The 230,686-nt window shown below is 58.1% G+C and carries 215 protein-coding genes, 4 tRNA genes and 2 other RNA genes (2 of these 221 cut by a window edge); 92 read left to right on the top strand and 129 right to left on the bottom strand.

Going from position 1 to position 230,686, the window contains the following annotated elements:
• Positions 1-151 carry the 5' portion of a zinc-finger domain-containing protein gene (locus QRN55_RS09380; RefSeq protein WP_111838089.1) on the bottom strand. The gene continues 95 nt to the left of window position 1, outside the view, so only the first 151 of its 246 coding nucleotides appear in the window; the start codon lies at positions 149-151; its stop codon lies off the left edge, out of view.
• 151 nt (positions 152-302) lie between these two features.
• On the opposite strand from QRN55_RS09380, the gene QRN55_RS09375 reads away from it, so the two are divergent.
• The 5 genes from QRN55_RS09375 (at position 303) to QRN55_RS09355 (ending at position 3,710) form a co-directional block, all read left to right on the top strand.
• Positions 303-1,091 (top strand): alpha/beta fold hydrolase, encoded by a 789-nt coding sequence (locus tag QRN55_RS09375; protein ID WP_284776501.1) that lies wholly within the window; start codon positions 303-305, stop codon positions 1,089-1,091.
• A 136-nt stretch (positions 1,092-1,227) separates the two neighbouring features.
• Positions 1,228-2,052 carry a serine O-acetyltransferase gene (cysE, locus tag QRN55_RS09370; RefSeq protein WP_111838088.1) on the top strand — a complete coding sequence of 275 codons (825 nt, stop codon included), beginning with the start codon at positions 1,228-1,230 and terminating at the stop codon, positions 2,050-2,052.
• A 169-nt stretch (positions 2,053-2,221) separates the two neighbouring features.
• Complete coding sequence (locus QRN55_RS09365) at positions 2,222-2,425, top strand: DUF3126 family protein (protein ID WP_284776500.1); 204 nt, start codon at positions 2,222-2,224, stop codon at positions 2,423-2,425.
• Positions 2,426-2,574: 149 nt separating this feature from the next.
• Complete coding sequence (locus QRN55_RS09360) at positions 2,575-3,333, top strand: hypothetical protein (protein WP_284776499.1); 759 nt, start codon at positions 2,575-2,577, stop codon at positions 3,331-3,333.
• Between the two features lie 302 nt (positions 3,334-3,635).
• Positions 3,636-3,710: transfer RNA gene (locus tag QRN55_RS09355), tRNA-Glu, on the top strand.
• Between the two features lie 90 nt (positions 3,711-3,800).
• On the opposite strand, the gene recJ is transcribed toward QRN55_RS09355, so the two are convergent.
• From recJ to QRN55_RS09340, 3 genes are all read right to left on the bottom strand, one after another.
• Positions 3,801-5,603: a single-stranded-DNA-specific exonuclease RecJ gene (gene recJ, locus QRN55_RS09350; RefSeq protein WP_284776498.1), complete on the bottom strand. Its 1,803-nt coding sequence runs from the start codon at positions 5,601-5,603 to the stop codon at positions 3,801-3,803.
• Positions 5,604-5,700: 97 nt separating this feature from the next.
• Positions 5,701-5,901, bottom strand: coding sequence for a hypothetical protein (locus tag QRN55_RS09345; protein ID WP_284776497.1), 201 nt, complete (start codon positions 5,899-5,901; stop codon positions 5,701-5,703).
• Between the two features lie 613 nt (positions 5,902-6,514).
• Complete coding sequence (locus tag QRN55_RS09340) at positions 6,515-7,774, bottom strand: glycerate kinase type-2 family protein (RefSeq protein ID WP_284776496.1); 1,260 nt, start codon at positions 7,772-7,774, stop codon at positions 6,515-6,517.
• Positions 7,775-7,923: 149 nt separating this feature from the next.
• On the opposite strand from QRN55_RS09340, the gene QRN55_RS09335 reads away from it, so the two are divergent.
• Positions 7,924-8,163, top strand: coding sequence for a hypothetical protein (locus QRN55_RS09335; RefSeq protein ID WP_111838082.1), 240 nt, complete (start codon positions 7,924-7,926; stop codon positions 8,161-8,163).
• Positions 8,164-8,198: 35 nt separating this feature from the next.
• On the opposite strand, the gene QRN55_RS09330 is transcribed toward QRN55_RS09335, so the two are convergent.
• Positions 8,199-9,926, bottom strand: a complete 1,728-nt coding sequence (locus QRN55_RS09330; RefSeq protein ID WP_284776495.1) for an ABC transporter ATP-binding protein — start codon at positions 9,924-9,926, stop codon at positions 8,199-8,201.
• 220 nt (positions 9,927-10,146) lie between these two features.
• On the opposite strand from QRN55_RS09330, the gene QRN55_RS09325 reads away from it, so the two are divergent.
• A complete protein-coding gene (locus tag QRN55_RS09325; RefSeq protein WP_233121272.1) occupies positions 10,147-11,340 on the top strand; it encodes an AI-2E family transporter in 1,194 nt (397 codons plus the stop codon).
• Here the strand turns inward: QRN55_RS09325 and QRN55_RS09320 are convergent.
• Positions 11,337-11,792: a GNAT family N-acetyltransferase gene (locus QRN55_RS09320; protein WP_284776494.1), complete on the bottom strand. Its 456-nt coding sequence runs from the start codon at positions 11,790-11,792 to the stop codon at positions 11,337-11,339. The genes QRN55_RS09325 and QRN55_RS09320 overlap by 4 nt on opposite strands.
• Before the next feature lie 117 nt (positions 11,793-11,909).
• Here QRN55_RS09320 and QRN55_RS09315 point away from each other — a divergent pair, with 117 nt between their 5' ends.
• Positions 11,910-12,317 (top strand): hypothetical protein, encoded by a 408-nt coding sequence (locus tag QRN55_RS09315; protein ID WP_284776493.1) that lies wholly within the window; start codon positions 11,910-11,912, stop codon positions 12,315-12,317.
• A gap of 3 nt (positions 12,318-12,320) precedes the next feature.
• On the opposite strand, the gene QRN55_RS09310 is transcribed toward QRN55_RS09315, so the two are convergent.
• The 3 genes from QRN55_RS09310 to QRN55_RS09300 all read right to left on the bottom strand — a co-directional run bounded on the left by QRN55_RS09310 (position 12,321) and on the right by QRN55_RS09300 (position 14,952).
• Positions 12,321-13,511, bottom strand: coding sequence for a DUF2336 domain-containing protein (locus QRN55_RS09310; RefSeq protein WP_284776492.1), 1,191 nt, complete (start codon positions 13,509-13,511; stop codon positions 12,321-12,323).
• A gap of 251 nt (positions 13,512-13,762) precedes the next feature.
• Complete coding sequence (locus QRN55_RS09305; protein ID WP_284776491.1) at positions 13,763-14,371, bottom strand: flavin reductase family protein; 609 nt, start codon at positions 14,369-14,371, stop codon at positions 13,763-13,765.
• Positions 14,371-14,952, bottom strand: coding sequence for a nitroreductase family protein (locus QRN55_RS09300; protein ID WP_284776490.1), 582 nt, complete (start codon positions 14,950-14,952; stop codon positions 14,371-14,373). Before QRN55_RS09300 ends, QRN55_RS09305 begins: the two co-directional genes overlap by 1 nt.
• Positions 14,953-15,061: 109 nt before the next feature.
• On the opposite strand from QRN55_RS09300, the gene QRN55_RS09295 reads away from it, so the two are divergent.
• Both QRN55_RS09295 and QRN55_RS09290 read left to right on the top strand, forming a co-directional pair.
• Positions 15,062-16,042, top strand: a complete 981-nt coding sequence (locus QRN55_RS09295) for an RgsD C-terminal domain-containing protein (RefSeq protein ID WP_284776489.1) — start codon at positions 15,062-15,064, stop codon at positions 16,040-16,042.
• 32 nt (positions 16,043-16,074) lie between these two features.
• On the top strand, positions 16,075-16,437 hold the full coding sequence (locus QRN55_RS09290) for a hypothetical protein (protein WP_284776488.1): 363 nt from the start codon (positions 16,075-16,077) through the stop codon (positions 16,435-16,437).
• Positions 16,438-16,470: 33 nt separating this feature from the next.
• Here the strand turns inward: QRN55_RS09290 and thrS are convergent, their stop codons facing one another.
• The 3 genes from thrS to QRN55_RS09275 all read right to left on the bottom strand — a co-directional run bounded on the left by thrS (position 16,471) and on the right by QRN55_RS09275 (position 19,404).
• Positions 16,471-18,483, bottom strand: a complete 2,013-nt coding sequence (thrS, locus tag QRN55_RS09285) for a threonine--tRNA ligase (RefSeq protein WP_284776487.1) — start codon at positions 18,481-18,483, stop codon at positions 16,471-16,473.
• Positions 18,484-18,600: 117 nt separating this feature from the next.
• Entirely contained in the window at positions 18,601-18,960 is a 360-nt protein-coding gene (gene yidD / locus QRN55_RS09280; protein ID WP_284776486.1) for a membrane protein insertion efficiency factor YidD, read from the bottom strand.
• Between the two features lie 3 nt (positions 18,961-18,963).
• Positions 18,964-19,404 (bottom strand): iron-sulfur cluster assembly scaffold protein, encoded by a 441-nt coding sequence (locus tag QRN55_RS09275; protein ID WP_111838444.1) that lies wholly within the window; start codon positions 19,402-19,404, stop codon positions 18,964-18,966.
• A gap of 264 nt (positions 19,405-19,668) precedes the next feature.
• Here QRN55_RS09275 and folE point away from each other — a divergent pair, with 264 nt between their 5' ends.
• From folE to QRN55_RS09260, 3 genes are all read left to right on the top strand, one after another.
• Complete coding sequence (gene folE / locus QRN55_RS09270) at positions 19,669-20,295, top strand: GTP cyclohydrolase I FolE (protein WP_111838072.1); 627 nt, start codon at positions 19,669-19,671, stop codon at positions 20,293-20,295.
• A gap of 88 nt (positions 20,296-20,383) precedes the next feature.
• Positions 20,384-20,860 (top strand): phosphoribosyl-AMP cyclohydrolase, encoded by a 477-nt coding sequence (gene hisI, locus QRN55_RS09265; RefSeq protein ID WP_112498777.1) that lies wholly within the window; start codon positions 20,384-20,386, stop codon positions 20,858-20,860.
• Between the two features lie 91 nt (positions 20,861-20,951).
• Entirely contained in the window at positions 20,952-21,902 is a 951-nt protein-coding gene (locus QRN55_RS09260; protein WP_112498776.1) for a patatin-like phospholipase family protein, read from the top strand.
• Between the two features lie 203 nt (positions 21,903-22,105).
• On the opposite strand, the gene QRN55_RS09255 is transcribed toward QRN55_RS09260, so the two are convergent.
• Together QRN55_RS09255 and QRN55_RS09250 are read right to left on the bottom strand one after the other, a co-directional pair.
• Positions 22,106-22,540 (bottom strand): CBS domain-containing protein, encoded by a 435-nt coding sequence (locus QRN55_RS09255; protein WP_284776485.1) that lies wholly within the window; start codon positions 22,538-22,540, stop codon positions 22,106-22,108.
• Between the two features lie 130 nt (positions 22,541-22,670).
• Positions 22,671-23,438 carry a rhomboid family intramembrane serine protease gene (locus tag QRN55_RS09250; RefSeq protein WP_284776484.1) on the bottom strand — a complete coding sequence of 256 codons (768 nt, stop codon included), beginning with the start codon at positions 23,436-23,438 and terminating at the stop codon, positions 22,671-22,673.
• Positions 23,439-23,668: 230 nt separating this feature from the next.
• Between QRN55_RS09250 and QRN55_RS09245 the strand changes: the two genes are divergently transcribed.
• The 3 genes from QRN55_RS09245 to QRN55_RS09235 all read left to right on the top strand — a co-directional run bounded on the left by QRN55_RS09245 (position 23,669) and on the right by QRN55_RS09235 (position 26,093).
• A complete protein-coding gene (locus tag QRN55_RS09245) occupies positions 23,669-24,226 on the top strand; it encodes a PAS domain-containing protein (protein WP_284776483.1) in 558 nt (185 codons plus the stop codon).
• Positions 24,227-24,319: 93 nt separating this feature from the next.
• Complete coding sequence (locus QRN55_RS09240; protein WP_284776482.1) at positions 24,320-24,934, top strand: PilZ domain-containing protein; 615 nt, start codon at positions 24,320-24,322, stop codon at positions 24,932-24,934.
• A 550-nt stretch (positions 24,935-25,484) separates the two neighbouring features.
• Positions 25,485-26,093 carry a transglutaminase-like cysteine peptidase gene (locus QRN55_RS09235; protein ID WP_111838065.1) on the top strand — a complete coding sequence of 203 codons (609 nt, stop codon included), beginning with the start codon at positions 25,485-25,487 and terminating at the stop codon, positions 26,091-26,093.
• 204 nt (positions 26,094-26,297) lie between these two features.
• On the opposite strand, the gene QRN55_RS09230 is transcribed toward QRN55_RS09235, so the two are convergent.
• Both QRN55_RS09230 and QRN55_RS09225 read right to left on the bottom strand, forming a co-directional pair.
• Positions 26,298-26,732: a DUF1489 family protein gene (locus QRN55_RS09230; RefSeq protein ID WP_284776481.1), complete on the bottom strand. Its 435-nt coding sequence runs from the start codon at positions 26,730-26,732 to the stop codon at positions 26,298-26,300.
• Between the two features lie 54 nt (positions 26,733-26,786).
• Entirely contained in the window at positions 26,787-28,190 is a 1,404-nt protein-coding gene (locus tag QRN55_RS09225; protein WP_284776480.1) for an L-serine ammonia-lyase, read from the bottom strand.
• Positions 28,191-28,853: 663 nt separating this feature from the next.
• Here QRN55_RS09225 and QRN55_RS09220 point away from each other — a divergent pair.
• The gene (locus QRN55_RS09220; protein ID WP_112498833.1) at positions 28,854-29,207 is read left to right on the top strand and encodes a hypothetical protein; all 354 of its coding nucleotides are present in this window, start codon (positions 28,854-28,856) and stop codon (positions 29,205-29,207) included.
• Between the two features lie 11 nt (positions 29,208-29,218).
• Here the strand turns inward: QRN55_RS09220 and QRN55_RS09215 are convergent, their stop codons facing one another.
• From QRN55_RS09215 to QRN55_RS09205, 3 genes are all read right to left on the bottom strand, one after another.
• Complete coding sequence (locus QRN55_RS09215; protein ID WP_502871307.1) at positions 29,219-29,971, bottom strand: phosphodiester glycosidase family protein; 753 nt, start codon at positions 29,969-29,971, stop codon at positions 29,219-29,221.
• Between the two features lie 146 nt (positions 29,972-30,117).
• Positions 30,118-30,279: an entericidin domain-containing protein gene (locus QRN55_RS09210; RefSeq protein WP_284776478.1), complete on the bottom strand. Its 162-nt coding sequence runs from the start codon at positions 30,277-30,279 to the stop codon at positions 30,118-30,120.
• Positions 30,280-30,394: 115 nt separating this feature from the next.
• Positions 30,395-31,291, bottom strand: a complete 897-nt coding sequence (locus QRN55_RS09205; protein WP_111838442.1) for a LysR family transcriptional regulator — start codon at positions 31,289-31,291, stop codon at positions 30,395-30,397.
• Between the two features lie 240 nt (positions 31,292-31,531).
• Here QRN55_RS09205 and QRN55_RS09200 point away from each other — a divergent pair, with 240 nt between their 5' ends.
• Positions 31,532-31,747 (top strand): DUF1127 domain-containing protein, encoded by a 216-nt coding sequence (locus tag QRN55_RS09200; RefSeq protein WP_111838060.1) that lies wholly within the window; start codon positions 31,532-31,534, stop codon positions 31,745-31,747.
• A 125-nt stretch (positions 31,748-31,872) separates the two neighbouring features.
• Entirely contained in the window at positions 31,873-33,948 is a 2,076-nt protein-coding gene (gene glgX, locus QRN55_RS09195; protein WP_284776477.1) for a glycogen debranching protein GlgX, read from the top strand.
• 197 nt (positions 33,949-34,145) lie between these two features.
• On the opposite strand, the gene QRN55_RS09190 is transcribed toward glgX, so the two are convergent.
• Positions 34,146-34,574, bottom strand: coding sequence for a response regulator (locus QRN55_RS09190; RefSeq protein WP_111838058.1), 429 nt, complete (start codon positions 34,572-34,574; stop codon positions 34,146-34,148).
• Positions 34,575-34,966: 392 nt separating this feature from the next.
• Between QRN55_RS09190 and QRN55_RS09185 the strand changes: the two genes are divergently transcribed.
• Positions 34,967-36,007, top strand: coding sequence for a GlxA family transcriptional regulator (locus QRN55_RS09185; RefSeq protein ID WP_112498767.1), 1,041 nt, complete (start codon positions 34,967-34,969; stop codon positions 36,005-36,007).
• A gap of 267 nt (positions 36,008-36,274) precedes the next feature.
• Here the strand turns inward: QRN55_RS09185 and QRN55_RS09180 are convergent, their stop codons facing one another.
• The gene (locus QRN55_RS09180; protein ID WP_284776476.1) at positions 36,275-37,750 is read right to left on the bottom strand and encodes an NAD(P)H-hydrate dehydratase; all 1,476 of its coding nucleotides are present in this window, start codon (positions 37,748-37,750) and stop codon (positions 36,275-36,277) included.
• Positions 37,751-38,097: 347 nt separating this feature from the next.
• Between QRN55_RS09180 and QRN55_RS09175 the strand changes: the two genes are divergently transcribed.
• From QRN55_RS09175 to hspQ, 4 genes are all read left to right on the top strand, one after another.
• Positions 38,098-38,436 carry a P-II family nitrogen regulator gene (locus QRN55_RS09175; protein WP_007753933.1) on the top strand — a complete coding sequence of 113 codons (339 nt, stop codon included), beginning with the start codon at positions 38,098-38,100 and terminating at the stop codon, positions 38,434-38,436.
• A gap of 64 nt (positions 38,437-38,500) precedes the next feature.
• Entirely contained in the window at positions 38,501-39,910 is a 1,410-nt protein-coding gene (glnA, locus tag QRN55_RS09170) for a type I glutamate--ammonia ligase (RefSeq protein ID WP_111838056.1), read from the top strand.
• 286 nt (positions 39,911-40,196) lie between these two features.
• On the top strand, positions 40,197-41,114 hold the full coding sequence (locus tag QRN55_RS09165) for a DMT family transporter (RefSeq protein ID WP_284776475.1): 918 nt from the start codon (positions 40,197-40,199) through the stop codon (positions 41,112-41,114).
• 79 nt (positions 41,115-41,193) lie between these two features.
• Positions 41,194-41,523: a heat shock protein HspQ gene (gene hspQ, locus QRN55_RS09160; protein ID WP_111838054.1), complete on the top strand. Its 330-nt coding sequence runs from the start codon at positions 41,194-41,196 to the stop codon at positions 41,521-41,523.
• Between the two features lie 73 nt (positions 41,524-41,596).
• Here the strand turns inward: hspQ and QRN55_RS09155 are convergent, their stop codons facing one another.
• A complete protein-coding gene (locus QRN55_RS09155) occupies positions 41,597-42,253 on the bottom strand; it encodes an invasion associated locus B family protein (RefSeq protein WP_045229040.1) in 657 nt (218 codons plus the stop codon).
• A 324-nt stretch (positions 42,254-42,577) separates the two neighbouring features.
• Here QRN55_RS09155 and QRN55_RS09150 point away from each other — a divergent pair, with 324 nt between their 5' ends.
• From QRN55_RS09150 to QRN55_RS09140, 3 genes are all read left to right on the top strand, one after another.
• Positions 42,578-44,404 carry an extracellular solute-binding protein gene (locus QRN55_RS09150; protein WP_284776474.1) on the top strand — a complete coding sequence of 609 codons (1,827 nt, stop codon included), beginning with the start codon at positions 42,578-42,580 and terminating at the stop codon, positions 44,402-44,404.
• Positions 44,405-44,499: 95 nt separating this feature from the next.
• Positions 44,500-45,171: a DsbA family oxidoreductase gene (locus QRN55_RS09145; RefSeq protein WP_233121315.1), complete on the top strand. Its 672-nt coding sequence runs from the start codon at positions 44,500-44,502 to the stop codon at positions 45,169-45,171.
• Between the two features lie 55 nt (positions 45,172-45,226).
• Positions 45,227-46,171 (top strand): DMT family transporter, encoded by a 945-nt coding sequence (locus QRN55_RS09140; RefSeq protein ID WP_284776473.1) that lies wholly within the window; start codon positions 45,227-45,229, stop codon positions 46,169-46,171.
• 20 nt (positions 46,172-46,191) lie between these two features.
• On the opposite strand, the gene QRN55_RS09135 is transcribed toward QRN55_RS09140, so the two are convergent.
• The 3 genes from QRN55_RS09135 to QRN55_RS09125 form a co-directional block, all read right to left on the bottom strand.
• The gene (locus QRN55_RS09135) at positions 46,192-46,518 is read right to left on the bottom strand and encodes a hypothetical protein (RefSeq protein ID WP_284776472.1); all 327 of its coding nucleotides are present in this window, start codon (positions 46,516-46,518) and stop codon (positions 46,192-46,194) included.
• A gap of 132 nt (positions 46,519-46,650) precedes the next feature.
• On the bottom strand, positions 46,651-50,148 hold the full coding sequence (gene mfd, locus QRN55_RS09130; RefSeq protein WP_284776471.1) for a transcription-repair coupling factor: 3,498 nt from the start codon (positions 50,146-50,148) through the stop codon (positions 46,651-46,653).
• Complete coding sequence (locus QRN55_RS09125; protein ID WP_284776470.1) at positions 50,145-50,462, bottom strand: succinate dehydrogenase assembly factor 2; 318 nt, start codon at positions 50,460-50,462, stop codon at positions 50,145-50,147. Before QRN55_RS09125 ends, mfd begins: the two co-directional genes overlap by 4 nt.
• Positions 50,463-50,632: 170 nt before the next feature.
• Between QRN55_RS09125 and recG the strand changes: the two genes are divergently transcribed.
• Both recG and QRN55_RS09115 read left to right on the top strand, forming a co-directional pair.
• On the top strand, positions 50,633-52,738 hold the full coding sequence (recG, locus tag QRN55_RS09120) for an ATP-dependent DNA helicase RecG (protein ID WP_284776631.1): 2,106 nt from the start codon (positions 50,633-50,635) through the stop codon (positions 52,736-52,738).
• 5 nt (positions 52,739-52,743) lie between these two features.
• Positions 52,744-53,004, top strand: a complete 261-nt coding sequence (locus tag QRN55_RS09115; protein WP_284776469.1) for a hypothetical protein — start codon at positions 52,744-52,746, stop codon at positions 53,002-53,004.
• A 3-nt stretch (positions 53,005-53,007) separates the two neighbouring features.
• Here QRN55_RS09115 and QRN55_RS09110 read toward each other — a convergent pair whose 3' ends face one another.
• The 10 genes from QRN55_RS09110 to pcsA form a co-directional block, all read right to left on the bottom strand.
• Positions 53,008-53,676, bottom strand: coding sequence for a DUF502 domain-containing protein (locus QRN55_RS09110; RefSeq protein WP_045229030.1), 669 nt, complete (start codon positions 53,674-53,676; stop codon positions 53,008-53,010).
• A 130-nt stretch (positions 53,677-53,806) separates the two neighbouring features.
• Positions 53,807-54,316 (bottom strand): hypothetical protein, encoded by a 510-nt coding sequence (locus QRN55_RS09105; protein WP_284776468.1) that lies wholly within the window; start codon positions 54,314-54,316, stop codon positions 53,807-53,809.
• An 83-nt stretch (positions 54,317-54,399) separates the two neighbouring features.
• Positions 54,400-56,226 carry a glutamine--fructose-6-phosphate transaminase (isomerizing) gene (glmS, locus tag QRN55_RS09100; protein WP_284776467.1) on the bottom strand — a complete coding sequence of 609 codons (1,827 nt, stop codon included), beginning with the start codon at positions 56,224-56,226 and terminating at the stop codon, positions 54,400-54,402.
• Between the two features lie 144 nt (positions 56,227-56,370).
• Positions 56,371-57,729: a bifunctional UDP-N-acetylglucosamine diphosphorylase/glucosamine-1-phosphate N-acetyltransferase GlmU gene (gene glmU, locus QRN55_RS09095; protein WP_284776466.1), complete on the bottom strand. Its 1,359-nt coding sequence runs from the start codon at positions 57,727-57,729 to the stop codon at positions 56,371-56,373.
• Between the two features lie 91 nt (positions 57,730-57,820).
• On the bottom strand, positions 57,821-58,159 hold the full coding sequence (locus QRN55_RS09090) for a pentapeptide repeat-containing protein (protein ID WP_284776465.1): 339 nt from the start codon (positions 58,157-58,159) through the stop codon (positions 57,821-57,823).
• A 78-nt stretch (positions 58,160-58,237) separates the two neighbouring features.
• Positions 58,238-59,311 (bottom strand): BMP family ABC transporter substrate-binding protein, encoded by a 1,074-nt coding sequence (locus tag QRN55_RS09085; RefSeq protein ID WP_284776464.1) that lies wholly within the window; start codon positions 59,309-59,311, stop codon positions 58,238-58,240.
• Between the two features lie 37 nt (positions 59,312-59,348).
• A complete protein-coding gene (locus QRN55_RS09080; protein ID WP_065698266.1) occupies positions 59,349-60,269 on the bottom strand; it encodes an ABC transporter permease in 921 nt (306 codons plus the stop codon).
• Positions 60,269-61,357, bottom strand: coding sequence for an ABC transporter permease (locus tag QRN55_RS09075; protein ID WP_284776463.1), 1,089 nt, complete (start codon positions 61,355-61,357; stop codon positions 60,269-60,271). The genes QRN55_RS09080 and QRN55_RS09075 overlap by 1 nt, the downstream gene beginning before the upstream one ends.
• Entirely contained in the window at positions 61,347-62,918 is a 1,572-nt protein-coding gene (locus QRN55_RS09070; protein WP_502871306.1) for an ABC transporter ATP-binding protein, read from the bottom strand. Before QRN55_RS09070 ends, QRN55_RS09075 begins: the two co-directional genes overlap by 11 nt.
• A 172-nt stretch (positions 62,919-63,090) precedes the next feature.
• Complete coding sequence (gene pcsA / locus QRN55_RS09065) at positions 63,091-63,822, bottom strand: phosphatidylcholine synthase (protein WP_233121334.1); 732 nt, start codon at positions 63,820-63,822, stop codon at positions 63,091-63,093.
• 209 nt (positions 63,823-64,031) lie between these two features.
• Between pcsA and QRN55_RS09060 the strand changes: the two genes are divergently transcribed.
• A complete protein-coding gene (locus tag QRN55_RS09060; RefSeq protein WP_284776462.1) occupies positions 64,032-65,246 on the top strand; it encodes a UbiH/UbiF family hydroxylase in 1,215 nt (404 codons plus the stop codon).
• Here QRN55_RS09060 and QRN55_RS09055 read toward each other — a convergent pair.
• Both QRN55_RS09055 and QRN55_RS09050 read right to left on the bottom strand, forming a co-directional pair.
• Entirely contained in the window at positions 65,224-66,168 is a 945-nt protein-coding gene (locus tag QRN55_RS09055) for an AEC family transporter (RefSeq protein WP_284776461.1), read from the bottom strand. The genes QRN55_RS09060 and QRN55_RS09055 overlap by 23 nt on opposite strands.
• Before the next feature lie 35 nt (positions 66,169-66,203).
• The gene (locus QRN55_RS09050; RefSeq protein WP_284776460.1) at positions 66,204-66,950 is read right to left on the bottom strand and encodes a cytochrome c biogenesis CcdA family protein; all 747 of its coding nucleotides are present in this window, start codon (positions 66,948-66,950) and stop codon (positions 66,204-66,206) included.
• A gap of 237 nt (positions 66,951-67,187) precedes the next feature.
• On the opposite strand from QRN55_RS09050, the gene QRN55_RS09045 reads away from it, so the two are divergent.
• Together QRN55_RS09045 and QRN55_RS09040 are read left to right on the top strand one after the other, a co-directional pair.
• A tRNA-Lys gene (locus QRN55_RS09045) sits at positions 67,188-67,263 on the top strand.
• 227 nt (positions 67,264-67,490) lie between these two features.
• Positions 67,491-67,730, top strand: a complete 240-nt coding sequence (locus QRN55_RS09040; RefSeq protein ID WP_284776459.1) for a hypothetical protein — start codon at positions 67,491-67,493, stop codon at positions 67,728-67,730.
• A 75-nt stretch (positions 67,731-67,805) separates the two neighbouring features.
• On the opposite strand, the gene QRN55_RS09035 is transcribed toward QRN55_RS09040, so the two are convergent.
• Entirely contained in the window at positions 67,806-69,014 is a 1,209-nt protein-coding gene (locus QRN55_RS09035) for a YcbK family protein (protein WP_502871305.1), read from the bottom strand.
• A 151-nt stretch (positions 69,015-69,165) separates the two neighbouring features.
• Positions 69,166-69,606 carry a lactoylglutathione lyase gene (gene gloA, locus QRN55_RS09030; protein ID WP_111838038.1) on the bottom strand — a complete coding sequence of 147 codons (441 nt, stop codon included), beginning with the start codon at positions 69,604-69,606 and terminating at the stop codon, positions 69,166-69,168.
• A 188-nt stretch (positions 69,607-69,794) separates the two neighbouring features.
• Between gloA and QRN55_RS09025 the strand changes: the two genes are divergently transcribed.
• Together QRN55_RS09025 and QRN55_RS09020 are read left to right on the top strand one after the other, a co-directional pair.
• The gene (locus QRN55_RS09025) at positions 69,795-70,373 is read left to right on the top strand and encodes a cold-shock protein (protein ID WP_111838037.1); all 579 of its coding nucleotides are present in this window, start codon (positions 69,795-69,797) and stop codon (positions 70,371-70,373) included.
• Positions 70,373-70,855: a DUF192 domain-containing protein gene (locus tag QRN55_RS09020; RefSeq protein WP_284776458.1), complete on the top strand. Its 483-nt coding sequence runs from the start codon at positions 70,373-70,375 to the stop codon at positions 70,853-70,855. The genes QRN55_RS09025 and QRN55_RS09020 overlap by 1 nt, the downstream gene beginning before the upstream one ends.
• A 45-nt stretch (positions 70,856-70,900) precedes the next feature.
• Here the strand turns inward: QRN55_RS09020 and QRN55_RS09015 are convergent, their stop codons facing one another.
• Positions 70,901-71,209, bottom strand: coding sequence for a BON domain-containing protein (locus tag QRN55_RS09015; RefSeq protein ID WP_284776457.1), 309 nt, complete (start codon positions 71,207-71,209; stop codon positions 70,901-70,903).
• Between the two features lie 127 nt (positions 71,210-71,336).
• Between QRN55_RS09015 and QRN55_RS09010 the strand changes: the two genes are divergently transcribed.
• The 5 genes from QRN55_RS09010 to QRN55_RS08990 all read left to right on the top strand — a co-directional run bounded on the left by QRN55_RS09010 (position 71,337) and on the right by QRN55_RS08990 (position 75,688).
• Positions 71,337-71,606: a DUF982 domain-containing protein gene (locus QRN55_RS09010; RefSeq protein ID WP_111838034.1), complete on the top strand. Its 270-nt coding sequence runs from the start codon at positions 71,337-71,339 to the stop codon at positions 71,604-71,606.
• A gap of 235 nt (positions 71,607-71,841) precedes the next feature.
• Entirely contained in the window at positions 71,842-73,017 is a 1,176-nt protein-coding gene (locus QRN55_RS09005) for an MFS transporter (RefSeq protein ID WP_284776456.1), read from the top strand.
• A gap of 79 nt (positions 73,018-73,096) precedes the next feature.
• Positions 73,097-73,945 (top strand): hypothetical protein, encoded by an 849-nt coding sequence (locus tag QRN55_RS09000; RefSeq protein ID WP_284776455.1) that lies wholly within the window; start codon positions 73,097-73,099, stop codon positions 73,943-73,945.
• A 205-nt stretch (positions 73,946-74,150) separates the two neighbouring features.
• Positions 74,151-75,002, top strand: a complete 852-nt coding sequence (locus QRN55_RS08995) for a hypothetical protein (protein WP_284776454.1) — start codon at positions 74,151-74,153, stop codon at positions 75,000-75,002.
• Positions 75,003-75,289: 287 nt separating this feature from the next.
• A complete protein-coding gene (locus QRN55_RS08990; RefSeq protein ID WP_284776453.1) occupies positions 75,290-75,688 on the top strand; it encodes a hypothetical protein in 399 nt (132 codons plus the stop codon).
• A 128-nt stretch (positions 75,689-75,816) separates the two neighbouring features.
• On the opposite strand, the gene QRN55_RS08985 is transcribed toward QRN55_RS08990, so the two are convergent.
• The 7 genes from QRN55_RS08985 to QRN55_RS08955 form a co-directional block, all read right to left on the bottom strand.
• Positions 75,817-77,214, bottom strand: coding sequence for a hypothetical protein (locus QRN55_RS08985; protein WP_284776452.1), 1,398 nt, complete (start codon positions 77,212-77,214; stop codon positions 75,817-75,819).
• Positions 77,211-78,896, bottom strand: a complete 1,686-nt coding sequence (locus tag QRN55_RS08980) for a molecular chaperone HscC (protein ID WP_284776451.1) — start codon at positions 78,894-78,896, stop codon at positions 77,211-77,213. The genes QRN55_RS08985 and QRN55_RS08980 overlap by 4 nt, the downstream gene beginning before the upstream one ends.
• Before the next feature lie 345 nt (positions 78,897-79,241).
• The gene (locus QRN55_RS08975) at positions 79,242-79,748 is read right to left on the bottom strand and encodes a hypothetical protein (protein WP_162694378.1); all 507 of its coding nucleotides are present in this window, start codon (positions 79,746-79,748) and stop codon (positions 79,242-79,244) included.
• A gap of 217 nt (positions 79,749-79,965) precedes the next feature.
• The gene (locus QRN55_RS08970; RefSeq protein WP_111838028.1) at positions 79,966-80,457 is read right to left on the bottom strand and encodes a hypothetical protein; all 492 of its coding nucleotides are present in this window, start codon (positions 80,455-80,457) and stop codon (positions 79,966-79,968) included.
• 200 nt (positions 80,458-80,657) lie between these two features.
• Positions 80,658-82,223, bottom strand: coding sequence for a DUF1963 domain-containing protein (locus tag QRN55_RS08965; RefSeq protein ID WP_284776450.1), 1,566 nt, complete (start codon positions 82,221-82,223; stop codon positions 80,658-80,660).
• Between the two features lie 194 nt (positions 82,224-82,417).
• Positions 82,418-82,494, bottom strand: a tRNA-Arg gene (locus QRN55_RS08960).
• 11 nt (positions 82,495-82,505) lie between these two features.
• A complete protein-coding gene (locus tag QRN55_RS08955; protein WP_111838026.1) occupies positions 82,506-82,811 on the bottom strand; it encodes an ETC complex I subunit in 306 nt (101 codons plus the stop codon).
• 240 nt (positions 82,812-83,051) lie between these two features.
• Between QRN55_RS08955 and QRN55_RS08950 the strand changes: the two genes are divergently transcribed.
• Entirely contained in the window at positions 83,052-83,189 is a 138-nt protein-coding gene (locus QRN55_RS08950; RefSeq protein ID WP_233134706.1) for a hypothetical protein, read from the top strand.
• Positions 83,190-83,291: 102 nt separating this feature from the next.
• Here the strand turns inward: QRN55_RS08950 and QRN55_RS08945 are convergent.
• Positions 83,292-83,368: transfer RNA gene (locus QRN55_RS08945), tRNA-Pro, on the bottom strand.
• Between the two features lie 354 nt (positions 83,369-83,722).
• On the opposite strand from QRN55_RS08945, the gene QRN55_RS08940 reads away from it, so the two are divergent.
• From QRN55_RS08940 to QRN55_RS08915, 6 genes are all read left to right on the top strand, one after another.
• Positions 83,723-85,672 carry a methyl-accepting chemotaxis protein gene (locus QRN55_RS08940; RefSeq protein WP_284776449.1) on the top strand — a complete coding sequence of 650 codons (1,950 nt, stop codon included), beginning with the start codon at positions 83,723-83,725 and terminating at the stop codon, positions 85,670-85,672.
• Positions 85,673-85,937: 265 nt separating this feature from the next.
• Positions 85,938-87,233: an efflux RND transporter periplasmic adaptor subunit gene (locus QRN55_RS08935; protein ID WP_284776448.1), complete on the top strand. Its 1,296-nt coding sequence runs from the start codon at positions 85,938-85,940 to the stop codon at positions 87,231-87,233.
• 7 nt (positions 87,234-87,240) lie between these two features.
• Entirely contained in the window at positions 87,241-87,960 is a 720-nt protein-coding gene (locus QRN55_RS08930; RefSeq protein WP_284776447.1) for an ABC transporter ATP-binding protein, read from the top strand.
• Entirely contained in the window at positions 87,950-89,158 is a 1,209-nt protein-coding gene (locus QRN55_RS08925) for an ABC transporter permease (protein WP_284776446.1), read from the top strand. The genes QRN55_RS08930 and QRN55_RS08925 overlap by 11 nt, the downstream gene beginning before the upstream one ends.
• Before the next feature lie 65 nt (positions 89,159-89,223).
• Positions 89,224-89,706, top strand: coding sequence for a transcription elongation factor GreA (greA, locus tag QRN55_RS08920; protein ID WP_284776445.1), 483 nt, complete (start codon positions 89,224-89,226; stop codon positions 89,704-89,706).
• A gap of 80 nt (positions 89,707-89,786) precedes the next feature.
• Positions 89,787-90,704 carry an MYG1 family protein gene (locus QRN55_RS08915; protein ID WP_284776444.1) on the top strand — a complete coding sequence of 306 codons (918 nt, stop codon included), beginning with the start codon at positions 89,787-89,789 and terminating at the stop codon, positions 90,702-90,704.
• A gap of 265 nt (positions 90,705-90,969) precedes the next feature.
• Here the strand turns inward: QRN55_RS08915 and sufA are convergent, their stop codons facing one another.
• The 7 genes from sufA to QRN55_RS08880 all read right to left on the bottom strand — a co-directional run bounded on the left by sufA (position 90,970) and on the right by QRN55_RS08880 (position 98,024).
• Positions 90,970-91,362, bottom strand: a complete 393-nt coding sequence (gene sufA / locus QRN55_RS08910) for a Fe-S cluster assembly scaffold SufA (RefSeq protein ID WP_111838021.1) — start codon at positions 91,360-91,362, stop codon at positions 90,970-90,972.
• Positions 91,363-91,447: 85 nt separating this feature from the next.
• Positions 91,448-91,831 carry an SUF system Fe-S cluster assembly protein gene (locus tag QRN55_RS08905; RefSeq protein ID WP_062449426.1) on the bottom strand — a complete coding sequence of 128 codons (384 nt, stop codon included), beginning with the start codon at positions 91,829-91,831 and terminating at the stop codon, positions 91,448-91,450.
• A gap of 12 nt (positions 91,832-91,843) precedes the next feature.
• Complete coding sequence (locus QRN55_RS08900; RefSeq protein ID WP_284776443.1) at positions 91,844-93,094, bottom strand: cysteine desulfurase; 1,251 nt, start codon at positions 93,092-93,094, stop codon at positions 91,844-91,846.
• Positions 93,087-94,358 carry a Fe-S cluster assembly protein SufD gene (gene sufD / locus QRN55_RS08895; protein ID WP_284776442.1) on the bottom strand — a complete coding sequence of 424 codons (1,272 nt, stop codon included), beginning with the start codon at positions 94,356-94,358 and terminating at the stop codon, positions 93,087-93,089. Before sufD ends, QRN55_RS08900 begins: the two co-directional genes overlap by 8 nt.
• A gap of 21 nt (positions 94,359-94,379) precedes the next feature.
• A complete protein-coding gene (sufC, locus tag QRN55_RS08890; protein ID WP_062449420.1) occupies positions 94,380-95,135 on the bottom strand; it encodes a Fe-S cluster assembly ATPase SufC in 756 nt (251 codons plus the stop codon).
• A gap of 68 nt (positions 95,136-95,203) precedes the next feature.
• Positions 95,204-96,673, bottom strand: coding sequence for a Fe-S cluster assembly protein SufB (sufB, locus tag QRN55_RS08885; protein ID WP_284776441.1), 1,470 nt, complete (start codon positions 96,671-96,673; stop codon positions 95,204-95,206).
• A gap of 181 nt (positions 96,674-96,854) precedes the next feature.
• The gene (locus tag QRN55_RS08880) at positions 96,855-98,024 is read right to left on the bottom strand and encodes a cysteine desulfurase family protein (protein ID WP_284776440.1); all 1,170 of its coding nucleotides are present in this window, start codon (positions 98,022-98,024) and stop codon (positions 96,855-96,857) included.
• A gap of 213 nt (positions 98,025-98,237) precedes the next feature.
• On the opposite strand from QRN55_RS08880, the gene QRN55_RS08875 reads away from it, so the two are divergent.
• On the top strand, positions 98,238-98,915 hold the full coding sequence (locus QRN55_RS08875; protein WP_045229073.1) for an alpha/beta hydrolase: 678 nt from the start codon (positions 98,238-98,240) through the stop codon (positions 98,913-98,915).
• A 209-nt stretch (positions 98,916-99,124) separates the two neighbouring features.
• On the opposite strand, the gene QRN55_RS08870 is transcribed toward QRN55_RS08875, so the two are convergent.
• Both QRN55_RS08870 and QRN55_RS08865 read right to left on the bottom strand, forming a co-directional pair.
• Positions 99,125-100,390, bottom strand: a complete 1,266-nt coding sequence (locus tag QRN55_RS08870; RefSeq protein ID WP_284776439.1) for an NAD(P)/FAD-dependent oxidoreductase — start codon at positions 100,388-100,390, stop codon at positions 99,125-99,127.
• A gap of 91 nt (positions 100,391-100,481) precedes the next feature.
• On the bottom strand, positions 100,482-101,237 hold the full coding sequence (locus tag QRN55_RS08865) for a pyridoxine 5'-phosphate synthase (RefSeq protein WP_284776438.1): 756 nt from the start codon (positions 101,235-101,237) through the stop codon (positions 100,482-100,484).
• Positions 101,238-101,545: 308 nt separating this feature from the next.
• On the opposite strand from QRN55_RS08865, the gene QRN55_RS08860 reads away from it, so the two are divergent.
• Positions 101,546-102,256, top strand: coding sequence for a MerR family transcriptional regulator (locus QRN55_RS08860; RefSeq protein ID WP_284776437.1), 711 nt, complete (start codon positions 101,546-101,548; stop codon positions 102,254-102,256).
• Positions 102,257-102,332: 76 nt separating this feature from the next.
• On the opposite strand, the gene QRN55_RS08855 is transcribed toward QRN55_RS08860, so the two are convergent.
• Positions 102,333-103,460 carry an ATP-dependent DNA helicase gene (locus QRN55_RS08855; RefSeq protein WP_112498733.1) on the bottom strand — a complete coding sequence of 376 codons (1,128 nt, stop codon included), beginning with the start codon at positions 103,458-103,460 and terminating at the stop codon, positions 102,333-102,335.
• 318 nt (positions 103,461-103,778) lie between these two features.
• Here QRN55_RS08855 and QRN55_RS08850 point away from each other — a divergent pair, with 318 nt between their 5' ends.
• Positions 103,779-105,719 carry a methyl-accepting chemotaxis protein gene (locus QRN55_RS08850; protein WP_284776436.1) on the top strand — a complete coding sequence of 647 codons (1,941 nt, stop codon included), beginning with the start codon at positions 103,779-103,781 and terminating at the stop codon, positions 105,717-105,719.
• A gap of 62 nt (positions 105,720-105,781) precedes the next feature.
• On the opposite strand, the gene QRN55_RS08845 is transcribed toward QRN55_RS08850, so the two are convergent.
• Positions 105,782-106,375: a LysE family translocator gene (locus QRN55_RS08845; RefSeq protein ID WP_284776435.1), complete on the bottom strand. Its 594-nt coding sequence runs from the start codon at positions 106,373-106,375 to the stop codon at positions 105,782-105,784.
• 144 nt (positions 106,376-106,519) lie between these two features.
• On the opposite strand from QRN55_RS08845, the gene QRN55_RS08840 reads away from it, so the two are divergent.
• Complete coding sequence (locus QRN55_RS08840; RefSeq protein ID WP_284776434.1) at positions 106,520-107,365, top strand: aldo/keto reductase; 846 nt, start codon at positions 106,520-106,522, stop codon at positions 107,363-107,365.
• A 134-nt stretch (positions 107,366-107,499) separates the two neighbouring features.
• Here the strand turns inward: QRN55_RS08840 and QRN55_RS08835 are convergent, their stop codons facing one another.
• The 5 genes from QRN55_RS08835 to QRN55_RS08815 all read right to left on the bottom strand — a co-directional run bounded on the left by QRN55_RS08835 (position 107,500) and on the right by QRN55_RS08815 (position 112,905).
• Positions 107,500-109,437, bottom strand: coding sequence for a methyl-accepting chemotaxis protein (locus QRN55_RS08835; protein ID WP_284776433.1), 1,938 nt, complete (start codon positions 109,435-109,437; stop codon positions 107,500-107,502).
• Positions 109,438-109,773: 336 nt separating this feature from the next.
• Positions 109,774-110,097 (bottom strand): hypothetical protein, encoded by a 324-nt coding sequence (locus QRN55_RS08830; protein ID WP_284776432.1) that lies wholly within the window; start codon positions 110,095-110,097, stop codon positions 109,774-109,776.
• Positions 110,094-110,399: a hypothetical protein gene (locus tag QRN55_RS08825; protein WP_284776431.1), complete on the bottom strand. Its 306-nt coding sequence runs from the start codon at positions 110,397-110,399 to the stop codon at positions 110,094-110,096. The genes QRN55_RS08830 and QRN55_RS08825 overlap by 4 nt, the downstream gene beginning before the upstream one ends.
• A gap of 120 nt (positions 110,400-110,519) precedes the next feature.
• Positions 110,520-111,092, bottom strand: a complete 573-nt coding sequence (gene ilvN / locus QRN55_RS08820) for an acetolactate synthase small subunit (protein ID WP_111838005.1) — start codon at positions 111,090-111,092, stop codon at positions 110,520-110,522.
• A gap of 19 nt (positions 111,093-111,111) precedes the next feature.
• The gene (locus QRN55_RS08815; RefSeq protein ID WP_284776430.1) at positions 111,112-112,905 is read right to left on the bottom strand and encodes an acetolactate synthase 3 large subunit; all 1,794 of its coding nucleotides are present in this window, start codon (positions 112,903-112,905) and stop codon (positions 111,112-111,114) included.
• A gap of 396 nt (positions 112,906-113,301) precedes the next feature.
• On the opposite strand from QRN55_RS08815, the gene QRN55_RS08810 reads away from it, so the two are divergent.
• Positions 113,302-115,260 (top strand): ATP-binding protein, encoded by a 1,959-nt coding sequence (locus QRN55_RS08810; RefSeq protein WP_284776429.1) that lies wholly within the window; start codon positions 113,302-113,304, stop codon positions 115,258-115,260.
• 152 nt (positions 115,261-115,412) lie between these two features.
• On the opposite strand, the gene miaA is transcribed toward QRN55_RS08810, so the two are convergent.
• Complete coding sequence (gene miaA / locus QRN55_RS08805; protein ID WP_284776428.1) at positions 115,413-116,309, bottom strand: tRNA (adenosine(37)-N6)-dimethylallyltransferase MiaA; 897 nt, start codon at positions 116,307-116,309, stop codon at positions 115,413-115,415.
• On the opposite strand from miaA, the gene serB reads away from it, so the two are divergent.
• Both serB and QRN55_RS08795 read left to right on the top strand, forming a co-directional pair.
• Entirely contained in the window at positions 116,308-117,198 is an 891-nt protein-coding gene (serB, locus tag QRN55_RS08800; RefSeq protein ID WP_233121433.1) for a phosphoserine phosphatase SerB, read from the top strand. The genes miaA and serB overlap by 2 nt on opposite strands.
• Positions 117,195-117,752 carry a GNAT family N-acetyltransferase gene (locus tag QRN55_RS08795; protein WP_284776427.1) on the top strand — a complete coding sequence of 186 codons (558 nt, stop codon included), beginning with the start codon at positions 117,195-117,197 and terminating at the stop codon, positions 117,750-117,752. Before serB ends, QRN55_RS08795 begins: the two co-directional genes overlap by 4 nt.
• Before the next feature lie 158 nt (positions 117,753-117,910).
• Here QRN55_RS08795 and QRN55_RS08790 read toward each other — a convergent pair whose 3' ends face one another.
• The 7 genes from QRN55_RS08790 to ssrA all read right to left on the bottom strand — a co-directional run bounded on the left by QRN55_RS08790 (position 117,911) and on the right by ssrA (position 123,540).
• Positions 117,911-118,678: an ABC transporter ATP-binding protein gene (locus QRN55_RS08790; protein WP_284776426.1), complete on the bottom strand. Its 768-nt coding sequence runs from the start codon at positions 118,676-118,678 to the stop codon at positions 117,911-117,913.
• 9 nt (positions 118,679-118,687) lie between these two features.
• On the bottom strand, positions 118,688-119,665 hold the full coding sequence (locus tag QRN55_RS08785; RefSeq protein ID WP_284776425.1) for an ABC transporter substrate-binding protein: 978 nt from the start codon (positions 119,663-119,665) through the stop codon (positions 118,688-118,690).
• A 43-nt stretch (positions 119,666-119,708) separates the two neighbouring features.
• Positions 119,709-120,560: an ABC transporter permease gene (locus QRN55_RS08780; protein WP_284776424.1), complete on the bottom strand. Its 852-nt coding sequence runs from the start codon at positions 120,558-120,560 to the stop codon at positions 119,709-119,711.
• Between the two features lie 9 nt (positions 120,561-120,569).
• Positions 120,570-121,922, bottom strand: coding sequence for an LLM class flavin-dependent oxidoreductase (locus QRN55_RS08775; RefSeq protein ID WP_284776423.1), 1,353 nt, complete (start codon positions 121,920-121,922; stop codon positions 120,570-120,572).
• Positions 121,923-122,307: 385 nt separating this feature from the next.
• Complete coding sequence (locus QRN55_RS08770; RefSeq protein WP_284776422.1) at positions 122,308-122,502, bottom strand: DUF4169 family protein; 195 nt, start codon at positions 122,500-122,502, stop codon at positions 122,308-122,310.
• A gap of 27 nt (positions 122,503-122,529) precedes the next feature.
• Positions 122,530-123,039, bottom strand: coding sequence for an SspB family protein (locus QRN55_RS08765; protein WP_233121443.1), 510 nt, complete (start codon positions 123,037-123,039; stop codon positions 122,530-122,532).
• A 129-nt stretch (positions 123,040-123,168) separates the two neighbouring features.
• Positions 123,169-123,540: a transfer-messenger RNA gene (gene ssrA / locus QRN55_RS08760) on the bottom strand.
• 117 nt (positions 123,541-123,657) lie between these two features.
• Between ssrA and QRN55_RS08755 the strand changes: the two genes are divergently transcribed.
• The 8 genes from QRN55_RS08755 (at position 123,658) to QRN55_RS08720 (ending at position 130,545) form a co-directional block, all read left to right on the top strand.
• Positions 123,658-123,966, top strand: coding sequence for a DUF2853 family protein (locus tag QRN55_RS08755; protein ID WP_111837993.1), 309 nt, complete (start codon positions 123,658-123,660; stop codon positions 123,964-123,966).
• 88 nt (positions 123,967-124,054) lie between these two features.
• Positions 124,055-124,849, top strand: a complete 795-nt coding sequence (locus tag QRN55_RS08750) for a thymidylate synthase (RefSeq protein WP_233121445.1) — start codon at positions 124,055-124,057, stop codon at positions 124,847-124,849.
• A complete protein-coding gene (locus QRN55_RS08745; RefSeq protein ID WP_284776421.1) occupies positions 124,846-125,373 on the top strand; it encodes a dihydrofolate reductase in 528 nt (175 codons plus the stop codon). The genes QRN55_RS08750 and QRN55_RS08745 overlap by 4 nt, the downstream gene beginning before the upstream one ends.
• A 146-nt stretch (positions 125,374-125,519) precedes the next feature.
• Positions 125,520-126,662, top strand: coding sequence for an FtsH protease activity modulator HflK (gene hflK, locus QRN55_RS08740; protein WP_284776420.1), 1,143 nt, complete (start codon positions 125,520-125,522; stop codon positions 126,660-126,662).
• A gap of 1 nt (position 126,663) precedes the next feature.
• Positions 126,664-127,593 carry a protease modulator HflC gene (gene hflC, locus QRN55_RS08735; RefSeq protein ID WP_112498714.1) on the top strand — a complete coding sequence of 310 codons (930 nt, stop codon included), beginning with the start codon at positions 126,664-126,666 and terminating at the stop codon, positions 127,591-127,593.
• 260 nt (positions 127,594-127,853) lie between these two features.
• Complete coding sequence (locus QRN55_RS08730; RefSeq protein WP_284776419.1) at positions 127,854-129,404, top strand: Do family serine endopeptidase; 1,551 nt, start codon at positions 127,854-127,856, stop codon at positions 129,402-129,404.
• 187 nt (positions 129,405-129,591) lie between these two features.
• Positions 129,592-129,804 carry a ribbon-helix-helix domain-containing protein gene (locus QRN55_RS08725; RefSeq protein WP_284776418.1) on the top strand — a complete coding sequence of 71 codons (213 nt, stop codon included), beginning with the start codon at positions 129,592-129,594 and terminating at the stop codon, positions 129,802-129,804.
• A gap of 15 nt (positions 129,805-129,819) precedes the next feature.
• Positions 129,820-130,545: a dienelactone hydrolase family protein gene (locus QRN55_RS08720; protein ID WP_284776417.1), complete on the top strand. Its 726-nt coding sequence runs from the start codon at positions 129,820-129,822 to the stop codon at positions 130,543-130,545.
• Positions 130,546-130,675: 130 nt separating this feature from the next.
• Here the strand turns inward: QRN55_RS08720 and QRN55_RS08715 are convergent, their stop codons facing one another.
• The 4 genes from QRN55_RS08715 to QRN55_RS08700 all read right to left on the bottom strand — a co-directional run bounded on the left by QRN55_RS08715 (position 130,676) and on the right by QRN55_RS08700 (position 140,302).
• Complete coding sequence (locus QRN55_RS08715; RefSeq protein ID WP_284776416.1) at positions 130,676-134,374, bottom strand: AsmA family protein; 3,699 nt, start codon at positions 134,372-134,374, stop codon at positions 130,676-130,678.
• A gap of 84 nt (positions 134,375-134,458) precedes the next feature.
• Positions 134,459-135,877: an FAD-binding oxidoreductase gene (locus tag QRN55_RS08710; RefSeq protein WP_284776415.1), complete on the bottom strand. Its 1,419-nt coding sequence runs from the start codon at positions 135,875-135,877 to the stop codon at positions 134,459-134,461.
• A gap of 121 nt (positions 135,878-135,998) precedes the next feature.
• Positions 135,999-139,151, bottom strand: coding sequence for an efflux RND transporter permease subunit (locus tag QRN55_RS08705; protein ID WP_284776414.1), 3,153 nt, complete (start codon positions 139,149-139,151; stop codon positions 135,999-136,001).
• Positions 139,148-140,302, bottom strand: a complete 1,155-nt coding sequence (locus tag QRN55_RS08700; RefSeq protein WP_284776413.1) for an efflux RND transporter periplasmic adaptor subunit — start codon at positions 140,300-140,302, stop codon at positions 139,148-139,150. The genes QRN55_RS08705 and QRN55_RS08700 overlap by 4 nt, the downstream gene beginning before the upstream one ends.
• Before the next feature lie 249 nt (positions 140,303-140,551).
• Here QRN55_RS08700 and QRN55_RS08695 point away from each other — a divergent pair, with 249 nt between their 5' ends.
• Both QRN55_RS08695 and QRN55_RS08690 read left to right on the top strand, forming a co-directional pair.
• Entirely contained in the window at positions 140,552-140,965 is a 414-nt protein-coding gene (locus QRN55_RS08695) for a carboxymuconolactone decarboxylase family protein (RefSeq protein ID WP_111837981.1), read from the top strand.
• A gap of 94 nt (positions 140,966-141,059) precedes the next feature.
• Entirely contained in the window at positions 141,060-143,540 is a 2,481-nt protein-coding gene (locus QRN55_RS08690) for an ATP-dependent helicase (RefSeq protein ID WP_111838436.1), read from the top strand.
• Positions 143,541-143,627: 87 nt separating this feature from the next.
• On the opposite strand, the gene QRN55_RS08685 is transcribed toward QRN55_RS08690, so the two are convergent.
• Entirely contained in the window at positions 143,628-143,759 is a 132-nt protein-coding gene (locus QRN55_RS08685; RefSeq protein WP_284776412.1) for a hypothetical protein, read from the bottom strand.
• Positions 143,760-143,921: 162 nt separating this feature from the next.
• Between QRN55_RS08685 and QRN55_RS08680 the strand changes: the two genes are divergently transcribed.
• Together QRN55_RS08680 and QRN55_RS08675 are read left to right on the top strand one after the other, a co-directional pair.
• Positions 143,922-144,404 carry a DMT family transporter gene (locus tag QRN55_RS08680; protein WP_284776411.1) on the top strand — a complete coding sequence of 161 codons (483 nt, stop codon included), beginning with the start codon at positions 143,922-143,924 and terminating at the stop codon, positions 144,402-144,404.
• On the top strand, positions 144,401-144,823 hold the full coding sequence (locus tag QRN55_RS08675) for a DMT family transporter (RefSeq protein WP_284776410.1): 423 nt from the start codon (positions 144,401-144,403) through the stop codon (positions 144,821-144,823). The genes QRN55_RS08680 and QRN55_RS08675 overlap by 4 nt, the downstream gene beginning before the upstream one ends.
• 6 nt (positions 144,824-144,829) lie before the next feature.
• On the opposite strand, the gene QRN55_RS08670 is transcribed toward QRN55_RS08675, so the two are convergent.
• Positions 144,830-146,104, bottom strand: a complete 1,275-nt coding sequence (locus QRN55_RS08670; protein WP_284776409.1) for a tlde1 domain-containing protein — start codon at positions 146,102-146,104, stop codon at positions 144,830-144,832.
• Between the two features lie 442 nt (positions 146,105-146,546).
• Here QRN55_RS08670 and pncA point away from each other — a divergent pair, with 442 nt between their 5' ends.
• Positions 146,547-147,173 carry a bifunctional nicotinamidase/pyrazinamidase gene (gene pncA, locus QRN55_RS08665; protein WP_284776408.1) on the top strand — a complete coding sequence of 209 codons (627 nt, stop codon included), beginning with the start codon at positions 146,547-146,549 and terminating at the stop codon, positions 147,171-147,173.
• Positions 147,174-147,179: 6 nt separating this feature from the next.
• On the opposite strand, the gene QRN55_RS08660 is transcribed toward pncA, so the two are convergent.
• Positions 147,180-147,431, bottom strand: a complete 252-nt coding sequence (locus QRN55_RS08660) for a DUF2164 domain-containing protein (RefSeq protein WP_284776407.1) — start codon at positions 147,429-147,431, stop codon at positions 147,180-147,182.
• Between the two features lie 145 nt (positions 147,432-147,576).
• On the opposite strand from QRN55_RS08660, the gene QRN55_RS08655 reads away from it, so the two are divergent.
• Together QRN55_RS08655 and QRN55_RS08650 are read left to right on the top strand one after the other, a co-directional pair.
• Positions 147,577-148,290, top strand: a complete 714-nt coding sequence (locus QRN55_RS08655; protein WP_284776406.1) for an AzlC family ABC transporter permease — start codon at positions 147,577-147,579, stop codon at positions 148,288-148,290.
• Positions 148,290-148,604, top strand: a complete 315-nt coding sequence (locus QRN55_RS08650; protein WP_422387260.1) for an AzlD family protein — start codon at positions 148,290-148,292, stop codon at positions 148,602-148,604. The genes QRN55_RS08655 and QRN55_RS08650 overlap by 1 nt, the downstream gene beginning before the upstream one ends.
• Here QRN55_RS08650 and QRN55_RS08645 read toward each other — a convergent pair.
• A complete protein-coding gene (locus tag QRN55_RS08645; protein WP_284776405.1) occupies positions 148,594-150,429 on the bottom strand; it encodes an aminopeptidase P family protein in 1,836 nt (611 codons plus the stop codon). The genes QRN55_RS08650 and QRN55_RS08645 overlap by 11 nt on opposite strands.
• A 267-nt stretch (positions 150,430-150,696) precedes the next feature.
• Here QRN55_RS08645 and QRN55_RS08640 point away from each other — a divergent pair, with 267 nt between their 5' ends.
• The gene (locus QRN55_RS08640) at positions 150,697-150,873 is read left to right on the top strand and encodes a hypothetical protein (protein ID WP_284776404.1); all 177 of its coding nucleotides are present in this window, start codon (positions 150,697-150,699) and stop codon (positions 150,871-150,873) included.
• A gap of 130 nt (positions 150,874-151,003) precedes the next feature.
• Here QRN55_RS08640 and QRN55_RS08635 read toward each other — a convergent pair whose 3' ends face one another.
• From QRN55_RS08635 to QRN55_RS08625, 3 genes are all read right to left on the bottom strand, one after another.
• Positions 151,004-151,882 (bottom strand): 50S ribosomal protein L11 methyltransferase, encoded by an 879-nt coding sequence (locus tag QRN55_RS08635; RefSeq protein ID WP_284776403.1) that lies wholly within the window; start codon positions 151,880-151,882, stop codon positions 151,004-151,006.
• Between the two features lie 95 nt (positions 151,883-151,977).
• Positions 151,978-152,577: an SCO family protein gene (locus tag QRN55_RS08630; protein ID WP_284776402.1), complete on the bottom strand. Its 600-nt coding sequence runs from the start codon at positions 152,575-152,577 to the stop codon at positions 151,978-151,980.
• A gap of 108 nt (positions 152,578-152,685) precedes the next feature.
• Positions 152,686-152,844 carry a hypothetical protein gene (locus QRN55_RS08625; protein WP_284776401.1) on the bottom strand — a complete coding sequence of 53 codons (159 nt, stop codon included), beginning with the start codon at positions 152,842-152,844 and terminating at the stop codon, positions 152,686-152,688.
• Between the two features lie 215 nt (positions 152,845-153,059).
• Here QRN55_RS08625 and QRN55_RS08620 point away from each other — a divergent pair, with 215 nt between their 5' ends.
• Positions 153,060-153,527, top strand: coding sequence for a chemotaxis protein CheW (locus QRN55_RS08620; protein WP_045228851.1), 468 nt, complete (start codon positions 153,060-153,062; stop codon positions 153,525-153,527).
• Positions 153,528-153,714: 187 nt separating this feature from the next.
• Here the strand turns inward: QRN55_RS08620 and QRN55_RS08615 are convergent, their stop codons facing one another.
• Both QRN55_RS08615 and QRN55_RS08610 read right to left on the bottom strand, forming a co-directional pair.
• Positions 153,715-154,200 (bottom strand): CreA family protein, encoded by a 486-nt coding sequence (locus tag QRN55_RS08615; protein ID WP_112498698.1) that lies wholly within the window; start codon positions 154,198-154,200, stop codon positions 153,715-153,717.
• Between the two features lie 65 nt (positions 154,201-154,265).
• Positions 154,266-154,856, bottom strand: a complete 591-nt coding sequence (locus QRN55_RS08610; protein ID WP_284776400.1) for a 3'-5' exonuclease — start codon at positions 154,854-154,856, stop codon at positions 154,266-154,268.
• A 152-nt stretch (positions 154,857-155,008) separates the two neighbouring features.
• On the opposite strand from QRN55_RS08610, the gene QRN55_RS08605 reads away from it, so the two are divergent.
• Entirely contained in the window at positions 155,009-155,914 is a 906-nt protein-coding gene (locus QRN55_RS08605) for a DMT family transporter (protein WP_284776628.1), read from the top strand.
• Between the two features lie 21 nt (positions 155,915-155,935).
• On the opposite strand, the gene ligA is transcribed toward QRN55_RS08605, so the two are convergent.
• Entirely contained in the window at positions 155,936-158,110 is a 2,175-nt protein-coding gene (ligA, locus tag QRN55_RS08600; protein ID WP_284776399.1) for an NAD-dependent DNA ligase LigA, read from the bottom strand.
• Positions 158,111-158,224: 114 nt separating this feature from the next.
• Here ligA and QRN55_RS08595 point away from each other — a divergent pair, with 114 nt between their 5' ends.
• Positions 158,225-158,839, top strand: coding sequence for a LysE family translocator (locus QRN55_RS08595; protein WP_284776398.1), 615 nt, complete (start codon positions 158,225-158,227; stop codon positions 158,837-158,839).
• Here the strand turns inward: QRN55_RS08595 and recN are convergent.
• From recN to QRN55_RS08560, 7 genes are all read right to left on the bottom strand, one after another.
• Entirely contained in the window at positions 158,836-160,509 is a 1,674-nt protein-coding gene (recN, locus tag QRN55_RS08590) for a DNA repair protein RecN (protein ID WP_284776397.1), read from the bottom strand. The genes QRN55_RS08595 and recN overlap by 4 nt on opposite strands.
• A 16-nt stretch (positions 160,510-160,525) precedes the next feature.
• Entirely contained in the window at positions 160,526-161,392 is an 867-nt protein-coding gene (locus tag QRN55_RS08585) for an outer membrane protein assembly factor BamD (protein ID WP_111837963.1), read from the bottom strand.
• 235 nt (positions 161,393-161,627) lie between these two features.
• Positions 161,628-162,587, bottom strand: coding sequence for a UDP-3-O-acyl-N-acetylglucosamine deacetylase (gene lpxC, locus QRN55_RS08580; protein WP_111837962.1), 960 nt, complete (start codon positions 162,585-162,587; stop codon positions 161,628-161,630).
• A 275-nt stretch (positions 162,588-162,862) separates the two neighbouring features.
• Complete coding sequence (ftsZ, locus tag QRN55_RS08575) at positions 162,863-164,614, bottom strand: cell division protein FtsZ (protein ID WP_284776396.1); 1,752 nt, start codon at positions 164,612-164,614, stop codon at positions 162,863-162,865.
• Between the two features lie 90 nt (positions 164,615-164,704).
• Complete coding sequence (ftsA, locus tag QRN55_RS08570) at positions 164,705-166,036, bottom strand: cell division protein FtsA (RefSeq protein ID WP_045228841.1); 1,332 nt, start codon at positions 166,034-166,036, stop codon at positions 164,705-164,707.
• Positions 166,033-166,962 carry a cell division protein FtsQ/DivIB gene (locus QRN55_RS08565; protein ID WP_502871304.1) on the bottom strand — a complete coding sequence of 310 codons (930 nt, stop codon included), beginning with the start codon at positions 166,960-166,962 and terminating at the stop codon, positions 166,033-166,035. The genes ftsA and QRN55_RS08565 overlap by 4 nt, the downstream gene beginning before the upstream one ends.
• On the bottom strand, positions 166,950-167,876 hold the full coding sequence (locus tag QRN55_RS08560) for a D-alanine--D-alanine ligase (RefSeq protein ID WP_111837959.1): 927 nt from the start codon (positions 167,874-167,876) through the stop codon (positions 166,950-166,952). The genes QRN55_RS08565 and QRN55_RS08560 overlap by 13 nt, the downstream gene beginning before the upstream one ends.
• 455 nt (positions 167,877-168,331) lie before the next feature.
• Here QRN55_RS08560 and QRN55_RS08555 point away from each other — a divergent pair, with 455 nt between their 5' ends.
• Together QRN55_RS08555 and QRN55_RS08550 are read left to right on the top strand one after the other, a co-directional pair.
• Entirely contained in the window at positions 168,332-168,697 is a 366-nt protein-coding gene (locus QRN55_RS08555) for a hypothetical protein (protein ID WP_284776395.1), read from the top strand.
• Positions 168,698-168,840: 143 nt separating this feature from the next.
• The gene (locus QRN55_RS08550) at positions 168,841-170,145 is read left to right on the top strand and encodes an MFS transporter (protein WP_111837957.1); all 1,305 of its coding nucleotides are present in this window, start codon (positions 168,841-168,843) and stop codon (positions 170,143-170,145) included.
• Positions 170,146-170,211: 66 nt separating this feature from the next.
• Here the strand turns inward: QRN55_RS08550 and QRN55_RS08545 are convergent, their stop codons facing one another.
• From QRN55_RS08545 to QRN55_RS08455, 19 genes are all read right to left on the bottom strand, one after another.
• On the bottom strand, positions 170,212-170,799 hold the full coding sequence (locus QRN55_RS08545) for a GGDEF domain-containing protein (protein ID WP_284776394.1): 588 nt from the start codon (positions 170,797-170,799) through the stop codon (positions 170,212-170,214).
• Between the two features lie 217 nt (positions 170,800-171,016).
• Positions 171,017-171,982, bottom strand: a complete 966-nt coding sequence (gene murB / locus QRN55_RS08540; RefSeq protein ID WP_112498689.1) for a UDP-N-acetylmuramate dehydrogenase — start codon at positions 171,980-171,982, stop codon at positions 171,017-171,019.
• Entirely contained in the window at positions 171,979-173,394 is a 1,416-nt protein-coding gene (gene murC, locus QRN55_RS08535) for a UDP-N-acetylmuramate--L-alanine ligase (RefSeq protein WP_065697902.1), read from the bottom strand. The genes murB and murC overlap by 4 nt, the downstream gene beginning before the upstream one ends.
• On the bottom strand, positions 173,391-174,530 hold the full coding sequence (gene murG, locus QRN55_RS08530) for an undecaprenyldiphospho-muramoylpentapeptide beta-N-acetylglucosaminyltransferase (RefSeq protein ID WP_284776393.1): 1,140 nt from the start codon (positions 174,528-174,530) through the stop codon (positions 173,391-173,393). Before murG ends, murC begins: the two co-directional genes overlap by 4 nt.
• Before the next feature lie 5 nt (positions 174,531-174,535).
• On the bottom strand, positions 174,536-175,690 hold the full coding sequence (ftsW, locus tag QRN55_RS08525; RefSeq protein WP_111837952.1) for a putative lipid II flippase FtsW: 1,155 nt from the start codon (positions 175,688-175,690) through the stop codon (positions 174,536-174,538).
• Positions 175,691-175,697: 7 nt separating this feature from the next.
• Complete coding sequence (murD, locus tag QRN55_RS08520; RefSeq protein ID WP_284776392.1) at positions 175,698-177,104, bottom strand: UDP-N-acetylmuramoyl-L-alanine--D-glutamate ligase; 1,407 nt, start codon at positions 177,102-177,104, stop codon at positions 175,698-175,700.
• Between the two features lie 4 nt (positions 177,105-177,108).
• Positions 177,109-178,209, bottom strand: coding sequence for a phospho-N-acetylmuramoyl-pentapeptide-transferase (gene mraY / locus QRN55_RS08515; protein WP_111837950.1), 1,101 nt, complete (start codon positions 178,207-178,209; stop codon positions 177,109-177,111).
• 123 nt (positions 178,210-178,332) lie between these two features.
• The gene (locus QRN55_RS08510; protein ID WP_284776391.1) at positions 178,333-179,766 is read right to left on the bottom strand and encodes a UDP-N-acetylmuramoylalanyl-D-glutamyl-2,6-diaminopimelate--D-alanyl-D-alanine ligase; all 1,434 of its coding nucleotides are present in this window, start codon (positions 179,764-179,766) and stop codon (positions 178,333-178,335) included.
• Positions 179,763-181,223, bottom strand: coding sequence for a UDP-N-acetylmuramoyl-L-alanyl-D-glutamate--2,6-diaminopimelate ligase (locus tag QRN55_RS08505; RefSeq protein WP_284776390.1), 1,461 nt, complete (start codon positions 181,221-181,223; stop codon positions 179,763-179,765). Before QRN55_RS08505 ends, QRN55_RS08510 begins: the two co-directional genes overlap by 4 nt.
• 58 nt (positions 181,224-181,281) lie before the next feature.
• The gene (locus QRN55_RS08500) at positions 181,282-183,021 is read right to left on the bottom strand and encodes a peptidoglycan D,D-transpeptidase FtsI family protein (protein ID WP_112498683.1); all 1,740 of its coding nucleotides are present in this window, start codon (positions 183,019-183,021) and stop codon (positions 181,282-181,284) included.
• The gene (gene ftsL / locus QRN55_RS08495) at positions 183,021-183,578 is read right to left on the bottom strand and encodes a cell division protein FtsL (RefSeq protein WP_233134799.1); all 558 of its coding nucleotides are present in this window, start codon (positions 183,576-183,578) and stop codon (positions 183,021-183,023) included. The genes QRN55_RS08500 and ftsL overlap by 1 nt, the downstream gene beginning before the upstream one ends.
• A 1-nt stretch (position 183,579) precedes the next feature.
• The gene (rsmH, locus tag QRN55_RS08490; RefSeq protein WP_284776389.1) at positions 183,580-184,605 is read right to left on the bottom strand and encodes a 16S rRNA (cytosine(1402)-N(4))-methyltransferase RsmH; all 1,026 of its coding nucleotides are present in this window, start codon (positions 184,603-184,605) and stop codon (positions 183,580-183,582) included.
• A gap of 14 nt (positions 184,606-184,619) precedes the next feature.
• Positions 184,620-185,060, bottom strand: a complete 441-nt coding sequence (mraZ, locus tag QRN55_RS08485) for a division/cell wall cluster transcriptional repressor MraZ (RefSeq protein ID WP_065697897.1) — start codon at positions 185,058-185,060, stop codon at positions 184,620-184,622.
• A gap of 398 nt (positions 185,061-185,458) precedes the next feature.
• An RNA gene (gene rnpB / locus QRN55_RS08480) (RNase P RNA component class A) lies at positions 185,459-185,860 on the bottom strand.
• A 59-nt stretch (positions 185,861-185,919) separates the two neighbouring features.
• Positions 185,920-187,113 (bottom strand): NAD(P)/FAD-dependent oxidoreductase, encoded by a 1,194-nt coding sequence (locus QRN55_RS08475; protein WP_284776388.1) that lies wholly within the window; start codon positions 187,111-187,113, stop codon positions 185,920-185,922.
• A gap of 285 nt (positions 187,114-187,398) precedes the next feature.
• Entirely contained in the window at positions 187,399-188,586 is a 1,188-nt protein-coding gene (locus QRN55_RS08470) for an FAD-dependent oxidoreductase (RefSeq protein ID WP_284776387.1), read from the bottom strand.
• A gap of 120 nt (positions 188,587-188,706) precedes the next feature.
• Positions 188,707-189,243, bottom strand: a complete 537-nt coding sequence (locus QRN55_RS08465) for a lytic transglycosylase domain-containing protein (RefSeq protein ID WP_284776386.1) — start codon at positions 189,241-189,243, stop codon at positions 188,707-188,709.
• A gap of 245 nt (positions 189,244-189,488) precedes the next feature.
• The gene (locus QRN55_RS08460) at positions 189,489-190,256 is read right to left on the bottom strand and encodes an N-acetylmuramoyl-L-alanine amidase (RefSeq protein ID WP_284776385.1); all 768 of its coding nucleotides are present in this window, start codon (positions 190,254-190,256) and stop codon (positions 189,489-189,491) included.
• The gene (locus tag QRN55_RS08455; RefSeq protein ID WP_045228950.1) at positions 190,253-190,993 is read right to left on the bottom strand and encodes a J domain-containing protein; all 741 of its coding nucleotides are present in this window, start codon (positions 190,991-190,993) and stop codon (positions 190,253-190,255) included. The genes QRN55_RS08460 and QRN55_RS08455 overlap by 4 nt, the downstream gene beginning before the upstream one ends.
• A 307-nt stretch (positions 190,994-191,300) precedes the next feature.
• On the opposite strand from QRN55_RS08455, the gene QRN55_RS08450 reads away from it, so the two are divergent.
• The 7 genes from QRN55_RS08450 to QRN55_RS08420 all read left to right on the top strand — a co-directional run bounded on the left by QRN55_RS08450 (position 191,301) and on the right by QRN55_RS08420 (position 199,220).
• Positions 191,301-192,512, top strand: a complete 1,212-nt coding sequence (locus QRN55_RS08450; protein WP_284776384.1) for a pyrophosphate--fructose-6-phosphate 1-phosphotransferase — start codon at positions 191,301-191,303, stop codon at positions 192,510-192,512.
• A 171-nt stretch (positions 192,513-192,683) separates the two neighbouring features.
• Positions 192,684-193,319: a LysE family translocator gene (locus QRN55_RS08445; protein ID WP_111837940.1), complete on the top strand. Its 636-nt coding sequence runs from the start codon at positions 192,684-192,686 to the stop codon at positions 193,317-193,319.
• 96 nt (positions 193,320-193,415) lie between these two features.
• Positions 193,416-194,453, top strand: a complete 1,038-nt coding sequence (locus tag QRN55_RS08440) for a transglycosylase SLT domain-containing protein (protein WP_502871303.1) — start codon at positions 193,416-193,418, stop codon at positions 194,451-194,453.
• Between the two features lie 305 nt (positions 194,454-194,758).
• Positions 194,759-196,009, top strand: a complete 1,251-nt coding sequence (locus tag QRN55_RS08435) for a BtaA family protein (protein WP_284776383.1) — start codon at positions 194,759-194,761, stop codon at positions 196,007-196,009.
• Positions 196,006-196,683 carry a class I SAM-dependent methyltransferase gene (locus QRN55_RS08430; protein WP_284776382.1) on the top strand — a complete coding sequence of 226 codons (678 nt, stop codon included), beginning with the start codon at positions 196,006-196,008 and terminating at the stop codon, positions 196,681-196,683. Before QRN55_RS08435 ends, QRN55_RS08430 begins: the two co-directional genes overlap by 4 nt.
• A 357-nt stretch (positions 196,684-197,040) precedes the next feature.
• Positions 197,041-197,832 carry a glycoside hydrolase family 25 protein gene (locus QRN55_RS08425; RefSeq protein WP_284776381.1) on the top strand — a complete coding sequence of 264 codons (792 nt, stop codon included), beginning with the start codon at positions 197,041-197,043 and terminating at the stop codon, positions 197,830-197,832.
• A 161-nt stretch (positions 197,833-197,993) separates the two neighbouring features.
• Entirely contained in the window at positions 197,994-199,220 is a 1,227-nt protein-coding gene (locus QRN55_RS08420; protein ID WP_284776380.1) for a lytic murein transglycosylase, read from the top strand.
• Between the two features lie 440 nt (positions 199,221-199,660).
• Here QRN55_RS08420 and metF read toward each other — a convergent pair whose 3' ends face one another.
• The 3 genes from metF to soxR all read right to left on the bottom strand — a co-directional run bounded on the left by metF (position 199,661) and on the right by soxR (position 202,165).
• The gene (gene metF, locus QRN55_RS08415) at positions 199,661-200,557 is read right to left on the bottom strand and encodes a methylenetetrahydrofolate reductase [NAD(P)H] (RefSeq protein WP_284776379.1); all 897 of its coding nucleotides are present in this window, start codon (positions 200,555-200,557) and stop codon (positions 199,661-199,663) included.
• Position 200,558: 1 nt separating this feature from the next.
• Positions 200,559-201,572 carry an ArsR/SmtB family transcription factor gene (locus QRN55_RS08410; RefSeq protein WP_111837935.1) on the bottom strand — a complete coding sequence of 338 codons (1,014 nt, stop codon included), beginning with the start codon at positions 201,570-201,572 and terminating at the stop codon, positions 200,559-200,561.
• 152 nt (positions 201,573-201,724) lie between these two features.
• A complete protein-coding gene (gene soxR, locus QRN55_RS08405; RefSeq protein WP_284776378.1) occupies positions 201,725-202,165 on the bottom strand; it encodes a redox-sensitive transcriptional activator SoxR in 441 nt (146 codons plus the stop codon).
• Positions 202,166-202,252: 87 nt separating this feature from the next.
• Here soxR and QRN55_RS08400 point away from each other — a divergent pair, with 87 nt between their 5' ends.
• Positions 202,253-202,717, top strand: coding sequence for a VOC family protein (locus QRN55_RS08400; protein ID WP_284776377.1), 465 nt, complete (start codon positions 202,253-202,255; stop codon positions 202,715-202,717).
• Between the two features lie 81 nt (positions 202,718-202,798).
• Here QRN55_RS08400 and QRN55_RS08395 read toward each other — a convergent pair whose 3' ends face one another.
• On the bottom strand, positions 202,799-205,090 hold the full coding sequence (locus QRN55_RS08395; RefSeq protein WP_284776376.1) for a methyl-accepting chemotaxis protein: 2,292 nt from the start codon (positions 205,088-205,090) through the stop codon (positions 202,799-202,801).
• Between the two features lie 222 nt (positions 205,091-205,312).
• Positions 205,313-206,962, bottom strand: a complete 1,650-nt coding sequence (gene ettA, locus QRN55_RS08390) for an energy-dependent translational throttle protein EttA (RefSeq protein ID WP_173997675.1) — start codon at positions 206,960-206,962, stop codon at positions 205,313-205,315.
• Positions 206,963-207,067: 105 nt separating this feature from the next.
• Between ettA and QRN55_RS08385 the strand changes: the two genes are divergently transcribed.
• From QRN55_RS08385 to QRN55_RS08370, 4 genes are all read left to right on the top strand, one after another.
• On the top strand, positions 207,068-208,000 hold the full coding sequence (locus QRN55_RS08385) for an alpha/beta fold hydrolase (RefSeq protein ID WP_284776375.1): 933 nt from the start codon (positions 207,068-207,070) through the stop codon (positions 207,998-208,000).
• Positions 208,001-208,269: 269 nt separating this feature from the next.
• Positions 208,270-209,475, top strand: coding sequence for a succinate--glutarate CoA-transferase (gene caiB, locus QRN55_RS08380; protein ID WP_284776374.1), 1,206 nt, complete (start codon positions 208,270-208,272; stop codon positions 209,473-209,475).
• Positions 209,472-211,124: a thiamine pyrophosphate-binding protein gene (locus tag QRN55_RS08375; RefSeq protein WP_284776373.1), complete on the top strand. Its 1,653-nt coding sequence runs from the start codon at positions 209,472-209,474 to the stop codon at positions 211,122-211,124. The genes caiB and QRN55_RS08375 overlap by 4 nt, the downstream gene beginning before the upstream one ends.
• Before the next feature lie 141 nt (positions 211,125-211,265).
• Positions 211,266-212,039, top strand: coding sequence for a HugZ family pyridoxamine 5'-phosphate oxidase (locus QRN55_RS08370; protein ID WP_284776372.1), 774 nt, complete (start codon positions 211,266-211,268; stop codon positions 212,037-212,039).
• 45 nt (positions 212,040-212,084) lie between these two features.
• Here QRN55_RS08370 and QRN55_RS08365 read toward each other — a convergent pair whose 3' ends face one another.
• The 4 genes from QRN55_RS08365 to QRN55_RS08350 form a co-directional block, all read right to left on the bottom strand.
• Positions 212,085-212,579, bottom strand: a complete 495-nt coding sequence (locus QRN55_RS08365) for a hypothetical protein (protein ID WP_284776371.1) — start codon at positions 212,577-212,579, stop codon at positions 212,085-212,087.
• 88 nt (positions 212,580-212,667) lie between these two features.
• Complete coding sequence (locus QRN55_RS08360) at positions 212,668-213,009, bottom strand: RidA family protein (RefSeq protein ID WP_284776370.1); 342 nt, start codon at positions 213,007-213,009, stop codon at positions 212,668-212,670.
• Between the two features lie 46 nt (positions 213,010-213,055).
• Positions 213,056-213,394: a protein tyrosine phosphatase family protein gene (locus QRN55_RS08355; RefSeq protein ID WP_065698253.1), complete on the bottom strand. Its 339-nt coding sequence runs from the start codon at positions 213,392-213,394 to the stop codon at positions 213,056-213,058.
• Positions 213,395-213,519: 125 nt separating this feature from the next.
• The gene (locus QRN55_RS08350; protein WP_284776369.1) at positions 213,520-214,353 is read right to left on the bottom strand and encodes a DUF4432 family protein; all 834 of its coding nucleotides are present in this window, start codon (positions 214,351-214,353) and stop codon (positions 213,520-213,522) included.
• A gap of 188 nt (positions 214,354-214,541) precedes the next feature.
• Here QRN55_RS08350 and QRN55_RS08345 point away from each other — a divergent pair, with 188 nt between their 5' ends.
• On the top strand, positions 214,542-215,927 hold the full coding sequence (locus QRN55_RS08345) for a L,D-transpeptidase (protein ID WP_284776625.1): 1,386 nt from the start codon (positions 214,542-214,544) through the stop codon (positions 215,925-215,927).
• A gap of 153 nt (positions 215,928-216,080) precedes the next feature.
• Here the strand turns inward: QRN55_RS08345 and QRN55_RS08340 are convergent, their stop codons facing one another.
• The 8 genes from QRN55_RS08340 to QRN55_RS08305 all read right to left on the bottom strand — a co-directional run bounded on the left by QRN55_RS08340 (position 216,081) and on the right by QRN55_RS08305 (position 226,029).
• A complete protein-coding gene (locus tag QRN55_RS08340; protein ID WP_284776365.1) occupies positions 216,081-217,310 on the bottom strand; it encodes an MFS transporter in 1,230 nt (409 codons plus the stop codon).
• Positions 217,311-217,359: 49 nt separating this feature from the next.
• The gene (locus QRN55_RS08335) at positions 217,360-217,980 is read right to left on the bottom strand and encodes a TetR/AcrR family transcriptional regulator (protein ID WP_284776624.1); all 621 of its coding nucleotides are present in this window, start codon (positions 217,978-217,980) and stop codon (positions 217,360-217,362) included.
• A gap of 83 nt (positions 217,981-218,063) precedes the next feature.
• Positions 218,064-218,777, bottom strand: a complete 714-nt coding sequence (locus QRN55_RS08330) for an AAA family ATPase (RefSeq protein ID WP_284776363.1) — start codon at positions 218,775-218,777, stop codon at positions 218,064-218,066.
• An 804-nt stretch (positions 218,778-219,581) separates the two neighbouring features.
• Positions 219,582-220,727 carry an iron-containing alcohol dehydrogenase gene (locus QRN55_RS08325; RefSeq protein WP_284776361.1) on the bottom strand — a complete coding sequence of 382 codons (1,146 nt, stop codon included), beginning with the start codon at positions 220,725-220,727 and terminating at the stop codon, positions 219,582-219,584.
• Positions 220,724-222,112: an aldehyde dehydrogenase family protein gene (locus QRN55_RS08320; RefSeq protein WP_284776359.1), complete on the bottom strand. Its 1,389-nt coding sequence runs from the start codon at positions 222,110-222,112 to the stop codon at positions 220,724-220,726. The genes QRN55_RS08325 and QRN55_RS08320 overlap by 4 nt, the downstream gene beginning before the upstream one ends.
• Positions 222,113-222,132: 20 nt before the next feature.
• Positions 222,133-223,503, bottom strand: coding sequence for a glutamine synthetase family protein (locus QRN55_RS08315; protein ID WP_284776357.1), 1,371 nt, complete (start codon positions 223,501-223,503; stop codon positions 222,133-222,135).
• A 57-nt stretch (positions 223,504-223,560) separates the two neighbouring features.
• Positions 223,561-225,075 carry an amino acid permease gene (locus tag QRN55_RS08310; RefSeq protein WP_284776356.1) on the bottom strand — a complete coding sequence of 505 codons (1,515 nt, stop codon included), beginning with the start codon at positions 225,073-225,075 and terminating at the stop codon, positions 223,561-223,563.
• 192 nt (positions 225,076-225,267) lie between these two features.
• On the bottom strand, positions 225,268-226,029 hold the full coding sequence (locus tag QRN55_RS08305; RefSeq protein WP_284776354.1) for an N-formylglutamate amidohydrolase: 762 nt from the start codon (positions 226,027-226,029) through the stop codon (positions 225,268-225,270).
• Between the two features lie 176 nt (positions 226,030-226,205).
• Here QRN55_RS08305 and QRN55_RS08300 point away from each other — a divergent pair, with 176 nt between their 5' ends.
• From QRN55_RS08300 to QRN55_RS08280, 5 genes are all read left to right on the top strand, one after another.
• The gene (locus QRN55_RS08300; RefSeq protein WP_112499668.1) at positions 226,206-227,090 is read left to right on the top strand and encodes a MurR/RpiR family transcriptional regulator; all 885 of its coding nucleotides are present in this window, start codon (positions 226,206-226,208) and stop codon (positions 227,088-227,090) included.
• A 209-nt stretch (positions 227,091-227,299) separates the two neighbouring features.
• A complete protein-coding gene (locus QRN55_RS08295; RefSeq protein ID WP_045228794.1) occupies positions 227,300-228,406 on the top strand; it encodes an ABC transporter substrate-binding protein in 1,107 nt (368 codons plus the stop codon).
• A 110-nt stretch (positions 228,407-228,516) separates the two neighbouring features.
• Positions 228,517-229,407, top strand: a complete 891-nt coding sequence (locus tag QRN55_RS08290) for an ABC transporter permease (RefSeq protein ID WP_284776350.1) — start codon at positions 228,517-228,519, stop codon at positions 229,405-229,407.
• Positions 229,404-230,186, top strand: a complete 783-nt coding sequence (locus QRN55_RS08285) for an ABC transporter permease (protein WP_065697861.1) — start codon at positions 229,404-229,406, stop codon at positions 230,184-230,186. Before QRN55_RS08290 ends, QRN55_RS08285 begins: the two co-directional genes overlap by 4 nt.
• A gap of 11 nt (positions 230,187-230,197) precedes the next feature.
• Positions 230,198-230,686: the 5' portion of an ABC transporter ATP-binding protein gene (locus QRN55_RS08280; protein ID WP_284776346.1), read on the top strand. 570 nt of this gene lie beyond the right edge of the window; 489 of the gene's 1,059 nt are visible here — the first part of the coding sequence; its start codon is at positions 230,198-230,200; the stop codon falls past the right edge of the window.

Genomic DNA, 230,686 nt, shown 5'->3' with positions numbered 1-230,686 from the left:
AGACCTTCTCGTTGTCGTCGCCCATATCGATGAAGATATGCGGATGATCGAACGGCACGGATGCGCCCGTGCACATGAATTCCTTGACGCCGATTTCGATGACGCGGTGTCCGCCATCGTTCTGGAAGTGGGGAATGGTATGCCCGGCCATGTTCGTCTCCAAATGCACGCGTGGGTGAGCCTCTGCTCACATCATTGCGGATATGTAGCGTCAAATCCTTTTGACCTCCACAGAAAATATTGCCCGATATGTTCAACCATTCGATTTCCTGACATATGGTGCCGCAAAAAGGATGTCCTTGATGAATCTCAATGTGCCGCAATATCAGTCGTTCTCCCATGAAGGCCTCCAGCTCTCGTTTTTCGATGCGGGCAACCCGTCCGGCGTGCCGGTGCTGCTCATTCACGGTTTCGCCTCCAGCGCCTCGGTCAACTGGGTGCATCCCGGCTGGGTGAAAACGCTGGGCGATGCGGGTTACCGTGTCATCGCACTCGACAATCGCGGCCATGGCACCAGCGACAAGCCGCACGATCCTGACGCCTATTACCCCGCCAGCATGGCGCGTGACGCCATCGCCCTGCTCGACCATCTCGGCATCGCCAAGGCCCACATCATGGGTTACTCCATGGGCGCGCGCGTCTCCGCTTTCGTCGCCTTGGAAAATCCTCAGCGCGCTTTGTCGCTGGTGTTCGGCGGCCTTGGCATCGGCGTGGTGGATGGCGTGGGCGATTGGGACCCGATTGCAGATGCCCTGCGGGCACCGTCGCTGGATGTCGTCACCCATGAGCGTGGCCGCATGTTCCGCGCTTTTGCCGACCAGACGAAAAGCGACCGCATCGCTTTGGCCGCCTGCATCGAAACATCCCGCGTGCTGGTGACCCGCGAGGAAGCGGCAGCCATCACAATTCCGACGTTGATTGCTGTCGGGACCAAGGACGACATCGCTGGTTCAGGCGAAGAACTTGCAGCGCTTATGCCGCACGCGAAAGCCATCGATATTCCGGGCCGTGACCACATGCTGGCCGTCGGCGACCGGGTGTTCAAGGCTGCCGTATTGGAGTTCTACCGCGAGATTGACGCCGAGAGCTGATTTCGAAGACTCATTTTCTAAAAAGCTGTCAGAAAAACTCATCCTGTCGCGTCTTTAACCGCGTTGGTAAATCACCATTTCTAGGCGACGCTTTTTTCTGTATAAATCAACGACACGAATTTGAGGGAGATCCTCCATGGTCGTACGCATAGATGCACGTCAGCAAGAACAGTTGTCGCTTGTTGATCCCATCTGGGGAAGCCTCCAGAATGAGGCCCGCACCGCCGCATCGCAGGACCCGCTGCTGTCGGCCTTTTTCTATTCGACGATCCTCAACCATCATTCGCTGGAAGAGTGCGTGATCTACCGCATCTGCGAGCTTCTGGACCACCCGGATATGCAGGCGGTTCTGTTGCGCCAGACCTTTGACGAGATGTTGCAGGACTGGCCGGAATGGGCCGCGATCCTGCGGGTGGATATTCAGGCCGTCTATGACCGCGACCCCGCCTGCACCCGCTTCATGGAGCCGGTGCTGTATTTCAAGGGCTTCCACGCCATCCAGACCCACCGTCTGGCCCACTGGCTATGGAACAACGGTCGCCGTGACTTCGCGCTCTATCTGCAAAGCCGCGCATCCAGCGTTTTCCAAACGGATATCAACCCGGCAGCGCGCATCGGCAAGGGCCTGTTCCTCGATCACGCGACAGGTCTCGTCGTGGGTGAAACGGCTGTCATTGGCGACAACGTGTCCATCCTGCACGGCGTCACACTCGGCGGCACCGGCAAGGAAGGCGCAGACCGCCATCCGAAAATCCGCAGCGGTGTGCTCATCGGCGCAGGCGCCAAAATTCTCGGCAATATCGAGATCGGCAGTTGCTCACGCATCGCCGCCGGTTCCGTCGTGTTGAAGCCGGTTCCGCCCAATGCCACCGTTGCCGGTGTGCCGGCCCGCGTGGTGGGAGACGGCGGATGCAACGAACCTTCGCGCATCATGGACCAGATCATCGGCGCGGATATCTGAGAGTATTTTCAGGCGCGTCCGCGCGGATCACGCGGACGATTTGCCTCTTTGACTTTACTTTCGCCTTTAAGCCATGCCAAAAGCGGGCACGTTATAAGAGCCACGGCGTCATTGGTGACGCGTCTTTGCAAGACGCGTTGCGCCGTGGGAACCACACAGGAGAATACTGGTGAAAGCCGAAGAAATCAAAAAACTCGACGCCTATTTCAAGCGTACCTTCAACGAAAAAATGATCGTAAAAGCCCGCCCCCGCAAGGACGATTCGGCAGAAGTCTATGCTGGCGAAGAATTTCTTGGCGTCGTCTACATCGATGACGAAGACGGCGACCGCTCCTACAATTTCTCGATGGCCATCCTGGACGTCGATCTGTAATCACCAGCCGGTGACGAAGTTGATCAAGACCGCCCGCGACGTTACGTCTGCGGGCGGTTTTGTTTTTCGGAGACCTATTAAAAGCGATATACAACTACGGTTGTAGCCGCGTTGTTTTTCTGTATCCTTCCGCACATTGTAGACACGAATTGCGGATTTTTATTTTGGGTATAGTTCATTTCCATTTCTCTGACATCGAGACGTCGTTCAGCACACCAGTCGCTCCACTGCCATTGTCTGAAAAAGAACGCGCCCTCATCGCAGTCAATTGGCAGCGCGTGAATGCTGAGGGCAATTTTTTCAACGGCCCGGTTCTCGCTGCTACGGCAATCGACGTTAATGGCGCGCCCGGAGTTTCGGTTTCCACCACCGACTACGCGCATTACCTCTACGCAAATGCCCATCCGACAGCCACGCCCTGCCGTATCGTCTATTGTGCAGCCGCCATCGTCACCAGCGACAATCACGTTCTCTTCGGCGAAATGAACTCCTCAACCTCCTCGCCGGGACAACTGCAATTCGTTGGCGGCAACGTAGAGATTGCCCCGGATGGGTCGATCAGTGGCAAGCATTGTTGCGAACGTGAAGTCATTGAGGAGATTGGGTCGGCCTTTCTGGAGATGGCTGGAGACTTTCGACCTCTCTGCATCAAGACCGGAGGTAAAGCCGATCACGTCGGAATCTACTACGTGCTACACGTCAACGCGACCAAAGTGGAGGCGCAAGCTGCGTTCGACGCGCATCTGGCACAACTGCGCCTCGCCGGGGAAAAGCCGGAACTCGTTAAAGTCCATTTGGTGGAGTTGACGCGATCGGCCATCACGCAATTTTTCCACCAGAACAGCGAGCGTTGTGTGGACTATCTTGCGCCACTTCTCATCGATCACGGACAGGTGTTGCGCCGATAAAACTTTTTAGAACACCCCTCGGAACCAATCTTTTGCTGCTCCGTTAATCCCGCGTCCCCCGATGAAGCGTGGGGTTACGATCACCGGGACGCCCCCTGATCCCCGACGTAATCCCACGCTTCCCCCTTTTCCCACATGTGAATAACGGCGCTCAAGCAGCGACAGGATTTGCGCGTCCTCAAGGCGAGTTTTCCAGCGGTCGGCATGGCATGTGCATAAAAATGTCATGGAAATGCAAAAAAGTGGAAATAGGCGCTTGCGGAGAATCCAGTGCCTGACTATAAGGGCGCCACAACGCGTACGCGCCCTTCGTCTATCGGTTAGGACGTCAGATTTTCATTCTGAAAAGAGGGGTTCGACTCCCCTAGGGCGTACCACTTCCCCAATCTTATCATTGCGATAAAGGCGTTTGCTCATCCAGAGTGCAAGCAATGTTGCGCGCAACTTCAAAGATGTAAAGAACAGTCTCAGGGTGCCAGTGCGGCGTCCAGAATGCGCAGTTGCACCTTGCGTTGGCCTTGCCACTGCTCGGCTCCCAGCGTGCCAGCAACGTGGATTTGGCGACCTCTGGCGTTCATCAGCATGTGGCCCAACGGGGCGTCTGCGGCGCGGAAGGCGATGCCGTCGAGGCGGGAACCATCCAGTGCTTCCAGTGTGATTTTCACATGCGAGGTGCCGACCACGCGCACGTCGCGCAGTCGGTGAGCGGGCACGGCGAAAATGGGCTGGGAATGACCGGAGCCGTAGGGGCCCGCCTGTTCCATCTGCTCGACAAGATCAAGCGTGGCACCGGATGCGCCAATCGCACCATCGATCTTCAACACGCTGTTTTCCACCAGTTGAAACACGGCCTTCTGAGCGGCTTCTTCGAAGAAAGTTCTGAGCCGACCGAGATTGGCACGTTCTACCGTCAAACCTGCGGCCATGGCGTGGCCGCCGCCCTTGACCAGCAGACCGGCCTCCACGGCATTGCGAACCATGCGGCCCATATCGAAACCGTTGATCGAGCGGCCCGACCCGCTGCCCTTGCCCTGCGAATCGAAGGCGATGGCGAAAGCGGGGCGGCGGAAGCGATCCTTGAGGCGTGAGGCGAGAAGGCCGACGATACCGGGGTGCCAGTTTTCCCGCGCCGTCACGATGACACCGGCGCCGCTGCCATCTCCATATTCGAACAGCGCTTCTGCCTCGGCCTCGGCCAGCATCACGGCTTCCATGGCTTGGCGTTCGCGGTTCAGCTCGTCCAGCTTTTCGGCGATCACCTCGGCCTGGCTACTGTCGTCCAGCGTCAGCAGACGACTGCCGAGTGCGGCATCGCCGATGCGTCCGCCCGCATTGATGCGCGGCCCAACGAGAAAGCCGAAATGGTAGGGCGTGACGGGACCGCCAAGGCCCGCCTTCCTGAACAGGGCGGCAAGACCCGCATTGTTCATATGGCGCGCGGCGATGAGGCCCTTGACCACATAGGCACGGTTGAGGCCCTTCAGCGGCACGACATCGCAGACTGTTGCCAGCGCCACGATATCGAGAAAAGACAGGAGATCGAGCGTATAGGCGCGGCTGTCCCGCTGGTCCTTCAACACGCGCGATGTTGCGACGAGAACGAGGAAGACGACACCTGCGGCACAGAGGTGCCCCTGCCCCGACAGATCATCCTCGCGGTTGGGATTGACCAGCGCCACCGCTGGCGGCAGTTCGGTGCCGACCTGGTGGTGATCGATAACGACGACTTCCGTTCCCGCATCCCGCGCAGCCGCCAGCGATTCGTGGCTGGTGGAGCCGCAATCGACAGTGATTATGAGTGTCGCGCCATTGGCAGCAAGCTGCTGCATGGCGGCGGGGTTGGGGCCATAGCCTTCGAAAATGCGGTCGGGAATGTAGATTTCCGGTTCCAGCCCGAAATGGTGGAGGAAACGGTACATGAGCGCCGACGATGCCGCGCCATCGACGTCATAATCGCCGAAGATCGCGACTTTCTCGTTACGTTTGATGGCGATAGCAATGCGTTCTGCGGCCTTCTCGCAGTCTGTCAGGGTATGCGGATCTGGCATCAGGGAGCGGATGGTGGGGTCGAGGAAGGCGAGCGCGTCATCCACACTCACACCGCGTCCGGCCAGCACACGGGCGACGAGTTCGGGAATGCCGTGAACCTGCGCCATGGCCAGCGCGCGGTTCTGCCCGGCCTGATCCAGCCGCGACATCCAGCGCTGTTCCGTTGCCGACCGCTCCACGCCGAGAAAGGCTCTCGGCACAGTATCGACCGTCTCACTCATTGCCATGCTTCAGCTTACCCAAACCGCCCTATGATTTCACTACGGGCTAAAGGCCGAAGCGGGCTTTTTCAAGTGCAAAGAGGTGCGCTTGCGCCGCTCACCACAGCGGCATGAAGATGAAGGCGGCAAATCCGCAGACGATGGTGGCGACGAGAGCCAGCGCCCGCCAGTCCCGCTCCTGCCCTTCCATCTCGAATTCCAGACTGCGGACGTTGTCATTGGCCCCGGTGCGCTTAAATTTGCGCGCAGCATCCGGCTGAACGAAATGATCTTCCTTGAACAGTATCGTGGTTTTCACGTCCGCGCCTCCCTTCGCCTGGTGAATATGCAATCAGGATACCATCATAATCAGGTTCTTTGCAAAGACTTCGATGATCAAAGACTGTGATATTGCGGTGGATATGCTTCGCCGTTCACGCGGCGCGCAGGCGCCCGTGGCATGACTTATCCGACCCTGGAAAACACACGCAGATGCGGTGATGTCTTCTGGTATGTGTGTCGTTGGCGTCCGCATCTGCGTGGCCTCCGGGCAGTCCTCATTTCAGTCTTATCCAAGGATCGGGTGTGGCTGGGACCGTGAATGATCCAGCCAGCACCCTGCCCCGGCTTGGCAAACTGTTGCCGCTCGCTGGCCCGAATGCCCAATGGCTTCGGAACAACGTGGCATCAGCCCACCGGTCAGTCACGGCACCCGCCACCACCGCCCGCACGTTACAGGCAATGACTTGAGAGTACCGGTCTCCAGTCGCCGCAGTGTCTCGCGATACACCCGGCTGTGAAGACGAGGATATTCTAGGCATGGGTTCAGAGACCATTGAGAAAAGAATCTGCGAAAAAATCGAGATTTTTTCAAAAATCGTACAAGTCATTGAATTTTAATGGTTATTTATTAAAAAAAGAGAACTTCGCACTTAACTCAGCAGAAAAGCCCTGAAATCATTCACATTCGTGCCAGTCGGCCCGGGTGCGAAGATGTCTCCGGCAAGTTGGAACGCTGTCCATGCATCATGCGCAGACAGCAGCGCGCGGGCATCACCACCGGAGGCGCGGATGCGGGTGATGGTGTCCCCATCGCAGAAGGCACCGGCATTGTCTTCGGAGCCGTCTATGCCATCGGTATCGGCAGCGAGTGCGGTAATTCCGTCAACGCCTTGCAAATCAAGCGCCGCAGACAGCAGGAATTCCGAGTTGCGACCGCCCTTGCCATAGCCGCCATTGCCGATCGTCACCGTGGTCTCCCCGCCGGATAGAATCACCAGCGGCTTGTCGAAGGCACCGCCAGCGGCAAATTCGCGCGCTAGTGCCGCGTGCATGCGGCCAATGTGCTTCGCCTCCCCCTCGATACTGTCTGACAGGATCAACGGGTGGACGCCGTGCTCGCGTGCAAGCGCCGCTGCCGCCTGAAGGGAAACGCTGGCGGATGCGATGACGTGCACTTCGTTGCGCGCAAAGGCGGGGTCGGTCGCTTGCGGTGCTGATGCAGCAGCAATGCTGCGAAGAATCGGTTCGGGTAGATCGATGCGAAAATCTCTGATAGCCCGCATCGCGTCCTCGGCATTGCCAGCATCGGGCACGGTCGGGCCGGATGCGACGAAGGCGGGATTGTCGCCCGGGACATCGGAAACCACGAGGCTGACGACACGGGCCGGATGCGCCAAGGCCGCCAGCCTGCCGCCCTTGATACGCGAGAAATGTTTGCGCACGACATTCATGGCCGAAATCGGCGCGCCGGATGCCAGTAGCGCCTGATTGAGCGCAATCTCATCCGCCAGCATAAAGCCCTGCGGAGGAGCAGGCAGCAGCGCGGAACCCCCGCCGGAGATCAGCGCAATCACCAGATCGTCTTCGCTGAGGCCACCGACATGCGCCATCAAGGCTTCAGCCGCCACGATACCGGCCTCATCCGGCACTGGATGGGCAGATTTCAGGACCCGCGTTCGCTCACACTGCGCAATCGGCCCATGGCGGGCCACCACCAGCCCATCGAACGGATGCGTCCACGCCCGCTCGAAAGCCTGCGCCATCTGGCTCGCCGCCTTGCCAGCACCGACCACTACGGTACGCCCCTTGGGTGGCTGTGGAAGGTGACGCAGGATCGCCTCGTAGGGGTCCGCGGCCTTGACCGCAGCAACGAACAGCTTTTCCAGAAATGCGCGCGGATCGGCAATCAATTCAGGTCTCCATCGGGCAGGCGTCGAGTTCAGTCTATTGCCGCAACATGACCGTGGGAAAACGGCAGTGCAAGGCCGGAAAGAGCGGAATTGAACTTCACCCACGCTCGCGCGTTCGGGTTTCATGCGAACGAAAAGTGAGGAAGCCGATGTCCAACACCGAAAATCTCGGGCCGGAATATCACAACAACAAGGATAAGGAACGGCTACGCGGCCGCCGCATCGTCTGGTCCCGCCGCAAATCCAAGCCTTGGACCCTGACATTCATCGTCATCGGCGTGTTGATCGTAGCAGCCAGTGCGACAGCAGTAACCTATCTGGTGACATCGCATCCGGGCAAGCCTGAGCCGAATGTCGGGCTGGAAACGCAGGCGCAGCCTTCGAGGTGAGCCGACGGCTTTAAATGATCGACGGCTTCCGCCTGCTAAACCAGCAACTGAGCCCCAAACTGGGCCTCATACAACCGACTATACGGCCCCTTGCCTGCCAGCAGTTCTCCGTGGTTGCCCGTTTCCACAATGCCGGTTTCGTCGACCACTACGATGCGAGAGGCGTCGCGGATGGTGGCGAGGCGGTGGGCTATGACGAGGGTGGTGCGTCCTTTGGCGAGTTCGGCGAGTGAGGCCTGAATGGCGCGCTCGGTTTCGGTGTCCAGCGCGGAGGTTGCTTCATCCAGAATGAGGATGGGTGGGTTTTTGAGGAACATGCGGGCAATGGCCATGCGTTGTTTCTGGCCGCCGGAGAGCTTCACGCCGCGTTCGCCGATGACAGTATCCATTCCTTCAGGCATATCCTTTATGACGTCATCCAACCGGGCGCGACGGGCCGCTTCCCAGATGTCGGCTTCGCTGGCACCGAGGCGGCCATATTCGATGTTTTCGCGGATGGTGCCGCCGAACAGGAACACGTCCTGCTGGACGATGCCGATCTGGCTGCGCAGCGAGGTCAGCGTCATCTGCCGGATATCGATGCCATCGATGCTGATTGCGCCGCCGGTGACTTCGTAGAAGCGGGGCAGCAGCGAGCACAGTGTCGTCTTGCCAGCGCCCGAAGGTCCGACGAAGGCCACGGTTTCGCCTGCGCGGATGGTAAGGTCGATGTTGTTCAGGACCTGCTTGCCATCGCTATAGCCGAAGCTGACATCGCTATAGACGATTTCACCGCGAAGATGGGACGCCTCGATGGCGCCGGGTGCATCGGCAATATCCGGGTCGGTATCGACCAGTTCGGTAAAGCGGCGGAAACCGGCGATGCCCTTGGGGTAGGTCTCGATGACGGAATTGATCTTTTCGACCGGGCGGAAGAAGACATTGACCAGAAGCAGGAAGCCGACGAAGCCGCCATTCGTCAGATCACCCGTCAGCACGAACCACGCGCCGCAGATCATGATGATCATCTGCGTCAGGCGCATGCTCATATAGCTGAGCGAGGTGCTGGCGGCCATGATCTTGTAGGCGTTGAGCTTCGTCTGGCGGTAACGCTGATTGTCTTTTTCGAACAAGGCGCGTTCATGGTCTTCATTGGCGAAAGCCTGCACGACGCGCATGCCGCCGACATTTTCTTCGATTCGCGCGTTGAAGGCGCCGACACGACCGTAAAGCGAGCGGAAATTGTTGGTCATGCGGGTGCCGTAACGGCTGGTGACCCAGGCGGTGATCGGCACGATGGCTGCTGTGACCAAGGCCAGTGGCACGTTGACGGACAGCATCAGCAAGAACGCGCCGATGAAGGTCATAATGGCGATGAACAGGTCTTCCGGGCCGTGATGCGCGACCTCGCCGATTTCCTCGAGGTCTTTGGTCAACCGCCCGACAAGATGGCCGGTCTTTTGATTGTCGAAGAAGCGGAAGGATAGTTTCTGCAAATGGTCGAAGGCGTGCCGCCGCATATCGGTTTCGATATTGATGCCCAGCATATGCCCCCAATAGGTGACGATGGCCATCAGCCCGGTGTTGACAACATAGATGACGAGAAGACCGATGGAGGCGAGCAGGATGATCTGCCAATCCCCGGCGGGCAACAGCACATCCACGAAGACCTTGACCGCCATGGGAAAGCCCAACTCCAGAAGGCCGGAAAGGATGGCGCAGGCGAAATCGACAATGAACAACCCACGATAGGGACGATAATAGGAAAAGAAACGGCTGAGCATGACCACGTCCAGAGCGGCCTGTTTCGCCGCAGAGTTCTAAAATGTGACCTCAAGTCTCATATTTGTTAGAACAGGCCAAGGCATGTTGCGTTATTTTTACCAAAATCGTGCAATAAAAGCGAAGGACAATATAAAAACGAAATGCTGATGGAATATGCTGTGATCTGCACGCTAAATGATGGCAGAGTGCAATTCTCAGGGGAATGCGAGAGAGACGCTGGTGAGTAACGCAGACAATCAACGAAAGACCAGCGAACCAAGATGGCTTGGTCCCGCAACACATGCGCGCACGGCTCTCGTGCCATCCATTTCTGCTGCCCGCTGGCTTCTGGTTCTGATTGTCGCTGCCGGTATCTACTTCTTCTACGGGTTTCTGGTGCCGGTTCTGGCCGCGCTGGTCATCGGTTTTGCCAGCTGGCCGGTTTATCGCGAATTGCTGCGCCGGGTTGGCGGCAACAATTCCATTGGCGCAACCATTGCCTTACTTCTCATCATCGCCTTCCTGATCGTGCCGATTTTCATCGCCGCCTCCTACACAGCAAGCGAAATCCGCGAGTGGTTTGGCTGGGCCGTGGAGGTCAACAAGGTCGGCGCGCCGGTGCCCGACTGGATAGCAGCGCTGCCGGGTGTCGGCGCGTGGATGAGCGAGCAATGGGTTCGTTATGTCGGCACGCCCGGTGCCATCGGCGAAGTCATCCAGCTCGTCAGCGGTGCGAATATCGGCAACATCTATCGCGCCATCGTGGCCGCCGGTAATGGTGCATTCCACCTGATTCTGACGCTGCTGTTCATGCTGATCGCACTGTTTTTCGTCTATCGAAACGGCGTCAGCTTTGCCCGCCAGATCGATCTGGTGGGAGAGCGCATTCTGCCGACGCGCTGGGAGCGCATTTCCCGCGTCGTCCCTGCCACCATCAGCTCAACCGTCACAGGCATGACGCTGATCGCGATTGGCGAAGGCATCATTTTAGGCGTGGCCTACTGGATTGCGGGTGTCCCCTCACCCGTCACGCTGGGTGTTCTGACCGGCGTCATGGCGCTGATCCCCGGCGGCGCGCCGCTGTCGTTCACGCTGGTGTCGTTCTATCTCGTTGCCAGCGGCTCTGTCGGTGCGGGTATCGCCCTGTTTGCCTGGGGCTCGGTGGAACTCTTCATCGTCGACAAGACCATTCGTCCGCGCCTCGTCGGCGGGCCCATCAAGCTGCCCTTCCTGCCGACCTTCTTCGGCCTGGTCGGCGGCGTCAAAACCATGGGCTTTCTCGGCCTGTTCATTGGCCCGGTACTGATGGCGCTGCTGGTTGCCGTGTGGCGCGAATGGGTGCGCGAGGTCGAGATTTCGGCTGTCGAGGGTGAGACGATCGAAGCGAAGGCCGACATTGTCGAGCCGCCTCCGCTGCGCAAAACGGCGTCCTAGAGCTTCATTTCCATAAACATACTGAGCGGATCGGGCTTGTAGGGCGCAAATGGCTCGATCTCAGTAAAGCCCGCCTTGCGGTAAAGTCCGATGGCTTCCGGCTGGCTGATGCCGGTTTCAAGCCGGATGGCGGAGAGGCCGAGGCCCTGCCCGCGCGCAATCAGTGCATCCATCATCATCTGGCCGATCCGCAGGCCGCGCGCCGAGGGATCGACGAACATGCGCTTGATTTCCGCCGTGCCGTTGCCCGCCTCCACCAGCGCGCAGCAACCGACGATCTGACCATCATTGCGCGCCACGAAGAAGGATACGGCGGGCCTTTCCAGCTTATCGATATCGACCATATGGTTGCTTTCCGCCGGATAGAGCGACGCCATATAGGCGTTCGACATTTCCATGAGGCGCAGCACGTCTGGCTGGCGTGGCGGTTCAAGCTTGATTTCGACTGGCATGCTGGTTCCCATTAATATTTTGCGAAGTCCGATCTTTGCGTCGCATTAAGACTGCAATTTCGCTAGATCATGGACACGTCTTAAGACAATTCTTCTGCGAGAGGCAACAGAGCGACAATGAGAACAGCGCTTGTTTTGATGACCATTCTGGGCTGCGATGACACCGCGACCGATTGCCAGCACATCGCCACGCTGCAGCAGCGCTGGACGAGTATCGAACTGTGCGATGCCGAATCGGAAAACAAGCTCGGCCAGTTCGTGAATGCGAATTATCCGGTTATCGTTGCCGTGTGCCAAACGCCGGAAGAGCCGAAGACGGATATCGCCAAGGCCGATCCGCAGACACCCGATTCGGCTGCGCCACCGGCGCTGGCGCCGCAGGAAGAACAGACGCTGACACAGAAAGCCATCACCCGCGTACGCCGCATTCTGCCTTCGACAGAGGGCGTGAAGGAAGTGCTGGGCAAGCCGGTGCGCATGGTGGAAGACAGCTATTCCTGGATCGCCCGTCGACTGTCGAAATAAACGTCAGGCGGCCTCGGCGACCAGAGTGGAATTCAGCGAACGGGCGCGGCTGCGCTGCTGGGCCATCTGAAGTTTCTCGACCATATGCACCAGCTCGCGCATGGTTGCGTCCGCGCTGGTGTCGGAAAATTTCGCCAGAAGGCCGGAGGACAGCTCAGCAACCGGGTTGGCGTAAGGGGTCTCAGCCACCTGGCGCCAGAGCAGCGTTGCCTCCATGAAGATATCCAGCACGGCACCGAACAGCCCGGTGGACTGGAACAGTGCCTTCATGGCGTGGTGGCGGCCCGTGGCCAGAATGGAGCGCACCTGCCGCTCTTCAAGGCCAGACAGGTTGGAGATGGCTTCGGCGAAGAATGCCAGCTTGCCGGAGCAGAGCAGGTTCATCAGGAAGGCGGGCGTCAGGTCGCCCCTTGCGCGAAGATGCTCGACCAGAAGCGGCATGGCCTCGCCCGTCACATCGCCCGCAATCAGCACGGTTGCAGCTTCCGACGCATCGCGGATGACGCCGGACAGGCGTGCGGGCTGCATGGCGTAACAGACAAGGTTCGAGGCGGCCAGCGCGGCCCCGATATGGCCGACAATGGCGTAGCGCACATCAGCGGGAAGATCGTCACGGTGCAGCAGGAGGTCGCGGATTTCAGCATCCTGCGCATAGCGCTCGGCAACGCGCCGCAGCGTAAACGGCGTGATGCGCGCGCTGCTGTTTTCCAGCAGGATCGACAGCTCCATGAGGTCGCCGATTTCGGCCAAGGCCGCACAGGCGCCAGGCTCCAGAAACGGGCGGGCGGCAACCATGGAGCGGGTCATGGCCGTGCCGTTGCCAACGAGATCGACCAGATCCGTCTCCCGCAGCACGGGCGAATGGATGATGACGACGCAGGCGATATCCGGCTGGTCTTCGGCCAGTGCAAAAATGATAGGACGTGGGGCAACGGGCGAATAGGCCAGAGTTTCGGCCAGCGCCAACCGCACCTTCGGCGATGGATCGTCCAGCAGAAAGGTCATCGCCTCATAGGCGCTGTCTTGCCGGTCCTGCGGCAGGGTGGATTGCACATACGCCTGCGCAAGTGCCGTCGCCGCCTTGGACCTATCGCCAGACCGCGCCTTTTCAGACCACCGAAGAAATGCTTGTACGATCACCCTGCGCCCCAACACCAGACATACCAACTGTATCTGGCAGAATCGACGCTCCATGAATCGGGCTCTGCCTCTGTTTCGAACCTAGGGGCAAAAGGTTTACGTTTGGTTCACCATATTCATTAACTGGGTGGTGGTTGGATTGAGGTTCGAAGCAATTCTTCCTTCCGTCATCCCAGGGCTTGCCCCTAGGATCTAAACACGCTTCTGGGGATGCTACGTCGGTAGATCCTAAGGACAAGCCCTAGGATGACGGAAGTGGGTGTGTGATGGCGGCGCCCTAAAGCTAGGCTACAGGTCTAAGACCCTCAGCGTTGGCCGGGGCGTGTGAGCTGGAACACATCCGTCCCGCCATCGCAATAATCGCGGTAACCCATGCGGGCGATGGGGCGGGCTCGGGCCATATCGATGCGCCCGTTTTCGATGACGCTCTCATCGAGATGGATGCCCACGACCTGGCCGAATACGATCCAGGTCTGCGTTTCGACGCCATCGACATCCACAGGGCGAATGATTTGCGTGACCCGGCATTCCAGTGCGGCATAGGCCTCTGCCACATAGGGCGCATCCACCAGCTCGCCAGCCTTGGCGGTGAGACCGGCGATGTCGAATTCGTTCACGTCGTACTCGACAGGGGCGGACGATGCGTTCATCTGTTCCACCAGATGCCTGCTGACGAGGTTTGCGGTGAAGACACCGGTTTTCTCGACATTACGCACGCTATCCTTATGGCCGCTGGAGGCGAACATCACCAGTTTCGGTGTGTCCGACACGGCGTTGAAAAAGGAATAGGGCGCGAGATTGAGCGTGCCATCCCTGCCCTTCGAGCCGATCCAGCCGATGGGGCGCGGCGCGACGATGGCCTTGAACGGATCATGCGGCAGGCCATGGCGGTTGGTATCGGTCGCGTAAAACATCAGGCCTCACCCACCCATGTCACGACATCGGCCAATTCAGGGCGCGGACGCTCGACTGCCGGGAATGTGGTGGAGCCGATATAGATGAAGCCAGCGATCTTCTCGTCAGCATTCACGCCCAGCGCCGGGAAAAGGGCTTCGTCATAAGACACCCATTCCGTCAGCCAGTTGGCAGCGAAACCGTTGGCATTGGCTGCAAACAGCATATTGAGGCAGACCGCGCCTGCGGACATGACCTGTTCCCATTCCGGGATTTTGACATGCGGCGCGGCTGTGCTGACAACGGCGACAACGACGGGCGCGCGGGTAAAGCGCGTGCGTTCGACTTCCTGATAATCGGCACCGATATCAGGTGTTTTTTCAAGCGCCCGCTTCAGTACGGCTTCGCCCAGCCGCTGGCGCTCTTCGCCGCGATAAACGATGAAACGCCAAGGTGCCAGCTTTCCATGGTCGGGCACGCGCACTGTCAGGCGCAGAATTTCCTCGATCTGTGCCGTGTCAGGACCCGGCTCGGTCAATTGCAATGCGGGGGTCGAACGGCGGACATTCAAATAATCGATGAGGGAGATATTGTCTTTCATGACAGAAGCGTTCCATTGTCGTACATATGAAATCAAGGGCCTTGAAATAGCCACCGGGTGGCGTTTGAAGTGGTCCTCGAAGAACAAGAAGTCAATGCGGTTGAGAGAAATGACGTCCATCAAAATTGCGACTGGCCTGTGCGTGGCGCTTGTTTCGACCGCGCTGCCAATGGGTGTTGCCTTTTCGCAGGATGCATTCAAGGACTTCAAACAGCTTGGCGGCACGCAGAAAATGCCGAAGCTGAACGCCTTTACAGCGCCTGCGGCACCGGATGTCGAAAAAACCAGCTCCCGCGATATCGTCATGGAAGCCAAGCTGACCAATGAAGGCGAGCCGATGATGGAAGGACTGGCATGGCGCGTGTTCAGCCCCATCCCCGGCCCTGACGGCAAGTTGCCGATGCTGGCAAGCTCCGATGGCGGCTCTGCCGAGTTCCACCTGTCGCCGGGCGATTACTTCGTCAACGTCTCCTTTGGCCGCGCGGGCGTGACAAAGAAGCTGAACGTGCCCGCCAGCGGCAAGATCGACAAGCAGGTGCTGATCCTCGATGCGGGTGGCTTCGTGCTGAACGCAGTGGCAGGAACCGACAAGCGTATCTCGCCGGGCCAGCTGAAATTTTCGGTCTACTCCTCCGACACGCAGGAAGATGGCGAGCGCCGTCTGGTGATGTCGGATGTCAAACCAAACACCGTGATCCGTCTCAACGCAGGCACCTACCATGTCGTCTCCGAATATGGCGGCATCAACGCCGTCGTGCGCGCCGACATTCAGGTCGAAGCAGGCAAGCTGACGGAAGCAACGCTTCAGCACCACGCCGCACAGGTCACGCTGAAACTCGTCTCCGAGCACGGCGGCGAAGCGATTGCCGATACCGCCTGGTCGGTGTTGACCGGCTCCGGCGACCTCGTCAACGAGAGCGTCAGCGCCTTCTCCACCATGGTGCTAGCCGACGGAGAATACACCGCCATAGCCCGCAACAAGGACAAGGTCTACCAACGCAACTTCAAGATCGCATCAGGCCAGGATTCGGACGTCGAAGTGCTGATGAAGGACCAAGCCCCCGACGATACGATGGGTGATTTTGAGTAGCGAAATTCCAAAGCAATTGGCGAAGCGACGTGATGGCTGCAGAAATTTATTACACTGCGTCTGAAAAACTAAACCAGCTCCAAAACCTCATTCGGACAATCGATGACTTGCTTCCCACTCTGGAGCAAACGGCATTTTTCCGTAAGAATATCCCTGACCTAATTGAAGCGCGGGACACCGCCAAATTCTTAATGGAAAAAGATGCCTCGCAAGTTGAACTGAATTCACTGGCGGATGGAATACCCATAATTTTATCACCGAAATTCGACCCGCCGTTAGAGCACTCCGAAAATGGTGATTTGCGAGCGGCAGAATGGTTTGAAAAATTCCTTGTCAAATATGAGCCTTTTGCAGCGGCTCGGCAAAAAATCAGAGAAATCGGCTACTTAACGTGAAAACGGCGCCCTAGGGCGCCGTCAAACAAGTTGTTAAGCAGCTTTCGCCTTCGCAGCCTTCGCCGCACGCTTGCGCTTCACATCCGGTGGTGTCGCCTCATCCACGAGGTTGGTAATCGCCTCTTCCAGAGTATAGGAGGTCTGGGCCTGCGAGCCCAGGCGGCGGATGTTGACGGTGCGTTCTTCGGCTTCCTTCTTACCGCAGACGATGATGACCGGGACCTTGGTGACCGAGTGTTCACGGACCTTGTAGTTGATCTTCTCGTTGCGGAAATCGGTTTCTACCGACAGACCTGCATCGCGCAGGGCTTCTGCCACCTCGCGACCGTAGTCATCGGCATCCGATGTGATGGTGGCGACGACGACCTGCTGCGGCGCGAACCAGAGCGGCATGTGACCGGCGAAGTTCTCGATGAGAATGCCGAGGAAGCGTTCCATCGAACCGCAGATGGCGCGGTGGATCATCACCGGCTGGCGCTTTTCCGAGGCTTGATCGATGTAGAAGGCACCGAAGCGTTCCGGCAGGTTGAAGTCCACCTGCGTGGTGCCGCACTGCCATTCGCGACCGATGGCGTCTTTCAGCGTGTATTCGAACTTCGGACCGTAGAACGCGCCCTCGCCCGGCAGAATGTCGGTCTTGATGCGGCCTTCGGATTGCTCTTCGATGGATTTGAGAACGTCGGTCATGACGCTTTCGGCACGGTCCCAGACTTCGTCGGAGCCGACCCGCTTTTCAGGGCGCGTGGACAGCTTGACGACGATTTCTTCAAAACCGAAGTCTTTGTAGACCGACAGGATGAGATCGTTGATGCGCAGGCATTCCGCGGCCATCTGCTCTTCCGTGCAGAAAACGTGGGCGTCGTCCTGCGTGAAGCCGCGTACGCGCATCAGGCCGTGCAGCGCGCCGGACGCCTCGTAACGGTGGACATTTCCGAATTCTGCAAGGCGAACAGGCAGTTCGCGGTAAGACTTCAACCCATGCTTAAAGATTTGAACATGGCCTGGGCAGTTCATCGGCTTCAGCGCGAAGACGCGGTTATCCGCTTCCTCATCCTTCGGGTGGGTGAAGGCGTAGGCCGATTTTACGGCGAACATGTTTTCCTGATACCAGCCCCAGTGACCCGAGGTTTCCCAAAGGGACGCATCCAGCACCTGCGGCGCGTTGACTTCCTGATAGGTGCCTTCGAGGTTGCGGCGCATATAGGCGGTCAAAGTCTGGAACATGCGCCAGCCCTTGCCGTGCCAGAACACGACGCCCGGACCCTCTTCCTGAAAATGGAACAGGTCCATTTCGCGACCGAGCTTCCGGTGATCGCGCTTTTCGGCTTCGGCCAGAATGTGGAGATACTGGTCCAGCTCTTCCTGCGTGGCCCATGCCGTGCCGTAGATGCGCGTCAGCATCGGGTTGTTGCTATCGCCACGCCAGTATGCACCGGCAACCTTCATCAGCTTGAAAGCCGTGCCGATCTGTCCAGTGTTGGCCATATGCGGGCCACGGCAAAGGTCGAACCAGTCGCCCTGATAGTAGATCTTGAGGTCCTGCCCCTCGGGAATGGCATCCACGAGTTCGACCTTGTAGCTCTCACCCTTGGCGGCGAACACTTCCTTGGCCTTTTCACGCGACCAGATTTCGCGCGTGAATGGCTTGGAGCGACCGATGATTTCCTTCATCTTCTTTTCGATCTTCGGCAGATCTTCCGGCGTGAAGGGCTCGTTTTTGGCGAAGTCGTAGTAGAAGCCATTTTCGATGACGGGGCCGATGGTGACCTGCGTGCCGGGCCATAGTTCCTGCACGGCTTCGGCCATAACGTGGGCTGCATCGTGGCGGATCAGCTCAAGCGCACGCTTGTCATCACGGGTGACGATCTCGATCTTGCCATCGACGATGGTGTCTGAGAGGTCGCGCACAGTGCCATCCAGCGCAATCGCGACGGCTTTCTTTGCAAGCGACTTGGAAATGGATTCGGCAACATCGCGTCCAGTCGTGCCGGGGGCATACTGGCGAACGGAGCCATCGGGAAATGTTAGAGAAACGGCGTCTGACATTATAATTCTCCTGTCCAGTCCCGCCAACGAATGCGGGTGGTTTTCATGTAAAATCGGTCGGTCGATCGTGATTAACCGAGGCGGGTATTTAAACGTGTTCGCCGGATGGGTAAAGGCTCATTGCTGGCCGGAATGAGAACGAAAGTACCGCCATGGCAGATACCACTTCTGCCGTGCGTCCAGCTTTTCAGCCACCGGATCAAACCCGCTGGTGCCACCGGGTCCGCAGCGGGCGACGCGAAAAAGCGTCAACCAGCCGCCCGCCCAGAAGCCATGGCGAGCAAAAGCCTCATATCCATATTCGGAACAGGTGGGAATGTGGCGGCAGGAATTGCCGACGAAGCCGGAAAAGGCGAGTTGGTAGAAGCGGATGAGGCCCATGCCGAGAAGACGTCCCGGCGTTCTGGCAAAGGGGCCGGACCAGTTACGGGTTTTCGGCGTCTTATCGGGGTGCTGGCAGTTCGGATCGTTGCACACAGCTTAAGCCGGAAGGCGCTGCTCGGCCTCGATCTGGTCAAGACAGTCGCAGATGGCATCAAAGGTGAGCATGGTGGAGGCGTGACGGGCTTTGTAATCCTTGACGGGTTTCAGGATGCGCATATCCACAAAGCGCCCTTCAGGCCCCTCGCCGCCTGCCGTCAGCATGGCCAGCATGTCGGCGCGTGCTTGACGCACCTCGCCGCTGGTTGCGCCGACAACGTTGTTGGCCATGATGGAGGACGAGGCTTGCCCCAGCGCGCAGGCGCGCACCTCATGGGAAAAATCCGTGACCACACCATCGGCAAGCTTGACGTAAACCTTGACCTTGGAGCCGCAGAGCTTGGAATGTTTCTGCGCGCTGGCATCCGCATCCGGCATGGGACCGGTCAGCGGAATATTGCCGGCGAATTCGAGAATGCGGTTGTTGTAAATATCGTCCATTGGCTGGTCCATTCGCGCAGGATTGATTTTTCAAACACTGTGTCATCAGTGGCAAGGCTTTTCTGCACGGGCGTCACCATTATATGTTACGACACATCGTCGTCATCAAGGTGCCGTGAATTTAATCCTTCCGTCACCGTTTTCGTGACCACAGACTTGCCAAATTGCCTGAAACCAACCAGATAGCAGGCGCGGCAACTTTGTACTCATGCCGTAACCTAATATTCAGGTGCGGATTTTCAACCGTGCCGGGAGACCAAAAAGATGGATGCTATCGTGAAGAATTTCCCCGGTGCAGGCACAAAGAACGACGCGGTCGATACGCGCCCCACACAGGCGGAAGCCGAAGACGCCGTGCGCGTTCTGCTTCGCTGGGCGGGCGACAATCCCGAACGCGAAGGCCTGCTCGATACGCCCAAGCGCGTGGCCAAGTCCTACCGTGAGCTCTTCGGCGGTTATGATCTGAATGCCAGCGACGTTCTGGGCACCACCTTCGAGGAAGTCGGCGGTTACGACGACATCATTCTCGTGCGCGACATTCCGTTCTACTCGCATTGCGAACACCACATGGTGCCGATCGTCGGCAAGGCGCATGTCGCCTATCTGCCCGCAGGACGGGTTTTGGGATTGTCCAAGATTGCCCGCGTGGTCGAAATCTACGGTCGCCGCTTGCAGACGCAGGAAACGATGACGGCGCAAATCTCGCAGGCCATCGAGACGACGCTGAAGCCACGCGGCGTGGCCGTGATGATCGATGCCGAGCATATGTGCATGTCCATGCGCGGCGTACAGAAGCAGGGCTCCACCACGTTGACGACCAGCTTTACCGGCACATTCAAGTCCGAACCGGCCCAGCAGGCCCGATTCATGACGATGGTCTACAATCGCTAAGATTAAGATCGATCTGACAGGGCGGCGCTGGCCGCCCTTTTTGATTTCTGCCAAGGCAATTCTTTGCCGCTTGTCATCAGAGGTTTCCATGTCTTCGATATTTCCGCCCGCGCCTGCGGACAAGGAAGAGCTTGAGTCGTCGGGTGCCTTCACACCGAAATTCGATGCCCACGGCCTCGTCACCGCCGTCGTGACGGATATCAAGGACGGCGAGTTGCTGATGGTGGCGCATATGAATGCGCAGGCGCTATCGCTGACGCTGGAAACAGGCATTGCGCATTATTACAGCCGCTCACGCGACAAAATCTGGAAAAAGGGCGAGACCTCCGGCAACCTCCAGACCGTGCGGGAACTGCGCACCGATTGCGATCAGGACGCCATCTGGCTCAAGGTTTCGGTCGCAGGCCACGATGCAACCTGCCACACGGGTCGCCGCTCCTGCTTTTACAGGACTGTGACATTGGAAAACGGTCAGGCAATCACCACAATTACCGACGATAAGCGCCACTTCGACCCGGCGGAAACCTACGGCACCGCATCTGGACAGACTGGTCCGAAAAACTGATTATTTCCATTCCCTGCGCTCTTGTTACGATTATTATAGGAGTTGGCACAGTAAACTATAGATTGAGTGCATCTGCTTGGGAGTGAAATGGATGTTGGGTTGGGGATTGAACCGGGAAAATCCGGCAGCGATGGCGGCCTTGGAAAAGGTCGAACAGCAAAACTCTGCGCCCCTACCCAAAATTCCCGATAACCGCATTGCGCTGGCACTGGGCGGCGGCGCCGCACGGGGCTGGGCCCATATCGGAGTTCTGCGGGCGCTGGATGAGGCGGGCGTGCAGATCGGCATGATCGCGGGCACCTCCATCGGCGCGCTGGTGGGCGGCTGCTATCTGGCAGGCAAGCTGGACGAACTCGAAGAATTCGCGCGATCGCTCACCATGCGCCGCATTGCCGGTCTTCTGGACCTGACGATTGGCGGTGGCGGCCTGTTTGGCGGCATGCGGCTGACCAAGCGCATGCAGGAACACCTCGTCGGCCTCAACATCGAAGACCTCGAACACCCCTTCATCGCCGTGGCAACGGAGCTTAAAACCGGGCACGAGGTGTGGGTGCACCAGGGCGACCTGATCACGGCGCTGCGCTCATCCTACGCCCTTCCCGGCATTTTCGAACCGGTGCGCTGCAACGGCAGAACGTTGATCGACGGCGCGCTGGTCAACCCGGTGCCTGTCTCCGTCTGCCGCGCCTATGAACAGACGCTGGTGGTGGCGGTGAACCTTAACTACGACATTTTTGGACGCTCCGCCGTGGTCAAGCACGGTGCAGGGCAAGCCAGCGGCGAACCCTTGCCCAAAGCACCATCCGAAACAGCACGCGTGGGCCTGCCCGGCGTGATGGTGCAGGCATTCAACATCATTCAGGACAGAATTTCCCGCTCGCGCCTTGCCGGTGACCCACCGGACCTGGCGCTGCATCCGCGCATCAACCACATAGGCCTGTCGGAATTCCACCGCGCCGCCGAATCGATCGAGCGGGGCTATGAGGAAACACGGTCGAGAATACCGGAACTGAAACGGATGCAGCAGGTGTTTCAGGGGTGATTGTGTCGAAAGGCATAATGAACGCCCTCCTCTTTCCGTCATTCCGGCGTTGAGTCGGAATCCAGCAGCGCCGCGTCTGCGGTGCGAAAGAGTCTTTTGCGATCAAGGACTTGATCGCGCTGGATCCCGCATCAAGTGCGGGATGACGGAGAACTTAGAGCTTTAATTCGGAAGAGCGGTCAGGGACGTCCCAAATCTCCACCCTACCCCGCAATATAAGCCTTGATGTGCTCCGCTTCGGCTTCGACCTCGCTGATGCGGGCCTTCACCACGTCGCCGATGGAGATGATGCCGACGAGGCGACCGTTGGTTTCCACGGGCAGATGGCGGAAGCGGCCGCCGGTCATGAGTTCCATGAGATCGTCGGTAGTAGAGCCCTCGTGACAGCGTGTCACGTTCTTTGTCATGACATCTGCCACTGTTACCTGCAATGCGCCTGCGCCGTGGCTGGCGATGGCCTTGACCATGTCGCGTTCCGTGAAAATGCCGAGAATGGCACCCTTCTCATCGACCACAACGACGGCACCGATGCGGTGTTCGTGCAGGGTCACGGCGGCATCGCCCAGCGACATGCCGGGATCGACAGTCACCACATCGCGGCCCTTGAGATCGAGAAGCTCTTTCACAAATACAGGCATATTGTCCTCCTTGTCCGACGGTCCTAGACACCGCGCGCCGCGTATCCTCCACAAACGCACGGTCAGGCTGGATGCCAATGGTGCGCCAGCGGACCATCGAAATCAATAGATTTCAGCGGCTTGGCAAACCTCAATCGATTGTATCTGCAAACTGCCGGTCCACAGGTTTGCGATCGAACAATGCGAAGAACAGGAAGCCCAGCAGGAAGCCGAAGATGTGCGCATCCCACGCCACTTCGCCGCCAGCATCGCCAAACAGGGGAATGCCGACAGCAATCAGCACATTGCCGAACAGCCACATCAGCGTGAAGATAAGCACGGTGCGGTTAGACAGGGACTGGAGGATGCCCTGGCGCGGCAGGAGATGGCCAAGGGATGGGTGGTAGCGTCCGCCGCGCGCGGGAAACACGAAGCGGCACGCCGCGCCCATCAGCGCCGAGACGACACCGGATGCGCCGATCAGCACCGTTGGATCACCCCAATGCAGGAATGCGTGGCCGAAGGCGGCGACGGCTGAGGAAATGCACCAGAGCAAAATGAAACGCAACGTACCGATTCGGCGCAGCACCGGCGCACCGAAGGCCATCAGCCAGAGGCTGTTGAAAAGGATATGTTCGATGCCGCCATGCAGAAGCGAATAAGTGATGGGCGTCCACAACCACTCCAGACCCTGCTGCGACAATGTCGTGGCATAGCGCAGGGGAATGAAGCCGAAGGTGAACAGGAACCAGCCATAACCATCATCGGAGAGAACATAGGACGAGATCACGTGGATGACGACCATCAGCGCAATGACGGCGACGAGCGCGCCCGGCAGGTTGAAAACAGGGGTTTTCTGCGGGGCCTGCGCCTGCTCTACCTCATCCACTTCGGGCCGTTCACCGTCATTATGCGTCATCAGCCCGTCTTCTCCTCGTCTCGCGTTCCGCAAAAGCCATTGGGAGCAATATAGTAACGCTGCGAGAAAAAGAAGCACCGACAAGGGCGCGCACCTGCAACTAAAAATGCCGTCATGCCTTTTGTTGACCAGACGCGTGGCATGGAAATCGCTTGGACATCTTCAGCACCGCACATCAAGACGGCTTGTGTACCGAAACGACACAGGCCCCGCGGCCCGGAGACCGTGTCATGAAGACAAATGCAAGTCTGGAGATTTACGCCTATTGGGATGCGTTGCGCGGTGAGCGCGCGTCACCTTTGCGCAGCGAGATAGACCCGTCGCATATCCGCCACGTGCTGCCCGACCTCTTCGTGCTTACCGATGCGGGCGATGACGCGCCCGTATTCCGCCTGACCGGAACACGACTCTACAATCTGTTCAGCCGCGAACTGCGCGACACGCCGTTTTCGTTGATATGGCAACCGGATGCCGCCGAAGACGCCTGCCGCATTGCCAATGGCGTATTGCAGCACGAGCGGCCCGTGGTTTTCGACATCTGGTCCGAAAGCGTCAGCGGCCATGTCGCGCAGGCTTTCGAAATGTTGCTGCTGCCGCTGGAGGCGGAGCCGCACTTTCCGCCGCGCCTGCTGGGTGCCCTGATTTCCGACCCGCCGCTGGTGGATTTCGGCCAGCCCTTCAAGCCGCTCGCCTTGACGCGCAGCCGCCTGCTGGAGGAAACATCGGTGCAGTTGATGGCGCAGCGAACAGACTTCGGCTTCTCCTTGGATCGTTCTGTTTCGTTATGAGAACCTACAATTATAATCGGCGTTAGTTACAGAACGGTCTGTTAACTCGACATCTGTAAAGAAGGGGGATCATTCCTCTTTACTGTGCTGCCCATGTTCTCATCTCGCTCAACCACCGTCGCATTTGCCGCCCGCTCAGTGGAATCGTCGCCTGCTTCCGAGGTTTTGCCTGTGGCACTGACTGGCCGGTTGATGGTGCCGTCGCAGGACGAGTATGATTGCACCGCCCACGAGATGACGGCAGAGACGGCGCGCATCACCTGCTTCGTGCGACCGCGCAATGGCGACCGTATCATTGCCTATCTCCAGCACATCGGACGCGTCGAAGGCATCGTCAAGGCACTGACGGCGGATGGCTTCACCATCGCCATAATGGGCACGGAGCGCAAGCGTGAGAAGCTGGCCGCACAACTGGCCTGGATTGCCAAGCGCCATGCCCTCGGCCTGCCGGAAGACCGCCGCCATGACCGTCTGACACCGCGCAACCCGCGCGCCGACCTGATGCTGAGCGACGGCAATATCGCGCCATGCCGCATCATCGACCTTTCGCTATCAGGTGCTGCGGTCGAAATCGACATTCGCCCTGCGATGGGCAGCAATGTGCGGCTGGGCAACATGGCTGGCCGGATCGTGCGCCACTTCATGGAAGGCGTCGCTATCGAGTTCGACGCGGTCCAGTCGCGCGATGCGCTGATAGAATTTCTCTGATCCACCGACCCGCGCTCTAAACAACCGGCTACGCCTCGCGTCAGCCGGTTTTTTTGTGCCCGAAATTGCCGACGGCGAGCCTTGATGGGCAATTTTTTGAACCCGAAATGCAGAAAAAACTGTGCCATTGCGGGAAAACGAAGAAATTTCAGAAAAATATCCGAAAAAATTGGCTGAAAATGCGCCTCGCAACGCAACCATTGATAGATTTTTACACCCGATAATTGTTCATCTGGCGTTCAGAATGCAAATGCATTGGGGAAAGTATAGTCAAAGAATAGTTTAAGAGCACACACAAGGTCGAATGGTACCCTGCCACATTAACCAAAAGCGGTTAAGAGATCATATTTTACAGTGGCTTAAGGAGAAATTCCGATAGATGTCATAATCGAAACGATAAAATTTGAATCAAATTTTGCTCAAATACAGCTAAAAACAACATCAAATAAAGCGCAGTTTTTCCTAAATTTAACGTCGAATTTGAGCGCCGTTATTTGCGGGCAGTCAAAATATCGGTGGCATTCTTCTCCTCACAACGGGGAGACAAGAAATGAAAAAAATCAGCCGTTTCGGATTTATGATTGCAGCGATGATCGCAGGTGCCTTTGCAACACAGGCAGAAGCATCGCCAGCCGCCGCAATGCGCATCATGGGCAAAGCCAATCCACCGATTGGTCACTACGAGTTCTGCCAGACCTACCAGAGCGAATGCCAGCCAACATCCGGCGACCGTGGCCCGCTGCGGTTGACGGAAGAAAACTGGAAGATGATCCTGGACGTGAACTACACGGTTAACACCACGATCACGCCGATGACAGACATGGAAATCTACGGCGTTGAAGAGCGCTGGGCTTATCCAACGACTGTTGGCGACTGTGAGGACTACGTTCTTCTCAAGCGCAAGATGCTGATGAACAAGGGCATCTCCGCCTCCGACCTGCTGATCACGGTCGTTCTTCAGCCAAACGGTTCCGGCCATGCGGTTTTGACCGTGCGTACCGATCGTGGCGACTTCGTTCTGGATAACCTGCGCAACAAGGTCATGGACTGGTCCGAGACCGAATATACCTACCTGAAGCGCCAGGACAGCGCCAATCCGGGCCGATGGGTCAAGGTTCAGGATGGCCGCGCCGTCAACGCCGTCGCAGGTATCAACTAACATCCAATGCTTATTGGCCGGCCCGTCTCCCCGCTTTTCTGACGGCCGCGCCAAAGAGCCGGTTCCTTGCCCCGGAACCGGCTCTTTTTTGTGTCGCAGTTATTAGAGCATTTCAGCAAAAGTGCGAAGCGGTTTTGCGCCCGGATAATGCGTTAAAACAAACAGATAGAGCGTTTTCGCGTTTCGAAGAAAAGCGGAAATGCTCTAGAGAAGGCCGAGTTCGGCGAGTTCGCGCTTCAATTCCGAGGGCATGTCTTCTGGCAGACCAGCACCGCCAAGGTCACGTGGGGCGTCGTCGGCAGTCAGATACCGCCAGCCCTGAAACGGTCGCTTGGGCGCGGGTGAGGTCTCGACCACCTCCGGTGCCAGAACCAGATCGCAGCGAGAAATGCCGTCTTCGCCCTTGAAGGAACGGATATCGAGGATCGACTGGCGCGCCTGTACCTGGCCCTTGATGACCCAGTAGAGCGAGCCGCCATCCAGCAACTCCTCTGTTCTCTTAGGAAACATGCGCGTGGTGTGAACGCTGTGCGGTTCCAGCCCCGCCGCAATTGCGGTGAGCGCACGGTGGGAAACCCAATCGCGCAGATCATCGATGGAATCTGCGCCGACACAAAGCTTGATGAGATGAAGAGCCATGGCCCTATCAAGGCCGTTTTGGGCCTTGCGTCAAGCATTGATAGGTTGCGCTGTTCAGCACTCCACGACATTCACGGCAAGGCCACCGGTGGAGGTTTCCTTGTACTTCTCGCTCATGTCGTTGCCGGTCTGACGCATCGTCTCGATACAGGCATCCAGCGGCACGAAATGCTCGCCGTCGCCCTTCAGCGCGAGTGACGCGGCGGTTACGGCCTTAACCGCGCCCAGTGCGTTGCGCTCGATGCAGGGCACCTGCACCAGTCCGGCGATAGGATCGCAGGTCATGCCGAGGTGATGTTCGAGTGCGATTTCCGCCGCATTCTCGATCTGTGCAGGCGAGCCACCCATCACGGCGGCAAGACCGGCAGCGGCCATGGCGGCGGCAGAGCCGACCTCGCCTTGACAGCCGACTTCGGCGCCGGAAATCGAGGCATTGTGCTTGATGATGCCACCGATGGCGGCAGCCGTCAGCAGAAAGTCCCTGATGTCATCCACCGTTGCATCTTCATGGAAGTGGCGGAAGTATCGGACCGTGGCGGGCACGACACCGGCGGCGCCATTTGTCGGCGCTGTCACCACGCGACCGCCCGACGCATTCTCCTCGTTGACGGCCATAGCGTAGACGCTCAGCCAGTCATTGGCGAGCAGCGGGTTCAGGCGGTTGCTGCGCCACTCGGCGTTCAGCTTGTCGTGAATGGAGCGGGCGCGACGCTTGACCTTCAGGCCACCGGGCATGATGCCCTCGCCTTTCAGGCCGCGTTCGATACAGCCATTCATGGCCTCCCAGATCTGGTCCAGCCGGTCATCCAGATCCTGACGGGTCATGACGGTTTCTTCGTTGGCGCGCTTCATCTGCGAGATAGTGCGCCCGGACCGCTCGGCCATCTCCAGCATCTGCTTGGCCGAGGCGAAGGGATAGGGAACCTTCGGGCCATTATCGACCGTCTTTCCGCGCTGGCGCATCGCCTCCAGCTCGGTATCGGTCACCACGAAGCCGCCGCCGACGGAGTAGTAGATGCGCTTCAAGAGCATCCGGCCCTGATTGTCATAGGCGGAAAAGGACATTCCGTTGGCGTGTCCCGGCAGCGGATTTTTCTTGTCGAAGATCAGGTCTTCGGCGGGACGAAACGCGTAAGGTGGGTGTCCGGCGGGTGAAACGCGTCCGGTCGTCTCGACCTGCGCGATAAGCGCGTCCATCGCATCGGGATCGACGAGGTCAGGGCGTTCTCCCGTCAGGCCCAGCACGACGGCACGGCCAGAGCCATGGCCGATGCCGGTAAAAGCGAGAGATCCGTGCAGGCTGACCTTGATGGCTGCGACGGTGGCACCTGCTGGTCGTGGCCATTCATCCGAGAGGATTGTCTCCAGAAAGCGGTTCGCAGCCGACATGGGCCCCATGGTGTGCGAACTGGAAGGCCCGATGCCGATCTTGAAGACGTCGAAGACCGAGAGAAACATGTGTATCCTGCCCTATGTATAGACTTATATGGCCAGTCTATCCGAACCGTGCGAATGCGCCATATCAAAAATGGCCATGGCCTGTGCCGCCTGCGACATCATCCGGTTCAAACGAAAACAGCACGATTTCCGAGGAAACCGTGCTGCAGAAACTGAAATATCTATGAGAGATTATTACGGGCTACCAAAAACGTAGGTCAAAGCGAGAAAAGCGGCAAAACCTGCAAGTGCGCGAAATGTTACGGCCCAGCAGGATTTCTGTGCGGTTTCGTCCATGATTACTCCAGCGTGTTACTCTCAGGCCGCTCATGCGTCAGCCAGTGGGTGAACCATTTATTAAAAACTTGTGACAAACGCAAATGCAAAAAACGGCTAAAGCAAGGCGTATTTGCCCATCTGCCATTCACTCACTGCATAGGTACAAGAAATTACAATGGCTTACCTGTTCAATACGAAGCAAGGCATGCCGAGAGCCTGTCTCAATTTAGACCAAAGTGTAAACGGGGTCATATTTCGTTCACCATGATGCCGCCAGCTGTGTATAAACCCGCGCGGCGCAAGCCTTTTGCCCCAACGACCTGCCAGCCATATTGAACGCGTCTCGCATCTGGCTTATCGGGCATTCAAAGAATGATCGAACCTCTCGAGAAAGCGGTGACACACATGCAAGCCACACCTTCCTCCTTCCCGGATCGCGACACCGTCGCAGCGAAAATCGCCTCGTTCAGCCCCGAGGACGAAAGCTGGTTGAAACTGCTGCTCGAAAACGCGGCCCAGGATGAAAATCTGCTGGAAGGCCTGCGTCTGTTTCTGGACCAGCAGGCAGAAGCACGGTTTCTCAACTCGCTGAAGCTGGAAAAATCTGGCGAATGGTTTGGTGCAAACGCCCCTGCCCGCATGCAGATTCGTCTTCACGAAGTATCGAAGAGCAGCCAGCATGCAGCCTTTACGGCATTTCGCAGCGGGCTGACGAAATCAGGCGGTCTGGAAAAAGCCTATCCGAAGGCACCGCTGTAAGACTGAGGGCTTCAGTCGGGCACCCTGTCCACCACAGCAATGATGGGACCCATGGGGTGCCACCAGTCGCGACGTTTCGCGGCTGGGATATCGACGCTGGAAATGCTGCCATCCAGATACAGCGCATTGGGCGTATGCAGCCGGTCGCGAAACAGCGTAGCGAAATCGTAGAAGCGGACGGCATTTTCCGAGATCGCGAAATGCACCATGCCATCCTCAGATACGCCCACACCATTGCGGGTGTTGAGACTGTCGCTCTCGGGCAGAAAGCGCGGATGCAGCTTGCCATCGATGACGAGCATGGGGCCTGACTGGGTGGCGAATTCGGGCTTCAGATTGGCATTGAGATAGGCGCTGGTTTCCAGCACACCCGCCGTCTTGCCATCCATGAAGAACACGCCGTTGGGCTGCATGTGAAAATTGCCCCAGCCACCGCCTGTGCTGATCGGCTTCGTCTCGACGCCATTTTCGATGTGAAGGCCGACGGGCGACAAATCCCGGTGATACATGCCGCCATTCATGGCAAAGGTGACGAAGCTGTGCTGGCGCCAAAGGGCCGAGGAAAGCGCCTCGAAGGACCCATAGGGTTTTCCCGCGACGTGGTCCCACTGGTAGAGCCGGATATTGCTTTTGGCGGGATCGAAGCTGCAGACGGTGTAGCGGCCACCCGTGTGGTCGATGGACTGACAGAAATCCGGCAGATCAGCCGCACTCGCCGTTGTCGAAAACAGAAACGGCAGCAGATATCGTGCAAGCTTTCTCATCATCCCTCGTCAGTCGTGCGCTTCGTCGTGTGCACGCTTAGCAGAGCCAGAGAGACGAGAGTATGGCATGGCGCCAACGTTTCGGTGATAACAAAAAAGGCTGGCGAAGAGCGCCAGCCTTTTCTTGGATATTCAGTGGGACAGAATTATCTGCGCGCGGCGCGATCAACGCTGCGTCCGGCAGCCTGCGTGCCATCCACAGTGCCTGCTACGTCCTTGCCAACGCCGCGGATCGTGTTACCGCAAGAGCTAAGGGAAACGAGAGCGATAAGAACCGCAGCAATGGATGCGAAGAAACGTGTAGACATGCGTGAAACTCCCCTTGTGTTTGCGCAGATCGCACAAACGTGATGTCAATAGCGGGCAGATAACGCCGGATAACGGGGCCGGTTCCACGCGGTTGAAAAAATAATCCGATAAATTTCAAACGGCCTGCGCAACATCGCGAAACGCGTTGCGAATGCTGTCCGCAACGGCCTGCACCGGACGTGTCGGCTTGTCTGCAACGATGAGGCGGATATCAAAGCAGCCGAGTTCCGGCAGTCCGTCTTTTTCGCTGAGGATGACCATGTCGTTTTGCACATAGGAGCGCGGCATAGGCGCAATTGCCAAGTCAGCCTCGATGGCCGCCTTTTGCGCCATGGTGTGGCCGCTGAGATAGGCCACGCGGAAGCGGCGGCCCTGCTTTTCCAGCGAGGTGATGGCCTCCGAGCGCCAGATGCAGCCGTCTTCCCAGATCGAAATCGGCAGCGGATCGCGCAGATGCGCCGTGCCGCATTTGGCACCGGTCCAGACCAGCCGCTCGCGCATCAGCACCTCGCCGGTGTTGCGCAGCGGCAGGGAGGCGCAGTTGACGAGCGCGATATCAAGCCGCTGCTCATCCATCCGCTTGTAGAGCTGGGAACTGGAATCGATGGTGACATCGACCATGATGGCCGGAAACGCATCGGCGAAACGCTTGAGAATTCCGGCCAACAGGCGACGCTCGCCAATATCCTCGGGCGCCCCCAGACGCACGACGCCCGACAGTTCCGGCATGACAAAGCGCGACACGGCCTCGTTGGAAAGAGCGATCATGCGCCGGGCATAGGTCAGCAACGTCTCGCCATGGGCCGTCAGCGTTACCGAGCGCGCATCGCGCAGGAACAGTGTCGTCTTCAACTGCTCTTCCAGTTTCTTGATCTGCATCGACACCGCAGACGGCGTGCGGAAGACCACCTCAGCCGCCGTGGAGAAATTGCCGGTCTCGGCAATAGCCACGAAGGTTCTCAAGATATCATTGTCCAGCAGCGGCAAGGGTTGGCGGAAGGATACTGTCATGGCGATAGCCTTCAATTTTTCTCATTGATACATCGATATCATTTCGTTTGATTGAATGTCAACATTGCCGCACTCTCCTCATCATGCCGCTCGAAACACCCAGTCAAGCATAGGTTTTCGAGCATTTCGAAACATAACGATTTTCGATTGATGATATCAAAATCATTCGATTGTTTGATGACACGCTTGAGCGCATATCTTCGTCGTCAACCGCCCATGAAACATGAAAGGAGATTGGACATGACCATGATCACCACCCACAGCAGGGGGCCATCGAGGGTCCGGCTGCATTCGCTATACTGGTTATCCCACCTTGTGGACCTAGGCCGTGATCTTCACGCATCCTGGCGTCGCAGGCAGTCTTTGCGCGCTCTCGAAGCCCTGCCCGCAGAAACGTTGAAGGATATCGGATGGCCATCAAGCGACAACAAGCGCATGCGAATTGCGCAGAAATAAACGCAGACAATATCGAACGTTGAATGGCTCGCAGAACCTGTTTCTGACGAGCCATTTTTTTGCACTGCGGAACAAATGGGCGACGACCACATTTTCCCCTGCCCCAATCAGCTAAGAGGATATTTATGGCCCAGTTCGGTTCCAGCATTTTGCCCGGCGACTTCACCCGTCTCGGCGCCAATTTCGACGGTGATGGCGTCAACTTCGCGATCTTCAGCGCCCATGCCGAACGCGTGGAACTTTGCCTCTTCGATGAGAGCGGTCAAAACGAAATCGAGCGCATCACGTTGCCGGAATTCACCAACGAAATCTGGCACGGTTTCATTCCCGGCCTCAAGCCCGGCGCGCTCTATGGCTACCGCGTACACGGCCCCTACGACCCGGAAAACGGCCACCGCTTCAACCCCAACAAGCTTCTGATCGACCCTTACGCCCGTGAACTGGTGGGCGACATCGCGTGGGGCTCCGAACAGTTCGGCTATATCCTCGATGCCGAAGACAAGGACATGTCCTTCAATGACAGCGACAGCGCTGCCAAAATGCCGAAGTGCCGGGTGATCGACCCCAACGACCACGACTGGGGCAACGACAAGCGCTCGAATATTCCATGGTCGAAGACGATTTTCTATGAGACCCACGTCAAGGGCTTCACGCAACTGCACCCCGGCGTGCCAGAAAATCTGCGCGGAACCTATGAGGGTCTCGGCGACAAGCAGATCGTCGATTACATCAAGAGCCTTGGCGTTACTTCCGTCGAGCTGCTGCCAATCCACTCATTCCCGGATGATTCGCATCTGCTGGAAAAAGGGCTGAAGAATTTCTGGGGCTACAACTCCCTTGGCTTTTTCTCACCCGCATCGCGCTACTATGGCCCACGCGGCATGGCTGGCTTCCGCGATATGGTCAGGGCATTCCACGATGGCGGCATCGAGGTCATTCTGGATGTGGTCTACAACCACACGGCTGAAGGCAACGAGCTTGGGCCGACCCTGTCCTTCAAGGGTATCGACAACTTCTCCTATTACCGTACGATGCCGGACCAGCCGCGTTACTACATCAACGACACCGGCACCGGTAACACCGTCAACACCTCCCACCCGCGAGTCTTGCAGCTGGTAACGGATTCGCTGCGTTACTGGGCCGAAGACATGCACATCGACGGCTTCCGCTTCGACCTCGGCACCATCCTCGGTCGCGAGCCGGAAGGCTTCGATCAGCGCGGCGGCTTCTTCGATGCTGTTGGTCAGGACCCGGTGCTATCCAAGCTGAAACTGGTCGGTGAACCCTGGGATATCGGTCCAGGCGGCTATCAGGTCGGCGGCTTCCCACCCGGTTGGGCAGAATGGAACGACAAATATCGCGATACGGTGCGTGAATACTGGAAGGACGAAGATGGCACGGCGGGCGACTTTGCCGCGCGTATCATGGGTTCTGGCGACGTTTACGATCTGCGTGGCCGCAGGCCATGGTCCAGCGTCAACTTCATCACCGCCCATGACGGCTTCACGCTGAACGACCTCGTTTCCTACAATGAGAAGCACAACGAGGCGAACGGCGAAGACAACAAGGACGGCCACGACCATAACCGCAGCTTCAACTACGGCGCGGAAGGTCCGACCGATGATGATGATATCATCGCCGTGCGCGATCGCCAGAAGCGCAACTTCATCGCCACCCTGTTCCTGTCCCACGGAACGCCGATGCTGCTGGCCGGTGACGAGTTCGGTCGCAGCCAGATGGGCAACAACAATGGCTATTGCCAGGACAGCGATCTGAGCTGGGTGCACTGGGAAAACCTGCCGGACAGCGCCGAAACTCTGCGGAAGTTCACCGCGCGGTTGATCGAGCTCCGCCAGAACCACTCGATTCTACGCCGGGACAGCTGGCGTGACGGCACCCATACGACATGGCTGAATCCGGGGGGTGGCGAGCAGACGGAAGCACAGTGGAACGATCCGGGCTCCACATCGCTAGGCCTGCGCATGTCCCGTGATGGCGGTGACGATGCGGAAGAGTGGAACGACGTTCTGATCCTCTTCAACCCGCATGATGGCGCGGTGGAGTTCAAGCTGCCTGATGCCGAACATGGCTGGATGACCGAACTGACGACCGCAGACCCGGAAACCGGAGGTGACAAGATCGCCAATGGCGATAACTACACGGTTGAAGGTCGTACTCTGGTGCTGTTGCGGGCTGCCTAGCAGCGCGAGACCGCTAAACTTCCGTCATACCGGCCCTGAGCCGGTATCCAGTCAGCCCAAGTCCTTGGGCTGAAAAAACTTTCTCCGCCGCGCAGACGCGCGACGACTGGATCCCGCATCAAGTGCGGGATGACGGCGGGAGTTAGAATGCAACTATTCAAATAAAAACGCCGGGTGAAAACCCGGCGTTTTGTATTTTACGGATGGCTGAGCTGGATGCCCGGTAGCCGCATGCTGCGCTTCCTGCGGCTCTTGACCTTGCCCGCGATCGATGCGCGCAACGCGAAGAAGATGTCATCGAGGTGGTACGGCTTGCTGAAGAAGCGGACATCGTTCGGCAGGTCAAGCGTATCGGGCGAATGCCCGCCCGATGTGACGATGACGGACATGTGCTCCTGGCAGGTCTCGATCATGCGGACCAGGTCCAGACCAGACAGACCGCCGGGCATGTCGATGTCGGTGATGACGGCTGAGATATTGGCGACTTTGCCGATGGTGGCGACGGCTTCCAGCACGTTGGATGCTTCCAGCACCGTGTAGCCCGCCTCCTCCAGCGCATCGGCAAGCGTAAAACGAATGATCGGTTCGTCTTCGACGATCAGTACGGTCAAGCCAGTTTCAGACATACGCAATACTCCGCTCAAAAGCACCGGACGGGAACGGCGGCGCCGCTCAAAATGTCCGTGGCTGAAACAAAAGACGAAGCGGCGGTTCAGTGTGTCTCTCGTCAGTCCGCCGTTCCCTCACGTCGATAGAACGCGCAACGTCGCGATAGTGATGAAAGGCTGCGCCCGAAAATTGAAAACAATATTAATAAAATGCAAAATACTGAATTAAGATGTCGCTAACCTTACCATCTTCGGCTGGTGGTTTGACGAACATCAAGGACCGATCACCCTTAGTTTTTTTGACACCAAATCTGCCGTGTCGTATCTTGCGCCGAGAGCGTCGCATTTACGATATACAGCGGACCGTTTCCAAGCAAGGAATTGCGTTTCCGCAATGGAGCATGGTCTTGATGAGCAAAACTCCTTCCAAAAAGCGCTCCGTGGTCTTTTTCATGGTCCCGCAATTCACCATGCTTCCCTTTACGGCGGCTGTGGAAACACTGCGTATCGCCAACCGTATGCTGGGCTATGCAGCCTATGAGTGGCGCTTGGCCTCCGCCGACGGACAGAAGGTCGAATCATCGGCTGGGATCGCGCTGGAGGCCAAGACCTCGCTAGCGGAAGAGCGCAAATCCGTCAGCGGCGAAAACCGCCCCGACATGGTGCTGATCTGTTCGGGCATCGACATCGAGCAATACAGCAACAAATCCGTCAACGCGTGGCTGCGGGAAGCCAACAATCGCGGCATCGCCGTCGGTAGCCTCTGTACGGGCGCACATGTGCTGGCCCAGGCAGGACTGCTGAATGGCAAGCGCTGTGCGATCCACTGGGAAAACCTGCCCGGTTTTTCCGAAGCCTTTCCGCAGGTCGAGGTTTACGCAGACCTCTACGAGGTGGATGGCAACATCTACACTTGCGCGGGCGGCACAGCGTCGCTGGACATGATGCTGAACCTGATCGGGCAGGATTTCGGCGAAAACCTCGTCAACCGCGTCTGCGAGCAGCAATTGACCGACCGGGTGCGCAGCCCGCATGACCGCCAGCGTCTGCCCCTGCGTGCGCGTCTGGGCGTGCAGAACGACAAGGTTCTCTCGATCATCGAGTTGATGGAAAGCAATCTGTCCGAACCGCTCTCACTGCTGGATATCGCCGATGACGCCGACCTTTCACGCAGGCAGGTGGAGCGGCTGTTCCGCCAGGAAATGGGGCGTTCCCCCGCCCGCTACTATCTGGAAATACGGCTGGACCGGGCGCGCCATCTTCTTGTGCAATCGGCTATGCCGGTGGTGGAGGTGGCGGTTGCCTGCGGCTTCGTTTCGGCCTCCCATTTCTCGAAGTGTTATCGCGAAATCTACAATCGCACGCCGCAACAGGAGCGCGCCGAGCGCAAGCTGGTGATGAGCGCATCGCGCATGGCAGCGGCGGCCAGTCAGGGCAAAGCCGCGCATTAGAGCGTTTCCTTGTTAAATGGAAACGGTTCTGTTGGTTCAAACGGGATCGACTGCTTGTCCGGACGGCGCGTGCCATAGCCATAGCATACGGCCAAGCCGTCCGGGCAAGCAGACGGCCCGTTTCAACCAACCCGAAGGGCCGGGCATATTTCCGCCAGGGTTAAGGCGATCGGCTCGACCGTACCTATGGGTATGCCCTTCGCCAATCGCCTTAGCCCTGACGAAAATCTGCTCCGGCAGAACGATTCCATTTAGCAAGGAAATGCTCTAAGCCCCGAATGGTCGAACCGCTGCGCCCAAATCTTCGGCGGTGAGGCCGGGGCCAAGGCGTTGCGCCGTTTCTCCATGCAGCCAGACGGCAGCGGCTGCGGCCTCGAAGGCCGGAACCTGCTGAGCCAGAAAGCCGCCAGCAATACCGGCCAGCACGTCACCGGAACCCGCCGTCGCGAGATACGGCGGCGCATTGGTGTTGACGGCGGCACGGCCATCCGGGGCGGCAATGACCGTGTCTGCGCCTTTGTAGATGATGACGGCATTGGCGCGCGCCGCAGCAGTCAACGCTCTCTCGATTTTGCTCAGGTTCTTGTCCGCGACGAGGTCTGGAAACAGACGACCGAACTCCCCTTCATGTGGCGTCAGAATGCGCGGGGTGCTAGAGGCAAACAGATCGAAAAGCTGCTGCGGATCGTCCTTGAACGCGCTGATACCATCGGCATCTAGCACCAGCGCCTTGTCCTTCAACAGCGCGACGAAACGGCGCGCCTTTTCGAAATCGCCGAAGCCGGGACCGAGAACATAGGTTTCGTGGCGGTTGTCATCCAGCCACGCCGCCAGCGCATCATCGCCGTCGATGGGCGACACCATGACGGCGGTAAGCGTCGTGGAAAGCACGGGCACGGCATCTAAAGGCGCGGCGACGGTGACGATGCCAGCACCCGCCCGGAAACCCGCCATCGCTGCCATGCGCGCAGCACCCGTGGCATGCGCCGGGCCGGAAAATACCGTGAGATGTCCGCGCTTGAACTTGTGCGTATCGTCATCCGGCTGGGAAAAGGCCGCGCTCCAGAGCGCCGGGTGGTTCTCCACGACAGCACCGCTGTGTTTGCTCAAAATGCGCTGGGGAATACCGATATCGAAGACCTCGACTTCGCCGCAAAGCGAGCGACCCGGCATGAGAAGATGACCGGGCTTGCGCGCCATGAAGGTGACAGTGTGTTGCGCGCGAAAGGCGCTGCCGAGTGCGACGCCCCGACGCCCGCACAAGCCCGAGGGAAGGTCCACGGCAATGACGGGAATGTCTGCGCCTTCCACGCGAGCAATCACCGCCGCGACCCCTGCCGGAACATCACGAGACAGGCCAGCACCGAAAATGGCATCGATCACCACGTCACCGGGCTCCGGCTGGTAGCGCTCCAGCGGTTCCACAGGGCCGTTCCACGATGCGTATGCCTGCTGCGCGGCACCTTGCAACTTCTTGGTATCGCCGAAGAGATAGAGGGCGACTTCGGCACCGCTTTCGCGCAACGCCCGTGCCGCCACGAAGCCATCACCGCCATTGTTGCCGGTGCCGCACAGCACGGCATACCGCGTGGCTTGCGGGTAATGTCTGAGTGCGCTGGCGGAGACGGCCTGCCCTGCTCGCTCCATCAATGAGGATATGGACATGCCGCTTTTTTCGGCGTCCGCATCGACCCGGGACATGGCGGCGGGATCAAGCAAAGCATGGGCGATGGAGAATGTCATGGCGTCATACCAGCGCAAAACGAAGGAAAAGGCAATCGGCGCAAAAATAGGCGAAATGGATTGCGCAAACCATAGGCAAATGAACAACTTATGGGCAAACGTTGATTTCGTATGACTTTTCCTTTGCGCTTTTGAAATTGGGCAAAATCGTGGAAAAATCCTGTTTCCAGCCAATAGGAACGGTATATTTGTCCACAGAAACAGAGTGGACGCGTCAAAATTGGCGTGGCGGACAGTTTTTTTGAAGTTTTTTTATTCAAAGCGGCTTCCGATCTGGCACGATACGTGCATTCTTGTGGCAGAGCGGAAAGACCGCTTGAACGGGAGAAGCGGAGAGATATTTTCTCATGAAAAAGATCGAAGCGATCATTAAGCCTTTCAAGCTCGACGAAGTGAAGGAAGCCCTTCAGGAAGTCGGACTTCAGGGAATAACGGTTACAGAAGCCAAGGGCTTTGGTCGTCAAAAAGGCCATACGGAACTCTATCGCGGCGCGGAATATGTCGTCGACTTTTTGCCCAAGGTAAAAGTCGAGGTCGTGCTCGCGGATGAAAACGCGGATGCCGTTATCGAAGCCATTCGCAACGCAGCCCAGACCGGCCGCATCGGCGATGGAAAGATTTTCGTTTCCAACGTGGAAGAGGTCATTCGTATCCGTACGGGTGAGACAGGCGTAGACGCCATATAAAAAGACTGGGCCCGTAAAACAGGGGCTTAACCTTGTCATCATTACACTCAAGGAAAAGTTTAAAATGACGACCGCAAACGATATTCTGAAGCAGATCAAGGACAACGACGTAAAGTTCGTCGACCTGCGCTTTACCGATCCCAAGGGCAAGTTGCAGCATGTGACGATGGACGTCGCCTGCGTGGACGAAGACATGTTCGCCGATGGCGTCATGTTCGACGGCTCCTCCATCGGCGGCTGGAAGGCCATCAACGAGTCCGACATGGTGCTGATGCCCGACACGGGAACGGTTCACATGGACCCGTTCTTCGCCCAGTCCACCATGGTCATCATCTGTGACATTCTCGATCCTGTCTCCGGCGAGTCCTACAACCGCGACCCACGCGGCACGGCCAAGAAGGCCGAAGCCTACCTGAAGGCGTCCGGAATCGGCGACACGATTTTCGTTGGCCCAGAGCCGGAATTCTTCGTCTTCGACGACGTGAAGTACAAGGCTGACCCGTACAATACAGGCTTCAAGCTGGACTCGTCCGAGCTGCCATCCAACGACGACACAGACTACGAAACCGGCAACCTGGGCCACCGTCCGCGCGTCAAGGGCGGTTACTTCCCGGTTCCTCCGGTCGATAGCCTTCAGGACATGCGTTCTGAAATGCTGACGGTTCTCGGCGAAATGGGCGTGGTCGTTGAAAAGCACCACCATGAAGTCGCTTCCGCACAACACGAGCTGGGCGTGAAGTTCGACACCATGGTTTCGAGCGCCGACAAGATGCAGATCTACAAATATGTCGTGCATCAGGTTGCCAATGCTTACGGCAAGACGGCAACCTTTATGCCGAAGCCGATCTACGGCGACAACGGCTCCGGCATGCACGTTCACCAGTCCATCTGGAAGGGCGGCAAGCCGACCTTCGCTGGCGACGAATATGCAGGCCTGTCCGAGACTTGCCTCTACTACATCGGCGGCATCATCAAGCATGCCAAGGCAATCAACGCTTTCACGAACCCCACAACCAACTCCTACAAGCGTCTGGTTCCAGGTTACGAAGCACCGGTTCTGCTGGCCTATTCTGCCCGCAACCGCTCTGCATCCTGCCGTATTCCGTTCGGCTCCAACCCGAAGGCAAAGCGCGTCGAGGTTCGCTTCCCCGACCCGGCCCAGAACCCGTATCTCGGCTTTGCCGCGATGCTGATGGCCGGTCTCGATGGCATCAAGAACAAGATCCATCCGGGCAAGCCAATGGACAAGGATCTCTACGATCTTCCTGCAAAGGAACTGAAGAAGATCCCAACCGTCTGCGCCTCGCTGCGTGAAGCCCTCGACAGCCTCGACAAGGACCGCAAGTTCCTGACGGCTGGCGGCGTGTTCGATGACGACCAGATCGATGCCTTCATCGAACTGAAGATGCACGAAGTCATGCGCTACGAAATGACCCCGCATCCTGTCGAGTTCGACATGTACTATTCGGCGTAATGGCCGGAAAAGGCGCCTCTCGGGGCGCCTTTTTCTTTTGCCGTTAGGTATGGTGGGTGTGGCTTTACCCCCCTCTGTCCTACCGGACATCTCCCCCTCAAGGGGGGGAGATTGGCTGGGCGCACGAACTCGCTTCATCTCGACGTAAGAGATGGCCGAGAGCCAACCACGAGCCGATCTCCCCACCTGAGGGGGAGATGTCCGGCAGGACAGAGGGGGTAAGCCACACCCACTGTCATCAATGACCGACAGCCCGAAATCAATAATACGCATACCGGAAAGCCCCATGACCGCAGCCACCGACACCACCCCTCACCTGCGTGACTGGTTGATTTTCCTCGCCGTACCGTTCTTCTTTTCCAGCAACGTCATTTTCGGACGCGGCGTCATTGGTGAGGTTTCACCTTTCGTCACCGCCTTTCTGCGCTGGTTCTTTTCGGTGCTGTTCGTCGCGCCCTTCATCATCCGGGACTGGCGGGCCTGCCTGCGTTTTATCCGCACGAAAACAGTGCTGTGGCTTGTGCTGGGCTTCCTCGGCATGGGTATTTGCGGAGGGGTCGTCTACTGGGGCCTCACCCTGACATCGGCGGCCAATGGCACGCTGATCTATACGACATCGTCGCTGTTCATCATTCTGATCCAGCGCATACTCTACGGTCGCGCAATCCGGCGGCTGGAGATTGTCGGCATGGTCATCGCTTTTGCAGGTGTGGCGGCCATCGTGCTGAAAGGTGATGCCTCGCAGCTTCTGCACCTCGATTTCAATCTCGGTGATCTCGCCATTCTCGTCGCATCGATTTCGTTTGCCATTTACTCCCTGCTGCTGCGAGACCCTGCGGCCAGAGACATGGCGTCGCTCAGTTTGTTCGCGGTCATCGCATTGTCTGGCGCGCTTGTGCTATTGCCACCGGCGGCCATGGAATTAGCCTATGGCGGCATGCTGCCCTCTTCGCTTTCCGCATGGGGGAAAATCGGCGGGATCATTGTTTTTGCGTCAGTGTCCGCGTTCTACTGCTTTACCCACACGGTGCGGGTCTTCGGGCCGGCAACAGCGGGTATTACGCTTTATATGATGCCACCGGTGTCAATCGTCATGGCTGTCGCGTTTCTGGGTGAGAGCTTCGAACATTATCATGCGGTCGGTATCGTATTGGTAACGGGCGGCGTAGTGCTGGCAACGGCCCCCTTTGGCAAGCTGAAGTAACAAAATGGCGCTTGACCACCAAATATCTTGATATTTTTCATTCGTACCCCAAATGGTATGGGGAAAGGATGTGCATGCCATGAAACAAAGAGACGCAAAATTCACGATTGGCGAAGTTGTTCGTCACAGGGTGTTTCCGTTCCGCGGTGTGGTATTCGACGTAGACCCGGAATATGCGAACACCGAGGAGTGGTGGAACGCAATTCCTGCGGAAATCCGTCCAGAACGTGACCAGCCCTTCTACCACCTGCTGGCGGAAAACGACGACACGGAATATGTCGCCTACGTCTCCGAGCAGAATCTGGTGCACGATGAAAGCGACCAGCCGCTGCGCAACCCCAATCTTTCCCGCATTTTCGACACCACTCCCAATGGTGTGTTGCGGGCGAAATCAGCGATGACGCACTGACGCTCAGACCTTAAATCTGAACAACAAAAAACCGGCCTGAAATCCCAGGCCGGTTTTTTTAACGTCGAATATCTTAGTTGGCAGGCTTGGACTTTGCAGCGTCCTGAGCGGCTTCGAGCTTCTTGCGAGCCTCTTCAGCCTTCTTCTGCATGCCTTCTTGGAGGGAACGCTGGCTTTCAGCAAGCTGCGACTGCGTGATCGGCTGGCCGTCATAAGCACCGGTGAAGCCGCTGAGAGCGATCTTGATCGGGTTTGGCGCGCGACGGAAGTTAATGGAGGTGAACACGATTTCCGTGCCCTTCTTCATGCTGGCGATCATCGCATCCGTCAAAGGCACTTCAGCCGTGCACTTGTCTGGAAGGCAGACAGCGTAATCGAGCTTCTGACCCTTGGCACCATCGATCTGCATCATGACGCCAGGAGGCAGCAGGCGTGCAGTTGGAACCGAAACCTGAAGCAGCTTGCGGTTGACCTTGCCTTCGACGCTGATGAGGCCGACAGCCGTGATCATCTGGCCGTTCTGGGCGAGAACAACGTTCTGCACGACGCAAACATCATTGTCTTCCTGCTTGCTGCAAGTCTTGAACCAGCCAAGCGGAGGCGCACCGGCACCACCTGCGGCAGGAGCAGCCTGCTGAGCCTGCGATACGGCTGGTGCAGACACGGCACCCAGCGAAAGAACGAGAGCAGACAAGCCTGCGCGGGTAAATGTGTTTGCGAATTGCATCATAAGAGTTCCGTCTCCTGAATTTTCTTATGCGAAGCAGAACGGGACGAACTGCTCAACATCATCGGTATCCGTCTGCCCGTTCCACTGTCGTTTAAATGAGGCAAATGCGTGACCCGACGGTTTCGGCAACCCTGTTACATCCCGTTGAGTGCGATATCCAGCACTTCTTTCAACTTTTCTTGAGCCCCGACAGATTTTCCGTCGCCGGATGCCTGACATAGTCGTGTGTGATACATTCCCGCGGGAATCAATACAAGACGGGCGGCGTTTGGCCAACGTAGCAATGCCGTGATGAGACAGCCCGAATGCGACAGGACAATTACCATGCGAAGCCTTTTGGCGTTCATCCCCGCCCTTCTTTTTTCAGGTCTGGCGATGGCGGAACCACTCCACGGGATTTCGATGCATGGCACGGTCGCCCTGCCCGCCGACTATAAGAACTTTCCCTATGTGAAGCCGGACGTAAAAAAAGGCGGTCGCATTTCCTACGGCGTCGTCGGCACCTTTGATAGCCTCAATCCCTTTGTTCTAAAGGGCATGCGCACCACCGCACGCGGCGTGTGGGACCCGGAATTCGGCAATCTGCTCTACGAGCCGCTGATGCAGCGGTCCAACGACGAACCCTTCTCGCTCTACGGCCTGCTGGCGGAAACCGCCGAATGGGATGACGACCGAACCTACATCCAGTTCAACATCAATCCGAAAGCCAAATGGCAGGACGGTCAGCCTGTTACGCCCGAGGATGTGATCTTCACCTTCAATCTTTTGAAGGAAAAGGGCCGCCCGCCTTTCAACAGTCGCCTCAACGGCGTAGCGAAGATGGAGAAGATCGGCGACCACGGCGTGCGCTTCACCTTCAACGAAAATGCCAACCGCGAAACGCCGCTCATCCTGGCATCCTCGACGCCGATCCTGCCGAAGCACGCCATCGATCAGGCGACATTCGAGCAAGGCGGCCTTGGCCCCGTGGTCGGCTCTGGCCCATACCGAATCAAAACCCTGCGCCCCGGAGAGCGTGTGGTGTGGGAGCGTAACCCTGATTACTGGGGCAAGAATGTCCCGTCTAAGGTCGGCTCTGATAATTACGACGAGATCAGCATTCTCTATTTCCTTCAGGTCACAACCATGTTCGAGGCCTTCAAGAAGGGCGATATCGACATCTACCCCGAAGGCGATGCCATCAATGGTTCAGCCGACTCATCACATTGGGGTCAGGCTTACAATTTCCCGGCCGTGCATCGCGGTGATATTGCCCGCGACGTTTTCGAATCGCGCTTGCCATCGGGCATGTTCGGCCTCGTCTTCAACACACGACGCGCCATCTTTGCCGATGAGAAAGTACGTGAAGGTCTGTCCTATGCGCTCGATTTCGAGTGGATGAACCGCAACATTCTGGGCGGTGCCTTCCAGCGGACGCAAAGCTATTGGCAGAATTCGGCGCTCGGTGCCTTCGGCAACGCGGCGGATGCACGTGAACTTGCACTGCTGGGCGATGCCGCCAAGAAACTTCCGCCTGCATTGCTGGCTGGCACCTACGCCATGCCCGTCACCGATGGTTCCGGTGCCGACCGCAAGGTGCTGAAACTCGCCGTCGATAGGCTGAAAGAGGCCGGTTACACGATCAAAAGCGGCAAGATGTCGGATGCCAAGGGCCGCCCGCTGGCCTTCGAGATCATGACGCAAAACCCCGCACAGGAGCGCATTGCGCTGGCCTATCAGCGGTCGCTGCGCCTCATCGGCGTCGATATGGCCATCCGCTCCGTCGATGACGGGCAATATCAGGCCCGCTCCAACAGTTTCGACTATGACATGATCATCCGCTCGCTGCCGTCCTCGCTGTCGCCGGGAGCAGAACAGCTCAACCGCTGGGGCTCTGATTCGCGCGATGCCAATGGCAGCTTCAACTATGCGGGCGTGGCCGATCCTGACGTGGACCGTATGCTGGAGGCGCTGTTGCAGGCGCGCTCGACCGAGGATTTTCAAGCGGCCGTGCGCGCCTATGACCGGCTGCTCACCGCAGGCCACTACATCATTCCGCTCTATTATATCGGCGCGCAGTGGGTGGCGCGGTGGAAATATATCGAGCGGCCCGAGGCCACACCGCTTCTGGGCAACCAGAAAAGCACATGGTGGGATGCGCGCGCTCAATGAGGCGCGCGACATGGTTCTCTTGAGGTAACGCCTTGCGCGAGCGTGGCAACGCCCCTAGATGAAGCGGATATTTTCGGCTCTGAAAGGGAAGCACCATGCAACGCATTGTTATCGACGTCGTCTCGGACATGGTCTGCCCGTGGTGCTATCTCGGCAAGGCGCGGCTCGATCTGGCGCTGGCTGAAATCCTGGATGAGGTCAGCGTCGACGTGAACTGGCGTCCCTACCGCCTGAACCCGGATTATCCGCCTGAGGGCGTGGACCAGAAGGCCGAACTTGAAAAGAAGCTGGGCGGCAAAGACAAGGTCGAACAGGCGCACGAGATGCTGACGCAGCTTGGCAAGGAAGTTGGCATCGCCTTCGATTTCGACGCCATCAAGGTTGGCCCTAACACGCTGGATGCCCACCGCCTGTCGCTCTGGGCCCATGCCGAGGGACGGGAGTTTCAGGACAAGGTCGTGAACGAACTGTTCCGCGCCAACTTCGAGGAAGGCCTGAACATCGGTGACCACACCGTGCTGGCCGATATCGGTGAAAAGGCCGGGATGAACCGCGAAGTCGTGGAGAAGCTGCTCGCGTCTGACGCGGACAAGGACACGGTCGTTGCGGAAATCGACGCGGCTCAGCAGATGGGTGTTTCGGGCGTTCCCTTCTTCATTCTCGACCAGAAATACGCGGTCAGCGGTGCGCAAAGCAAGGAAGTGCTGATTAATGCACTGCGGGATATTGCCAGAATGAAGCTGGAAGAGCATAGGGCAATGAACTGATCGTCAGCGCCTCCCCGCTGTCGATTTCCGGCCCCTAATATTTTCAGGTGTTTCCGTGTCCGATAGCACGTTGAAGGGCATTCTGCTCGCATTCGCAGCCTTTGCGGCCTATGCCTGGAGCGATGCGAGCGTGAAGCTCATCGAAGGGCAATTGTCGCCCATTCAATCCGCCTTTTTCGGCGCGCTGTTCGGGCTCTGCGCCCTGCCCTTCATTCGCAAGCGCAATGACGACTGGCGCGATATCGTGCGCACCACCAACCGCCCACTGTGGTTGTTGCGTTTCGTGTCATCCGGCCTCGGCGCCATCACCTCGGTGACCGCTTTCACGCATCTTTCGATGGCAGAAGCCTTCGCCCTCATTTTCCTGCTGCCCGCCTTCGTCACCATCATGTCGGTTCTGTTCCTGAAGGAACAGGTCGGCATCAAACGTTGGTCCGCCGTCATTATCGGCTTTGCCGGTGTTCTGGTGATTTTGCGGCCCGGTTTTCGCGAGCTATCGACCGGCCATTTCGCAGCCATCGTTGCCGGTCTTTGCGGTGCGATTTCCATCGTCATCTTCCGCGCCATGGGGCCATCGGAAAAGAACATATCGCTTTATGGTGCGGGTTTGCTGGGAACGCTGGTGATTTGCGGTGTGGCGATGACATCATCATTCACACCGCCCAATGCGCAGCAATGGATGTTTCTGGCGGGTTACGGCCTTCTCGGTGCTGTCGCCAACGTGCTGGTCATGTATGCGGCGAAATACGCACCTGCTGCGGTCATTGGCCCCACGCAATACAGCCAGATGCTGTGGGCCATTCTGTTCGGCTATCTGATTTTTGGTGATGGTGTCGATGGCTGGATGCTGGTGGGCATCGCCCTCATCATCGGCTCAGGCCTGATCACGCTCATCCGCGAGCGGCAGCGACATGTCGCTCTTCCAACATCGATTGCGGCGGCAGACCAGAATGTTGCCGTCGCGATGACACCGGAGAGTGATGAGGCTAAGACGGACTGATCAGCCCGTCCCCGGCTCCATCAATTGCAGACACGCACGCGATACATGTCGCCGTAACCATCCTGACGCCATGCCAGATGGCAGCGGTGATAAGCGGGCTCATAGACGACAGGTGGACCGTAAACGGGCTGGCTGTAAACGGGTGTATAGCTATAGGCTGGCGGGCCATAATAGTTGCGCGCGCCCGCAATCAACGCACCGCCAACGACGGCTCCGGCGATACCCGCGCCAAATCCGCGTCCGAAATTGTTACGTGCTTCTGCCTGGCTGGTGGTGGCAATTGTGGTGCCCGCAATTGTCAAAGCAACCAGACCAGCGGTGACAAACCTGTTCATGGTGGTCAACATAGTCCTGCTCCTTCGTTCAACGGCATCAGGCGAAACAGTGCCGTGCCGATAAAGCCAAGACTATGCCTCCCAATCCTACGGCCAGATGTCCGTTTGATTAAATCGCCGTAAGAAACGGCGACTTTCATTTCGTCAGGATTTCGCCAGTTCCGCCAGCTGCGTCATCACCATGGCCGCACCCGCCAGACGCTTCTCCGGCGTTGGCAGATCGCGGGTGAGGAACACGCTGTGGTCAGGCCTGATCTTCGCCATGGAGCCCTGCTTGGCGATGTAGCCGACGAGTGCCGCCGGATTCGGGAATTCCTTGTTGCGGAACTGCACGACGACGCCCTTCGGACCGGCATCCAGCTTCTCGACATTGGCCGTGCGGCACAGCGACTTGACGTAGACGATCTTGAGCAGGTGCTGCACTTCCTTGGGCAGCGGCCCGAAGCGGTCGATCATCTCGGCGCCGAAGCCATCGATTTCGTTCAGATCGGTCAACTCGCCGAGGCGACGGTAAAGGCCCATGCGCAAGTGCAAATCCGGAACGTAATTTTCCGGGATCATGACCGATGTACCGACAGAAATCTGCGGCGACCAGGCGCTGTCGATCACATCGTCTTCGCCCTTCACTTCGGCCACGGCCTCTTCCAACATCTGCTGGTAAAGCTCGAAACCGACTTCCTTGATGTGACCGGACTGTTCTTCGCCCAGCAGATTGCCAGCGCCGCGAATATCCAAATCATGGCTGGCAAGCTGGAAGCCCGCGCCGAGCGTATCGAGCGATTGCAGGACCTTCAGACGGCGCTCCGCCATTGTCGTCAGCACCTTGTTGACCGGCAGCGTGAACAGCGCAAAAGCGCGAACCTTGGAACGCCCGACGCGACCGCGCAGCTGGTAAAGCTGCGCAAGGCCGAACATATCGGCACGGTGGACGATCAGCGTGTTGGCTGTCGGCACATCCAGCCCGGATTCAACGATGGTCGTGGAAAGCAGCACGTCATATTTGCCGTCATAGAAGGCATTCATGATGTCTTCCAGCTCACCCGCCGCCATCTGGCCGTGGGCCACGGCAACCTTCAGTTCCGGCACATCGGATTGCAGGAAGGCGTGAATATCAGCCAAATCAGCCAGGCGTGGGCAAACATAGAAACTCTGGCCACCGCGATAATGCTCACGCATCAGCGTTTCGCGGATGACCAGCGCATCGAACGGAGAAATGAAGGTACGCACCGCCATGCGATCCACCGGCGCCGTGGTGATCAGCGACAGTTCCCGAACGCCCGTCATGGCAAGCTGAAGCGTGCGCGGAATGGGCGTGGCCGACAGTGTCAGCACATGCACATCGCTCTTCAGCTCTTTCAGCCGCTCTTTGTGCTTCACGCCAAAATGCTGTTCCTCATCGATGATGAGCAGGCCGAGATTGGCGAAATTGATACCAGCGCCGAGCAGCGCATGGGTGCCAACGACGATATCCGTTTTGCCCTCGGCCACTTCCTTCTTGGTCAGCGCCAGTTCCTTTGTGCCAACAAGGCGGGAGGCCTGTTGTACGCGGATGGGCAAGCCACGGAAGCGTTCGGAGAAGGTGCGGAAATGCTGGCGCGCCAAGAGCGTGGTCGGCACAACGACGGCTACCTGCACGCCATTCATGGCCGCAAGGAAGGCGGCACGAAGCGCCACTTCCGTCTTGCCGAAGCCGACGTCACCGCAGATCAGGCGGTCCATCGGACGACCGGCACCCAAATCTTCGCGCACGGATTCGATGGCGTTGAGCTGATCTTCCGTCTCGTCATAGGGGAAACGGGCAGCAAATTCGTCATAGAGACCATCTGGCGTAATCAGGGTCGGCGCGTGGCGCACCATGCGCGCCGCTGCAATACGGATGAGATCACCCGCCATATCCAGCAGGCGCTTCTTGAGCTTGGCTTTGCGCATCTGCCATGCGCCGCCACCCAGCTTGTCGAGATTGGCTTCCGCCGCATCCGAGCCGTAGCGCGAGAGAAGATCGATATTTTCGACCGGCAGGAACAGCTTGGCTTCATCGGCATAGTGCAGTTCCAAGCAATCACGCGGCGCACCCGCAGCCTCGATGGTGCGAAGACCGACGAAGCGCCCGATACCGTGTTCGGCGTGAACGACGAGCGACCCTTCGTCCAGACCGGCGACTTCCGAGATGAAATCCGCACCGCGCTTGCGGCGCTTGGAACGGCGCACCATGCGGTCGCCGAGAATATCCTGTTCACCGATGACGGCGAGATTGCCGGTTTCAAACCCGGCCTCAAGGCTGAGCACCGCTGCCGCAGCCTCGCCCTTGCCGAGCTTTTCGACTTCCTTGAACGACTGGATGGTCTTGATGTTCTCAAGCCCATGCTCGTTCAACACCTGCAACAGCCGGTCGAGCGACCCTTCCGACCAGCCTGTTATCAGAACCTTCCAGCCCTTGGAGCGCCGCTCGGCAATGTGCTTGACGGCCAGCGTAAACACGTTAACGCGCTCTTCGCTTTCACTTTCCGTCTGCGATTTTGCCCAGCGCGGACCGACATGGGCGTCCAGCGTGGCGACCGGCTTGTCCTTGGAATCCTGCTCGTTGAACGGCGTCAGGCGTACCGCGTTGACGGCATTCAACGCCTCATCGAAGCTCTTGCCGCCGAGATAAATCTGGCTGGGCGAGACGGGCTTGTAGGGCGCGCCCTGCGTTGCGCCTTTCGTCTGGCCGGATTGCTGCCGTGCCTCGAAATAATCATGCACCAGCTTGGAGCGTTCGACGGCAGCCTCACGCGCCGTGTGGTCGGTAACGATGCGGAAGCCCTTGAGATAATCGAAGGCCGTTTCCAGATGCTCGTAAAACAGCGGCAGCCAATGCTCCATACCGGCATAACGACGTCCCTCGGACACGGCCTGATACAGCGCGTCATCCCGTGTCGCCGCGCCAAACAGCGAAAGATAGTTCTTGCGGAAACGGCTGATCGTATCTGGTGTCAGCGTCACTTCGCTCATCGGGTTCAGATCGAGCGAACGCGCCTGGCCGATGGTGCGCTGGCTGGCAGGATCGAAAGTGCGGATGCTTTCCAGCGTATCGCCGAAGAAATCCAGCCGCACCGGCTCTTCCGTGCCGGGAACGAACACATCGAGAATGCCGCCGCGCACGGCAAATTCGCCCACCTCGCGCACCGTCGCCACACGGTCGAAGCCGTTGCGCTCCAGCCGGGCGGCAATGTCGTCCATGCGGATCTGGTTGCCGGGCTTGGCCGAGAAAGCCAGGCTCTCGATCACATCGCGCGGTGCCATCTTTTGCAGCATGGCATTGACGGTGACGAGTACGATGGCCGGATGCGGTTTTTTCTGATGGTGGATGAGGCCGGAGAGCGTCGCAAGACGGCGCGCCGAGACATGCGCGCTGGGCGAGACGCGGTCATAGGGCAGGCAGTCCCAGGCGGGCAATGTCAGAACCGGAATGTCAGGTGCAACGAAGCCCAGCATCTGCTCCAGATCGGCCACGCGCTGACCATCGGAGAGCACATAGGCCACGGGGGTGCCCTGCCGCGCCAAATCCGCGAGCAAAAAGGCTTCCGTGCCGGAGGGCACGTTGCCAATGGTCAACGGCGTATCGGCCGATGCCACCAGCCTGACATCGAATCCGGCTATCATTTTAGGCTGTGTCCGTTCTGGGCAGTGACCAGATCGAAATCCGGGCGGTAGGAAATGATCGTCATGAACAACGGCGTCTGGAATTTTTCAGGAACGGCCTGCGCGCCCGTCACCATCTGCACGAGGTCCTGATCCTCCTCATTCATGATGATTTCAAGCTCGTCCAACTGCTCATCCGAGAGATCGGCAATGTTCTCTTCCGCAAACTGGCCGAGAACAAGGTCCATTTCCCTGATACCGCGATGCCAGCACCGATAAAGAATCCGCCTGCGCCTCGGATCGAGGTCGGCGCTCGTGCGTACCAGTCCTGTCATCGCATTCACCCGTTTGTTGACTTGGCCTTTCCTATAGAACAGGACAGGAACGATTGGGAACCGCTTTTTACGCAAATATCGCCACAGGCCGGAAAATCTGCCGGTGATAAACCGAGTTTATCGCCGTGACGCTCTTGCATTGCGCCCGCCCTTCCACGATTTTGCTCGCCATGCGCCCCGCCCTGCTCGATCCGCTGTTTGCTACCGTCGCCACGCTGACCGGCGTAGGGCCCAAGCTTGCCGATTTGCTGGCGAAGCTTTTGGGCCGGGACAGCGTCGAGGAAAGCCGCGTTGTCGACCTGCTTTTTCACGCGCCCTACAACATCATCGACCGGCGCAACCGACCCGGCATCGCGCATGCACCGCAGGGCGCCATTGTCACCATTCAGGGACGTGTGGACCGCCACCAGCCCGCACCGCCGGGCAATCGCTCCGCGCCCTACCGCGTCTTTCTGCATGATGAGACGGGCGAACTGGCGCTGACCTTCTTCCGTGCCAAGGGGGACTGGCTGTCCAAGGCATTGCCGGTGGACGAGGAGGTAATGGTCAGCGGCAAGATCGACTGGTTCAACGGTCGTGCCTCCATGGTGCATCCGGATTTCATGGTGAAGGTTTCGGAGGCCGAAAACCTGCCGCTGGTCGAGCCGGTCTACCCATTGACGGCAGGGCTTTCGCCCAAGGTTCTGAGACGTGCCATCGATGGCGCTCTCACCAAAATGCCGGTTTTTCCCGAGTGGATTGATGAGGCACTGGCGGCACGTGAAAGCTTTCCGCATGTGGCCGATGCCTTTCGCGATCTGCACGATCCGCGGGATGAGGCCGATATCGACGCGCAGGCCCCTGCCCGCCGCCGCCTCGCCTATGACGAGTTTCTGGCAGGTCAGCTTTCGCTGGCGCTTGTGCGTCAAAGGCTGCGCAAGGTCACCGGCCAACCCATCCGTGCCAAGGGCGATTTCGCCGCCAGAATTCTGGCCAACCTGCCGTTTTCGATGACGGCGAGCCAAAGTGCTGCCGTGAAGGACATTCTGACCGATATGGCCGGCGAAGACCGCATGTTGCGTCTGTTGCAGGGCGATGTCGGCGCGGGCAAGACGCTGGTGGCGCTGATGGCGATGGCCACCGCCGTCGAGGCTGGCGGCCAGGCCGTGCTGATGGCCCCCACCGAAATTCTCGCACGTCAACATTTCGCGACGATCTCGAAATTCGCCGCCACCGCTGGCATTTCCTGCGAGGTTCTGACGGGCCGCACCAAGGGCAAGGAACGCCGCGAGATCGAGGAGCGCATCGCGTCGGGTGAAGCGCAGATCATCATCGGCACCCACGCGCTGTTTCAGGATAGCGTGAACTATAAGAACCTCGTGCTGGCTGTGGTGGATGAGCAGCATCGCTTTGGCGTGCATCAGCGCCTGCGGCTGACCGCCAAGGGCATCTCGCCGCATATGCTGGTCATGACGGCGACGCCCATTCCCCGCACGCTGGTTCTGGCAGCCTTCGGGGATATGGATGTTTCCAAGCTGACCGAAAAACCGGCTGGCCGCAAACCCATCACGACCGTGACGATCCCCACCGAGCGCATCGGCGATATCGTGGCACGGCTGAAAAGTGCGCTGTCCGAAGGCAAGAAAGCCTACTGGATTTGCCCGCTCGTGGAAGAATCGGAGGAATCCGATCTGATGTCCGCTGAAGAGCGCCATGCCGTTCTCGCGAAGTCACTGGGCGCAGACATCGGCCTCATCCATGGCCGCATGAGCGGCCCAGAGAAGGACGCTGCGATGCTCGCCTTCAAAACCGGCGAAACCCGCCTGTTGGTGGCAACGACCGTGGTCGAAGTCGGCGTCGACGTGCCGGATGCGACGATCATGGTCATCGAGCACGCAGAAAATTTCGGCCTTGCCCAGCTGCACCAGCTGCGCGGGCGCGTGGGCCGTGGCGACGAGGCATCCACCTGCATTCTGCTCTACAAGGGACCGCTCAGTGAAAACGGCAAGGCACGCCTGTCCATTCTGCGCGATAGCGAAGATGGGTTCCTGATTGCCGAAGAGGATTTGAAGCTGCGGGGCGAAGGCGAGCTTCTGGGAACCCGCCAATCCGGCACACCCGGATTCCGCATCGCCAGCCTAGAAGCCCACGCCGACCTTCTCGAAATCGCCCGCAAGGACGCCGCCTATATGATCGAGCGCGACCCGGAACTATCAAGCGAGCGAGGCCGCAATCTGCGCACCCTGCTCTATCTCCATCGCCGTGACGAAGCGATCCGTTTCCTCCATGCAGGCTAACGACCATGAATGACATGCTCCTACCGCCAGCCGCCTTCAGCAAGGGCTACGCCCTTTGCTCACCAGACAACCTGCTGCTGCCGGAGACTTTCGCCAAAAGCGAAAAGAAAGCCATCGGGAAGAATTTCAAGAAGCCGGGGCGCAAGAAGGCATGGGCAGACGCGCAGGAAAAAGGATGGAGCGTGCGCTTCGTCTATATGCGCGTGTTCGTGCCGGTGTTTCATTCAACCTCGACAGCTGGTGGCGAGGTTTTTGACGACGATTGATCGTCAAACCGGCGCAATCGCCTTCGGCAGTTCGAAATCCGGAGCGACGAGACCGCCAGAGATCAACAGCTTTGCGCCGTCTTCCGGTGACATATCCAGCATAATGATCTTGTCTTTGGGCACGAAAAGCAGAAAGCCCGCTGTCGGCACCGGCGTTGGCGGAAGAAACACCGCCACCATCTCCTGACCTATTTCGTTGAAGCGATAGGCCAGTTCGCCCTTGGCATCCGACGCCACGAAAACCATGGCCCATGTGCCGGGTGATGGAAACTCGATGAGGCCGACCTTTTTGAACGAGCTGGAATGTTCCTTCAGAACCGATTCGAAAAGCTGCTTGATGCTTTTGTAGATGGGCCGGACGAAAGGCATATGGTTGAGCACCGACTCGCCAAAGCCGACGATCCATTTGCCGATGAGGTTGTTGCCGAGAAAACCGATCAGCGTAATGCCGATGACCGCCACCAGAAGACCAAAACCGGGAATGGCGACATCGAAATATTGTTCGGGATCGTAACGCGCCGGAATATAGGGCTTAACCCAACTGTCCACCCATTGCAGGAAGGTCCAGACCAGCCACATGGTGATGGTCACAGGTGCAAGGATGAGCACGCCTGTCAGGAAGCTGTTGCGCAAGCGCGTTGCAAAGGAAATTTTGACGGGAATTTCGGTCATGAATCCGCATACATTCGAGAAACTTCAAGAGATGAAGACTTTCTTGAACGGACAATGACCAGACCTGTTCCGTGTTTCAAGTGAATTATCGGTTACACAAGCTCAGCGCATGAAAGCTTTGCCGATCGCGCTATTGCGCCGACGCCTCTATGTGCTCCCCATCTGTTGAAAGAACGCGTTTTCGGGCACGGAAAAGCACGATGCTGGCAATGAGAGCAAAGACGTTGATGCCAACGGCTGTTTCCTCGACCGATCCTCCGAAGACAAAGCCCGCTTCAAAGCCGATATTGGCGTGATATGTAAGATAAAGTAACTTTTCCTGCACGCCATTGAGTATCACCGGTATTTCGAACCCCGTGGACCAACGCATTTCAACCGGGCCCCAAGCAACGATCGGTATTTGGGTTACGAATAACCCCAGAACCCAACGGTAGGCCCAAGCGTCTCCTCTGATGAAGCGGTAGCCGACATATAGAGACCACAAAAAGAGCAAAACAATCGTGACGAAAACGGCTACAGCATCGTAAGCGCCCTCATTGATTTTTTGATGTACCGTCAGCGCTAAAAAGCAGAGGGCGACGGCGGAACCACCGATCATGGAGAGCGCAAGAAACCGTGTTAACCAGCTGTGATTGAACATGAACCCTCAACATCAAGTGACGACGTTGAGGATTTCACAAGCACAGTAAAAACACAACTTTTAAGAGTTGAAACCAGGGGAATTTACTCCACCGTCACCGACTTCGCCAAGTTGCGCGGCTGGTCCACATCCGTGCCCATGAAGACGGCGGTGTGATAGGCCAGAAGCTGGATTGGTAGTGAGAAGACCATCGGCGCGATGATTTCGTCAACGTTCGGCAGAACGATGGTGGCCATAGTCTCGAGCTTGGAGGCAGATGCCCCCTTCTCGTCGGTGATGAAGATGATCTTGCCGCCGCGGGCTGCGACTTCCTGCATGTTGGATACGGTCTTGTCGAAGAAGCGGTCATGCGGGGCGATGACGATCACCGGCATGTTTTCATCGATCAGCGCAATCGGCCCGTGCTTCAACTCTCCTGCGGCATAGCCTTCCGCGTGGATATAGGAAATTTCCTTGAGCTTGAGCGCGCCTTCCAGCGCCAACGGATAGCTGGTGCCGCGACCGAGATACAGCACATCCTTGAAGCGGGAGAGATCACGCGACAGGGTTTCGATCTGCGGCTGGATGGCGTTGAGCACTTCGCTCATGACACGCGGCATTTCGATCAGGTTTCGGACGAGGTCCGTTTCCTGCTCAACCGTCAACGTGCCGCGCGCCTTGCCAGCGGCAATGGCGAGCGAAGCCAGAACGGCCAACTGGCAGGTGAAGGCTTTTGTGGATGCAACGCCGATCTCAGGACCAGCGAGAATTGGAAACACCGCATCCGATTCGCGCGCCATCGTGGATTCGCGGACATTGACGACCGTGCCGATCTTAAGTCCGTTCTCCTGGCAATAGCGCAGCGATGCCAGCGTATCAGCCGTCTCCCCGGATTGCGAAATGAAGAGTGCTGCCTGCGTCGGCAGAAGCGGCATTTCGCGGTAGCGGAATTCCGAGGCGACATCGATTTCCACCGGCAGGCGCGCATAACGCTCGAACCAGTATTTGCCGATGAGGCCGGACAGGTACGCTGTGCCGCAGGCGGAAATGGCAAGGCCGGTCAGCTTAGAGAAATCAATGGCGGGATCGGCATCCTTCACGCGCTTTTCGGCGAAGTCCACATAGTGGCTGAGCGCGTGGGAAATGACTTCCGGCTGCTCGTAGATTTCCTTTTCCATGAAGTGGCGGTGGTTGCCCTTATCCACCACATAGGCGGTCGCCTGCGAAATCTGGCGCTGGCGCTCGACGGGATTGCCGGAGAAATCGATGATTTCTGCGCCCTTGGCGGTGATGATGGCGCAATCGCCGTCCACCAAATAGGTGATTTCATTGGTGAAGGGCGACAGCGCGATGGCATCCGAGCCAAGGAACATTTCGCCACGCCCGTAACCGATGGCCAGCGGAGGCCCGGAACGTGCAGACAGCAGCGTCGTCGGGTCGTCCTGGAACATGACGCCCAGCGCATAGGCACCGGTGACGCGGTTGAGCATGGCCAACATGGCGGCGCGGTGGTCCAGACCATCGCGGGTGAACTTTGCCAGAAGCTGAGCGACGACTTCCGTATCTGTCTGCGTGGTAAAGGTGGCACCTTCTGCCGTCAGTTCATCGCGCAACTCGGAAAAGTTCTCGATAATGCCGTTATGGACGACGGCCACGCCATCCACGAAATGCGGGTGCGCGTTGGTTTCGTTCGGCACACCATGAGTTGCCCAGCGGGTGTGGGCAATGCCGGTCAGGCCGGGAAGCGGCTCTTCCGACAGCTTCTTTTCCAGATTGAACAGCTTGCCCTCAGCACGGCGGCGGGCCAATGCGCCATCATGGATTGTCGCAACGCCCGCGGAGTCATAACCTCGGTATTCCAGACGCTTCAGCGCATCCACAAGGCGCTCCGCAACCGGCTGCGTTCCAACAATGCCAACAATGCCGCACATGCAATTCTCCAAAAAAATTTTAGGGCATCGAGTCGGTCGAAGTCTTCTGACAATCTGATGCTTTTGATAGCCGAAGTCCTAGCGATTTCCGCAAAAATCGCAATTGCAACCGCGGTCACTTTCAATGTCTATCCGTTACGATTGTCAGGGCTTCTTCTTTGCGGTCTTGATGGCCTGCGCACGGGCTCGAAGATCCGTGGCGCGACCTTCCTTGATATCCTGACGGGCGCGACCGAAAGCCAGCGCATCGGCAGGCACATCCGCGGTGATGACGCTGCCGGATGCGACATAGGCGTCGTCACCGATATTGACGGGCGCCACCAGCGAGGAATTGGAACCGACGAAGGCGTTCTTGCCGATTCGCGTCTCGTGCTTGTTGATACCATCGTAATTGCAGGTGATCGTCCCTGCCCCGATGTTGCTGCCAGCACCGACGAAGGCATCGCCGATATAGGTCAGGTGGTTGACCTTGGCGCCCTCACCGATCTCGGCCTTCTTGACCTCGCAGAAATTGCCGACCTTGGAATTGGCGCCCAGATTGGCACCGGGGCGCAGACGGGCATAGGGACCAACCGTCGCCCCGCCACTGACATGTGCGCCTTCGAGATGAGAAAATGCGTGGATGACGGCTCCCGATTCGATGGTGACGCCGGGCCCGATCACCACGTTGGGTTCGATCAGCGCGTCCTGCCCGATCTGGGTGTCCCAGGACAGGAATACGGTTTCCGGCGCAATCATAGAGACACCATTGATCATGAACTGGTGGCGCGCGCGTTCCTGCCAGAGCTTTTCGATGGTGGCCAGTTCGGCGCGGTTGTTGCAGCCGATCAATTCGGTCTCAGGCGCATCGATAGCGACGGCCTTGCCGCCCAGCGAACGCGCTATTTCAACGATATCCGTCAGATAATATTCGCCCTTGGCATTGTTGTTGCCGATGCGGGTGAGAAGATCCAGCGCACGACGACCATTGATCGCCATCAGGCCACTGTTGCACCAAGTAACCTTGCGCTCGTCCTCCGTTGCGTCTTTTTCCTCACGGATGGCGACTAGCTCACCATTCTCGACCAGCAGACGACCATAACCCGTCGGCTTGTCGGTATGGAAACCGATAACCACGACATCGACATTCTCGCTCAGCGCCTGACGCGCCTTATCAAGCGTTTCGGATGTCAGCAGAGGCACGTCGCCATAGGCGATCAGAACATCGTCGTAACCGCTTTCGATGGCGGCGCGGGCAGCCAGCACGGCGTTGCCGGTGCCGAGACGTTCCTTCTGAAGATAGGGCTCGACGCTGACGCCCGCACCACGTGCCGCATCCGCCACCTTGTCAGCATCCCGGCCAACAACCAGTGCTGCGGCGGTGACGCCAGCCCCTGCGACCGCCTGCATCACATGCGCAATCATCGCCCGCCCAGCCACCGGATGCAGCACCTTCGACATGGATGACTTCATCCGTGTGCTTTCACCAGCAGCGAGAATGACGGCAAGGCAACTGCGTTCCATTGGTATCTCCGTAACAAACAAACGACGCGTACCAGAGCACGCGTCGGTCATTTAGCAGTTGCGCCATAAAGATCAAAGCAAGATCGAAAGCTTAGGATTTGACGGGGCCGTTTGCCTTGTAGACAGCCAGAAGTTCGCTGATCTCGATCCCCTCGATGGTAGCACCCATAAAACCACACCCGGAGAACTGCGCACCGGTCAGATTAGCGTTTTTGATGACCGCGCCGGACAGGTTGACGGCATTCATCGCCAGCCCTGACAGGTTCACGTCATTGATAGACCAGCCGGACATGTTGCTGTCGTTGAATGATGCGCCTGAGAAATTGATCTGGTTGAAGGAGCTGCCTGAAAGATTGCAATCGTTGAAGGTCGAGCCCGAAAGATCACTGTCATCCACGTCGAGGATCTCGGTTTGCCGAAGTATCTTCATTCACCACTCCCAAAAGAAAATGCCGCGCATGTGAGCTATGCGCGGCAAGATAGTGGTAGAAAAGGTTAGGTGCAACCGTTACTGCGGCAGCTTGTCGTCTACGCCTGCGACGTAGAAGTTCAGGCCGAGAAGGACCTTGTCTTCAGCCTTTTCGCCAGCCTTCAGCCACTCGGAACCGTCCTGCTTCTTGATCGGGCCGGTGAAGGGGTGCAACTCACCGGACTTGATCTTGGCTTCGGTTTCCTCAGCCATTTTCTTCACGTCATCTGGCATGTTTGTGTAGGGCGCCATGGTGAGGATGCCGTCTTTGAGGCCGTCCCAGATCGACTCGGACTTCCATGTGCCGTCCAGAAGCGCCTGTGTGCGCTTGATGTAGTAAGCGCCCCAGGTATCGACGATGGCCGTCATCTGCGTGTTTGGACCGGCCTTGATCATGTCGGATGCCTGACCGAAGGCCTTGATGCCGCGCTCGGCAGCAACCTGCATAGGCGCGGTGGTGTCGGTGTGCTGCGTCAGAATGTCGACTCCCTGGTCGATCAAGGCCTTTGCAGCATCAGCTTCCTTGCCGGGGTCGAACCATGTATTGGCCCAGACGACCTTGACCTTGAATTCAGGGTTCACGGACTGTGCGCCGAGAACAAAGGCGTCGATGCCCATGACGACTTCAGGGATCGGGAAGGACGCGATGTAACCGGCAACACCCTTCTTCGACATCTTGGCTGCGATCTGGCCCTGAATGTAACGGCCTTCATAGAAGCGCGAATTGTACGTTGCGAGGTTTTCGGCGTTCTTGAAGCCGGTGGCGTGTTCGAACTTCACCTTCGGGAATTTCTGGGCAACCTTGACGGTCGCATCCATGAAGCCGAACGAGGTCGTGTAGATCAGCTCGCAGCCGGAACGGGCCATGCGCTCGATGGCGCGTTCGGCGTCTGGTCCCTCGGGAACGCTTTCAAGGAACGGCGTCTCGATCTTGTCGCCGAAATGCTTCTGCAATTCCTGACGGCCGATGTCGTGCGCCTGTGTCCAGCCACCATCGGTCTTGGTGCCGACATAGACGAAGCAGACCTTCTTGGCGTCTGCGGCCTGCGCGGCGGGAATGGACCCGACGATAGCGGCGGCCGAGGCGGCCAGTGCGATGATGATTTTCTTCATTTTTACCCCTGCTTGGTTAGGCGTGAACCTGGTTTTTTTAGCGGTCCGGCACGAACGGTTTGCCGAGCGATGCCGGTGTATTGATCAGCGTTGTGCGACGATTATGGGAGATGATGATGAGGACCACAATAGTCGCTATGTAAGGCATTGCTGAAAGAAGTTGGGACGGCACACCGATGCCGAGAGCCTGCGCGTGCAGCTGGCCGATGGTAACGGCGCCGAAGAGATAGCCGCCCGCCAGAACCCGCCATGGCCGCCAGGATGCAAACACCACCAGCGCCAGCGCAATCCAGCCTCGGCCTGCCGACATGTTTTCCACCCATTGCGGCGTATAGACCAGCGACAGCTGCGCACCTGCCAGTCCCGCACAGGCACCGCCGAACATGACAGCGAGATAGCGCGTGCGGATGACGTTGATGCCGAGCGCATGGGCAGAACCGTGATTATCGCCAATGGCACGGATTTTCAGCCCCGTGCGGCTCTTGAACAGAAACCAGCCGATGCCGATGACCAGCGCAATCGACATGTAGAAAATCAGGTCCTGCCGGAACAGCGCCGGGCCGATGACCGGAATGTCCGACAGAACCGGAAAAACGATTGGCGGCAATTTGACGCCGGGCAGGCCGACGAAGCTCTCGCCCAGCATGCCGGAAACGCCGAGGCCGAGAATGGTCAGCGCCAGCCCAGTCGCCACCTGATTGGTGACGAGCGTCAGCGTCAGAAAACCGAAGAGCAGCGAGAAGACAGCACCGGATGCGATACCCGCGACGATGCCGATATAGGGCGAACCTGTGATATGGGCGGCAGCAAAGGCACAGACCGCACCCATGATCATCATGCCCTCGACACCGAGGTTCAGCACGCCTGCCCGTTCCGTAACCAGTTCGCCCAGAGCGGCAATGACCAGCGGCGTCGCAGCGGTGATGACGGTCAGAAGAATCGCCTGAAACATATCCATCATGCGGCTCCTTCAGTGCTGTTGCCGCGCCCGAAACGGATGCGGATCTTGTAGATGATCAACGTATCGCAGGAGAGCACGAAGAACAGCATCAGCCCCTGAAACACGCGCGTAACCTTGTCGGACACGCCGATGGAAAGCTGCGCCGCCTCGCCGCCGAGATAGGTCAACGCCAGCACGAAGCCGGAGGCGATGATGCCGAGCGGATTCAGGCGCCCCAGAAACGCAACGATGATGGCGGTGAAGCCGTAGCCGGGCGAAATCGATGGCTGCAAATGGCCGATAGAGCCGGAGACTTCTGAGATACCGGCAAGCCCCGCCAGCGCGCCTGACAGAACCAGCGAAAACCACACCATGCCGCGCGAGGAGAAACCGGCAAAGCGTCCTGCCCGTGGCGACTGGCCAAGTACCGTCACCTGAAAGCCGCGCAGCATGAAGCGCATCATGAACCACAAAGCGATGGCGGCGATGATGGCAAAGACGATGCCCCAATGGGCGCGACCGGATTCGAGAATTTCCGGCAGCACGGCGCTTTCGTTGAAGGCTGTCGTCTGCGGGAAATTATAGCCCGCAGGATCACGCCAGATGCCCCGCGTCAGCCAGTCCAGGAACAGTTGCGCAACATAGACCAGCATCAGGCTGGTCAGAATTTCATTAGTGTTGAAACGCGTTTTCAAGAGCGCCGGAATACCAGCATAGAGCGCGCCACCGGCAGCACCCATGATGAGCATCAGCGGCAGGATTATTGGCGATTGCCACTGCGGATAGAGCACCGGCAGGATGGAACCGGTGATCGCGCCGATGGTGAACTGCCCTTCGGCACCGATATTCCAGTTGTTGGAGCGGTAGCAGACCGACAGGCCGACCGCGATCAGGATCAACGGTGCAGCCTTGATCGCCAGCTCATGCAGTGACCAAACTTCCAAGAGCGGATCAATGAAGAAGCTGTAGAGCGCGCTGAACGGGTTCTTGCCCAAAAGCGCAAACATGATCGCGCCGAAGACCAGCGTCAGAGCCAGCGCCAGCAGAGGCGACAGAATGGCGAAGAGATTGGAAACGCCGGTTCGTTTTTCGAGCTCAATGCGCATGTGCGGCAGCCTCCGCATGTCCAGCGTGAACACCGCCCATCAAAAGTCCGATCTTTTCGCGGTTCATCTCGCCCGCCGGGTAGGATTGCGACAGACGCCCATCGGAAATGACAGCAATGCTGGAGGCCACTTCAAAGATTTCATCCAGATCCTGGCTGATGACGATCACAGCCGAACCTGCCTTGGCCAGATCGACCAGTGCCTGACGAATGCGGCTGGCGGCACCGGCATCCACGCCCCATGTCGGCTGGTTGACGACCAGCACGGACGGCTGGCGATCGAGCTCACGCCCGACGATGAACTTTTGCAGGTTGCCACCCGAAAGCGATCCGGCCAGCGGATCGTCCCCGCTCTTGCGTACATCCATCGATGTAGAGATGCGTCTGGCCGCATTCTTGATGGTCGAGCTGCGAATGACCTTCAGAAAACCGCCGCTAAGGAAGGCCTTTCTGTCGGAGCGACAGCGCGCCAGAAGCAGATTGTCAGAGAGCGTCATGGTCGGCACGGCGGCGTGGCCGTGGCGTTCTTCCGGCACAAAACCGGCACCCAGCAGGCGGCGGCCATTGATACCCATGCGCCCCACCGGCTTGCCACGCAGAAATATCGAGTCGTCCTTCGCGACAGGATATTCACCGGAGAGCGCGTCGAACAGTTCCCCCTGCCCGTTTCCGGCAACACCGGCAATGGCCAGAACCTCGCCAGCGCGAACCTTCATGGAGACGTCTTTGAGTGATACGGCAAAAGGCGTGCGGGCCGCGACCGAAAGGCCGATCATCTCCACGCTCACGTCACCAATAGTGCTCTCGTCATCGCGCTGAATGCCCGCGACATCCGAACCCACCATCATGCGTGCCAGAGAAGACGGCGTTTCCTTGCGCGGATCGCAGGCGCCCGTCACCTGGCCATGACGCAGAACAGTCGCGCGGTCGCAGATGCGCTGCACCTCTTCCAGACGATGGCTGATGTAGAGAACCGAGCGTCCTTCGGCCTTCAGCTTCGCCAGCGTTTCGAACAGACGATCGGCCTCTTGCGGCGTCAGCACGGAGGTCGGCTCATCCAGAATGATGAGCTGCGGATTTTGCAGCAGTGCCCGCACGATCTCGATCCGCTGACGCTCGCCCACCGAAAGGTCGGCTACGTGGGCGTAAGGATCGAGCGGCAGACCATAGGCCTTGGACAGCGCTTCCGCCTCGCGGGCAATCTCTCTCAATGAAATTTTCGGGTCCAGAGACAGTGCGATGTTTTCGGCAACCGTCAGCGCTTCGAACAGCGAGAAATGCTGGAACACCATGCCGATGCCGAGCTTGCGCGCCTCACCCGGAGAAGTGATGCGAACCGGCTCACCTTTCCACAGGATATCGCCCGCCGAGGGTTCCAACACGCCGAACAGCATTTTGACCAGCGTAGATTTTCCAGCCCCGTTCTCACCCAGCAGCGCATGAATTTCACCGGGCGCAATATCGAGATCGATCGCATTGCAAGCGCCGAATGTTCCAAACAGCTTGGTCAGCTGGCGAACGGACAATAGAGGCAAGGCCCCAGACGTCACCGATCCCGTCACCTGTTCCCCTTTTCCAACCCGGTGCCGCACTTTCTACGAAGTGTTAAGCCGCCGGATCGATAACCATGCACGAAAATTGGGCAGTGCCCGTTATTGATACTAAATACCGGTTTTATTGCTGCGCACAACTGCAAAACAGACCGGGCATGCAAGTTTTGAACGACTGTTTTTACTATTCCGTACGTGTGCCGAGTTTCGGAAACAATTGCATGATCCCACCGACGCAATAGAGATAGAGCCCGGTAATTGCCACGCCCACGGCCACCCATGTCGGCGTGTCGAAATGCAGCAGTAGCGAATAACCGCCCAGCACGCACCATACGAGGAAAATCGTCATGTTGAGCGGGCGCAGACGCTTGACGCGCACCGGATGCAGAAAATTGATATTCAGGAAGGTCAGGATGACCGAAATGGTCACGACGGTCATGGCCGTCGTCGCGCTCGCATCGATGACGAACAGCGTGAACACCACCATGTTCCAGACCACGGGAAAGCCCGAAAAGAAGTATTCGTCCGTTTTCATGCCCATATCGGCATAGTAAATGGCGCTGGACACCACGATCATGCCTGCGGCAACGAAGGACCAGGGCTCGCCGATCATGCCGCTCTGGTAAAGCGCGAAAGCGGGCAGCAGGACATAGGTCACATAGTCGATGATATTGTCGAGCGTATCCCCGGACCAGTTGGGCAGAACCTCTTTTACCCGCACCTTGCGGGCAATGGGTCCATCGATACCATCGACGGCAAGCGCCAGACCCAGCCACCAGAACATATCGACGAAGCGATGCTCAGCGGCCGCCACAACGCCCAGAAACGCGAGGAAAGAACCGGATGCAGTCAGAATGTGGACGGAGAAGGCCCGCATCTCTGCATAGGGCACGCGCTTGTATTTGAATATCTTCATCAGCGCATGCGCCTCGCTTTAATCCGCAATATCCACTCCGGTATGCGACCATTCACCGCTGTTTGCAACCATTCCTCACGGCTTATCCTAGGACTAATATGGATTTTACATCAGGATCATGGCCTCCGCGACACATCTGCCGTCTGGATTTGCCGGGGTGAAAATCCTATGTTGCAGACATGGATGCGCGTCAGAATTGGAACGACACGATGAAAAACGTCGAGATCGCTATCGTTGGTGCTGGCCTTGCCGGTCAAATCGCCGCCATTGCGCTGGCGCGTTCCGGTCGCAGTGTGGCGCTGATTGCCCCGAAAACCGAAAAGGTGGACAAGCGCACGACGGCGTTGATGGACCAGTCCATTCGCTTTCTCGACCGCCTCGGCCTCTGGTCGAAGATCGAGCCATCCGCCGCCAAGCTTTCCACCATGCAGATCATCGATGGAACCGAGCGTCTGTTGCGGGCGCCCACGGTCGCCTTCCGCTCCTCCGAAATCGGCCTAACCGCCTTTGGCTGGAACATGCCGAACGAAGCGCTGCTGACGGCGCTTGGAGAAGCTGTAGCGCAGGAAAACAACATCACCCTCATCAACGCAGTCGCTGAGACCATCGATATCGGCCAGCATGATGCCACCATCACGCTCGATAATGGCGAGCACATCTCGGCAAACTTTTTGATCGGTGCCGATGGCCGCAAATCCAGGGTGCGCGAGGTCGCCGATATCGGCGTGCGCACATGGTCCTACCCGCAGACGGCGCTGGTGCTGAACTTCGCCCATACCCGCCCGCACGGCAATGTTTCCACCGAGTTCCACACGCCAACAGGTCCCTTTACGCAGGTGCCATTGACGGGCGAGCGCTCCAGCCTCGTCTGGGTGGTGACGCCGGAACAGGCTGCGGAACTCTCCGCGATGCCGCTCGATCAACTGAGCCTTCGGGTGGAAGAGCGCATGCAGTCCATGCTCGGCTCCGTAACCGTCGAAGACAGTGTGCAGACTTGGCCACTTTCCAGCATGACGGCCCACCGCTTCGGCAAGGGCCGCGTGGCACTGGTCGGTGAAGCAGGCCACGGCTTTCCGCCCATCGGCGCGCAGGGCCTGAACCTCAGTCTGCGTGATATTATTGTCCTGACGGAGCTCTTGGGCACGTTGACGGGCGGGCCTATTCCCGCCGATGCAGGCAACGCATTCGACCGCCGCCGCCGCGCCGATGTGGTGAGCCGCACCCTGAGCGTCGATCTGCTCAACCGCTCGCTTCTGTCCAGCTTCCTGCCGATGCAGGTGGCGCGCGCAGCAGGCCTGCATGTGCTTTCCAACGTCGGACCCTTGCGCGGTCTGGTCATGCGCGAAGGTATCGAGCCGGGCCGTGGGCTAAAGGCGCTGCCGTCTCTTCTGGTCGGCAGCCTCAGACGCTCATGGAACGGATGACATACAGCACGCCCGTTACGGTAAACACCGAAAGCACCGTGGAAATCAGGATGGTTGCCGAGGCGCGCTCCTGCCAGACCTGATATTGCTGGCCGATGACGAAAACATTCGTTGCTGTGGGCAGCGCTGCGAGCAGCACCGCCGTCGAGACCCAGACGGGATCGAAGTTTCCAAAAGACGACAGAACGGCGTAGGCCAGCAACGGGTGCAAAATGAGCTTGGCCGGGACGATATAGCTGACCTCCACCGGCACACGTTTCAAAGGTCGTAGCGCCAGCGTCACACCCATGGCAAACAGAGCGCAGGGCGCTGCCGATTGCGCCAGATAATCCACCAGTTGCTGCACCGGCTGCGGTGGTGCCCAGCCGATGACAGCCGCCAGAAACCCTGCAATGACCGACAGGATGAACGGATGCGTCAGCACCTTCTTCGTCACATCACCCGCCAGTTTCAGTGGTGACCGCTTGTCCCCACCGGCCAACGCCATCAGTGCCGGTGCCGTGATGAAGTGCATGGCATTTTCCAGACAGACGATCAGCGCCACCGGCACCGCCGCCCGTTCACCGAAAGCCAGCAGCGCAAGGCCAGGGCCCATGTAACCGATATTGCCGTAGCTTCCGGCAAAACTCTGAATGGTGGAATCAGCCAGGCTGTTGCGGCGGATGACGTAACCAATGGCGAACAGCAGCGCGAAAATGGAATAGGTCGCCACAAGGCTCAGGCCCACGAAATCCATACGCGCCAGTTGATCGACCGGCGTCTTCGCCACCAGCTTGAAGAACAGCGCGGGCAATGCCGCATAGATGATGAAGGTGTTCAGCCATCCCATCGCTTCGGCAGATTGGCGGGTGATGCGCCCGGCCAGATAGCCGATGAAAATCAATCCGAAAAATGGAAACAGCAATCCGGCGATGTCGGCCATGGCTCCCCTCGCCGTATTTTATGCCCCGGCAGCGTTTAGCCGATTTGCATGAGGATTGGAAAGCTTTCCTGAAACCAGATCGCCACGTTGGTGACGAAACCGGACATGAAGGCAATGCCGGTCAGCACCAGAAGCACGCCCATGGCCTTTTCCACCACGCCAAGATGGCGGCGGAAGCGGGCCAGAAACCGCATGAAGCTTCCCGAAAAGGCAGCCGCAATCCAAAACGGTATGGCAAGACCCGCCGAATAGACGGCAAGCAACATCGCCCCGTCTCCCACTGTGTCCCGCGATGCCGCAACGCCCAGGATGGCACCTAGCACCGGGCCGATGCAGGGCGTCCAGCCGAAGGCAAAGGCGAGACCCATGATATAGGCGCCCGACAACGTCGCAGGCTTGCCGCCGCTTTGGAAACGCGCCTCGCGCGAAAACACGCCGATGCGGAAGACACCCAGAAAATTAAGACCCATCAGAATGATAATGAAGCCACCGATCTTCGCCAGAAGATCGAGATTCTGCCGCAGTACCATGCCGATGCTGGATGCCCCTGCCCCCAAAGCGATGAAAACCGTGGCAAACCCCAGCGTGAAAAACAGTGCCGCCAGCATGACGGCTTTCCGAACCTGCGGCTTTGCCTCAAACCGGTCATCACGGAACTGCTCGACAGAAACACCAGCCATGTAACACAGATAGGGCGGCACCAGCGGCAGAACGCAGGGCGACAGAAACGACAGTGCACCCGCCAGAAGCGCTGTGAAAAGGGATATATCGGCGATGGACAAGGCAGGACTCCGCGAGATTTCAAACTGCATTTAGCGCCGCCAACCCCTTACGACCAATCATCTTTTTGTATCAGCGACAAAAAAACGCAGGACGGAGAAATAATCGCGTTTTTATGGGTTGACCGCAGACGTGCCCCTCCCTATGTTCCGCCCACTTCCGAGGGGCGCTTCGCCGCCAGGCGGAACAAGCGCAGTTTTGCCGATAAGGCAATTGAGATGCGCAGACGAAAATGGTGAGAGAGGCTAGCTCAGCTGGTAGAGCAGCGCACTTTTAATGCGCGGGTCGTGGGTTCGAGTCCCACGCCTCTCACCACTTCCCACTCTCTTCCCAAAACTTTCTCACCCTGCCTTCAGTCGCGATCTCGCACGTCATCAAAACGCTCTCAAAATCTCACCTTCCGCTTGCCGGGGGTTGAGAATACGGATGCGTATACAGCGGAATAATGCCTGCAGTTGAAACCAATCACGCTGATACCACATTGTTATGTGGTCATCGTGCCTGCCGATTATCGGCATGGGGGTGATTTGGAGGATGCATTCATGAACAATCGTACCGTGACTATCGTCATTGCGGCCATCGTCGTTATTCTGGCGGTCGCCTATTTTATGACTGGCTCTCAAACCACAAGCACGACCGGGACAACGGCCAGCCCGCCGCCCGCGACAACGACGCAGCCTGCAACACCGGCTCCGGCAACACCCGCACCCGCGACGCCAGCACCATCAACGCCAGCACCGGCGACACCTGCGCCAGCCGCACCGGCTCCTGCAACGCCATAAGCTCCTTGATCTAGAGTTCGCGCTATCTGAATGAAAATCGAGCGCTCCGCCTTTTCCAAGGTGGGGCGTTCTGCTTTACAGGGAGCTGGAGGTCTTGCCGGTTCGGCGGCAGCGCCAGTTCCAGTCGCGTGGTTCACCCAGATCCATATGGACCGATTCCGTGTGGCAATAGGTGCCGACGCCACCGCGATCCGGCAGGGAGCGAAGATAGTTGGCGAGGTCCCACTTCGTGACGCCACTGACCTGAATATCGGCAGCATCACAGGTATAATGTTTCGAGCCCTGCGTCGTCGCCTTGGGTGGCCGGTAACCTGAGGTGACCATGGCAGGCCGCCGGTAATGCGCCTCGACTTCCTTGATGCGCTTGATCATTTCAGGCTTGAAGCAGCCGACATTGACCTGCTCCGTCTGCACCAGCAGCCCGTTGGGCGATATGCGGCTGAGACCGGAGAGCGAAGCGAGTTTCATCAGGCCCGCAGGCTTATCGTCTTCATCGACGTGCGTATCGTCGAACTCATCCGTCATCGACGCGCGACCGTTGAGCGCAATGCCAGCCGCCTGTTGCCCGACGCTCGATCCCGGCAGAGCCGCGACCTGAGTAAAACCAGCCGTCGCCGCAGAGCCGCGCTTTTTTGCAGCGCTTGCGAAAAATGCCGCGATGGGAACGCTCGCCGGTTCAACCGGATTGGTGGTTTTCGTCGGCGCCGCCTGCGCAACGACAGGCGCAGCAGTGGGAACCGGTACGGGTACGGCACTGGCAGAATGTTGCTCGGCCACCGCCGCAGAGGCAGTGTTGGCAGGCGGTTGAACAACCGCTGGCGCGGAATAGACGCTGTTCAATGCTGGCGCGACCTTCGGCGCTGGCGCATAGGCCGGAACGCTGCCAGTTTCAACCGCTTGCGCTGGTGTAGCCGCGACCGGCTGGGAATTTGCGTAAATGCTCAGCGAGCTTGCAGAAATGCTGGTGGGCTGTGTGGAAAGACCTGAAATTTGTGGTGCCTGACCGTAAACCTGCGGCGTGCCCTGTGGTGGTGCCGTTGCAGCGACATGGGCAGCGGGTGCTGTTGCACCCTGTGCAGACACCATGGCGGGATCGACATATCCGGTGTTCTGGCCGTGATTCGCAACGGTTGCCTGGGCTGGAACAGCGGGTGCCGGCGTCAACGCCGCAGAGACGTTCTTGTCGTCAGAAACAGCAGAAACGCAGCCTGAAAGCGCCATAAGGAACACGACAGAGAGACAGCGCTGAGCTGTGTATGCCGATTTACCGTTGACGATTTTCAAGGCAAAGCCTCCGCAAATTCTTTTCAACTTCACCGACCCTCTATCACAGCGCTGCCGACACTGGATAGGCATTTTCGTCATTTGACGATGCCTGTCCGGCCAGTCGCGCCAGCGCTGCGGTATCTCGATGCCTCATTGAAAAGGAATCAGCTTACCAGGAACCGGTGTTCTCCATGGATATCCATGGCTCGGCTGGTGCAAGGCTTGCGCCTTTCTGCAATATCTCAATGGAAATGCCGTCGGGCGAGCGCACGAAGGCCATGTGACCATCGCGCGGTGGGCGGTTGATGGTAACGCCACCGGCCTGAAGCTTGGCGCAGGTTTCGTAGATATCGTCCACCTCGTAGGCCAGATGGCCGAAGTTGCGTCCGCCCGTGTAATCCTCGGCATCCCAATTGTAGGTCAACTCAAGACAAGGCGCTTTATTGTCACGCGCAGCGGGTACATCGTCGTGCGCGGCCAGAAAAACGAGCGTAAAACGCCCCTTTTCGTTCTCGATCCGCCGAACTTCTTCCAAACCGAACAGTTCACCGTAAAAATTCAGGGATTTTTCGAGGTCTTTTACCCGAACCATTGTGTGCAGATAGCGCATGTACTTCTCCTTCGCGTTTTAATCTTGCCGTTACGGCAGGTAAGTCAGCCCTGAGCAAGCCCAGAGACATAAAAGCAGGTGGATAAATCGAAAACTAGGGCTTGCGCGAAACCGTTACCAAGATGTTAATCTATCTTCAGGGAATCAGTTGACCGGTAGTGGTGCGTGCGTAGAGGGGCTGGGCGGAAATGGCTGATAGAATGTCGTCGAAAAATGTGATCGATTTCGAAGACCTTTCGAGCGATGCGGTAGACCTCATCGAGATCACCGGCGTTGTCAAATGGTTCGATGTTGCCAAAGGCTTTGGCTTCATCGTGCCGGATAATGGCATGCAGGATGTTCTCTTACACGTTTCGTGCCTGCGACGCGATGGCTTTCAAACCATTCTCGAAGGCACACGCATCGTGGCGCTCATCCAGCAGCGGGACCGTGGCTACCAGACGTTCCGCATTCTTTCCATGGACCAGTCCACGGCAATCCATCCATCCCAGCTTCCGCCGGTTCGTACCCACGTACAGGTCACGCCATCCAGCGGGCTTGAGCGCGCAATCGTGAAATGGTTCAACAGAACCAAAGGCTTCGGCTTTCTGACGCGCGGTGAAGGCACGGAAGATATTTTCGTGCATATGGAAACCTTGCGCCGCTTCGGTCTCGCCGAATTGCGCCCTGGCCAGGTCGTGCTGGTTCGCTTTGGCGATGGAGACAAGGGCTTGATGGCGGCGGAAATCCACCCCGATAACCCTGTTACGGTTGGAATGGCGCATTGATGATCAAGACTATTTCGAAATTTGCAGTGAATGCCCTTGCGGCGCTCACTTTTTGCGTTGTGTCCGCCCTGCCCCTCGCGGCCCAGGAAAAATTCACGTCCGAGCCGCTGTCCATTCAGACCGCTGATGGAAAGACCCACGACTTTACGGTCGAACTGGCGACGACGAACCGCCAGCGCGAACAGGGACTGATGTTCCGCAAGTCCATGGCGCCTGAAAATGGCATGCTGTTCGATTTTGGCACAGATCGCGAAGTGACTATGTGGATGCGCAACACGCTCATTCCACTCGACATGGTGTTTATTTCAAAAGCCGGGAAGGTAACGCACGTCAGCGCAAATGCCGTACCGCATTCGGAAGACATCATCAGTTCTCGCGGACCCGTCCGCTACGTGCTGGAACTGAATGGCGGCGCTGCGAAGACACTGGGCATTGCCAAGGGTGACACTGTCAGCAGCAAACAGATCGGCAGCGCTCAATAGAAGCAGCCGCCAGCCGGGCGAACACCGCCCGGCAAAGGTGTCACATCAGTAGCAAGGCTCGATGTGGCTGAGGATACGGCAATTGGAAATCGATGATGCAAGGTTGATTGCAATGTCAATTGCCTCGACCGAATCGGCCGTGCCTTCCAGATAAATCACATCATTATCGACGGAAGCGGAGATGCTGGACTTTTCCAGGCCCGATTCGAATGCCAGTGCTGACGTAATCGCCTGGCATACACCAGCGGTGCGTTCGCCAAAAAAGCTTTCCTGAATGCCAGATAGGTTGAACATGATCGGCCCTCCTGTATCATGAGCGTATGCTAATAACGCTCTTGTGGTGATTTCGTTCATCTTCGGTTCATTCATCTTCCATTCATCTTGGGAAAAAAGATACCCCTCCTCTGTTCACTTTTTTCGTGAACGGGAACTAATACGTGAATTTGCGGTTCGCGCAGAGGACCATGGGAAGGAGGATCCGATGCTCATTCATAAAACTGAACCCTGTCACCACGCCGAGTGGATCAAGCCGGTTGCCATCCACCTGCCGCTTTGCGCGGCACTGGAAATCTACAGCCCGCTCATCGCACTCGACATGCTGATGTACCGCTGGCCCAACGATCACGGCCCCGAATACGAAGAAGCACGCAAGAACTGCCTCGCAGCAATTGCAGGCCGATGCGACCTGGAAACAGCCCGCGAGTCCTTCATGGTTGCGAGCAACCACGCGCATGTGCTGAACGTGCATTGAATTTCGGAAGTGACACGGGGGTTCGCCGCTCCCGTGTTTTTTAATTTTATGCCCGGTAGAGTTCGAGCAGGCGCAAGTCCAGCGAGACCGCCATTCGTGTTGTGACACCACAATCTTCTGCCAAACAGAGATTCCAAGCTAAGCTTTCGATGTTATATAACCGTCATGTTCCTCGCATATCCACCTGAACGTGCATGTAACCGGCGTCTGGTTCAGCACGTTGCAGGATATTTTTATGACGACCAATAGCGAACGCGATCTTCCGCTCTATCCCTCTATTATCACGCTTTTTACCGGCACAGTTTGCAGCTCGATGATCGGGCCATACATGGCTTTCTATATTGTCGAAGGCCTTGGCCGTTCGCCATCGGCGATCAGTCTCTACGCTGGGATGGTAACGGTGCTGGGTATTTTCTGTACCCGCACATTCGGGCGGTGGCTGGATGCGGGAAAAGCACCATTCCCCCTCATCGGCGTCGCACTGGCAGGGTATGTTCTCGCAACATCCGCTTTGTCCCTCGCTCCGACTTTCGAAGTCTTGCTGACGTTTGGCGTGCTTGGTTTCGGCTTGAGCAGCAGTGCAGTCGCGACCATGTTCAGCTTGGGAAGAGTTGTCGCGGAACGGCGCAAAATCGCGCTTGGGCGTTCCAACGCTCTGATGCGGGCAACCACATCAACGGCATGGATGATGGGGCCTGCAATAGCTTTTCTCGTATCAGAGCGATTCGGCGAGGCTTCCGTATTCAAGCTCGCACTGGGCTTGGCGTTATGCTGGGCCCTGATGTGGTGGAAAATCATCCCGAGAGGCCTGACGCTGAACCCTAAAAACGGATCAGCCGACAGGCAGGTCGCGCAACGGCCCGTCGGTCTCTGGTTAGCATCGGCCTTCATCTTTTGCCTGTCGTCAGCACACTCCCTAACGTTCAGCGCATTGCCGCTGTTCTACGTTCGAGAGGTAGGCCTGCCAGGCTATGCGCCAGGAACGGCGTTCAGCATGAAGACATTCGTCGAAGTCATCGCGATTTTTTCAACGCCATGGATCATTTCACGCTTCGGCCTTAGAGGGCCGCTCTTTGCAGTAGCGCTTCTTGCCGCAGCCACGATCCAGCTTCTGTCGCATATTCACAGTTATCCCCAGATGCTGGCGGGAGCAGCACTTGAGGGACTGTATTATGGTCTTTACGCCAGCCTCGGCATCAGCTTCATCCAGTCATTCGCCGGTGATCGCCCTGCCCAAGCGACTGCACTTTACTGGAATGTCCTGAGCGTCAGCGGAATTCTGGCGGGCCCGGCAGTCGGCCTGATCGCCCAGGCCTACGACTTCCGAACCGTCATTCAAATCTCCTCAATCGTCGCAACATTCGCTGCGCCAATCATGGTGGCGTCTATGCGGCGTCGAGGGCGAGCTTGATCAAAACGAATGTTCCAGTAAGTTTGTACGGACGATAGATGGATAGGCTTTCTTCTCAAGGTTGGAAGAAACAAAATTTATGAAAAAAATTTCATTCATTATCTTCGCCGTTCTCGTTCTTTTTTCAGGATGGCAACTGATGTTCAAACGGGACGATCCTGCTCAAAATCCACCGCGGGTTATCGAGGTCGGCATGGGTATGACGGTAAAGAACTTTATTGAGAGAAACCGTTTGGAGATGGGGAAGCGGGTCCCACAAGGTTATGGAATCGATGTCGATAAGCTCACTGATGTGATGCCGATATTTTTTGATGACAATTGGATTGCATTACGTTTCCTGGATGGAGCGCAGAGTTTTAACTTACCGCCTGGACGCACACTTCAAGTCTCCCAGCGCGCGGGTCGTGTTATCGGAATTTCATTTCGTCCTTTTGCCCAACCAAGACCTCTGAAAGACATGATAATTTATGTTAACGAACTTCTTGGGACGTTAGAGAAGGAAGGATGGAAGCCGACCTCTCCATCAACACCGCCCGCAAATGCAGACGATTTCGACAGTGCAGGAAAAAATATATTCGCAGAAATGGTGGCCACGAGCGGTAGCAAACTTCAGATGACGCTCAGAGATTACGGTCTGGCTCCCAGACATGAAAGCTTCATACTCTTGCCAGACCCAACTTATAAGCCAGCGGAAAGTAGCCGCACATATCTACTTGAAGTCGATGTTATGGATTATGATGGCAGGGTATACGAGGAGCTTATTTATCCTAGACGATTGTTTGAGACCTCAGACCTCGACAAAGCAATACCGTTGCGGCGCTGGATCGAAAATCCCGATTGGTTCCCTGAAAAGGCAGGGATGGTGCCCACATCTTCAGAGGAGCGCGCTCAACCCGATTTCTCCAATTGGAAGATGCCGTCCCGGTAGTCCGAAAAGAGATCGGTGGCTTGCTGCTGATTGACGCGGTGCAGTGTAAGAACAGCTCGAGGACAGGTTCATCTCTGGTTATGTGGAGCTAACGAGCAGTATTGTCCCAGAGATCAAGGACCGGCTCATTCCAAGCATGTCACACGGTGACTGATAGATAGAAATTCCGTCCATTATACTAGGATCGGAGATGGTTATATAAATGATGAAAAAGCTTCTGATATTTTTACTTTTATTGATCGCCCTCACTTACGTGTGGAACTTTATGTTCCAAATTAAGGACCCAGCTGACAGTGAGCCTCGCTCCATTGAAGTTGCCATGCGCATGACGGTCAGGGATTTTCTCGATCGTAACAAGTTGCAAACTGGGCCACGTGTTCCTCAAGGTTATGTCGTAGACATCGACAAGATTGGCGACACTTCACCAATCTTTTTTGATGATAATTGGATTTCGCTTCACGTGCTGGATGGCGCTCAAAGCTTCGATGTGATCCCAGGGCGCACTCTCCAAATTTCGCAAGTCGCAGGAATCATAGAAGGGGCGGCTTTCCGTCCCTTCGCGCAGCCTAAGCCCCTAGATGAAGTTCGGACATATGTGACTGAACTCATCAGATCACTTGAAGCGAAAGGTTGGCAACCGACATCGCAAATCCGCTTTCCTTCTGGTCCTGAAGATTTCAACTCGGGTGGCGAAAGTCTGTTCGCCATTTTAAAGTCTCCGAGTAGAAATGAACTGGCTTTGACACTGCGAGACTACGGCTTAGCTCCGAGACAGGAAAGTTGGATTATTGCGCCTGATCCGACTGCTCAACCTGCAAGGAGCACGCATACCTATTTGCTTGATGTTGATGTAACCAGCTTTGAAGGCGATCTTAGCTACGGAGACCTGATTTATCCGCGGCGCATTTTTGAAAAAGGCGAAACGGCCTCGTATCTCCCACTCCGTTACTGGGTTGAAGACCCGGGTTGGACGCCTGAGAAAGCCGGCATGGTACCTAAAAAACCCGAAGAGCGGGCTAACGCCGAATCGTCGAAGTGGAAAATGCCGCCCAAATAGGTGTTTTGGAGCTTTAAAATGTCCTGTCCTGTCGTCCTCAAAGACCATATGCTTCTCTGCTAGATGGTTTATCCCGGTCCAAAGCCGCACGTTGGCGGATCGGAAGCATCCGTTTGGCTTATGAACCGACTTTCTTTTCAATGAGGTCGCGCGACATTTCAACACAACTGCATTGAAGCTTGTTGCTGGAATCCTTACACCCTGCTCGAGCAAATTTTTGTTCGCGATAACAGGTCTTCTTTCTAGGTCGGTCACGAGCCTGCACGGAAGCTGACAAAGGAACGCAGATGTCGATCACCGTAAAGAAAGTTATTCCCGCTGCGCGTATGCGCCAGTTCCATCAAATGGTTGATCGCTGGCTTAACGAAGGGCCAATCAGACTCGCGACGAATGCCACGATCACCGCAATGGACAACGCCGGACTTCCGAAAGATGAACAGGCCGCGATCATTGAGGACCGGGATATCATCATGAAACACAATATGCGTCTCGGTGTCATCAGCGAAGTCTTCGCACCAGCCATCGAGAAAACGGTGAATTCGTCTCGATCAGGAAGTGACGCACAGGATGAGATCGCTCGGTTGATTGTCACTGCAATCAGCATCCGTCAGGAAGATGATAGTGAACTCGTCACATTCACCTTTACAAGTGAAGCTGAGGCAGACGCATTCGATAAAGCAATTTGAAACCGTGGTCGGTGGTTTTCGGTCTTACCGATTGATAGACACCGCGCCGTTTTGAGGCCATTCGCGTCAATTGGCACGAGTCCTCCCTATCGAGGGTCGCTTACCAGAAATGATACTTCCAGAGCGGGTCAGGTTTGTGGTGGAGGCAATTTGGAACGCAGCGTATTTGTGGTGGACTTAAATCCGGAATAGGCAGGATCGCTTGACAGCCCTACTCTTGCATCGATCTCGTCCAGTTTACGCCTCGCATCCTCTGGTTTTCGTTGCACAATCAGAGTTTCTGCCTGTAGAACCATTGCTTCAAGAACCTGGCGCCCGATTGGCCCTTCGTTAATGCTGCGGTAGAGTTCGATAACTGCATTGAGAGGCTCCAGCGCCGTCTCGAGACGATTTGTTTCGAAATCTTCGTGTCCCATGTTCACATAACTGGCAGCGACCATAACGCCGATATCTACGTCTTTCTTCGTGCCAAAGCGTCTCTGTAACTGACCATAGGCAGCATAAGAAGCGGACCGATCTGTATGTTGCAACTTGTGACCCTTGTTGTACAGCGCAAGTGCCAGCAGACGCTCGTTCGCCAGTTCAGGGCTCTCCGACAACCTCTCAATCACCTGATCAAGTATTGTGACGACCTGTACGTCCGATGCGCTGGAAGCTTGCTCGATGAGGCGACGCGCTTCCGGATCGGCTCCGGGCAAGAGTCGTGTACTGATCGGGCCATCGCTTGGCGATGACGACACATACCATGGAGTGGGCTTCGGCGCCGGTGTCGTTGCGACGGAATATGCGATCAGCGCCAGACCACCCAGACAAAAAACAGCCGTACAAACAAGTTCGATGAGCGAAGACCTCCACCAGCCGGTTCGACGGACTGGAGGAACAGATTGCGAGTCAAAAACCAACCCTTCCCTATAGTAAGCAAGCTGCATCGGATCGACCAGCCCGCTGCGCACATCGTTAAGGCCAAGCTCCTCCACCAGAATATCAAAGCGATCTGGTTTCAAAGGCACTTGATGTTCAAACATATGTTCAGCGATGGCACGGGCAAGAACTGGTTTAGAGGTCAACGGCCAATCGGCCATGCGTTCCCGCAACCACTGTCGAAAGCGATTGGGATCACGATGCTGGCTTTCTTGCAGCAAAGGGTCCACGAAATCCGACAAGGAGAATATGAATTCTCGACCCAGCACAACGTCATCGGCAGACAATAGCGAGAGTTCTTCGACTGGTGCCGTATCCGCAACTGGCCCGGCGCCGGGATGCGGCATTCGTTGCGTCTCGGGGTCGTTACCCATATTTTCCAGCGGCAAAGTCGACGTTTCGTTTGCTACCGTATCCATGGGCTGGTGCTGGTGGTCGCGCCAGCGGATGAAATCCAATGCTTGCTGATAAGCCTGGTGCAACGCCTGGAACCCAACCGGGTCTTCGTCGGGCCGCGTTGCCTTCAATCGTTTGGCATAGGCACGCTTGACGGCTCTTTCGTCAGCGCCCTCGTCCAGCTCGAAAGCCATCAGCGGATGGGTCATCTCGGATCGATTTCACTGAGAACGCTGACCAGATCGTCACGAAACCGAGATATCTGCCTTTCGTCCTGTGTGTTCAGCACACCGTTGAAATGCATGATGGCATTTTGCAACATCTCCCGGTGCTCCAGTCTTTCCTCATAAAGGCGCTCTGCCCTCGCCATCAGCGCGAGATTTTCCTGCTGCTCACGCGGGTGCACCTTGATAGCCTCCAGCTTGGCCAGCCGTTCGCGGATTTCCGCTTCACTCAAACCCGTCTGTCCGCGTTCGATGACGATCTCGTGGTGAGCGCCTGTCGCTTTGACCTGAGCCTCGACCTGAAGAATGCCATCGATGTCATAGGTAAATCGGGCAATGACCCCGCGGTCGGCGGCTTTTTGCGCTTGAGGGATAGGAACCTTCAACTCACCGAGCAGGATGTTCTTGTCGGCAATGGGGTTTTCACCCTGATAGATACCGAAAGTTATCGTTGTCTGAGCCTCGTTGACCGGCAAGAATTCTTGCTCCCGGCTTACGGGAACAGTGCTGTTACGCGGGATGAGTGGTAGGAAATAGCCCGGCTGAAACTGCCCGCTGACATCCTGGCGTGAGATATTGGTGCCCAAAGTGTATGGGCTGACATCGGTCAGGATCACTTCCCGCAAGCTGGCATCGCGTCCTTTGAGCCCACTTGCGACGATGGCACCATGGGCCACGACCTCGTCCGGGTTGACGTGACGTAGCGGCAAACGCCCAAGTAGACGGGTCACGGTCTTGATGACAGGTGACATGCGGCTTGCGCCGCCGACCATGACGATGTCGTCGAGATCATCCGGTCTTAATTTAGCATCGAGAAGCGCACGCTCAAGTGGGCCACGCAAGCGTGCGAGCAGCGGTTCGGCCAAAACTTCAAACCGTGCCTGATCAATCGACCATCTGATCTCGCGAGCGCCGATCTTCGCTTCCAGCGCCACCTCTTGCGTGCCGGAAAGCTGTCGTTTGATCAATTCCATGTGGCGGCGCAGTTGCAGGCGTTCGGAAGGCGGTATTTTATCGAGATCGAGCTTTAGATCCGCTGCGGCCGCATTCATCAGCAGATCGAGAAAATCCTCCCCGCCTAGAAAATTGTCGCCGGCACTGGCATGAACCTCAACGACGCCATCGAAAATCTCGACAATTGATACGTCGAACGTGCCACCGCCCAGATCGAAAACCAGAAACCGGCTTTCGCCTTCTCTGTCTTGCATACCATATGCGAGCGCCGCTGCTGTCGGTTCATTGATCAGCCGCTCGACCTTCAGTCCCGCCATCTCGGCTGCCAAGCGGGTCGCCTGTCGCTGACTATCGGAAAAATAAGCAGGCACCGAGATAACCGCTTCCGTGACTTTATGACCAGTCGCAGCTTCCGCATCGCCAATCAGGCTTCGCAGAACAAAGGAGGACAGTTCTTCAGGTCGAAAATCCTGGCCGCCAAGACGTGTTTCGCGCGCCGTTCCCATCCAGCGCTTGAAGGTGGCAACACTGCGATCCGGGTGGGTGACAAGTCGGTCTTTCGCTGCTTCACCTACGATGACGCCATTGTCGTCGAAGCTGACGACTGACGGCGTCAAGGTAAGTCCACTGGCATTGGGAAACAGGACAGGGCTTCCGTTTTCGAATGTCCCGATCAGCGAGTTTGTCGTTCCAAGATCAATACCGACGATCATGCATGCTTCCAGTCGCATAAGCCTCTGTGCAACGCGAAAACACCACTTGCAGCCTCAACGTGTCAAGCCCAAAAAGACAATCGATAGGCTATGCGAGACCGAACTTTGCGAAAGAGTGTTGCGACAAGCGTCCTTGGGCCGCTTCAGAAAAATGGAGTGAGCCTAACACCTTAGGATTTCCGTGACATCCGAGTTTGTTCGATGGTGGAAAGCATCCATGTGGCTCTGAGCCTGCGAGGGAGTCTTTCATCAGCCAGACGTTCTTTTAGGGCCTCTATCAATTCTGGGGTCGCAATAATGCGGGCTAGACGACAATAATTGCGAAATTCTTGCGTGTTTCTTTCATCAACGATTTTGAGCAAGACCTTTTCCAATCGTCGAACCTGCTGGTTCGACAAGGTCACTTGGCAGCATGATGCACGCATAGGATTCCGTTGTTTCACGAAAGGAAAGAGGATAAATGGCGATTGAGCCGTCTGGAAAGGCGACATAGTAGTCGTGGTCGTGTGCGGCTCGTTCGTTGACAGACCACGCTATTTTCAACCGACGATTCTGCGCAAGGTCTGAAAATCGATCAACATCGATTGGCGTATCAAGATCGATCGAGAGCTTGAAGGCAAAATCGCTGCCGCTTTCGAGCTGGTAGACTTCGATCCGTCTACGTTCACTCCACGCCTCTCGCTGATGTTGCGCTGATGCGTCTTCAAGAACGATCCCGCGCGCACCAACCCCCAACACCTCACCAAATAACTGTCCGACCTGAGCGGGCGTTTGCGGTCCATCCACGAATATATCGCGTCCGCGACACGCTCTTTCATCATATTCAGGATGACATTCATTCCCTGACGTCAAAATCGATCTCCAGCACAAAATTCTCCAGCAGCGTAGGGTTCTGGATTTCCTCAACAATCGATAGAGCAATTGCGGTCACTCATTGGCTTGCCGGATAACGATGCCGGCGGACGAGCCTACCTCAGTGATGGAGAATCCGATCGCCCCTCGCTTCCAAACTCCATTGGCGTAACGCTGCCAATGCAGCAATTGGCCCTTTGCGGACTTTCGGACGATCTCAATAAATGACCATCGACCCGCTCGCGGGGTCCCCTTCTACGCCGCACGGGAAGTGGCCTGATAGGTAATAATACGCTAGCGAGTGATAAAAACCCGGGTCGAGAACATCTGCAAACTCGCATTCCAAGCAGAGATGCAGAATGTCCCAACGGGCCTCGAGCGTAACCGCGTCAAGGTATTGCGGGTTGATATAGGCCTGCAGCTTATCGCTGATCAGCGCCTCGGCATACGGCTTGACGATATTGACTCTATCGTTCCACGTCGCATAAGCCGATTTGTCTTTCTGAAGCAGCTTCACTCTCCATGCATTTGCCGCCTCCAGACGAGTATTCTCCCAAGCTAGGGATGAGGCATGGCTGATTGCTTCTGGCCAAGACGTCAGCAGCCTGACGCCTTCGATATCTCCAACACCAACCAGTCGAAACCACTCAACGCTATTAAGTTTGTCTAGGGTGGCAATTGTACGTCGATGCGGGTTTGCCTGAGACAAGCTCTATTTGCCTTTTTCAGCGTTGGTATCTTTAGCAAAATGTTAGCGAAGCAAGGGCACTTCGTAAATTGCTAAGTCCGTTATTAGCGCAAATCTGTTATGATGACTGACGCCGCTTTGGCCGAAGCAGACGCTGGAATTTCCTGTTTCTTTAGGCGATTGCACTATAAGCAATGGATCAAGGTTCTTATCCGTCTTACTTAGCCAGCGTCGACGAAGGCGAAAACCCGCGAGAAATCCGCTCGGGCGGCGTCCTTTCGATGGACCATGAAAATGTAGTCACCATGGTCGCCGAAGTTGAAATCTGCTTCGCCTCCGGATGCGAGCTTGACCAGAATGAACCAGCCATCTGGCGCGGATATATCGGACCAACCGTTTTGTGCTGCATGGTTTGCAGCCATTTGCTGGATCCCAGGGAGGTCGCGAACACCAGTTATGCCGAACATCTGGTGCTGTGGTCCATCTCCGATTTTAAAGCGTTCTCCGATCGCGATGGAGAAATCTGAGGGGTCTTCGATGCCGAGATCAGCATAAACCTGAGGGTTGTTGTTGGGGCCGCGCTGGCCGAAGGGAGCGCTTAATGAGCGCTCGAAGCGCAGCGTCTGCGCCGAGCGGCTGAATTCGTATTCGGAGGCAAAAGCCCTGACAGGTGCGCCGTTGCGGCTGAATGTCATGCGACCGGCCTCGTCAACACCAAGCGATAGTCCGTCAACAGCCTGCCCGTTTGGTACAAACCGCTTGAAATCGTTGTCCCAGACAATCATCTGTGATGCAGAAATTGCCGTCTCCATCGCGTCTTCCGACACTGTATGGGGCGTGAGAGTTGCGTCTGCTGACGTGTAAAGGACGCGCCAATCCGTGTAGTCCGTTCCCGTGAAGAAGGAGATCAGCCCGGATGCCGGTAGCTCTTCCGGTCGATCCGGCACGTCAGCGAGATTGATCTGGACAAGAAAATTGAGGTGAAAACCGTTATCGTTGCGGGGCCAATCCATGTCGGCAGGCAGGTCGGGGCCACCGCCGACGCGGCTCAGGCCGGAGACGCTGCCGTCAGCGGCATCGCATTCAACCATGGCAACCGTTGGCATTACGATCAGGCGCAGGGCGTCACGCTTATCCTGCAACCCAGCGTCAGCTACCGCCTCGTCGAAGCGCTCCTCGATACTGGCCCCGGGTGCCTTCGCTGCGGCTGCATTTTCAATACGCCGTTCTTCTTGGCTTTGCTGGATGCGAATGGCTGACACACGCTCCATGTTGTCCTTCAGTCTTTCAAGAACGGCTGCCCGCTCGGCTTCCGCCACAGCTCTTGCTTCGTTCGCTGCATTGCCTTCAAGCTTGAGGCGGATGGATCCCAGCAGACGCTCAAAATCCGCCTCGATCTCGATGAGCTCAGGTGCACTGACCATGGCGGTGGCGTGGTACCATGTGGAGCCGTCGGCCGACACCAGAAGTGCACGCAGGCGATACCAGTCGCGTTTTTCCTTCGTCTCCCAGTCCTGCAGACGATCCTTTACCTTGCTCATCTCGCCCGTCATGCCCGCGAAGGTGACAGTCTTTCGCTCCACGATCTTACCGCCGTTGTCTGTAAGGCGTTCGCCGAACCATTTTTCGGGCGATTTTCTCTCACGCTTTGAAGACCACACGCTCATCTGTGGCGAGAACGCCGTCTCCGGATGACGACGCAATCCGATCGATCCTGCAAAGACACGGACATTTTCAAACATCGGATTTGCTTCGATCAAGAATTCCGGCGTTTCGACCAGCTTCATATGAGACTCCCAGCGCAGACGTAGTCGCTTCGATACTCGACCAGATAAGAAACTTACGCAATGGCCATAAATGGCGTGATGCGGTTGCGGCAGGTTCTGACAATAAACGGACGTGACGTCATAAGTCCGGCGAAGCCAAGGCGACAGAGCCTGACTATCAAAAAAACTCTAAGTCATTGATTTTAAGGAGAAAGTGGCGACCCCTGCAGGACTCGAACCTGCGACCTACTGCTTAGAAGGCAGTTGCTCTATCCAGTTGAGCTAAGGGGCCAATTTTTTAAATCAGTGCGTCCAGGGCTGGGTGCGGCTGAACTTGAAATTGTCGGTGTAGGATACGACTTTGCGCGTGGCTTCCTGTGGCTGAAGAACGCGGTATTCGATGCTTTTGCGCTGGGCGTAGGCTTCTGCCTGTTCCTGCGTTTCGAAGAAGAGTTTGACCTGCTGCTTCATATCGGAAGACGACGTGTAGCCCATGATCGGATCGATCTTGCGGGGCACCTCGGCATCGAACTCCAGCACCCACTGGTTGGTCTTGGCCTTGCCGGATTGCATGGCAGTCTTTGCTGGGCGATAAATTTTTGCAGACATCTCAAACTGCTCCGGTCTTACGATCAAGCGGCGTTCCGCCTTTTTCAGCACAAAGCGTGATCGTTGCCGACCGCACCAGCGCTCAAACTCGTTTGGACCGACTCAACCATGAAGTCAAGACGCTCATTCCTTACAGATACGGAAACCATAGAAAACCAGGGATGATAAAATTCGACGCTTCGACTTGCATGGAAAGGGTGAACGCTGTTTTATCGGGCCCTTATGCAAAGGGTCATCGTCATGAATGAGAACGTCATCAAATTCCGCAAGCCGGAGCCACCGAAGCAGCCTCGTCCACAGCTGCGCAAACTCGCGATTGTTGCAGGCGTTATCGCGTTCTTCATCGCGGCCTGGGCGTATTTTCAGTTCCTCGCTTGAGGGGCTGAAAAGCACGCGGCACGACGCTCAAGCGTCACAGCAATATCAGTTCATTTTATGAGGGATTTATCGAAGCCACTGTTATCGTTGGCTTTTAAGAAATGGTCGGAGTGGAGAGATTCGAACTCCCGACCCTCTGGTCCCAAACCAGATGCGCTACCAGACTGCGCTACACTCCGTCTTTCGATGGTGGGGAGATACACGGTTCCCCCCTGCCCTGCAACAGCAAAATCAAAAATCTTTTCAGTTTTTGCATCGCACCATGTTTTTTGGTGGATAACGAGGTTTTCCCAAGAAACGAGTGCGTGTGCAAAGAAACGAATGACGCAGTTTTCGAAGATTTTGGCAACCTGAGGTTATTGATTTAGCTAGATTTTAACCAATGCGTCACTAAATCAGCCCGTACGACACGGTTAACACCGAAAGCATGATGCGCATGTCGGGGCCTCGGGGGCATTCTATTTAAAAACCATTGTTTTTACTGTGTAACGTTTGGTGCCGATGGAGTCGCGCACCACGCGGGGGGAACGTTCGTGCTCGAAAACTTCGGAATCAAAACCAAAATCCTGTCGCTGCTTGTTTTGCTCAGCGTCATTTCACTGTCGGGCATTGTTTACATGTCCCACCGTTTCGCCCAGGCGAACGAGATTTATCACGGCTTCATCACCAATGAGAGCCAGGCAGCCGTACTGGGTGCCCGGGCATCCGCTGGCGTGTGGACCGCGGTGGCCATTTCGAGCCGCCTGATGAACACCGATCCGACGACGCCCACTTACAAAGAAGTCAAAGAGAAGTACGACAAGGATATGCAGGTCGCCGCCGAGCGGTTCGAGTCGATCGGCGTTTCCGTGCCGAGCCGGCGGGAAACCATGCAGAAGATTCTGGCGACGCAGCGCCTGGTGAAAGCCAACATCGACAAGATGCTGGCACTGGCGGCTGCCGACAACAGAGCCGAAATTCCCGCTATTTTGAAGGAGAACGACGGGCTGCTGAGACAATTGTCGTCCGAGACGGGCGGCAACAATACGGCGATGATGGAAATCCTGACATCAGGCGGTGACCGTATGTCGGCCTCCGTCCGCTCATCGATCAAGTGGAGTATCATCAGCCTTGGCCTTGGTATCGTGCTGGCTTTCGGGCTTGCTCTTTACGTCGCCAATGTTGGCATAACCGGCCCTATGGCGCGCCTGCGTGCCCTTATGTCCAGCCTTGCAAAGGGTGAAACGGCAGCCGAAATCGACGGCATTCACCGCAAGGACGAGATCGGCCAGATGGCGCAGGCCGTGGCCGTGTTCCGCGATAACGCCATAGAGCGTGCGCGGCTCTCGCAGCAGGCCGATGCCGCGCAGGTGGCCACCGAGGCTGAGCGCGTGGAGCGCGATGGCCAGAAGGCCCGCGAATCGCAGGAGCTTCAGCACGCCGTAACCGAGCTGGAGACAGCCCTTGGTCGTTTGTCCGATGGTGATCTGGCCGTACGTATCGACAACGAGTTCGTTCAGCATCTGGATGGCCTGCGCCGTAATTTCAACGGTTCGGTTCAGAAGCTGAATGTCGCCATGAGTTCGGTTGGCGGCAATGCGCACACCATCAGCGCCGGTGCAAACGAATTGCTCGGCGCAGCAGACAATCTTGCCAAGCGCACGGAGCAACAGGCAGCATCAGTCGAGCAGACGGCAGCGGCTCTGGAGGAAATCACCACGACGGTGAAGGATGCCGCCAAGCGTGCCGACGAGGCAAGCAAGTTGGTGGTTCGCACCCGCGATGGCGCGGAGAATTCCAGCAAGATCGTACGCAACGCCATCGAGGCCATGCACCAGATCGAAAACTCCTCGAAGGAAATCGCCAACATCATCGGCGTTATCGATGACATTGCCTTCCAGACCAACCTTCTGGCCTTGAATGCCGGTGTGGAAGCGGCCCGTGCAGGCGAAGCGGGCAAGGGCTTTGCCGTGGTAGCGCAGGAAGTGCGAGAACTCGCGTCCCGGTCTGCCAATGCCGCGAAGGAAATCAAGGCGCTCATCACCGCCTCGGGTGATCAGGTGCGCACCGGCGTGACGCTGGTGGGTGAAACGGGCAAGTCTCTGGACACGATTGCGTCAGAGGTGCAGGAAATCAACCGGCACGTTCACGCCATTGCGGAAGCCTCTCGCGAGCAGTCGCTGGGCCTTCAGGAGATCAACACCGCCGTCAACACCATGGATCAGGGCACGCAGCAGAACGCCGCGATGGTGGAAGAATCCACCGCTGCCAGTCACGCTTTGGCGCGTGAAGCACAGAGCTTGACGGAAATGCTGGGGCAATTCCGCCTTGGTGATAACGCACAGGCACAACGGCCAAACACGTACGCCGCAAGGCCTCACGCAGCTGGAGCCGCTTCCAGCCCTGCCCCCTCACCGGCCCGCAGCCTTGGCCGCAAGCTGGCCAGCGCCTTTGGCGGCGGCGCAGCAGCCGTGAAGCAGGAGCCCGAGTGGGCCGAGTTCTAAACATAAATCTCCAGCCGGGCGGCTCTGCCGCCCGGCTGTTTCTGTTTATGATGATTGCTGCATAGAACACCAGGCGCTGTCTTGCCCCTTCGCACCGCAAACCGCGGTTGCGCCCATCATTACCAAGATTTCACTTCCCCCTGCCACAAAGCTGTGCGACGTCCGATGCAACGAAATTCGCATCGCCGACTTCATATTCAGCGCTGACCCGACCAAAAAGCCGGGACATGACGCGAGAAACGGCCAAGTTTTGCAGGTAGATGACATGATAACGCCCGATGACGCTGGCAAGACCACAACCAAGCCAGCGCAGGAACCCGACCTCCGCGACATTCTGAAATCCTCCCGATCCGGCGGCAAAAAATCACGGCGGTTTACCTATGGCATCGTCGCACTTTTGCTGTTGGGCGGTGCTGGCACCTATTATTATATGTCCAACGCATCAGGCGTTGCCTATGTTTACACGACGCAGGACGTCAAGAATGGCGAGCTTTCGGTCATCGTCACCTCCACCGGCTCCGTGCAGCCAACGGATCAGGTGGATATTTCCAGCGAGCTTTCCGGCACGATCCGCAAGGTCAATGTGACCTATAACAGCCCGGTCAAGTCAGGCGATGTGCTGGCCGAACTGGATACGAACAAGCTGGAGGCGGATGTGCAGAGCGCGCGCGCCAAGCTGGCATCCGCCAAGGCCAGTGTCCTGAAGTCGCAGGCCGATCTCGGCTCTGCCAAATCCTCCATGGAGCGCTTGAAATCGCTGGTGCAGAACCGTGTTTCCAGCCAGCAGGATCTGGATGTGGCACAGTTCAATTACGATGCCGCCGCCGCAACGCTTCAGGTCAACAGTGCCACTGTTCTGTCCTCGGAAGCGGACCTTCGCCTGGCGGAATTGAACCTCGGCAAGGCAAAAATCATCTCTCCCATCGACGGCGTGGTGCTGACGCGGAGCGTGGACCCGGGCGCGACGGTGGCGTCATCGCTCAACGCGCCGGTTCTGTTCACCATCGCGGGAGACCTGCGCCATATGGAATTGCAGGTCGCGATAGATGAGGCTGACGTGGGCAAGGTGCAGACCGGCCAGACCGCGACCTTCAACGTCGATGCCTATCCCGAGCGCAGCTTTCCTGCGGCCATCGAGACGGTGCGTTTTGCCTCAGAGACCGTGTCCAACGTCGTGACCTACAAGGGAATTCTGACGGTCGATAATGCGGAGCTGCTGTTGCGCCCCGGCATGACGGCGACGGCAAACATCGTGGTGGAGCAGGTAAAGGACGCGATCCTCGTGCCCAATGCCGCCCTTCGCTACGCACCACCGCGCGAATCTGCATCGCGTGGCGGTGGGTTGATGGGCCTGTTTCGTCCGCCCCGAATGGGCCGACAGCGCGGTGGAAATGACGCAGCGGCTAGCAATAAGCGCAGCGTCTGGGTGTTGCGCAACAACAACCCCGTTTCCGTACACGTCGAGACCGGCTCTACCGACGGCCAGTTTACGGCCATCACATCGGGAGAGATCAAACCAGACGATCAGGTCATCACCGATGCCACCCAGCGCAGCGGTTGAGGTTGCCATGACAGCCGAACCACTCATCGAATTTCGAGACGTCGTCAAGCAATATGGCCTCGGCGAAGCAAAAATCCGAGCGTTGGATCGCGTCAGTCTGTCGATCTACCGGAGCGAATTCGTCGCTATCATGGGTCCATCCGGTTCCGGCAAATCGACCTCGATGAACATCATTGGTTGCCTGGATAAGCCGACCGGCGGCGAGTATCTGTTTCAGGGCGTGCCCACCAGCGGCTTCGATAATGAGCAACTGACGCTGTTGCGTCGGCACATGCTGGGCTTCGTCTTTCAGGGCTTCAATCTTCTGCCACGCACATCTGCCGTCGAGAATGTGGAATTGCCCCTGATCTATCGCGGCATGAAGGCGGCAGAACGTCGCCCGCAGGCCATGGAAGCCTTAGCGCAGGTTGGCTTGGCTGGACGAGAGCACCACACCACGCAGGAACTTTCCGGCGGTCAGCAACAGCGTGTAGCCATTGCCCGCGCCATCGTGACGCGCCCTGCCCTGCTTCTCGCCGATGAACCAACCGGCAATCTCGATACCAAGACCAGCACCGAAATCATGGAGCTGATCACCTCGCTGAACCGCGACAAGGGTATCACCGTCGTCATGGTCACCCATGAAGAAGACATAGCCGCCTACGGCAACCGGCTGCTGCGCTTCAAGGACGGGCATCTGGAATCCGACAGCGCCGCTGAACGGCAGGAGGTTGCAGATGTTTCTTGAAACCGCGCGTCTCGCACTGCGCGCCATCAGTCGCAACATTCTGCGCTCGTTCCTCACCGTTCTCGGCGTCGTCATCGGCGTTGCCGCCGTCATCGCCATGGTCACGATCGGCAACGGCACGACGGCACAGGTGAAATCGGAACTGTCACGCCTTGGCACCAACATGCTGTTCGTGCGCCCCGGCCAGTTCGGCCCCGGCCGCGCCAGCACGGAAGCCAAGCGGTTCAACGATCACGACATACAGGCCATGCGCGATCAACTGAGCGGCGTCAGAGCCGTCGCGCCGGTCAACAGAAGCTCGGCGGCCACCGTGATCTATGGCGGCAAGAACCATTCCACCAGCGTCGTCGGCACCACCAATGATTATCTCGTCACGCAGGACTGGACGCTGTCACAGGGCCGCAGCTTTCTGCCAGCGGAAGATCGCGGCGGACAGATCGGCTGCATCATTGGCGAAACCGTGCGGCAGGAATTGTTCGGCTCGGCAAATCCCGTCGGCCAGACCATTCGCGTCAGCAATATCGCCTGCCCTGTCATCGCCGTTCTCGCCCGTAAAGGACAATCGGGTCTGGGCGACGATCAGGATGACACCATCATCATGCCGCTGAAAATCCACCAGCGACGCATTGGTGGCACCACCACAATCTCCAGCATCATGGTGTCGGCGCAGGATGGTGTTTCGACGGCCAAGGTGCAGTCGGATATCGAAAATTTGCTGCGCGAACGTCGTCGCATAGCGCTGGGTCGCGATGATGATTTCACCGTCAACGACATGGCGCAAATCGCATCCGCCATGACCGGCACGACAACGTTGCTCACCGGCCTTCTTGGTGCCGTGGCCGCCGTCAGCCTTCTCGTCGGCGGTATCGGCATCATGAACATCATGTTGGTATCGGTCACGGAGCGAACGCGCGAAATCGGTATACGTCTGGCCATCGGCGCACTGGAAAAGCAGGTGTTGACGCAGTTTCTGGTGGAGGCCGTCATGCTCTCTGCCTTCGGCGGCGTGGCGGGTATATTGTTCGGCCTTGGGCTTGCCTATAGCGTCGTCAGCTTCCTCGGCGTCCCCTTCGTCACCAGCCCGGCGATCATCGCGCTTGCCTTTGCCTTCTCGGCGGCGATTGGCGTCATCTTCGGCTACTTCCCGGCACGCAGAGCCGCGAGCCTCAGCCCCATCGAAGCGCTGCGGCACGAATGACGCAGGCCGTTGTCTTTGCTCCATCCCCTCTCCATATAAGAAAGGTATGAAAGAGGAGTTTTGAAGTGAGCGTCGCGTTTGTCAAAGAAGAGAGTGCCGAAACAGCAGCAGAAACACAGCTGCCGGATCGCCCCGTTTCGCCGCATCCCAACCTCGTCACCGAAGCCGGGCTGAAAGCGCTGGCGGCGCAGGTTGATGAAGCCCGCAAGGCTTTCGATGAGGCAAACGCCATCGAAGACATCAACGAGCGGAGACGACTGGCGGCACCGCACATGCGCGACCTTCGCTATTTCTCGGAGCGTCTGCACACGGCCCAGCCCATGCCAGCGCCTGAAAGCAACGATGTCGTTGCCTTCGGCAGCACGGTTACCTTCGACAGGGATGACGGGCGCGTGCAGACATTTCGTATCGTTGGAGAAGACGAAGCGGACCCGAAGGCCGGCTCGATGTCGCATGTATCACCCGTCGCCCGCGCCCTTCTGGGCAAGTCAGTGGGCGACCTCGTGCAAGTTGGCGATCAGGAGCTGGAAATCACCGCAATCGCCTGATTGGCGGGTTGCGGGCTGGACAGACAAACGGTATCTGATCGGTCATTACGCTCTGTCCGAACAATAAGGCCGGTCCTCCCATGTCAGTGGATTTTCTCGTCACCCATTCCGGTGGCTTCCATGCCGATGAACTGCTGTCCAGCGTCATCCTCACGCGGCTGTTCCCGCAGGCGAAAATCGTTCGCAGCCGCGCACCGGAGTGGATCACATCAGGCGAAGATCGCATCATCTATGATGTCGGCGGTGCATATGACGCGGACGCACGCATTTTCGACCATCACCAGCGCGGGGCGCCGCTTCGCGAAGACGGTCAGCCCTACAGTTCGTTCGGACTGATCTGGAAGCATTACGGCCATGCCTATCTTAGCGCCTACGGCATTCCAGAAGGTCACGTCGAAACGATCCATCAGTCGTTCGACAAAAGCTTCGTGCTGCCCATCGACCTCACGGACAATGGCGCACTCAGCCCATCGATTGCTGGTCCTCTCGCGGGCCTGACCCTACCGTCCCTGCTGGAAACACTGAAACCCACATTCGACAATGACGACCCGAAGGCGGATGACCTCGCATTCCACGCAGCCCTTGCCATAGCTCGCAGCTTCGTCGAAGCCAGCATCGAGAAAAAGGCTGCGAAATTGCGTGCAGAAACGCAGGTGCTTGGCTCGATCGAGGCCGCAGGTGAAAGCCGCGTTCTGGAACTCTCACGCGGCATGCCCTTCCGCCCTGCCATCATCAAGGCTGGCGCAGACCACCTGCTCTTCGTCGTGCACCCCCGCGACAAGGACTGGTGCGTCACCGGCATCCGCCGCGCCGACGAAGGCTTCGAACTGCGCGCCGACCTGCCAGCCGCATGGGCCGGACTGACGAATGGTGATCTGGAAACGGCATCAGGTGTGGAAGGTGCCACCTTCTGTCACAACGGGCGGTTTATTGCTGCCGCGAAGACGCGGGAAGCGGCACTGGCGATGGCAGAGATTGCGGTGCTGGAGGCGGTTTAAAACCTCAATTTTGTCATACCGGCCATGAGCCCGTATCCCGTCAGCCCAAGGACTTGGGCTGAAAAACTTTTCCGCCGCGCAGAAGCACAACCTTAGCAATCCTCACCCTGAGGCGGGAGCGCAGTGACCCTCGAAGGGCGAGGGTTGCGGGCGGCAAATGTAATGTGAAAGTGTGGAGTGCGCGGCGCGATGCTTCGAGACCCCGCGGAGCATCTCAGCATGAGGGTAGAGTGTGTGTCTACAAACCCACACACTCGGTAAGCAATCAGACGCCAGCGCCAGCCTGTTCCCGCTGCTTCGCCAGTGCCGCCAAATCCGCAGGCTTCAACTCTACCGACTCTCCACAGCCACAGGCCGACGTCTGGTTCGGGTTCGTAAACGTGAACCCGGAGCGCAACGTCGTCGTCTCGAAGTCCATCTGAGTGCCGAGCAGATAAAGTACAGCCGATGGTTCGATCCAGACTTTGGCGTCCTGAAATTGGATGAGATCATCCTTGGCGGACGGTTCGGTCACCATGTCGATGGTGTATTCCATGCCAGCGCAGCCACCTTTTTTGATGCCCACGCGAAGGCCCTTGGCGTCTGGCCCGGAATTCTCGACGATTGCTTTGACACGGGAAGCCGCAGCCTCGGTCATCGTCATCACTGCAAAGCCCATGGGCCCATTCTCCTTCAACAATCGGGTTCAAGGCCCGATGCTTTCATGGATTGAATCTAGTCTCATCGTCAGCCGGTATCAAGCCTTAGTACCAGCCGACAGCAACCTGCGCTTCTTCCGACATACGATCCGGCGTCCACGGCGGATCGAACGTCATTTCGACGGTGACACCCGATACGCCTTCGACGGCACCAACGGCATTCTCGACCCAGCCCGGCATTTCTCCGGCAACAGGGCAACCGGGCGCTGTCAGCGTCATCATGATCTTGACCATGCGGTCGTCTTCCACGTCGATCTTGTAGATCAGACCGAGTTCGAAAATATCCGCCGGAATTTCCGGGTCGTAGACCGTTTTCAGCGCGGCGATCACGTCGTCGCTGATGCGCGCCAGTTCATCCGGCGCGATGGTCGAAACCTTTGCCGGAACGTCTGTTACGGCTGGTGTCTGCTCGGTGATGTCAGTCGTCATGATCCTGATCCTTCAGGCGAAAAATGTACGGGCGTAATCGAGCGCTTCGGCCAGAGCGTCCACTTCCGCGCGCGTATTATAGAGGCCGAATGATGCACGGCATGTGGAGGTGACGCCGAAGCGTTTCAAGAGCGGCATGGCGCAATGGGTACCGGCACGCACGGCCACTCCACGCCTGTCGATTACCATCGAAACATCATGCGCGTGAATGCCCTCAAGCTCAAACGAGAAAATCCCGCCCTTGCCCGGCGCATTGCCGATGATACGCAACGAATTGATCTCGCGCAGACGTTCCGCCGCATAGGCAGCCAAATCCGCCTCATGCGCCGCAATTGCTGCACGGCCGATGCCGTCCATATAATCCAGCGCGTAACCAAGACCGATGGCCTGCACGATGGGTGGTGTGCCCGCCTCAAAACGATGCGGCGGCTCGTTATAGGTGATTTCGTCCTCGGACACGTCGAGAATCATCTCGCCGCCGCCCTGGAACGGACGCATCTCTTTCAACCGGTCGGCCTTGCCGTAGAGCACGCCGATGCCGGACGGGCCGTAGAGCTTGTGGCCGGTCATCACATACCAGTCGCAATCGATATCGCGCACATCGACCGGCATATGAACGGCAGCCTGGCTGCCATCGACCAGCACCGGAATGCCGCGCTCATGCGCGATGCGGCAGATTTCCTTGACCGGAACCACGGTTCCAAGCGCATTCGACATATGGGTAATGGCGACCAGCTTGGTCTTTTCGGTCAGGCTCTTTTCGAAATCCTCGATATGAAAAGCGCCCTCATCATCCACCGGCACCCAGACGAGCTTGGCACCTTGGCGCTCGCGAATGAAATGCCATGGAACGATGTTGGAATGGTGTTCCATGATCGAGATGACGATCTCATCGCCCTCGCCGATCTTCGGCATGCCATAACCGTAAGCAACCGTGTTGATCGCCTCGGTCGAGGATTTGGTGAAGACGATCTCGTCCACCGAACCGGCATTCAGGAAGCGACGCACCTTTTCGCGCGAGGCTTCGTAAGCATCGGTTGCGGCATTGGAGAGAAAATGCAGGCCGCGATGAACATTGGCATATTCATTGGCGTATGCGTTCGATATGGCATCGATGACGACCTGTGGCTTTTGCGCGGACGCGCCGTTGTCCAGATAGACCAGCGGCTTGCCATAGACCTCACGCGAAAGGATCGGAAAATCCTTCCGCACGGCTTCGACGTCATAAGGGGCGGCCACAGCGGCGCGTTCGCGATCAGGCATGGTGTTCCAGCCAGCTGGCGATGATGTCTTCCAGCGCCTCTACCAGTTGTTCGTCTTCCAGCTCTTCGATGATCTCATCGACAAAAGCGTTGACCAGCATGGCCCGCGCCTTCGCCCGTGGCACGCCACGCGCCATCAGATAATAGAGATGGTTGTCGCTGATATCGGCAACAGTCGCACCATGGCCGCACTGAACGTCGTCTGCGAAAATCTCAAGTTCCGGCTTGGCCGAAAACTCGCCATCATCAGACATCAGCAGCGTGTTGCAGGCCATCTTGGCATCTGTCTTTTGGGCATCGGGTGCAACCCGGATCATGCCCTGGAAGATGCCTTTGGCGCGGTCGAACACAACGTTGCGGAACACTTCCGTCGAGGTCGTGTTCGGCACGTTGTGACCTAGAACCATGGTCACGTCGGTATGCGTTTCGCCGCCCAGAAGGTTGACGCCACGAATGGAAAGGTCGGAACCCTCGCCGTTCACATCGATGCGCAGTTCCTGCCGCACCAACTTGCCACCAGCATTGATGACGAACAGGCGCAGCTTGGCATCCGCACCCATGATGATGCGCAGCTGGCCGAGATGCGTATCGGCTGCACCCTGCTGTTGCAGAATGACGTAGGTCGCTTCCGCACCGTCCTGAACCTCGATCTCGCTGACCGAAGACACAAAGGCTGCCTCATCAGTCACCGAAAGGTGACGTTCGATCACAGTTGCCTTGGAGCCCTTGCCGAAGGTGACAGGGAAACGGCTGTGAACCTGCCCTGCCCCATGGATGGCCTGAAGTTCTAGCGGATTGACGAATACGGAATCATCGGGAACGACGACAGACAGGCCATCGCGCACGAAGCTGCCATTGATCCGGCCTATCGCATCGTCCTTACTCGCAGCAACGAGAGCCGCCGCAGCGGTGCCATCAGTGAGGCTTTCCGCATAGCTTTCGATCTTGAAGCCTTCGATTTCGGAATCGACGGCTTTGCCATGCATGACGTAAGCAATCGGCGCACCGGAAACGAGTGCACCACGCTTTTCGATCATGGGTGCAGGCGCATCTTCGGGTAAGCCGCGCAGCAGCGTCTTTAGATCGGTATAGTGCCAGGCCTCGATACGACGCGTTGGCAGGCCACCGGTCTTCAGATCATCGAACAGCACATCGCGTGCAGCAACGACGTTGCCGTCGCCGGGCAGCGCGCTGAACTTGGCGGTAAAAGCGTCTGCCAGCGCAAGTTCCGCTGGCGTCTGCCGGTTGGTTGTTTGCATGTTCATCACATCACCTTTCCCAGCCAATCAGGCTGCTTCACCGATGATGTCGGCATAACCGTTGGATTCCAGATCGAGCGCCAGGCTCTTGTCGCCGGAACGGATGATCTTGCCCTTGTAGAGAACGTGAACGCTATCAGGCACGATGTAGTCCAGCAGGCGCTGATAGTGGGTGATGACGATGGTTGCACGGTCCGGAGACTTCAGCGCGTTGACGCCATCGGCCACGATCTTCAGGGCGTCGATGTCGAGGCCAGAGTCGGTCTCATCGAGCACGCAAAGCTTCGGCTCCAGTAGCGCCATCTGCAGAATTTCGGCGCGCTTCTTTTCACCACCGGAGAAGCCGACATTGAGCGGACGCTTCAGCATGTCCATGTCGATCTTCAGATCGCCAGCAGCTTCCTTCACCTTCTTGATGAAATCAGGTGTCGTCAGCTCAGCCTCGCCGCGTGCCTTGCGCTGCTCGTTCATCGCAACTTTCAGGAACTGCATGGTAGCAACGCCTGGAATTTCGACCGGATACTGGAAAGCCAGGAAAATGCCCTTGGCCGCACGCTCGGCAGCGTCCAGTTCCAGAATGCTTTCGCCGTTATAGAGAATGTCACCGGAGGTGACTTCGTAATCTTCACGGCCCGACAGAATGTAGGACAGTGTGGACTTGCCGGAGCCATTCGGCCCCATGATAGCCGCCACTTCCCCAGCCGCAACCTTCAGGTTCAAGCCCTTGATGATCTCAGTTTCGGTATCGGCGATCTTTGCGTGCAGGTCGATGATTTCAAGCATGTTTGTTTCCTAGAATAGTGTGGTTGATGGTGCGCGAGAGACGCGCACTCAGTTCATGTCAATGTAAATCAGCCAACAGAGCCTTCCAGCGAAATCCCGATCAGCTTCTGCGCTTCAACCGCAAACTCCATCGGCAACTGCTGGATCACGTCCTTAACGAAGCCGTTGACGATCAGCGCGATGGCCGATTCTTCGGGAATGCCGCGTTGCAGGCAGTAGAACAGCTGGTCCTCGGAAATCTTGGACGTCGTTGCTTCGTGCTCGAACTGGCAGGACGAGTTCTTCGCTTCGATGTAAGGCACGGTATGCGCGCCGCACTTGTCGCCGATCAGAAGGCTGTCGCACTGGGTAAAGTTGCGCGTATTCGTCGCCTTGCGGTGAGCCGAGACCTGGCCGCGATAGACGTTTTCCGAGAAACCGGCAGCGATGCCCTTGGCGATGATGCGGCTCGACGTGTTCTTGCCGAGGTGGATCATCTTGGTGCCACTGTCGATCTGCTGATGGCCGTTGGACACGGCAATCGAGTAGAACTCGCCACGGCTGTCATCACCGCGCAGAATGCAGGACGGATATTTCCAGGTGATGGCAGAGCCGGTTTCCACCTGCGTCCACGAAATCTTCGAACGGTGGCCACGGCAATCGCCGCGCTTGGTCACGAAGTTATAGATGCCGCCCTTGCCGTCCTTATCGCCCGGATACCAGTTCTGAACAGTCGAATATTTGATTTCGGCATCGTCAAGCGCCACAAGCTCGACAACGGCAGCGTGAAGCTGGTTCTCGTCGCGCTGCGGGGCCGTGCAGCCCTCGAGATAGGACACGTAAGCACCCTCTTCCGCGATGATCAGCGTGCGCTCGAACTGGCCGGTGTTCTTCTCGTTGATGCGAAAATAGGTGGAAAGCTCCATCGGGCAGCGAACGCCCTTCGGCACGAACACGAAGGAACCATCGGTGAAAACCGCCGAGTTCAGCGTCGCATAATAATTGTCCGTCGTTGGAACGACCGAGCCGATATATTTCTTGATGAGGTCAGGATATTCGCGAATGGCTTCCGAGATCGACATGAAAATCACGCCAGCCTTCATCAGCTCTTTCTTGAAAGTCGTGACAACCGAAACCGAGTCAAACACGGCATCCACGGCCACGCGACGGTTTTCGACGCCAGCCAGAATTTCCTGTTCCTGTAAGGGAATGCCGAGCTTCTCGTAAACCTTCAACAACTCGGGATCGACATCCTCAAGCGACTTCGGGCCGGGCGAGCTTTTCGGCGCTGCATAATAATAGAGATCGTTGAAATCGATCTTGGGATAATTGACGCGGGCCCAGGTAGGCTCTTCCATCGTCAGCCAGCGCTGGTAAGCCTCAAGACGCCATGCAAGCATCCATTCCGGCTCTTCCTTCTTGGCGGAAATGAAGCGGATCACCTCTTCGGACAGGCCCTTCGGAGCCTTGTCCACTTCGATCTCGGTTTCAAAACCGTATTTGTACTGGTCCACATCGATCTGGCGGACCTGATCGATTGTTTCCTGAACCGCTGCCATAGTCGTTCTCCAATCTCGCCGGATCCAAGGTCCGGTGGCTTGTCAACGTATCAAGACGGAAGACCCGCCTTCATTCGTGGTCGAGCATAACTTTTGTCGTTATGCCTTATTTAGTGTTCGGATGGCGCTTTTCACACTCTCCGGCAAGCGGAAATTTGACTTTCCGCAATTGTTTTTGGCCTTACGCCGCCTGTACGGTCAGCTTTCGCCGTCTGGCAATCTTGGCAAACGCCGCGATAGCCTTGTCGATATCGGCCTCCGTCGTTGCCGCACCCAGCGAAATGCGCAGGGCACCCAGCTTGGGATCGTGCCCCATGGCGGTCAGCACATGGCTCTCGCCCACCTTGCCAGAAGAGCAGGCAGCACCCGCCGAAAGTGCGATGCCTTCGATATCAAATGCGATCTGCCCCGTTTCGGATTTCAGGCCCGGCAGCGTGAAGAAAGTCGTGTTGCAAACCCGCGCAGCATCGGCGCCATGAATAATGACATCGGGCGCCGCCACACGCATCGCATCTTCCAGCATGGCCCGCAGCCCATTCAGGCGCGCAGCTTCTGCATCGAGGTTTTTCAAAGATTCAACAGCAGCAGTACCAAACCCGATGATAGCAGACGTATTCTCTGTGCCGGAACGATGGCCCTTTTCCTGGCCGCCGCCGTGGATCAGAGGCTTCGGCATCATCACTTCACCACGGGTAATCAGCGCGCCCGTGCCCTTCGGGCCGCCGATCTTGTGAGAAGACACGATGAGAAAATCCGCGCCGAGCGCTTCAATATCGACCGCAACGCGACCAACCGCCTGCACGGCATCGACAACCAATAGACCGCCAGCGGCGTGAACCAGACATGCAGCTTCTTCCACCGGCTGAACGATACCGGTCTCATTATTGACCAGCATCAGCGCCATCATCGGAAGACCTTTAGCGGCATCATGCGATGCCAATGCAGCCTCAAGCGCCGCAAGATCAAGTACGCCATCAGCCGTGACAGCGATTTCGCTGACATCAGCCTTGTCGAACCGCCCGCCTTCGCGAATGGCCGGGTGTTCGATGGCCGAAACGTAGAGATGGCCGATGGAAAGCGCTGAACGTCCCATCTTGAACGATGGAGAAAGAACCAGATTGGCAGCTTCCGTCGCACCGCTGGTGAAAATGACGTGCGACGCCTGCGCACCGACCAGAGCAGCCACATCGCGGCGCGCGGATTCGATTGCGGCGCGAACCACGCGGCCTTCCTTATGAACGGACGACGGGTTACCGGACAAATCCAGCGCAGAGACGAGCGCATCCCGAACGGCGGGCAGCAAAGGCGCTGTCGCGTTCCAATCGAGATATGTGCGCATGATGCTGCTCATGGGATATCGGCTCTGTTTACCTATGATTGATGCGCCAAAGCGCATTTTCCTTGAAATCTTCGCCGCGCTTGCCTTATGACACGTCCAACTGTGCAGACAGCACGCGAAGTTTCGAATAATTCTAAACTGGGTTTTAGAAAAGCTGACCATCCGCGTCAAGTCTTCTTGCGCATGGAAAAGGCTCAGAAACAGAAAAACACGACCGGAGTACCTATGCCCGAAGTCATTTTCAACGGCCCTGCGGGTCGCCTCGAAGGCCGCTACCAGCCGTCCAAGGAAAAAAGCGCCCCGATTGCGATCATCCTGCACCCGCACCCGCAGTTCGGCGGCACGATGAACAACCAGATCGTCTACCAGCTGTTCTATCTGTTCCAGAAGCGCGGCTTCACGACATTGCGCTTCAACTTCCGCTCCATCGGTCGCAGTCAGGGCGAGTTCGACCACGGTGCTGGGGAGTTGTCGGATGCCGCATCGGCGCTCGACTGGGTCCAGAGCCTGCACCCTGATTCCAAGAGCTGCTGGGTGGCCGGCTACTCCTTCGGCTCGTGGATCGGCATGCAGCTTCTGATGCGCCGCCCTGAGATCGAAGGCTTCATGTCGATTGCACCGCAGCCCAACACCTACGACTTCTCCTTCCTCGCCCCCTGCCCGTCGTCCGGCCTCATCATTAATGGCGACGCCGATAAGGTCGCACCGGAGAAGGACGTCAACGTTCTCGTTGAAAAGCTGAAGACCCAAAAGGGCATCCTTATCACCCACCGCACCGTTCCCGGCGCAAACCACTTCTTCAACGGCCAAGTGGATACGCTGATGGCCGAATGCGAGGATTACCTCGACCGCCGTTTGAATGGCGAGTTGGTGCCGGAGCCTGCGGCGAAACGGATTCGCTGATTGATGTTGGTGATATCCCCGGATTAGTCCGGGGACACGCCACCGCGCCTGCTATGAAATAGCGACGGGCACCCCAACACCGTCACCCTCGGGCTTGTCCCGAGGGTCTGATAATGCTCCTGCGGATGTGACGTGATTAGATCCTTGGGACAAGCCCAAGGATGACGGCAGTAGTGGTGGCGCTGACCGTAATCTACAGGAAACCAAGCTCACCCCTCGTCCTTCAACGTTTCCTTCTGCGTGATCAGCCGGGCGCTGTGCTGTCCGCTGAGGTATATCCACAGCCAGCTCCACGCCACCGCCAACCGCGAGCGGGTGCCGATGAGGAAGTAGATGTGGGCGAGGCCCCATATCCACCATGCCAGCACACCTTTCAGCTTGATCCTTCCAAAATCGGCCACGGCAGCACTTCTGCCGATCGTGGCGAGATTGCCCTGATGGCGGTAGCGGAATGCGGCAGGCTCGCTTGCGCCATTCAACCGTGCCTTGATGACCTCGGCAACGAAAGCACCCTGCTGTTTTGCGGCAGGCGCAACGCCCGGCACCGGCTTGCCATCCGCCTGCATCACAGATGCAGTATCGCCGATGACGAAGATATTGGGATCGCCTTCGATGCTCAACTGCGGCCCGACCGTTGCGCGACCTGCTCTGTCGGCCTGAACATCGAGCCACTGTGCAGCGGGGGAAGCCTGCACACCTGCGGCCCAGATGATGGTGCGGGCGGGGATGAATTCGTCGCCGATCTTGAATCCGTCTTCCGTGCAAGACGATACCGGCGTGCCCAGAACGACCTCCACACCCAGATGCTCCAACGCGCGCTTGCTGTAGGCCGAGAGATCTTCGGTAAAGGCGGCAAGAACGCGCGGACCTGCTTCCACCAGCATGACGCGCGCCTTGCGCGTATCGACGTTGCGAAACTCTGGCGGCAGAACCTTGTGGGCAAGGTCTGCAATCATGCCCGCCATTTCCACGCCCGTCGGCCCGGCACCGATGACAGCAAAGGTCAGTTGCGCCTGACGCTCTTCTTCCGTCTTGGCCAGTTCCGCACGCTCGAACGCCAGTAGCAGACGGCGGCGGATGGTGGTGGCGTCTTCCAGCGTCTTGAGGCCGGGCGCATGTTTTTCCCACGCATCGTTGCCAAAATAGGCGTGCCGCGCGCCGGTGGCCAGCACCAGAGTGTCGAAGGCGACGGTGTCGCCGGACTTTAGAATGACGGTGCGATTTTGCCGGTCTATATCGTCAACCTCGGATAGCAGCGTGCTCACCTCTGGCCTGTTCTTGTAAAGACGGCGGATAGGCCAGGCGATTTCGGATGTCGCCAGCGCGGTGGTGGCGACCTGATACAAAAGTGGCTGAAACAAATGATGGTTGCGGCGGTCGATCAGCGTAATGCGAACCGGTGCGCCTTTCAGTCCATGAACGACCTGCAATCCGCCGAAGCCTCCCCCAACGACGACAACGTGATGCTCCTGCATAGAATCTGCCCTTCTCAAATTGATAAGCCGCACACCCCTGTACCTCTCGGAGAGTGCGTGGCTTCAATATAAAGGCAAAAATTGACGATAGTTATGAAATAGACTGACCGCAGGCGCGGCAAAATCGCCGTACCGTTTCCGCCATTCCAAACTCCAGCGCATCGGCGGTCAGGCCGTGACCGATGGAAACTTCGGCAAGGTAAGGAATGCGCTGAACCAATGGCGGCAGGTTGGCGACGGTGAGATCGTGACCCGCATTAACCTCCAGTCCCAGCGCATGGGCAAAATCAGCCGTCGCGCCCAGCTTGTCGAGCCAGATACGGCCCTGCTCTTCATTGTCGAAACAGCCGCCATAAGGTCCCGTGTAAAGCTCGATCCTGCTGGCACCGGTTTCCGCAGCAAGCTTGACGGCGTCCTTGTCACCATCGCCATCGGCAAAGAGTGAGACACGCATGCCACCGGTTTTCAGACGCGAAACGCTCTCCTTCAAAAATCGCGCATGCTTTTTGAAATCCCAGCCGTGGTCCGATGTCGCCTGCGCCGGGTCATCGGGCACCAGCGTCACCTGCTCGGGCTGGGCTTCCTCGCACAGCAGCAGGAAATCTTCGGAAGGATAGCCCTCGATATTGAACTCGGCCTTGGGAAACTCGTCATCGATCAGCGCCCGCAGCACGGGCAGGTCCGAAAAGCGGATGTGTCTCTGGTCCGGGCGTGGATGGACCGTCAGTCCACTCGCACCCGCTTGCAGCGCGATGCGACCGAAATGCGCAACATCTGGCCAAGGCAGGTCACGGCGGTTGCGAAGCATGGCGATGGCATTGAGATTGACGGAGAGTTTGGTTGGCATGGTCCGACCGTTCCTTTTCAAGACAGGAGGCCCTGTTTCCTCCACTATTCCGTCTCCCGCAAGCACCCTGAAAAAAATAATTGAAAAGTTGCGGAACCAAACCTCGACATTCGCATTCTACTGCCAATTAGGGCTAGGGATTTATTATGTCGAATGAATATTTCGCGTCCGAGACGCATCTCAAAGTGCATCAAAATCTGGACATTTCAGTAGAAGCGGGAATTGACGAGCTTCTGAGAGACGAGCTTCCTACACGTCGATCCTTAACCGGAAGAGCGCGCAACGAAGCCCGCTGGAGAGCAAAACCCATGGCGGAAGAGCCCAAGACATCGCCGCAGCGGCAGATGTCGACAGTCAGCCGCAAAGGTTTTCTCCCTGAAGTTCCCCTTCCTCTAAATCTACCGCCAGAACCCGTCGCCATCGCTGATATGGCCAACATGTTCGGCGTGACCCACCGCACACTGCATTTCTACGAGGAAAAAGCCATCATCTCCTCGCGCCGCGCGGGCCTGATGCGCATCTATTCCCATCAGGACGTCCATTGCATGGCCGTCGTGAATTTCTGCCGAGAGATTGGCATTCCCGTCGCCACCATTCAGGACATCATGCAGAAACTGACGGAGACGGAAAGCCAGACCGAGGCAGATGCGCTGTTTCAGGATGTGTTGAACACGCGCAAGAGCGAACTCGCGGGTGAAATTTCGACCGTGCGTCGCCAGATTCAGCAGATCAGCGACGTTCTCGTGGCCAACGACAGCGATGAGAAAACCGAAGGCGCTGGCAACGAAGGCGCTGAAATCCATTTGAGCGTGCAGGAACGCAAGTGCCTGGAGCTGATGGCAGAAGGCTACGCCCCCATCCGGCTTGCACGTGCGCTCGGGCTCTCCGCTGAGGAGCTTCAGAAGCTGGAAGCCTGTGTCATGGAAAAAGTCAGCGCCAACAATCGCTTTCAGGCGGTCGCCAAGGCATTCATGCTTGGCGTGATCCGTCACGACGGAGAAGCGGCATCGCGCGGATAAAGCGGAGCCCCTTCAAAGCCCAATCAACGCCCGCGCAGGACAGGCTGTCGCGGGCGTTTTGCTGTTTCGGAGACTTTCAGCGAACGATGGTCAAGGTTTCCGCAGCGCGGGTAATCGCCGTATAGAGCCAGCGCTCGCGCGAATCGCGAAATGCAAAGCTCTCGTCGAACAGCACCACGTTGTTCCACTGGGAGCCCTGGGATTTGTGCACCGTCAGCGCATAACCATAATCGAACTCGTCGTATCGCTTGCGCGTCGTCCACGGAATTTCCGTTTCCGTATCCTCGAACGCCGCCTTGAGCAGCTTGATCTTGGCGGCACCCCGATCCATGTCATCATCCTCAGGGCGGATCATTAGGTTGATGCCTGGCTTGACCGTTTCGCGCGATGAACTCATGACTTGCCACAGCGAACCGTTCAGCAGCCCCTTGGCAGGGTCGTTGCGCAGGCACACCAGCTTGTCGCCGGATTGCGGATAATCGGCCGTGAAACCCTTCAATTCGCGCAGACGCTGATTATAACGGCGGCGGGTACGGTTGGTGCCGACCAACACCTGATCGGCATCCAGCACCAGTCCCTGCGTCACCTCGTTCTTGGAAATGACCTGCGCTGCGCCATAATCGCCGCGCATGATTTCCTTGCCTTCGCGCACATCCATGGCAAGCTGGATGATGGGGTTGTCCTTCGCCTGCCGGTGAATTTCCGACAGAAGGAAGTCCGGTTCCTGTTCCGTAAAGAACCCGCCGCCGCTCACCGGCGGCAGTTGCCCGGGGTCACCCAGAACGAGAATGGGCGTGCTGAAGCTCATCAGGTCACGGCCCAGCGCCTCATCCACCATGGAGCACTCATCGATGATGATCAGCGCGGCCTTGGCAAGCGGGCTCTGGCGGTTGATGGAAAACATCGGCGCGATGGATGTCTTGCCAGTCTCTTCGTCCTCCACCGCCTCTTCGCCGCGGGGACGATAGATCAGCGAATGGATGGTGCGGGCGTTGGACGCGCCGCGGGAGCGCAGAACCTGCGCCGCCTTGCCAGTAAAGGCCGCAAACAGAACCTCGCCATCAACGTTTTCCGCAAAGTGTTTGGCGAGTGTCGTCTTGCCTGTACCCGCATAACCGAACAGCCGGAAAACCGGTGTCCGGCCTTCCTTCAGCCAGCGCGAAACAGCCTTCAGGGCTTCATCCTGTTGCGGTGAAAATTGCATGCGCTCTCATCGCAGGATTCGAGCATGCTGCGCAACCGAAAAAGAACGAAAGAAGAATAAAGGCTGGCGGAATAACTATTTTAGCCAAGAATGAATATTAAAAGTCATCATTAAGATTTTAACTATCGGTCAATTGGTTTCAAATATTATCTGGACTGTGCGGATTAGATATTAGGGATATCAAATCCGCATCATGAAACGGACCAGAACGACACGTCGGCTTTCCAAGAGAAAACCCCCGAAAACAATAAAAAAGTTGTTCGCATCAACGCCATGCCCATTCACATGCACTAACTTTGACTAAGGGGTCGGGTAAATATGTTTTCTTTCAAGAACCTATCAACAAAGACGAAAGTCGTCTCAGGCACAGCAGCACCTGTAGTTCTGGCCATTGCCATCGGTGCAATTGCCCTTACAAGCATTTCTTCCATGGTCCAAAGTAACGGTTGGGTAGACCATACCAACCAGGTCCTGCAGAAGACCGACGCGATCACCGCAGCAGCCGTGGATATGGAAACCGGCATGCGCGGCTTCATCATTACCGGTCAGCAGAATTTTCTTGAGCCCTATCGTCAGGGCGAACAGAGCATCTACAAGACGATCAACGAACTGAAAGCCCTGGTCGCCGACAACCCGACGCAGGTCGGACGTATGAACAATGTCGAGAAGGCAATTGGCGACTGGCAGAAGAATTTCGCCGAGCCGCAGATCAAGACGCGCGGTACGCTGGCTGACACGACCTCCATCGGCGATCTGAACAAGCAGCTCGATGCATCGCAGGGCAAGGCCTATTTCGATGGTCTTCGCGGCTTCATCAAGGACGCACAGGCCGACGAGCGCACATTGCTGGCAAAGCGCAGCGCCGAAAACGACGCGACCATTTCCAACGCGATCAGCATGATCTGGACAAGCCTCGCAGCTGCCGTGGTCATCGCCCTTATCGCTGGTCTCATGATCGGCTCCGGCATTTCCAAGCCTTTGCTGGCGATGACGTCCGCCATGAAGCGCCTTGCCAGTGGCGAAACGCAACTGGACATTCCAGGCGTTGGCCGCAAGGATGAAATCGGCGAAATGGCAGAGACCGTTCAGGTCTTCAAGGAAAACGCCATTGCCAAGATCAACATGGAGCGCGAAGCGGAAGCCAACCGCAGCATGAGCGAAGCTGAACGTGTGGAGCGCGAGCGCCAGAAGGCCAAGGAAGCATCCGACATTCAGTTCGCCGTGGATGGACTGGCGCAGGGCCTCGGCCAGCTTGCGGACGGCAACGTCGCCCACCGCATCACGACACCGTTCGTCGAGCATCTCGACCGTTTGAGAAACGACTTCAACAACTCCGTCGGCAAGCTGCATGAAGCTCTGGTCTCCGTTGGCAAGAACGCCCGCGGTATCGATGCTGGCGCCAACGAAATCCGCTCTGCCGCCGACGATCTGTCCAAGCGCACAGAACAGCAGGCCGCTTCCGTCGAAGAGACGGCAGCAGCCCTCGAACAGATCGCCACCACCGTTCGCGACTCTGCCAAGCGCGCCGAAGAAGTCGGCGGCCTTGTCACCAAGACACGTCTCAGCGCCGAACATTCCGGCAAGGTCGTTCGCGATGCGGTCATCGCCATGCAGCAGATCGAGAAATCATCCAGCGAGATTTCCAACATCATCGGCGTGATCGACGAAATCGCCTTCCAGACCAACCTGCTTGCTCTGAACGCAGGCGTGGAAGCCGCACGTGCCGGTGAAGCCGGTAAGGGCTTTGCGGTCGTTGCACAGGAAGTACGTGAACTGGCGCAGCGTTCTGCCAACGCGGCCAAGGAAATCAAGACGCTGATCGTCACCTCTGGCGATCAGGTTCGCTCCGGTGTGGAACTCGTCGGTAACACCGGCAAGGCGCTGGAAGGCATTGTTTCGGAAGTCCAGCACATCAACCAGCACGTCAATGCCATCGTGGAATCGGCGCGCGAACAGTCTGTCGGCATTCAGGAAATCAACTCTGCCGTCAACACCATGGACCAGGGAACACAGCAGAACGCCGCCATGGTCGAACAGTCGACGGCTGCAAGCCATAGCCTTGCCAAGGAAGCTGCGGCGCTGAACCACCTGATCACGCAGTTCAACCTCGGCGATGGCTCGTCGGGCCGCTCCGTGCAGCTCGCTTCCTCGTCCTCGGCGCCTGTTGCCTCGCCCACCCGCCAGTTGATGCGCAAGGTGGCCGGAGCTTTTGGCGGCAGCAGTGCTGCGACAGTGGACAAGTCCTGGGAAGAATTCTGATCCCAGCCTGAACCAAAAACAAAGCCCACGGGAAACCGTGGGCTTTTTGCTTTCTTCGGCATTTATTTCAACATCGGCCAAAGGCTGATGACCAGTAGGACCGCCATGGTGATGTTGAACCATTTGAGCCGCGCCGGCACCGATAACCATTCCCGCAGCGCCGAACCGAAACCGGCCCATGTCGAGACGCTGGGCAGGTTGACCGCCGCGAATGCGACACCCACCAGCATGACAGTGAAATAGTACCGCGCATCATCCGTATAGGTCGCCATGGCCGTCACCGCCATGACCCACGCTTTCGGGTTGACCCATTGAAACGCCGCAGCACCGAAAAACGTCATCGGTTGCGCCCCGACCTTGCCATCACCCAGACTGCGCGACGTACCGATTTTCCACGCGACCCACAGCAGATACGCACCGCCAGCGAATTTCAGCACGATGTAAAGCAACGGCACGGAATGCAGCAGCGCACCCAGCCCCAGACCGACGCCGATCAGCAGCGACAGAAACCCGGCACCAATTCCCAGCATATGTGGAATGGTGCGGCGAAAGCCGAAGTTCACGCCCGATGCGAACAACATCATATTGTTCGGCCCCGGCGTTATCGATGTCGCAAAAGCGAAAAGCAAAAGCGCAATAAAGGTTTCGATCGTCATCCTGTCCCCCGATACGCCAGACTATGAGAGCTTTTTCGCAAAGGCCAGTCGTTACAGCGAATGGAAATGCTCACAAGTTTTGATGGATCGACGGATCGGCTGGTTGGTTTAGACTGTTCAACACAGCAATTTCGGGAGAACCATATGTTCGACGAACTTCCAGCCGTCACCCTTCCCTCCGGCAAGTCCATCCCGGCGCTGGGCCTGGGAACGTGGAACATGGGCGAAGCCAGCACCAGTGCCGCACAGGAAATCGCCAGCATCCGCAAGGCGGTGGAACTAGGCATGTGTGTTATCGATACCGCCGAGATGTATGCCGATGGCCGCTCCGAAGAGATCGTTGGTCAGGCCATCGAAGGTATGCGCGAGGAGACTTTTCTCGTCAGCAAGGTCTATCCCTTCAATGCCAGCGCGCAAGGCACCATCGAAGCCTGCGAACGAAGCCTCAAACGGCTGGGCACAGACCACCTCGATCTCTATCTGCTCCACTGGCGTGGCTCCCACCCATTGAAGGAAACCGTCGCCGCCTTCGAGCGACTGAAAACAGATGGCAAGATTCTCGACTGGGGCGTATCGAACTTCGATACCGACGACATGGAAGAGCTGTTCTCCGTGCCGGATGGCCGGAATTGCGCTGCCAACCAGATACTCTACAACCTCTCCCGTCGCGGGCCGGAATACGATCTTGTGCCATGGTGCCAGCACCATGGCGTGCCGATCATGGCCTATTCCCCCATCGAGCAAGGCCGCCTTCTTTCCCACCATGAACTCATCCGCGTTGCCAAGGCCTATCAGGCAACCCCAGCGCAGGTGGCACTCGCCTTCCTGCTGGACCGCGACAGCGTGACGCCCATTCCCAAAACTGCCAATGTAGAGCGCGTGGTCGAAAATCTCGGTGCAATCGAACTGGAGATCACCGAGGAAGACTGGGCCGCGCTGGATGCCGCATTCCCGCCGCCGACAAAGAAGCAGCAGTTGGAGATGTTGTGATTCGCGATCAACGACTTACCGCAGTTTGCGGAATCGGATTGGCAACGAATTGAACTGATGATTGAGAATGCAGACACAAAAAAACCGGGCGCCAATGACGCCCGGTTTTTTTGTTTTCGTCTGATATCAGTTGATCAGAATTCTTCCCAATCCGACTTCACCGCCGCATTGCCGTTGAAGGCCGAGGCTACCTTGCGGCCCAGCGCGCGGGCTGGCGAGGGAGCGGGACGTTCGCTTGCCGTTACGTTGCGAACCGGCGCCGACGTATATGCGCCCTGCCCGTGACCGCCCAGCTTGAACTGGCTGAGAAGATGGTTCAGCGATGCCGCTTCCTTTGCAAGGCCATGGCTGGCCGCCGTCTGCTCTTCGACCATGGCCGCGTTCTTCTGCGTGTCCTGATCCATCTGGTTCACAGCCGTGTTGATCTGCTGCAAACCCGACGACTGCTCCTGCGCCGCATCCACGATGGCAACGACGTGGCGGTTGATTTCCTGCACTTCGGTCACGATGGTTTCCAAGGCACGACCGGTCTGGCCGACCAGTTCCACGCCTTCCTGAACCTGCGTATTCGAAGTCGTGATCAGCGCCTTGATGTCCTTGGCAGCATTGGCAGAGCGCTGTGCAAGTTCACGCACTTCCTGTGCAACGACCGCAAAGCCCTTGCCTGCTTCACCGGCACGTGCCGCTTCAACACCGGCGTTGAGCGCCAGAAGGTTGGTCTGGAAAGCAATCTCATCGATAACGCTGATGATGTTGGAGATTTCAGACGAGGACTTCTCGATCTGCTCCATCGCAACAACGGCCTTGCGGACGACGTTGCCGGACTGTTCGGCACCGGTGCGAGCCTTGGCAACCAGATGACCAGCTTCCTGTGCACGCTTGGTGCTGTCCTTTACCGTCGTGGTGATCTGCTCCAGAGCCGCTGCGGTTTCTTCTACCGATGCAGCCTGCTGTTCCGTGCGCTTGGCCAGATCGTCGGCAGCGGAACGGATTTCATTTGCACCGGCATCGATACCGCGAGCGTTTTCGGCAACGCGAGACAGCGCCGATTGCAGTTTTTCAGCGGACGCATTGAAGTTGCTGCGGACCGCATCGAGATGGGCAGCGAAAGGCTGGCTGATGCGATAGGAGACATCGCCGTCCGACAGGCGTGACAGCGCGTCGGCAAGGTTATCGACGGCAAAGCTGGTGTCTGCCGCTTCCTTGGCTTTCTGCTCCTCACGGGCAATGCGTTCCTTCTCGGACAGGCTGCGATTGGCATCGGCCTCCTGTTCGAGACGAGCGCGCTCAAGAGCGTTTTCGCGGAAGATGGAGACGGCCTGCGCCATATGGCCCAATTCGTCCTTGCGGTTGAGACCGTCGATCTCTTCTTTCGTCTGACCGCTGGCAAGGGATGCCATGCGTGCGCTCAAACGTGCGACGGGGCCGGTGATGCCGCGTGCAGAGACCCAGAGGGAGGCGATGATGGCGAGCGCAAAGAGAATGCCCAGAGTGACAAGCGAGGTCAGGATTGCGGAGTTCGTCTGGTCCGTCAGTCCGTCGGATTTGTTCAGGACCGACTGAAGATTGCTTTCGCTGATGTCGCGAATATCGGCGCGCCACTGTTCGATGGAAGGACCGACCTCGAGAAGCGTCTTGCGCGCGGTATTGAAATCGCCAGCGCGGATCGAAGCCCAGACTTTATCCAACGAACCGACAATGGTCTTTGCCCGATCGTTCATGACATCAAGCTTGGCAGCGACCTCCGGGACGAGCTTCTTGGCGTTGTCCAGACGGCGCGATATCGCTTCGATATCTTTCTTGTAGGTCGCTTCGATCTCGGTGGGCTTGATCGACCGCTCGGACATCATCAGGCCGATGGATGTGTCGTAGCCAGCCGAAACCAGAGATGTGTTGGAGCGAAATAGTTCAGTCGCTGCTATCGCGTCCTGAGAGATGAAATCTGAATAGGTACTGTCGGCAGTTTTGTAGTTGGACGATACGAAAGCAACGCCACATAAGCCAACAAGCGCCACGGGGACGATGAGGGAGAGTATTTTGGTGCGGATTTTCGCGTTCTCTAGAAACGACATGTGTCCTCGCGTTAGGCATCTGCCAGACGACAATAGCGCGCTACCCTCCCTCCCCCTGTTTCAGGTCAGAAGCCATTGCTTTGTCGATCTCGGGGATACGCTCCATCATGGAGCGAAAGACAGTCTCTGTTTATGATGAACGCATTGATAAAGGCTTAATATACGCCAAATACGTGAAATTGAATATCAGGCGGAAAACGTAAATACCTACTGTTTTCATCAACTTACGCAACGTTATGCTGCGAAATACTGTTTCAAAAAAATACAACCAGAGGGTATCCGAGGGGCTTTGATCCGCCAATCCCGGTCTGCCGCGTATGCAATAGTTCCGTCGAATCAACGACGGAAAAACGGCGTCTGTTTCAACAGCCAATAGATCGGAAAAGCCAGGATCATTAGAAAAATGCTCGCTTCATGGGTAGACGCGGCATCGGCCCACTTGTCCGCCAGCGAATTGCTGCCGAAGATGCCAAGGGCTATAAGAGTGAACCCAGTCAGGCTGATGGAGGCTGTAACGAGCCAAGCCCACCACTCAAACAGCAACTGGCCTTCAGACGCGAGATGAAGGGTAAAGGCGGAGCCAGCAAACAGGATGACGCCAAGGGTCAGCAGATAGCTGCGGCAATAGAGCGCCCATGCCTGTCGCGTTTTTGGCTTCACTTCAGCACCTCGAAAATTTCTTTGTGTCGGATGCCGGTGACGACCGCGGTGATCGCAAAGGCGACGAACAGGATGACGTGAAGCTTTCCGGCAATGGAAGACAGATGCGCTCTGGCTTCCTGACCGAATATCGTTGCTCTCTCGAGAGAACGCGAATCGAGCGGTCGGAGGGATTTGGTGTGGAAAGGCCCGAAATCCTTTCGGCGCGCTAGTCGATAGAACATCACCAGTAGGAAGCCGATCAACAGCAGAATCGCGCCAAAGCCGGAGAGTACGAAAATTTCCTTGGAACTCAAATGCACGAGCCTTTCCTGTTTTCGTTGCAATTACAGGACAATACGACGCGCTTGCAACCCGTAAGGGCACAAAAAAGCCCGCAGCGAAACACCGCGGGCTCATAGATTGGCAGGGGGCTGAGGGGACTACATCCCCTGCGGACCCCGGTTCATCGCTGCAATGCCGGTGCGGCAGACTTCGAGGAGGCCCAGCGGCTTTATGATCGTCAGGAACTGGTCGATCTTGGAGGACTTGCCGGTGATTTCGAAGATGAAATGCTCCAGCGTCGCATCCACCACCTTGGCGTGGAAGGCATCGGCCAGCCGCAGCGTTTCGGCGCGGTCCTCGCCCCGTCCGGCCACCTTGATGAGCGCGACTTCACGCTCAATGGGGCGGTCCTGTCCGTTCTGGCGGGCGCGAACCGTGAGGTCCACGACGCGGTGAACGGGCACGATACGCTCTAGCTGCGCCTTGATCTGCTCCAGCACGCCTGGTGTGCCGCGCGTGACGATGGTGATGCGCGACAGATGCGCCTCATGTTCCGTTTCCGAAACCGTCAGGCTTTCGATGTTGTAACCGCGACCGGAAAACAGGCCGATGACGCGGGCAAGGACGCCGGGCTCGTTGGCAACGAGAACCGAAAGCGTATGGTTTTCAACGGTTTCCGTTTCCTTCTGAATGAAGTAGGCCGAACCGGTGGGCTGTAGATGTGCGTTCATATCCGTGTTCCTCTCCCGATCAGACTAGCTGACGGCCCTTGGCATCGATGGCGTTGGCAACGGCTTCGTCGGTTGCCTCGTCCGGCAACAGCATCTCGTTATGTGCCTTGCCCGATGGGATCATCGGGAAGCAGTTGGTGAGATTGGCGACGCGGCAGTCGAAAATCACCGGGCGCTTGACCGCGATCATTTCCGCGATCTTGTCGTCCAATTCTTTCGGGTCGTCGCAATACATGCCGACGGCGCCATAAGCATCGGCCAGCTTGACGAAATCAGGCATGGCTTCCGTGTAGGAGTTCGACAGACGGTTGCCATGCAGCAACTGCTGCCACTGCCGCACCATGCCCATATACTGGTTGTTCAGGATGAAGATCTTGACCGGCAGATTGTACTGGATGGCGCAGGCCATTTCCTGAATACACATCTGGATCGAGGCATCACCGGCGACATCGATAACCAGCGCGTCCGGGTGAGCGACCTGCACACCGATGGCAGCCGGGAAGCCATAGCCCATGGTGCCCAGACCACCGGAGGTCATCCAGCGGTTCGGCTGTTCGAAGCCGAGGAACTGCGCGGCCCACATCTGGTGCTGGCCGACTTCCGTGGTGATGTAGGTGTCATGCCCCTTGGTCGCCTCGGACAGACGCTGAAGCGCATATTGCGGCATGATGACATCGTTGGAGTTCTTGTAGGCAAACGAGTTGCGCGCACGCCAGCGCTCGATCTGCTCCAGCCACTCCGCCGTCTGCGCCTTTTCAGGACGCTTCGGCAGCGCACGCCACAGGCGAACCATGTCTTCCAGAACATGGGCGATGTCCCCAACGATCGGTACATCGACGCGCACGTTCTTGTTGATCGAGGACGGATCGATATCGATGTGGATTTTCTTGGAGTTCGGCGCAAACGCGTTGAGACGGCCCGTGATACGGTCGTCGAAACGCGCACCGACGCAGATCATGACATCACAGTCGTGCATCGCCATGTTGGCTTCGTAAGAACCGTGCATGCCCAGCATACCCAGCCACTTCTCGCCGGATGCCGGATATGAACCGAGGCCCATCAGCGTCGATGTGATCGGGAAGCCAGTCAGTTCAACCAGTTCACGCAGCAGACGCGTCGCTTCTGGGCCGGAATTGACGACACCGCCGCCCGTGTAGAGAACTGGGCGCTGCGCCTTCGACATCAGTTCGATCGCGGCGTGAACGGCGTTGATGTCGCCCTGAACCTTCGGCTTGTAGCTCTTCTGCTGAATGGCAGCGGATGGCGGCGTGTAGGTGCCGGTCGCGAACTGGATGTCTTTGGGAACATCGACAACGACGGGGCCGGGACGACCGGTCTGGGCAATGCGGAAGGCTTCGTGAATGATGCCGGCTAGCTCGTTGACGTCCTTGACCAGCCAGTTGTGCTTGGTGCAGGGGCGCGTGATGCCAACGGTATCGCACTCCTGAAACGCATCGGAGCCGATCAGCGAGGTTGGAACCTGGCCGGAAATGCAGACGAGCGGAATGCTGTCCATCAACGCATCCTGCAACGGCGTAACGGCATTGGTAGCGCCGGGACCGGAAGTGACGAGCATAACGCCGACCTTGCCGGTGGAGCGGGCATAACCTTCGGCGGCGTGACCGGCACCCTGTTCGTGGCGAACCAGAATGTGCTGAATGTCTTCCTGCTGGAAAATCTCGTCATAGATCGGAAGAACCGCACCGCCGGGATAGCCGAAGATATGCTCTACGCCATTGTCCTTGAGCGCGCGCAGAACGATTTCCGCGCCCGTCATGGTGTTGCTGTTATCCGTATTGTCCTTATCCGTCATTGCCTGTTCCATCCCGATTTGGCTTTGGATATCGTGGGCCATATGGCCTGTGTGAAGACATAAAAAAAGGCCCCTTGAGGAGCCTCGTTCAGCGCATGGGTGCTTTCGCCGGATGGTTACACCATCCTGCCCATGCGCCGTCCCACCACGATAAGTACGTTAAGATTTTTCATGGGTCGGAGTGTTAGACACAAAACCAATATCCGTCAACGCATGTTGCGGAAAAAATCGGCATTCATTTCCATTTATTGCGAAAGACGCGCGTTTGAAGACATAAAAATACGCGTGTCTTACACCGATTGTTAAACGCAACACTGTAAGTTTTCAGGGATAATCGGGACAAACCCGTGAGCGGCCGAGTGAAAAGGCCAACAGGACCTATGACAGGGGCGAGACGTGTTCAACGACGACCTTCGCAAATCTGCAAAAGCAGGCGAGCATGACCGCCGCGACGATTCGACGGCAGGAAACCGCCTGCTGGGCCACGTCATTTCCTGCACCGGCGCACGTGCTACCATTTCCGCCATCACCGAACCGGGCAAGACCGACCTTGCCGAACTGTGGTCCGTCGGACGACTGATCTCCATCGATCTGGGTGAAACCCGCGTCGCCGCCCTCACCTACGCCATGAAAACAGGCCAGGTCGAATGGTCCGATAACAGCAGCAATACGTTGCTGATCGATGTCGAGCTGTTGGGCGAAATCCACGCCATGCAGGACGGATCGGAGCGTTTCTCGACCGGCATTTCGCGATATCCCTATCTCGGCGCAGTCGCCCATCGCATCCGCTCCAGCGATCTCATGCGCATCTATGAAACGCAAGGCCGCGGTGCCTGTGTGGTCGGGCGGTTGACGCAGGATGACAGTATCGACGCCACCATCAGCATTCCGCAGATGCTGTCGAAGCATTTCGCGGTTCTGGGCTCGACCGGCGTCGGCAAATCCACCGCCGTTTCACTGCTTCTCAACAAGGCAATCGAAAAAGACCCGAAACTGCGAGTGCTGATCCTCGATCCGCACAATGAATATGCCGCCGCCTTCCCCATGACCTCGGTCGTCATCGATACTGATACGCTTGATCTGCCCTTCTGGCTGATGAAAATGGAGGAGTTCACCGAGGTTCTCTATCGTGGCCGCAAGCCAGTGGCCGAAGAACTGGACGTTCTGCGTGACCTGATCCCGGATGCGAAGCGTGCCTTCCGCGGCGCCGACAATTCCGTCATGCGCCGCGCCTCGGAAAAATCCTCGCTGACATCAGATACGCCGGTTCCCTACCGCATCGCCGATCTCCTGGCGCTCATCGATGAGCGTATCGGGCGGCTCGAGGGTCGCGATGAGAAGCCTGCACTGCGCAATCTCAAAATGCGCATCATGGCCGCCATCAACGATCCGCGTTACCACTTCATGTTCTCCAACAGCACGATTACCGATACGATCATGGAGACCGTGGCGCATATCTTCCGGGTGCCGGGAGAAGGCAAGCCGATCTCGGTGTTTCAACTTGCGGGCATCCCCTCCGAAGTCGTGAATTCCGTGGCCTCGGTTCTATGCCGCATGGCCTTCGAACTGGCGCTGTGGAGCCAGGGCGCCATCCACACGCTGGTCGTCTGCGAAGAAGCGCACCGTTACGTGCCCGCCGACCCCTCGCTCGGCTTCTTCCCCACGCGGCAGGCCATCGCGCGCATCGCCAAGGAAGGCCGCAAATACGGCGTCTCGCTCGGTATCATCACCCAGCGCCCCGGCGAACTCGATCAGACAATCCTGTCGCAATGCTCGACAGTGTTTGCCATGCGCCTCTCCAATGAGAGCGATCAGGAGATCATTCGCTCCGCCATTCCGAATTCGTCCGTTTCGACCACCAGCTTCCTGTCCTCCATCGGCAATGGTGAAGCCATTGCCTTCGGTGAAGCCATCAGCGTACCGATGAGAATCCGGTTCAGCCGCGTGGCCGCCCATAGCCTGCCGAAGGCGAATGGCATCATGCCGCACATCGCGGAAGACACGCCCGATACGGTCGATCTTCGCTCCATCGTTAAACGCATGCGCGCCGTCACCGGCCCCGACATTTCCGGCTTCCGCCAAAGCTACGAAGCCAAAATCGCGCAGGATGCCGATGAGGACGAGTTCGAGAGCTGGAGCCAGGAATTCAAAGGGCAAAGCAACAGCAACGAACCCTACCGCCCGGAAATGTTACCCCGCAGCTCGGTTTTCTCTGGAAAGGCGCAGATGACGGAGGCGGCTCCAGTTGCTCGCGAGCCTGCTGCAACGCCGCCTTTCACCGGTGAAGAACCACGGCTGTCTCTACGTGATAGTTTGCTGAAGAAGCCGCTGGGGAGTTTGTATCGGAAGGATTGATGGGCTGATGTCATCCCTTTTCCCTCCCTCATTCCTGTGCTTGTCACAGGAATCCAGTTAGCCCAAGTCTTTGGGCTGGAAGAATCGTCCCGCCGCGCAGACGCGCGTCGACTGGATTCCTGTTACAAGGACAGGAATGAGGAAGAGATAGCTCACGGCACCACCCTCTCCCAATCCTCCCCCATCTGGTTACGAAACCATGTCATCTGCCGCTTGGCATATTGCCGTGTCGCCGCAGCGGCCTTTTCGATGACCTCCGCCTCGCCCATACGCCCCGCCAGCATCTCCGCAATCTGTGAAACGCCTATAGCCTTCATCACAGTCGCATCGTCAGAAAGCTCAAGCGTCAGCAGCGCCTCCACTTCTTCAACGGCACCGCTTTGCATCATGCCCGCAAACCGGCGGTTAATGCGATCATGTAACACCGCCCGTTCCGGCAAGACGACAAGCTTTTGCGCCCGCGCCGGATCGATGATCACCGGTCCGGTCGCCTGCTGAAACGTGCGAATGGATTTCCCGCTTGCTTCAAGCACCTCCAGCGCGCGGACGATGCGCTGGCCATCGCCTGGCTGCAGGATTTGCGCGGTCTGCGGGTCGCCGGTCGATAACTCAGCGTAAAGTTCCGCCGGTCCCTCTTCCAGCAGCCGCATGCGGTAACGCTCGCGAATGTCTACCGGAATGGTCGGAATATCCGACAGGCCGCCCGTCAGCGCCTTGAAATAAAGCCCGGTGCCGCCAACGATAACGGGGTAACGACCCTCACCGCGCAATGTTTCCAGAAGCGCCGTCACCTCCCGCAACCACTCGCCCGTCGAATAAAGTCGTGCAGCGGGAACGTGGCCGTAGAGGCAATGCGGCACACCCTCCATGTCCGCCGCGGAGGGGCGCGCTGTCAGCACTTGCAGCGTGTCATAAACCTGCATGCTATCGGCATTGATGACGACGCCATTCCTTTCCCGGGCCAGACGAAGCGCAAGCGCGGACTTGCCGCTCGCCGTCGGTCCGGTTATCAGGGTCGCATTGAAGTCGTCAGCAAGGTTTTTCATCATGGCTCTCGTTGCCACGCTTATCGCCAATCCGTCAAATCCTGTTCTGAATTCCACCATTGCAGAAAGTGCCGCCAAGGCGCTCGACGCATCCGGCCTCTATTGGCTGGCGGACGGCATTGCCTGCGATCTGGTGCTGCGCGACGGAACCGATAGGGCAGCGGCAGAACGCGTGCTGCGCATGGCCATCGTTGACCGACCTATCGATATCGCCATTCAGGACCAGGACAATCGGCGCAAGAAAATCCTGATCGCCGATATGGACTCGACCATGATCGGCCAGGAATGCATCGATGAACTGGCTGCCGAAGTAGGATTGAAAGAGCAGGTCTCCACCATCACCGCCCGGGCGATGAATGGCGAGATCGCATTCGAGCCTGCGCTGAGGGAGCGTGTCGCCTTGCTGAAAGGCCTGCCGATTTCCGTGGTGGACGAGGTCATCGAAAAGCGCATCACGCTCACACCCGGCGGCATGGAACTCATCGCCACCATGAAAGCGAAGGGGCATTACACGGCGCTGGTCTCCGGCGGCTTTACCGTCTTTACGAGCCGGATTGCAGCGACGCTGGGCTTCGATGAGAACCGCGCAAACATTCTGGGTGAGAAAGACGGCCTTCTCGATGGCACAGTAGCTGAACCCATCCTCGGCAAGCAGGCTAAGGTCGATGCTCTCAACGACATCGCCGCAAAGCTCGGCATATCGCCTGACGATGCCTTGGCGGTGGGTGATGGCGCCAATGATCTCGGCATGTTGCATCTGGCCGGTTCCGGCGTTGCCCTCCATGCCAAGCCCGCCGTCGCAGCGGAGGCAAAAATCCGCATCGACCACAGTGACCTTACCGCCCTGCTCTACCTTCAGGGCTACAGAAAGTCCGACTTCGTTACCCCATGATTGTCAGCGGAACACCAAGGCTGATCCTTCGGGATTGGAAACAGACGGACCGGGATCTCTTCCGCGAGATCAACGCCGACCCCCAGGTGATGGAGTTCTTTCCACATCAGCGCAACCATGACGAATCCGATGCTGCGCTGAAGACCGTCAATCAGATGATCCACGCGACCGGATACGGCTTTTACGCGGTGGAACTGCGCGAGACCGGCGAACCAATCGGCTTTTGCGGCATCGCGCCCGCCAATCTGGAAGGCATTTTCCCGCGCGGCTCGATGGAAATTGGCTGGCGGCTGGCAACCCGTTACTGGGGTCAGGGCTATGTCACGGAAGCGGCAAAATCACTGCTCGCAATGGCTTTCGATGAGAAGAAGCTACCCGAAATCGTGTCTTTCGCCGTTCACGACAATCTGCGCTCTATCGCGGTCATGAAACGCATCGGCCTCATCCGCGACCCATCCCGCGATTTCCTGCACCCCCGCGTGCCAGACAGCCATCCACACCTGAAGCCGCATGTGACGTATGCTCTCACGCTTGAGCGGTGGTTAGGGAAGTGAGTGGCCTGTAGTGCCCACCTCCGTCACCCCGGCCTTGAGCCGGGGTCCAGCAGACGCGCGTCTGCGCGGCGAAAGAGTCTATCAGCCCAAGGACTTGGGCTGACTGGATTCCGGCTCAAGGCCGGAGTGACGGAAGATGGGTAGGGCTTTAAAAATAATCAATGCAAACCGAACACCCGCAACAGTTCCTCACGCTGGCGCACGAAGGCCACTGAGCTTCTGTCACGTGGGCGCGGAAGATCAATGTCGATGATGCGAGGAGCAGCCCCCTTTTCGCGCGGAAGAATGAGAATGCGGTCGGCGAGATAGATCGCTTCTTCCAGATCATGCGTGACCAGCACGGTCGTCACGTCCTCCTCCCGCCAGATGCGCGCCAGCTCCTGCTGCATGCTGATTTTCGTCATCGCATCGAGCGCGCCGAGCGGCTCGTCCAGCAGCAGAATTTCCGGTTGCACGGCAAGGGCTCGGGCAATGCCCACACGCTGCGCCATGCCGCCGGAAAGCTGACGCGGATAGGCGGTTTCGAATTGCTGCAAGCCGACGAGATCGATGTAGCGTTGCGCCCTCGATCGAGCCTGATCTTTCGACACGCCCTGCGTTTTCAGCCCGAAAGCGACGTTTTCGAGAACCGTCAGCCATGGCAGCAGGCGCGGCTCCTGAAAGATCACCGCCCGCTCCGAGCCCACGCCGTGTACGGCGTTGCCGTCAATCAGCACCTCGCCGGTATCTGCTGCCTCGAGCCCGGCCAGCACGCGCAGCAGTGTCGTCTTTCCAGAGCCACTGGCGCCGACGATAGCAAGGCTCTCGCCAGACACGATCTTCAGGTTGATGTCTTTGAGAACCTGAAAAGGTTTGCCGTTGAGTTGGTAGGATTTGGAGAGATGGCGGATCGCCACCTCCCCGCGAACGGATTGCGCCTGTGTCATACTGCGTCCTCAGTTGCTGGCTGTTTCAGGCGCGTAGAGAATGTTCTTGGCCGTGATCTGGCCCTCCTTGACCTTGCCTTCGCGTGTCAGGATATCGATCCAGAACTGCAAGTCACGGTCCACGGCCTTGCCGCCCGGGCGAACGCCGTAGCCCCGGAAGTATTGCGCAATGTCGGGGTTCTCGCCACGCTCGGCCAAAGCCTTGGCGAAAATCTTCTTCGTTTCTTCCGGGTGCTCGCGTGCGTAGTCGAGAGCGCGCTGCGACTGCTCAACGAAGATTTTCGAGGCTTCGGGATGCTTGATGGTAAAATCGCGGCGCAAGACGATGAAGCCACCGGCAATATCACCCAGCACATCGGTATCGTCGAAGATCGGACGAATCCCGCCAGCGGCCTTTGCCTTGCCTTCGAATGTCGTCTGCCAGTAACCGAAAGCGGAAATGTCCACCTGTCCGGAACGCAGAACCTGCTCCAGTTGCGGGCCGGGAACGACGACCGGCTTTGCCGCATCCGTTGGCAGGTTCACGGAATGCAGGGCTTCGCGGATGGTGTAATCCAGATGCGCGCCGAGCGTATTCACCGCGATGGTCTTGCCAGCAATGTCCTTGATATCCTTGATCGGGCTATCGTCCAGAACATAGAAAACCGACTGCACCTCGTCATTGATCCCGTTTGACGGGAACGCGGCCACGAAGTCATTGCCGCCGATGATCGAATTCAACACCGCAGCAGTCGCGGCACTGCCGATCTCGACGTCACCGGATGCCAGGGCAAACAGGGAAGCCGGCCCACCCGTGGCATAGCCGACGTTTTCGATGGTAACGCCGGTGCCTTTGAAGTAGCCGAGTTCCTGCGCCAGCTCCTGCGCGGATAGACCGCCCTGGCTTGCGAGGTAGCGGAATTTGACCTCTTCGGCGGCAGACGCGGCACTCGCGAAACCAAAAATCAGGGCAGCCGAAAGCAATAGCTTACGAGAATGAAAGCTCATGGGTTTTTCCTTTGAGAAAGAGAATATGTTTAGCTGATGGGCATTACCGCGAAGGCTGCGACCAGCGACAAAGCTTGCGTTGCAGAAGAACCAGCACGGCATTGGCGGCAAGCCCCAGAAGTGCCAGCAGAAGAATGGCGGCAAACATCAGCGGTATCTGGAAATTATACTGCGCATTCATGACCTGAAAGCCGATGCCCTTGTTGGCACCGATCATTTCGGCGGCGATCAACAAAAGCAGCGCAGTCGTCGCAGACAGTCGCAAGCCGACGAAAATCGCTGGTACGGAGGCAGGCAGAACGACGCGGCGGAAAATCGTCAGCGGTCCGGCACCGTAGGTTCGCGCCATCTCGATCAGCTTACCGTCCACTTCCTTCACACCACCAATGGTGGACAGGAGGATGGGAAACAGCGTTGCCCAGAAAATCACGAAAACCTTCGATGCTTCGCCCAATCCGAGAAGCAGAATAAAAACGGGATAAAGTGCCAGCGCCGAGGTCTGGCGGAAGAACTGCAACAGCGGATCGAGAGCCCGCTCCACCGCCGTGACCTGCCCCATGAACAGCCCGAGCGGAATGCCGATGGCGACTGCCGCTGCAAAGGCGATGCCGGAGCGTTGCAGACTGATGCCGATATCATCGATCAAGGCGCCGCTGGCAATGCCCTTCCACAAAGCACCGACAATGGAATCGAGCGGAGGAAACACCGCCGGATTGATCCAGCCGAAAACGCTGGAAATTTGCCACGCAGCGAGAAAGCTGAGGACGAGGCCGTAGCGGGAGAGGAACGGCCCGATCAGGCCGCGCACCACCTGACCCAGCACCGGCGCTCGGTTTTCCGTCTGTCGGTATTGGAGCGACCTCGGGAGAATGACTTTTGCATCTTCAAACGACATGATCGCGTCTCACTCTGCAGCCTGAACGACCGAACGGGCGGCAGTCCAGCGATTGACGGGATATGGCAGCCCAAGATTTTCGCGCAGGGTCTTGCCCTCATATTCCGTGCGGAACAAGCCGCGGCGCTGCAATTCGGGAATGACCAGATCGACGAAATCATCCAGCGCCGTTGGCAACCAAGGCGGCAGAATGTTGAAGCCGTCAGCAGCTTCGTTCTCGAACCATTCCTGAAGTGTATCGACAATCGTTTCTGGCGTACCGACGATGGTAAAGTGGCCGCGCGCAGACGCGATCCATTGATAAAGCTGACGAATGGTGAAGTTGTTCTCGTCTGCGATCTGGCGGATAAGCGCCTGACGGCTCTTCATGCCTTCGGTCGGCGGTGCAACCGGCAGCGGCCCGTCCAGATCATGACCACGCAGGTCCAGCGTGCCGCCCGTCAGGCCGTTCAGCAGGCCGACGCCGTCTTCCTCCAGAATGAGCGACGTCAACCGCTCGTATTTCTCCTGCGCCTCTTGCAACGTCCGTCCCACGAAAGGCGATACGCCCGGCATGACGAGAATGTGGCTGGGGTCACGACCCAGACCCCGCGCCCGCGCCTTGATGTCACGGTAGAATTCCTGCGCCGTCTCCAGGTGCTGATGCGCCGTGAAGATGACCTCGGCAGTCGCCGCCGCAAGCCCGCGCCCATCATCCGACTGGCCAGCCTGCACGATGACCGGATGCCCCTGAGCGGAACGCGACACGTTCAACGGCCCGCGAACCTGAAAATGCTCGCCGCGATGGTTCGTCTCGTGCAGCTTAGAAGGGTCGTAGAAAACGCCGCTCTCGGCATCACGGGTAAAGACATCGTCCTCGAAACTGTCCCAGAGCGCCTTGACGACGTCCACATGTTCAGCAGCACGGCGATAGCGATCAGCATGGGGCAGCTGTGTCTGGCGATTGAAATTCTGTGCCGTCGGATCGCCCGTCGTCGTCACGACATTCCACCCTGCCCGCCCGCCAGAGATCAGATCCAGCGAAGCGAATTTGCGAGCGGTCGTATAGGGCTCTTCATAGGTCGTCGACGATGTCGCGATAAAGCCCAGATGAGTGGTGAAGGGCGCGAGCGCCGAAAACAGCGTCGTCGGCTCAAACCCGGCGACCTTGGCATTGCCGCCTTCCCGCGCCCCGCCAAATCCGATCGCCAGATTGTCGGCCAGAAAATACGCGTCGAAAAGACCACGCTCTGCCGTCAGCGCCAGTTGCTTGTGAAACTCGAAACTCAGCGCGCCATCAGCTGGTTGATCTGGATGCCGCCACGCCGCAACATGCTGCCCGCCACCGGGCAAAAACGCGCCGAGCCTGATTTTGCGTGTCATCTTCTTCTCCCCTATGACCTGCAAGTCATTGAAAGTAAAAACTTTCCAGACCTTGCGTCGATACCGTTCGCCTTGGAACGCTGTTGTGCGGATGAGGAGAAGCCTACATTGTCTATTATTTTAATATAGAAAATAGATTGCTTAGTTGGATGTCAGGCGGAATGATATTTGCGCATTTCGTTATGAACGGAAAATAATTGCAGAGGCGTGTTGTTTGGAGGTGTTTCAGCGAAAGTTGAATATGCGACTATTCATTCCGCCCTCATTCCTGTGCTCGTCACCGGAATCTAGCCAGTCCAAGTCATTGGGCTAAAAAGAGTCTTACTGCCGTGCGGAAGCGCGGCGCCTGGATTCCTGTGACAAGCACAGGAAGGAGGGGAGAAACCTACTCGTCCCCCTTACCCTTATCCAGCTTGCCCTGATCCAGCACGCGGCTGGCCTTCTCGTTCAAAGCGGAGGTGAGGTTCTTTTCGGCCTTGGTGCGGCCAAAGGTCAGGCGGTTCTGGTCCGCCTGCTTTTCTTTTTCGGACCGCGCCTTCTGTTTGCGAAACTGGCGCAGATTGACGATATCGCCGGTCAAGACCATCTCCTCATCTGCGCCGTGCAATCACTTGTTCTTGCGGAAGGCATCCAGCGAGACAACGGAGCCAGGCTTCTTTTCCTCGTCGGACTTTTTGTCTTCAGACGAAGCAGGCTTGCCCTCGGCAGGAACAGGGTAAGCGGTGATTTCCGCTTCCACAACTTCCTCTTCCTCGGCCAGGGGAACGTCGAATTCCAGCTCGAAATTGACCGAAGGGTCATAGAACCCTCTGATCGCATTGAATGGAACGACCAGCTTTTCAGGCGTGTCGGAGAAGGACAGACCGATCTCAAACTGAGTTTCCGTGACCTTCATGTCCCAGAACTGGTGCTGGATGACGATGGTCATCTGCTCGGCATATTTGGCCTTGAGGTGCTGCGAGATGCGAACACCCGGCGCGCCGGTCAGGAAGGTGATGAAGAAGTGGTGGTCGCCGGGCAGCCGTGTCGTGGCTGCGACTTCGCTCAATACCTTGCGAATAACGCCGCGAAGGGCATCCTGTGCGAGAATGTCGTAACGGATATGATCCTGCCCCATGCGGTCCTGTCTTTCCTTATTCGAACGTCTTTTAACCAAGTATACGCAATGTCTTACACCGCAGCAACGGAAAAGCCCTGCTTGCCGCGAGTCATTTCATCTTATAGCCAATTTCGGCGAAAGGGAGAAGGTGGAGGTTTCTGTTGCCAGGTACCTCCGAACCCCGCCTTACGGGGCTAACCGTAAGGACTTAAGTCGGAATTCCCACACCGCCATTAGGCAGCGAGAGCGTATTCCTTAGCGTTGTTGTCATTTGCAACTACACTTGTGACCCGATAACGGCGGTATCATGCCGAGCAAAAGTTCGATCTTTACACCCTTGTCGATCCTATTTCGCCCCCATCAAAAGCCGGCCTCATCAATAAGCCCGCCGGTTTTTGGTGGAGGCGCCGGGTACCGCCCCCGGGTCCAATAGGTTTATTCCATCGACCGTTTATCGCCATATCCGGATTTGCACCCGGCAAGGCTCATATAGGCGTTTCGTAGCTCCGAGAAAAGAGGCCCCGTGACATTTCGATGAAAGGTTGTGCGCAATTCTTGACGGAGCAAGACAGTTGGCACATTCTGCTTATCAAGCGGCACCTAAACCAAGGGCCGTACACCGCGGAGGAGAAGGACATGACGGACTATCTCGCAGATGTGAAAATATACGATGCCGACGCTGATGAGGCCACGGTCAACAAGATCGTCAAGCATCTGGGCATCGCGTTGCGCAATCGCGATTCCTCCCTCGTCTCGACATCCGACGCGGAAGAACTCACCCGGGTCAAAACCAACTGGATCGGCAAGAAACTGGGCGTCACCGGCCCGGATGCCGATAAAGCCGTGGAAGAAACCATCACCGCAATGAAGGGCGACCGCACGAAATCGCGCGTGACCTTCTATTATCTCGTGGCAAAGCATCTCGGAAAGCTCGAAACGCTTTGATTTCTGTGGGTGAGCCCACTCCCGACACTGGTTCCGCCGCTGCAAAAGCTTATAATAACCGCTTACAAAGAATCGGCGGCGGACTGATATGAAGCAATATCTCGACCTTCTTGCACATGTGATGAACACCGGCAGCGACCGTGGCGATCGCACCGGCACGGGCACGCGTTCCGTCTTCGGTTATCAGATGCGGTTCGATCTGTCAGAAGGTTTCCCGGTTCTCACCACCAAGAAGCTGCATCTGCGCTCCATCATTCATGAACTGCTATGGTTCCTTAAGGGCGAAACCAACATCGCCTATCTCAAGGAAAATGGCGTTTCCATCTGGGATGAGTGGGCTGACGAGAACGGCAATCTCGGCCCCGTCTATGGCGCGCAGTGGCGCTCCTGGCCAGCGCCCGATGGCCGCCATATCGACCAGATCGCGCTTCTGATCGAGAGCCTCAAGACCAACCCCAACTCCCGCCGTCATATCGTGTCGGCCTGGAACCCTGCGCTGGTCGATGACATGGCGCTGCCGCCCTGCCATTGCCTGTTCCAGTTCTACGTGTCGGATGGCAAGCTGTCCTGCCAACTCTACCAGCGTTCTGCAGATATCTTCCTTGGCGTACCCTTCAACATCGCATCTTACGCGTTGCTGACGCTAATGGTCGCGCAGGTCACGGGCCTGAAGCCGGGCGATTTCGTTCATACACTGGGCGATGCACATATCTATTCGAACCACTTCGAGCAGGCAGAACTGCAGATGCAGCGCACGCCGAAAGCGCTGCCAACCATGCGCCTCAACCCGGATGTCAAAAGCCTGTTCGACTTCAAATTCGAAGACTTCACGCTGGAAAATTATGAGGCCGACGCCTCTATCAAGGCACCGATTGCCGTATGACCGAACCCCGCGTTACGCTTATTGCCGCTGTATCTGAAAACAATGTCATCGGCCGTGATCTCGATATGCCGTGGAAACTCTCGACGGATTTGAAGCGGTTCAAGGCGCTGACCATGGGCAAGCCGATGATCATGGGACGCAAGACATTTCTTTCAGTGGGAGAGCGGCCCCTGCCCGGTCGTCCGCACATCATCATCAGTAGAAACCCGGACTATCGCCGAGATGGCGTAGACGTGGTTTCCTCGCTCGAAGACGCACTTTCCCTTGCGAAGGAAAAGGCGCAAGCACTTGGCGTCGATGAGATTTTCGTTGCTGGCGGCGGCGAGATTTACCGTCAGGCGATGCCCTTCGCTGATCAACTTTCCGTCACCCACGTCGAGGTTTCCCTGGAAGGCGACACGTTTTTCCCTCAGATCGATACTGATGTTTTCGAGAAAATCGAGGAAACTCCCCAGCCCGCTGGGGAAAAAGACAATTATCCGGTGAGATTCGCAACCTATCGTCGCTATCGGCAAGCGGTGTGAACTATTTACCGTGATTGGGTATTAAGTTACCGCCTCTGCGTTGAAACGCACCGCTCTCCTACTTATAACTGAGCCTACAGTCCCGCCTGACATGTGCAAGCGTGTCGATGAGGGAGCGGGAGAGTTTTTTAGCATAAGAGGTATGGATGCCCTGGAGCAATCAAAATGGCGGCGGCGGTGGCCCGTGGGGTGGCGGCGGTAACGGCGGCAGCGGCGGTGGCGGTGGAAACAACCAGGGCGGACCCTGGGGTCAGGGACCGAACCGTCCACGTGGCGGTGGTGGCGGAGGCGGCAATGGCGGCCCTCCTGATATCGAGGAAATCATTCGCCGCAGTCAGGATCGTTTCAAGAACATCCTTCCAGGCGGCCTGAATGGCGGCGTTATCGCCATTCTCGTGCTTGTCGTCCTCGCCTTTGTCGGCATCCAGTCCATCTATACGGTGCAGCCGGATGAACGCGGCGTGGAACTTCGTTTCGGCAAGCCGAAGGACGAAGTTTCGATGCCGGGCCTGCATTTCCATTTCTGGCCCATCGAAACCGTCGAAATCGTCAAGGTTACCGAGCAGCAGCAGAACATCGGTGCGCGCGCCACATCCACATCCGCCGCAACGGGCGTGATGCTGACGGGCGACCAGAACATCGTCAACGTTCAGTTCTCGGTGCTCTATACGGTGGCCGATCCGAAATCCTACCTCTTCAACGTGGATACGCCAGCCGAAACCCTTCAGCAGGTTTCCGAAAGCGCCATGCGTGAAGTCGTTGGCCGTCGTCCGGCACAGGATATTTTCCGTGATAATCGTCAGGCGATTGCGGCAGATGTTCGCTCCATTATTCAGGCGACGATGGACGGCTACGGCGCAGGTCTTTCCATCAATGCCGTCGCGATCGAAGACGCAGCCCCACCACGTGAAGTGGCCGATGCGTTCGACGAAGTGCAGCGTGCAGAGCAGGACGAAGACCGCTTCGTTCAGGAAGCCAACCAGTATGCCAACCAGAAGCTGGGTGCAGCCCGTGGTCAGGCAGCGCAGATCGTTGAAGAAGCCAACGCCTATAAGGGCCGTGTCGTGAACGAAGCTCAGGGTGAAGCACAGCGCTTCATCTCGATCTACGACCAGTACCGCACGGCGCCGGAAGTCACCCGCGAGCGTATGTTCATCGAAACGATGGAACAGGTTCTCAAGGGTTCCAACAAGATCATCATCGATGAAAAGCAGGGAGTGGTACCGTATCTGCCTCTGAACGAAATCATGCGCGGCAATACCGGCGCAGCACAGCAGGGAGGCAATTGATATGGGTAATCGTCTAACCGCAATCCTCCTCGGCCTCGCCGTCATCCTGTTCTTCGTTTACTCCTCGTTCTTCGTAGTCAACGAGCGCCAGCAGGCCATCGTCGTCCGCTTCGGTGAAATTCAGGACGTGAAGACCGAGCCGGGCCTCTACTTCAAGCTGCCATTCGCCTTCATGGATGCGGACCGGGTTCAGTACATCGAAAATCGCGCATTGCGTTTCGATCATGACAACATCCGCGTTCAGGTTTCCGGCGGCAAGTTCTACGAAGTTGATGCCTTCGTGGTCTACCGCATCACGGATGCCCGTCGCTTCCGCGAAACGGTATCCGGCGATCAGCTCTCTGCCGAAATGCGCCTGCGCACCCGTCTCGATGCATCGCTGCGTCGTGTTTACGGTCTGCGTGGCTTTGAATCCGCGCTGTCGGATGCACGCGCCTCGATGATGCAGGAAGTGCGCGACGATCTGCGTGCAGACGCCGAAACGCTGGGCGTCAGCATCGTGGATGTTCGCATCCGCCGTACGGACCTCACACAGGAAGTCTCGCAGCAGACCTTCGAGCGCATGAAGTCCGAACGTTTGGCAGAAGCCGAACTGATCCGCGCTCGCGGTAACGAAGAAGGCCAGCGCCGCCGCGCCATCGCGGACCGTCAGGTGGTCGAATTCGAATCCGACGCCCGCCGTCAGTCCGAAGTGTTGCGTGGTGAAGGCGATGCCGAGCGCAACCGCATCTTCGGCGACGCCTTCCAGCGTGACCCAAGCTTCTTCGAGTTCTATCGCTCGATGGGCGCCTATGTCACGGCACTGAACGGAAACGGCACAACGCTGGTGCTTTCACCAGACTCGACCTTCTTCCGTTATTTCAACAACATCGAAGGCAGACCTACGCAGCCCGCACCCCAGGCAACCCCGCCTGCCGCACCTGCGAATTGATTGATGACTTGATAAAAAGGGCCGGTGGAAACATCGGCCCTTTTTCTATGTCGAACTAAACATGGATTTGCCGTGCAAAGCCTTTCATCGTCGATTGATGGAGCGCTTGCGCGACGACAACTTTCCTGTACGGCTTCCATTTCGGTGGATGAGCAATAGATTCGGGCTTATTCACGAAAAGGTATTTTTACACTTCATCATTCCGCCTTATGCTTGGCTATTAAGCTAGGCCCAGGTTTTGCAAGATGCGAGGACGCTGTATGCCCGTTACCACTCTTTCGCCATTCCGCAGCAGCATTGCCGCCGTGGCGGGAATAGCCATGATTGCAGGTGGAATGGCTGTTCCGGGACGCGCGATGGCGCAGAGCAACGGGCCAGCGTCGGTTGCCGATCTTGCCGCTCCGCTGCTGGATGCAGTGGTCAACATCTCCACATCGCAAAGCGTCAAAGCCGAGGGTAAGGGCCCTACCCCGCCGAAAATTCCCGATGGCTCGCCCTTCCAGGAGTTTTTCAAGGATTACTTCGACAATCAGAAACCGGACAGTGGCGGTAAGGTCAGCTCGCTGGGCTCTGGCTTCGTTATCGATCCCGCAGGCTACGTAGTGACCAACAACCACGTCATCGAAGGTGCCGACGATATCGAGGTCATCTTTCCCAACGGCAACAAGCTGAAAGCAAAGCTCGTCGGTACCGATACCAAGACCGACCTTTCGGTTCTGAAGGTAGAGCCGAAGACCCCGCTGAAAGCCGTGAAATTTGGCGATTCCCGCGCCATGCGCATCGGTGACTGGGTCATGGCGGTCGGCAATCCATTCGGCCTTGGCGGCTCTCTCAGCGTTGGCGTGGTGTCGGCACGTGGCCGCAACATCAATGCCGGTCCTTACGACAACTTCATCCAGACGGATGCCGCTATCAACAAGGGCAACTCCGGTGGCCCACTCTTCAACATGAAGGGCGAAGTCATCGGCATCAATACCGCGATCATCTCGCCCAGCGGCGGCTCCATCGGCATCGGCTTTTCCGTGCCCACAGAACTGGCGCAAAACATCGTGCAGCAGCTGATCGAGTTCGGTGAGACACGTCGTGGTTGGCTGGGCGTGCGGGTGCAGCCGGTAACGGACGATATTGCGACGAGCCTTGGCATGGACGCAGCGCGCGGCGCATTGATCTCCGGCGTCGTCAAAGGCGGCCCCGTCGAGAACGGCCCGATCCAGCCAGGCGATGTCGTTTTGACCTTCGACGGCAAGGCAATTCACGAAATGCGAGATCTGCCACGCGTCGTCGCGGAAAGCCCTGTCGGCAAGGAAGTCGATGTCATCGTCCTTCGCGATGGCAAGGAGCAGACGGTCAAGGTCAAGCTTGGCCAGTTGCAGGATAGCGCCGACGAACAGCAGCCGGGCGCTGGCAGCGACGATGCCATGCCGGAAGACGGTGAAGGCGGCGAGATGACCGACCCGAACGACAAGAGTGGCGACCAGACCGAGCAGCAGGCGCCAGACCAGCGCGAAGGCCCGCAAACCGTTCTTGGCATGAACTTGGTCACGCTGACGGACGAGTTGCGTACTGAAAAGAGCATCGCCGAAAGCGTGGAAGGTGTTCTCGTCGCCAGCGTCGAGGCTGGTTCGGTGGCTGAACAGAAGGGCGTCAAGGCAGGCGATGTCATCGTCGAAGTCGGCCAGGACTTCATGGAAGTTCCCGGTGACGTCATGGTCCGGGTCAACGGCCTGAAATCTGCCGGTCGCAAGAATGCGCATATGATGGTCGCGGATGCGCAGGGAAATCTGCGTTTCGTCGCGGTACCGCTGGAATAGGTTTGAGTGCGGGTCGTCAGCGTCATCGCTGGCCACCCGCCATTCCTGACCATATTGCGGGGAACTTCCCCGCAATGACTGGCGTTGTAAGAAGCCAGCAAAATGAAACAGATTCAAAATCATAATCTTACGTGCAAAACTTGAATCCAGCTGGCAACGTCTTGAATCAGTTTGGAAAGCTCATATTTTGATACGCAAGCATTCCACCACCCTCCATGGGCACCGCACGAGCATCTCACTCGAAGATGCCTTCTGGGACGAATTGCGGACCATCGCCGAAAAGCGGAAAATGAGCTTCGCTGCTCTTCTCGCCGAGATAGATGACAACCGCCCGGAGACCAGCAATCTGTCTTCCTCGCTTCGCGTCTATGTGCTGAACTGGCTGAAAGGCGAAACATAGAACGATTGATTGCGAATGACCACCCTCAAAGCTCTAGCGATCTGCATCCTCACGGTCTTTGCAGCCGGCGCCGTCAACGCACGAGAAACTGGTGTCATCGCTGGCGTTAAAGTCGAAACCTTCAGCAGCGGACAGAACGGCCCTCGCCCTGTCGTGGTCATCCTCAGCGGCAGCAAGGGGTTCGCGGCACCAGCATATGACGGGATCGCCCGTCAGTTCTCAGGCGCTGGGATCGATGTCTATCTTGCACATCTGCTGACTGCCAACGATCTGGAACAGATAAATTCCTTGCAGGGCACGAAGCAGCGCATTGATTACTACCAGCAACGGCGAAAAGACTGGATCGGCAGCACGGTCAAACTGCTCACAGCACTGGGTAAACGACCAGAATACCACGGCCGTATTGGTGTGCTGGGCATTTCGCTTGGCGCGGAGAGTGCTGCTTTGACGATATCGAGCGGCGCGCCTGCGGACGCGGTCGTGCTCGTGGACGCAGCGCCCTCAAAAGCGTTTCCGTCAGGCAAGTCACCACCGTTCAAATTGATTTGGGGCAGCGAGGACACGGTCTTTCCGCTCACCACCGGACAACGCTTTGTGCAAGAGGTCAAAAAGGCTGGTGGCCATGCAACGCTGAACATCTTCCAAGGCGCTCACGACTTCTTTTTGAAGGATACGAAACAGGCAAGCGAAGCGTACAAGACGGCGATTCAGTTCTTCAAGTCAGAACTGGATGGAGATTGATTGGGCTTGGTAATGTGACAAGCACGAACCATCAAATGCTGACGCTTGCTACCGATACGCCTGAAGCGGCACTGTTCCTTAACCGCGAGATGCAACTCCAATAACCAGCACGCACAACCGGTATGCCTGCTCACGGCGTTCCCGTGTTCGGGGCCGGTGAATATTGCCGGATCACCTCTTGCGTCGGCGGCACCGTGAGAACTGGGCCGGACTGCGGTTTAGGCTCGGCGTCCTGCTGGCGTTTCAGCCGCTCCTGATTAGCTTTTTCAGCTTCCAGACGCTCTTGGGCCAATGTGCGCAGGCGCTCTTCTTCCAGTTTGCGAGCCTCTTCCTCCTCCTTCGCACGCTGAGCAGCCGCTTGCCGCTCCGATGCCTGGAAGCGGTAGAGCGCGACTTCACGGCGCAAGCGCTGCTTTTCCATGACGCTTGCCTGCAAGGCCTCGACACGGCGACGTTCACGCTCGAAGGCGCGCAGGGAAAGATAGCCCGTCAGCCCCGAAACGTCGGTGGTCAACGCGGGCTGCGCCAGCGGGCCGGTGTAGTTGAGGCGAATGGAGGGCTCGGCACCGGCGATTTCTTCGGCACCGGCATTGAAGAGAAGCTCGACACCGCCCGTCAGCGATTTATTGGCGAGATCAAGTGCCAGATCGCCATCGAAGGAGACTTGCGGTGTGGATGCGGTGATCGTCTGCATGCGCAGGCTGCCATCGTTCAGCGTGAAAGGCATGGTAACGTCGCCGAGTGGAATTTCGCCTTGCCAGAGATGCGCATCCACCAGCGGGCGAACCTTCGCCGCATCGATATTGCCTTGAAGGTCGTTGGCCGCCTGAAGCCACAGCGGGAACGCCGCCTGGTTCAAACCGCGCAGGACAAGGCCACCAGCGCGGATTTCACCAGAGCCACCTGCCGATGACAAGAGCTCTGCGGCGCTCTTGCCTGTCGATTCCGCAGTCATATCCAAGGCGAAACGACCGCCTGCGACGGGCTTGTCGGCACTTTTCCACATCACGGCATCCGGGTTGGCACCCGATACCGCGATCTTTGTGCGGAAAATGCCAGCGCCATCGCCGGTTGCCAGCGCAACGCGACCGGAGACCTTACCGCCCATCCAATCGCCAACCATGTCATCCAACGAAAGCGTGCCGTTGGCGTGGTTGAGCGCAAATGTGAGACCAGTGACGGTGCCGAACGCACCCGTATCGAAATTGGCAGCTTTTATCGCAAGCGAAGCCTCAAGCTTTGGAAAGGCTGGAAGCGAGACAGGCTTTGCACTGAGTGCGCCAGACTCAGGGTCGATGACGGGGCCATACATGGTGTCGCCCAGCCATGTCAGATCGACGTTCGCAAGCGACAGATCACCCGTGACTTTGTAAGGTGCGGCTTTCAGGACCGAGAGATTGCCGGAAAACGCATTGCCACCCGCCTGGCCCGAAAGGTTGGCAAGCGTTGTCTTGTCCTTATCGGACGTCAGCTTCGCCGTCGCCTTCGTGGCCATGCCGCCGCCCAGTTGCGGCAGGCCGATGGTGTTCATGATCAGATAAGGCTCGATATCCGCACTCTCCAGCGCGACATCTGCGGTTCCTTGCGCAAAATTGTCGGCGCGCAGCGAAAAACTGCCATTGGCGGAAAAATGGGTACGTTCCGTCGAGAAGCGGAAATCTGTCTGCACCGGCGAACCCATCGTGCCGTTGAGCTTGAGAGACAATAACCCTTCACCGTCTGCATCGAAAGGCAGGGGATCGAGCCCCGCCTGCCCGAAAAGGATCGCCGTGGACTGGTTCTTGAGAACAGCCTCCAGCGTCAGCGCGGTATCGTCGGTATCTGACAGAACATCGGGAAGCTTGGCGACGGCAGACACGCGGCTGCCATTGATGGTGCCGGAGACGGCTGCATTGGCACCGCCATTGTTCTTGTCGACGGACAGGTCAACCGCAATATCGGAATTTGCGTACCAGGCAGCACTTCTGACCAGACGATCGACTAGCGGATGCTGTGGCAGTTTCTGGCGCAGCAGATCGAACAAGGGCTGCATGTCGGCAGCGTGAAGGTTGATGGTGCCCTTGCCCGCGAAATCGCTAGACGAGCCCTTCACCTGCCCCTTGGCGCGCACTTCCGCACCGGCAATATCTCCAGCATTCATCATGTCCAGTGTCAGAACGCCGCCAGCAGTGGTGAAGGCGGTTTCCACACGGTTGGCCGTTACACCCGCCATATTGATGCGGTCTGCTTTGAACTTGGCGGTGATGCGGTGATCGAGAACGGACGAGCCGACCTGATCGCCAAGAACCAACCCGCCCAGAGCTTTGAGCGCATCCAGATCGATCTCGTCACCGGCAAGGTCGATATCGATGCTGGCGCTCTTGTCCTCAGACTGTCGCGCGATGCGACCCTTGAGGGATGCCTGCCCGATGGCAAGTTCTAACTTTTCGAAGCGCTGCGCCTGCGTTGTCAAAGATACGGTGGAGGAGAAGCCCGCAGCATTCAATTGGCGAATGGCCGGATCAACCGAACCGGACAACCAGTTGGCAAGGCCGGAGGGCTGGTTGGATGCAACAAGGAGATCGCCGTTGAACGCCGGGCCACCGGTCAGCGTCAGAGACCCCTTTGCCTCCAACTGCGTGCGGCCTGGCAGCACCGCCACCGCATTTTCCACCTGCCAGCCCGCACCATCGGGCCGCACATCCAGGCGGATGTCGCGAATGGTCGTGTCATCCGACACCAGCGCCGGAAGCCGGATACTGGCCTTGCCCGGCACCTGCGGCACCGGTATGCGCGCGATCAGGCTGGCAAAGGCCTCGATGCGCTGACGCACGGGCACAGTTGGCGTGCGTGACGTCTTGCCGGTCTGCACCGGCGCGGGGGCAAAGCGGTTGAAATCAATCTGCTGGCCATCTGCCGTCAGCAGAAATTCCGGGGCGGCACCCGTATCGAGCGTCGCTTCGCCTGTGATGATATAGGGATTTTCCGTGGCACCCAATTCCATGCGGTAGCTGGGCACGCGGACACGGCCGTTGGTCAACTCGAAGCTGCCGCGTGTGCGCGGTGCAGAAAGACTGGCCTCCGCGTTCTGCTGCTTCTGCTTGTCGTCCTGGCGGAAGTTGAATGTGAACGAGCCGCTATAGACGGGGCGTCCACCCGTTGCGGCGATGGCGCCATCCAGATCGATTTCCACCGGATGCTCATCCGGCAACATGCGCAGACGAAGACCCATGCGACCGACGCTCGCATCCGGTTCGCCACTGGAGAGAGAGAACGACCCGGCATGGCCATCGACCGCAGCACGGCCTTCTGCACGCCATGGACCGGCCAGCGACTTCGCCGACATATCGGCATTGAGGCCCGTGACAGTCCGGTTGCGGCCCGATTGCTCGTCGATGAATTCGATCTGCCCACCTTCGATGCTGACATTTTCCAGCACGACGGTCTTTGCCGGAATGACCGCACGGCTTCCTCGCGTCCAGTCCAGCGTGCCGTCTTTCAGCAGGCGAATACGCGCCTTGGGCTCTTCGATGCGCATGTCGAAAATACGCGCTTCCCCGGAGAGGAAAGGCGCCAGTTCGGCATCCATGGAAAACCGGGCGACCTGAATTTGCGGCGATCCGTCGGCATCCATACCGGCGCGCACATCATGCAGGGTAACGGAGGGGAACGGCAGCAACCGCGCTTCGACGGGACCGTGCACGACGACTTTCTTGCCGAGGATAAGGCTCGCCTGATCCTCGAAGTTGCGTCGAAAGTCAGTCCAGTCGATAAAATAGGGAATGAACAGCGCCGCAAACAGCGCCACGACCACAAGTCCGCCCAGAAAAACCAATATGCGTCCGAGCACGACCCGGTGTCTCCCTTAACCTGCGATGAAAACTATCTTTTTTTACTGCCAGAGCAAGCACGATTTCGCCACCGGGAACATTGCTCATACAGAATCTATCAGAAAAAGCTTACCCGGATTAAAGATATTATCGGGATCAAGTGACCGCTTGATGGCAATCATCACATCCAGCGCATTTCCCGCCTCTTCCGCCAGAAAGCTCATCTTGCCCTGCCCTATTCCGTGTTCACCGGTGCATGTGCCGTCCATTTCGATGGCCCGCCGGTTCAGCCGGGCAACGAAGGCCTCCGTGTTGGCGACACTCGCCGCGTCCTTGCCGTCGAACAGCACAAGCACATGGAAGTTCCCGTCACCGGCATGACCGACTATCGGCGCAAGCATTTGGTTGTCTAGGATATCCTGCTGCGTCTGCGTCACGCATTCCGCAAAGCGTGAAATCGGCACGCAGACATCGGTCGACAGAACGTCTAGATGCGGGGCAAGCGCCTTGGACGCCCAATAGGCGTCGTGGCGCGCCTTCCACAGTTTCGCCCGCTCCTGCGCATCATTCGTCCAGCGGAAATCGACGCTGCCGCATTCCTGCGCAATCTCGGAAAACTGTTGGGATTGCAGCGCGGTGGTTTCTTCCGTGCCGTGGAATTCCAGAAACAGCGTCGGCTTTTCTTCGTAGGACAGGCCAGAATAGGCGTTGCAGGCACGGATCTGCACCTCGTCCAGAAGCTCGATGCGAGCGACGGGAATGCCCATCTGCACCGTCAAAATCACGGCATCACAGGCCGCCTTGATCGTATCGAAGGTGCAGACGCCACCGGCGATCTTTTCCGGGATGCCCTGCAAGCGCAACGTCACTGATGTGATGACGCCGAGTGTCCCTTCCGCCCCAACGAAGAGGCGGGTCAGATCATATCCGGCAGAGGATTTGCGTGCGCGGCGGCCCGTGCTGATTTCCTCGCCATTGGCCGTAACGGCGGTCAAAGCGAGAACATTGTCCTTCATCGTGCCATAGCGCACGGCATTGGTGCCGGAAGCGCGCGTGGACGCCATGCCGCCAATGGACGCGTTGGCACCGGGATCAATCGGGAAAAACAGACCGGTGTCGCGCAGATAGGTGTTCAACTGCTCGCGGGTTACGCCCGGCTCAACCGTCACATCCAGGTCTTCGGCATTGACCGACAGAATGCGGTTCATACGGCTGAAATCCAGCGAGATACCGCCGGAGGGGGCGTTAACCTGACCTTCCAGCGATGAGCCGACGCCGAAGGGAATGACAGGAACCTTGTGCTGCGCACAGGCCTTCACCACGGCCTTTACGTCGTCTGTCGTCTCGGCAAACACCACGCCGTCGGGCAACTGCGTCGTCAGATAGGTGGTCGTGTGGGAGTGCTGCTCGCGAAAGGACTGGCCGGTCTGCAACTTGTCACCAAGCTGCTGCTTCAGCACATCGAGAACGGCGGAAATAGCAGCCTCGTCCTTCGTGCCAGACACCACATCCTTCAAAGCCATGTTCTTCTCCACTGCCATGCAAAACCGGACTCACCCTCAAGGGCAAGTCTGGCTGGTATGTGACAGGTCTTTAGCTTTGTCCAGCACAGCCGTTTCGAGATGGGCGGGCAGCGTTAGCACATCATTCCGCGGCCAGAAGCGGCTTGTCTTCCTCGATCGCCCGGCGGCGGATGGCCGTTTCCAGCTCGCGGTGAAGACGTACATCTGCATCCGCCTGCGGCTTGGCAAAGCGCGCGATCAGCAGGTAGGAAACGGGCGTGATGTAAAGCGTGATCAGCGTGGCAAAGCCCAGACCGCCGACGATGACCCAGCCCAGCGCGATACGGGCTTCTGCGCCGGCACCCTGTGCCAGAACCAGCGGGACGCCGCCGAGAATGGTGGCGATCATCGTCATCATGACAGGTCGCAGACGGATGGTGCAGGCCTTTTCTATGGCCTCACGCACGCTCGCCCCCTGATCGCGCAGATGGTTGGCGAACTCGACGATCAGAATGCCGTTCTTGGCCATGACGCCCACCAGCAGCACAAGTCCGATCTGGCTATAGACGTTGAGGCTGGAGCCGGTGACCAGCAGCGCGATGACGGCGCAGGCAAGCCCCAGCGGCACCGTCGACATGATGATGACGGAGCTCAGCACGCTTTCGAACTGCGCGGCCAGCACGAGGAAGATGATGGCGATGGCAAAACCGAAGGTCAGCACCATGCCGCTCGAATTTTCCTGCAAGGTCGCAGCTTCGCCCAGAGGCAGAAGACGCGCGCCTGACGGCATGATGGACCCGGCCAGCTCATTGACCTTGGCCACGGCATCACCCAGCGAAACGCCTTCGCGCAGGTTCGCGGTAAAGCCGACGGAAGGTAGCTGCTGCTCACGATTCAGCTGCGGCGCAACCGCCGTTTCCTTCAGCGAAGCAATGACCGACATCGGCACCATGCGACCGTCTTTGGCCTTGAGGAAGATGTTTTCGAGATCGGTCGGATCGTTGATCGGGCGCGTCGAAGACAGAAGGCGCACCGGAACCGCATCGCCGTCCACGAACACATCCAGCACGGAGCGGCCTTCCAGCAGCGATTGCATGGCGGTCGAAAGGCCAGTGATATCGATGCCCAGATCGGACGCCCGTTCGCGGTCGATGGAGACGGACAATTGCGCCTGGTTCGGCTCGTTATCGAAACGCGGCGTATCGAACAGGCCGCTTTCTTCCATGGCCAGCAGAAGCTTCTGCGTGGATTCCGTCAGCGCCTGATAATTGGTGCCGATCATCGCCATGCTGAGACCGTTGCCAGCGCCACGAATGCGAAGGCTGTTCGGCTGCGATGCTGTGGCACGCAGACCCGGCACCGTCTGCGCGGCCGCGTTGACGTCCTGAGCGATCTGGTTCTGGGTCCGCTCCCGGTCGGCCCACGGTGCCAGCGTCAGCACCACGAAGCCGGTGTTGGACGACCCGTTCATGCCGGTTATGGAATAGATATTGTGGATTTCGCCACTGTCGCGCAGCGGCTGCAAATTTTCCTCGATCCGCTGCAACTGGTCGCGCGTATATTCAAGGCTGACGCCCTGCGGCGCAGTCACGCGCATCATCACAGACGAACGGTCTTCGCGTGGCGTCAACTCGTTCTGCACCATGCCGAACGCGACCCAGGACACGCCGGCAAAAGCAACCGCCACGATGACGACGATCAACGGGTTGTTGAGGCAGGCGGACAGCGAGCTCTTGTAGGTGGAGGCAAACAGGTTGCCGAACCATGCCAGCGGCCCGGTCTGTTCTTGAACGCCGTTTTTCAGCATGCGCGATGCCAGCATCGGGCAAAGCGTCAGCGCCACCACGGAAGACAGACCGACGGCAAAGGCCAGCACGAAGCCGAATTCACGGAAGAGGCCACCCAACTGACCGGGCAGGAAGGACAGCGGGATGAACACGGCGGCGAGCGTGGCCGTCGTCGCGATAACGGCGAAGAAAACTTCCTGCGTGCCAAGCACGGCAGCCGCGCGCGGCCCCATGCCTTCCGCTCTGCGTCGTACGATGTTTTCCAGCACCACGATGGCGTCATCCACCACCAGACCGGTGGCGAGAACGATGGCAAGAAGCGTCAGAATATTGATGGAGAACCCGACCATATAGATCGCAACGATCGTACCGATCAGCGCGACCGGCATGGTAATGGCCGGAATGAGCGTCGCACGCCAATCGCGGAAGAACAGATAGAGCACCACGACAACGATCAATGCGGAGAGACCGAGCGCAAGCTGCACCTCGTGCAACGCACCTTCGATGAACACCGCGTCGTCGCTGGTGATGACGATGCGGGTGTTTTCCGGCAGGTTGGGTGTCATCGCAGCAACCGCTGCCTTCACACCCGTCGAGATGTTGAGCGTATTGGATTGCGCCTGACGGATAACGCCAAGGCCCACGCCCTGTACGCCGTTGGAGCGCAGCGAGGTGGTTTCATCATCCGCACCCAGCATGACGCTGGCGACATCGCGCAGACGTACGCGGTCCTTGACGATGAGATTTTCAAATTCGGCGGGCGTGGTTAGGCTGGCCGTAGCGCGCACAACGATGTCCTGCGTCGAACTTTTCAGAGAACCAGCCGGAACGTCCAGCGCCGCAGTGCCGAGCGCATTCGACACATCGGTGACGGTCAACCCGCGGCTGGCGAGCGCGCCCTGATCGAGATCGATGCGGAAAACCTTTTCCTGGTCTCCGTAAAGCTCCACGTCGGCCACGCCATCCACGGCGGCCAGACGGTCGATGATTTCATCGTCTACAAGCTTGGTCAGGTCTTCCATGCTGAGACTGGAGGACGTCACGGCCAGTCGCATGATCGGCTGGCTGTCGGAATCGGCCTTGATGATCTGCGGCTCGTCGGCGTCGTCAGGCATCTGGTTGGTGATGCGGCCAATGGCATCGCGCACATCGTTGGACGCAACGGCGATATCGACGGTGTCGTTGAACTCCATCGTCACGCGGCTGGTGCCGAATTGCGATGCAGAGGAAATGGTCTTCACACCGCTGACGCGCGCGACAGCGCCCTCGATGGTCTGCGTCACTTCCTGGTCGATGGTCTGCGGCGATGCACCGTCATAGGTCGTACGCACCGTGATGACCGGGCGATCGACATCCGGCAATTCGCGCACATCGACGCCCACCAGTGCGGCCAGACCGGCGACAACCAGAAGCGTATTGATGACGGCAGCCAGAATGGGGCGTCGGACGAAGAGAGCCGTAAAAGCCAGTTTGGAATCGGTTCCGCTCGGCGGCGTCTGCGCTGTCATCGGCTGGCGACCTCCGGTGCTTTCTTCTTACCGGCGGTGCGAACCGTTCCGCCCTCTCGCACGCGCTGCAAGCCTTCGATGACAACAGGATCATCCTGCGCCAACTCGGCCTTCACCAGCACGGAATCCGGGTTGCGCTGAACGACCTGAACACGAACCTTGTGCGACTTGTCATCCTTCACGCGCCACACATAGGAGCCTTCGCCATCCCACTGAACGGCCAGGGGATCGACGGAGGGGAAGTTTTCACCGGTAAAGCCCATCGTCACGGCAAAGGACATGCCTGCGCGCAGATCGTCATTGGCATTGTCGAACACAGCGCGCACGCGAACGGTACGGCTCGCCTCATCGACACGGTTATCAACGGCCTCGACCTTGCCCTTGAAGGTTTCACCAGGACGGGAAATCGACGTCGCCTCCACCGGCATGCCGATCTTGATGGCCGTCGTAAACCGTTCGGGCGCCCAGAAATTGACGAGGATTTTCGAGCGGTCATCTATGCTGACGATGCTGGTCTGCGTCGTGGCGTTGTCACCGACATTGATGGCGACGATACCGGCAATGCCATCGATCGGCGCCACGATATTGCGGCGTTTGAAATTCAGCTCGGCGGTGCTGACCGCAAGCTTCGCTGCCTCTTCGGCGATCTGCGCATCAAGCACATCCAGCCGCGCAACGGAACGCAGGTTGCGGTAGGAGGTTGATTTCTCGACGGCACTGCGCAGGGCAACCTGCGCCTTCTCGCGCTCGATCAGTTGCTCGTCATCGTCGAGCCTTGCCAGCACATCGCCCTTTTTGACGCTCTGGCCAGATGATACGAGAATTTCGGAAATCAGGCCGGATGCCTGCGGAGTGACCACCACAGACTGAATGGCCTCGCCATTGCCAATGGCGTTCATGCGGTCGTTGACGGTGCCGGTCTTGACGGGTGCGATAGACACCAGCGTTGCGCTGTTGCCTCTTCCGCCGCCCTGCCCTCTCTGACCGCCGCCAGCGGAAGCAGCACCGGCAGTTTGAGCTGCGGGTTGTTCGGCACTGATCAGCCCCGCTTTGGAAAGCATGATTCTGCCGTCTGCGGACATGTATGCCCATAGACAGACACCAGCACCGACCACAGCAAGACTGACACCAACCTGCTTCCAAACCTGCATACACGTCTCCGAATTGATACCCGTAACCGCTTCATTTGCATGGATTGCGGCCGCTTATAGATTGCGCGGCAGTATGTTTGCTTGCCAAAAACAACGCAACGCACAAATCCGTTTCTTACATAATTGTAATTTGCGACGTTTTTCTAAAACAGCACGAACACATGGGTAATAATAATATAGCCTGTACTTGGTTGCTAGCGTCGCGCAAAGTTTCGCCGGGCGCGATCACACGTTAGAGGAAGAGCCACGATGAGTACCGTTTCAAAAGCACGAAACCCGGAAGCCGACCCGCGCGTCAAAGCCGTGTTCGACGATATTCGCGCAACGCGAAAATCCGATTTCATCAACAATATGTGGCTCTATCTCGCCTTCGATCCCGATCTTCTGGAAAAGACGTGGGCTGAAGTCAAAGCCGTCATGGCCACGCCCTCCGCGCTCGATCCTGTCGTCAAGGAAATGCTCTACATAGCCGTATCCGTCACCAATGCATGCTCCTACTGTGCCCATTCCCACACGGCAGCAGCGCAGGCCAAGGGCATGACGACCGAGCAGCATGCCGATTTGTTGCGCGTCATCTCGCTCGCCGCCAAGACCAACCAACTCGCGACCGCACTACAACTTCCCGTAGACGCGGCCTTCGATGCGGACCAGAAACCCCTGTAAAAATGCCCCGCAATAGGCGTTTTGATGCTGAAAAGCGGAATAAAAGCAGAACACGGTTCTGGCCTTTCCGCCCCGAATCACTACATTGGGCCGCATGAGCAATAGTTTCGACGATATGCCGTTCTTCGATGAGGAACCTTCAGAGCCACGCCGCCAGCCCACAGCCCCACCCGCTGCTGGCGGTTTGGGCATTGCTGCGCAAGCAATGGCGGCCCGCGACAAGTCTCGTTCCGCGCCGGATTATCTGGCAGGTCTGAACCCGGAACAGCGCGAGGCCGTCGAGACTCTGGAAGGCCCGGTTCTGGTTCTCGCGGGCGCGGGCACGGGCAAGACGCGGGTGCTGACGACCCGTATCGCCCATATTCTTGCAACAGGCCGCGTCTACCCCAGCCAGATCCTTGCCGTGACCTTTACCAACAAGGCCGCGCGCGAGATGAAGGAACGTATCGGCGTTCTCGTCGGTGGCGCTGTCGAAGGCATGCCGTGGCTCGGTACCTTCCACTCCATCGGCGTCAAACTGTTGCGCCGCCATGCGGAGATGATGGGCCTCAAGTCGGACTTCACCATTCTCGACACCGACGATGTGGTGCGGCTGATCAAGCAGCTCATTCAGGCCGAGGGTCTTGATGATAAGCGCTGGCCCGCCAAGCAGTTCGCAGGCATGATCGATGGCTGGAAAAACAAGGGTCTGACGCCGCCGGAAATCCCGGAAGGTGACAGCCGTGCTTTTGCAAACGGCAAGGGCCGTGAGCTTTACGCCGCCTATCAGGCACGACTGAAGACGCTCAACGCCTGCGACTTCGGCGATCTCCTGCTGCACCCGATCACGATTTTCCGCAAGCATCCCGATATTCTCAAGGAGTATCATCAGAAGTTTCGCTACATTCTGGTGGACGAGTATCAGGACACCAACACCTGCCAATATATGTGGCTTCGCCTGCTGGCCCAGCGCCCAAAGGGCGAGCCGCAGAATGTCTGCTGCGTAGGTGATGACGACCAGTCTATCTATGGCTGGCGCGGCGCGGAGGTGGATAACATCCTGCGCTTCGACAAGGATTTCGTCGGCGCCAAGGTCATCAAGCTGGAGCGCAACTATCGCTCCACCGAACACATTCTCGGTGCCGCCGGTCATCTGATCGCGCACAATGAAGGCCGTCTCGGCAAGACGCTGTTCACAGACCGTGTCGATCCGAACGACGAAAAGGTCGTGGTGCATGCCGCTTGGGATTCGGAAGAGGAAGCCCGCGCCGTCGGTGAGGAAATCGAGCAGCTACAGCGTATCAAGCACCCGCTGAACAACATGGCCATCCTCGTGCGCGCCTCGTTCCAGATGCGCGAATTCGAAGACCGCTTCGTGACCCTTGGCCTGAATTACCGCGTCATCGGCGGCCCGCGCTTCTATGAGCGTCTCGAAATCCGAGATGCCCTCGCCTATTTCCGCCTCGTCTGCCAATCGGCTGACGATCTGGCGTTCGAGCGTATTATCAATACGCCCAAGCGAGGCCTTGGCGACACAACGGTGCGGAATCTGCATGATTATGCCCGTGCGCGCGACATTCCCATGCTGGCCGCTGCCGCCGACATCATCGAAACCGATGAGCTGAAACCGAAGGCGCGCAAGGCGCTGTTCGATGTCGTGCAGGATTTCCGCCGCTGGCAGGGCCTGCTGGAAAACACCGACCACACGGTTCTGGCCGAACAAATCCTCGATGAGAGCGGCTACACGGCCATGTGGCAGGCGGATAAAACCGCCGAAGGACCCGGCAGGCTTGAAAACCTGAAGGAACTCATCCGCTCCATGGAAGCCTATGAAAGCATGCGTGGCTTTCTGGAACACGTCGCGCTGGTCATGGATGCCGAACAAAACGCAGAGCTCGATGCCGTCTCCATCATGACGCTTCACTCGGCAAAGGGTCTGGAATTCGAAACAGTCTTCCTGCCCGGCTGGGAGGAAGGTCTTTTTCCGCATCAGCGTTCCCTCGATGAAGGTGGTCGCTCCGGGCTCGAAGAAGAACGTCGCCTCGCCTATGTCGGTATCACCCGCGCAAAGCGCCGCTGCCACATCTGGTTCGTCTCCAACCGCCGCATCCACGGCCTGTGGCAATCCACCCTGCCATCTCGTTTTTTGGATGAGTTGCCTCCGTCCCACGTCGAGGTTTCGGCATCGGAAACCAGCTATGGCGGATATGGTGGGCGTGGCGGTTACGGCCAGTCGCGCTTCGATAAGGCCGATCCTTTCACCAATAATTACTCCACACCCGGCTGGAAACGTGCCCAAGCCAACAAATCCGACGCCACCCGTGACAATTGGGGCACTCGTTCCGGCCATTCGGTAGAGCGCATCGGCTACGGAGAAAGCGGCCCGAAAACGCGCACGATAGACGGCGAACTCGTCGCCAAATCCGTCGCCGACACACCGTCCAAATTCTTCGTCGGCGACCGCGTTTTTCACCTCAAATTCGGAAACGGCAATGTCGCCAGCGTCGAAGGCAACAAACTGACCATCGACTTTGATCGCGCCGGGCAGAAAAAGGTGCTGGATGGGTTCGTGGAGCGGTCGGACAAATCTGCCTAATCGGCTGAAAGTCCTTGAAAATCGACACGCAAAAGCAAGCGCTTGCAATCCATGCGATGCGCTTGCTATGACCATAAAGTCCTGAAATTATTGTGCTATCGGCGTCTCACCTGGCGTAAAGCCAAGGAGATAAATGGCGGCGACGATGACTGCCAGAATGAAGATCGAGATGACGAAAAGAGTCATGCGGTTCAGTGGTTTGCGGGTCGTTTTTTTCATGGCGAGATAACCCGCTGAATGCCGTATTGGTTCCGATAAAATCCTGTCATGACCATCCATCAGCGAAATTCGATTTTGCATCACGACCACATCGGCTAGAACGCTTTTCTCTCACTGGCAACGTTCCAAGGCCGCGCCGCCGCCTTTAGTATTTGGTCGATTATGAACAACAGCACACCCATGCGTTCCAACCCGCTGCACCTTGCGGCGGCCTTTGCCAGTGGCGGTCTTTTGACGCTGATGGTGCATTTTAACGGCATGCTCGCCCATTTCGGCAACGCGCTGTTTTCCTCGTGGACGGCGCATGGCACCGGCACGGTCGCGGCGCTGATCTATCTTGCCCTGCTCTACCGAAAACCAGCGGGCGAGAAAGTTCAAAAGCCCAAGGCACCGCTCTGGGCCTATTTTGGTGGCGTCTTTGGTGCTGCCATCGTGATGCTGACATCCACTGCGGTGAACTCGCCGCTGGCGCTGTCCGGCACCATCGCGCTTGGTCTGGGCGGTCAGGTCATCTTCAGCCTGGCTGCCGATCTCTGGGGCATGTTCGGGCTGCCGAAGCGCCGACCTGATCTGCGCGATCTCAGCGCCATAGCGCTCATTTTAAGCGGAAGCGCGCTCATTATTCTGGTTGGGAGAGCCGCATGACGCTCTGGATTGCCATGGCCATTGCAGGCGGCGTTTTCGTCTCGCTCAGCCGCCAGATCAACGGTCGTCTCAGCTTGTCCAACTCGCCGCTGATCGCATCGTTCTGGAACCATATTGTCGGCTTTGTGGTGCTGACGGTGCTGGGTCTGGCGCTTGGCGGATTGGTGCCTGCGGGTGCCGCGGATGCGCCGTGGTACGCCTTCATCGGCGGGCCGATAGGGGTCGTTTTCATCGCCTCGGGCAGTTGGCTCATTCCGCGTATCGGCGCCATCAACACCGCACTTCTGGTCATCAGCGGTCAGATGGTGTCAGGCGTCGTACTGGATCTTTTCAGCGACCAGCCACCAAAACTATGGGCGAGCCTGCTTGGCATCCTGCTGATCCTGGCGGGAATGGCGCTGACGCAACGGCGCAAATAACTTGCGTCAGCTGTCTGTGCTGCGAGAGAACATGCCAAACAGCGTTTTTCCGCCGCTCTTGGAGCCACTTGCCGTCATTGCGGGACGACCGGAAAGCTTTGGCACGACCACGATGCGCTTGACCTCGCCCCGCTTGAACGCTGCCAGGAAGCGGGTGTAATCCTTGAACACCACGCAGCCGTTGGATTCACCGCGACGTGCCAGCATGTAGGTGTGGGCCAGAAGGCCATCGCGACCATGCGGCTTGATGCCGTTTTCCGGTGTCAGACGAATGGCCTCGACGCCGTGGAACAGCGATTCGCGCATCGTCAGGCGGTAGCTGGATGGTGGCGTGGCACCGCGCATTTTCACATGCACGAAGTCTGGATTGTCGCGCATCTTGCCGATACCGGAATGCGCTTCCAGCTTCTCACCGCCCGGCATGTGCACCACGCCAGCGGAGATATCGTAGATGGCGGTGCCATTGCCACGGTCTGGCCACGGCACGGCATCCATCTTGGTCTCGCGCATCGGATTATCAGGCCGCGCGAAGGCGACCATTGTATTGGTGGCAGGCGCCGCCGGTGCAGGCGTGCGGGTCGGAACGGGGGCAGCAGCAAGCTGCTTTTCCGCCAATGCCGGACTTGCAGGGCGCGGGGTTGGCTCCACATCCGCGGCGTCAGCCATTTTCGGACGGAAGCTCGGCAACGGAACTGTTTCCGGCAACAGATCGATTTCGGCGTCGGCAGTCGTCTGCGGCTTGCCGAGCGCGACTTCGAATGCGGGATGTTCTTTCGCCTGCGTTTCCAGCATGGCGAGTTCCGGGTTTTCATCGGAACGACCCAGCGCAGAATCGACGATTGCCGATGGGCGCAGTGCGGCCAGCGCCTCGGCTGTCGCCCTGCCCTTCGCGTCCAGCGCGGTGCCAGCACCGAAACGGTCGGCAAAGGCCTTGGCGCCAATGTGATGTTCGGCCGCGAGACGGATGCCCTTCTGGCTACCCTGTCCGTTTTCCGAAAGGCGGGAGAATTTGCGGATGTGAACGTTGCGCGCAACGGCATCGGTCGTTGCGTTTCCAAAGCGATCGAGACCCGACACCACCATGGTGTCGAAGTGCCCTACCCCGTGGGAAGCCTGCGCCATGCCGTGAAGCGAAGCGAAGGCCGTGATGGCGCAGACGCCAGCCAGAACGCCGCCGCCCAGAATGGCGGTGAGGCCGCTGAAGCCAGATGCTCCAGGCTTTTTTGTGCGGGAAGCGCTGCGAGCGCGCGCTGCTTTACAGGCCACGACAGATGACGCCATGATACTCGATACTCGAACCGGTTACGCAAGACCGGAAAAATCCGGTCGTCGGGTGAACGCCACGAGCACTCTGCGAAAACGACGCAGGCCTCGGAGCTGACTGGTTCGAAGGATGCCGAATTATGGTAACCAAAGTCTTTACAAGTCCCCTGAAATCGAAGTTCTTTGAAGCTTGCATGCATTTCTCTGGGCCAGGTACCGTTTTGCCACGCAATAAAATGCGCGGCTAGAGCGATGAAAATGGCGCACCAGAGATTTCGATATGGATCCTAAATGATTCTCCCCATCGACAACGCTCCCCTATATGCCGACTTCGCCGAAAATTGGCTACAATTGCGGCGACCTTGCGGCAGAACGGGCCGCAAAGCCGTGCATAAGCGGCTTTTGGCTTGATTCCGGGCATCTCACTTGTCATCTTGGCGGCACGTTTGGAGGAAAAACCATGAAGGCGCTGCTACTCATCGACATCCAGAACGACTTTTGCCCCGGCGGCAACCTTGCCGTGGCAGGGGGTCACGACGTCGTGCCCATCGCCAATGCCCTGATCGATAATGGCGGCTACGACCTCATCGTCGCCTCGCAGGACTGGCACCCGGCAAATCATGGCAGCTTCGCCTCCCAGCACCCCGGCAAGCAGCCTTTCGACATGGGTGAACTCTCCGGCCAACCGCAGGTCCTGTGGCCAGACCACTGCGTGCAAGACACTGCCGATGCCGAGTTTCACCCGGACCTCAACACGGAGGCCTTTGATTACGTACAGCAAAAAGGCGAAAATCCCGCAGTCGACAGCTACTCGGCCTTCCGCGACAACGACCAGTTCGCCACCACCGGCCTTGCGGATTATCTGCAGCGGCAGGGCGTCACCCAGCTGGATGTCTGCGGCTTGGCCACGGATTATTGCGTCAGCTTTTCCGTTCTGGACGCGCTGGAGATGTTGCCCGAGGTGAAGGTCCGCTTCATCGAAGATGCAAGCCGCGGCATAGTCCCCGAAGGCATTCGAAAGGCCATCGCGACCATGCGCGACAAGGGCGTCACTATTATCAACAGCAACGACGTCTTGGGTGTCTGAGGCCCGTTACCGGCGCGGCGGGTGATGTTCCAGCACGTCGATATCGGCTGCCGCATCTTCCATCCGTCGCAGAATGGCAGCGTGGGCATCCAGCAGGCCTTGATTGTAAAAGAACGGCCCGAGGATTTCTCTCAGCCTATCGACCAGCATCTCGGCCTGAAGTGCGCCGATGTCGATGTCCAGTTCCTCGGCCAGAAATGCACGGGTGGCGGATATCATCTCCGCCTTCTGCTGCTTTTCGATCACCAGATCCTTCATCGCCGTCTCCCTCAACCGCCCCACCGTAAGGGAAGCTTCAACAAATTCAATCAAACCATTCCTTAAATTTGTTTGTGTTGAAAAACGTCACGCGGTACGAGCGGCACTCATAGAATGTCTTTCCGGCACAGGACCGGTTTATCCCATGACCCATGCAACATTTCAGTCCGGCATCCGCCTCGGATTGCCCGTCGCCCTCGCCGTTTTTCCCTTCGGCGCGCTGTTCGGTGCCGTCGCTATCGATAATGGCCTCACCATTTACGAGGCGACGCTGATGAGCGGCGTGATCTATGCGGGCGCAAGCCAGCTGGTCGGCATAGAGCTGTTCAATCAGAACCTGCCGGCATGGCTGGTGGTGCTGTCCATCTTCGCCGTCAATTTCCGGCATATTCTCTATTCGGCAGCCATGGTGCGCATCGTGCCGGAATGGTCCTTCGCCAAGAAAGCCTTTGGCTTCTTTTTCCTGGTCGATCCGCAATTTGCCGAATCCGTGCGGCTGAAGGAGACCAATGGAAGCGTCAACTTCGCCTGTTATATGGGATACGCCGTCATCGTCTACGTGCTGTGGATGGTATCGACGGTGCTCGGCGCCTCACTCGGCAACCTCATCGGCGATCCCAAGGCCGCTGGGCTGGATGTGCTTCTGCCCATCTATTTCATGGGCATGGTTCTTGGCTTTCGCAAGCGCGCCAGCTTCTATCCCGTCATGCTGGCCAGCGCCGTGGGCGCCATCGCCGCCTATCATTTCGTCGGTTCGCCCTGGCATGTCAGCATCGGCGCAGCGACAGGCATTCTGCTCGCCGTCATTCTTCCGCCTGCAAAAACCGATGACAGCGTGACGAAAGTGGAGGCCGTGTGATGGGCGCGATGTTCGACTTGCAGACGCTGATCATCATCTTTGCGGGCGCTGTGGCGACCTATTTCACCCGCGTCGGCGGCTACGTGCTGATGACGCGCATGAAGACCATCCCTCCCCGTGTGGAGGCCGGTCTCAACGCCGTTCCCGTTGCGGTGCTGACGACGCTGGTCGCACCCGCCTTTTTCGAAGGCGGATACGAGGTCAAGCTTGGCATGATCTTTGCGCTCATCGTCGGACTGCGCTTTCCCGGCCTGATCATGCTTGTATCAGGCTGGGCGCTTGTCGTGGCGATGCGCTATTTTTCTATCGCGTGATTTCGGCGGTTGCGGCGACCAGCCACTGCTGAACATCGGCATTTGATATCAGCGGCATCAGCTTTTCGCGAACCTCCGCGTGATAGCTGTTCAGCCACGCCAACTCCTCTTCCGTCAGCAGCGAAACGACGATCAGGCGTCGGTCCACCGGGCACCAGGTCAGCGTCTCGAACGAAAGCATCGGCAGGTCACCACCTTCGACAGGCTCAGCCTCGCGAACGTGAACGAGGTTTTCGATTCGGATGCCGAATGCGCCGGGCCGGTAACATCCCGGCTCGTTCGACAGAATCATGCCCGGCAACAGCTCCTGCTGCGACACGCGCGAGATACGCTGCGGCCCCTCATGCACCGAAAGATAGGAGCCGACGCCGTGGCCCGTGCCATGGGCAAAGTCCGCGCCCGCTTTCCACAGCGCGATGCGCGCCAGAGGATCGAGATCGCAACCGCGCGTGCCCTTAGGGAAACGCGCAAGGCTGATGGCAATGAAGCCCTTGAGCACCAGCGTAAAGAACCGCTTCTGCTCCTCGGGCACATTGCCGATGGCCACGGTGCGGGTGATATCCGTCGTGCCGTTGATGTATTGCGCACCTGAATCGATCAGGAACATTTCGCCGTCATTGATGCGGCGGTCGCTCTGCGTCGTTACCCGGTAGTGCATGATCGCCGCGTTTTCACCCGCGCCGGAAATCGTATCGAACGATATATCCTTGAGCGGGTTCTGCATGGTCTGGCCAACCCGCGCGCGCGCAGCTTCCAGTGCCTCAACAGCCTTGATTTCGGTGAGCGAACCCGGCTGCTGGCCATCCAGCCACGCCAGAAACTCCACCATCGCGGCACCGTCCTGCACGTGGGCTGCGGCAGAACCGGCAATCTCGGCTTCGTTCTTGCACGCTCGCGGCAGCTTGACCGGGTCCGGCGCGGTCACCACCTCGCCGCCAGCCTCGGTAATGGACAATGTCAGCGCGACCGGCGTGACATCCGTATCCGCCAGAATGCGCCCGGCAGCGCTGGCAATCGCATGCAGACGCGCAGCGATTTCAGTGGGCGCCAACAGCGTGGCGAGTGGCGCGAGATAGGCACCCACCTCATCGCCCACCTTGCGTTCGTCCACAAACAGATCGGCCTTGCCGTCGGCGTAGATGATGGCGCGCGCCAGTGGATGCGGTGTGTGCGGCACGTCATTGCCACGAATGTTGAAAATCCAGGCGATCGATGATGGATCGGTCACCAGAACGGCCTGCGCCTTGCGCGCGGACACGCTCTCGCCAATCGTCGCAATTTTTGCCGTGGCCGGAATGCCGGTCACATTGTCAGGCTGGAGAATGACAGGCTCGATCGGTTCCGCCGGGCGGTCTTCCCACAGGGGATCAAGCGGATTGCTCTCCAACAGAACGACCGAGCCGCCCTTTTCGGACAAAGCCGTTTCGAAACGCGTCACTTCCGCGCCGGTGTGCAGCCATGGATCGATGCCGAGACGGAAGCCATCAGGCGCATGCTCCGCCAGCCACTTGGCAGGCGGCGCCCCCACCAGATCGCCACCGGTAAACACGGTCGGATCGACCTGCGAGGCAAGCTGGGTGGTATAGCGGCCATCCACGAAGACGATAGCCTCAGTGCGTGTAACCAGCACAACCCCGGCAGAACCTGTGAAGCCCGTCAGCCACGCCAGTCGCTCAGCCGATTCGGGAACATATTCGCCCTGATATTCATCGGCGCGCGGCACCAGAAAGCCATCGATGCCGAGTGCATCGAATGTTGCGCGCAGCGCCTCGACGCGGGCCTTGCCAAACTGCGGGGTGGATTTGTTTTCGAAGGACTGAAACATGAACTGCTTTCCGAACTGCTGGATTTCACAGGGACCATAGCCCGCCAACATTGCGATGGTCCAGATGAAAGCAGCAGAAGCCGGACAGCAGATATTTTCCGCACAGATATTGAGCATTGCGCAGGGGAAACGGGCGGCCTCATAACTAAGCCATGCGACAGATGCATGCCTCCATTGCCGATACCCTCCTAACTACCGGCGAACATTCGGCCTATATAAATAGCAACATAAGGGCGACGGAAAGCCCCAGGGATAAGGACCAAAGCAATGGCAAATTCTTTTTTTCGCAACGCATACGACCGGGTTGTTGAAGCACGCGCCCGCAAGGCAGACCGCTATGTCAGCCGCGCATTGCTGAACCTTGACGACTCCACGCTGGCTGCCATCGGTAGAAACCGTGCCGAACTGAGCAGCAAGGCAAAGGGCAGCTACTCCTACTGGTAATCGCCGCAACGGCGCTTCTCGAAGCACCCATAAAATGACCGCTTGAGCTTCTCCTCCCAAAGCTCGCGGGTTCGGTCATCAAGACCGATCGAAAAGGCGGCGCGCAAGCGTCGCCTTTTTCGTTTGCCTATCAGTCGCGACGCAGATGGATCGTGACCCAGCCGTTGCGCCAGATGGTTCTGACGTGGCTGAGGTGCATGCCGTTATAGGCCGACAGCACCTTCCAGCGTTGCGACGCCAGAATGCCGGACAGGATGACGGTGCCGCCGGGTGCCAGATGCGTCACCAGTTGCGGCGCCATTTTGATTAGCGGGCGCGCGAGAATGTTGGCGATGATGAGGTCGAATGGCCCGTGCTTGCGGAAGGAATCGGAATGAAAGCCGGGTGCCGTTTCCAGCGCCATGCCGGAGACGATGCCGTTCAGGCGTGCATTTTCCTTCGCGACCTTGATGGCGACGGGGTCGATATCGGTTGCCAGAACCGGCACAGGGCGCATCTTGGCAACCGCAATGGCGAGAACACCACTGCCGGTTCCAAGGTCCAGTGCATTGCGTATGGTGCGCGCGCGCAGCACCTGCTCGATCATCTCAAGACAACCCGCCGTGGTGCCATGGTGGCCGGTGCCGAAGGCCTGACCCGCCTCGATTTCGATGGCGATGTCGTTGATCCGAACTTTGTCGCGGTCATGCGAGCCGTGGACGATGAACCGCCCTGCCCGCACGGGCTTCAACCCTTCCAGCGACTTGGCGATCCAGTCGACATCGGGAATGACTTCGCGTTCGAGCTTGAGATCAGGAAAGGAGACGCTCAGCGCATCTTCGACGCGTTCGCGGGTCTCTTCCTCATCGGCCATCAGCAGATAGACCGAGGCCTCCCAGATATCGCGCTTTTCATCCACCTCGGTCGTGGCAATCGCCACATCCTCTTCGCCGAAGACCTCGGACAGCAGGTCCAGCACTTCGCCAGCCTGAACTTCAGTGGTGGTCACAAAAAGACGAATTTCGCTCACGGCTCACGCTTTCTACAGATAGGTTACAGCCGTCAGCCTTTGCCATAAATCTCCAGCCAGTCCAATGCGGCAAGCGCGAGATTATGCGTCGGCGATCAGGTCTTCGTCAGATTTTGCAGTTTCTGCACCGCCGTATCGGGATTTTCGCCGTAGGCAATGGTTCCGGCGAAGCGTCCCTTTGCGTCGAGCAGAATGACGGAAGCGGTATGATCCATCGTGTATTCGCCGCTCGGGTCCTTGTCGTCCACCGGCACCTTCTTGGCGTAGATGCGGTAACCCTTCAACGTCTCGGCAATCTTATCCGGCGCGCCGGTGATGCCGGTGATGCGCTTGGAGACATTGGAAATGTACTGGTTGAGAATTTCAGGCGTGTCACGCTCAGGATCGACCGAGACGAAATAGGCCTGCATCTTGTCGCCTGCCGGATCGACCTTTTCCATCCAGCCATTCAGCTCGAACAGCGTGGTGGGGCAGACTTCCGGGCAATGGGTAAAGCCGAAGAACAGCGCGGTCGGCTTGCCCTGAAAGGCTTTTTCGGTAATTGGCTGGCCGTTCTGCGCAACCAGCTGGAAAGGCGTGCCGTAGATTTCCTCGACCATCTGATCGCGGCTCTTGGTCAGTTCCATCGTCAGCCAGGCCATGACGCCCATCAACACGACCACGGCACCCCAAAGCGCAATGCGAATATTTTTCATGCCATTCCCCGATCAGCACAGAACCAGCCTATGCGCCGCTTCTATCTCACGGTGCCGCCTGTCTGCAATTCAAGAAGAGGGTGATCGCGGCCAATGCGCTGATTTGTCTCAAAAACACCAGGCGATGCCGCTTTGCACGGAAGACAGGAAAATATCCGTGCCATGCCGTATCCAGCCCTGAAACGTGAAGATGGCAAGCAACAACGCACCGAATGTGGCGGCGGCAATGCCAAGCATTTTGACGGGACTGGCCAGTAACTCTCTCATCTCACAAATATACTCGCAAAAATGCCCGCGTGAAACAACGAAGATGTGATGTTTAAAGCCTGACGTTAGGAAAAGTTAAATGGTTTTTGCGCATGATCATCGCCAGCGGTCCGCATAAGCGCACGACATGACGTCACCGGGACATTGGTCCGACACCGCATTATGTTCCAAACCACATTCGGCCAGCCAAGAGAGCCGTCAGGAAAAGTGCGACCATGTCGAACGCCATCAAACAATCCGGCGCATATCTGGAAATCGTGTCCTTTCATCTCGGCGATCAGGAATTCTGCATCGACATCATGGCGATCCGCGAAATTCGCGGTTGGGCGCCGGTGACACCGATGCCACACACACCGCCTTACGTTCTCGGCCTCATCAACCTTCGCGGCGCGGTTATTCCCGTCATCGACATGGCGTGCCGTCTGGGCATGAAGATGACCGAACCATCCGAGCGCTCCGCCATCATCGTCACCGATATCGGCGGCAAACTGGTCGGCCTGCTGGTCGAACAGGTCTCAGACATGATGACCATCAAATCCGAAGACCTCCAGCCTGCGCCTGAAATCATCCCCGAAGAGCAGCGCAACTTCTGCCGCGGCATCGTAGCACTAGAAAAGAGCATGGTCTGCTTCCTCAACCTCGACACCGTCATCGCCGACGAGCTTTCGCGCGAAGCCGCTTGAGGCCAAATACAGTTCCAAACGCAAACGGCATTTAGTGACCACCTCTCCTCCGTCATACCGGGCCTGACCCGGTATCCAGCAGCGCCGCGTCTGCGGTGCGAAAGAGCCCTTCGACCTGACAGACGTCAGGTCACTAGACCCCGCATCAAGTGCGGGGTGACGGAGAGTGAGTAGGTCGCCTAAAACCTTACTGCTTGCCCTTCGCCCACGTCACCGTCTGCCCATAAAGCGGCACCGTGGAAATCGCCATCTTGGCCGAACCATCCGTCAATTCGCGGGTGTGAACAAGGTAGATCAGCGTGTCGTTGGCCTTGTCGTAGATGCGGTTCACGACCATCTTTTTCCACACAAGCGACATGCCCTGCCGGAAGACTTCCTCGCCCTCCTTGTCCAGGTCGATATCGCCCACCTCGACCGGTCCGGTCTGGCTGCAGGAAATCGCGTTGTTGGAAGGGTCTTCGAACCAGTTGCCGTTTTTCAAACGGTCGATCACACCACGGTCGAAATAGGTAACGTGACAGGTCACACCCTTGACCTTGGGATCGGCGATGGCCTCGACCACGATGTCGTTGCCGGTCCAATCGACACCAACCTTGCCGACAACCTGCGCAACTGCGGCAACCGGCAACAGGGCAAGGCCCGCAACCATAAGAGAACGAAACGCTTTAGCCATAACCCAAACCCTCACATGAACTGCCATAGAGATAGGTCTGCGCAGGCGCACAACAAGACGTGATATCAGCGTTTTCTCATGGTGCAGGGTGCATAGCCGGTTGCATGCAGTCGCCCGGCCACCATGCCGATCTTTTCGGGGATGTGGTGGATGTGTTCGACGGCAAGCGCTTTGGCCGCCGCAATCGATGCCGCCGCACACACTACCGCATCTTCGGCAGCATTGTGGTGCACGAAGCGCAATTGCAGATGGTGAGCAATGATGTTGAGCTTGTGCGATGGCAGCGACGGCCAGACACGTTGCGACATCTTCACGCTGCAAAAATAGGACAGCGACGGATAGCTCTGGCGATATTTGTCGAAACTTGCCCGCATGACGCTGAAATCGAAGGCCGCATTGTGCGCAATCATCGTCGAATCGCGGAGATCATCGATGAACTCGTCCATCACCTCGGGAAATTCCGGCGCATCTTCCACATCGCCGGGTTTGATGCCGTGAATCGCCACATTGAACGGCGAAAACCGCATATCTCTGGGGCGGATCAGCCGCTCTTCTACCCGAACGATCCGTCCATCCTCAATCCACGCCAGTCCGACGGAGCAGGCGCTGCCACGCTCTTCATTGGCGGTTTCGAAATCGATGGCGATGGTCTTCAAGGCGTGATTCCCGTTTGCTCTTGCACGGCATAAAGCAAACAAACGCGAAAATGAACTGCCCCCAGGAATCGGGTGGTCACGCGCATGTCAGCGGATTACACAAAGGCCGGGATAAATGGCGAGGGACATCAAACGTGGCCGTGCATAAACAGATGAATGCGAGTGAATGGGCCCTGCTGGTTGCCTTGTCGATCCTTTGGGGCGGATCGTTCTTCTTCGTCGGCATCGCCGTCAAGGAACTGCCGCCAGTGACTATCGTGACACTACGTGTCTCGATCGCAGCACTCGCCCTACTCACCGTCTGCCGCATCATGGGCTATCGTATGCCCAAAGCGCCCCAGGTGCTGCGCTCCTTTTTCGGCATGGGTCTGCTCAACAACATCATCCCCTTCTGCCTCATCGTCTGGGGCCAGACCCACATCGCCAGCGGCGTCGCATCCATTCTCAACGCCACCACGCCGCTTTTCACAGTCATCGTCGCGCATCTGCTGACGAACGATGAGAAGCTGACCATCAACAAGCTCGCAGGCATCATCATCGGCTTTGCCGGGGTCGCAACCATGATCGGCCCGGCGGCACTGACCGGCGAAAGTTCCAGCCTCTGGGGCCAGCTCGCCATTCTCGGCGCGGCAATCTCCTACGCCTTCGCAGGCATCTTCGGCCGTCGATTCAAGGCCATGGGCGTGCCACCGCTGGTCACTGCCACCGGCCAGATTTCCGCATCCACCATCATGCTCATCCCGCTCGCCCTCATCATCGACCAGCCATGGACGCTCGCAATGCCAAGCGGCGAAGTCTGGGCCGCTCTGCTCGGCATCGCCCTCCTCTCCACGGCCCTCGCCTACCTCATCTTCTTCCGCATCCTCTCCTCAGCCGGTGCCACGAACCTGGCGCTTGTCACCTTCCTCATCCCCGTCAGCGCCATTCTGCTGGGCTCCCTCGTGCTGGGCGAACAGTTGGAAGCGAAACATTTCATCGGCATGGCAATGATAGCTGGTGGATTGGTTGCGATTGATGGGCGGGTGTTTCGCAAAAAAATATCCGAGAAGGTGCTGTAACGGCTGCAGGATAAATCGAAGCTACCCCGCAATCAGCGCCAGCCACTCGTCCTCATCCATCGTCTGCACGCCCAGCTCTCGCGCCTTGTCCAGCTTGGAGCCCGCACCCGGTCCGGCCACCACGTAATCTGTCTTCTTGGACACGGAACCGGCCACCTTGGCACCGAGGCTTTCGGCGCGGGCTTTGGCCTCGTCGCGGGTGAATTTTTCGAGCGCACCGGTGAAGACCACCGTCTTGCCCGCCACAGGGCTGCCGTCCGTCGTTGGCTGTTCGGCTTCCTTCGGACGCAGTTCCTTCATCAGCCGATCGATGACGTCGAGGTTACGTGGCTCCTTGTAGAACTCCACGATGGCGCGGGCCACGACTTCGCCAATGCCGTCGATGCTGTTGAGCTCGTTCCAGGCGTCGCCGGTCAAGTCGGCGGCGGCCTTCATCGCTTCTTCGAAATGCTGATAGGTGCCATAGCTGCGCGCCAGCAGTTTCGCAGTCGTTTCGCCCACATGGCGAATACCGAGTGCGAAAATCAGCCTATGCAGATCGATCTCACGGCGCGCATCGATGGCGTCGAGCAGCTTCTTCACGCTGGTCTTGCCAAAGCCGTCGATGTTCTCAAGCTTGGTGAGATGCGAGTCTTCCTGCCGCTTTTTCAGTGTGAAGATGTCAGGTGCGGTTTTCACCGAAAGGGCCGGATCTTCGCTTTCGAAGAAGAAATCGATCTGCTTGGTGCCGAGACCCTCGATATCGAAGGCGTTGCGCGAAACGAAATGCTTGAGATGCTCCATCGCCTGCGCACGACACACGAAACCGCCGGTGCAGCGGGTCACCGAATCCAGCTTGCCGGTTTTCTCGTTGCGTTCGCGCACCGCATGACTGCCGCAGACCGGGCATTTCCTCGGGAATTCATAAGGCACTGAATCCGTCGCCCGCTTTTCCAGCAGCACATCCAGCACCTGCGGAATGACATCCCCCGCCCGCTGCACGATAACCGTATCACCCACGCGGATATCGTGATCCTCGGGGCGAATACGCTCGCCATTGTTGCCGATGCCTTTGATATAATCGGCATTGTGCAGCGTCGCGTTGGTGACGACGACACCACCGACCGTGATCGGTGTCAGCCGCGCAACCGGCGTCAAAGCGCCGGTGCGGCCCACCTGTATCTCGATTTTCTCGACGGTCGTGAACGCCTGTTCCGCCGGGAACTTATGCGCTGTCGCCCAGCGAGGGCTGCGGGAGCGGAAGCCAAGGCGCTCTTGCAAATCGAGGCGGTCCACCTTGTAGACGACGCCATCGATATCGTAATCGAGATCAGGTCTCGCGATGCCGATTTCCTGATAGTGTTCAATCAATTGCTGGGCGGAAGTGAATCGCTTCATGAACGGATTGACGGGAAAGCCCCATTCCCTGAACTTTTCCACGATGCCGAATTGCGTATCGGCAATGCGTGTCGGCTGTCCGCCGTTGGAAACCTCGCCCAGAGCATAGGCAAAGAAGCGCAGCTTGCGCTTGGCGGTTACATTCGCATCCAGTTGCCGCAGCGAACCGGAGGCCGTGTTGCGGGGGTTGACGTAGGTCTGCTTGCCCTCGGCTTCCATCTGCGCGTTCAGCGCCAGAAAGTCGCTCTTGGCCATATAGACCTCACCGCGCACCTCCACCACATCGGGAGCGCCCTTGGGCAAGCTGTTGGGGATTTCCGTGATGGTCAGGATATTGGCGGTCACGTTCTCACCCGTCGTTCCATCGCCACGGGTCGCCGCCGTCTTCAGCTTGCCGTTCTCGTAGCGGATCGACATGGAGAGGCCGTCGATCTTCGGCTCTGCGGTAAAAGCAATCGAATCATCCGGCAGGTTGCCGAGAAAGCGGTAGACCGAGGCCACGAAGTCCTGCACGTCCTCATCGGAAAACGCATTGCCGAGCGACAGCATGGGCCGCGCATGGACGATGGGCGCGAAGGTAGGCAGAGGCGCGAAGCCGACCTTTTTCGAAGGGCTATCTGCCCTCACAAGATCGGGGAACGCCGCTTCTATGGCGTCGTTGCGGCGCTTCAGCGCATCATATTCGGCATCTGAGACCTCCGGTGCATCGTTGCCGTGATAGAGCGCGTCATGTCGGGCAAGCTCTGCTGCCAGAAAGGCAAGCTCGGCAGACGCCTCAAGCTCGGACAGTTTTTCAACAGGGGTCTGGTCTTGGGACATGGGGCTCGCCTCGTGCAGGAATCGAAGTTGTTTTTAACGCAGCTAGCCCACTTTTCAACGCCCAGCTTTCGCGTAATCTGATTTCCGGGAGTGAGCAGCAACGGGGATACAACCATGGACATGACGACGCTCATCGCATTCGCCGCCGCATTCTTCGTTTTTGCCGCCAGTCCCGGCCCTGATAATATGACCATCATCGCGCGAACCATCACCCACGGCGCGGCATCCGGCCTTGCCTATGGCGCAGGAACCGTCGCCGGCATCCTCATTTTCCTGACGCTGGCCGCCTTCGGCCTATCCATCCTTGCCGCCGAAATGGGAACGGTGATGACGGTCCTGCGCTATGCGGGCGCGGCCTATCTGATCTGGATGGGCGTCAAATTATGGACGGCAGAGCCCGTCGTGCCGGAACTGCAAGCGGTGAAAGCGCGCGGCAACCTGCTGTCGATCTTCGCGACCGGCATGGCGCTCAACCTCGGCAATCCGAAAATGCCGCTGTTTTATGTGGCGCTGCTGCCGAACGTGGTTGGAGCCTCGCTGACGGTGGATCATCTTGCCGCGCTGGCAGGCGTCATTCTGGGCGTTGAAGCCCTCGTCATCGGCGGCCATGTCGCACTCGCCGTGCGCGCCCGCACGTTGCTGAGCTCCGAAAAGATCGTGCGGCGCGTCAATCGTACCGCAGGTGGCGTGATGATCGGTTCTGGCGTAGCAGTGGCGGTCAGCCGTTAATCCTGCGCAGCCAGCAACTTGGCAGCCGCCGCCCTCGCCTCATCCGTCACCGAGGCACCGGCCAGCATGCGGGCGATTTCTTCGGTGCGGTGTTCGGGCTGCATGGTGGCAACGCGGGTTGCGATACGTTCCGTGCCGTCGCCGGAGGGGCCCTTGGAAATCAGCAAGTGCGTGCCAGCGCGTGCCGCGACCTGCGGGGCGTGGGTGACAGAGAGAACCTGCACGGTTTTCGACAGGCGCTTCAAGCGCTGGCCGATGGCATCTGCCACCGCGCCACCAACGCCCGTGTCGATTTCGTCAAAGACCAGCGTAGGCGCCGAACCACGATCTGCCAAAGCGACCTTCAGCGCCAACAGGAAGCGCGACAGTTCACCACCCGACGCCACTTTCATGATCGGTCCGGGACGTGTGCCTGGGTTAGTCTGAACGTGGAACTCTACGACATCGATGCCATCAGCCGAGGCAGACGCCGCATCGCTCGTCACTTCCACGGTGAAGCGCGCGCGCTCCAGCTTCAACGCCGGAAGCTCGGCCATCACGGCTTCGGAAAGCGCCGACGCCGCGTTGTGGCGTTTTTCGGAAAGCGACAGTGCGGCACGGTCGAAATCGACCTTTACCACGCCAAGCTGCTTTTCCAGCTGCCCCAGTCTTTCCTCACCGGCATCCAGATCGGCCAACTCGGCCACCATGCGCTCGGCAAGTCCGGGAAGCTCCGTGACCGGCACGGAATATTTGCGACCGGCAGCGCGCAGCGCGAACAGCCGCTCTTCGACGCGTTCCAGCTCGCGTGGATCGAATTCCGTGCGGCGAAGGGCTGCCTCGACTTCCATCTGCGCGTTCGACAGGCTGTCGAGTGCAGCATCCAGCAACTGCACCGTTTCTTCCAGCAGGCCTGGTGCTTCGTGGCTCTTGCGTTCCAGACGGCGCATCATCGACGCAATCATCGGAACTGGCGATGCGTTGCCATTGAGAAACTCGCTGGCCTCACCGATATCGCCGGCAATACGTTCGGATTTCTGCATTACGCCACGGCGCTCGGCAAGCTCGTCTTCCTCACCATCGAGCGGCGACAACACTTCAAGCTCTTCGACCGATGCCCGCAGATAATCGGCCTCGCGGGCCGCAGCTTCCACCTTGGCGCGGTGCACTTTCAGGCCGCGTTCGGCATCTTTCCAGGTGCGATAGAGCGCCTGCATGGCCGTGGCTTCATCGGTCAACCCGGCAAAGGCATCCAGCAGCGTGCGGTGGGCGTTAGTGTCCACTAGCGCACGGTCGTCATGCTGGCCGTGGATTTCCACCATGTGCAGGCCAAGCTGGCGCATCAGTTGAACGGACACGGCCTGATCGTTGACATAAGCCTTGGTGCGGCCATCGGCGGATTGAACGCGGCGGAAAATCAGGTCGCCATCATCATCAAGACCGTTTTCGCGCAGAAGGGCCCGTGCGGGATGCTCCATGCCGACTTCAAACGTCGCAGTCACCTGCCCCTTGTCTTCGCCATGGCGCACAAGGCCGCCATCGCCGCGCCCACCGAGCGCCAGCGACAGACTGTCGAGAAGAATGGATTTACCGGCACCCGTTTCGCCAGTCAGCACGGAGAGGCCCGCCTCGAACCCAAGGTCGAGCCGTTCGATCAGAACGATGTCGCGGATCGATAGCTGGACCAACATGGCTTATGCTCTGTCCTCAGGCTCCCACCAGTTTTTTACCGGCACGGGAAATCCAGGATTCCCTGTTTTCGCGAGGCGCAAGCCCCTGCCCCTTCAACAGTTTGAAGGAATCGTCGTACCACTGGCTGTCAGGATAGTTGTTGCCGAGAACAGCAGCAGCCGTCTGCGCTTCATCCGCAAGGCCCATGGCGTAATAGGCTTCGGTCAGACGAGCCAGCGCTTCTTCGATCTGGTTGGTGTTCTGGTATTGCTCCACCACGATTCGGAAGCGCGATACGGCGGCAAGATATTCCTTGCGCTCGAGATAGTAGCGGCCAACCTGCATTTCGCGACCGGCAAGCTGGTCGCGTGCAAAGCGAATCTTCGCCTGCGCATCTGCGACATATTCCGAATCGGGGTAATCGTTGACCACCTTGTTCATCGCCTCGATCGTGCGCTGTGCAGCGCGCTGATCCTGCGTCACGTCGGCAATCTGCTTGGAATAGGCCAGACCGATCATGTACTGAACGTAGGCCGCATCCTTCGCACGGGGATATTGCTTGAGAAAGCGCGTGCCGGATGCAATCGCGACTTCATTCTTGTTCTGACGGGTGGCGATGAAGGTGTTCATCACCAGCGCCTTCTGGCCCCACTCAGTGAAAGGATATTGCTTGTCGATGGCCGAGAACTTGCGACCGGCTTCGGTCATGTTACCGGCATTCATGTTGGCGAGGCCCTGCTTGTAGAGCACGTCAGGCGGATCGGTTTCGACGCCGAGCTTGGTGATGTCGATGTCGGGGTCGGACTGGCAAGCTGTCACCAGTGTTCCGGCGCCAATCAGCATGAGCGATACGAGCGCTCCCCGTACCGTTCCATTCATCGCACCAGACACTACACGCTTCATTCGTTAGTTCCCACTTCCGCGTAAATACAGAACATCGGCTTTTCCTGTGGCGTGTTTCTAGCCATAAAAGCGTCCGCAGGGCAACGCAATGATGACGCAATAACGCATTTTTATGGCATGGCACGTCGTAGCCGATGTTTATCTGAAGGCTTGCATCGCCATTTTACTGTGTTTTCCGGTCGCGATACAAAAAAGCCGCCCACACGGACGGCTTTTTATTTTTTGTGTCTATAACTCACGCCGACCAGGGCGCAAACTCGGACTGCTGGATGGCAACGAATTCCCGTGCGCGAACCACCGGGCTGCGAGCACCGGGAGCCTCGACGATCTCATAGGCAGACGAATCGTTCAGCAGCGCCTTCAAAGCATTGGCATTGACCTTGTGGCCACCGCGATAGGAACGGTAGCAGCCGATGAACTGCGTGCCTGCAAGGGCCAGATCGCCCACGGCGTCCAGCGTCTTGTGACGGACGAATTCGTCCTTCTCGTAACGCAGGCCTTCCATGTTGATCACGGTGTTGTCGTCGGAAATGACGACGGAATTTTCAAGCGAGGAACCCAGCGCATAACCCGCGGCCCACAGACGCTCGACATCACGCATGAAGCCGAATGTGCGGGCGCGCGACAGTTCGTTCTTGAATGTATCGGGCGTCAGGTCGCCCTTCCAGATCTGGCGACCGATCAGCGGCGTATCGAAATCGATTTCGACTTCGAAGCGCGTGCCGTCATAGGGGCGGAACTCGGCCCAGGATGCACCGGCCTCGATGCGCACAGGCTTCACGATGCGGATATAGCGGCGCTTTACGCCGAGGTTCTCGATGCCGACTGATTCGATGGCTTCGATGAAAGGCATAGAGCTGCCATCCATGATCGGTACTTCAGGACCGTCGACTTCAACGATGAGGTTGTCGATGCCCATGGCGTAGATACCGGCCATGACGTGTTCAACCGTCGCAACAGACTGCGCGGCCGAGCGACCGATGACGGTGCACAGGTCCGTATTGCCCACATTGGCGGAAACGGCCTTGACCTCAACGGAGGTGCCATTGTCGAACTGGCGACTGAACACGATGCCCGTACCCGCTTCCGCAGGCTGGAATGTCATGGATACCGGGTTGCCTGAATGCACGCCAATGCCCTTGAGCTGAACGGGGTTGGCGATCGTTGTCTGGAAACCGAGCAGTCCGATGGTCATGCGAGTCTTGCCTTTTCATGTGAACCCGCCTGCTAACCCGACATGGCCCAAATTTCAACAGAGGGGAATAATCATCGGAGAAACCGCGTTATATTCTCGTCTCATCGTCATACATACGCACAGTGGATGCCTATCTCAAATCACTGTTGATTTCGCTTTGTAACAGACCCAAATCTTTGAAAAATCTAATCTAAAAGGCAGCAATCACGGTCTTTTAAGACAACAATACCCGGGCCTTGAAGACCCGGGTATCGGCATTACAGAGAATCGGCAGATCAGTTGGACTGGCGGCGAAGGAACGCCGGAATCTCAAGCTGGTCGTCCTCGTGCTGGCTGGCAGACGAAGGCGTCTGACGGCCATGATCGTCCAGATTGCCACGGCGCGGTGCGTAGAGGCTGGCTTCCTGAGACAGCGGGCGACGCTGCTGAGTGGCCAGGCTTGGCGCGTCCATCATGTCGGATGGAACGGCTTCTTCCTCTTCGCGACGACCGAGCGAATTGGTGATCCGCTTCAGAAGGCCCATCGGGCCACGCTCTTCAGGAACAGCCGATGCCGGGTGGGCGCGGTGATCCATCTCAGCCTTGACGACTGGAGGGAAGTCCTCGACCTTCGGCATGCGGACCGGCTCTGGCGCGCGGGCGACAGGGGCTGGCTCGTGATAAACCGGTGCCGGTGCCTGCTGCATGCGGGGTGCAGGTGCTGCCACCTGTTCCGCCGCATGGTAAGCAGGCACTGGTGCGGTGTGCACTGGTGCTGCGGGGCGAGCAGCAACCGGTGCTTCCGCTGGAGCGGCTGCGAACAGCTTGCTCTGAGGGCGGAATTCGGCTTCTGCCTGGGCCTGACGGAGACGCTGTTCAGCAGCCGCCAGTGCCATTTCCCGTTCCATTTCGGCATCGCGAATGGTCTGGGCAACAGGATCTACGGTCGTCTTTGGTGCCTGCATGACTGGGGCAGGCTGCACTGCGGCCGGAGCAGAAGCAACGGCCGCGGAAGGACGGACAAGCGGCTTTGCAGCAGCAGCCTGGCGAAGCTCTTCAGCGTTGCGTTCCATCTGGCCAGGAACGCGGTCGATGCCGGTGGCAACGACGGATACGCGGATGAGACCTTCCAGAGCTTCGTCGAATGTCGCACCCAGGATGATGTTTGCGTCTGGATCGACTTCTTCGCGAATACGGGTAGCAGCTTCGTCGACTTCGAACAGGGTCATGTCGCGACCACCGGTGATGGAGATCAGGAGGCCCTGCGCACCCTTCATCGATGTTTCGTCGAGCAATGGGTTGGCAATCGCTGCTTCCGCAGCCTGCATCGCACGGCCCTGGCCGGAAGCCTCGCCGGTACCCATCATCGCACGGCCCATTTCGCGCATTACGGAGCGAACGTCAGCGAAGTCGAGGTTGATAAGACCTTCCTTCACCATCAGATCGGTAATGCAGGCAACGCCAGAGTAGAGAACCTGGTCGGCCATCGCAAATGCGTCAGCAAACGTGGTCTTGTCGTTGGCAATACGAAACAGGTTCTGGTTTGGAATGACGATCAGCGTATCGACGGACTTCTGCAGTTCCTCGATGCCCTGTTCGGCCAGACGCATACGGCGACCGCCTTCGAAGTGAAACGGCTTGGTCACGACGCCAACCGTCAGAATGCCCTTGTTGCGGGCAGCCTGTGCGACGACGGGAGCAGCACCGGTACCGGTACCACCGCCCATGCCGGCAGTGACGAAGCACATGTGCGTGCCGTTCAGGTGGTCGATGATTTCATCGATGCACTCTTCGGCAGCAGCGCGGCCGACTTCCGGCTGCGAACCCGCGCCCAGACCTTCGGTGACGTTGACGCCGAGCTGGATAACCCGGTCGGCCTTCGTCATCGTCAGAGCCTGTGCATCCGTGTTGGCAACGACGAAGTCGACGCCCTGGAGGCCCGCCGTGATCATGTTGTTCACAGCGTTACCGCCGCCACCGCCAACGCCGAAAACGGTGATGCGTGGCTTCAGCTCGGTGATATCCGGCTTTTGCAGCTGTATCGTCATTTTAACATTCCTTCTTTCTCTGGCCGCATCGCCCCGCAGGCCAATTCTTAATCAACTCACTCAGTCCCCTGCCCGATGGGCAGACAGGGGTCAGAAACTTTCCTTCAGCCATTGCCCTACGCGGGCTATCCGGCCACTACCTGTTCCGAACGGCGAGAACATTCCGTTCTGCGCCGCATGGATTTCGATGTCCGCGATCTGCGGATAAATCATCAGCCCGCAGGCTGTGGAAAAGGCCGGGCCTTTGGCCGCGACCGGCAGGCCGGACACGCCCATGGGGCGGCCGATGCGAACGTTGCGGGCCAGAATGCGCCGCGCCGTTTCCGGCAGGCCGGTCAACTGGCTGGCTCCTCCGGTCAGAACCACGCGCTTGCCAACGATCGGGGAAAAACCCGATTTCTGGATGCGGTCGCGGATCAATTCCAATGTCTCTTCGATGCGGGCCCTCACGATGCGGCTGACGAGCGCGCGAGAAACCTGTGAAGGCTGGTCGCGGTCGTCTTCGCCAATCGGCGGAACGGCAATCATGTCGCGGTCGTCGGAACCGTTGGCCAGCGCCGAACCGTGAACGACCTTCAGGCGCTCGGCATCTTCGATCCGGGTGGACAGGCCACGCGCCAGATCGGTGGTGACGTGGTGTCCGCCGAGACCGATCGCATCGGTGTGAACCAGACGGCCCTCGGCAAAAACCGAAATCGTCGTCGTGCCGCCGCCCATGTCGATGGCCGCACAGCCAAGTTCGACTTCATCGTCCACCAGTGCTGCGAGGCCGCTGGCATAGGGTGTCGCAACAATGCCCTCGACCGACAGGTGAGCGCGGTTGATGCAAAGTTCCAGATTTTTCAGCGCCGTGCGTTCAGCCGTGACCACATGCATGTCCACGCCCAGCATATCGCCATACATGGACAGTGGATCGCGAATGCCGCGCTCTCCATCCAGCGAGTAGCCGGTTGGCAGCGAGTGCAGAATAGCGCGATCCTGGCGCAGAGACTGCTGGCTGGCGGCAATCAGAACCTTGCGCAGATCGCCCGATTCGACTTCCTGACCGCCCAGATCGATGCTGGCGGTGTAGATGTCGCTGGCAATGCGGCCTGCGGAAACGTTGACGATCAGGCTATCGACGGTGAGGCCTGCCATGCGTTCGGCTGCATCCACGGCCAGACGAATGACGCCTTCCAGCGCATCCAGATCGGCAATGACGCCGGATTTTACGCCGCGCGAACGCTGGTGACCGATGCCGATGACTTCGACCTTATGCGTGCGACCCGGCAGAACTTCGGTTTCCTCACGCGGTGTGAGACGACCGATCATGCACACGACCTTGGTGGAGCCGATATCGAGAACCGAAACCACGTGGCTGCGCTTGGAAGACAGAGGCTTCAAGCGCGGGAGACCGAAATGGGAAGAACCAAAAAAGCTCATGTGTTCTTCTCCGCCAACTTGATCGCTTTGGTGCGTGCTTCGACAGCCTTCTGGCGACGCTCGGCTGCACCTTCGGTCAGCTGCACGGTCGTGCGGTCCGAAAGGCGCAGATCGACGGCAGCCACGTCACGGGAAAGAACCTTTTCTTCCATGTCCATACGCGAAAGCAATTGCAGGGCCTTCGGAACATTCTCTTCCGGCAGCTTGACGACGATGCCGTTATCCAGATGCAGGTCCCAGCGACGTCCGGCAATGCGAACATAGGCGCGAACGCGGTTGCGAATTTCCGGCCAGTCGGCCAGCTCATCCACGAAGCTGGCAGCACCCGTTTCGGCATCACGGCCGACGAACAGCGGCAGACCGGCGTATTTGTTGTCCCGCAGCGGCGCGATCACGCTGCCACTCTTTTCGATCAACGAAAGCTCCGTGCCGTGCTGCCAGATACCGAAGGCCTGACGTTCCTTCAGACGCACTTCGATGGTCTTGGGATAAATCTTGCGGACGTCGACATCTTCGACCCACGGCAATTCTGTCAGCTTCTTGCGGGCTGCGTTCACATCAAGCGCGATCAGCGATGTCGCGCCATCAAGGCCGAGAAGCTGGAAAATGTCGATTTCGGATGTCTGGATATTGCCGGAAACCTTCACGTCCTCGATGGCGAAGCCGGCAGCCGATGTCGTGGCCTGCGCAACGACATTGGTGTGGCCACCCAGCGACATGCCGTACAGGCCAATTGCCGAGAAGAAAGCCAGCGTTGCCAGCGAGCCGGTATGCGCAGGAATGTGGATGCGTCCGGTGGCCAGCGACACACCGAAGCGAAAGCCCTTACGCAATGGACGTGGCAAAACCATGCGTTCATCGGCAGTTGCCGAAGCGAATTGCTCGCGCTTTTTCTGTCCCGGCTTTTTGCGGTTTATCGCGAACACGAAGCGTCCTCCACCATCCAACGGACAAGCTCGCCAAACGAGCGGCCCGCATGAGCTGCCATTTCGGGCACGAGGGAGGTCGGCGTCATACCGGGCTGAGTGTTGACCTCAAGCCAGATAATCTCGCCATCTTCTGAGAAACGGTCGTCGTAACGAAAGTCCGAACGGCTTACGCCACGGCAGCCAATCACCTGATGCGCCATAACCGCCAATGATTGGATTTTTTGGTAAATTTTTGGTGAAATTTCTGCAGGAATGACATGCTTTGAGCCACCCTTCACATATTTCGCATCGTAATCGTAAAATGTGTGACCGAGTGGCACCACCTCGGTGACGCCCATCGCCTCGCCATTCATGACGCCGCAGGTGAACTCGCGACCATGAATGTAGCGCTCGACCATGACCTCATCGCCATAGCGCCATTCCGACGAACCGATGATCTGCGGAGGATGCGACTGATCTTCCTTGACCATGACCACGCCGAAGCTCGAACCTTCGCGCACGGGCTTCACAACATAGGGCGGCGCCAGCGGATGCTGGTTGCCGATATCGAAACGGCTCATCAGCTTTTCCGGCGCAACGGGAATACCCGCAGCGGCAGCAACCTTCTTGGCCTGCGACTTGTTCATGGCAAGCGACGACGCCAGCACGCCCGAATGCGTGTAGGGAATTTCGAGATATTCGAGGATGCCCTGAATGGTGCCGTCTTCACCGTAGGGACCGTGGAGCGCGTTAAAGGCAACGTCGGGGCGCAACTTCGAAAGCGTCGCAGCGATATCACGGTCCACGTCGACACGTGTAACCTTGAAGCCCTCGCCTTCCAAGGCGGATGCGCAAGCCTCTCCTGTCGAGAGGCTGACCGGCCGCTCGGAAGAAAACCCACCCATAAGAACAGCGATATGTTTGCCGCTCATGACAACCTCTGACACCAAAAACACCTGACCAAGACAAGCGGACCATAAACCTGCTCCGCGATTCTCTTGCCCGCTCCGTGGCAAACACTTAAGCGCCATTAAGGTTAATGAAGTGTTTACTTTCGTTAACCGAAACGACCAGCGACGCAATTTTTCTTAAAGAATCACATCAACCCCGGATTCCCTCCTTGGAATCAGAGAGTTGGCGCCAATGCAAGATTCAGAATTTCAACGGGATGAAATAAAATCGTTGCGCGGACGAGAGATCACAGCCAGGAAAGCAAGATCGATTCGTTAAGATTCGCCGCTTTTCCCCAGCCATTTTTGGCAATTGCCGATGCGTTTACCGCGGGCTTTTGTGCCCACCTCCTACTTCATTCTATAATCACGCCGAATGGAGGCACGCCTAAATGAGAGAGAATTCAATATGGCACAGCATTGCCGGTGGCAGGGAAATGCTGGACTGGTTTAGCGGTACCCATCAATTTCACGATGCGCTCTTGCAGGAGCTTGTCATAAGGGGAGACGGCACGGGTTCATTGCGGATCAACACGTCGATCCTCACAGATGCGGTCGATGAAAATGGCTTTCTTATTTCTGAAAAGCATGCGGACGTAATCCTCAATCTGGGTGGCATTCACACCGTCAACCTGACTGACCTGGATATGATGCCCGGTATCATTTTAATGCTGGACATCACCCAAACCGGCTCGCTCTTCAAAATCGAATGGGCCGCGAGCTATGGCGTAAACGGTCATATCATTGCCAGGCACCTCGATTTTTCGTTCACGCCAAAACCCGCCGAACCACACATCACATGAAGCAAAACGACGCGCGAACACCGATAATCGTCCATTTTTTCCAGAATATTGCGTTTTAACCGTTTCAAAGGATCGAAAATTGCGTTAACGCAACCTCAACCCGGTAAAGGGTCATAAGTGTTACTTAACAATGGAAAAATCCTATGTCCGACGCGATATCCAAGGTATCGCCGACCGCTGACGCTTCGAACGATGTAAAGACAAATTCGCCTGCACGAGTTCTTACTGCCAGCGTGGTCGGCACGACCATCGAGTTCTTCGACTTCTACGTTTATGCGACCGCAGCAGTGCTCGTGTTCCCGACGTTGTTTTTCCCCAACAACGACCCGATGACGGCGCTTCTGGCGTCTTTCGCCACGTTCTCCATCGCTTTCTTCGCCCGTCCGCTGGGGGCCGTGGTCTTCGGCCATTACGGCGACCGCGTGGGCCGCAAGACGACGCTCGTCGCTGCGCTTCTGACAATGGGTGTCTCCACCGTCATCATCGGCCTGTTGCCATCCTATGAAACCGCTGGCGTTCTGGCACCGCTGCTTCTCGCGCTGTGCCGTTTCGGTCAGGGCTTTGGCCTTGGTGGCGAATGGGGTGGTGCAGTGCTTCTGGCAACGGAAAACGCCCCTCCCGGCAAGCGCAGCTGGTACGGCATGTTCCCGCAGCTCGGCGCTCCGCTCGGCCTGTTCCTCTCGTCCGGCGTCTTCTGGCTGCTGCTTCACCTGATGTCGCAGGAAGCCTTGCTCAGCTGGGGCTGGCGCATTCCCTTCGTCGCGTCGATCATCCTCATCGCCGTTGGCCTGTGGGTACGTCTGTCGATCACGGAAACGCCTGCCTTCCAGAAGGCTATCGACAAGGAAGAGCGCGTCGCCGTTCCCGTGGCCGAACTCTTCCGCCATCACAAGCGCAGCCTGTTGCTCGGTACCTTCGTGGCGCTGGCAACCTTCGTGCTGTTCTATATCGGCACGGCCTATCTGCTGTCCTACAACGTCAAGGTTCTGAAAATTCCGTTCCTCGATGCGCTGGAAGTTCAGCTCGTCAGTTCGGTCGTCTTCGGCATCTTCATTCCCATCGCCGGAAAGCTGGCCGAACGCTTCGGTCGTCGCGAAGTCCTGATTGCCACGACCGTGTTGATCGGTGCCTTCTCGTTCCTCCTGCCCGGCCTGATGACCGGCGGCGAAGGCTCGATCTTCCTGTTCGCAGCACTCGCAATGGCACTGATGGGCATGACCTACGGCCTCATCGGCACGGCCCTCGCAGCCCCCTTCCCGACGACGGTTCGCTACACAGGCTCGTCCATCACCTTCAATATGGCCGGCATCTTCGGCGCATCGCTGGCGCCCTACATCGCCACATGGCTGCAGGTGAATTACGGCATGGGCTACGTCGGCTACTACCTCTGCGTTGCCGCGCTGATCACCCTGCTGTGCATCATGCTGTCGCGCAAAGACGAAGTCTAAGCCGTCATCTTTACGTTGAGATCGAAACAGCCGGATCAATAATCCGGCTGTTTTCGTTTGTAGAGATCACCCTGCAAGACTTTCGTCATCGTCTACGACAACATGATTGCGTCCAGATTGTTTCGCCCTGTAGAGCGCAACATCGGCACGGTGCATGACGTTCTCGAACAGCTCATCATCTCTGGGCATCGAGATACCAATCGAAATCGTGACATTGATGGAAACGCTCTCGGCCACAAAAGGCTGGGCCTCAACCGACTGTCGGCAACCCTCGCAATACGCAGAGAAATCGGCGAGCGGAATGTTTGACGTCGCAACCACAAACTCCTCACCGCCGAGCCTGCTCAAAAGCGAAGATGCCGGAAACGCCTCCGCGATGCGCCGTGCAATGCCGGATATCACTGCATCTCCAGCGGCATGACCGTAATTGTCATTAATCGACTTGAAGTGATCGATGTCGAAGAACGCCAGACAATAGTCCTCGTCCAGATGCTTTGCATCGGCATGCAGCCCCGCCCGGTTCCGCAGACCTGTCAGACCATCCGTATGGCTGAGATGTTTGTAGCGCTCATGGGAAATGGAAAGACATTTCACCTGCTTGGCGATGATATGCGACAGCACGAACGAGATCGGAAACGTGATGAAAACGGTCAAAGTGCTGCCAACCCATAAAGCTGTCTTGGGGTTGGGAACAAATCCTAGGACAATCAACGTGCTGAGTGCGGTTACGTTGAGGACAAGAGCGATCAACGTAACCGTTATTGAGAACGCAGATGCAAAACGCAGCGGCTGGAGTGTAGTGCGATCTTTGGACGTGGCTAGACGAAACAAAAGCGGGGGCAACAGATAACTGCCCGGCATCGTTTCATTGTCAGCTACCAAGGAACGCCTCTACTTCTCTCCCCGGCATGAACAAGCCGAGGCGCTTGATTTCCCATTCCAGGCGAATGCCCGCATGTTCGAACACGCGCTTGCGCACCGCTTCACCCAGATATTCAAGATCGTAGCCCGTCGCGTGACCGGTGTTGATCATGAAATTGCAATGCAGCGACGACATCTGCGCGCCGCCGATGACCATGCCGCGACCACCCGCCTCATCGATGAGGCTCCAGGCCGAATGACCCTCGGGGTTCTTGAACGTCGATCCACCCGTCTGTTCGCGGATCGGCTGAACCGTCTCGCGATGGTGGCGAACGGCGTCCATGTCGGCGCGGATTTTCGCGCGGTCTTCCGGGTGGCCTTCGAACAGGGCACCTGTGAAGATCAGATCCTTCGATGCTTCGGAATGGCGATAGCTGTAGCCCATATCCGCATTGGACAGGGTGTGCTGATTGCCCTGACGGTCCACCGCGTAAACCTCGACGACGCGGTCCTTCGTCTCGCCGCCATTGGCACCGGCGTTCATGCGCAGCGCGCCGCCGATGGAACCGGGAATGCCATAGTAGAAATGGAAACCGCCGATGCCGTTATCCATCGCCATGGCCGCGATGTGCTTGTCCGGGCAGATGGCACCGGCCTTGATGCGGTTTTCGCCAGCCAGTTCCACCTGGCCGAAGCCTTTGGCGGACAGACGAACGACGACACCGGGAATGCCGCCATCGCGGACCAGCAGGTTGGAGCCGACGCCGACAACCGTTAGCGGAACGTCTTCCGGCAGGATTTTGAGGAAAGCGATCAGGTCATCCACGTCATGGGGCTGGAACATCAGTTCCGCCAGACCACCTGCCCTGAACCACGTTACGCGATCCATCGGCGAATCCGGCGTCAAACGTCCTCTGAGTTCCTTTACTCCGTCGCCGAGTCTCTCCAGCAACTTTACCCCATCCACCTGTCTCATGCAGACTTTCCTGAAATGCTATCCAATTCTGAGGGCAGCACTGCCGCCCACTGCGTAATATTACCTGCTCCCAAAAGAACCACGAAATCACCAGGTTTCGCAATGCCTGCAACTGTCTTTGCCAGATCGTCGCGGGAAGAGAGGTGGCGCGCATCGCGATGGCCCGCAGCTCTAGTGGCTGAAACGAGCGTCTCGGAGTTCACACCCTCGATGGCATCTTCGCCCGCCGCATAGACCGGAGCAAGAAGAATTGTGTCGGCATCGTTGAAACAATGCGCAAAATCTTCAAACAGGCTGGAAAGGCGCGAATAACGGTGCGGCTGGTGCACAGCGATGATGCGACCGCTGCATGCTTCACGCGCGGCCTTCAACACGGCTTTGATCTCGACGGGGTGGTGGCCGTAATCATCAAAGACCTGCACGCCGTTGGATTCGCCCGTCAGCGTGAAACGGCGCTTGACGCCGCCGAAGGAGGCGAGCCCCTTCTTGATGTCTTCAACAGAAATGCCGAGACGGTTGGCGACCGCAATCGCAGCCGTCGCATTCGAGACGTTGTGACGACCGGGCATTGGCAGCACGAGATCAGTGAAAGTGAAAATCTTGCCCGTGCGGCGACGGCGGATTTCCACGTCGAAAATCGACTTGGTCCCGTCGATACGGACATTGGAGAAGCGCACGTCGGCCTGCGGGTTTTCACCGTAGGTGATGACCTTGCGGTCTTCGATCTTGCCAACCAGCGTCTGCACTTCGGGATGGTCGATGCACAACACGCCGAAACCGTAGAACGGCACATTTTCCACGAACTGGCGGAATGCGGCACGCACGGCGTCGAAATTGCCGTAATGGTCCAAATGCTCAGGGTCGATATTGGTGATGACGGCGACATCGGCGGGCAGTTTCAGGAACGTGCCGTCGGATTCGTCGGCCTCCACCACCATCCACTCGCCCTCACCCATGCGCGCATTGGTGCCGTAAGCGTTGATGATGCCGCCATTGATGACGGTCGGGTCGAGATTGCCCGCTTCCAGCAGCGTGGCGACCATGGAGGTTGTCGTCGTCTTGCCATGCGTGCCACCGATGGCGATGGCATTGCGGAAGCGCATCAGCTCGGCCAGCATTTCGGCGCGGCGAACGATCGGTAGATGCTTTTCACGCGCTGCCGCCAGTTCCGGGTTGTTCTTCTTGATCGCGGTGGAAACGACCACCACCTCGGCATCGCCGAGGTTTTCGGCAGCCTGTCCGACGAAAACCTCGATGCCCTTGTCACGCAAACGCTGCACATTGGCGCTGTCTGCCTGATCGGAGCCCTGCACGCGGTGGCCGAGATTGTGAAGCACCTCGGCAATGCCGCTCATGCCGATGCCGCCGATTCCAATGAAATGGACGAGTCCTATGGCTTTCGGCATCTTCATGGATGCACTCCTTCTTTATTTTTTGCTTTAAATTGCTGAACGGACTGACCAGCCGCAATCGCCTCTACCAAATCGGCCAAACGCTGCGCCGCATCCGGCTTGCCGGTCGCTTTCGCAGCCGCAGCCGTGTTGGCCAGACGATCAGGATCGTTCATGGCATCGCTCAGCAGGGATGATAGTTTTTGCGGAGACAGTTCGGACTGCTTGATAACGCTTGCACCACCAGCCGCAGAAAGGGCTGCGGCATTGGCGGCCTGATCGTGGTCGAGAGCATGGGGATAAGGCACCAGCACCGACGGACGCCCGATGACGGAAAGCTCCGACACAGTTGACGCACCCGAACGGCTGATGACGAGATTGGCACCCGCGATCCGCTCTGCCATGTCGCCAAAGAAGGGCGAGACGTCTGCTTTCACATCCAGCTTCGCATAGGAGGCGATAACGCTGTCCTTGTCTTCCGGGCGCGCCTGTTGTGTCAACGAAATGCGAGAGCGCATCTCGTTCGGCATCAGGCAGATGGCGGCGGGCACGGCGCCGGAAAAGAACTGCGCGCCCTGACTTCCACCGAACACGACGAGCTGGAACGGCTGACCGGCTCCAGACGGCGCGTAAGCAACGTCGGCAGCCGTCAGCACGGCGGGACGAACGGGATTGCCCGTCGTCACGGTCTTGTCGGCATAATCGCCCTTGTTTTCCGGCAGGAAGCCTCCGGCGATAGCCTTCACACGCTTGGCCAGCGCCTTGTTGGCGCGACCCATGACGGCGTTCTGCTCGTGGATGATCGACGGTACGCCAAGACCCGTTGAAGCCAGCAGCGGCGGCACGGTGGGGTAACCACCAAAACCAACCACAGCGACCGGCTTCAGCTTGGTGACAAGACGGCGGGCAGCGCGAAGGCCGGTCCACAGCTTCAGCAGCGCCTTGGCAACCGAGATAGGGTTCTTTGAGCCGATGGTGGCCGAGGGCACGACGTGAATTTCATCGGCGGGAAATTTGCCCGCGTAACGTTCGGCACGGCTGTCGGTCACCAGATGCACGGCGTAACCGCGCGCCTTCAACTCGTATGCCAGCGCCTCTGCCGGAAACACATGGCCGCCGGTTCCCCCGGCGGCTAGCAGAACGATGCCTTTGCTCATACTCTTTACTCCGCAGGAAGGCCTGCATTGACCCGGAAGAAACTGCGCTCCTGCGCACGTTTTTCAGGGCGATGGCGTGTCAGCGCCAGAAGAAAACCAGCCGTCACACAAATCGCCATCATGGACGAGCCACCATAGGAAATCAGCGGCAGCGTCATGCCCTTGGCAGGCATCAGTTCCAGATTAACGCCGATATTGATCATCGACTGCATGCCGATTTGCAGCACCAGACCGGCCACGGCGAAGCGGACGAAATCGTCCTTTTCCTTGAAGGCATGGCTCAAACCGCGCAGCACGATGAAGGCGAAAATCATGACCAGCAGCATGCAGAACAGGATGCCGAATTCTTCCGCCGCAACTGAGAATATGAAGTCGGTATGGCTATCGGGAATGATTCGCTTGACGATACCTTCGCCCGGCCCTTGGCCAAACCAGTTGCCACGAATGATGGCTTCGCGCGCCGTATCCACCTGAAACGTGTCGCCCTCGCCCGTCCAGAACCGGTCGATACGACCGGCAACGTGCGGCAACATTAGGTAGGCGGTGATGATGCCACCGACGCCAAGGCCACCCAGCATGATGATCCAGAACCACGGCACACCGGCCATGAAGAACATGCCGCCCCACACGACGGATGTCAGAATGGTCTGGCCGAAGTCGGGCTGTGCGATCAAAAGCGCCGCGACGATGCCGAAGGTGATGATGGCAAAGAGATTGCCGGGAATTTCAGGATGCCGAGCGCGCTCGGCAAACAGCCAGGCGCAGACAATGACGAAGGCGGGCTTCATGAATTCCGATGGCTGAATGGAGAAGGAACCGATGGAAATCCAGCGGCGCGCGCCCTTCACTTCGATACCGAAGAACAGCGCAAAGATCATCATCAGCAGCGCGGCAATCAGCATGATCACGGCCACGCGGCGCACCTGCCGCGGCGTCAGAAACGACAGGCCCACCATAATGGCCAGCGATGGCACCATGAACATGGCCTGACGCTCGACAAAGAAGAAGCTGTTGAGGCCGATACGCTCGGCAACCGCAGGTGACGCCGCAAAAGATAGCATCAGCCCGATGCCCATCAGCGCGATGAAGGCCGCGAGGAAGAAACGGTCGATGGTCCAGAACCATTCCGCGACCGGTCCACGGTCGATACGGCTTACCATTTCATCACTACTCCTTTTCCGAGCCAACCAACATCATCACGCCGGGCAGTCCTGCCACGAGCGAAACGAACGAATCACCACGTATTTCGAAGTTCTTATATTGATCGAAGCTTGCGCAAGCCGGGGATAACATCACGACTTTACCGTCGCGACCGTCCTTCTGCGCGTCCATTGCGGCATGTTCGACAGCCTTGACGAGCGTAACAGAGATTTCGTAAGGCACCGCCTCACCCAAGGTCGATGCAAACTCCGCTGCCGCCTCGCCGATCAGGTAGGCCTTGGCAATATGGGAAAACAGCGGTGAAAGACTGGATATGCCCCCCGCCTTCGGCAGGCCACCGGCAATCCAGTAGATACGGTCATAGCTGGACAGAGCAGGCGCTGCGGCATCTGCATTGGTCGCCTTACTGTCATTCACGAATGTCACATTACCACGACGGCCCACCGGCTGCATGCGGTGCTTGAGCCCGGGGAAGGAGCTGAGCCCGGCCCGCACCTCATCCTCCGAAATGCCGACAGCAAGGCAAGCCGCAATCGCTGCTGCCGCGTTCTGAGCATTGTGGCTGCCGCGCAGCGTCTGGATGCCATCGAGATCGACGAGCAGCGACGATGTGCCACCCTGCGCTTTCATGATGCGGCTACCCTCGGCATAGAGACCATCGGCCACAACGTTGCGCTTGGAGATGCGCAGTACGGTCACACCGGCGCGCTCGATGCGGTCGGCAATCAGCGTGCAATAGCTATCGTCAACACCAACAACTGCCGTATCGCTACCCGCAACAAGACGTTCCTTGATATCGGCGTAGTGCTGCATCGTGCCGTGGCGATCGAGGTGATCGGGCGTCAGGTTGAGCAGAATGCCAGCGGTCGGGTTCAGCGTCGGTGCCAAATCGATCTGGTAGGACGAGCATTCGACCACATAGAAGCGTTCCGCTTTCGGCGGATCGAGGCTCAACACTGCAGTGCCGATGTTGCCGCCCAACTGTGTATCGCGTCCAGAGGCCTTGAGAATATGCGCAATCAGCGCCGTCGTCGTGGATTTGCCGTTGGTGCCGGTAATGGCGATAAGGGGGCTATCCGGCGCATGCGCACGGCGTTCGCGCACGAAAAGCTCGATATCACCTATCACCTCTACACCGGCGGCTTTCGCCAGATCGACGGACCAATGCGGCTTGGGATGCGTCAGCGGCACGCCGGGTGCCAGAACGAAAGCGGCAAGCTTCGACCAGTCGAGCGTGCGCAAATCCGCCGTTGGAATGCCCTCGGCACTTGCTTTGGCCACACTGTCAGGATTGTCATCAAATGCCGTCACCTCGGCACCACCGGCAACCAATGCCTTGGCAGTGACCAGACCAGAGCCGCCAAGCCCGAAGAGCGCGACCTTTTTTCCAGCAAGTGAGGTGACAGGGATCATGCCGTTACCTCAGCTTCAGCGTTGCAAGGCCCAGCATGGCCAGACCAACGGAAATGATCCAGAAGCGAATGACCACCTGGCTTTCCGTCCAGCCCTTCTTTTCGAAATGGTGATGGATGGGAGCCATCAGGAACACACGTCTTCCCGTGCGCTTGAACCAGAACACCTGAATGATGACCGACAGCGTTTCCATAACGAACAGGCCACCAACGATGATCATGACGAGCTCGTGCTTGATCGCAACCGCGATGGAGCCGATGAGGCCGCCGAGCGCAAGCGATCCGGTATCACCCATGAAGATAGCGGCTGGCGGGGCGTTGAACCACAGGAAGCCAAGCCCCGCCCCGATGACCGCGCCAACGATGACCGCAAGTTCACCCGTTCCGGGTACGAAGTTGATCTGGAGATAATTGGCGAAAATCGCGTTTCCGACCAGATAGGAAATGATGCCGAAGGTCGCAGCTGCAATCATCACAGGCACGATGGCAAGACCATCGAGACCATCGGTCAGGTTGACCGCATTGCCCGCACCGACGATGACGAAAGCGCCGAACAGCACAAAGAAATAACCGAGGTCGATCACGAATTCCTTGAAGAACGGAAAGGCAATCGAACTGCCAAGCGTCCCGCCATGCGGCGCCGTTGCCAGTGCGACCTCCATCATGAAGAAGACGGCAATCGCGGCAATGACGAATTCGATGCCGAGACGGGCCTTGCCGGAAAAGCCCTTATCGCTCTGCTTGGTGACTTTCAGATAGTCATCATAAAAGCCGATGGCACCGAAGCCGAGCGTCACCATCAGAACCGAGACGACGTAAACGTTGGACAGGTCGCCCCACAGCAGCGAGCCGCCAAGGATACCCGCCAGGATCATCAGCCCGCCCATGGTGGGCGTACCTGCCTTTTTGAAATGCGTCTGTGGACCATCGGCGCGGATCGGCTGACCCTTGCCCTGGCGAATGCGCAGCGAATTGATGATGGCAGGACCGAACAGGAAGACGATCAGCGCGGAGGTGAACAATGCAGCACCGGCCCGGAACGTAATGTACCGGAACAGATTGAAGACTTGAACTTTGTCCGACAGTTCAACGAGCCAGATCAGCATGTGTGCCCTTTCGAAAGGCGATCAAAGCAGCGGGCGTCAAAAATTGTGCCTGCGCCACCTCGAGTTCTTGTTTGTTTCAGCAACGAGCAATCGAAAACAGCATCGTGCCATTCATCCAGTGCTCTAAATCTGGCGTTCCGTCTCGGGGAATGCCGGATACTTGTCAAGAAGAGCCGTCACGATCTTGCCAAAACCGATGCCAAGTGACGATTTTATCATCAATACATCGCCCGGCTGGACCCATTTGAGAACGAATTCATTCAGTTCGGCAGTCGTAGGGAACCACGCAACGGTTACGCTTTCCGGCAGGGCATCGCGAAGTGCGGCCATCGACTCACCCGCCAACCACACGTGCTCGATGCCAGCAGACAGAAGCGGGCCGGACAATTCTTCGTGCACCTCGGCAGAAAACTCGCCCATCTCCAGCATGTCGCCCAGCACGGCCACACGCCGTCCACTGCCTTTCACTTCGGCGGCTGCCAAAAGCGCAATAGCGGCCCGCATGGAGGCCGGGTTGGCATTGTAGCTCTCGTCGATCAGCAGGAACGAGCCTTCGCCAACCGAAAGACGGTGGCGCTGGCCCCGGCCCTTAACGGCCTCCAGTGTGCCTAGCGCGGCGAAGGCCTTGTCGAGGTCAGCACCTGTCACCGCAACGGTGCCCAAGGCCGCCATGGCGTTTTCGGCGATGTGGCGACCGGCAGCGCCGATATGCAGCTCGCTGGTCTCGCCATTGATGATGGTCCAGATGGTCGAACCGTTGGGCGTGTTCTCGTAATCGGCGAGGCGGAAATCTGCCTTGGCATGCTGGCCAAATGTCAGCACATGTTCGATACCCGCATCGAGTGCTGCGCGCTCAAGCTGTTCGAACTGCGCATTGTCGCGGTTGAGAATAACCGCGCCACCCGGCAGCACGCCGTCGAAGATTTCGGCCTTTGCCGCTGCAATCTCCTCCAGACTGTTGAAATTGCCGAGGTGAGCCGCAGCGATAGTGGTGATGATGGCCAGATGCGGCTTGACCTGTTTGACCAGCGGGCTGATCTCACCGGCGTGGTTCATGCCCACTTCGAAGATGCCGAATTCCGTATCGGCAGGCATGCGAGCCAAGGTCAGCGGCACGCCCCAATGGTTGTTGAAGGATGAGACGGCGGCATGCACCTTGCCCGAGGGTGCCAGCACCTGTCGCAGCATTTCCTTGGTCGTGGTTTTGCCGACAGAGCCTGTGATTGCGATGATGCGAGCCGATGAGCGCTCACGCGCGGCGATGCCGAGCTTGACCATGGCCGCCAGCACGTCTTCCACGACGATCATCGGCACCGTCAGGCGACCGAGCGCAGGCAGCTTGCCTTCCGAAACGACCAGAAGTCCGGCACCGTTGGCGACCGCAAAGCTTGCGTAATCGTGAGCATCCACCCGGTCACCCTTGATGGCGAAGAAAGCTTCGCCCGGTTGCACCGTGCGGCTGTCGATGGAAATGCCCGTAATGCCTTGCGGCAGGTTGCCGACCGGACGGCCCGCCATGACGGCGACCATATCCGGTACTGTCCATAACCAGTTCAAATCTTCAATCCTTCCAGCGCGGTACGCACCTGTTCATGATCCGAGAACGGCAACGTCACGCCGCCCACGATCTGACCTTCCTCGTGCCCCTTGCCCGCAACGATCAATGTATCTCCACTCCCCAGCAGCGACACGGCGTGGCTGATAGCCTCTGCCCTATCGGCAATCTCCAGTGCGCCCGCCGCCGCCGCCATGATTTCGGAACGGATGGTCTGCGGCTCTTCCGAGCGCGGATTGTCATCCGTCACGATGACGATGTCGGAAAGACGTGTAGCGATTTCGCCCATGATCGGGCGCTTGCCCTTATCGCGATCTCCGCCGCAACCGAACACGGTGATGATGCGACCTGACGTGAAGGGTCGCACCGAGGTCAGCACATTTTCCAGCGCATCCGGCTTATGGGCATAATCCACATAGGCCAGCGCACCATTCTTCGTCTGGCCGATCAGTTCGAGACGGCCAGCAGCACCCACCAGTTTCTCGAGCGCCTTGAGTGCCACCGAAGCCGAAACTCCAGTCGAGATCGCAAGCCCTGCAGCAACCAGCGCATTGGCCACCTGAAAATCACCCGCCAGCGGAATATCGACTTCGTAAATCTTGCCCTGATGATGCACTTCGATCATCTGCTTGTGACGGAAATGTTCGACGCGCTTCAGCGTCAGACAATCACCCTTGCGACCGACGGTGCGCACATCATGGCCCGCATCCGTCGCAGCCTTCATAGCGCGGTCCGACCACGGATCGTCAGAGAAGATGACGACCGGCGAACCCTTCGGCAAAAGCGTATCGAACAGCCGCATCTTGGCGGCCATATAGTCCTCTATGGTCGGATGGTAGTCCATATGGTCCCGACCGAGATTGGTAAAACCGGCAGCAGCCAATTTCACGCCATCCAGACGGCGCTGGTCGAGGCCATGGCTGGAAGCTTCCATCGCCGCATGGGTCACACCCTCGGAGGCGAGTTCTGCCAGCAGTGCATGCAGCGAAACAGGATCAGGTGTCGTCAGTGAACCATAGTCCTCGCGACCTGGCGCAATCACACCCGTGGTGCCGATCTGCGCGGCAGCACGGCCCGCAGTTTTCCAAATCTGGCGAATGAAGGAGGCGACGGAGGTCTTGCCCGCCGTGCCGGTCACGGCAATCATGGTTTCGGGCTGTTTTCCGTAGAAGTGGGCAGCAGAAAGAGAGAGATAACGACGCGGATCAGCGACAACAAGAACCGGCACAGCGGCATCCACGGCATGACCGGACACGACAGCAACGGCACCCTTGGCCACGGCGTCCTGCACGTAAGTGCTGCCGTCCGCCTTGGTCCCGGTCACCGCCACGAACAGCGATCCCGGCTGGGCCTTGCGGCTGTCAGCCGTAATCCCGGTGATTTCAAGCGCTCCGGCATCTGTCCGCAGCAACTCGTTCAGTTCGGGGAACTCAGCCCCCGAGAGATCTCGCAATTTCATCGATATGTCCGTCTTGTCCCCCCGGCGCGAATCGCCGGTCCATGGTAAGCTGTAACAATCAATAAGACACCAGCAAGGCCGACCCGTCGCTGCCGAACTTTGGCTTTACACCGAGAATAGCAGCAGAGCGGCTGATGATATCCTTCACCATCGGCGCTGCCGTATTACCGGCAAGAGCTGCCCCGTTACCCTTGTCGGTACGCGGCTCATCGATGAAGGTCAGCACCACATATTGCGGGTCATAGATCGGGAATGCGCCCAGAAAAGCGTTGAAGTTCTTGTCGTGCACATAGCGACCGTTCACGACCTTATCTGCCGTACCAGTCTTGCCGCCAACGTCGAAGCCTTCGACGCGCGCATTGCGACCGGAACCCTTGGTGCCGTTCCAGTCGAACAGGAAGCGCATGTCCTTGCTGGTCGTCGGTTTCATGACCTGCGTAGCGACCTGATCTGCCTGTTCTCTGGTGCGAGGCAAGAAGGTCGGCTCGATCAGCTTTCCACCATTGACGAGCGCCGCACCGGCAATCGCCGTCTGCAATGGGGTTGTCGACACACCGTGACCGAAGGAGATGGTGATGGAGTTGATCTTCTTCCATGTGCGCGGCTGCGATGGCATGGCCACTTCCGGCAGTTCCGTCTTCATCCTCGACAGCAGGCCAAGCTTGGTCAAAAACTCCTTGTGGCCATCAATGCCCACGGTGTCGGCAATCTTGGCCGTACCGATGTTGGACGAATACTGGAAGATTTCCGGCACCGACAACATGCGGCCTTTGCCGTGGAAATCCTTGATGGTGAAGCCACCGATGCGGATCGGCGCACGGGCATCGAACATATCGTTGATGTGGACCTTGCCGGAATCGAGGCCCATGGCGATGGTAAAGGACTTGAAGGTCGAGCCCATCTCGAACGTGCCGTTCGACATACGATTGAGCCAGCCTTCCTTAGCGCCTTCCGCCGGGTTGTTGGGATCATAATCGGGCTCGGAAACCATGGCGAGGATTTCGCCGGTATGCACGTTGATCACGACGGCGCCAGCGCCGAGAGCCTCTGTTTTCTTGATCCATTCGCTCACCACTTCGCGAGCAATCGCCTGAACGCGCAGATCGATGGAAAGCTTGACCGGCTCCAGCGGCTGGTCGGACGTCATGCCAAGCGCCGTCAGATCTGCGAGGCCCTGATTATCGAGATAGCGTTCCATGCCGGCAACGCCACGGTTATCGATGTTGACGTGACCAACGACGTGAGAAGCCGTCGCGCCGCCGGGATAGAAGCGGCGCTTTTCAGGGCGAAAACCAATGCCGGGAATGCCAAGCGCCAAAATCTGGCTCTGCTGCTTCGGCGTCAACTGACGACGCAGCCACTGGAAGCGCGACTCAGACTTGAGTTTCTGGTAGGTGCCGCGCGTATCAAGATCGGGCAGAACGGTGCGCAGTTTCTCGATCGCTTCATCGACATCGACGATGCGGTGCGGTTCGGCAAACAGCGAGACGGTGCGAATATCAGTGGCAAGCACCTCGCCGTTGCGATCCAGCAGATCAGGCCGCGATGCCATGAGGCGGTCGGCGGGGGCAATGCTGGACACGGTTTCCGGCTGCGTCATGCCATACTGAACCAGACGACCGCCCACGACACCGTAAAAGCAGATGAAGCCGAATATCAGCAGGCCGACGCGGGTCTTTGCCTGCGTCGCACGGCGTTTGCGGGCACCCTCAAAGGCGGCGTGATCCGTCACACCTGTGGTGCTTGCAGAAAAATGAGCCCTGCTTTTCAGAACCATGACACGGGAGAGAAAAGACATCAGTCCACCGATCCAGTTATCGTTTCATCCATATCGCCAGACTCGTCACCGGCATCGACGCTGACAGGTGCTGCCGGCTTGGGCCGCGAGACCGGCGCGCGCGGTGCAGGCACCGGAACAGGCTTGCCACCGGTGGCGACGATCTGCCCTGCAGGTGCAGACTTCGGCTTGGCCCCGCCCAGTGTTGCGCCGGGCTTGGAACCATTGACGGCAGCAGCAATCACATCCTCGACGCTCATGCCTTCCGGCTCCGGCGGCTGCGGCAGTTGCGAGCGCAGCATCGGAAGCTCCTTGGGCTGCGAAAGCTGCGTCGGCTCTGTCGGTGCCAGAGAAAGATCGGCCTGATAGGCATTCACCAGCCGGTGCAGACGGTTTGGCTGCGTCAACAGCGCCCAGTCGGCGCGCAGAAGGTCAATCGTGTCCTTCTCCAGCCGAATTTCCGTTTCCAGCTTCTTGACCGATTCGAGCTTGAGATCGGCCTGATGCTTGATGGAATAGGTCACGACGGCTGCCGCCACCATCACGCCCATCAGCATAAAATCGAGGGTCCGCAGCATATCAGCCTCCCATTTTTTCAAGGCTGGCGAGATCGGGCAGCTCGAAGATCGACAGATCGGCAGGCCGCGCTGGCGCCGTGGTGCGAAGTCCCGCACGTAGCTTGGCAGAGCGGGCCCGTGGATTGATGTCAGCCTCTTCGTCACTGGCCGCAATCATCGGCTTGCCAACAGCATCGAAAATCGCCGACTTGGCGGCCAGCATCGGCATATGGCGAGAGCCCGATGCACGGTCGGAACGATCCGCGAAATACTTCTTGACGATGCGGTCTTCCAGCGAATGGAAGGTCACCACGACCAACCGACCACCGGGTTTCAAAGCCTGCTCGGCTGCAAACAGCGCCTGCGCCAGTTCGCCAAGCTCGTCATTGACGAAAACGCGCAGCGCCTGAAAGACGCGCGTCGCCGGGTGGATCTTGTCTTTCGCCTTGCGCGGCGTGACGATCTCGATCAATCCGGCCAAATCACGGGTGGTTCGAAATGGCTCTTCTGCACGTTTCTTTTCGATGGCACGGGCAATGCGGCCCGGCTGCTTTTCCTCGCCCAGAAAACCAAAAATGCGAATGAGGTCACCCACCTTGCAGCGATTGACCACATCTGCCGCAGATACGCCGGATGCGGACATGCGCATGTCCAGCGGGCCGTTTTTCTGAAACGAAAAACCGCGCTCGGCCTCATCGATTTGCATGGAGGAAACGCCGATATCCAGCACGATGCCATCGAGGCCTTCGGCTGGTGCATGCGCGGCGAGATTGGAAAATTGCGACTGGATGAGAGAAAGACGCCCGCCATTGGCCGCAACCATGGCCTGCCCACCGGCAATCGCAGTCGGGTCGCGGTCCAGCGCGATGACATTGGCGCCTTGGTCGAGAATGGCCTGGGTATAACCTCCAGCACCGAAGGTACCGTCGAGAATGACTTTGCCGGGCGCTGGTTCCAGCGCCTTTATAACCTCGTGGAGAAGAACCGGAATGTGGCGAACCGGTCCGCCACCGGCTTCAGAAGATCGTCCGCCAGAATTCGCCGCCATTCCGTTTCCCCGTCCTATCCGGGGCGACCAGCGGTAAAACCGCGCCCCGTTCTTGCCGCCTTCTGCGCCTCGTGAAACGCGTCCGGCTGCCACAACTGAAAATGATCCGCTCGACCCACAAAGGTAACCTCGGTGGTGATGTTGGCGAATTCCCGAATGAAATCCGTCACCATCAATCGCCCTTCGGCATCGAGTTTCATGAAAATGCCGCCGCCGTGGACCAGCAGCGACATCGCGTTTGCCTCCGGCGAAAACGCGTCCATGGACGCGATCTGCCGTTCGTATCGTTCGAGCAAGTCCGGCCCACCCACGCTGATGGCCGGAAATGCAAAATCCTGGAGACAATAAAGCTCCTGGATGCCACGGTCCGCCAGCACCGAGCGAAACAGCGACGGAACCGAAACGCGCCCCTTGGCGTCGATCCTGTTTGTCACGTTCGATAAAAAGCGACCCATTGTAAAACTCGCCAAAGCCGCCGCATGCAGAGCCGAAACCCGCACCGAGAGGCAACACCGTTACGCACGACAAATCGCTGACCGGTAGGACGTAATGCCCATCGGACCCTTGCAGGCCTCTCCGTTTCAGAGATTGCGGGTCAAAAACACGACCCTTTGTGGTGTGCATTTGGGATACCATGGGACCATATGGGCGTCAATGGGAGAAGCCAGTGGGATACCGGCCTCGGATCGAATATTCATATCCCGTTAAGTTTAACGAATGGTTTACCGTGTGCATTCAAGCACTTGCCGGACGACAACAATTTATCGCCTCTAAAATCTTTTTTTATTAGAAAAAACAAATACTTACGCGCCCTGTCACGCAGGGTGCACAAGCACTTGGAATAAAAAGAGAATTTGCCAGTTGGCCTGTAAGCCGGGTTCTGTATGGCCCCGGTTTGACCCGGAACGTGGCAGCCATTCATCTGGGACGGCATTTGCACGCCGCCTCTCGCAACCCACCCGGATAACTCGCCCAAAAACCGGCTGTAGATACGCTTGCGCGCATCCCACGTTATCCCTATTCGGTCTTGCTCCCGGTGGGGTTTACCATGCCACCCCTGTTACCAGCGGCGCGGTGGGCTCTTACCCCACCCTTTCACCCTTACCACCTGAAAGGTGGCGGTCTACTCTCTGCGGCACTTTCCCTAGGGTCGCCCCCGCCGGACGTTATCCGGCACCGTGTTTCTGTGGAGCCCGGACTTTCCTCACCCTACCGTCTTTCGACATTGGTAAAGCGCGGCTGCCCGGCCAACTGGCAGGGGCTCCTTAGACGGGTTCAGAAACGAAAGCCACCGGAAAATCCGCGAACGGATCATTACGCAGAGAAAACCGGCGCGAAATCCGCCGCATATTCCGTATCGATGATCCGCCCTTTGACCAGAAGCTCTGCGCCCAGCCGTCCGATTTCATCGGAACTCTTGGCCGCCGTACCGCAGCCCCCGGTCAGAACGGCGATGCCTGGTGAAGCCGTATAGCCGATCGCCGGAAACCCGCTCGGCGTGTAAGATGTCACGCAAGCCGCCATGGAAATGCGCGAGCGGTCGATGGAAGGAATCAGCGTTTCGATGATATCGGAGAAGTCGTCGCGCACCTTGGCGCTTCCGCCTGAGCGGAACCATTCACGGATTTCGCGGTCGCCTTTCAAAACAATATCGACAGGCTCACCGCCGATCTTGAGATAGGTCTTGCCATCGGGATAGCGCACCGGCGGCAACAGATAAATGTGCTTGCGTGGATCTGCTGGCTCATAGATCAGCGATGGCATGCCCGCATAGCGATCCAGCTCGTCGTCTGGAATTTCAAAGAATGCCACTGTGCGGCCATTGACCTGCATTTCAAGCTTCTGCGGCAACAACCCCTCGGCAACGGAAAAACCGCCCGCCGCGACGATCACTTTCTCCGCCGTATAGACCTGGCCGGACGCGGTCGTCACGGTCGCAACACCGCCGTCTTCACGCACGCTAACGGCAATGTCATCAATCCGCGTCACCCCGCGCTTTTCAGCGCTGACGATCTGCGCCCGCACCAGTTCACGCGGATTGACCCATCCGGCATTGTTCCTCTCGAACACGCCTTCGCACCCACTCTCGAACGCAAAATAGGGAAAGCGATCAGCCAGCGCCGCATCATCCAGAATCTCGGTCTCGACACCCAGCGTCTCAGCCGCCGCGCAAACATTTTCGATATAGTCAAAGCCCGTGCCGCGTTCCTTGCCGACGATCAGGCAACCAACCTCACCGTAAAATTCCACGCCACTCTCGCGCTCGATTTCGGCGTATCGGGCAATCGACCGATTGGCCAGCCGCGCCCAATCCGCATTGCCATCGATGGTGCGGGTAATACGCGCCGCATCATAATGGCTGGCAAAAACACCGGTATGGTTCTTGATATCCGCAGGCTCACGCGGGCCGATCAGCGCAATGCCGTCAACGCTCCCCGCCAGATGACGCGCAGCCGCAGCCCCCATCATGCCTGCACCGACCACGATATATTTGAACTGTGTTGCCATGTTCGAGATCACCGATTTTAGACTCTGTTACAGGGAGTTGTAGCGGTTTGCGGAATCGATTCCAGAGGGTTTGGGTTTGATGGCGAAGGTCGGTGGATGTGGCTTACCCCCCTCTGTCCTGCCGGACATCTCCCCCACAAGGAGGGAGATTAGCTGGGCGCTTGCTCACCACTCAATCCGCGGCTTTCAAGATGTCCGAGCGATCTCAACGAGTCGATCTCCCCACCTGTGGGGGAGATGTCCGGCAGGACAGAGGGGGGCTAGCCACACCCACCATTGCCCGCCTCAACCAAACACCGGCCCCACCTGCCCCGCAAAATCCTCTTCCGTCAGTTGTCCATCCAGTAGTAGCACCGCCCCCAACCGCCCGATCTCATCGGAAGACTTCGCAGAAACAAAGTTCCCACCCGTCAACACGGCAATGTTCGAAGACTGCGTATATCCAATATAGGGATAGCCCGTGCGGGTAATCGATGCGACACAGGAGCCTGACGTGACCGGGCAACCCTCCAGCTTCGGCATAAGCTCGACAGCCCGCTTCACCAGAAACGCCATCTCGCTCGCCGTGCCATCGGAGTGGAACCAGCGCACCGCCTCGTCCAGCGTCTCCAGACTGCCCTTCTCGCTCTCGCCGCCGATTTTCAGGTATGTCTTGCCATCGGGATACAGCACGGGCGGCAGGATGTAGACGATATCATCGGCATTTTCCGCCAGCACGATGGTCGATGGCATCCCTGCGAAATCGCGCTGCTTCTGCTCGTCCAGTTCGAAAAACGCAATGGTGCGGCCCGTCGCTGCCATATCGACTTTAGAAGGCAGCAGATCGGCCATATTGGTGAAACCGCCCGCCGCAACGATCACCTTTTCCCCCGTGTAGCGTTGGCCCTCATTCGTGATCACCTCGACGCCGGACGCCGTGTCATCAATACTCACAACGGTCTCGCGAATCAGCGTTGCACCCTGGTGTTCTGCAATCGCGACCTGCGCCTTCACCAGCGCGCGCGGATTGACATAACCGGCGTTGCGCGGCTCAAACCAACCCTCGTGATCGTCAGGCAAAGAAAACATCGGGAAACGGGTCCCGATCTGCGAGGCAGCGTACTCCTCGACCACAAGCCCCAGCCGGTCCCGCGCCGCCATGGCCCCAGCCACGTAGTCTCCTCCAAGCCCTTTGCCGTTTCCGGTAAAGAAGCACCCCGCTTCGTGGTAAAAACGAATACCGCTCTTGGCTTCGATCTCGGCGTAACGGGCAATCGAGCGTTTCGCCAGTTCTGCCCAGACAGGATCACCATCGAAACCGCGGGTAATGCGGGCTTCATCGTAATGGCTGGAAAACACGCCGTTGTGGCTCTTGATATCCAGCGGCTCGGCAGGTCCGATCAAGGCCACGCCATCCGTCTGCGCTGAAAGATGGCGTGCCGCTGCAGCGCCCATCATGCCCGCACCGACGACGATATATTTGAAATCCGCCATTTTTCGCATCCCCACGGTCCTCACCCAAACCCTTGGGCTGAAAAGGCTTTTTACAGCGGTGCAGACGCACGTCTACTGTATTCCTGCGAGGGTCACAGGAATGACGGCGATGGAATGCATCTAGCTTGCCAAAATCGCCTGCACCTTGCCGCAATAACGCTTCGAAACCGGGTTCATCCGCGTCGCACCATGGCCTGCATTGTAGCGCAAAATGGTGTCGCATACCTGCCCGCCACCTAGCTGGTGCGCGGTTGCCAGATATTGCATGCCCCAGCGTATGTTGGTTTCGGGATCGTAGAGCGCTTTCGTCTTACCGCGATAGCCCATCATCCGGGCTGTGGCCGGCTTGATCTGCATGAGACCGACCTCACCGGCACTGCCGCGTGCTTTAGGGTTGAACTTGCTTTCGACGGAAACGACGGCGTGGGCCAGATTGGTTGGCACGCCATAACGTTTGGCATATTTCACGATGAGATCGGAGTAATTATTCTTCAGACCGGTTGGAAGCGTCTTTTCGGGGATGGGGTAGCCGGGCTTGCGGAAATAGGTTTCCAGAGTGACCGTTTTGGTCTTCACGTCGTCCTTGGCAAAAACAGGTCCGCTCTGTGCGGCAAGCATGGTAAGACAAGCCGAAACAGCAACAATCATTCTTCTCATTAGTATAAATGGTCTCCGACCGTGAAGACTGCGAAATTCGTCCGAAATAGCGCTCAAGTCAGGAAGATCATCGAAACGATCCGGCGCACGTCTTCATCATTGATACTGGCGACTTGGGTTTCTCACTGAAACCGGTCGCGGGTTGATGAGGCGTATTAAGTGGCGCATTAAGGATATACTGTGGCAAAGCGCAAAATATCGATTGCCAATCTCCGGAGGTTGGAAGGATTTTCCGAAAATCGTGCCTAAACGGCGCGAAATTTCGGCAACTCGGAGATCAAGCGGTGCAACGTGTCGATGGTAGAAAAATCGGCAATGCCGTCCACCAGAGCTGGCCGAAAATGGCGCTGGAATGCAGCTACCGCACCCTCGGTTTTCTCGCAATAATGGCCTGTTATTTCAACGCCGTATCCATACAGCGACAGCATGGATTGCAGCGCCTCCACCGGCTGGCCGCTATCGCCACGCTGAAAGAACCTGCCACCGCCAATGGTTGCTGGCGGAACCCAGTGTCCGACACCGCTCTGCGACAACACGTTCCACGGAAACTTTTCGCCCGGATCGATCTTGCGCACCGGCGCGATATCGGAGTGCCCCAGCACCCGTTCCGGCGCGATGGACCACCTCTCGCCGCAATCGCGACACAGTTCGATGACGGCGCGGATTTGCGCCTCAGGAAAATCCGGCAACCCCGCCGGATGCCCGGCATTGGCAATCTCGATACCGATTGAGCGCGAATTGATATCGTTTGAGCCATTCCAAACGCTTTTGCCCGCGTGCCATGCCCGGCGCGCTTCCGGCACCAGTTGCATCACCCGGCCATCTTCAAACACGAAGTAATGGCTGGAGACCTGGCTTTCGGGATTGCAAAGCCAAGACAGCGCGCTATCAGCGGTGCCCATGCCGGTATAATGCAGAATGATGATGTCGGGAGCACTCACATCAATGCGCTCGCCATGGTTTGGCGAAGGCACAACCGTCGCGCCCTTATAGTCCGCAATGAAATCACTCATGCGACGCGGCGTTCTTTCTCGATGGCCGCATAGGCCGCATTCAGCGCCGCCATGCGCTCATTGGCTGCCGCATGCAGTTCCATAGGCACGCCACGTGCAATCAGCTTGTCCGGGTGGTGTTCAGCCACCAGCGAACGATAACGCTTGCGAATATCCATGAAGTCGTCGCCCGGCGAAACACCCAATACACGGTAAGGGTCGCGCCCTTCCATATGCACGTGCCGCGCCATGATCATTTCGAAATGATCTTCGGTGATTCTGAAAATCTCTGCGATGCGGCCCAGAAACGCCATTTCGCGCTCATGGATCAAGCCATCGGCCTTGGCGATATGAAACAGCCCGTCGATCACGCTTTCCAGCATGTCGCAATTCTGTTCGCCCGAACCGCACAGGCCAGACAGCCGCTCCGCATAGGCTTCGTAACCGGCAACGTCCTGTCGTGCGAGGTTATAGAGCCGCGCAACGTTTTTGGCTTCCTCTTCAGGAAAGTCGAATATCTGGCGGAATGCTTTAACCTCGGCATCATTCACCATGCCATCGGCCTTCGCCATTTTGGCGGACAGCGCGATGATCGCAACGGAGAAGGACACCTGACGACGGGTTTCCGGGTCGCCTTCGAAGACGGTTCTGACAGCCTCGATCACGCGTCCAAGCACGTTGCCTGCTGCATCGCCGATTGCGCCGAGCAGCCGTTCCCACAGCGATGAAAGTTGCAAACACGCGAAATCGTACATCATTTCTCCAAGCATAAGGCCCGATTTGCTGAATGCAATATGCATAACGGTCGCATGCCATTAACTTTTCTTCATCTTGCGATCATATCGACTGACTTGAATTGCTAATACGTCGAGAACGCCAAATCGGTTTTCCACAGGCTGAGATGACCGCCGAAGGTCGCGCGTCAATTGAAACGATTATATCGGCTAACTCATTCAATCGCTTTGAAATTCCGCGATTTTCTTGAGAAATTCACTTTACATGCCACATTCTGTCACGCATCCATTTGCCACGACATCTTTGCAAAGAACTCGAAGGAGAGCCACGATGGCTAAACAGAAAGTCGCAATGTTGACCGCAGGTGGTCTCGCGCCCTGCCTTTCTTCCGCCGTGGGCGGGCTGATCGAACGCTACAGCGACATTGCTCCTGACATCGATATCGTGGCGTACCGCTCCGGTTATCAGGGCGTGCTCCTGGGCGACAGCGTCGAGATCACCAAGGATATGCGCGAGAAGGCGCCTCTCTTGCACCGTTACGGCGGCTCGCCCATCGGCAACAGCCGCGTGAAGCTGACCAACGCTGCCGACTGTGCCAAGCGCGGCCTCGTCAAGGAAGGCGAAAATCCCTTGGCTGTCGCGGCAGATCGTCTCGCGAAGGATGGCGTCACCATTCTCCACACCATCGGTGGCGATGACACCAACACGACAGCCGCCGATCTTGCGGCCTATCTCGGTGCCAACGGCTATAACCTCACCGTCGTCGGCCTGCCGAAGACGGTCGATAACGACGTCGTGCCGATCAAGCAGTCGCTGGGCGCATGGACCGCAGCCGAAGTCGGCGCGAACTTCTTCGACAATGTCAGCAACGAGCAGAGTGCCGCACCCAAGACCTTCGTCATTCACGAAGTCATGGGCCGCCACTGCGGCTGGCTGACGGCGGCAACCGCCCGCGCCTATATCCAGAAGACCAAAGGCAATGAATATGTCGAAGGTCTTTTGATGGGCGAACAACTCAAGAGCATCGACGGCCTCTACCTGCCGGAAATGGCCTTCGATATCAAAGCCGAAGCCGAGCGCCTGAAGAAGATCATGGACGATACCGGCTTCGTCACCCTGTTCGTTTCGGAAGGTGCCGGTCTCGATTCCATCGTTGCCGAGCGTGAAGCGGCTGGCGACACCGTCAAGCGCGATGCCTTCGGCCACGTCAAGATCGACACGATCAATGTCGGCGGCTGGTTCCAGAAGCAGTTCGCGGGCCTCATCGGCGCGGAACGCACCATGGTGCAGAAATCCGGCTATTACGCACGCTCCGCCCCGGCCAATGGCGAAGACCTCCGCCTCATCCAGAGCATGGTCGATCTGGCCGTCGAAAGCGCACTGAACAAGGTGTCCGGTGTCACCGGCCATGACGAAGATCAGGGCGGCAAGCTGCGCACCATCGAGTTTCCGCGCATCAAGGGCGGCAAGCACTTCGACCTGTCGACTCCATGGTTCGACGATGTCATGAGCCACATCGGCCAGCCCTACAAGGCTGCCTGAGCGCACACTCCATCCGTCTTTACGCCGCATTATGCGATCAAGCTGATCCACTGTGGCGTAAACACACCGCCCCGACGATATCTGTCATCGGCCTAGAAATCCGTTTTGGTTTCGGGGCCGATGCTGTATTCTTGACGAAAATGACGTCGGGGAGGGCAAGGAGGAAAGCATATGTCCGCACAAGTCTGGCTGGTCTTTTGTGCAGCCTGTGTGATTCTGTTCGCATTGCCCTCGCCCATCTCGTTCAAAGTCGCGAGCTACGCCGCCATTCGCGGTAAGCGCGCCCTCGTCGCTGCCGTCACAGGCGCAACGCTCGGCATCGTCACCACCGTTACAGCCGCAGCCATCATCGTCGCTGGCGCGGAGTTTCTCCCCTCTCCTGTTCTCTATATCGCGCAGTGGGCTGGCACTGGCTGGCTGATGCTGTTCAGCCTGTGGACGATTGCAACGCCCGCGGCGCGCGAAGCAAACGCTGACAACGACAATCTGCGCGGCAAGACGTTCGGCACCATCTTCACTGATTGCTTCGTCCAGGCATCTTTGCGTCTGCGCTATTTCGGATTCTTTGTCGCCTTCCTCGTGCAATTCGTTAACGGCACCCGCGATGTGGTGGAAATGGTGACACAAATGCAGGCCGTCGTGTTGCTCATGGCTTTCGTCTGCATCCTCGCCCAGGCCTGCTTTGCCCGCTTCACCATCCGCTCCGTGCGGCGCATGTCGGTCGCCAAAAAGCTGAAAAATCCCCGCCGTACGCACTTCATCGCAGGCCGCGCCGTCACCGCCGGATACCGCCGTATCGCTGCCTGAAAATTCACTGTCACGTCCCGACTTGCCGGAATCCTTACGATAGGTTAATGATCGCCGGATAGGGACTGCCTGCTTCGTTTGAAACGGGGGTATCAAGTGACAGGCGCACTCAAAGGCGGCAGCATGAAAATTTCAGGCAATTTTCGTCGAAAATCGGCGCTACTTCTGTCGTCCACGGTGGGCATCGCGCTGACACTGGCAGGATGCACCAGCGTCGAAGTGGCATCCAAGAGCGATGCGCTACAGCCGAAAATCGCCTCAGCGCCCCAGACACCCGCCGCCGCAAGCGTAACGACCGACGCACAGGCCGCCACAGCAGGCACGACAGCCCCCGTCGAAGTCGCGTCCAACACAGCAACTGAAACACTGCCCACCGCCGCCGCCGTCAAGGGTGGCCGCGTGGCGCTTCCGCCAGCAGCGGAAATCGCAGCCGCCGCCGCCATAGACGCACAAATTCAGCCACAGGCCCAGCAGGTCGCACTCGCAGCGCCCGCTGCACCAACGCCAGCCACGACTGCGGTCATGCATCAGGCCAACACCGCCGCCCTGCCCCAGGTCGTTGCCATGAAGGGCAGCTTCCCACCGGCCCCTGGCGCACCGGGAACACCTTCGGCTGCCGCCGTTCCCCTGACAGAAGAGATGATGAAGCAGCAGAGCGTCATCCCGGTTCCAAAGCCGCAGGGCGCTATGCTCGCCTATGCCTCGGCCCCGCAAAATGCAGCGCTCGCCGCCATCAGCACCCGTGAAGGCCTGACCACCGCACCGGACGCTCCCACGATGATGGGTCGCCAGAAGCTCAGCGGCCTCATCAGCAAATACGCCACCATGTATGACGTGCCGGAAGATCTCGTGCACCGCGTGGTCATGCGCGAAAGCCGCTACAATCCCCGCGCCGTCAACGGCGGCCACTTCGGCCTCATGCAGATCAAACACGCCACAGCCCGCTCCATGGGCTTCGACGGCCCCGCCTCCGGCCTGTTCGACGCAGAAACCAACCTCAAATATGCTGTGAAGTACCTGCGCGGCGCATGGATGGTTGCCGATAACGACCGCGACAATGCCGTCAGGCTTTATGCCCGCGGCTATTATTACGACGCCAAGCGCAAGGGCATGCTGCACGTCTTGCGCAAGTAAGGTTTTCCAAACGTTATAAGTTTGCACGCGGGGCTCACCCCCCTCTGCCCTGCCGGGCATCTCCCACAAGGAGGGAGATCGGCTGGGCGCAAACTCCCAATCCATCCGCAACGTTAGAAATGGCCGAAAGGTCGCGACGAGTCGATCTCCCCACCTGTGGGGGAGATGGCCGGCAGGCCAGAGGGGGGTAAGCCCCACCCAGCGCACTATGCTAAGGATAGCCAACCTTCTATCCCCAACCCCCGTCATCAAACTGTTGCGTCTCATCGCTAAACGCCTCTCAACCGAATGAGAGGTCGAATCCCATGACGAGTGTCGCGCCGAAGACCGGTTTCAGCAAAAACGTAAAACTCAAAGCTGCCCTCCTCCAGCACAAGGCGCTTTCCACCAGCGGCCTATCGGAGCGACTGTTCGGCGTGCTGTTTTCCGGTCTTGTCTATCCGCAAATCTGGGAGGACCCGGATGTCGACATGCAGGCCATGGAACTGCGCGAAGGCCACAGCATCGTCACCATCGGGTCGGGCGGCTGCAACGTGCTGGCCTATTTGTCGCGCCATCCCGCACGCATCGATGTCGTCGATCTCAATCCGCACCACATCGCGCTGAACAAGCTCAAACTCGCAGCCTTCCGCCATCTGCCTGCACATGGAGATGTCGTGCGCCAGTTCGGCGTGGCGAATGTGCGCTCCAACAGCGATGGCTATGATCGCTTCATCGCCCCGCATCTGGATGCTCAGACTCGCGCCTATTGGTCCAGACGCACCCTGACGGGCCGTCGTCGTATCTCTGTATTCGACCGTAATATCTACCGCACCGGCCTGCTTGGCCGCTTTATCGGCGCGGGCCACGTTCTGGCACGCCTGCACGGCGTCAAGCTTCAGGACATGGCGAATGCCCGCTCCATCGACGAGCAACGGCAGTTTTTCGACAGCAAGGTCGCACCTCTCTTCGACAAGCCGATGATTCGCTGGCTGACGAAGCGCAAAAGCTCGCTGTTTGGCCTCGGCATTCCACCGCGCCAGTATGACGAGCTAGCCAGCCTTTCAGACGGCAACACGATTGCGCCGGTGCTGCGCCAGCGCCTCGAAAAGCTGGCCTGCGACTTCCCGCTGAAGGATAACTACTTCGCCTGGCAGGCCTTCGCCCGCCGCTATCCGCAGTCACAGGAAGGCGCCCTGCCGGATTATCTGCGTCAGGATTACTATGCGGCAATTCGCGAAAACGCGGCCCGGGTGCATGTTCACCATGCCACCTTCACCGAACTGCTGGGCGCAAAGCCTGCCTCATCGGTTGATCGCTACGTGCTGCTGGATGCGCAGGACTGGATGACGGATACGCAGATCAACGAATTGTGGTCGCAGATCAGCCGCACGGCCGCACCTGATGCCCGCGTCATTTTCCGTACTGCGGCGGAAAAAAGCGTCATCGAGGGACGCCTCTCGCCGGATGTCGCCGCGCAGTGGACCTATCTCGCAGAGCGTTCGCAGGAGCTGAACGCACGCGACCGCTCCGCCATCTACGGCGGCTTCCACATTTACCAGAGGGCTCAGGCATGAAGAGCATCGGCGATAATATCAGCCTCGGCGATGTCAAACACGCCAACCTGATGGACCGCATGTACCGCCACCAGCGGCACATTTACGATATCACCCGCAAATACTACCTTCTGGGCCGCGACACCACCATCGACAGGCTGGACGTTCCGCACGGCGGCAGTCTGCTGGAAATCGGCTGCGGCACGGGCCGCAACCTCTTGCGTGCCTCCCGGCTGTTCCCGACCGCAAAGCTCTATGGCCTCGATATTTCCTCAGAGATGCTGACCACCGCCAGCGAGAATTTCGGCGGTCATCGCGAACGCCCCATCCTGCGCGTTTCCGACGCCACCACCTTCAAGCCCAGTGAATTCAGCCGCACGAACGGCTTTGACCGGGTGATGATTTCCTACGCCGTGTCGATGATACCGGATTGGGAAAAGGCAATCGAACGCGCCGTGCTGGCCCTTGCCCCCGGTGGTTCGCTGCACATCGTGGATTTCGGCCAGCAGGAAGACCTGCCCCGCTGGTTCCGCAGCCTGCTTCAGGCCTGGCTCACGAAATTTCACGTCACGCCGCGGAGCAACATGCGCTACGTGCTGGAAGCCATCGCAGGCACCCACAATGCCACACTGGAGTTTCAGCCAATCATGCGTGGTTACGCATGGCGCGCTGTGCTGACGCTGCCGAAGGGTTGAAGTCGAAACATAGCCCACGGCAGTGGGTGTGGCTCACCCCCCTCTGTCCTGCCGGACATCTCCCCCACAAGGAGGGAGATCGGCTAGACGCAAACTCCTCACTCAATCCGCAGCGTTGAAGATGGGCGAAGCCTTTCCACGATTCGATCTCCCCACCTGAGGGGGAGATGTCCGGCAGGACAGAGGGGGGTAAGCCACACCCACTGCCGTCCATCACGCGTGACCCAGCCGCAAACGGCTGTATTTCTCCACACACCATCTTGCCATAACGGCTTGTTTACCCTGTTATGGTAAACAGAAGTTAACAGCACGTCTTGCAAGACGACTGGCGGGCAAATCATACGTTCTGGGATCATCATGCAGCGGCTACTTCCGGCTCTTTTCGCGACCGTGCTCATGTTGAGCGGCTGCACCTCTACCAGCTATGACTTTCTCGAGACAGCATCCGTCGCCAAGCCACGTTTCAAGGATAACGATCCGCACGATTTCGGCTCCAGATCGCCGCACAAGCACGAGGTTCACGGCATCGATGTCTCCAAGTGGAATGGCGATATCGACTGGGCCACGGTGCGAAAATCCGGCGTGTCCTTCGCCTTCATCAAGGCCACCGAAGGCACAGATCGCATAGACGCGCGCTTTGACGAATACTGGCGCGAAGCCTCTGCGGCGGGCGTGCCGCATGCGCCCTATCACTTCTATTATTTCTGCGCGACGGCGGATGCGCAGGCGGACTGGTTCATTCGCAACGTGCCGAAGGAATCGATGAAGCTGCCGCCGGTTCTGGACGTGGAGTGGAACCCGGCCTCCCCCACCTGCAAGACCCGGCCTGCACCGGATGTGGTGCGCGCCGAGCTTCAGCGCTTCCTCACTCGCATCGAAACCCACTACGGCAAGCGCCCGATCATCTACACCAGCGTCGATTTCCACCGCGACAATCTGGTCGGCCAGTTCAAGAGCTACCCATTCTGGGTGCGCTCCGTTGCGGCCCACCCGACGGATATTTACAGCGATCGGCAATGGTCGTTCTGGCAGTATACCGGCACCGGCGTCATTCCCGGCATCAGCACGCCGACGGATATCAACGTCTTTGCCGGGTCGGAAAAGAACTGGCGAACCTGGGTGGCTTCTGCGTCCAAGCCACGAAGCTGATGATCCAGGCTTGATTTTTCCACCAGATACGGCAGATGTGCTGCGAAATAATCGCTTGGCGTCGGAAACAAACCGTTCGGTTGCGCTTTTCCCACGTCTTGCCCACGCTTCCGCCAAAATCTTGGCCAAGGCAGGGGCATCATTTCATTTGAGGAATTCGGATGTTCAGCTTCTCGCCCCGCAGCTTCGCACTTGCTGCCAGCCTTTTCACATTGTCCTGCAGCTCCGCACTGGCCGTCCCCCTCGTAACCTCGCCGGATGACCCGAAGCAGGTTGCCTGCGGTGGCGATCTCGCAACGTTTCTGGCAGGCGTAAAGAGCGAAGCCGTCGGCAAGGGCGTGCCCGCCGAGGCCGTGGACAAGGCGCTGGCTGGCGCGCAGATCGACCAGAAGGTTCTGTCGCGTGACCGCGCACAGGGCGTATTCCGCCAGACCTTTCTTGAGTTCTCGCAGCGCACCGTCAGCCAAGGTCGCCTCGATCTCGGTCGCAAGAAGCTTCAGGAATATTCCGCTGCCTTCAAACGCGCAGACGACGAGTTCGGCGTGCCCGCTGGCGTCATCGCCGCCTTCTGGGCCATGGAAACCGATTTCGGCGCCGTTCAGGGCGATTTCAACACCCGCAACGCGCTCGTCACCCTGTCGCACGATTGCCGCCGCCCGGAACTCTTCCGCCCTCAGCTGATCGCGCTCACCGAAATGGTACAACATGGCGATCTCGACCCCGCCACCAACACCGGCGCATGGGCCGGCGAAATCGGCCAGGTCCAAATGCTGCCCAAGGACATCATCGCATTCGGCGTGGATGGTGACGGCGATGGCCACGTCAACGTCAAATCCAACAGCCCAGACGCGATCTTGACAGCTGCCAAGTTCATCCAGCATCTCGGCTTCAAAAAGGGCGAGCCGTGGATTCAGGAAGTCTCCGTGCCGGAAAATCTCCCCTGGGAGAAATCGGGCCTTGGCGGCACCATGACGGCTGCTCAGTGGTTCGACCTCGGCGTTGCCCCACGTGACGGCAACAAGACTTTCGCCGCCCTGCCTGCCGCCCTCATCTTGCCGCAAGGCCGCAAGGGACCGGCCTTCATCACCTACCCGAACTTCAACATCTATCTGGAATGGAACCAGTCCTTCATCTACACCACGTCGGCTGCCTATTTCGCAACCCGCTTCATGGGCGCCCCTGTCTACGCCAAGGGCAATCCTGAACCCGGCCTTGACGATGCCGCCATGAAGGAACTCCAAACGAAGCTCGATGCAAAGACGCATGATGTCGGCAAGATCGATGGCATTCTGGGTTCCGGCACCCGCATCGCCGTTCAGCGTGAACAGCAGCGCCTTGGCCTTCCCGCAGACGGCTGGCCGACCCGTGCTCTGCTGGACGCGCTTTAAGACGCTCGATACGCAGATTCGGACTGATTAAGACAAACGGCCGTGGCATTAACCACGGCCGTTTACTTTTTTCACATTTCGCACCTAGTTTTTCACACTGTAATATAACTTGTATATCAACGCATTGGCAGCAAAATGCTGAAATTTCATGCGCTTGTCGGGTGCACCGCATCATAGAATTTGCTTTTCAAGAGACACAAATCGGTCATAATGATTACTGTCAACGTAAAGGAGGCAGAGCATGGGACTTACAAATTCTCTTAATGCCTTAGCAGTCGGTGTTGCGTTCGCGTTTGTCGGAGTGATGTTATTCATCTGACACGCACCTTGGGGTTATCGCAGACACCCGGTAGTTGATCACCATTTGCCATAGAAAAAGCGCAGGTTTTTCGAAACCTGCGCTTTTTACATTTCACGATGTAGCGTTCAAAAATGCGGCCTTACGCAGCCGATTTTCTCAATGGCCGAAAGCCGACATTTTCCAGAACGGCGTTTACCAGCGGCGCGCGGTTCATGGTGTAGAGATGGAATTCGTTGACGCCGCGCCGTTGCAGGTCAGCGATCTGCTCGGCAGTCACATCCGCAGAAACCTTCGCGCGCCCCGCAGGGTCCTCATCAAAACCGGCAAAACGGTCATCCAGAAATGAGGGAACGCTAGTGCCACAACGACCGGCAAAACGCTTCAACTGCGTCAGGTTCTGGATCGGCATGATACCCGGCACGACTGGAATGGTGATGCCCGCCTTGGCGACACGCTCCATGTAGCGCTCGAAAATATCATTATCGAAGAAGAACTGCGTCAGCGCCCGCGTCGCACCATTGTCGGCCTTGCGCTTGAGCATATCGATATCGACTGCATCGCTTTTGCTCTCCGGGTGCTTTTCGGGATAGGCCGAAACGGAAATCTCGAAATCACCGATCTCGCGCAACCCGCGCACCAGCGCCGCGGCATTTTCGTAGCCTTCCGGGTGTGGTTTGTAATCCGTACCGATGCCGGTGGACGGGTCGCCACGCAGGGCCACGAAGTGCTTTACGCCCGCCTCGCGGAACTCCTCAACCACATCATGCACTTCCCGCTTGCTCGCATCCACGCAGGTCAGGTGCGATGCCGTCGGCAACCCGGCAATGGAGATCATGCGCTGCACGGCTTGCAGTGTGGGAGCCTTGGTGGTGCCGCCTGCACCATAGGTTACCGAAACGAAGTCCGGGTTCCAGCGCGAAAGCTCCTCGACCGTCTCCCACAGTTGCACGTCCATATCCGCATTCTTTGGAGGAAAGAACTCGAAGGAGAGCTTGAAATTTCCGTGTTCGTGGCGGTCTGCCTCAGTCTTCGTCATGTCATGCCCTCCCGGCGGAAAGAAGTGGTGCGTCAATCGCCTCCTCGCCCGCAATCAGCAGGCGTGGATCGCGCGCAACCCAGATTGTTACGTCGAGAGACTGGGCAGATGCCTTGCCGGAATGCAGATCGAACGCCTTTTCCGGTGTGAGGCCAGCCTTTTTCAGCCACTCTTCCATGGTTTGATGTGAGAAACCAAGGCGCACATGCGCGTGGTCTTCCCTAAGATATTCCAGCGAATGCGGCGCCAGATCGATGATGACAAGACGCCCGTTAGGGCGCAGCATGCGCGCCGCCTCGGCAAGCGCCATTTCCGGGTGGTCGAGGAAGTGCAGAACCTGATGCACCACCACAAGGTCGAAATCCTGACCTTCCAGCGGCAGGTTCAGAATATCGCCATGCCGGACAGAGGCATGCGCCACACCGGCCTTGTCAAGATTGGAGCGGGCAACAGCCAGCATGTCGCGGCTTGCATCAATACCGATGGCACGGCGATAGGTGCCGCTGAACAATTGCAGGATGCGGCCCGTGCCGGTTCCCAGATCGAGCATCGAATCGACCGGCGTCGTGCCGATCAGTTTCAAAAGCGCACCTTCCACTGCATCATCGCTGACGTGGAGGCGGCGAAGCTCGTCCCAGGCCGAAGCGTTGCGGCTGAAATAGTCCTGCGCCCGCTCGGCTCTCACCCGCTTGACCGCAGAGAGACGCTCGCTATCGCGCAGCAGAACGGAATCCGTAGGCGATGCGACAGCCAGCAACTGCTTTATCATCTCGGCGGACTTGCCATCCTGACGCAGACGGAAGTATGCCCAAGCACCTTCCTGGTAACGGTCAACAAGATTTTCCTCGGCCAGAAGCTTCAGGTGGCGCGAAATACGCGGCTGCGACTGACCCAGAATCTCGGTCAGATCCGTCACCGTCAAATCGCCCGCCGCCAGAAGCGCCAGCAGACGAAACCGCGTAGGCTCCCCGGCTGCCTTCAACAGCCCAACCAGATTATCAAGCCCTAAAGCCAACACTGCACCTCAAGCCAATCAACATATAAAGATATCTTTATACGATTAGTCGGGATATGCAAGATGGGTGCGTCGCTGGGCAACAGAAAATCGACACATGAATTTCAGCCGCCGCTTTGCTTTGCCCGGTGGGCGGAACACGCAGTGTTTGCTCAAGGCAGGAGCACCGCACCTGCTTGTTGGCTCCCCAGAATGTCACCGGGATTGCGCAATGGACAATCCTTTACAGACAGGCAGCCGCATCCGATACAGCCTTCCAGATCGTCTCTCAACTGCGTCAGCTTGTCGATTCGGCTCTGGAGTGCCGCCCGCCAAGCGCTGGCGAGTTTCTTCCAGTCTTCGGCATTCGGCGTCCGACCATTCGGCAATCCCGATAAGGCCTCCTTGATTTCCGCAAGCGGAATACCAGCCTGCTGAGCAATCCTGATGACGGCCAAACGGCGTAGAACCTCACGCGGATAACGCCGTTGGTTTCCGGCATTGCGCGACGCCGTCAACAACCCCTTGGCCTCATAGAAATGGATCGTGGAAACGGCGACGCCGCAGCGCCTGGCCACCTCGCCAACCGACAGCTCCCGATGAATATCGACCATACCCTATTGACCTCAACTATAGTTGAGGTCGTATGAACCCTATCAACTCATCAATCAAGCGTCAGTACGACCAACCGGAGTTGAACCATGATTTCCATCAAAGGCCTTTACGAGACCCATCTGACTGTCTCAAACCTCGATCGCTCGATAGAATTCTACCGCGATGTCGTCGGGCTTGAACTGGCGCACACCATACCGGACCGAAACGTCGCCTTCTTCTGGCTCGGCGGACGTGAGACATCCATGCTCGGCCTCTGGTCGATCCACAGTTCGCCCATGCAAATGAGGCTGCACATCGCGTTTCAGACGACACTCGATCAGGTCATCGAAGCGCCCGCATACCTGCGCACCCAAGGCATCGTTCCGCGCAACGGCGCAGGCATGGAAATCAACGAACCCAGCGTCTTCCCATGGATGCCGTCGGCCAACGTCTATTTCAACGATCCGGATGGCCATCAGCTGGAATATATCACGATTTTACCCGGCAAGGCTCGGCCCGACATTCTGGGCATGATGACGCTTTCGGAGTGGAACGCACTCGATAAAGGCTAGCTGCAACGCGTGAGATATTCGGCGCCTCATATAGCAAAAGAGGCGGCAAGTGCCGCCTCTCTCAGTTCTATTTTGTAGAACTCAAAACTCTTCCCAATCCGACGCCGCGGCCAGTGCCGCATTGCCGTGGCTTATGGGAACGCTACGGCGTGCCGCAGGACGCGCCGCCGCTGCGGGTTGAGGCGCTGAGCGTGTCGCAGGCGCCTGCCTGCTGGCACTCTGCTGACCCAACTGGAAGTTCGAAAGAAGCCCGTTCAGGTTTGCACTCTCATGTGCAAGCGAGGCACCGGCAGCGTTCATTTCTTCCACCATCGCCGCATTTTGCTGCGTGGCCTGGTCCATATGGTTCACGGCTGTATTCACCTCCGCAAGCCCAACGGACTGTTCCTGCGCTGCCGTCGCAATCGCCTCCATGTGGATATTGACCGACTGCACCAGTTCGGCAATCTCGCCCAGTCCTGCGCCCGTATCGCTGACGAGGCGCACACCTTCACCCACAGCGATGGCGGAATTGCCGATCAGTTCCTTGATTTCCTTGGCCGCCTTGGCAGAGCGTTGCGCCAGCTCGCGCACTTCCTGAGCGACGACAGCAAAGCCCTTGCCCGCCTCCCCCGCACGCGCAGCTTCCACACCGGCGTTGAGCGCCAGCAGGTTCGTCTGGAAGGCAATCTCGTCGATCACGCCGATGATCTGGCCGATCTGTTTCGAGGAATGCTCGATCTTCTCCATGGCAACAACCGCGTTGCGCACCACATCGCTGGATGTGCTGGCCTTTTCGCGGGCAGTCCGCACCACGCCGCGCGCCTCGGCAGATCGCTTGGATGTCGAGGTCACATTGGCGGTGATCTGCTCGAGCGCTGCCGCTGTTTCCTCAAGCGAAGCAGCCTGCTGCTCGGTGCGCTTGGCGAGATGGTCCGATGCAGACGATATCTCGTGTGAACCGCCCGTCACCGTCGAGACCGATTGGCCAACACTGGCCAGCGTTTCGCGCAATTGCCGAACCGAACTGTTGAAGTCCACCCGCAAGGTTTCGAACTGCGATGAGAGCGGTTCATGCAATTCGCACAGCATATCGCCTGCAGCCAGACGCTTCATGCTGGCAGCGAATGTGCTGGTGGCCTGCACCAGACGCGCCTCGGCCTCCGCTTCCGCCGCACGCTGCATCTCCAAGCGTTCACGCTCCGCCTTGGCGCGGTTGTCGGCTTCCGCTGCTTCCAGTTCACGGTTGCGGATCGCAGACTGCCGGAAGATTTCGACGGCCTGCTCCATGTCGCCAATCTCGTCCTTGCGGCCCGAGGCAATGGCAGCACTGTCGATCTCGCCCTTGGCCAGCCGACCCATGGCAGCCACCATCGTTCCGATAGGCCGAACGACGGTCATGGCCATGATGCCGGAGAAAATCACCATTACGATGCCGCCCGCCAGCGTCAGCAGTCCGATGATGACCAGCGTCTGAAAGGCAGCACTAGCGCCCGCCTTTGCGAGATCGGAAATACCGGTCAGATTATCCGTTTCGATCTGCTTCAACTGCTCGATCCGTTTCGTAGCAGTCGAAAACCACGTCGCGCTGTCGAGACCACTCAAATCGGCATCCTGCCCGTTCGCCACGATTCGCGAGCGGAAATCGGCAATGTCCTTGGAGGCTGCGGACAGAAGGCCGCCATAGCTTGCCTTGCGCTGCGGGGTCTGCGCCAGCAGGAATGTATCGATCAGCGCCTGCTGGCCACCGGCCATGGCTGCAAAATCAGCAAAGCGCGCCGGGTCCATCTTCTTGGCCGTTATGAAACCGTTGCCGAGGCCGCGTTCCTGCCCGGCAAGCTCCTTCGCCTTCATCAATTCCGCATAGGCGCCGATCTGGCGAGCGATATTCGGATCACCCACCTCCTCAACGAGATCGGACGCAATCGAAACAATATTGCCGATTGCCGAAGTATAGGAGCCGAAGGCCTGACCGCCGCTTGCAGAAAGACTATCCACGGACTGCCGCAATTGCAGCGTCGATGTCAGACTTGCTTTGGCGGCGGCGTATTGTGCTGCGAGAGCGTCGCCGCTCACGTCGGAAAGAGATGCGGAAATCGTATCGAACTGGCTCGCGACACCATCGGTCTGGGTGCGCGCGCTCGCAAGCTCGGCAACATTCTTGGTACCCTTGGAGCCGATAAAGCCCGCCGTCAATCCGCGCTCGACCTGAAGGGAGTGCGCAATGTCGCTCAGTTTCTTCAACTGCTCGCTGATGACAACGACATCATTCATGTTGTGATAATCGTTCAGGCGTGCCGAAAGTTGAACATATGACAGATAACCGGCTGCAAGCATCGGAAGGGTCACCGCAGCCCACAGCCTTTTGCTGATCGCAATATCGACCAATTTCATGAGGTTCGCTCCTGTATCGTGACCTCATGCCACCCCGCCGCGCAGATCATATGCACAGACCCGAATAAACATCACCTTTATTAAATAAGACTAAATCGGAAGTATTTCTTGAGCACGGCGGCTTATTTGATAATAATCAATAAGTATAAAATGCACAAAATAAAAGCCGCTGCATCAAATTGATGCAGCGGCTTTCGATGCTTCGCTTATTTTATCAGCAGGTCAACGCGTCAAACGCTTATACGCCTGGCTTCCCGGGTTCAGCGCATCTGCACCCAGACGGCGGATCTTGTCCTGTTCGTAGTCTTCGAAGTTGCCTTCGAACCATTCCACATGGCCGTCGCCTTCAAACGCGAGAATGTGGGTGGCAAGGCGGTCCAGGAACATTCTATCGTGGCTGATGATGATGGCGCAGCCGGCGAAGTTTTCGAGCGCCGTTTCCAGCGCGCCCAGCGTTTCCGTATCAAGGTCGTTGGTCGGTTCGTCGAGGAGGAGAACGTTGCCGCCCGCCTTCAGCATCTTCGCCAGGTGCACGCGGTTGCGCTGACCACCGGAGAGGTTGCCAACCTTCTGCTGCTGGTCGCCACCCTTGAAGTTGAAGGCGCCGCAGTATGCACGGCTGTTCATATCGAACTTGCCGAGCTTGATGATTTCGGCACCGCCGGAGATTTCTTCCCAAACGGTCTTGGAACCGTCGAGAGCATCGCGGCTTTGGTCGACATAGCCGAGCTGCACGGTCTCACCGATGCGAACCGAACCGCTATCGGGCTTTTCCTGACCGGTGATCATCTTGAACAACGTCGTCTTACCGGCACCGTTGGGGCCGATGATGCCGACGATACCGCCCGGTGGCAGCTTGATCGAGAGATCGTTGATCAGCGTGCGGCCTTCAAAGCCCTTGGTGATGCCTTCCATCTCGATGACCACCTGGCCGAGACGCTCAGATACCGGAATGATGATCTGCGCGTCGCCGGGGCGCTGCTTGTCGGCCGCATCAACCAGCTGTTCGTAGGACTTGATACGCGCCTTGGACTTGGCCTGACGTGCCTTCGGGCTCGATGCGATCCATTCCTGTTCGCGCGAAATTGCCTTCTGGCGGCCTGCGTCTTCGCGGGCTTCCTGCTGCATACGCTTGGCTTTTGCCGTCAAGTACGCAGAGTAGTTGCCTTCGTATGGAATGCCGCGGCCACGGTCGAGCTCGAGAATCCAGCCGGTGACGTTATCCAGGAAGTATCTATCGTGGGTAATCATCATCACGGCGCCGGGGTAATCGCGCAGGTGCTTTTCCAGCCATGCGATAGTTTCGGCGTCAAGGTGGTTGGTCGGTTCGTCGAGCAGCAGCAGGTCCGGCTTGGACAGAAGCAGACGGCACAGCGCGATACGGCGGCGCTCACCACCGGATAGCAGGGAAACGTCGCTCTCCTTCGGCGGGCAGCGCAGGGCTTCCATCGCCATTTCGACCTGCTGCTCCAGATCCCACAGGTTCTGGCTGTCGATGATGTCCTGAAGCTTCGCGCCCTCATCGGCGGTCTCATCGGAATAGTTCATCATCAGTTCGTTGTAACGCTCGAGCACGGCCGTCTTGTCGGCCACGCCCACCATGACGTTTTCGAACGCGGTCTTGGTCTCGTCCAGATGCGGTTCCTGCTCGAGGTAACCGACGGTCGCACCTTCGGCCAGCCACGCCTCGCCGGTGAATTCCTTGTCCTGACCGGCGATGATGCGCAGCACCGTGGACTTACCGGCACCGTTGGGGCCGAGAATACCGATCTTGGCATCGGGGTAGAACGACAGGTTGACGTTCTCGAGAATCTTCTTTGCGCCGTAAGACTTGTTCAGCCCCGACATGTGGTAGATGAATTGGCGTGCCATTGTAGCGAATGCTCCACGTCAGTTTGGGAAAGTTGCCGCTATGTAAGGTAAATAGGGCGTTGGAGCAACCTCCAACCAAGAATAAGCCAAGCTGCGGAGACGGGAATGGACGATATGATGTTTGGCGAAATCAACCGGCTGGAAAGCCCTTCCGGCGCCACCCTCGCCTACCGGCATCAACCCGCCACCGGCACGCCGCGCGGTGTGCTGATGATCTGCCATGGGCTTGTCGAGCATGCCGGGCGCTATCGCCGTTTCGCCGAGGTCATGTCCGCACAGGGCTTCGAGATCTACGCCCACGACCATCGCGGCCATGGACGCACGAAGGCGGGGGATGCGCCCATCGGGCGCTTCGCCTGGAAGGACGGCGTGAGCAAGGTCATCGCAGACGTGATGGCGATCCGCACATTGGCCGCAGAACGCCACCCCGGTCTGCCCATCATACTCTTCGGCCATTCCATGGGTGGCCTCATCGCGCTCAACACTGCCGTCAGCCACCCGGATGCCTTCGACGCCCTGTCGATCTGGAACTCCAACCTCAACACCGGCGTCATGGGCCGTCTGGCGCAGGTCGTTCTGCGCATCGAAAAAATGCTGAAAGGCTCCGATGTGCCCAGCGCCATCCTGCCCAAGGCAACCTTCCGCATCTGGAACAGCAAGATGCCGGAAAAGCGCACCACCGCAGACTGGCTGAGCCACGACAAGGCGGCAGTCGATGCCTATGTTGGCGATCCGCTCTGCCAGTTCGAAGCCAGCGTCTCGCTGTGGCAGGACGTGTTCGACATGTCCTATCGCGGCCCCAAACTCATCTCCCGCCTCCCCAAAACCCTCCCCATCCTCCTCGTCAGCGGCAACGAAGACGCCGCCACCAACAATGGCCGCGAGATCGTCTGGCTGGCCCAGCAGTTCCGCGCAGCAGGCTTCAGCAACGTCACCGACCGTATCTACCCCGGCATGCGGCACGAAACGTTGAACGAAATCGGCTGGGAGGTCCCGGCAGCAGATTTCGCGGCCTGGGCGCGGGGTGTGGCGGACTGATTCCTCTCTTCCGTCATCCCGGACTTGATCCGGGATCCAGTCGCCTTGCGTCTGCAAGGCGAAAGACCCTTTCAGCCTAAAGACTTGGGCTGACTGGATACCGGCTCAAGGCCGGTATGACGGTGGTGGGGATGCAAGAACATGGGAAATCATCGCACCCTGCTGATCTGGCGACGCTTCACTGCCGAAACGGAATGACTCCATGAGATTATTTCACATGCATGCAGAAGGTCGCCCGTCTATAAACTTCTGAAATGTGTGAGACAGACATGGCAGAGACTTCCGATAAGAAACAGCCGCCCCTGAAGGGCATTCGTGTGATCGAGCTGGCGCGCGTGCTGGCTGGTCCCTGGGCCGGGCAGATGCTGGCCGATATGGGTGCCGATGTCATCAAGGTGGAAAGCCCCGATGGCGGCGACGATACGCGCGCCTGGGGGCCACCCTTCGTTGAAAGCAAGGATGGCGACAATCTTTCCGCCGCCTATTATCACTCCACCAATCGCGGCAAACGTTCCATCACCATTGATCTGAAGACCGAGGACGGTCGCCAGACCGTGCGTCGGCTGGTGAAAACCGCCGATGTCATGATCGAGAATTTCAAACGCGGCGGGCTGGAGAAATACGGGCTGGATTACCAGTCGCTGCGGGCGCTGAACCCCAAGCTCATCTATTGCTCCATCACCGGCTTCGGCCAGACCGGCCCTTACGCGGATTTCGCCGGTTACGACTATATCGTGCAAGGCATGTCCGGCTTCATGTCGATTACCGGCGAGCCGGATGGTCAGCCGATGAAGGCAGGCGTTGCGGTGGCCGATATCTTCACCGGCATCTATTCCGTCACCGCCATTCAGGCTGCCCTCATCCACGCGATGCGCACGGGCCAAGGCCAGCATATCGATATGGCGCTGCTGGATGTGCAATCGGCGGTGCTGGCCAACCAGAACATGAACTACCTCATTTCCGGCAAGGCACCGGTGCGACTGGGCAACGCCCACCCCAACATCTCGCCTTACGAGGTGGTGCCCACCGCTGACGGATTCCTCATTCTCGCCGTTGGCAATGACGGGCAGTTCCGTCGCCTCTGCAAAATCCTCGGCATCGACGCGATCGCGGACGATGAACGCTACGCGACCAACAAGGCGCGCGTCGCCCACAAGGTCGAGGTCCGCCAGATCGTTTCCACTGAAACGCTCAAATGGATGAAGCGCGATCTGCTGACGGCCTGCGAAACCAATGCCGTGCCCGCCGGTCCCATCAACTCCATCGAGGAGATGTTTGCCGATCCGCAGGTTCAGGCCCGCGGCCTGCGCGTGGATCTGGAAGCAGCCGATGGCACCGTCATTCCCGGCGTGCGCACGCCTATCGTGCTATCCGAGACACCCTTGCATTATAATCGACCGAGCCCGCGTCTGGGCGAGCATCAGGACGAAGTTCTGGCCGAACTGGCTGATATTGAAAGGACCATTGCGCCATGAAGAGAACAGGCGGACAGTTGATTGTCGAAGCCCTGAAAGCCAATGGCGTGTCGCGCGTCTCCTGCGTGCCGGGCGAAAGCTATCTGGCGGTGCTGGATGCGCTCTACGAAAGCGGCATCGAAACCGTTGTCTGCCGCCAGGAAGGCGGCGCGGCGATGATGGCCGATACATGGGGACGGCTGACCGGCGAACCCGGCATCTGCATGGTCACACGCGGCCCCGGCGCGACAAACGCCTCTGCCGGACTGCACATCGCCATGCAGGATTCCATCCCAATGATCCTGTTCATCGGCCAGGTGCAGCGCGATGCACGCGAGCGCGAGGCCTTTCAGGAGGTCGAATACCGCCGCGCTTTCACGGAATTTGCCAAATGGGTCGGCGAGATCGATGATGCCCGCCGCATCCCGGAATTCGTCACCCGCGCCTTCGCCATAGCCACATCCGGTCGTCCCGGCCCGGTGGTCCTGAGCCTGCCCGAGGATATGCTGGTCGATCTGGTGGAGGCACCGGAAGCCAAGCCCTACACGCCGGTCGAAAACCACCCCGGCCGCAAGCAGATGGCAAAATTCGCAGAGCTTTTGGGCAACGCCAAGCGCCCCATGATCATCGTCGGCGGCACGCGCTGGACGGAAGACAGCGTGGCAAAATTCAAGACATTTGCCGAGACCTTCAAGCTGCCCGTCGGCTGCTCCTTCCGCCGTCAGGCGCTGTTCGATCACCTCAGCCCATCCTATGCGGGCGATGTCGGTATCGGCATCAACCCGGCACTGTCGAAGGAAATCAAGGAGGCCGACCTCATCGTGCTTCTCGGCAGCCGCATGTCGGAAATGCCGTCTTCCGGCTATACCCTGCTCGACATCCCCTACCCGTCGCAGACGCTGGTGCATATCTTCCCGGATGCCGAAGAGCTTGGCCGAATGTACCGCCCCGATCTCGCCATCTGCGCATCCACCAGCGATTTCGTCGATGCGCTGGAAAGCCTTGAGGCGCCCCAAAACCCCGTCTGGGCAGACCGCACTGCCGCCATGCACGACGCCTATCTGAAGTGGTCCACCCCGCCGAAAACCGGCCCAGGCCCAGTCCAGATGGGCCCGATCATGGACTGGATCGAGGCCAATGTGCCCGTCGATGCCGTCTTTACCAATGGCGCGGGCAACTACGCTACATGGCTGCACCGCTTCCACCGTTTCCAGCGTTTCAACACGCAATCAGCCCCCACCTCCGGCTCCATGGGCTACGGCCTGCCAGCCGCAGTCGCCGCCAAGCATCTGTTTCCAGAACGCGAAGTCGTTTGCTTCGCAGGTGACGGCTGCTTTATGATGCACGGCCAGGAATTCATCACCGCCGTGCGCTACGGCCTGCCGATCATCACCGTGCTGGTCAACAATGGCACCTACGGCACCATCCGCATGCATCAGGAACGGGAATATCCCGGCCGCGTCAGCGGCACCGACCTCGTCAACCCCGACTTCGTTGCCTTCGCCAAGGCCTATGGCGGCCACGGTGAACTTGTGGAGAAGACAGAAGACTTCGGCCCGGCCTATGAGCGCGCCAGAGCCAGCGGCAAGCCTTCAATCATTGAGGTGAAGCTGGACCCAGAGGCCATTACACCTGCGCGGACGTTGACGCAGATTCGCGAGCGGACGTAATCTTGCCCTTGCCGTCCTCCTCATTCCTGTGCTTGTCACAGGAATCTAGTCAGCCCAAGTCCTTGGGCTGAAAGGAGTCGTCCGCCGCGCCGACGCGCGGCACTGGATTCCTGTGACATCAACAGGAATGAGGAAAGATAAATGGCAGAGCAGACACCAGCGGTCATAACCCCACGCAACGCAAGCATCGAACCATCCGCCGGTGCACCCTTCGAGGCCGTCCGCGTCGCCCGCGATGTGCTCCACACGTCGCGCACCGCCGGTCTCGCCACGCTCGATCCGCACAGCGGCTATCCCTACAACACCGCCACCAACATCGCTGTCGAGGCGGATGGCACCCCCTTCTTCTTCACCGCACGCCTAGCGCTGCATGCCCGCAACATCGAAGCCGACCCGCGCATTTCGCTGGTACTTGCGCCCTTCAACAAAGGTGATGCGCTGACGTTGCCGAGACTGACGCTGGTGGGAAAAGCCGAACTCATCGGCGAGGACGAGATACCGCTGGCCAAGGCGCGCTATATTGCCCGCTACCCGAAGGCCAAACTCTATCTCGCACTACCAGACACCCAGCTCTACCGCCTGAACATCGAAGGCCTGCAGATCAATGGCGGCCCTGCCCGCAATGCCAGCAACATCACGCCTGTTGATTTGCGCACCGAGCTATCAGGCGCTGAGGACTTCATGGCAGCAGCGGAGACTGAAGCAATTCGTCTCAATGCGATAAAGGGCGAGGCATCGCGTTTGGCAGCTGTGGCGGGGAGGAAATCCGGTGCCTGGAAAATCACGTCTATCGACCCGGAGGGGATCAATCTCGCGTCGGTAAGCGACTTGATGAGACTTTGGTTCAATGAACGGGTGACAAGCTTGAATCAACTCCCAAAGGCCCTGACTCAACTTTCGAGAGATGTCCGTTAGTTCTCTGAAATAACTGACGTATTGGCCCGCGAAGCGCAGTCGGATTCAGTCGCCCGAAACCGGAGGCCTTACCAACGTCTTATAATTATACAGCGCCAGTAAAAGCAGAAAAACACCAATAAGCCAAAAGGGATAAAAGCCTTCGCCGAGTTCCACGACCTCACGAATGCGACAATTATCGTTGGTGAGATAGGCACCGAGACCCCTGGTTACTTTTTCCCATGCGACACTGGGTGGCTGCCCGCCGAAGAACGATGTGATGGCGAGATAGCCGAGCGCGTATAAGAAGTACATAGCGAAGCATATTAAATCGAGCAGACAAAAAAGCTGATCTTTCTTGACCGCCGTCGCGACCGCAGATGCGACGAAATACGCAATGATCAGAAAAAACACTATTTTATCTTCGGAAAACCAGCCCGTTTCCGATTGCCATCCACAAAAGCTGTATATCTTGTAAGGATAATAAACGGACGCCATAAAGGAAATAATGATCGCTAATTTCAGCGAAATCCGAACGAGAATGGGATTCCATGAATCCATGACGATCCGCCGTAACGTCGAGATATACTTGCCTTGAGAAATCGCTAAAAAAACGCCGCCTAATCAAAGGCGGCGTTTTAAAAAATCATCAAACAGCAGCCGTCACAATAAACTCGACCTTATAATCCGGTGTCGCAAGCGCTGCTTCGCTTGTCGCACGGGCTGGCGGGTTTGCCGGGTCGATCCAGGATTCCCAGACGGCGTTCATTTCGCCGAAGGTGGACATGTCGGAGATGTAGATGATGGTCTGGAGTATCTTGGATTTGTCGGAACCGGCGAGAGCCAGCAGGCGGTCGACTTCGGCGAGTGCGGATTTGCTCTGCTCGGTCACGGATGTGCCTTCACCGACCTGACCTGCGAGGTAGACCGTGTTGCCGTGAACGACTGCGCCGCTCATGCGCTTGCCGGGTTCGATACGCTTGATGCTCATGCTGAAACTCCTGTTGGTACTTTGGGCAGAAAATGACGACCGAAAATCAGCCGCGTATATGATGGGTCTTTTCGTAGATCGCCGTGGAGCGCGCGCCGGAGCGGCAAAAGCCGAGCATGGGACGCTGAAGCTCGTCCAGCGCATCCACCATGCCGGTGACGGCATCGGCATCAACGCCGAAGCGTCCGACCGGCACATGCACGACGGCAATGCCGAGTTCTTCGGCCCGCTCTGCGATGTCGGCAAACAGGGGCTGGCCCTCTTCTTCACCATCGGGGCGGTGACACACGATGGATTTGAAGCCGAGCGCCTTGACCTCATCGAGATCGGCAACGCTGATCTGGCCGCTCACGGAATAGTCGTCGTCAATGCGCCTGATATCCATCTTCATATCCTCCTGTCGTCAACGGCAATCTGGCCTGTTTCAAGCCATGCCGCCCTAAATCCGCATTCGGTGTAAGGGGTTAAATCCAGTGCGTCAATGACAGGATTTTTCAAAAATATGGCCATTCAAAGAATAGAAAAGCGCAAGCCATAGCGCCTGCTTTCACCCGGTTGCAGCATGGTGAACTCCCCCGCCTCGCGCAATTGCGCACGGTCTACCCAGCGGTGCGAGACGGGCTCGATGCCCATGACATCTGCCGGGCTTTGTTGGTTTCGCCACATCTGGAGATAGGGCAGCGTATCGGCACGAAAGGCGACGCGAAGGGTGCGCCCGCCGATGGCCGCGATCGGCCCCACAGACATTTGCGCCCAGCCCTCACCGTTGACGGGCACGCAGAACACACCGCCCGGCTCTTCGCCAAAACGCCAGCCAAACCCGCCGCCCTCGAACATCTCCCCGGTCAGCCGCACGTCGTCATCGAAAAGCCGTGCGCCGATGTTCATGTGGTACATATGAAAGACAGGGGCTGGCCGGTCGCTGGTGTTGGTAACCGTGTCATCAAGGCTGATTTCGCCGCTCGCGCCGTCAATGTGCCACTGCCGATCCAGACGGGCCGTGCCGCCATCTGCAAGAACCACCGGAACCCTTGCCGCTGCGCGCGCATTATCGTCCGATACCACGCAGTCGGTGATCTCGGCCGGGTGTGACGAAAACGAACCATGAAGAGGGTAGCGCCTGCCGCTGTCATCGCCTTCGATGGGTTGAGGGTGGCGAATGTGGTCGGGGCCGCAGGTGAACATGAAGCCTTCCAGCGAATGGTCAATGCGCGCATCGCCATCATCGGGAATGGCCCTACCGGGCGCGATATCGACGCCATCGACGACGCAGGCACCGATGTCGAAAACGGACGTTTCGTCCAGATAAATCGTTGGGGATAGTCCTGCTTGCAGGGCGCGCATGCATCCTCCTCTTCAACCCGTTGGCTTCGATAGTTGACGTAGCGATCACACAAAAGCTATCGCAACGTCATGAAATTAAGATTGCGTTAATCTCGAATTCACCTTTTTCACAATAGGGTCAAGATTAACGTGTGTGTAATGGGCAAGAACCCAGGGATCGCAGAATCGTGAAACTTTTAATTAACGCAATGTTTTGTCTCGCGGCTGCGGCGACACCCATACTGGCACCTTTGCAGGCCAATGCTCAACAGCCGATGCTTGTCGCGCCTGACGGGCGTGTGGTGGACTATATGCCGGAGCGCGGTGACATCGTCATCAGCCGAGACCGCATGGGCCGCACCGTCTATTACGACCGTTACGGCAACCTGCTGGCCACGGAAATGCCGCGCGGCGCGCCAGCCCGCCGGGAGGCTCAGGCCGACCCGTATCGCGACCCGTACTACAATCAGGGCGGTGACTATTACCCACCGGCACCGGGCCAGGCCGACCAGTATCAGCAGCCGCAGCGCCAGTATGGCAACCAGGGCAACGGCGTACCACGGGATTATCGCCAGTTTCGTGGCGATGGCAGCGACGACGATGTCTATACCGGCTCTGTCGCAACCCGCCCCGGCGATGTCGAAAGCGGCCCGCTTGGCGAACCCATGCCCGGCGAAAGCACCACGGCAATCGTGCCGCAGCCAGATCACCTCGTCGAGCGTAACCAGCCGGTCACCGCACCAGTCAATCGTTCGCGACAGGAAATCGTTGCCCTTCAGGTCTTTCTCGACCGCGAAGGCATTTCGCCCGGCGTGATCGACGGCAAGATGGGCGACAACGTCAACAAGGCGATTGCTGCCTGGCAGGATATGACAGGCGAGCGTCTGGACCCTAATAACACCGACGACATTCTGGAGCGCCTGCGCAACACCGGCGGTCTGGCGATCGTCGATTATACGATTACCGCAGCAGACGCCGCAGGTCCTTATGTGGCCTCCATTCCCGATGACTACGCCGAAAAGGCACAGCTTCCGGCCATGGCCTATACTTCGACATCAGAGGCTCTGGCTGAACGCTTCCATATGGACGAGACCTATCTGAAGGAACTCAACCCCGGCGTCGATTTCACCGTTCCCGGCACCATCATCAAGGTCGTCAGCCCCGGAGACACGAAAAAGGGACAGGTCGCCCGTATTGTGGCCCATAAGGGCATCAAGCAGGTGTTTGCCTATGACGAGAGCGGCGTGCTGATTGCCGCCTATCCAGCGACCATCGGCTCCTCCGATACACCGTCGCCATCCGGCACGCACACGGTCGAGCGCATCGCGCTCAATCCGGGCTATACCTATAACCCCAAGATCAACTTCCAGCAGGGCCAGAACAGCCAGATCTTGCAGATTCCGCCCGGCCCCAACGGCCCTGTCGGCACGGTCTGGATCGCGCTTTCCAAACCGACTTACGGCATTCACGGCACACCGGAACCCTCCAAGATCGGCAAGACGAACAGCCACGGCTGTATTCGCCTGACCAACTGGGATGCGACGGAGCTGGCTAAGATGGTTCGCCCGGGCGTTGTTGTGGAGTTTGCGGAGTAAGGGAGAAACTCCCTCTCTCCGTCATTCCGGCCTTGAGCCGGAATCCAGCAGACGCGCGTCTGCGCGGCGGAAAGGGTCTTTCAGCCCAAAGACTTGGGCTGACTGGATCCCGGCTCAAGGCCGGGATGACGGTCGTGGGGTGAAGACCTACCCTCACCCCAATTTCGGCACCCGCTTTTCACCCCTGCGCTCCGTCAGGAAGAACGCAAACGCCGTGGCAGGTAGCGCAAAACCAATCCACGAAGCCGCTGTCCACTGTCCCTGCGCATAAGCCCAGCCACCGAGCGCAGAGCCCACAGCTCCACCCATGAAGAACGTTGCCATGAAGATGCCGTTGAGGCGGCTGCGGAATTCTGCCCCCAGCGTAAAGATGGCGCGCTGGCCCAGCACCAGATTGGTGGTGACAGCAAAATCCAGCACGATGGCCGCAACCACCAGCAGCGCCAGAGACAGGTAAGAGCCCTCGGGCGCGATGTGGGTCATGAGGAAGGATGCCATGGCAGCCAGCAGCGCACAGAGCGTCGCGGCCCATGTCCAGCCACGATCCGCCATCCGCCCGGCAATGGGTGCCGCAACAGCACCGGCAGCACCGGCCAGCGCAAACAGCGCGATTTCGCTTTGCGTCATGCGGAAGGCGGGGCCGCTGAGATAGAGCGGCGTCACCGTCCAGAACAGGCTGAACGCTGAGAACATGCCCGCCTGATAGATTGAACGGCGCTGCAAAAGCCGCGTGTTTACGGCCAGCTTGCCCATAGAGGCCAGCAATGTGGTGTACGGCAACTTCGCATCCGGCGTGCGGCGTGGCAACAGGCGGTAGAGCACGAGCGCCAACACGGCCATGACGCCCGCCGAAATCAAGAAAACGCCGCGCCAGGAAACCAATTCCGAGAGAACGCTGGAAACAGGCCGCGCCAGCATGATGCCGATCATCAAGCCGCTCATGATGCTGCCAACGACGCGGCCACGTGTGGCGTCAGGCGTCATATGCGCCGCTATGGGCACGATCATCTGCACCGCAACCGAAGCGACCCCGACCAGAAAGACGGCGATGAGAAACTGTGCTGCATGCGGCGCGAGGGCAGCACCGATCAATGACAGAACCGCCATGATGACGGTGATAACGATCAGCTTTCTGTTTTCGATGAGATCGCCCAACGGCACCACGAACAGCAGTCCCAACCCGTAACCGATCTGCGTCAGCGTCACGATCAAGCCCGTTGCCGCCGCAGACAGCCCAAGCTCTGCGCCGATGAGGCCAGCGAGCGGCTGGGCATAATAGATATTGGCGGCGATCAGCCCGCAGGCCGTGGCCAGCAGAAAAATCATGGCGGAAGAAAGCGTCTCTTCCTGTGCGGCCTCAGCGCCAAGCACCGTAGATGTCATTACCCGTCTCCAAATTAGGAAATACTCATTTCCCAAATACACATAAAAATCAGTCGAAAACCTTCATGGCAACATCGACCACTGAACTCAGTTCCGCTTTCGTCAGGCCCGTCTTGCCAACCACTCGCATGCCGTAAATGATACAGAGCGCCGTCTTCGCCAAAGCGGCTGCATCCTTAGTATTGGATACCGAGCCATCCGCCTGCCCCTCACGCACGAGGCGACCCAGAATGTTTTCGCGGGCATCGATGGCACCACGCACAACGCGCGCCATATCGTCATCTAGCGAAGCGAGATCGGCAGCGGCACCGACGACGAGACACCCCTGCCCGCCAGATGGGCCAACGCAGGCATCCGCATAGAAATTCATGCCTGCCAGCAGCTTTTCTCGCCCGTTCCTGCCGGTCTGAACAGCCGCTTCGAAACGCCGTGACTGCACCAGCTTGTAGCGCTCGACGGCGGCGATGTAGATGTCCTTCTTGTCCTTGAAGGCCTTGTAAAGACTGCCCTGCGTCAGTTCCATCGCCTGCGTCAGATCACCCACTGATGTCGCGTGGTAACCGCGCTCTGAGAACACGCCGATGGCCTTGTCGATGGCGAGATCGACATCGAACTCACGCGGGCGGCCGCGCTGGCGTGTGTGGATTAAAGATGGGCTTGGCTGTATCATGAGCGGCAATATAGGAAACGATCATTTCCAAATCAAGCACAAAATACGCCCGGACAGAATCTGTGCCGGGCGTATGAAAAGGTTCAGGCGGCCCTGCGGCTGAAAAACTTGAGATCGCGACCGGAGCGAACGACGCGCACGGGCATCAGGCGCATGACCTCATTAGCGAAATTGCGCACGTTTTCCATGGCTTTATCGACGTTGCTGACCTTTTGACAGTCGAGCGCGGCCAGCGTGCCGCCATAGTCGAAGATATCGCGGAACGCAGCGCGTTCGGCAATCGGCGTAGCCAGAACGCGGACGTTCTTGGCGGCCAGCAATGCTTTGACCACCAGCATCGAGCGCGTGCTGACCATCGCGTTGACGCGGGTGAGAACAACCGAGTGATCGATCGTGATGCCCATCTTGCGGTTCAGCAATTCGATGTGCTCGAGAACCTCGGCTGCCCCGCGCGCATCCATGGCAGAGCCCTGAACGGGAATGATGACGTGGTCCGAAATGCCCAGCGCCATCGTCAGCAGCGGACTTTTGGTGCCCGGCAGATCGATGATGAAACAGTCCGTGTTAGCCTTGTTTTCGCGGATATGGGTTTCCAGCGATGCCATGGTGACATGGGAAATGACCGAGAGGTTCTGAACAGCACCGGACATGTCCGACCAGCGCGAAATCCACAATTGCGGATCGGCATCGAGAACGGTGACACGGTGACCGGTGCGCGCAAGTTCCGTGGCCAGCAGCAGAACAGCAGTCGTCTTGCCCGCGCCGCCCTTGGTGTTTGCAAATGTGATAACTGGCATAGGGCCCCCAAATGCAGAGCCTGACTTCATCGCTCTTCAACGCACCGCGACATTCATGGTGCACTGTATATTGTTAACGAAGATGGTTAACGAAATGGAAATAACCGTTGCGATTTGTTGTATGGATCAGCTCCCGGTTTCCAGTTCAGCCCTGTAAAAAATCCGGCAAAGCTTAAAGACACACGTTGCCGTTCACGCGGCGCAGATGCGCCCGTGGTGTGCTGAAGCCCTTGAGAACACACGCAAATGCGGCAGTGTTTCAGGTATAGTCTTCGTCGTCGGTACCGCATTTGCGTGGTCTCGAGTCCTATAAATTCTCAGGCCGGGCATTGAATGCACCGGCCTGAGTTCAGTTTTCCGATGTACCTTTCCTCTTCCATGTCCGAAAACCGTTTACGGAATTTCGAACAGTTCATCAGTCAGGCCCATCGGTCGTCGCATTTGATGATCACCCGCACGTCTACGGCCAATCACCACCCTCCGCCTGCCCCGACAGTGTCTCGCGAAAACACTCCAGCCGCGAAAGTGTGGAGATTGTAGGCATGGGGTTGGTGGGCGTGGAGAAAAATTTTTTGACTTTTTTTGGGATGGGGAAAGTGGAGGTTTGTGGGTGGGGTTTACCCCCCTCTGCCCTGCCGGGCATCTCCCCCTCAGGTGGGGAGATCGGCTAGAGGCCAGCTCACCATTCCACTAGCAGCCTTCAATATGGGCGGGACTTAACCGCGAGTCGATCTCCCCCCTTGAGGGGGAGATGCCTGGCAAGGCAGAGGGGGGTGAGCCCCACCCACCATCGTCAGCGCGATATCAAAAGCACTCCAGAAACAGCGCCTTCGTATTCTCCGCCGTCATTTCCACCGGGTTCCCCCCGCAACTCGGGTCCTTGATCGCCTCCGCCACAAGTTCATCCACCCGGTCAGGCTTGATACCCATGGCCGTGAGGCTATCAGGCACGCCAAGCTCCTTACGAAGCTCCAGCACATAATCATAAAAGCCATCAAACCCGCCTTCGATGCCGAGATAGGCCGCCGCGCGGGCAATCTTGTCTTCGATAACAGGGCGGTTAAAGCGCAGGACGGCGGGCATGACGACGGCGTTGGTCATGCCGTGGTGGGTGTTGTAGACCGCGCCGATGGGGTGCGACAGCGAATGGATGGCGCCGAGACCCTTCTGGAAGGCGACCGCGCCCATGGCGGCGGCGGCCATCATGTTGGAGCGGGCTTCGATGTCCGTGCCGTCTTTGTAGGCGCGCGGCAGATATTCCTTCACCAGCCGCAGACCTTCGAGCGCAATACCGGCGCTCATCGGGTGATAGAAGGGCGAGGAATAGGCTTCCAGGCAATGGGCGAAGGCATCCATGCCGGTGCCGACCGTGATGGCCTTGGGCATGCCGACCGTCAGTTCCGGATCGCAGATGACCACACCGGGCAGGAATTTCGGGTGGAAGATGATCTTCTTCACATGGGTCTGCGAGTTGGTGATGACGCTGGCGCGACCCACCTCAGAACCCGTGCCTGCCGTCGTCGGCACGGCAACGATGGGCGCGATGCCATCGGAGTTCGCGCGGGTCCACCAGTCGCCGATGTCCTCGAAATCCCAGACCGGTCGGGTCTGGCCTGCCATGAAGGCGACGGCCTTGCCGAGATCGAGACCGGAGCCACCGCCAAAGGCGACGACGCCATCATGGCCGCCATCCCTAAAGGCTTTCACGCCTGCTTCGAGATTGATCTCGTTGGGGTTCGGGTCCACGTCCGCAAAGATGGCGCGGCCAAGGCCTGCCTCTTCCAGAATATCCAGCGCGTGGGCCGTGATCGCCATGCTGGCGAGGCCACGGTCGGTGACAAGCAGCGGCTTTTTGATACCGAGCGTCTTGCAGGCGTCCGCCAGTTCCTTGATGCGGCCGCGTCCCATCTTGATCGGGGTCGGATAGCTCCAGTTTGCGACGATGTTCATTTCGTGACTTTCTTCAGATGGTAGGATTTTGGACGGGTCAGGTTCTGGAAGCCGATGACCGACAGCGAGCCGCCACGACCGGTATCCTTGACGCCGGTCCAGCAGAGAGCCGGATCGAGATAATCGGCGCGGTTCATGAAGACGGTACCGGTTTCGATCTCGCGACCGATACGCCCTGCCCGCTCAGCATCCTGCGTCCACAACGATGCGGTGAGACCGTATTTGCTGTCATTCATCAGGTGCAGCGCTTCGTCGTCGTTCTTCACCTTCATGATGCCGACGGCCGGGCCGAAGGTTTCCTCGGTCATGAATTCCATGGAGTGATCGACATTGACCAAGATTTGCGGCGCGACATAGGCGCTTTCGCCATCATCGGCGGCAAAGAGTTTGGGATCGACCAGCGCCTTCGCACCCTTCGCAACGGCATCGGCCACTTGCTGGCGCACCACCTTGGCGAAACGCTTATTGGCCATTGGACCGAGGGACGTTTCCTGTTCCAGCGGGTTGCCGAGCTTATAGTTGGACACCCATGCCACGGATTTTTCAACGAAGGCATCGAACAGCGATTCGTTGACATAGACACGCTCGATGCCGCAGCAGCATTGGCCGGAGTTGAAGGTTGCGCCATCCATGAGCGTATCGACCGCCGCATCCAGATCGGCATCTTCCATCACATAGCCGGGGTCCTTGCCACCAAGTTCCAGACCAAGGCCGGTGAAGGTGCCAGCGGCAGCGCGTTCGATGGCGCGACCGCCTTCGACGGAGCCGGTGAAATTGACGAAGTTGAACAGGCTTTCGGCAATCAGCGCCGACGTCGTCTGGTGGTCGAGGAAGAGGTTGATGAACACATCCTCCGGCACGCCTGCTTCCACAAAGGCGCGCACCATGCGCTCACCTACCAGCAGCGTCTGCGCGGCGTGTTTGATGACAACTGTATTGCCCGCCATCAAGGCAGGCGCGATGGTGTTGATGGCGGTCATGTAAGGGTAGTTCCACGGCGCGATGACGAAAACGACGCCATGCGCTTCGCGCTCGATGCGGCGTTCGAAATTTCGGCTTTCCTCGATGACCAGCGGTGCCAGCGCATCGGCTGCAATGGAGGCGACATAGTTGGAGCGTTCGTTAAAACCCTTGAACTCACCGCCATAGCGCACCGGGCGGCCCATCATACGAGCCAGTTCCGGCACGACTTCGTCCACCATCTCGTTCAGCCGGGCCACACCTTTCAGCACCAGTTGAACGCGATCTTCCAAAGGGCGACGCGCCCAGGATTTTTGCGCAGCGCGCACTTTCAATACGGCGGTCCGCGCCGCATCCAGCGACATCGCCTCGCGCTCGGCATAAACCGAACCGTCGATCGGCGAAATATTCTGGATCATGACCATGATGGTTTTCCTATGATTTGTTATGCCCGTTCAAAACCGCGCGCGACTTCCCAATCGGTCACGCGGCGGTCGTATTCTTCCTGCTCCCACTTTGCGGCGCGAACATAGTGATCGATCACATCATCACCGAAAGCGCTACGCAGCATCTTGGACGTGTTAAGGTGATCCGTCGCGTCCCGCAATGTCTTGGGTATTTCTCTGATGTCCTTGCCGCCGTAAGCATCGCCTTCGAACTGCGGCTCAAGTTCCATCTTGTTTTCGATGCCGTCAATGCCTGCCGCAATCAGGGCTGCCATGGCAAGATGCGGATTGATATCCGACCCGCCAATGCGACACTCGATGCGGATTCCCTTGCTGTCTGCACCGCAGAGGCGGTAGCCCGCCGTGCGGTTATCCAAGCTCCAAACGGCCTTGGTCGGCGCGAATGTTCCAGCCATGTAACGCTTGTAGGAGTTGATATAAGGCGCCAGGAAATAGGTGGTCTCACTGGCATGGGCGAGAAGCCCAGCCACATAATGCCGCATCATGTCGGACATGCCGTGTTCGCCGTTCTTATCGAGAAACATCGGCGTCTTGCCGTCCACACTCCAAAGCGACTGGTGGATGTGCGAGGAGCTGCCCGCCGCATCGTAATTCCATTTGGCAAGGAAGGTGACGGCCTTACCCTTGGACCAGGCGATTTCCTTGCAGGCGTTTTTGATGATCGCATGGCGGTCGGCCATGGTGAGTGCATCGGCGTAGCGGACGTTGAGTTCAACCTGGCCTGCCGACGCCTCGCCCTTGGAATTTTCGATAGGGATGCCAGCGGCTTGCAGATTGTTTCTGATGGCGCGCATCACCTCTTCTTCCTTGGTGGTCTGGAAGATGTGGTAGTCCTCATTATAGGGGCTGGCGAGATTGAGATCGCGGTAACCGCTGGCGCGGGCGGTCTCGAAACTCTGATCGAACAGGAAGAATTCCAGCTCGGTGGCCATAAAGGCTTTCAGGCCCATGGCTTCCAGACGTGCGACCTGCTTCTTCAGAAGCGCGCGCGGCGAGTGGGCGACTTCGGCGTGGGTGTGATGGTCATAGGCATCGCACAGAACGAGGGCCGTGCCTTCCAGCCACGGCACTCGGCGCAGGGTCGATAGGTCGGGCTTCAGCGTATAATCGCCGTAGCCCTTGTCCCAGCCGGTGGATTTGTAACCGGGAACGGTTTCCATTTCCATGTCGGTGGCCAGTAGGTAGTTGCAGCTATGGGTTTCCTCATAGGCGCTTTCGACAAAGAATTCCGCCTGGAAGCGTTTGCCCATCAGACGACCCTGCATATCCACGAGGCATGCCAGAACGGTATCGATGCGCCCTTCGGCCACGTCTTTTTTCAGCTCGTCGAATGTGTAGGTGGTCGTCATGATCGTTTCGTCCCTTTGTTTTATGGGGCGACCGTTGCCGGTCGCCCTGTTTATCGGTCAGGCCTTGGAGGCCGCCGCATTCAATGCGGCCTGCTTGTGCTCAAGTGCAAATTCCTCTTCCGGCGACAGGATGAGGCGGTGACGGCCGACCAGCGCGAAATAGGCGATGGCGACGGCGAACCACAGCGCAACCCAGATGACGCCCTTGGTGAAGTTCGGGTCCTGCACCTGATAGAGCAAGGTTATGACAGCAATGATGATGGTGAGAACAGCACCGGGAATGCCGAGCGGCGAACGGAAAGGCCGTTCGATATCCGGCAGGTTACGGCGCAGCATGATGAAGGAGATGGCCTGCATAATGTAGGAGAACATCGCGCCGAACACGGCCATGTTGAGCAGCACGCTGCCAATGATGCTGCCGCCTTCGGTGGCACCCAATGCAAACCAGATGGTCATCATCACAGCAAGACCGACGATGGCACCCGTCAACATCGCGACATGCGGTGTCTTGAACTTGGGGTGGGTGACGGAAAGTGCTGTCGGGAAATAGCCCGCACGCGACAGCGAATAGATCTGGCGACCCTGCGCATAGAGGATCGTGTGGAAGCTGGCGATGAGGCCTGTGAGTGCCACAAAGCCCAAGAGAACCACGCCACCATCACCATAGACGGCCTTGAAACCATCCAGCAGTGGCTCGAGCGAAGAACCGAGATGGAAGGCACCGATGCCTGGTAGCGAGGGGTTGAGCAGCACGATCATGAAGGCGGATATCATCAGCGTGATGATGCCGAGAATGATGCCCTTGGGCATATCGCGCTTCGGATCGACCGATTCCTCGGCGGCCAGCGGCAACTGTTCAATGGCGAGGAACAGCCAGACCGCGAAGGGCAGCGTGGCCAGAACGCCGGAGAAACCGAAGGGGAAGAACGAGCCATTGCCTTCAGGCAGTTCGACCGCTGCACCATCCGGGCCAACGCCGATGTTCAGCGCCCAGCGAGAGAAGTCCATATTGGGGATGGCGCTGATCCAGAAGAAGACGAGAACACCGAGCGAAATCAGTGTGATGACCAACGTTACCTTGAAGGATAATTCAAGTCCGAAGACGTTGAGCGCCAGAAAGATGACGTAGAACAGCACCCAAAGGAGCGGTGAATAGACCGGGTCTAACCCCAGGATGGAGTTCACATAGGCCGTGATGAAGGTGACGATGACGGCGGGGGTGAGGACGTATTCGACGTTTTCGCACAGGCCGGTGATGAAGCCGCCCCATGGCCCCATGGCCGTGCGCGCAAAGGAATAGGCCGCACCCGTATGTGGCAATGCCGGGCTCATTTCCGCAATCGAGAATGTCAGCCCCAGATACATGACGGCGATGATCATGCCCGCAACCAGCATGCCGCCCCAGCCGCCGGTGGCAAAGCCGAAGTTCCAGCCAGAAAAATGCCCTGAAATAACCGCGCCGACGCCCAGCGCCCAGAGCGACCAGACACCCGCATAGCGCGAGAGCCCTCTTTTTTCGAAATAGGATGCGTCAGCCTTTTTATAGCTGACACCTGATGATGAATTGTCCATGCCGTTCTCTCCTGATCAAGAAAAACAGGCCGTCAGCCAGAATGGCCGATTTTGCCCCAGTCTCGGCGCGATGGGAAAACCCGATCACGCCATGCATATCTGCTGTTCCCACGTTGCACCCGGACCTGTTCGGCCTTCTTTGGATATGCAACGGCATTCCTGCCCGGCGGGGCAATGCCCGCCAAAGCGAATTCAGGGGCTGTGAGCGGCGATTGCCTTTGTCAAAAGTCCACTCAAAAAATCAGCAGCAGCCCGCTGCCCCTCCTCATCCTGTATCAGGTCATTTCTGACCTCGATCATGACGTTCAAAAGCCCGTTCGGCAGCGCGTGGAGGCGCAGCGTGTGCGTCACGCCGTCCTCCGGGCCGTATGGTTCGTTGCGCTCGACCCTGAAATCTCCACCCGCAGTGTGATCCAGCATGGCATCCACCAGCCGCGCATCCGTATCGTGCAGAAGGCCGATTTCGACCTCGCGACGCTTGCCGTGATAGACGGGTGTGAAGCTGTGCACCGTCACCAGAACGACGTTGTCCCTGATAGCAATAAGGTCACTGACGCGGGTCTGAAATGGGATGTAGAGCGCCGCCGTGCGGGCAAAGCGCTCTGCCTCACTCAAATCCGCATTGCTGGGAATGTCGTAAATCTCGCTGGTGGCAGGCATGGCGGAAGGTGATTCCGGTGGGCGGTTGCAATCATAGATCAACCGGGAATAGTTCTGGTAGATGACGGTGGCGTCGAGGCTTGCAGACAGAAGACGGGTGACGGCGAGCGCGCCCGGGTCCCAGGCGATATGGCTTTTGCGCACATCTTCGCTGAGGCCCAGAGTGCCGAAGCGAGCGGGCAAGGTGTGAGATGCGTGTTCGCAAACCAGCAGCACCCGGCCCTTGCCGAGCGGGTTTTCCACGACAACGGGCTCAGCCTCGTCGCTTGTGAAAAACTGTGCTTGCACCGTCATGGTGTACCCCGCTGTCAACATCACTGTCCCCCGACAGTTAGAAAAGAATTCTTCACACACGCCAAAGTGTCAAATGGTTTTTGAAATTTTCTCTTCATTTTTTGATTGACTCCGTTTCCCCGCCGTATCTTAATCAGCGCTAACAGACCGGCGAAAAGCTCGGCTAGGGGAAAAATTTGCACAGTTCGGCCGCGACCGTTTCGGACGTTATCCAGGCTCATTACGAGACCCTGACGCGTGCCGAAAAGCGCCTTGCGGAAAGCCTTCTCGGCAATTACCCGGTCTCGGGGCTGGGCAGCATCACGACAGTTGCCGAAAATGCCGGGGTCTCGACGCCGACCGTGGCGCGCATGGTGCAAAAGCTGGGTTTCAAAGGGTATGCCGAGTTTCAGGGAAGGCTGCATCAGGAGCTGGAAGCCACGATTTCCAACCCCATCGCCAAGCATGACCGCTGGGCCAGCAACGCGCCGGGCCTGCATATTCTCAACCGCTTTGCCGATGCCATCACCGGAAATCTGCGCGATACGCTGAGCGATCTCGACACGGCATCCTTCGACAATGCCGCGACCCTTCTGGCGGATAGAAAACGCAGCATCTATTTCGTCGGCGGGCGCATTACTGGAGCGATTGCCGAATATTTCTTCACGCATATGCAGGTCATCCGCCCCAAGACAGCGCTGATGTCATCCAATTCCAGTTCATGGCCGCAATATATGCTGAACATGAATGCGGGCGATGTTCTGGTGATCTTTGATATCCGTCGTTACGAGCAGGACATGGTGACGCTGGCGCAGGTGGCGCATGACAACAATGTCCGCATTCTGCTCTTCACCGACCAGTGGACATCCCCCGTCTCGCGCTTTGCCGAACATACGTTTCGCGTGCGCATCGAAGCGCCATCCGCATGGGACAGCTCTGTGGTGACGCTGTTCGTGGTGGAAGCGCTGATCGAGGCGGTGCAAAGCAATGGCTGGGATGAAACCCGTCAGCGGATGAATTCGCTGGAAGGCCTGTTCGAGCAGACCCGCCTTTTTCGAAAGCCGGGAAAAGAGGAGAACTGAAGAAAGCGTCCATCAGCGAACGAATGGCGCAACACGACTTTTTTATGTCGTTTCTCAAATATCATGGCGACGACAGGGCGCAATGATGGCAAGAAAACGGCAGGGACCATGATGAGGGCGGGAGACCGCCTGAAAAATCCGTCACATAACATTCATGCAACCCACGTACAGCGTCGTCAGACGCATCAGACACCAGAGGAGAACTAACCGTGATCTCGCACAGCCGCCGACTGCTATCGCTCACCACCGCAATGGTCATCGCATCCACTGCGATCGCTTCTGCTGCACCGAGCGAAGAACTCATCGCTGCCGCCAAGAAGGAAGGCATGCTGACGACCATCGCCCTGCCCCACGACTGGTGCGGTTACGGCGACGTCATCGCCTCCTTCAAGGCCAAGTATCCTGAAATCCAGGTCAACGAGCTGAACCCGGACGCCGGCTCTGCCGACGAAGTGGAAGCCGTGAAGGCCAACAAGGACAACAAGGGGCCGCAGGCTCCTGACGTCATCGACGTCGGTCTGGCGTTTGGCCCACAGATGAAGAAGGAAGGCCTTCTCCAGCCTTACAAGGTTTCCACCTGGGACGAAATTCCTGACAATGTGAAGGACGCCGAAGGCTACTGGTATGGCGACTATTACGGCGTCATGTCCATCTTCGTGAACAAGGACCTCGTCACCAATTCTCCAAAGGACTGGGCCGATCTGCTGAAGCCGGAATATGCCGGTCAGGTTGCTCTCGCCGGTGACCCGCGCGCCTCCAACCAGGCTATTCTAGGTGTTCTCGCTGCCGGTCTTTCCACCGGTGCGAAGGATGGCAAGGAAGCCGGTGAAGCTGGCCTGAAATACTTCGCCGACCTCAACAAGGCTGGCAACTTCGTGCCTGTCATCGGCAAGGCCGGTACGCTGGCACAGGGCGCAACACCGATCGTCGTCGCATGGGACTACAATGCTTTGTCCTGGGCAAAGACGCTGAACGGCAACCCGCCGACAGAAGTCGTCGTTCCTGAAAAGGGCGTTCTGGCAGGTGTGTACGTGCAGGGCATCTCCGCCTACGCACCGCATCCAAACGCTGCCAAGCTGTGGATGGAACACCTCTATTCCGACGACGGTCAGCTTGGCTGGTTGAAGGGCTTCTGCCACCCGATCCGCTTCAACGCGATGGCAAAGGCCAACAAGATCCCCAAGGATCTGCTCGACGCCCTGCCACCGGCAGCCGCCTATGAAAAGGCAATCTTCCCGACACTCGAAGACGTCGATGCCAACAAGGCTGCCGTCACTGGCGGTTGGGACAAGGTTGTCGGCGCCAACGTGAAGTAACGAACGAAACAGCCGCTCCAATCTTTTCGAAAGCTGAGGCTTTTCAAAAGCCGGAGCGGCTGATTTATATGATAGAAGACCGCGATGATCGCGGCGTTTGGGAACATCATATGTCATCAAACACCCATGGCGCGCCACCGCGACCAGCAGCCGGGCGTCGCCTGAAGCTGGAGTGGCTGGGCGTTCTGCCATTTGCAATTTTCATTCTGCTTTTTTTGATCATGCCAACGATGAAGATCGTCATTGGCGCATTTCAAACGCCCGATGGCAGTTTTACGTTTGAAAACATTGCTGGCCTGTTCACCGAATCCATTCTTTCGGCCTACTGGATTTCCATCAAGATCAGCGTCGCATCGGCAGCACTCGGCTGTCTGATCGGCTTTGGCGTGGCGACAGCCGTCGTTCTCGGCGGTCTGCCGCAGAGAATTCGCTCGCCGCTTCTGACATTCTCCGGCGTCGCCTCGCAATTTGCAGGCGTACCGCTGGCCTTCGCCTTTATCGCCACACTCGGTCCTGTCGGCCTTGTGACCGTATTTTTGAAAACACAGCTTGGCCTCGATCTGCGCCTGCTGGGCTTCAACATCCTGTCCTTCTGGGGCCTGACCGTTACCTATCTGTTTTTCCAGATACCCCTGATGATCCTCATCATCACGCCAGCGCTGGACGGGTTGAAGCGTGAATGGCGCGAGGCGGCGGAAATTCTGGGTGCCAGCGGCTTTCAATACTGGCGCATGGTCGCCTTCCCCATTCTGCTGCCCTCCATTCTCGGCACATTCTCGCTGCTGTTCGCCAATGCCTTCGGCGCCGTTGCGACCGCGATTGCACTGACCGGCTCTTCGCTCAACATCGTGCCAATCCTGCTGTTTGCGCAAATTCGCGGGGACGTGCTGGGCAATCCCAATCTCGGTTACGCGCTGGCCTTCGGCATGATCCTGGTCACCTGCATCGCCAACATGCTGTATATCTGGATGCGCACGCGCAGCGAGAGGTGGCTGAAATGAAGCGGATTTTCGCCTGGGGCGCGCTGCTGTTCGGCCTGCTCTATTTTGCCCTGCCGCTGATCGGCATGACCAACTTTTCGCTGAAGATGCGGCGCGGCGAATATTCCTTCGACGCCTATGCCAAGGTTCTCGGCGACCCACGCTTTCAGGAAACCTTCAGCTTTTCCGTCATGATGGCGCTGGTCACCATCATCTTCGGCGTGGTGCTGGTGGTGCCGACGGCCTACTGGGTGCGGCTGAAACTGCCTGCGCTGCGCCCCGTCATCGAGTTCATCACGCTTCTGCCGCTGGTCATCCCGGCCATCGTCATCGTCTTCGGTTATATCAGGCTCTACAACACCTCCAGCTGGCTGCCGCTGACGGGGACGACGTCGGGCACCAACCTGCTCTTGATGTTCGGTTATACGACGCTTGCCCTGCCCTATATGTACCGCGCCGTGGATACCGGGTTGCGCACCATCGACATCACCACGCTGACGGAGGCCGCGCAAAGCCTCGGGGCCGGATGGACGACCATTCTCGCGCGCATCATTCTGCCGAACGTGCTGGTGGCGGTGCTATCAGGCGCGTTTCTGACCTTTGCCATCGTCATCGGTGAATTCACCATGGCAGCGCTGCTGAACCGCCCGGCCTTCGGCCCCTACATGCAATTGCTGGGTGCCAACCGTGCCTACGAGCCTGCCGCCCTCGCCGTTATTTCCTTCGGCATCACCTGGGGCTGCCTAGGCCTTATCCAACTCGTCTCGCGCTATCAAAAAGGCGCGCCTCCCAAGGCCTGAGGACTTATTTTATGAGCTTTTTGACACTGCACAACATCAGAAAATCCTTCGGTCAGGTTCAGGTCGTCCATGATTTCAACATGGCGATCGAACAGGGAGAATTCGTTTCCTTCCTCGGGCCATCGGGCTGCGGCAAGACCACCATTTTGCGCATGATCGCCGGGTTCGAGACGCCAAGCGACGGTTCCATCGTCATAAACGGCAAGGACCAGACGACGCTGAAGCCCAACCAGCGCAATATCGGCATGGTGTTTCAGGCCTATGCGCTGTTTCCCAATATGAATGTCTACGAAAACGTCGCCTTCGGCCTCAAGATCGCGGGTAAGCCCAAGGCGGAAATCGATGCGCGGGTGAAGGAAATGCTGGCGCTGATCCATCTGGATCATCTGGCCGACCGTTACCCCTACCAGATGTCCGGCGGGCAGCAGCAGCGCGTGGCGCTGGCGCGGGCACTTGCTCCGAAGCCGCAGGTTCTGCTGCTGGATGAGCCGCTCTCCGCA

The sequence above is a fragment of the Agrobacterium sp. lyk4-40-TYG-31 genome (assembly GCF_030209855.1).
Taxonomy (GTDB): domain Bacteria; phylum Pseudomonadota; class Alphaproteobacteria; order Rhizobiales; family Rhizobiaceae; genus Agrobacterium; species Agrobacterium vaccinii.
The sequence above is the reverse complement of the archived record's forward strand: the minus strand, read 5'-3'. Positions and strand labels throughout refer to the sequence as shown.

Excerpts from the sequence above, each read along its gene's own strand:
- QRN55_RS08330 (WP_284776363.1), bottom strand. The coding sequence starts at position 218,777 with ATGCCAGTTATCACATTTGCAAACACCAAGGGCGGCGCGGGCAAGACG.
- QRN55_RS09230 (WP_284776481.1), bottom strand. The coding sequence starts at position 26,732 with ATGGCTCTTCATCTCATCAAGCTTTGTGTCGGCGCAGATTCCATCGAT.
- QRN55_RS09015 (WP_284776457.1), bottom strand. The coding sequence starts at position 71,209 with ATGAACGAAATCACCACAAGAGCGTTATTAGCATACGCTCATGATACA.
- QRN55_RS09010 (WP_111838034.1), top strand. The coding sequence starts at position 71,337 with ATGCTCATTCATAAAACTGAACCCTGTCACCACGCCGAGTGGATCAAG.
- QRN55_RS08815 (WP_284776430.1), bottom strand. The coding sequence starts at position 112,905 with ATGACGGATAAGGACAATACGGATAACAGCAACACCATGACGGGCGCG.
- QRN55_RS08435 (WP_284776383.1), top strand. The coding sequence starts at position 194,759 with ATGACGAGTGTCGCGCCGAAGACCGGTTTCAGCAAAAACGTAAAACTC.
- QRN55_RS09215 (WP_502871307.1), bottom strand. The coding sequence starts at position 29,971 with ATGAGAAAGCTTGCACGATATCTGCTGCCGTTTCTGTTTTCGACAACG.
- QRN55_RS08650 (WP_422387260.1), top strand. The coding sequence starts at position 148,290 with ATGGGCGCGATGTTCGACTTGCAGACGCTGATCATCATCTTTGCGGGC.
- QRN55_RS09025 (WP_111838037.1), top strand. The coding sequence starts at position 69,795 with ATGGCTGATAGAATGTCGTCGAAAAATGTGATCGATTTCGAAGACCTT.
- QRN55_RS08755 (WP_111837993.1), top strand. The coding sequence starts at position 123,658 with ATGACGGACTATCTCGCAGATGTGAAAATATACGATGCCGACGCTGAT.
- QRN55_RS09305 (WP_284776491.1), bottom strand. The coding sequence starts at position 14,371 with ATGTTTTACGCGACCGATACCAACCGCCATGGCCTGCCGCATGATCCG.
- QRN55_RS08605 (WP_284776628.1), top strand. The coding sequence starts at position 155,009 with ATGAATGCGAGTGAATGGGCCCTGCTGGTTGCCTTGTCGATCCTTTGG.
- glmS (WP_284776467.1), bottom strand. The coding sequence starts at position 56,226 with ATGTGCGGCATTGTTGGCATTGTTGGAACGCAGCCGGTTGCGGAGCGC.
- QRN55_RS08840 (WP_284776434.1), top strand. The coding sequence starts at position 106,520 with ATGTTCGACGAACTTCCAGCCGTCACCCTTCCCTCCGGCAAGTCCATC.
- lpxC (WP_111837962.1), bottom strand. The coding sequence starts at position 162,587 with ATGACCATCGGACTGCTCGGTTTCCAGACAACGATCGCCAACCCCGTT.
- QRN55_RS08335 (WP_284776624.1), bottom strand. The coding sequence starts at position 217,980 with ATGATACAGCCAAGCCCATCTTTAATCCACACACGCCAGCGCGGCCGC.
- QRN55_RS08595 (WP_284776398.1), top strand. The coding sequence starts at position 158,225 with ATGGACATGACGACGCTCATCGCATTCGCCGCCGCATTCTTCGTTTTT.
- recG (WP_284776631.1), top strand. The coding sequence starts at position 50,633 with ATGCGCCCCGCCCTGCTCGATCCGCTGTTTGCTACCGTCGCCACGCTG.
- QRN55_RS08355 (WP_065698253.1), bottom strand. The coding sequence starts at position 213,394 with ATGGATATCAGGCGCATTGACGACGACTATTCCGTGAGCGGCCAGATC.
- murG (WP_284776393.1), bottom strand. The coding sequence starts at position 174,530 with ATGAGCAAAGGCATCGTTCTGCTAGCCGCCGGGGGAACCGGCGGCCAT.
- murC (WP_065697902.1), bottom strand. The coding sequence starts at position 173,394 with ATGAAGATGCCGAAAGCCATAGGACTCGTCCATTTCATTGGAATCGGC.
- QRN55_RS08750 (WP_233121445.1), top strand. The coding sequence starts at position 124,055 with ATGAAGCAATATCTCGACCTTCTTGCACATGTGATGAACACCGGCAGC.
- QRN55_RS08845 (WP_284776435.1), bottom strand. The coding sequence starts at position 106,375 with ATGACGATCGAAACCTTTATTGCGCTTTTGCTTTTCGCTTTTGCGACA.
- pncA (WP_284776408.1), top strand. The coding sequence starts at position 146,547 with ATGAAGGCGCTGCTACTCATCGACATCCAGAACGACTTTTGCCCCGGC.
- QRN55_RS08340 (WP_284776365.1), bottom strand. The coding sequence starts at position 217,310 with ATGACATCTACGGTGCTTGGCGCTGAGGCCGCACAGGAAGAGACGCTT.
- QRN55_RS08450 (WP_284776384.1), top strand. The coding sequence starts at position 191,301 with ATGGCTAAACAGAAAGTCGCAATGTTGACCGCAGGTGGTCTCGCGCCC.
- QRN55_RS08470 (WP_284776387.1), bottom strand. The coding sequence starts at position 188,586 with ATGGCGGATTTCAAATATATCGTCGTCGGTGCGGGCATGATGGGCGCT.
- sufD (WP_284776442.1), bottom strand. The coding sequence starts at position 94,358 with ATGAACATGCAAACAACCAACCGGCAGACGCCAGCGGAACTTGCGCTG.
- ftsW (WP_111837952.1), bottom strand. The coding sequence starts at position 175,690 with ATGGTAAGCCGTATCGACCGTGGACCGGTCGCGGAATGGTTCTGGACC.
- ftsZ (WP_284776396.1), bottom strand. The coding sequence starts at position 164,614 with ATGACGATACAGCTGCAAAAGCCGGATATCACCGAGCTGAAGCCACGC.
- QRN55_RS08675 (WP_284776410.1), top strand. The coding sequence starts at position 144,401 with ATGACGCTCTGGATTGCCATGGCCATTGCAGGCGGCGTTTTCGTCTCG.
- QRN55_RS08955 (WP_111838026.1), bottom strand. The coding sequence starts at position 82,811 with ATGTCTGCAAAAATTTATCGCCCAGCAAAGACTGCCATGCAATCCGGC.
- QRN55_RS08465 (WP_284776386.1), bottom strand. The coding sequence starts at position 189,243 with ATGAGAAGAATGATTGTTGCTGTTTCGGCTTGTCTTACCATGCTTGCC.
- QRN55_RS08710 (WP_284776415.1), bottom strand. The coding sequence starts at position 135,877 with ATGGCTTTGAAGGATGTGGTGTCTGGCACGAAGGACGAGGCTGCTATT.
- QRN55_RS08320 (WP_284776359.1), bottom strand. The coding sequence starts at position 222,112 with ATGGTCATGATCCAGAATATTTCGCCGATCGACGGTTCGGTTTATGCC.
- QRN55_RS08690 (WP_111838436.1), top strand. The coding sequence starts at position 141,060 with ATGAGCAATAGTTTCGACGATATGCCGTTCTTCGATGAGGAACCTTCA.
- cysE (WP_111838088.1), top strand. The coding sequence starts at position 1,228 with ATGGTCGTACGCATAGATGCACGTCAGCAAGAACAGTTGTCGCTTGTT.
- QRN55_RS09260 (WP_112498776.1), top strand. The coding sequence starts at position 20,952 with ATGTTGGGTTGGGGATTGAACCGGGAAAATCCGGCAGCGATGGCGGCC.
- rsmH (WP_284776389.1), bottom strand. The coding sequence starts at position 184,605 with ATGGCGGCGAATTCTGGCGGACGATCTTCTGAAGCCGGTGGCGGACCG.
- QRN55_RS08385 (WP_284776375.1), top strand. The coding sequence starts at position 207,068 with ATGGACGATATGATGTTTGGCGAAATCAACCGGCTGGAAAGCCCTTCC.
- QRN55_RS09145 (WP_233121315.1), top strand. The coding sequence starts at position 44,500 with ATGCAACGCATTGTTATCGACGTCGTCTCGGACATGGTCTGCCCGTGG.
- QRN55_RS08325 (WP_284776361.1), bottom strand. The coding sequence starts at position 220,727 with ATGAACATCGTCGCAAACTGGAGCTATCCGACCCCGATCAAGATGGGA.
- QRN55_RS08855 (WP_112498733.1), bottom strand. The coding sequence starts at position 103,460 with ATGCAATTTTCACCGCAACAGGATGAAGCCCTGAAGGCTGTTTCGCGC.
- QRN55_RS08860 (WP_284776437.1), top strand. The coding sequence starts at position 101,546 with ATGGCGGAAGAGCCCAAGACATCGCCGCAGCGGCAGATGTCGACAGTC.
- QRN55_RS08680 (WP_284776411.1), top strand. The coding sequence starts at position 143,922 with ATGAACAACAGCACACCCATGCGTTCCAACCCGCTGCACCTTGCGGCG.
- QRN55_RS08705 (WP_284776414.1), bottom strand. The coding sequence starts at position 139,151 with ATGACAGCGCAGACGCCGCCGAGCGGAACCGATTCCAAACTGGCTTTT.
- QRN55_RS08720 (WP_284776417.1), top strand. The coding sequence starts at position 129,820 with ATGACCACCCTCAAAGCTCTAGCGATCTGCATCCTCACGGTCTTTGCA.
- QRN55_RS08500 (WP_112498683.1), bottom strand. The coding sequence starts at position 183,021 with ATGTCTTTTCTCTCCCGTGTCATGGTTCTGAAAAGCAGGGCTCATTTT.
- QRN55_RS09020 (WP_284776458.1), top strand. The coding sequence starts at position 70,373 with ATGATCAAGACTATTTCGAAATTTGCAGTGAATGCCCTTGCGGCGCTC.
- mraZ (WP_065697897.1), bottom strand. The coding sequence starts at position 185,060 with ATGGGTCGCTTTTTATCGAACGTGACAAACAGGATCGACGCCAAGGGG.
- QRN55_RS09185 (WP_112498767.1), top strand. The coding sequence starts at position 34,967 with ATGAGCAAAACTCCTTCCAAAAAGCGCTCCGTGGTCTTTTTCATGGTC.
- ftsA (WP_045228841.1), bottom strand. The coding sequence starts at position 166,036 with ATGAGCTTTTTTGGTTCTTCCCATTTCGGTCTCCCGCGCTTGAAGCCT.
- QRN55_RS08370 (WP_284776372.1), top strand. The coding sequence starts at position 211,266 with ATGGCAGAGCAGACACCAGCGGTCATAACCCCACGCAACGCAAGCATC.
- QRN55_RS08950 (WP_233134706.1), top strand. The coding sequence starts at position 83,052 with ATGAATGAGAACGTCATCAAATTCCGCAAGCCGGAGCCACCGAAGCAG.
- QRN55_RS09335 (WP_111838082.1), top strand. The coding sequence starts at position 7,924 with ATGTCCAACACCGAAAATCTCGGGCCGGAATATCACAACAACAAGGAT.
- QRN55_RS09330 (WP_284776495.1), bottom strand. The coding sequence starts at position 9,926 with ATGCTCAGCCGTTTCTTTTCCTATTATCGTCCCTATCGTGGGTTGTTC.
- QRN55_RS08980 (WP_284776451.1), bottom strand. The coding sequence starts at position 78,896 with ATGATCGTCGGTATTGATCTTGGAACGACAAACTCGCTGATCGGGACA.
- hflC (WP_112498714.1), top strand. The coding sequence starts at position 126,664 with ATGGGTAATCGTCTAACCGCAATCCTCCTCGGCCTCGCCGTCATCCTG.
- ligA (WP_284776399.1), bottom strand. The coding sequence starts at position 158,110 with ATGTCCCAAGACCAGACCCCTGTTGAAAAACTGTCCGAGCTTGAGGCG.
- ftsL (WP_233134799.1), bottom strand. The coding sequence starts at position 183,578 with ATGCTGCGGACCCTCGATTTTATGCTGATGGGCGTGATGGTGGCGGCA.
- QRN55_RS08965 (WP_284776450.1), bottom strand. The coding sequence starts at position 82,223 with ATGAAGCTGGTCGAAACGCCGGAATTCTTGATCGAAGCAAATCCGATG.
- QRN55_RS08445 (WP_111837940.1), top strand. The coding sequence starts at position 192,684 with ATGTCCGCACAAGTCTGGCTGGTCTTTTGTGCAGCCTGTGTGATTCTG.
- QRN55_RS09300 (WP_284776490.1), bottom strand. The coding sequence starts at position 14,952 with ATGAAAGACAATATCTCCCTCATCGATTATTTGAATGTCCGCCGTTCG.
- QRN55_RS08780 (WP_284776424.1), bottom strand. The coding sequence starts at position 120,560 with ATGTCGTTTGAAGATGCAAAAGTCATTCTCCCGAGGTCGCTCCAATAC.
- QRN55_RS09250 (WP_284776484.1), bottom strand. The coding sequence starts at position 23,438 with ATGACGCATAATGACGGTGAACGGCCCGAAGTGGATGAGGTAGAGCAG.
- QRN55_RS08285 (WP_065697861.1), top strand. The coding sequence starts at position 229,404 with ATGAAGCGGATTTTCGCCTGGGGCGCGCTGCTGTTCGGCCTGCTCTAT.
- QRN55_RS09225 (WP_284776480.1), bottom strand. The coding sequence starts at position 28,190 with ATGTTTCTCTCGGTCTTCGACGTCTTCAAGATCGGCATCGGGCCTTCC.
- folE (WP_111838072.1), top strand. The coding sequence starts at position 19,669 with ATGGATGCTATCGTGAAGAATTTCCCCGGTGCAGGCACAAAGAACGAC.
- serB (WP_233121433.1), top strand. The coding sequence starts at position 116,308 with ATGGCTCTCGTTGCCACGCTTATCGCCAATCCGTCAAATCCTGTTCTG.
- QRN55_RS08430 (WP_284776382.1), top strand. The coding sequence starts at position 196,006 with ATGAAGAGCATCGGCGATAATATCAGCCTCGGCGATGTCAAACACGCC.
- pcsA (WP_233121334.1), bottom strand. The coding sequence starts at position 63,822 with ATGAAGATATTCAAATACAAGCGCGTGCCCTATGCAGAGATGCGGGCC.
- QRN55_RS08460 (WP_284776385.1), bottom strand. The coding sequence starts at position 190,256 with ATGAGTGATTTCATTGCGGACTATAAGGGCGCGACGGTTGTGCCTTCG.
- QRN55_RS09090 (WP_284776465.1), bottom strand. The coding sequence starts at position 58,159 with ATGAAGATACTTCGGCAAACCGAGATCCTCGACGTGGATGACAGTGAT.
- QRN55_RS08505 (WP_284776390.1), bottom strand. The coding sequence starts at position 181,223 with ATGAAATTGCGAGATCTCTCGGGGGCTGAGTTCCCCGAACTGAACGAG.
- QRN55_RS09000 (WP_284776455.1), top strand. The coding sequence starts at position 73,097 with ATGAAAAAAATTTCATTCATTATCTTCGCCGTTCTCGTTCTTTTTTCA.
- QRN55_RS09295 (WP_284776489.1), top strand. The coding sequence starts at position 15,062 with ATGACGTCCATCAAAATTGCGACTGGCCTGTGCGTGGCGCTTGTTTCG.
- QRN55_RS08625 (WP_284776401.1), bottom strand. The coding sequence starts at position 152,844 with ATGAGAGAGTTACTGGCCAGTCCCGTCAAAATGCTTGGCATTGCCGCC.
- QRN55_RS08290 (WP_284776350.1), top strand. The coding sequence starts at position 228,517 with ATGTCATCAAACACCCATGGCGCGCCACCGCGACCAGCAGCCGGGCGT.
- QRN55_RS08310 (WP_284776356.1), bottom strand. The coding sequence starts at position 225,075 with ATGGACAATTCATCATCAGGTGTCAGCTATAAAAAGGCTGACGCATCC.
- QRN55_RS09150 (WP_284776474.1), top strand. The coding sequence starts at position 42,578 with ATGCGAAGCCTTTTGGCGTTCATCCCCGCCCTTCTTTTTTCAGGTCTG.
- murB (WP_112498689.1), bottom strand. The coding sequence starts at position 171,982 with ATGAGACAGGTGGATGGGGTAAAGTTGCTGGAGAGACTCGGCGACGGA.
- QRN55_RS08560 (WP_111837959.1), bottom strand. The coding sequence starts at position 167,876 with ATGAGCGGCAAACATATCGCTGTTCTTATGGGTGGGTTTTCTTCCGAG.
- QRN55_RS08865 (WP_284776438.1), bottom strand. The coding sequence starts at position 101,237 with ATGCCAACCAAACTCTCCGTCAATCTCAATGCCATCGCCATGCTTCGC.
- recJ (WP_284776498.1), bottom strand. The coding sequence starts at position 5,603 with ATGAGTGAGACGGTCGATACTGTGCCGAGAGCCTTTCTCGGCGTGGAG.
- QRN55_RS09205 (WP_111838442.1), bottom strand. The coding sequence starts at position 31,291 with ATGACAGTATCCTTCCGCCAACCCTTGCCGCTGCTGGACAATGATATC.
- QRN55_RS09155 (WP_045229040.1), bottom strand. The coding sequence starts at position 42,253 with ATGATGCAATTCGCAAACACATTTACCCGCGCAGGCTTGTCTGCTCTC.
- QRN55_RS08350 (WP_284776369.1), bottom strand. The coding sequence starts at position 214,353 with ATGCGCGCCCTGCAAGCAGGACTATCCCCAACGATTTATCTGGACGAA.
- QRN55_RS08345 (WP_284776625.1), top strand. The coding sequence starts at position 214,542 with ATGTTTTGTCTCGCGGCTGCGGCGACACCCATACTGGCACCTTTGCAG.
- QRN55_RS08775 (WP_284776423.1), bottom strand. The coding sequence starts at position 121,922 with ATGACACGCAAAATCAGGCTCGGCGCGTTTTTGCCCGGTGGCGGGCAG.
- QRN55_RS09200 (WP_111838060.1), top strand. The coding sequence starts at position 31,532 with ATGACCATGATCACCACCCACAGCAGGGGGCCATCGAGGGTCCGGCTG.
- QRN55_RS08640 (WP_284776404.1), top strand. The coding sequence starts at position 150,697 with ATGGCAAATTCTTTTTTTCGCAACGCATACGACCGGGTTGTTGAAGCA.
- miaA (WP_284776428.1), bottom strand. The coding sequence starts at position 116,309 with ATGATGAAAAACCTTGCTGACGACTTCAATGCGACCCTGATAACCGGA.
- QRN55_RS08925 (WP_284776446.1), top strand. The coding sequence starts at position 87,950 with ATGTTTCTTGAAACCGCGCGTCTCGCACTGCGCGCCATCAGTCGCAAC.
- glmU (WP_284776466.1), bottom strand. The coding sequence starts at position 57,729 with ATGGAACGCAGTTGCCTTGCCGTCATTCTCGCTGCTGGTGAAAGCACA.
- QRN55_RS08790 (WP_284776426.1), bottom strand. The coding sequence starts at position 118,678 with ATGACACAGGCGCAATCCGTTCGCGGGGAGGTGGCGATCCGCCATCTC.
- sufA (WP_111838021.1), bottom strand. The coding sequence starts at position 91,362 with ATGGGCTTTGCAGTGATGACGATGACCGAGGCTGCGGCTTCCCGTGTC.
- QRN55_RS08305 (WP_284776354.1), bottom strand. The coding sequence starts at position 226,029 with ATGACGGTGCAAGCACAGTTTTTCACAAGCGACGAGGCTGAGCCCGTT.
- hflK (WP_284776420.1), top strand. The coding sequence starts at position 125,520 with ATGCCCTGGAGCAATCAAAATGGCGGCGGCGGTGGCCCGTGGGGTGGC.
- QRN55_RS09375 (WP_284776501.1), top strand. The coding sequence starts at position 303 with ATGAATCTCAATGTGCCGCAATATCAGTCGTTCTCCCATGAAGGCCTC.
- QRN55_RS08455 (WP_045228950.1), bottom strand. The coding sequence starts at position 190,993 with ATGATGTACGATTTCGCGTGTTTGCAACTTTCATCGCTGTGGGAACGG.
- QRN55_RS08630 (WP_284776402.1), bottom strand. The coding sequence starts at position 152,577 with ATGAAAAATATTCGCATTGCGCTTTGGGGTGCCGTGGTCGTGTTGATG.
- caiB (WP_284776374.1), top strand. The coding sequence starts at position 208,270 with ATGGCAGAGACTTCCGATAAGAAACAGCCGCCCCTGAAGGGCATTCGT.
- murD (WP_284776392.1), bottom strand. The coding sequence starts at position 177,104 with ATGATCCCTGTCACCTCACTTGCTGGAAAAAAGGTCGCGCTCTTCGGG.
- glgX (WP_284776477.1), top strand. The coding sequence starts at position 31,873 with ATGGCCCAGTTCGGTTCCAGCATTTTGCCCGGCGACTTCACCCGTCTC.
- QRN55_RS08905 (WP_062449426.1), bottom strand. The coding sequence starts at position 91,831 with ATGACGACTGACATCACCGAGCAGACACCAGCCGTAACAGACGTTCCG.
- QRN55_RS08870 (WP_284776439.1), bottom strand. The coding sequence starts at position 100,390 with ATGCAGGAGCATCACGTTGTCGTCGTTGGGGGAGGCTTCGGCGGATTG.
- QRN55_RS08555 (WP_284776395.1), top strand. The coding sequence starts at position 168,332 with ATGCTGGACTGGTTTAGCGGTACCCATCAATTTCACGATGCGCTCTTG.
- QRN55_RS08360 (WP_284776370.1), bottom strand. The coding sequence starts at position 213,009 with ATGAGCATCAAGCGTATCGAACCCGGCAAGCGCATGAGCGGCGCAGTC.
- QRN55_RS09060 (WP_284776462.1), top strand. The coding sequence starts at position 64,032 with ATGAAAAACGTCGAGATCGCTATCGTTGGTGCTGGCCTTGCCGGTCAA.
- QRN55_RS09255 (WP_284776485.1), bottom strand. The coding sequence starts at position 22,540 with ATGCCTGTATTTGTGAAAGAGCTTCTCGATCTCAAGGGCCGCGATGTG.
- thrS (WP_284776487.1), bottom strand. The coding sequence starts at position 18,483 with ATGTCAGACGCCGTTTCTCTAACATTTCCCGATGGCTCCGTTCGCCAG.
- QRN55_RS09125 (WP_284776470.1), bottom strand. The coding sequence starts at position 50,462 with ATGACAGGACTGGTACGCACGAGCGCCGACCTCGATCCGAGGCGCAGG.
- QRN55_RS09190 (WP_111838058.1), bottom strand. The coding sequence starts at position 34,574 with ATGTCTGAAACTGGCTTGACCGTACTGATCGTCGAAGACGAACCGATC.
- metF (WP_284776379.1), bottom strand. The coding sequence starts at position 200,557 with ATGACGAAGACTGAGGCAGACCGCCACGAACACGGAAATTTCAAGCTC.
- QRN55_RS08395 (WP_284776376.1), bottom strand. The coding sequence starts at position 205,090 with ATGAAATTGGTCGATATTGCGATCAGCAAAAGGCTGTGGGCTGCGGTG.
- QRN55_RS08425 (WP_284776381.1), top strand. The coding sequence starts at position 197,041 with ATGCAGCGGCTACTTCCGGCTCTTTTCGCGACCGTGCTCATGTTGAGC.
- QRN55_RS08620 (WP_045228851.1), top strand. The coding sequence starts at position 153,060 with ATGTCGAACGCCATCAAACAATCCGGCGCATATCTGGAAATCGTGTCC.
- QRN55_RS08745 (WP_284776421.1), top strand. The coding sequence starts at position 124,846 with ATGACCGAACCCCGCGTTACGCTTATTGCCGCTGTATCTGAAAACAAT.
- QRN55_RS09110 (WP_045229030.1), bottom strand. The coding sequence starts at position 53,676 with ATGACCGAAATTCCCGTCAAAATTTCCTTTGCAACGCGCTTGCGCAAC.
- QRN55_RS08420 (WP_284776380.1), top strand. The coding sequence starts at position 197,994 with ATGTTCAGCTTCTCGCCCCGCAGCTTCGCACTTGCTGCCAGCCTTTTC.
- QRN55_RS08475 (WP_284776388.1), bottom strand. The coding sequence starts at position 187,113 with ATGGCAACACAGTTCAAATATATCGTGGTCGGTGCAGGCATGATGGGG.
- QRN55_RS09055 (WP_284776461.1), bottom strand. The coding sequence starts at position 66,168 with ATGGCCGACATCGCCGGATTGCTGTTTCCATTTTTCGGATTGATTTTC.
- QRN55_RS09085 (WP_284776464.1), bottom strand. The coding sequence starts at position 59,311 with ATGAAGAAAATCATCATCGCACTGGCCGCCTCGGCCGCCGCTATCGTC.
- QRN55_RS09245 (WP_284776483.1), top strand. The coding sequence starts at position 23,669 with ATGAAGACAAATGCAAGTCTGGAGATTTACGCCTATTGGGATGCGTTG.
- QRN55_RS08315 (WP_284776357.1), bottom strand. The coding sequence starts at position 223,503 with ATGACGACCACCTACACATTCGACGAGCTGAAAAAAGACGTGGCCGAA.
- QRN55_RS09165 (WP_284776475.1), top strand. The coding sequence starts at position 40,197 with ATGACCGCAGCCACCGACACCACCCCTCACCTGCGTGACTGGTTGATT.
- QRN55_RS08400 (WP_284776377.1), top strand. The coding sequence starts at position 202,253 with ATGATTTCCATCAAAGGCCTTTACGAGACCCATCTGACTGTCTCAAAC.
- QRN55_RS08835 (WP_284776433.1), bottom strand. The coding sequence starts at position 109,437 with ATGTCGTTTCTAGAGAACGCGAAAATCCGCACCAAAATACTCTCCCTC.
- QRN55_RS08765 (WP_233121443.1), bottom strand. The coding sequence starts at position 123,039 with ATGGGGCAGGATCATATCCGTTACGACATTCTCGCACAGGATGCCCTT.
- QRN55_RS08985 (WP_284776452.1), bottom strand. The coding sequence starts at position 77,214 with ATGACCCATCCGCTGATGGCTTTCGAGCTGGACGAGGGCGCTGACGAA.
- QRN55_RS09320 (WP_284776494.1), bottom strand. The coding sequence starts at position 11,792 with ATGCCAGTCGAAATCAAGCTTGAACCGCCACGCCAGCCAGACGTGCTG.
- QRN55_RS08875 (WP_045229073.1), top strand. The coding sequence starts at position 98,238 with ATGCCCGAAGTCATTTTCAACGGCCCTGCGGGTCGCCTCGAAGGCCGC.
- QRN55_RS08660 (WP_284776407.1), bottom strand. The coding sequence starts at position 147,431 with ATGAAGGATCTGGTGATCGAAAAGCAGCAGAAGGCGGAGATGATATCC.
- ettA (WP_173997675.1), bottom strand. The coding sequence starts at position 206,962 with ATGGCACGCCAATTCATCTACCACATGTCGGGGCTGAACAAGTCTTAC.
- QRN55_RS08850 (WP_284776436.1), top strand. The coding sequence starts at position 103,779 with ATGTTTTCTTTCAAGAACCTATCAACAAAGACGAAAGTCGTCTCAGGC.
- QRN55_RS09290 (WP_284776488.1), top strand. The coding sequence starts at position 16,075 with ATGGCTGCAGAAATTTATTACACTGCGTCTGAAAAACTAAACCAGCTC.
- QRN55_RS09040 (WP_284776459.1), top strand. The coding sequence starts at position 67,491 with ATGAACAATCGTACCGTGACTATCGTCATTGCGGCCATCGTCGTTATT.
- QRN55_RS08615 (WP_112498698.1), bottom strand. The coding sequence starts at position 154,200 with ATGGCTAAAGCGTTTCGTTCTCTTATGGTTGCGGGCCTTGCCCTGTTG.
- QRN55_RS09180 (WP_284776476.1), bottom strand. The coding sequence starts at position 37,750 with ATGACATTCTCCATCGCCCATGCTTTGCTTGATCCCGCCGCCATGTCC.
- ilvN (WP_111838005.1), bottom strand. The coding sequence starts at position 111,092 with ATGAACGCACATCTACAGCCCACCGGTTCGGCCTACTTCATTCAGAAG.
- QRN55_RS08880 (WP_284776440.1), bottom strand. The coding sequence starts at position 98,024 with ATGAGCAGCATCATGCGCACATATCTCGATTGGAACGCGACAGCGCCT.
- QRN55_RS09220 (WP_112498833.1), top strand. The coding sequence starts at position 28,854 with ATGCAAGCCACACCTTCCTCCTTCCCGGATCGCGACACCGTCGCAGCG.
- QRN55_RS08930 (WP_284776447.1), top strand. The coding sequence starts at position 87,241 with ATGACAGCCGAACCACTCATCGAATTTCGAGACGTCGTCAAGCAATAT.
- QRN55_RS08585 (WP_111837963.1), bottom strand. The coding sequence starts at position 161,392 with ATGAAGCGTGTAGTGTCTGGTGCGATGAATGGAACGGTACGGGGAGCG.
- QRN55_RS08785 (WP_284776425.1), bottom strand. The coding sequence starts at position 119,665 with ATGAGCTTTCATTCTCGTAAGCTATTGCTTTCGGCTGCCCTGATTTTT.
- QRN55_RS09210 (WP_284776478.1), bottom strand. The coding sequence starts at position 30,279 with ATGTCTACACGTTTCTTCGCATCCATTGCTGCGGTTCTTATCGCTCTC.
- QRN55_RS08695 (WP_111837981.1), top strand. The coding sequence starts at position 140,552 with ATGAGTACCGTTTCAAAAGCACGAAACCCGGAAGCCGACCCGCGCGTC.
- QRN55_RS09310 (WP_284776492.1), bottom strand. The coding sequence starts at position 13,511 with ATGGAGCGTCGATTCTGCCAGATACAGTTGGTATGTCTGGTGTTGGGG.
- mfd (WP_284776471.1), bottom strand. The coding sequence starts at position 50,148 with ATGATAGCCGGATTCGATGTCAGGCTGGTGGCATCGGCCGATACGCCG.
- QRN55_RS08990 (WP_284776453.1), top strand. The coding sequence starts at position 75,290 with ATGTCGATCACCGTAAAGAAAGTTATTCCCGCTGCGCGTATGCGCCAG.
- QRN55_RS09080 (WP_065698266.1), bottom strand. The coding sequence starts at position 60,269 with ATGGATATGTTTCAGGCGATTCTTCTGACCGTCATCACCGCTGCGACG.
- mraY (WP_111837950.1), bottom strand. The coding sequence starts at position 178,209 with ATGCTGATCTGGCTCGTTGAACTGTCGGACAAAGTTCAAGTCTTCAAT.
- QRN55_RS08670 (WP_284776409.1), bottom strand. The coding sequence starts at position 146,104 with ATGGCGTCATCTGTCGTGGCCTGTAAAGCAGCGCGCGCTCGCAGCGCT.
- QRN55_RS08730 (WP_284776419.1), top strand. The coding sequence starts at position 127,854 with ATGCCCGTTACCACTCTTTCGCCATTCCGCAGCAGCATTGCCGCCGTG.
- QRN55_RS08935 (WP_284776448.1), top strand. The coding sequence starts at position 85,938 with ATGATAACGCCCGATGACGCTGGCAAGACCACAACCAAGCCAGCGCAG.
- sufC (WP_062449420.1), bottom strand. The coding sequence starts at position 95,135 with ATGCTTGAAATCATCGACCTGCACGCAAAGATCGCCGATACCGAAACT.
- QRN55_RS09275 (WP_111838444.1), bottom strand. The coding sequence starts at position 19,404 with ATGGACGATATTTACAACAACCGCATTCTCGAATTCGCCGGCAATATT.
- hisI (WP_112498777.1), top strand. The coding sequence starts at position 20,384 with ATGTCTTCGATATTTCCGCCCGCGCCTGCGGACAAGGAAGAGCTTGAG.
- QRN55_RS08550 (WP_111837957.1), top strand. The coding sequence starts at position 168,841 with ATGTCCGACGCGATATCCAAGGTATCGCCGACCGCTGACGCTTCGAAC.
- QRN55_RS08645 (WP_284776405.1), bottom strand. The coding sequence starts at position 150,429 with ATGTTTCAGTCCTTCGAAAACAAATCCACCCCGCAGTTTGGCAAGGCC.
- QRN55_RS08915 (WP_284776444.1), top strand. The coding sequence starts at position 89,787 with ATGTCAGTGGATTTTCTCGTCACCCATTCCGGTGGCTTCCATGCCGAT.
- QRN55_RS09005 (WP_284776456.1), top strand. The coding sequence starts at position 71,842 with ATGACGACCAATAGCGAACGCGATCTTCCGCTCTATCCCTCTATTATC.
- QRN55_RS09115 (WP_284776469.1), top strand. The coding sequence starts at position 52,744 with ATGAATGACATGCTCCTACCGCCAGCCGCCTTCAGCAAGGGCTACGCC.
- QRN55_RS09135 (WP_284776472.1), bottom strand. The coding sequence starts at position 46,518 with ATGTTGACCACCATGAACAGGTTTGTCACCGCTGGTCTGGTTGCTTTG.
- QRN55_RS08900 (WP_284776443.1), bottom strand. The coding sequence starts at position 93,094 with ATGCCTGATCGCGAACGCGCCGCTGTGGCCGCCCCTTATGACGTCGAA.
- QRN55_RS08700 (WP_284776413.1), bottom strand. The coding sequence starts at position 140,302 with ATGCAGGTTTGGAAGCAGGTTGGTGTCAGTCTTGCTGTGGTCGGTGCT.
- QRN55_RS08685 (WP_284776412.1), bottom strand. The coding sequence starts at position 143,759 with ATGAAAAAAACGACCCGCAAACCACTGAACCGCATGACTCTTTTCGTC.
- QRN55_RS08995 (WP_284776454.1), top strand. The coding sequence starts at position 74,151 with ATGAAAAAGCTTCTGATATTTTTACTTTTATTGATCGCCCTCACTTAC.
- hspQ (WP_111838054.1), top strand. The coding sequence starts at position 41,194 with ATGAAACAAAGAGACGCAAAATTCACGATTGGCGAAGTTGTTCGTCAC.
- glnA (WP_111838056.1), top strand. The coding sequence starts at position 38,501 with ATGACGACCGCAAACGATATTCTGAAGCAGATCAAGGACAACGACGTA.
- gloA (WP_111838038.1), bottom strand. The coding sequence starts at position 69,606 with ATGCGCTATCTGCACACAATGGTTCGGGTAAAAGACCTCGAAAAATCC.
- sufB (WP_284776441.1), bottom strand. The coding sequence starts at position 96,673 with ATGGCAGCGGTTCAGGAAACAATCGATCAGGTCCGCCAGATCGATGTG.
- QRN55_RS08365 (WP_284776371.1), bottom strand. The coding sequence starts at position 212,579 with ATGGATTCATGGAATCCCATTCTCGTTCGGATTTCGCTGAAATTAGCG.
- QRN55_RS09175 (WP_007753933.1), top strand. The coding sequence starts at position 38,098 with ATGAAAAAGATCGAAGCGATCATTAAGCCTTTCAAGCTCGACGAAGTG.
- QRN55_RS08795 (WP_284776427.1), top strand. The coding sequence starts at position 117,195 with ATGATTGTCAGCGGAACACCAAGGCTGATCCTTCGGGATTGGAAACAG.
- QRN55_RS09075 (WP_284776463.1), bottom strand. The coding sequence starts at position 61,357 with ATGCGCATTGAGCTCGAAAAACGAACCGGCGTTTCCAATCTCTTCGCC.
- QRN55_RS08375 (WP_284776373.1), top strand. The coding sequence starts at position 209,472 with ATGAAGAGAACAGGCGGACAGTTGATTGTCGAAGCCCTGAAAGCCAAT.
- QRN55_RS09105 (WP_284776468.1), bottom strand. The coding sequence starts at position 54,316 with ATGTTCAATCACAGCTGGTTAACACGGTTTCTTGCGCTCTCCATGATC.
- recN (WP_284776397.1), bottom strand. The coding sequence starts at position 160,509 with ATGTTGGTCCAGCTATCGATCCGCGACATCGTTCTGATCGAACGGCTC.
- QRN55_RS09315 (WP_284776493.1), top strand. The coding sequence starts at position 11,910 with ATGAGAACAGCGCTTGTTTTGATGACCATTCTGGGCTGCGATGACACC.
- soxR (WP_284776378.1), bottom strand. The coding sequence starts at position 202,165 with ATGGTCGATATTCATCGGGAGCTGTCGGTTGGCGAGGTGGCCAGGCGC.
- QRN55_RS09235 (WP_111838065.1), top strand. The coding sequence starts at position 25,485 with ATGAAAAAAATCAGCCGTTTCGGATTTATGATTGCAGCGATGATCGCA.
- QRN55_RS08655 (WP_284776406.1), top strand. The coding sequence starts at position 147,577 with ATGACCCATGCAACATTTCAGTCCGGCATCCGCCTCGGATTGCCCGTC.
- QRN55_RS09240 (WP_284776482.1), top strand. The coding sequence starts at position 24,320 with ATGTTCTCATCTCGCTCAACCACCGTCGCATTTGCCGCCCGCTCAGTG.